The sequence below is a fragment of the Pseudomonas sp. B26(2017) genome, from assembly GCF_002113045.1.
In the GTDB taxonomy this organism is placed as follows: Bacteria; Pseudomonadota; Gammaproteobacteria; order Pseudomonadales; family Pseudomonadaceae; genus Aquipseudomonas.
In genome coordinates this window covers 1-178,745 of sequence record NZ_NEJJ01000018.1, presented here as the reverse complement: position 1 = coordinate 178,745, position 178,745 = coordinate 1, and the positions used below count along the sequence as shown (strand labels likewise).

Annotated in this window: 167 protein-coding genes, 2 tRNA genes, 2 pseudogenes and 1 riboswitch; of the genes and pseudogenes, 80 read left to right on the top strand and 91 right to left on the bottom strand. The window is 60.3% G+C overall.

The window, feature by feature from the left end:
• From CAF79_RS29295 to CAF79_RS24370, 3 genes are all read left to right on the top strand, one after another.
• Positions 1-715 (top strand): Ig-like domain-containing protein (locus CAF79_RS29295; protein WP_178081860.1); only part of this gene is annotated, 715 nt, incomplete at its 5' end.
• A 462-nt stretch (positions 716-1,177) separates the two neighbouring features.
• Positions 1,178-1,555 carry a DUF6124 family protein gene (locus CAF79_RS24375; RefSeq protein ID WP_085700676.1) on the top strand — a complete coding sequence of 126 codons (378 nt, stop codon included), beginning with the start codon at positions 1,178-1,180 and terminating at the stop codon, positions 1,553-1,555.
• A gap of 634 nt (positions 1,556-2,189) precedes the next feature.
• Complete coding sequence (locus tag CAF79_RS24370) at positions 2,190-2,561, top strand: DUF6124 family protein (protein ID WP_085700675.1); 372 nt, start codon at positions 2,190-2,192, stop codon at positions 2,559-2,561.
• 67 nt (positions 2,562-2,628) lie between these two features.
• Here the strand turns inward: CAF79_RS24370 and CAF79_RS24365 are convergent, their stop codons facing one another.
• Positions 2,629-11,286, bottom strand: a complete 8,658-nt coding sequence (locus tag CAF79_RS24365; RefSeq protein WP_085700674.1) for a retention module-containing protein — start codon at positions 11,284-11,286, stop codon at positions 2,629-2,631.
• Between the two features lie 531 nt (positions 11,287-11,817).
• On the opposite strand from CAF79_RS24365, the gene CAF79_RS24360 reads away from it, so the two are divergent.
• The 3 genes from CAF79_RS24360 (at position 11,818) to CAF79_RS24350 (ending at position 16,932) form a co-directional block, all read left to right on the top strand.
• Positions 11,818-13,176, top strand: coding sequence for a TolC family outer membrane protein (locus tag CAF79_RS24360; RefSeq protein WP_085700673.1), 1,359 nt, complete (start codon positions 11,818-11,820; stop codon positions 13,174-13,176).
• Positions 13,177-13,400: 224 nt separating this feature from the next.
• A complete protein-coding gene (locus tag CAF79_RS24355; RefSeq protein WP_085700672.1) occupies positions 13,401-15,560 on the top strand; it encodes a type I secretion system permease/ATPase in 2,160 nt (719 codons plus the stop codon).
• Between the two features lie 10 nt (positions 15,561-15,570).
• A complete protein-coding gene (locus CAF79_RS24350) occupies positions 15,571-16,932 on the top strand; it encodes an HlyD family type I secretion periplasmic adaptor subunit (RefSeq protein WP_085700671.1) in 1,362 nt (453 codons plus the stop codon).
• A 141-nt stretch (positions 16,933-17,073) separates the two neighbouring features.
• Here CAF79_RS24350 and CAF79_RS24345 read toward each other — a convergent pair whose 3' ends face one another.
• A complete protein-coding gene (locus tag CAF79_RS24345; protein WP_085700670.1) occupies positions 17,074-17,667 on the bottom strand; it encodes a tRNA-uridine aminocarboxypropyltransferase in 594 nt (197 codons plus the stop codon).
• A 4-nt stretch (positions 17,668-17,671) separates the two neighbouring features.
• Complete coding sequence (locus CAF79_RS24340) at positions 17,672-18,565, bottom strand: LysR family transcriptional regulator (protein WP_007956593.1); 894 nt, start codon at positions 18,563-18,565, stop codon at positions 17,672-17,674.
• Between the two features lie 313 nt (positions 18,566-18,878).
• Between CAF79_RS24340 and speB the strand changes: the two genes are divergently transcribed.
• The 6 genes from speB to CAF79_RS24310 all read left to right on the top strand — a co-directional run bounded on the left by speB (position 18,879) and on the right by CAF79_RS24310 (position 24,390).
• Positions 18,879-19,829, top strand: coding sequence for an agmatinase (gene speB, locus CAF79_RS24335; RefSeq protein WP_007956591.1), 951 nt, complete (start codon positions 18,879-18,881; stop codon positions 19,827-19,829).
• A 10-nt stretch (positions 19,830-19,839) separates the two neighbouring features.
• Positions 19,840-20,262, top strand: a complete 423-nt coding sequence (locus CAF79_RS24330; protein ID WP_085683062.1) for a nuclear transport factor 2 family protein — start codon at positions 19,840-19,842, stop codon at positions 20,260-20,262.
• Positions 20,263-20,316: 54 nt separating this feature from the next.
• On the top strand, positions 20,317-21,828 hold the full coding sequence (locus CAF79_RS24325; RefSeq protein ID WP_011332981.1) for a cytosine permease: 1,512 nt from the start codon (positions 20,317-20,319) through the stop codon (positions 21,826-21,828).
• Positions 21,829-21,907: 79 nt separating this feature from the next.
• A complete protein-coding gene (locus CAF79_RS24320; RefSeq protein ID WP_085700669.1) occupies positions 21,908-23,287 on the top strand; it encodes a sodium:solute symporter in 1,380 nt (459 codons plus the stop codon).
• A gap of 84 nt (positions 23,288-23,371) precedes the next feature.
• Positions 23,372-24,097, top strand: coding sequence for an MBL fold metallo-hydrolase (locus tag CAF79_RS24315; protein WP_085700668.1), 726 nt, complete (start codon positions 23,372-23,374; stop codon positions 24,095-24,097).
• A 44-nt stretch (positions 24,098-24,141) separates the two neighbouring features.
• A complete protein-coding gene (locus tag CAF79_RS24310) occupies positions 24,142-24,390 on the top strand; it encodes a hypothetical protein (RefSeq protein WP_007956577.1) in 249 nt (82 codons plus the stop codon).
• Positions 24,391-24,485: 95 nt separating this feature from the next.
• On the opposite strand, the gene CAF79_RS29555 is transcribed toward CAF79_RS24310, so the two are convergent.
• The gene (locus CAF79_RS29555; RefSeq protein WP_003184145.1) at positions 24,486-24,614 is read right to left on the bottom strand and encodes a PA1414 family protein; all 129 of its coding nucleotides are present in this window, start codon (positions 24,612-24,614) and stop codon (positions 24,486-24,488) included.
• A 142-nt stretch (positions 24,615-24,756) separates the two neighbouring features.
• Complete coding sequence (locus CAF79_RS24305) at positions 24,757-25,650, bottom strand: LysR family transcriptional regulator (protein WP_085700667.1); 894 nt, start codon at positions 25,648-25,650, stop codon at positions 24,757-24,759.
• A 104-nt stretch (positions 25,651-25,754) separates the two neighbouring features.
• Here CAF79_RS24305 and CAF79_RS24300 point away from each other — a divergent pair, with 104 nt between their 5' ends.
• The gene (locus tag CAF79_RS24300; protein ID WP_085700666.1) at positions 25,755-26,936 is read left to right on the top strand and encodes an MFS transporter; all 1,182 of its coding nucleotides are present in this window, start codon (positions 25,755-25,757) and stop codon (positions 26,934-26,936) included.
• Here CAF79_RS24300 and CAF79_RS24295 read toward each other — a convergent pair.
• From CAF79_RS24295 to CAF79_RS24285, 3 genes are all read right to left on the bottom strand, one after another.
• A complete protein-coding gene (locus tag CAF79_RS24295; RefSeq protein ID WP_085700665.1) occupies positions 26,881-27,813 on the bottom strand; it encodes a DMT family transporter in 933 nt (310 codons plus the stop codon). The two genes, CAF79_RS24300 and CAF79_RS24295, sit on opposite strands and share 56 nt — an antisense overlap.
• 217 nt (positions 27,814-28,030) lie before the next feature.
• Positions 28,031-28,435 carry a DUF2177 family protein gene (locus CAF79_RS24290; protein WP_085700678.1) on the bottom strand — a complete coding sequence of 135 codons (405 nt, stop codon included), beginning with the start codon at positions 28,433-28,435 and terminating at the stop codon, positions 28,031-28,033.
• 45 nt (positions 28,436-28,480) lie between these two features.
• Positions 28,481-29,317: a S1 RNA-binding domain-containing protein gene (locus tag CAF79_RS24285; RefSeq protein WP_085700664.1), complete on the bottom strand. Its 837-nt coding sequence runs from the start codon at positions 29,315-29,317 to the stop codon at positions 28,481-28,483.
• A gap of 351 nt (positions 29,318-29,668) precedes the next feature.
• Between CAF79_RS24285 and CAF79_RS24280 the strand changes: the two genes are divergently transcribed.
• The 3 genes from CAF79_RS24280 (at position 29,669) to CAF79_RS24270 (ending at position 31,737) form a co-directional block, all read left to right on the top strand.
• Positions 29,669-29,857 carry a hypothetical protein gene (locus tag CAF79_RS24280; RefSeq protein ID WP_016985943.1) on the top strand — a complete coding sequence of 63 codons (189 nt, stop codon included), beginning with the start codon at positions 29,669-29,671 and terminating at the stop codon, positions 29,855-29,857.
• 216 nt (positions 29,858-30,073) lie between these two features.
• Complete coding sequence (locus CAF79_RS24275; RefSeq protein WP_085700663.1) at positions 30,074-30,790, top strand: TorF family putative porin; 717 nt, start codon at positions 30,074-30,076, stop codon at positions 30,788-30,790.
• Positions 30,791-30,867: 77 nt separating this feature from the next.
• The gene (locus CAF79_RS24270) at positions 30,868-31,737 is read left to right on the top strand and encodes a DUF6279 family lipoprotein (protein WP_085700662.1); all 870 of its coding nucleotides are present in this window, start codon (positions 30,868-30,870) and stop codon (positions 31,735-31,737) included.
• 54 nt (positions 31,738-31,791) lie between these two features.
• Here the strand turns inward: CAF79_RS24270 and CAF79_RS24265 are convergent, their stop codons facing one another.
• Complete coding sequence (locus tag CAF79_RS24265) at positions 31,792-32,184, bottom strand: transcriptional regulator (RefSeq protein WP_085700661.1); 393 nt, start codon at positions 32,182-32,184, stop codon at positions 31,792-31,794.
• Positions 32,185-32,360: 176 nt separating this feature from the next.
• Here CAF79_RS24265 and CAF79_RS24260 point away from each other — a divergent pair, with 176 nt between their 5' ends.
• From CAF79_RS24260 to CAF79_RS24245, 4 genes are all read left to right on the top strand, one after another.
• A complete protein-coding gene (locus tag CAF79_RS24260; protein WP_085700660.1) occupies positions 32,361-33,095 on the top strand; it encodes a thioredoxin family protein in 735 nt (244 codons plus the stop codon).
• An 80-nt stretch (positions 33,096-33,175) separates the two neighbouring features.
• Entirely contained in the window at positions 33,176-33,451 is a 276-nt protein-coding gene (locus CAF79_RS24255) for a hypothetical protein (RefSeq protein WP_085700659.1), read from the top strand.
• A 250-nt stretch (positions 33,452-33,701) separates the two neighbouring features.
• Complete coding sequence (locus tag CAF79_RS24250) at positions 33,702-34,286, top strand: papain-like cysteine protease family protein (protein WP_085700658.1); 585 nt, start codon at positions 33,702-33,704, stop codon at positions 34,284-34,286.
• A 12-nt stretch (positions 34,287-34,298) separates the two neighbouring features.
• Complete coding sequence (locus CAF79_RS24245) at positions 34,299-34,898, top strand: hypothetical protein (RefSeq protein ID WP_085700657.1); 600 nt, start codon at positions 34,299-34,301, stop codon at positions 34,896-34,898.
• 61 nt (positions 34,899-34,959) lie between these two features.
• On the opposite strand, the gene CAF79_RS24240 is transcribed toward CAF79_RS24245, so the two are convergent.
• A complete protein-coding gene (locus tag CAF79_RS24240; RefSeq protein ID WP_085700656.1) occupies positions 34,960-36,300 on the bottom strand; it encodes a DEAD/DEAH box helicase in 1,341 nt (446 codons plus the stop codon).
• 191 nt (positions 36,301-36,491) lie between these two features.
• Between CAF79_RS24240 and CAF79_RS24235 the strand changes: the two genes are divergently transcribed.
• Positions 36,492-37,790 carry a mechanosensitive ion channel family protein gene (locus tag CAF79_RS24235; protein ID WP_085700655.1) on the top strand — a complete coding sequence of 433 codons (1,299 nt, stop codon included), beginning with the start codon at positions 36,492-36,494 and terminating at the stop codon, positions 37,788-37,790.
• 147 nt (positions 37,791-37,937) lie between these two features.
• Here CAF79_RS24235 and CAF79_RS24230 read toward each other — a convergent pair whose 3' ends face one another.
• Complete coding sequence (locus tag CAF79_RS24230; protein ID WP_007956548.1) at positions 37,938-38,579, bottom strand: hydrolase; 642 nt, start codon at positions 38,577-38,579, stop codon at positions 37,938-37,940.
• A 170-nt stretch (positions 38,580-38,749) separates the two neighbouring features.
• Between CAF79_RS24230 and CAF79_RS24225 the strand changes: the two genes are divergently transcribed.
• Complete coding sequence (locus CAF79_RS24225) at positions 38,750-39,637, top strand: LysR family transcriptional regulator (RefSeq protein WP_085700654.1); 888 nt, start codon at positions 38,750-38,752, stop codon at positions 39,635-39,637.
• Here CAF79_RS24225 and CAF79_RS29550 read toward each other — a convergent pair.
• From CAF79_RS29550 to CAF79_RS24195, 7 genes and pseudogenes are all read right to left on the bottom strand, one after another.
• Positions 39,600-40,061 carry an S-type pyocin domain-containing protein gene (locus CAF79_RS29550; protein ID WP_256579484.1) on the bottom strand — a complete coding sequence of 154 codons (462 nt, stop codon included), beginning with the start codon at positions 40,059-40,061 and terminating at the stop codon, positions 39,600-39,602. The genes CAF79_RS24225 and CAF79_RS29550 overlap by 38 nt on opposite strands.
• A 934-nt stretch (positions 40,062-40,995) precedes the next feature.
• Positions 40,996-41,190: pseudogene (locus CAF79_RS29545) on the bottom strand (bacteriocin immunity protein); the annotation flags it as partial.
• 83 nt (positions 41,191-41,273) lie between these two features.
• Positions 41,274-41,552: a bacteriocin immunity protein gene (locus CAF79_RS24215; RefSeq protein ID WP_085700653.1), complete on the bottom strand. Its 279-nt coding sequence runs from the start codon at positions 41,550-41,552 to the stop codon at positions 41,274-41,276.
• Complete coding sequence (locus CAF79_RS24210) at positions 41,549-44,206, bottom strand: S-type pyocin domain-containing protein (protein ID WP_085700652.1); 2,658 nt, start codon at positions 44,204-44,206, stop codon at positions 41,549-41,551. The genes CAF79_RS24215 and CAF79_RS24210 overlap by 4 nt, the downstream gene beginning before the upstream one ends.
• Before the next feature lie 98 nt (positions 44,207-44,304).
• Positions 44,305-45,171 (bottom strand): carboxylate/amino acid/amine transporter, encoded by an 867-nt coding sequence (locus CAF79_RS24205; protein WP_085700651.1) that lies wholly within the window; start codon positions 45,169-45,171, stop codon positions 44,305-44,307.
• A gap of 280 nt (positions 45,172-45,451) precedes the next feature.
• The gene (locus CAF79_RS24200) at positions 45,452-46,051 is read right to left on the bottom strand and encodes an FMN-dependent NADH-azoreductase (protein WP_007956545.1); all 600 of its coding nucleotides are present in this window, start codon (positions 46,049-46,051) and stop codon (positions 45,452-45,454) included.
• A gap of 160 nt (positions 46,052-46,211) precedes the next feature.
• Entirely contained in the window at positions 46,212-46,526 is a 315-nt protein-coding gene (locus CAF79_RS24195) for a 3-phosphoglycerate kinase (RefSeq protein ID WP_085700650.1), read from the bottom strand.
• A gap of 49 nt (positions 46,527-46,575) precedes the next feature.
• Here CAF79_RS24195 and CAF79_RS24190 point away from each other — a divergent pair, with 49 nt between their 5' ends.
• The 5 genes from CAF79_RS24190 to aqpZ all read left to right on the top strand — a co-directional run bounded on the left by CAF79_RS24190 (position 46,576) and on the right by aqpZ (position 51,810).
• Positions 46,576-47,499, top strand: coding sequence for a LysR family transcriptional regulator (locus CAF79_RS24190; RefSeq protein WP_085700649.1), 924 nt, complete (start codon positions 46,576-46,578; stop codon positions 47,497-47,499).
• 14 nt (positions 47,500-47,513) lie between these two features.
• Positions 47,514-48,317: an alpha/beta fold hydrolase gene (locus tag CAF79_RS24185; protein WP_085700648.1), complete on the top strand. Its 804-nt coding sequence runs from the start codon at positions 47,514-47,516 to the stop codon at positions 48,315-48,317.
• Between the two features lie 3 nt (positions 48,318-48,320).
• On the top strand, positions 48,321-48,884 hold the full coding sequence (locus CAF79_RS24180; protein ID WP_085700647.1) for a peptidylprolyl isomerase: 564 nt from the start codon (positions 48,321-48,323) through the stop codon (positions 48,882-48,884).
• Between the two features lie 88 nt (positions 48,885-48,972).
• A complete protein-coding gene (locus CAF79_RS24175; protein WP_085700646.1) occupies positions 48,973-50,805 on the top strand; it encodes an ABC transporter ATP-binding protein in 1,833 nt (610 codons plus the stop codon).
• Between the two features lie 309 nt (positions 50,806-51,114).
• Positions 51,115-51,810: an aquaporin Z gene (gene aqpZ / locus CAF79_RS24170; protein ID WP_085700645.1), complete on the top strand. Its 696-nt coding sequence runs from the start codon at positions 51,115-51,117 to the stop codon at positions 51,808-51,810.
• Between the two features lie 15 nt (positions 51,811-51,825).
• Here the strand turns inward: aqpZ and CAF79_RS24165 are convergent, their stop codons facing one another.
• A complete protein-coding gene (locus CAF79_RS24165; RefSeq protein WP_085700644.1) occupies positions 51,826-52,950 on the bottom strand; it encodes a GNAT family N-acetyltransferase in 1,125 nt (374 codons plus the stop codon).
• 281 nt (positions 52,951-53,231) lie between these two features.
• On the opposite strand from CAF79_RS24165, the gene CAF79_RS24160 reads away from it, so the two are divergent.
• Entirely contained in the window at positions 53,232-54,554 is a 1,323-nt protein-coding gene (locus CAF79_RS24160; protein WP_085700643.1) for a putative porin, read from the top strand.
• 129 nt (positions 54,555-54,683) lie between these two features.
• Here CAF79_RS24160 and CAF79_RS24155 read toward each other — a convergent pair whose 3' ends face one another.
• From CAF79_RS24155 to aceK, 5 genes are all read right to left on the bottom strand, one after another.
• Positions 54,684-54,920: an anti-sigma factor gene (locus CAF79_RS24155; protein ID WP_085700642.1), complete on the bottom strand. Its 237-nt coding sequence runs from the start codon at positions 54,918-54,920 to the stop codon at positions 54,684-54,686.
• Entirely contained in the window at positions 54,914-55,525 is a 612-nt protein-coding gene (locus tag CAF79_RS24150; protein ID WP_085700641.1) for an RNA polymerase sigma factor, read from the bottom strand. Before CAF79_RS24150 ends, CAF79_RS24155 begins: the two co-directional genes overlap by 7 nt.
• 149 nt (positions 55,526-55,674) lie before the next feature.
• Positions 55,675-56,796 (bottom strand): beta-ketoacyl-ACP synthase III, encoded by a 1,122-nt coding sequence (locus CAF79_RS24145; protein ID WP_085700640.1) that lies wholly within the window; start codon positions 56,794-56,796, stop codon positions 55,675-55,677.
• A gap of 319 nt (positions 56,797-57,115) precedes the next feature.
• Entirely contained in the window at positions 57,116-61,027 is a 3,912-nt protein-coding gene (gene hrpA / locus CAF79_RS24135; RefSeq protein WP_085700638.1) for an ATP-dependent RNA helicase HrpA, read from the bottom strand.
• 105 nt (positions 61,028-61,132) lie between these two features.
• A complete protein-coding gene (gene aceK, locus CAF79_RS24130) occupies positions 61,133-62,854 on the bottom strand; it encodes a bifunctional isocitrate dehydrogenase kinase/phosphatase (RefSeq protein ID WP_085700637.1) in 1,722 nt (573 codons plus the stop codon).
• A gap of 416 nt (positions 62,855-63,270) precedes the next feature.
• Between aceK and CAF79_RS24125 the strand changes: the two genes are divergently transcribed.
• Both CAF79_RS24125 and CAF79_RS24120 read left to right on the top strand, forming a co-directional pair.
• Positions 63,271-64,896, top strand: coding sequence for a methyl-accepting chemotaxis protein (locus CAF79_RS24125; protein ID WP_085700636.1), 1,626 nt, complete (start codon positions 63,271-63,273; stop codon positions 64,894-64,896).
• An 84-nt stretch (positions 64,897-64,980) separates the two neighbouring features.
• Complete coding sequence (locus tag CAF79_RS24120; RefSeq protein ID WP_085700635.1) at positions 64,981-65,889, top strand: DMT family transporter; 909 nt, start codon at positions 64,981-64,983, stop codon at positions 65,887-65,889.
• A gap of 57 nt (positions 65,890-65,946) precedes the next feature.
• Here the strand turns inward: CAF79_RS24120 and CAF79_RS24115 are convergent, their stop codons facing one another.
• On the bottom strand, positions 65,947-66,810 hold the full coding sequence (locus CAF79_RS24115; RefSeq protein ID WP_085700634.1) for a DMT family transporter: 864 nt from the start codon (positions 66,808-66,810) through the stop codon (positions 65,947-65,949).
• Positions 66,811-67,360: 550 nt separating this feature from the next.
• Between CAF79_RS24115 and CAF79_RS24110 the strand changes: the two genes are divergently transcribed.
• Positions 67,361-67,807, top strand: coding sequence for a hypothetical protein (locus CAF79_RS24110; protein ID WP_371917938.1), 447 nt, complete (start codon positions 67,361-67,363; stop codon positions 67,805-67,807).
• Positions 67,804-68,004 (top strand): hypothetical protein, encoded by a 201-nt coding sequence (locus CAF79_RS24105; protein WP_085700632.1) that lies wholly within the window; start codon positions 67,804-67,806, stop codon positions 68,002-68,004. The genes CAF79_RS24110 and CAF79_RS24105 overlap by 4 nt, the downstream gene beginning before the upstream one ends.
• Before the next feature lie 57 nt (positions 68,005-68,061).
• Here the strand turns inward: CAF79_RS24105 and CAF79_RS24100 are convergent, their stop codons facing one another.
• Positions 68,062-69,000: an aspartyl/asparaginyl beta-hydroxylase domain-containing protein gene (locus CAF79_RS24100; RefSeq protein WP_085700631.1), complete on the bottom strand. Its 939-nt coding sequence runs from the start codon at positions 68,998-69,000 to the stop codon at positions 68,062-68,064.
• Between the two features lie 187 nt (positions 69,001-69,187).
• Positions 69,188-70,162, bottom strand: coding sequence for a cysteine synthase A (gene cysK, locus CAF79_RS24095; protein ID WP_085700630.1), 975 nt, complete (start codon positions 70,160-70,162; stop codon positions 69,188-69,190).
• A gap of 128 nt (positions 70,163-70,290) precedes the next feature.
• On the opposite strand from cysK, the gene CAF79_RS24090 reads away from it, so the two are divergent.
• The 3 genes from CAF79_RS24090 to CAF79_RS24080 all read left to right on the top strand — a co-directional run bounded on the left by CAF79_RS24090 (position 70,291) and on the right by CAF79_RS24080 (position 73,580).
• The gene (locus tag CAF79_RS24090; RefSeq protein ID WP_085700629.1) at positions 70,291-71,367 is read left to right on the top strand and encodes a DUF748 domain-containing protein; all 1,077 of its coding nucleotides are present in this window, start codon (positions 70,291-70,293) and stop codon (positions 71,365-71,367) included.
• Between the two features lie 176 nt (positions 71,368-71,543).
• Positions 71,544-72,389: a MoxR family ATPase gene (locus CAF79_RS24085; protein ID WP_007911294.1), complete on the top strand. Its 846-nt coding sequence runs from the start codon at positions 71,544-71,546 to the stop codon at positions 72,387-72,389.
• A gap of 12 nt (positions 72,390-72,401) precedes the next feature.
• Positions 72,402-73,580 (top strand): VWA domain-containing protein, encoded by a 1,179-nt coding sequence (locus CAF79_RS24080; RefSeq protein ID WP_007956512.1) that lies wholly within the window; start codon positions 72,402-72,404, stop codon positions 73,578-73,580.
• A gap of 129 nt (positions 73,581-73,709) precedes the next feature.
• Here the strand turns inward: CAF79_RS24080 and CAF79_RS24075 are convergent, their stop codons facing one another.
• The 4 genes from CAF79_RS24075 to CAF79_RS24060 all read right to left on the bottom strand — a co-directional run bounded on the left by CAF79_RS24075 (position 73,710) and on the right by CAF79_RS24060 (position 77,436).
• Complete coding sequence (locus CAF79_RS24075; protein ID WP_085700628.1) at positions 73,710-74,633, bottom strand: biotin-dependent carboxyltransferase family protein; 924 nt, start codon at positions 74,631-74,633, stop codon at positions 73,710-73,712.
• Positions 74,630-75,334, bottom strand: coding sequence for a 5-oxoprolinase subunit PxpB (pxpB, locus tag CAF79_RS24070; RefSeq protein WP_085700627.1), 705 nt, complete (start codon positions 75,332-75,334; stop codon positions 74,630-74,632). Before pxpB ends, CAF79_RS24075 begins: the two co-directional genes overlap by 4 nt.
• Positions 75,331-76,083, bottom strand: coding sequence for a 5-oxoprolinase subunit PxpA (locus CAF79_RS24065; protein WP_085605606.1), 753 nt, complete (start codon positions 76,081-76,083; stop codon positions 75,331-75,333). The genes pxpB and CAF79_RS24065 overlap by 4 nt, the downstream gene beginning before the upstream one ends.
• 66 nt (positions 76,084-76,149) lie before the next feature.
• Positions 76,150-77,436: an MFS transporter gene (locus tag CAF79_RS24060; RefSeq protein WP_085700626.1), complete on the bottom strand. Its 1,287-nt coding sequence runs from the start codon at positions 77,434-77,436 to the stop codon at positions 76,150-76,152.
• A gap of 146 nt (positions 77,437-77,582) precedes the next feature.
• On the opposite strand from CAF79_RS24060, the gene CAF79_RS24055 reads away from it, so the two are divergent.
• Positions 77,583-78,494, top strand: coding sequence for a LysR family transcriptional regulator (locus tag CAF79_RS24055; protein ID WP_085700625.1), 912 nt, complete (start codon positions 77,583-77,585; stop codon positions 78,492-78,494).
• Between the two features lie 54 nt (positions 78,495-78,548).
• Here the strand turns inward: CAF79_RS24055 and CAF79_RS24050 are convergent, their stop codons facing one another.
• The 3 genes from CAF79_RS24050 to CAF79_RS24040 are packed head-to-tail and all read right to left on the bottom strand — an operon-like array spanning position 78,549 to position 80,397.
• Complete coding sequence (locus CAF79_RS24050) at positions 78,549-79,091, bottom strand: DUF2937 family protein (protein WP_007956487.1); 543 nt, start codon at positions 79,089-79,091, stop codon at positions 78,549-78,551.
• Positions 79,092-79,103: 12 nt separating this feature from the next.
• Complete coding sequence (locus CAF79_RS24045; protein ID WP_085700624.1) at positions 79,104-79,880, bottom strand: class II glutamine amidotransferase; 777 nt, start codon at positions 79,878-79,880, stop codon at positions 79,104-79,106.
• A 16-nt stretch (positions 79,881-79,896) separates the two neighbouring features.
• Positions 79,897-80,397 carry an MFS transporter gene (locus CAF79_RS24040; protein ID WP_085700623.1) on the bottom strand — a complete coding sequence of 167 codons (501 nt, stop codon included), beginning with the start codon at positions 80,395-80,397 and terminating at the stop codon, positions 79,897-79,899.
• 99 nt (positions 80,398-80,496) lie between these two features.
• Between CAF79_RS24040 and CAF79_RS24035 the strand changes: the two genes are divergently transcribed.
• On the top strand, positions 80,497-82,551 hold the full coding sequence (locus CAF79_RS24035) for a S9 family peptidase (RefSeq protein WP_085700622.1): 2,055 nt from the start codon (positions 80,497-80,499) through the stop codon (positions 82,549-82,551).
• A gap of 139 nt (positions 82,552-82,690) precedes the next feature.
• Complete coding sequence (locus tag CAF79_RS24030; protein ID WP_007956482.1) at positions 82,691-83,164, top strand: cyclic nucleotide-binding domain-containing protein; 474 nt, start codon at positions 82,691-82,693, stop codon at positions 83,162-83,164.
• On the opposite strand, the gene CAF79_RS24025 is transcribed toward CAF79_RS24030, so the two are convergent.
• Positions 83,161-83,445: a hypothetical protein gene (locus tag CAF79_RS24025; RefSeq protein ID WP_085700621.1), complete on the bottom strand. Its 285-nt coding sequence runs from the start codon at positions 83,443-83,445 to the stop codon at positions 83,161-83,163. The two genes, CAF79_RS24030 and CAF79_RS24025, sit on opposite strands and share 4 nt — an antisense overlap.
• 79 nt (positions 83,446-83,524) lie before the next feature.
• Here CAF79_RS24025 and CAF79_RS24020 point away from each other — a divergent pair, with 79 nt between their 5' ends.
• From CAF79_RS24020 to CAF79_RS24005, 4 genes are all read left to right on the top strand, one after another.
• Positions 83,525-84,211 (top strand): hypothetical protein, encoded by a 687-nt coding sequence (locus CAF79_RS24020; RefSeq protein WP_085700620.1) that lies wholly within the window; start codon positions 83,525-83,527, stop codon positions 84,209-84,211.
• A gap of 48 nt (positions 84,212-84,259) precedes the next feature.
• Positions 84,260-84,631: a YajD family HNH nuclease gene (locus tag CAF79_RS24015; RefSeq protein ID WP_007944009.1), complete on the top strand. Its 372-nt coding sequence runs from the start codon at positions 84,260-84,262 to the stop codon at positions 84,629-84,631.
• Positions 84,632-84,825: 194 nt separating this feature from the next.
• Entirely contained in the window at positions 84,826-85,296 is a 471-nt protein-coding gene (locus tag CAF79_RS24010) for an RNA methyltransferase (RefSeq protein ID WP_007958066.1), read from the top strand.
• An 81-nt stretch (positions 85,297-85,377) separates the two neighbouring features.
• Entirely contained in the window at positions 85,378-85,755 is a 378-nt protein-coding gene (locus CAF79_RS24005) for a DUF2892 domain-containing protein (protein ID WP_085683107.1), read from the top strand.
• A 41-nt stretch (positions 85,756-85,796) separates the two neighbouring features.
• Here the strand turns inward: CAF79_RS24005 and CAF79_RS24000 are convergent, their stop codons facing one another.
• Both CAF79_RS24000 and CAF79_RS23995 read right to left on the bottom strand, forming a co-directional pair.
• Positions 85,797-87,026 carry a hypothetical protein gene (locus CAF79_RS24000; protein ID WP_085700619.1) on the bottom strand — a complete coding sequence of 410 codons (1,230 nt, stop codon included), beginning with the start codon at positions 87,024-87,026 and terminating at the stop codon, positions 85,797-85,799.
• A 20-nt stretch (positions 87,027-87,046) separates the two neighbouring features.
• Complete coding sequence (locus tag CAF79_RS23995) at positions 87,047-87,496, bottom strand: YcgN family cysteine cluster protein (RefSeq protein ID WP_085700618.1); 450 nt, start codon at positions 87,494-87,496, stop codon at positions 87,047-87,049.
• 279 nt (positions 87,497-87,775) lie between these two features.
• Here CAF79_RS23995 and CAF79_RS23990 point away from each other — a divergent pair, with 279 nt between their 5' ends.
• Entirely contained in the window at positions 87,776-88,369 is a 594-nt protein-coding gene (locus CAF79_RS23990) for a nitroreductase family protein (RefSeq protein WP_085700617.1), read from the top strand.
• A 116-nt stretch (positions 88,370-88,485) separates the two neighbouring features.
• Here CAF79_RS23990 and CAF79_RS23985 read toward each other — a convergent pair whose 3' ends face one another.
• From CAF79_RS23985 to CAF79_RS23970, 4 genes are all read right to left on the bottom strand, one after another.
• Positions 88,486-89,418: a D-2-hydroxyacid dehydrogenase gene (locus tag CAF79_RS23985; RefSeq protein WP_007958054.1), complete on the bottom strand. Its 933-nt coding sequence runs from the start codon at positions 89,416-89,418 to the stop codon at positions 88,486-88,488.
• A gap of 106 nt (positions 89,419-89,524) precedes the next feature.
• The gene (locus CAF79_RS23980) at positions 89,525-89,818 is read right to left on the bottom strand and encodes a YcgL domain-containing protein (RefSeq protein ID WP_085700616.1); all 294 of its coding nucleotides are present in this window, start codon (positions 89,816-89,818) and stop codon (positions 89,525-89,527) included.
• Positions 89,815-90,948 (bottom strand): ribonuclease D, encoded by a 1,134-nt coding sequence (rnd, locus tag CAF79_RS23975; protein ID WP_085700615.1) that lies wholly within the window; start codon positions 90,946-90,948, stop codon positions 89,815-89,817. Before rnd ends, CAF79_RS23980 begins: the two co-directional genes overlap by 4 nt.
• Positions 90,949-91,077: 129 nt before the next feature.
• Positions 91,078-92,727 carry a phosphoethanolamine transferase gene (locus CAF79_RS23970; RefSeq protein ID WP_085700614.1) on the bottom strand — a complete coding sequence of 550 codons (1,650 nt, stop codon included), beginning with the start codon at positions 92,725-92,727 and terminating at the stop codon, positions 91,078-91,080.
• 297 nt (positions 92,728-93,024) lie between these two features.
• Here CAF79_RS23970 and CAF79_RS23965 point away from each other — a divergent pair, with 297 nt between their 5' ends.
• Together CAF79_RS23965 and CAF79_RS23960 are read left to right on the top strand one after the other, a co-directional pair.
• Positions 93,025-94,209 carry a cyanate transporter gene (locus tag CAF79_RS23965; protein ID WP_085700613.1) on the top strand — a complete coding sequence of 395 codons (1,185 nt, stop codon included), beginning with the start codon at positions 93,025-93,027 and terminating at the stop codon, positions 94,207-94,209.
• A 209-nt stretch (positions 94,210-94,418) separates the two neighbouring features.
• Positions 94,419-95,354 (top strand): LysR family transcriptional regulator, encoded by a 936-nt coding sequence (locus CAF79_RS23960; protein ID WP_085700612.1) that lies wholly within the window; start codon positions 94,419-94,421, stop codon positions 95,352-95,354.
• Between the two features lie 3 nt (positions 95,355-95,357).
• Here CAF79_RS23960 and CAF79_RS23955 read toward each other — a convergent pair whose 3' ends face one another.
• The 6 genes from CAF79_RS23955 to CAF79_RS23930 form a co-directional block, all read right to left on the bottom strand.
• Entirely contained in the window at positions 95,358-95,723 is a 366-nt protein-coding gene (locus CAF79_RS23955) for a 5-carboxymethyl-2-hydroxymuconate Delta-isomerase (protein ID WP_085700611.1), read from the bottom strand.
• A gap of 57 nt (positions 95,724-95,780) precedes the next feature.
• Complete coding sequence (locus tag CAF79_RS23950; RefSeq protein WP_085700610.1) at positions 95,781-96,707, bottom strand: LysR family transcriptional regulator; 927 nt, start codon at positions 96,705-96,707, stop codon at positions 95,781-95,783.
• Positions 96,708-96,779: 72 nt separating this feature from the next.
• A complete protein-coding gene (locus tag CAF79_RS23945) occupies positions 96,780-98,876 on the bottom strand; it encodes a DUF6311 domain-containing protein (RefSeq protein WP_085700609.1) in 2,097 nt (698 codons plus the stop codon).
• Positions 98,873-99,256, bottom strand: coding sequence for a GtrA family protein (locus CAF79_RS23940; protein ID WP_227234739.1), 384 nt, complete (start codon positions 99,254-99,256; stop codon positions 98,873-98,875). The genes CAF79_RS23945 and CAF79_RS23940 overlap by 4 nt, the downstream gene beginning before the upstream one ends.
• Positions 99,256-99,963: a bifunctional 2-polyprenyl-6-hydroxyphenol methylase/3-demethylubiquinol 3-O-methyltransferase UbiG gene (locus CAF79_RS23935; RefSeq protein WP_085700607.1), complete on the bottom strand. Its 708-nt coding sequence runs from the start codon at positions 99,961-99,963 to the stop codon at positions 99,256-99,258. The genes CAF79_RS23940 and CAF79_RS23935 overlap by 1 nt, the downstream gene beginning before the upstream one ends.
• A gap of 3 nt (positions 99,964-99,966) precedes the next feature.
• Positions 99,967-100,935: a glycosyltransferase family 2 protein gene (locus tag CAF79_RS23930; RefSeq protein WP_085700606.1), complete on the bottom strand. Its 969-nt coding sequence runs from the start codon at positions 100,933-100,935 to the stop codon at positions 99,967-99,969.
• A gap of 276 nt (positions 100,936-101,211) precedes the next feature.
• On the opposite strand from CAF79_RS23930, the gene CAF79_RS23925 reads away from it, so the two are divergent.
• A complete protein-coding gene (locus CAF79_RS23925) occupies positions 101,212-101,403 on the top strand; it encodes a DUF1508 domain-containing protein (RefSeq protein ID WP_085700605.1) in 192 nt (63 codons plus the stop codon).
• Positions 101,404-101,667: 264 nt separating this feature from the next.
• Here CAF79_RS23925 and CAF79_RS23920 read toward each other — a convergent pair whose 3' ends face one another.
• The 6 genes from CAF79_RS23920 to dapA all read right to left on the bottom strand — a co-directional run bounded on the left by CAF79_RS23920 (position 101,668) and on the right by dapA (position 106,662).
• On the bottom strand, positions 101,668-102,339 hold the full coding sequence (locus tag CAF79_RS23920) for a lipopolysaccharide kinase InaA family protein (protein WP_085700604.1): 672 nt from the start codon (positions 102,337-102,339) through the stop codon (positions 101,668-101,670).
• A 633-nt stretch (positions 102,340-102,972) separates the two neighbouring features.
• Positions 102,973-103,062, bottom strand: a tRNA-Ser gene (locus CAF79_RS23915).
• Between the two features lie 83 nt (positions 103,063-103,145).
• Complete coding sequence (purC, locus tag CAF79_RS23910; protein ID WP_007963288.1) at positions 103,146-103,859, bottom strand: phosphoribosylaminoimidazolesuccinocarboxamide synthase; 714 nt, start codon at positions 103,857-103,859, stop codon at positions 103,146-103,148.
• Positions 103,860-103,887: 28 nt separating this feature from the next.
• Positions 103,888-104,646 carry an MBL fold metallo-hydrolase gene (locus CAF79_RS23905; protein ID WP_085700603.1) on the bottom strand — a complete coding sequence of 253 codons (759 nt, stop codon included), beginning with the start codon at positions 104,644-104,646 and terminating at the stop codon, positions 103,888-103,890.
• Positions 104,647-104,650: 4 nt separating this feature from the next.
• Positions 104,651-105,766 (bottom strand): outer membrane protein assembly factor BamC, encoded by a 1,116-nt coding sequence (gene bamC / locus CAF79_RS23900; protein ID WP_085700602.1) that lies wholly within the window; start codon positions 105,764-105,766, stop codon positions 104,651-104,653.
• A gap of 17 nt (positions 105,767-105,783) precedes the next feature.
• The gene (gene dapA, locus CAF79_RS23895) at positions 105,784-106,662 is read right to left on the bottom strand and encodes a 4-hydroxy-tetrahydrodipicolinate synthase (protein ID WP_085683177.1); all 879 of its coding nucleotides are present in this window, start codon (positions 106,660-106,662) and stop codon (positions 105,784-105,786) included.
• 313 nt (positions 106,663-106,975) lie between these two features.
• Here dapA and CAF79_RS23885 point away from each other — a divergent pair, with 313 nt between their 5' ends.
• Positions 106,976-107,536 carry a glycine cleavage system protein R gene (locus CAF79_RS23885; protein WP_007958014.1) on the top strand — a complete coding sequence of 187 codons (561 nt, stop codon included), beginning with the start codon at positions 106,976-106,978 and terminating at the stop codon, positions 107,534-107,536.
• A gap of 10 nt (positions 107,537-107,546) precedes the next feature.
• Positions 107,547-108,020: a peroxiredoxin gene (locus CAF79_RS23880; RefSeq protein WP_085700600.1), complete on the top strand. Its 474-nt coding sequence runs from the start codon at positions 107,547-107,549 to the stop codon at positions 108,018-108,020.
• 34 nt (positions 108,021-108,054) lie between these two features.
• On the opposite strand, the gene CAF79_RS23875 is transcribed toward CAF79_RS23880, so the two are convergent.
• Together CAF79_RS23875 and CAF79_RS23870 are read right to left on the bottom strand one after the other, a co-directional pair.
• A complete protein-coding gene (locus CAF79_RS23875) occupies positions 108,055-109,125 on the bottom strand; it encodes an AI-2E family transporter (protein WP_085700599.1) in 1,071 nt (356 codons plus the stop codon).
• Between the two features lie 32 nt (positions 109,126-109,157).
• Positions 109,158-109,397 (bottom strand): sulfurtransferase TusA family protein, encoded by a 240-nt coding sequence (locus CAF79_RS23870; RefSeq protein WP_085700598.1) that lies wholly within the window; start codon positions 109,395-109,397, stop codon positions 109,158-109,160.
• Positions 109,398-109,494: 97 nt separating this feature from the next.
• Here CAF79_RS23870 and CAF79_RS23865 point away from each other — a divergent pair, with 97 nt between their 5' ends.
• Positions 109,495-110,928 carry a M48 family metalloprotease gene (locus tag CAF79_RS23865; RefSeq protein WP_085700597.1) on the top strand — a complete coding sequence of 478 codons (1,434 nt, stop codon included), beginning with the start codon at positions 109,495-109,497 and terminating at the stop codon, positions 110,926-110,928.
• Between the two features lie 78 nt (positions 110,929-111,006).
• Here the strand turns inward: CAF79_RS23865 and CAF79_RS23860 are convergent, their stop codons facing one another.
• The 4 genes from CAF79_RS23860 to rpoE all read right to left on the bottom strand — a co-directional run bounded on the left by CAF79_RS23860 (position 111,007) and on the right by rpoE (position 114,833).
• Positions 111,007-112,455 (bottom strand): DegQ family serine endoprotease, encoded by a 1,449-nt coding sequence (locus tag CAF79_RS23860; protein WP_085700596.1) that lies wholly within the window; start codon positions 112,453-112,455, stop codon positions 111,007-111,009.
• A 206-nt stretch (positions 112,456-112,661) separates the two neighbouring features.
• Positions 112,662-113,624, bottom strand: a complete 963-nt coding sequence (locus CAF79_RS23850) for a MucB/RseB C-terminal domain-containing protein (protein ID WP_085700594.1) — start codon at positions 113,622-113,624, stop codon at positions 112,662-112,664.
• An 8-nt stretch (positions 113,625-113,632) separates the two neighbouring features.
• Positions 113,633-114,220 (bottom strand): sigma-E factor negative regulatory protein, encoded by a 588-nt coding sequence (locus CAF79_RS23845; RefSeq protein WP_011332903.1) that lies wholly within the window; start codon positions 114,218-114,220, stop codon positions 113,633-113,635.
• 31 nt (positions 114,221-114,251) lie between these two features.
• A complete protein-coding gene (rpoE, locus tag CAF79_RS23840) occupies positions 114,252-114,833 on the bottom strand; it encodes an RNA polymerase sigma factor RpoE (protein WP_003172477.1) in 582 nt (193 codons plus the stop codon).
• Between the two features lie 556 nt (positions 114,834-115,389).
• On the opposite strand from rpoE, the gene nadB reads away from it, so the two are divergent.
• Positions 115,390-117,006, top strand: a complete 1,617-nt coding sequence (gene nadB, locus CAF79_RS23835; RefSeq protein WP_085700593.1) for an L-aspartate oxidase — start codon at positions 115,390-115,392, stop codon at positions 117,004-117,006.
• Here the strand turns inward: nadB and CAF79_RS23830 are convergent.
• On the bottom strand, positions 116,975-117,427 hold the full coding sequence (locus CAF79_RS23830; RefSeq protein ID WP_085700592.1) for a protein YgfX: 453 nt from the start codon (positions 117,425-117,427) through the stop codon (positions 116,975-116,977). The two genes, nadB and CAF79_RS23830, sit on opposite strands and share 32 nt — an antisense overlap.
• Positions 117,411-117,665, bottom strand: coding sequence for a succinate dehydrogenase assembly factor 2 (locus tag CAF79_RS23825; protein ID WP_007957989.1), 255 nt, complete (start codon positions 117,663-117,665; stop codon positions 117,411-117,413). Before CAF79_RS23825 ends, CAF79_RS23830 begins: the two co-directional genes overlap by 17 nt.
• A gap of 149 nt (positions 117,666-117,814) precedes the next feature.
• Here CAF79_RS23825 and CAF79_RS23820 point away from each other — a divergent pair, with 149 nt between their 5' ends.
• Both CAF79_RS23820 and CAF79_RS23815 read left to right on the top strand, forming a co-directional pair.
• Entirely contained in the window at positions 117,815-118,756 is a 942-nt protein-coding gene (locus CAF79_RS23820) for a folate-binding protein YgfZ (protein ID WP_085700591.1), read from the top strand.
• A gap of 35 nt (positions 118,757-118,791) precedes the next feature.
• Complete coding sequence (locus CAF79_RS23815) at positions 118,792-119,613, top strand: HDOD domain-containing protein (RefSeq protein ID WP_085700590.1); 822 nt, start codon at positions 118,792-118,794, stop codon at positions 119,611-119,613.
• Here CAF79_RS23815 and CAF79_RS23810 read toward each other — a convergent pair whose 3' ends face one another.
• The 3 genes from CAF79_RS23810 to CAF79_RS29220 all read right to left on the bottom strand — a co-directional run bounded on the left by CAF79_RS23810 (position 119,614) and on the right by CAF79_RS29220 (position 122,115).
• A complete protein-coding gene (locus CAF79_RS23810; RefSeq protein WP_085683188.1) occupies positions 119,614-120,999 on the bottom strand; it encodes a sensor histidine kinase in 1,386 nt (461 codons plus the stop codon).
• Positions 120,992-121,663, bottom strand: a complete 672-nt coding sequence (locus CAF79_RS23805) for a response regulator (RefSeq protein WP_085683189.1) — start codon at positions 121,661-121,663, stop codon at positions 120,992-120,994. The genes CAF79_RS23810 and CAF79_RS23805 overlap by 8 nt, the downstream gene beginning before the upstream one ends.
• A 125-nt stretch (positions 121,664-121,788) precedes the next feature.
• Positions 121,789-122,115, bottom strand: coding sequence for a hypothetical protein (locus CAF79_RS29220; protein ID WP_170929780.1), 327 nt, complete (start codon positions 122,113-122,115; stop codon positions 121,789-121,791).
• Between CAF79_RS29220 and CAF79_RS23800 the strand changes: the two genes are divergently transcribed.
• The 4 genes from CAF79_RS23800 to CAF79_RS23785 are packed head-to-tail and all read left to right on the top strand — an operon-like array spanning position 122,114 to position 126,152.
• Complete coding sequence (locus CAF79_RS23800) at positions 122,114-123,091, top strand: tripartite tricarboxylate transporter substrate binding protein (RefSeq protein WP_085700589.1); 978 nt, start codon at positions 122,114-122,116, stop codon at positions 123,089-123,091. The genes CAF79_RS29220 and CAF79_RS23800 overlap by 2 nt on opposite strands.
• A gap of 56 nt (positions 123,092-123,147) precedes the next feature.
• Entirely contained in the window at positions 123,148-123,606 is a 459-nt protein-coding gene (locus CAF79_RS23795; RefSeq protein WP_085700588.1) for a tripartite tricarboxylate transporter TctB family protein, read from the top strand.
• 1 nt (position 123,607) lies between these two features.
• Positions 123,608-125,122 (top strand): tripartite tricarboxylate transporter permease, encoded by a 1,515-nt coding sequence (locus CAF79_RS23790; protein WP_085700587.1) that lies wholly within the window; start codon positions 123,608-123,610, stop codon positions 125,120-125,122.
• On the top strand, positions 125,115-126,152 hold the full coding sequence (locus tag CAF79_RS23785) for an AbrB family transcriptional regulator (RefSeq protein ID WP_085700586.1): 1,038 nt from the start codon (positions 125,115-125,117) through the stop codon (positions 126,150-126,152). The genes CAF79_RS23790 and CAF79_RS23785 overlap by 8 nt, the downstream gene beginning before the upstream one ends.
• Before the next feature lie 67 nt (positions 126,153-126,219).
• Here the strand turns inward: CAF79_RS23785 and ung are convergent, their stop codons facing one another.
• Positions 126,220-126,915, bottom strand: coding sequence for a uracil-DNA glycosylase (gene ung, locus CAF79_RS23780; protein ID WP_085683353.1), 696 nt, complete (start codon positions 126,913-126,915; stop codon positions 126,220-126,222).
• Between the two features lie 132 nt (positions 126,916-127,047).
• Between ung and CAF79_RS23775 the strand changes: the two genes are divergently transcribed.
• Positions 127,048-128,160 carry an enoyl-CoA hydratase/isomerase family protein gene (locus CAF79_RS23775; RefSeq protein ID WP_085700585.1) on the top strand — a complete coding sequence of 371 codons (1,113 nt, stop codon included), beginning with the start codon at positions 127,048-127,050 and terminating at the stop codon, positions 128,158-128,160.
• Positions 128,161-128,459: 299 nt separating this feature from the next.
• On the opposite strand, the gene CAF79_RS29610 is transcribed toward CAF79_RS23775, so the two are convergent.
• The 6 genes from CAF79_RS29610 to CAF79_RS23750 form a co-directional block, all read right to left on the bottom strand.
• Complete coding sequence (locus CAF79_RS29610) at positions 128,460-128,954, bottom strand: hypothetical protein (RefSeq protein ID WP_139832625.1); 495 nt, start codon at positions 128,952-128,954, stop codon at positions 128,460-128,462.
• Positions 128,955-129,002: 48 nt separating this feature from the next.
• Positions 129,003-133,796: a calcium-binding protein gene (locus tag CAF79_RS23770; RefSeq protein WP_170929779.1), complete on the bottom strand. Its 4,794-nt coding sequence runs from the start codon at positions 133,794-133,796 to the stop codon at positions 129,003-129,005.
• Positions 133,797-133,798: 2 nt separating this feature from the next.
• A complete protein-coding gene (locus tag CAF79_RS23765) occupies positions 133,799-134,659 on the bottom strand; it encodes a hypothetical protein (protein WP_085700584.1) in 861 nt (286 codons plus the stop codon).
• Between the two features lie 31 nt (positions 134,660-134,690).
• Positions 134,691-135,905 carry a glycosyltransferase family 4 protein gene (locus tag CAF79_RS23760; RefSeq protein ID WP_085700583.1) on the bottom strand — a complete coding sequence of 405 codons (1,215 nt, stop codon included), beginning with the start codon at positions 135,903-135,905 and terminating at the stop codon, positions 134,691-134,693.
• Positions 135,906-136,108: 203 nt separating this feature from the next.
• Entirely contained in the window at positions 136,109-136,510 is a 402-nt protein-coding gene (locus CAF79_RS23755; protein ID WP_085700582.1) for a hypothetical protein, read from the bottom strand.
• 178 nt (positions 136,511-136,688) lie between these two features.
• Positions 136,689-136,952: a hypothetical protein gene (locus CAF79_RS23750; protein ID WP_085700677.1), complete on the bottom strand. Its 264-nt coding sequence runs from the start codon at positions 136,950-136,952 to the stop codon at positions 136,689-136,691.
• A 284-nt stretch (positions 136,953-137,236) separates the two neighbouring features.
• A riboswitch (guanidine-I (ykkC/yxkD leader) is annotated at positions 137,237-137,337 on the top strand.
• A gap of 63 nt (positions 137,338-137,400) precedes the next feature.
• On the opposite strand from CAF79_RS23750, the gene CAF79_RS23740 reads away from it, so the two are divergent.
• The 14 genes and pseudogenes from CAF79_RS23740 to CAF79_RS23675 all read left to right on the top strand — a co-directional run bounded on the left by CAF79_RS23740 (position 137,401) and on the right by CAF79_RS23675 (position 153,183).
• Entirely contained in the window at positions 137,401-138,468 is a 1,068-nt protein-coding gene (locus CAF79_RS23740; protein WP_085700581.1) for a putative urea ABC transporter substrate-binding protein, read from the top strand.
• 18 nt (positions 138,469-138,486) lie between these two features.
• Positions 138,487-139,302, top strand: a complete 816-nt coding sequence (locus tag CAF79_RS23735; protein WP_085700580.1) for an ABC transporter permease — start codon at positions 138,487-138,489, stop codon at positions 139,300-139,302.
• Positions 139,299-140,087 (top strand): ABC transporter ATP-binding protein, encoded by a 789-nt coding sequence (locus CAF79_RS23730; protein ID WP_085700579.1) that lies wholly within the window; start codon positions 139,299-139,301, stop codon positions 140,085-140,087. Before CAF79_RS23735 ends, CAF79_RS23730 begins: the two co-directional genes overlap by 4 nt.
• A gap of 12 nt (positions 140,088-140,099) precedes the next feature.
• The gene (locus CAF79_RS23725; protein WP_085700578.1) at positions 140,100-140,825 is read left to right on the top strand and encodes an urea amidolyase associated protein UAAP1; all 726 of its coding nucleotides are present in this window, start codon (positions 140,100-140,102) and stop codon (positions 140,823-140,825) included.
• Positions 140,826-140,836: 11 nt separating this feature from the next.
• Positions 140,837-141,478: an urea amidolyase associated protein UAAP2 gene (locus tag CAF79_RS23720; RefSeq protein ID WP_085700577.1), complete on the top strand. Its 642-nt coding sequence runs from the start codon at positions 140,837-140,839 to the stop codon at positions 141,476-141,478.
• 175 nt (positions 141,479-141,653) lie between these two features.
• Complete coding sequence (gene uca / locus CAF79_RS23715; protein WP_085700576.1) at positions 141,654-145,286, top strand: urea carboxylase; 3,633 nt, start codon at positions 141,654-141,656, stop codon at positions 145,284-145,286.
• A gap of 25 nt (positions 145,287-145,311) precedes the next feature.
• Positions 145,312-147,084 (top strand): allophanate hydrolase, encoded by a 1,773-nt coding sequence (gene atzF / locus CAF79_RS23710; RefSeq protein WP_085700575.1) that lies wholly within the window; start codon positions 145,312-145,314, stop codon positions 147,082-147,084.
• A 169-nt stretch (positions 147,085-147,253) separates the two neighbouring features.
• Positions 147,254-148,741, top strand: a complete 1,488-nt coding sequence (locus tag CAF79_RS23705) for a sensor domain-containing diguanylate cyclase (RefSeq protein WP_085700574.1) — start codon at positions 147,254-147,256, stop codon at positions 148,739-148,741.
• A 5-nt stretch (positions 148,742-148,746) separates the two neighbouring features.
• On the top strand, positions 148,747-148,965 hold the full coding sequence (locus CAF79_RS23700; RefSeq protein WP_085700573.1) for a cysteine-rich CWC family protein: 219 nt from the start codon (positions 148,747-148,749) through the stop codon (positions 148,963-148,965).
• Between the two features lie 33 nt (positions 148,966-148,998).
• Positions 148,999-149,685, top strand: a pseudogene (locus CAF79_RS23695) (pseudouridine synthase); the annotation flags it as partial.
• Between the two features lie 322 nt (positions 149,686-150,007).
• Positions 150,008-150,892, top strand: a complete 885-nt coding sequence (locus CAF79_RS23690; protein WP_085700572.1) for an alpha/beta fold hydrolase — start codon at positions 150,008-150,010, stop codon at positions 150,890-150,892.
• A gap of 170 nt (positions 150,893-151,062) precedes the next feature.
• Positions 151,063-151,136, top strand: a tRNA-Gly gene (locus CAF79_RS23685).
• Between the two features lie 477 nt (positions 151,137-151,613).
• Entirely contained in the window at positions 151,614-151,931 is a 318-nt protein-coding gene (locus tag CAF79_RS23680; RefSeq protein WP_064384151.1) for a helix-turn-helix transcriptional regulator, read from the top strand.
• Positions 151,924-153,183 carry a type II toxin-antitoxin system HipA family toxin gene (locus tag CAF79_RS23675; RefSeq protein ID WP_085700571.1) on the top strand — a complete coding sequence of 420 codons (1,260 nt, stop codon included), beginning with the start codon at positions 151,924-151,926 and terminating at the stop codon, positions 153,181-153,183. Before CAF79_RS23680 ends, CAF79_RS23675 begins: the two co-directional genes overlap by 8 nt.
• An 80-nt stretch (positions 153,184-153,263) precedes the next feature.
• On the opposite strand, the gene CAF79_RS23670 is transcribed toward CAF79_RS23675, so the two are convergent.
• Positions 153,264-153,632, bottom strand: a complete 369-nt coding sequence (locus tag CAF79_RS23670) for a DUF6124 family protein (RefSeq protein WP_085700570.1) — start codon at positions 153,630-153,632, stop codon at positions 153,264-153,266.
• Between the two features lie 520 nt (positions 153,633-154,152).
• Here CAF79_RS23670 and CAF79_RS23665 point away from each other — a divergent pair.
• Positions 154,153-154,881: a bifunctional 2-polyprenyl-6-hydroxyphenol methylase/3-demethylubiquinol 3-O-methyltransferase UbiG gene (locus tag CAF79_RS23665; RefSeq protein ID WP_085700569.1), complete on the top strand. Its 729-nt coding sequence runs from the start codon at positions 154,153-154,155 to the stop codon at positions 154,879-154,881.
• Between the two features lie 41 nt (positions 154,882-154,922).
• On the opposite strand, the gene tam is transcribed toward CAF79_RS23665, so the two are convergent.
• Positions 154,923-155,693, bottom strand: coding sequence for a trans-aconitate 2-methyltransferase (gene tam / locus CAF79_RS23660; protein WP_085700568.1), 771 nt, complete (start codon positions 155,691-155,693; stop codon positions 154,923-154,925).
• A 213-nt stretch (positions 155,694-155,906) separates the two neighbouring features.
• Here tam and CAF79_RS23655 point away from each other — a divergent pair, with 213 nt between their 5' ends.
• A complete protein-coding gene (locus tag CAF79_RS23655; protein WP_085700567.1) occupies positions 155,907-156,317 on the top strand; it encodes a low affinity iron permease family protein in 411 nt (136 codons plus the stop codon).
• 46 nt (positions 156,318-156,363) lie between these two features.
• On the opposite strand, the gene CAF79_RS23650 is transcribed toward CAF79_RS23655, so the two are convergent.
• The 8 genes from CAF79_RS23650 to CAF79_RS23615 all read right to left on the bottom strand — a co-directional run bounded on the left by CAF79_RS23650 (position 156,364) and on the right by CAF79_RS23615 (position 162,181).
• Positions 156,364-156,864, bottom strand: a complete 501-nt coding sequence (locus tag CAF79_RS23650) for a DUF4142 domain-containing protein (RefSeq protein ID WP_085700566.1) — start codon at positions 156,862-156,864, stop codon at positions 156,364-156,366.
• A 75-nt stretch (positions 156,865-156,939) separates the two neighbouring features.
• The gene (locus CAF79_RS23645; protein ID WP_077045875.1) at positions 156,940-157,095 is read right to left on the bottom strand and encodes a KGG domain-containing protein; all 156 of its coding nucleotides are present in this window, start codon (positions 157,093-157,095) and stop codon (positions 156,940-156,942) included.
• A 118-nt stretch (positions 157,096-157,213) separates the two neighbouring features.
• Complete coding sequence (locus tag CAF79_RS23640; protein WP_085700565.1) at positions 157,214-158,563, bottom strand: bifunctional diguanylate cyclase/phosphodiesterase; 1,350 nt, start codon at positions 158,561-158,563, stop codon at positions 157,214-157,216.
• A 77-nt stretch (positions 158,564-158,640) separates the two neighbouring features.
• Entirely contained in the window at positions 158,641-159,279 is a 639-nt protein-coding gene (locus tag CAF79_RS23635; RefSeq protein WP_085700564.1) for a LysE family translocator, read from the bottom strand.
• A 60-nt stretch (positions 159,280-159,339) separates the two neighbouring features.
• Positions 159,340-159,756 carry a fosfomycin resistance glutathione transferase gene (gene fos / locus CAF79_RS23630; RefSeq protein WP_085700563.1) on the bottom strand — a complete coding sequence of 139 codons (417 nt, stop codon included), beginning with the start codon at positions 159,754-159,756 and terminating at the stop codon, positions 159,340-159,342.
• A gap of 3 nt (positions 159,757-159,759) precedes the next feature.
• Positions 159,760-160,479: a hypothetical protein gene (locus tag CAF79_RS23625; protein WP_085700562.1), complete on the bottom strand. Its 720-nt coding sequence runs from the start codon at positions 160,477-160,479 to the stop codon at positions 159,760-159,762.
• A gap of 35 nt (positions 160,480-160,514) precedes the next feature.
• Positions 160,515-161,249, bottom strand: coding sequence for a hypothetical protein (locus CAF79_RS23620; protein ID WP_085700561.1), 735 nt, complete (start codon positions 161,247-161,249; stop codon positions 160,515-160,517).
• Between the two features lie 20 nt (positions 161,250-161,269).
• Positions 161,270-162,181, bottom strand: coding sequence for a LysR family transcriptional regulator (locus CAF79_RS23615; protein WP_170929778.1), 912 nt, complete (start codon positions 162,179-162,181; stop codon positions 161,270-161,272).
• A 78-nt stretch (positions 162,182-162,259) separates the two neighbouring features.
• Here CAF79_RS23615 and CAF79_RS23610 point away from each other — a divergent pair, with 78 nt between their 5' ends.
• A complete protein-coding gene (locus CAF79_RS23610; protein WP_085700559.1) occupies positions 162,260-162,748 on the top strand; it encodes a DMT family transporter in 489 nt (162 codons plus the stop codon).
• Between the two features lie 34 nt (positions 162,749-162,782).
• Here CAF79_RS23610 and CAF79_RS23605 read toward each other — a convergent pair whose 3' ends face one another.
• The 4 genes from CAF79_RS23605 to CAF79_RS23590 form a co-directional block, all read right to left on the bottom strand.
• A complete protein-coding gene (locus CAF79_RS23605; RefSeq protein ID WP_085700558.1) occupies positions 162,783-164,114 on the bottom strand; it encodes an MFS transporter in 1,332 nt (443 codons plus the stop codon).
• Positions 164,115-164,195: 81 nt separating this feature from the next.
• Positions 164,196-165,122 (bottom strand): hydroxymethylglutaryl-CoA lyase, encoded by a 927-nt coding sequence (locus CAF79_RS23600; RefSeq protein ID WP_085700557.1) that lies wholly within the window; start codon positions 165,120-165,122, stop codon positions 164,196-164,198.
• Positions 165,119-166,312 (bottom strand): CaiB/BaiF CoA-transferase family protein, encoded by a 1,194-nt coding sequence (locus CAF79_RS23595; protein WP_085700556.1) that lies wholly within the window; start codon positions 166,310-166,312, stop codon positions 165,119-165,121. Before CAF79_RS23595 ends, CAF79_RS23600 begins: the two co-directional genes overlap by 4 nt.
• A 103-nt stretch (positions 166,313-166,415) precedes the next feature.
• Complete coding sequence (locus tag CAF79_RS23590; RefSeq protein ID WP_085700555.1) at positions 166,416-167,324, bottom strand: LysR family transcriptional regulator; 909 nt, start codon at positions 167,322-167,324, stop codon at positions 166,416-166,418.
• A gap of 240 nt (positions 167,325-167,564) precedes the next feature.
• On the opposite strand from CAF79_RS23590, the gene CAF79_RS23585 reads away from it, so the two are divergent.
• Both CAF79_RS23585 and CAF79_RS23580 read left to right on the top strand, forming a co-directional pair.
• Positions 167,565-168,794 (top strand): aminotransferase class I/II-fold pyridoxal phosphate-dependent enzyme, encoded by a 1,230-nt coding sequence (locus CAF79_RS23585; RefSeq protein WP_371917939.1) that lies wholly within the window; start codon positions 167,565-167,567, stop codon positions 168,792-168,794.
• A 17-nt stretch (positions 168,795-168,811) separates the two neighbouring features.
• The gene (locus CAF79_RS23580) at positions 168,812-169,978 is read left to right on the top strand and encodes an MFS transporter (RefSeq protein WP_085700553.1); all 1,167 of its coding nucleotides are present in this window, start codon (positions 168,812-168,814) and stop codon (positions 169,976-169,978) included.
• Here CAF79_RS23580 and yiaY read toward each other — a convergent pair.
• Positions 169,975-171,123 (bottom strand): L-threonine dehydrogenase, encoded by a 1,149-nt coding sequence (gene yiaY, locus CAF79_RS23575; protein WP_085700552.1) that lies wholly within the window; start codon positions 171,121-171,123, stop codon positions 169,975-169,977. The genes CAF79_RS23580 and yiaY overlap by 4 nt on opposite strands.
• A 155-nt stretch (positions 171,124-171,278) precedes the next feature.
• Between yiaY and CAF79_RS23570 the strand changes: the two genes are divergently transcribed.
• Entirely contained in the window at positions 171,279-172,298 is a 1,020-nt protein-coding gene (locus tag CAF79_RS23570; protein WP_085700551.1) for a DUF4917 family protein, read from the top strand.
• Here CAF79_RS23570 and CAF79_RS23565 read toward each other — a convergent pair whose 3' ends face one another.
• Positions 172,299-172,841, bottom strand: a complete 543-nt coding sequence (locus tag CAF79_RS23565) for a helix-turn-helix domain-containing protein (protein ID WP_085700550.1) — start codon at positions 172,839-172,841, stop codon at positions 172,299-172,301.
• Between the two features lie 108 nt (positions 172,842-172,949).
• On the opposite strand from CAF79_RS23565, the gene CAF79_RS23560 reads away from it, so the two are divergent.
• Positions 172,950-173,732: an aldolase gene (locus CAF79_RS23560; protein WP_085700549.1), complete on the top strand. Its 783-nt coding sequence runs from the start codon at positions 172,950-172,952 to the stop codon at positions 173,730-173,732.
• A 26-nt stretch (positions 173,733-173,758) separates the two neighbouring features.
• On the top strand, positions 173,759-174,640 hold the full coding sequence (locus CAF79_RS23555) for a dihydrodipicolinate synthase family protein (protein ID WP_085700548.1): 882 nt from the start codon (positions 173,759-173,761) through the stop codon (positions 174,638-174,640).
• 57 nt (positions 174,641-174,697) lie between these two features.
• Here CAF79_RS23555 and CAF79_RS23550 read toward each other — a convergent pair whose 3' ends face one another.
• On the bottom strand, positions 174,698-175,042 hold the full coding sequence (locus tag CAF79_RS23550; protein WP_085700547.1) for a YegP family protein: 345 nt from the start codon (positions 175,040-175,042) through the stop codon (positions 174,698-174,700).
• Positions 175,043-175,064: 22 nt separating this feature from the next.
• Positions 175,065-175,646 (bottom strand): DJ-1/PfpI family protein, encoded by a 582-nt coding sequence (locus CAF79_RS23545; RefSeq protein WP_007957909.1) that lies wholly within the window; start codon positions 175,644-175,646, stop codon positions 175,065-175,067.
• A 169-nt stretch (positions 175,647-175,815) separates the two neighbouring features.
• On the opposite strand from CAF79_RS23545, the gene CAF79_RS23540 reads away from it, so the two are divergent.
• A complete protein-coding gene (locus CAF79_RS23540) occupies positions 175,816-176,730 on the top strand; it encodes a DMT family transporter (protein ID WP_064383007.1) in 915 nt (304 codons plus the stop codon).
• On the opposite strand, the gene CAF79_RS23535 is transcribed toward CAF79_RS23540, so the two are convergent.
• Positions 176,720-177,952: an SAM-dependent methyltransferase gene (locus CAF79_RS23535; RefSeq protein WP_085700546.1), complete on the bottom strand. Its 1,233-nt coding sequence runs from the start codon at positions 177,950-177,952 to the stop codon at positions 176,720-176,722. The two genes, CAF79_RS23540 and CAF79_RS23535, sit on opposite strands and share 11 nt — an antisense overlap.
• 90 nt (positions 177,953-178,042) lie before the next feature.
• The gene (locus CAF79_RS23530) at positions 178,043-178,660 is read right to left on the bottom strand and encodes a TPM domain-containing protein (RefSeq protein WP_085700545.1); all 618 of its coding nucleotides are present in this window, start codon (positions 178,658-178,660) and stop codon (positions 178,043-178,045) included.
• Positions 178,661-178,745 lie beyond the last annotated feature (85 nt).

Genomic DNA, 178,745 nt, shown 5'->3' with positions numbered 1-178,745 from the left:
CACCCGAGCGGAGGATTCCGAAGGCGTCGAAATCCCCGACGGCGGCGTCACCGTCAAAACCAGCGTGACTCTCATCGGCACGGCCGCCGAGAACCAGAAAGTCGAGGTATTCGATGGCACGACATCCAAAGGGCAGCCTCCCGCCGATCCGACGACCGGGATCTGGACGCTGACAGTGACCGACCTGACCGTAGCGCCTCACAGCTTCACCGCCAAGGCGTTGTATGGTTCCGGCCAGACGTCGGCAGCGCGGACTTTCAACATCGTCGGCTTGGTCTTAGGTCACGAAAATTGGATTAGTTCCCTTGGTTATAACTTCGAACTTGCCGTTCCCAAGACTTTCCCTAGTGGACTCACCGTAACTGTATTGCGCAACGTTACCTACAGAATTTATCGCGTGCAGATCTATATATCCGCCCCTTTACTACTGGTTGTATGTACGTCTCATACATTATTTACCTTTGGAGAGGTTTCGCAGGGCATCAGTTTGAAGTATTCGGCCCTGCATCGTGATCGGCCTACGGTTCGACTACGGGCGCTGGATAACTCTATCGTTTATGAAGGGGCTCTTCCTATTACGGGTGATGGTTCTAAAACGTTCTCCCACATATTGTCAGCCGGCCATTTTGCGAGCATGGAGATTGAAGCGGGTATGGAAGAATCTAGTGGTGGGGACGCTGGTTTCGTCATAGATGAAATCATCTGGACTGCCTAACTTAAATAAAAATTGGAATAAATGGGGACGCATTTATTTACCAGTCCTCACTATAAAAACCCGCGCTCCTCTTTAATTGGGAGCGCGGGTTTCGTTGTTTTCGGTCTTCAAAAACACTCGTTGAAGAGTGTTTAAGGTTATGTCCGCAAAGCCACACAACCTTGCGCCTTTGCCTACGCATCCGCCAGAATCCGCCGGCTTGTGCGCCTAGGGGGCGGGTTCTATTGTTTGGCGGTCGCTGAAAAGCAGCGATCGGGTTTAGCAGCCCGGATCTACTCTAGACGCACAATGCCGTTCGTTCGTGATCAGGCTCACGCCTGTCCGTTCACGTTATGGCGGCTTTGCGTGGGGCACTTCGGTGCGCCGGGTTCTAGAGTCCTGGTCTGCTAACCCGCGTACGGCCGCCACCTCTTTCGTTTAGCAGCGAAGCGTGGCGCCTCCACTACTCTAGAGGCTTTATCCATGATCAAACCAACGCCAAACCCGCCGGAAGTCGATTCGACTTCCCCCTACGAAACCCTCGATTCCAAGAAATTCCACGAAGCCGCCGAACGCGCCCTCGATCACTATCTCAATCCGCTGCTCCCCCGCAAACCGCTGCTCAAACCCAATACCCGCTACCTCATTGCTCCCGGCATCGACAGCGAAGAACTGCTGGCCGACGCCTGCGAAACCCTGACTTCGGCCAAGGTCATGGCCAATGACTTCGCCGGGCTGGTGGACGGCTCGCATCGGCATGTGCTGCTGGGAATTGCGCAGCTGATCATGCTGGGTGAGCTGGCGGTGAACCGGGTGCTGGATAATCTGGAGGTGAAAGCTGAGGCGCCCGCTGTAGCCTGATCGCCTGATCGTTCCCACGTCGAGGCGTCGAAACGTCCGCGTGGGAATGCAGCCCGGGACGCTCTGCGTACCAAAGAGCGGACGCAGAGCGTCCATTGAGGCATTCCCACGCGGAGCGTGGGAACGATCGAGCCTCTGTCGCCTGAGCAAAGAAAAACCCGCCGTCCCGTTTGATCGGGACGGCGTGGAATAAATGGGGACGCATTTATTTACCAGTCCTCACTATAAAAACCCGCGCTCCTCTTTAATTGGGAGCGCGGGTTTCGTTGTTTTCGGTCTTCAAAAACACTCGTTGAAGAGTGTTTAAGGTTATGTCCGCAAAGCCACGCAACCTTGCGCCTTTGCCTACGCATCCGCCAGAATCCGCCGGCTTGTGCGCCTTGGGGGCGGGTTCTATTGTTTGGCGGTCGCTGAAAAGCAGCGATCGGGTTTAGCAGCCCGGATCTACTCTAGACGCACAATGCCGTTCGTTCGTGATCAGGCTCACGCCTGTCCGTTCACGTTATGGCGGCTTTGCGTGGGGCACTTCGGTGCGCCGGGTTCTAGAGTCCTGGTCTGCTAACCCGCGTACGGCCGCCACCTCTTTCGTTTAGCAGCGAAGCGTGGCGCCTCCACTACTCTAGAGGCTTTATCCATGGTCAAACCCACGCCAAAACCGCCGGAAGCCGATTCGACTTCCCCCTACGAAACCCTCGATTCCAAGAAATTCCACGAAGCCGCCGAACGCGCCCTCGATCATTACCTCAATCCGCTGCTCCCCCGAAAACCGCTGCTCAAACCCAACACCCGCTACCTCATCGCCCCCGGCATCGACAGCGAAGAACTGCTGGCCGACGCCTGTGAGACGCTGACCTCGGCCAAAACCATGGCCAGCGACTTCGCCGGGATGATCGATACGCCGCAGCGGCATGTGCTGTTGGGCATCGGGCAACTGATCATGTTGGCGGAACTGGCAGTGAATCGGGTGCTGGATGATCTGGAGCTGAAGGCTGAGGCGCCGCTGTAGCCTGAGCAAAGAAAAACCCGCCGCCCCGATTACTCGGGACGGCGGGTTTTGTCGTTTCAGCCCCGGCTCACACCGTGTCCACCTTCAACGAATGATCATTCAACATGCCGTTGATGATGGTCGCCGTGTCGTGCCCGCTGGCGATCAGCCCGCCCGCCCCCGGCGTCACGCCGTAATGGCTGGCGAGGTTGACGCCGGCCAGGTCGATGGTCTGGTTCGGCGTGGCGCCGGCCATGGCGCTGACATTGATGCTGGTCATGACCGAGGCGCCGCTGCCGGTGACGGTGAAGTGCAGGTAGTCATCCAGTGATGCCGACGTGCCGTTTTCACCTTGCAGCAGTTGCGACAGGTCGAGCTTGTCGGTGCCGGGGGTGAAGTCGGTGACGAGGTCATGGCCGCTGTTGCCCTTGAGCCACTGGAAGGTGTCGGCGCCCGGCCCGCCGGTCAGGGTGTTGTTGCCCATCCCGCCGATCAGCAGGTCATCGCCCCCGCCGCCGTTGAGGATGTCGTTGCCCAGGCCACCGTTGATGACGTTGTTATTGTTGTCGCCGGTCAGGGTGTCGTTGAAGTTCGAGCCGACCAGATTTTCGATGCCGGTCAGGGTGTCTGTCCCGGCGCCAATGGTGTTTTGCGCACCGAGCAGGCCGAGGTTGACCGTCACCCCGGCGGTCGCATGGGCGTAGCTGGCGGTGTCGATGCCGCTGCCACCGTCGAGCAGGTCGTTGCCCGGGCCGCTGTAGAGCAAGTCGTTGCCGGCGCCGCCGTGCAGTTCGTTGTTGCCGGAGCCTGCGGTCAGCACATCGTTGCCGTCGCCGGCATTGATGATGTTGTCACCGGTGCCGGCCACCAGCACGTCATCGCCCGAGGTGCCGGTGAGGGTGTGGCCGTCCTGGTAGCTGATGGTCACGTTCGCCGTATCGCTGCCGCCATGGTTGTCGTTGGCGGTGTAGGTGCCGTGGTAGTCCGGGGTGATGTCGTGGGCCCCGGCGTAGTTGAGGGTCATGGTCAGCTGGTAGTTCTCCGCCGCATTGGCGTTGCTGCCCGTGGTGTTGGTGATGTTGGTGATGTGGATCTGATAGACGCCGTCGGACGTCGCGGTCAGGGTCTGGCCGTCCGCGAGGGCGATGTACGCGCCGCCGTTGATCGAGTACTCCATGGTGATGTGACCGGCCGCCAGGTTGTGGTCCAGGTTGAGGGTTTCGCCCTGGCGCAGGTTGACGGTGATGCGGTCTTCATCGTTGGCGTTGGTGTTGGTCACCGCACCGAGGTAACCGCTGACCACCAGCACGGCGGTCATGGTCGCGGCGTTGGCGCTGAACGCATTGCGCACGTTGGCCAGGTTCTGGTTGGCGGCGGTGTTGGCATTGGTGCCGGTGAAGCTGATCGCGCCAGTGCCGGTGAAGTCTGCCGATTTGGAGATCCAGCCGGTGTTGAACGAGGTTGGCGTGGCGTTGAGGGTGTCGCCGTTCGGATCGGTGTCGTTGGCCAGCAGCAGTTCGCCCGGCACCACGATATTGCCCGACAGCACGTTGGTGATGATGTGGTCGTCCACCGCCACCGGAGGCGCGTTGGGGATCACTTTCACGGTCAGGGTCGAGCTGGCGAGGTCGCCGTCGTTGTCGCTGAGGGTGAAGCCGATGTTCTCGGTGATCACCACGCTGGTGGTTTTCTGCGAGGTGTAGCTGTAGTCGCCGGTGTCGAGGTTGACCACCAGGGTGCCGCTGTTGTTGGTGGCGATGCTCAGGGTGTTGTTCACCGTGTTGAAGGTGCCGTGGTTGGCGCCGCCGCTGGCGGTCAGCGACCCCTGGCCGCTGTTGGCTTTCGGGTCATAGGTGTAGGTGGTGCCGTCGACCACGATGGACTTGATGAACCCGCCATCCGCGCCGAACGTGCCGCCCTCGCCCAGCAGTGAACCGGTGACCGGCGCACCCTCGACAGTGCCGGAGAGCACCGAGTTGAGCTGGTTGAGATCGGTGACCACCACCGCATTGGTGTTGGTGTGCGTGATGCCGTCGTAGGCCAGCGGATCGAGGTTGGCGTTACTCACGCCGCTGCCCAGGCCGATCGCGTAGTTCTTGATGTTGTTGGCATCGAGGAACGCCTTGAGCGTCGCCTCGTCGGCGGTGCCGATGTCACCCTCGTTGGGTTTGCCGTCGGAGAAGAAATAGCCGACGTTCTGCGCCCCGGTGAGTTTGCCGGAGGTGTTGAACGCGTTGTACATGGTCGCCACGGCCGCATCGTAGTTGGTGCCGCCGCCCGCACTCAGGCCGGCCAGAAGGGTCTTGGCCGTGGCGACATCGACCCACACCGAAGTGCGGTCGGTGGCGTTGCTGCTGAAGGTGACGAGCTGCACTTTCACATCACCCAGATCGTCGTACTTGTCGAGCAAGGCACTGATCGCCTGCTTGGCCAGGTCCAGCCGCGACAGGCCCGGTACGCCGGAGGCGTCGGCCATGCTGCCGGAGATGTCGAGGACGATGAGGATGTTGGAGTCGATCTCCACCGCCGCCACCGAACGATCCGACGCTACCGCTTTGGGCACGTCGTCGACGATGTTGACCACGAGGGTGCTGGTGGTGCTGTTGCCCAGCGCATCGGTGGCTTTGTAGGTGAAGCTTTCGCTCAGGGTGTTCGGCCCGTCGTTGGCGTTCGGCGTGGTTTTCGGCGCCGAGGTCAGGGTGTAGGTGTAGGTGCCGTCGGCGTTGAGCTGGATCTGCCCGTAAGTGCCGGTGGCGCTGCCGACCAGGGTGTAGGTGATCGCCCCGCTGCCGCCGCTGACCGAACCGACCAATGTGCCGCTGGCAGTTTCGCCGGTATTGGAAGGATCGCTGCCGGTGATCGTGCCGGGGGCCAGATCCTGGCCGTCCTTGGTCAGGTCGAGGGCTTTTTCGTAGACGGTCACGTCCTGATCGGTCGAGGCCACGAGTTTGCTGTCGGCGACGTTGACGGTGATGGTGGTGGTGCTTTCGTCGCCGTCACTGTCGCGGATGGTGTAGGTGAACGTGTCGGTGGCGCCCGGCGGGCTCACCGAGTTCGGGTTGCTGTGATAGACCGCGTTGCCGGCCGCATCGAGGGTCAGGTAACCGTAGCTGCCGTTGATGTTGCTGTTGAGCCCGCCGATGGCCGAGGTCGCAGTGTCACTGCCGGCACGCACGCCGACCACAACGGCCGCACCATCGGCACCGCTGACATCATTGCCCAACACGCTGATGTTGACCGTGCCGCCCTCCGCCACCGAGCCGGTGTCGGCCTTGGCGGTCGGCAAGTCATCGATGATGTTGACGTTGATTTGCCCGGTCGCAGTGCTGCCATCGGTGTCCGTCGCCACCACGTTGAAGTTCTCGGTGAGGCTGTTGGCGCCGTTGGCGTTCGGGTGGGTTTCGTTATCGACCAGGGTGTAGCTGTAACTCACCACGCCGGTAGCCGGGTTGTAACCGGTGATGGTCAGCGTGCTGCCCAGCGGAGTGACGATCGATTGCGGGAAGCCTGCGGCGACGCCGTTGGTCATCACGGCAATGCCGCCCACGGTCAGGGTTTGCAGACCGTCGAGGGCCGTCACAGTGAAGGTGCCGCTCTGGGTCAGCGCCGGGATGTCGGGGCTGGTGCCGTCGCTGAGGTTTTTCTCGTAGACGGTGAGTTCGCCGCCATTCACGTCGAGGCCGTTGAGGACCACCGGATCGTCGTTGTTGTGGATGTTCAGCACCAGGTTGGCGGTGCTGGTGTCGCCGTCGGCATCGGTCAGGGTGTAGGTGAAGGTCTCGGTGCCGTTGCCACCGCCGTGCAGGTTTTTGAAGTCCGCATCGTTGGTGTCGAGGGTGTAGGTGTACGTGCCGTTGGCGTTCAGCACCAGGGTGCCGTAAGTGCCGATGAAGGTGCCGGGGGTGATCGGGCCGGCATTCGGACCGGTTGCCACCACGTCGGCGCCTTGCACGTCGTTGGTCAGCACGTTGCCGTTGAGGGTCAACTGGGTTTCCGACGCGGTGCTGGCGTTGCTGTCGTTGATCGCCTTCGGCACGTCATCGACGATGTTGACCACGATGGTGCTGGTGACGACGTTGCCCAGCGAATCGGTCGCCTGGTAGGTGAAGGTTTCGGTCAGGGTGTTGGCGCCGTCATCGGCGTGCGGGGTGGTGCTGGCCGGTGAGGTCAGGGTGTAGGTGTACGTGCCGTCGGGGTTGAGCACGATCTGCCCGTAGTTGCCGGTGGCGCTGCCGACCAGCGCATAGCTGATCGCACCTACAGCGCCGGTGACCGAGCCGACCAGCGTGCCGGACGCTGTTTCCCCGGTGCTGGCCGGATCGCTGCCGGTGACCGTGCCGGCGGCCAGATCCTGGCCGTCCTTGGTCAGGTCGAGGGCTTTTTCGTACACGGTGACGTCGTTGTCGCTGACCGCTTTGAGGCAGCTGTTGTAGACGTCGATGGTGATAGTGGTGGTGCTTTCATCGCCATCGGAATCGCGCACGGTGTACACGAATACGTCCACCGCACCCGGGCCGCTCACGGCATTCGGGTTGCTGTGATAGACCGCGTTGCCGTTGGCGTCGAGGGTCAGGTAGCCGTAGGTGCCGTTGATGTTGCTGTTGAGGCCGCCGATGGCTGAGGTCGAGGTGTCGGATCCGGCGCGCACGCCGACCACGGCACCGCTGACAGCCGGGCCGTCGGCGCCGCCGATGTCGTTGTCCAGCACGTTGCCGCTGACGGTGCCGCCCTCCTGCACTGACGTTGCGTCAGGCTTGGCGGTCGGCAGGTCATCGATGATGTTGACGTTGATCTGCCCGGTGGCGGTGCTGCCATCGGTGTCGGTCGCCACCACGTTGAAGTTCTCGGTGATGCTGTTGGCGCCGTTGGCGTTCGGGTGGGTTTCGTTATCGACCAGGGTGTAGCTGTAGCTGACAACGCCGGTGGCCGGGTCGTATCCGGTGATGGTCAGCGTGCTGCCCAGCGGCGTGACCGCCGATTGCGGGAACCCGGCCGCGACGCCGTTGGTGATCACGGCAATGCCGCCCACGGTCAGGGTCTGCAGACCGTCGAGCGCGGTGACGGTGAAGGTGCCGCTCTGGGTCAGGGCCGGAATGTTGGGGCTGGTGCCGTCGCTAAGGTTTTTCTCGTAGACGGTGAGTTCGCCACCGTTGACGTCGAGGCCGTTAAGGTAGACCTGATCGTCGTTGTTGTGGATCTGCAGGACGAGGTTCGCAGTACTGGTATCGCCGTCGGCGTCAGTGATGGTGTAGGTGAAGGTCTCGGTGCCATTGCCGCCGCCGTGCAGGTTTTTGAAGTCCGCATCGTTGGTGTTGAGGGTGTAGGTGTAGGTGCCGTTGGCATTCAGCACCAGCGTGCCGTAAGTCCCGGTGAATGTACCCGCCGTGATCGGACCGGCATTGGGGCCGGTCGGCACGCGGTCGGCGCCTTGCACGTCGTTGGTCAGGACGTTGCCAGTCAATGTGAGGTTGGTTTCCGAGGCAGTCCCGGTGTTGCTGTCGTCCACACCTTTTGGCAGGTCGTCGACGATGTTCACGTCCAGCGTGGCGTTGGCGGTGGTGCCGTTGTCATCGATCACGGTCACAGCGAACTGCTCGTTCAGCACGTTGGCGCCGTTGGCGTTTGGATGCGCTTCGTTGTCGACCAGGGTGTAGCTGTAGCTGACGACGCCGGTGGCCGCGTTGAAACCGGTGATGGTCAGCGTGCTGCCCAACGGCGTGACGATGGATTGCGGAAAACCTGCGGCTACGCCATTGGTGACCACGGCGATGCCGCCGATGGTCAGCGTGGTGACGCCGTCCAGCGCGGTGATGGTGAAGGAGCCGCTCTGGGTCAGGGCCGCCGAATCCGGCGCACTGCCGTCGCCGAGGTTTTTTTCGTAGACGGTGAGTTCGCCACCGTTGACGTCGAGGCCATTGATGATCACCGGATCGTCGTTGTTGTGGATCTGCAGGACGAGGTTCGCAGTACTGGTATCGCCGTCGGCATCGGTCAGGGTGTAAGTGAAAGTCTCGGTGCCGTTGCCGCCGCCATGCAGGTTTTTGAAGTCCGCATCGTTGGTATTCAGCGTGTAGGTGTAGGTCCCGTTGGCATTCAGCACCAGCGTGCCGTAAGTCCCGGTGAAAGTGCCGGCGGTGATCGGGCCGGCATTCGGGCCGGTCGGCACGCGGTCGGCGCCTTGCACGTCGTTGGTCAGGACGTTGCCAGTCAATGTGAGGTTGGTTTCCGAGGCAGTCCCGGCGTTGCTGTCGTCCACACCTTTTGGCAGGTCGTCGACGATGTTCACGTCCAGCGTGGCGTTGGCGGTGGTGCCGTTGTCATCGACCACGGTCACGGCGAACTGCTCGTTCAGCACGTTGGCACCGTTGGCGTTTGGATGCGCTTCGTTGTCGACCAGGGTGTAGCTGTAGCTGACGACGCCGGTTGCAGCGTTGAAACCGGTGATGGTCAGCGTGCTGCCCAACGGCGTGACGATGGATTGCGGAAAACCTGCGGCTACGCCATTGGTGACCACGGCGATGCCGCCGATGGTCAGCGTGGTGACGCCGTCCAGCGCGGTGATGGTGAAGGAGCCGCTCTGGGTCAGGGCCGCCGAATCCGGCGCACTGCCGTCGCCGAGGTTTTTTTCGTAGACGGTGAGTTCGCCACCATTCACGTCGAGGCCATTGATGATCACCGGATCGTCGTTGTTGTGGATCTGCAAGACGAGGTTCGCAGTACTGGTATCGCCGTCGGCGTCAGTGATGGTGTAGGTGAAGATCTCGGTGCCATTGCCGCCGCCGTGCAGGTTTTTGAAGTCCGCATCGTTGGTATTCAGCGTGTAGGTGTAGGTCCCGTTGGCGTTCAGCACCAATGTGCCGTAAGTCCCGGTGAAAGTGCCGGCGGTGATCGGGCCGGCATTGGGGCCGGTCGGTACACGGTCGGCGCCTTGCACGTCGTTGGTCAGGACGTTGCCAGTCAATGTGAGGTTGGTTTCCGAGGCAGTCCCGGCGTTGCTGTCGTCCACGCCTTTTGGCAGGTCGTCGACGATGTTCACGTCCAGCGTGGCGTTGGCAGTGGTGCCGTTGTCATCGATCACGGTCACGGCGAACTGCTCGTTCAGCACGTTGGCGCCGTTGGCGTTTGGATGCGCTTCGTTGTCGACCAGGGTGTAGCTGTAGCTGACGACGCCGGTTGCAGCGTTGAAACCGGTGATGGTCAGCGTGCTGCCCAACGGCGTGACGATGGATTGCGGAAAACCTGCGGCTACGCCATTGGTGACCACGGCGATGCCGCCGATGGTCAGCGTGGTGACGCCGTCCAGCGCGGTGATGGTGAAGGAGCCGCTCTGGGTCAGGGCCGCCGAATCCGGCGCACTGCCGTCGCCGAGGTTTTTTTCGTAGACGGTGAGTTCGCCACCATTCACGTCGAGGCCATTGATGATCACCGGATCGTCGTTGTTGTGGATCTGCAGGACGAGGTTCGCGGTGCTGGTATCGCCGTCGGCGTCGGTAATGGTGTAGGTGAAAGTCTCGGTGCCATTGCCACCGCCGTGCAGGTTTTTGAAGTCCGCATCGTTGGTATTCAGCGTGTAGGTGTAGGTCCCGTTGGCGTTCAGCACCAATGTGCCGTAAGTCCCGATGAATGTACCGGGGGTGATCGGACCGGCGTTCTCGCCGACTGGTACGCGGTCGGCACCTTGCACGTCGTTGGTCAGCACATTGCCGGTCAGCGTCAGTTGAGTCTCTGTCGCCGTGCCATTGTTGTCATCGAATGCTTTCGGCACGTCGTCGGTGATGTTGACGTCCAGCGTGCCGGTCGCGGTGTCGCCATTGCTGTCGCCGGCGATCACGGTGAATTGTTCGCTGAGGTTATTGGCACCGTCGCCCGCCGCGTGGGTTTCGTTGCCGTTGAGGGTGTAGCTGTAGCTGACCGTGCCGGTGGCCGGATTGTAGCCGGTGATGGTCAGGGTGTTGCCCAGTTGCGTGGTGATCGATTGCGGGAAACCGATCGGCACGCCACCGACAATCACGTTGATGCCACCGATGCTCAGGCTGCTCAGGCCATCCGGCGCCGACACCGTGAAGCTGCCGGTCTGGGTCAGCGCGCCAGGGTTGGCAGCGGAACCGTCGGGCAGATTGGCTTCGTTGAGGGTCAATTCGCCGCCGGGTACGGACAGGCCGCCGAGGGTCACCGGGTTGTTGACCGGCGTTGGTGGCGGAACAATCGGGGCGGCCTGGCCGTCACCGTTGTCGATCACCGCGTTATGCCGCTCTTCGGGAAACTCCGGAATGCCGTTGAACCCGGCCGTCGGGAAACCGATGACCGGATCGACCCGGCCCGCCACTTCGGTCAGCAACACAAAACTGTGGCCGCCGCCCAGCGCACCCGGCACGCCACCGGTGGCTCCGGGGCCGGCCGCCGTCGCTTCGGCGGTTTGAGTCGGGTCATCGCCGGCGGCAATGGCTTTCTGAATCTGTTCGACGTCGGTCAGTTGCGACTCGCTCGGGGTCACCGCTTCCGGGGCATTGACGTGGGCGGCCTGATCGGCCAGCAACTGGCCGCTCATGGTCAGGCTGCTGTCGCGACCGAGGGTCAGTTCCTGGCCATTTTGCAGATGGACGGCAACCGCCCCTTCTGCTCCGGTGATCAATTGATCGCCTGCAAACAGACGATCACCTTCGACCAATGGGCGCCGACTGCCGTCTGCCGATTGAGCGAAAACCTGACCAATGACTTTAGTGACGATCCCGATGAGCGTTGCCATGTGCATTCCTCCGCTGCCGACCACCGTCGGCGCTGGTTCGCGAAGCAGCCCATGGCTCAAGCGGGTTGTCGGGGCGACGCTCGCACCTCGACAGTTCGTTTCGCAGGTTGCACAAATCCAGAAACGCCAATGCCATCAAGCAGTTGGAGTCTCTGTTCAATGCTGCATTCCCACTAGCGCTACGTAACGGTGGTGAATCACCCGAGTGACAAAAAACTGTCGCTCATCAGCCGCTACGCGTCCCTCCCCTTTAGCAGTACTTCGCCGTATGTCGCAAAGTGAGTGGAACTTTCCTCAAGCCTTTCTGTGCTCCCTAACGCGCATAAAACAAAGGCTTTCGAGTGGAACAATGTGCTGGATTTGGCGAACCGCATAAGTTTTTTTTGGCATAACCCATATGAAAATTTTTTCTTAGCTACGCTTCAGGATGTTCTTAGCTCTGTTGTTACAGGCATGAAACGCTTTTTACTAAAAATATCGTCAATAAATTGGCGACAGCGAAACACCATCAGGACTCAGGGAGATGCACCCATGCGCGTACTAACCCCCCTCTGCAGCGCGGTTTTGCTGGCCATGGCTTGCACTTCCCAGGCACAGGCCATGAACCTCACCGAAGCGATCCAGAGCACTCTCGCCACCCACCCGGAACTTGCCTCACGCGTGGATGCGCGTCTGTCGGCTGATGAACAAGTGAAGGTCGCCAAGGGCGGCTTCTATCCGTCGGTGGATCTGAACGCTGCTTACGGGCGTGGCTACAGCGACAACACCAACACCCGGGCCTTCGGTAACCACCACACCGAAATCCTCAATTACACCCAGTCCGAGCTGCGTCTGCGGCAGATGCTGTTCGACGGTTTCAACACTGCCAACGAAGTTGAACGCACCAAGGGCGTTTCCAACTCGCGCGCGTATTACGCGCAAGGCACCGCTCAGGACCTGGCCCTGCGCACCATCGAGGTCTACCTCGAAGTGCTCAAGCGCCGTGAACTGGTGACCCTGGCCAAGAACAACCTGCAGGCGCACTTGCGCGTCAACGACCAGATCGGCCTGCGTACCGAGCGCGGCGTGGGCAGCACCGCCGACTCCGATCAATCGGTTGCCCGTAAGGCGCTGGCGCAGAACAACCTCGACACCGCCGAAGTCGACCTGGCGGACGCCGAATCGAACTTCTACAGCGTGGTCGGGCGCATGCCCGATGAGCTGGAAACGCCCGCCTCGACCCGTGGCGAGTTGCCCGCCACCCTGCCTGAAGCCCAGCAGAGCATGGTCGAGAACAACCCGTATCTGAAATCCGCCCAGGCCGACGTGCAATCGGCCGAGAGCCAGTACGAAGTCGCCAAGTCGCCGTTCTATCCACGCTTCGATGCCGAAGCCGCGGTTGGCGCCAACAACAACGTGCAGGGCGACGAGGGCCATGACAACGAATGGCGGGTCGGTGTGGTGATGAACTACAACCTGTTCCGTGGCGGCAGCGACAAGGCGCGGCTGGCCTCCGATGCGCATCAGATCAACCAGGCGATGGACATCCGCAACAACGCCCTGCGTCAGCTCAACGAGAACATTCACCTGGCCTGGAACGCCATGGTCAACGCCAAGAAACAGACCCCGACCGCCCGCGAATACGCCGAGACCACCAAGCGCGTGCGCGCCGCGTATCAGGATCAGTTCGGCCTCGGCCAGCGCACCCTGCTGGACGTGCTCGACAGTGAAAACGAGCTGTACAACGCCAACCGTCGCTACACCGAAATCCGCTACACCGAGGAATATTCGATGTACCGCGTGCTGGCGAACATGGGCCAGTTGCTGAACAAGCAGCGGATCGTGCTGCCGGCCGATGCGATAGCCGCGACCGAGGTGAAGAACGAAGCGCGCTTGCCGGAACTGAAGTAGTCCCGCGTGCGGGCGCTGCCGAAGGCCGCACCCTGATCGTTCCCACGTCGAGGCGTCGAACCGTCCGCGTGGGAATGCCTCTGGGGACGCTCCGCGTCCAGTGACGCGGAGCGTCACGGGCTGCATTCCCACGCAGAGCGTGGGAACGATCAGTACGGTTGAACGCCTCGCAGTAACACAGGGTTGATGTGGATAGCCGAGCCAGTTCAACGGGAGCGATCAATATGACCAGCATGCAACCCGGTAACACCGGGATCGATCCGCGGCTGAGCTTCGATGACCCGTTGCTCGACGGTCTGTTGATCCTCTGCAAACTCCATGGCGCGACGGTCAGTCGCGCCAGCCTGAGCGCCGGCCTGCCCCTGGACAAACAACGCCTGAGCCTGGACCTGCTGCCCCGCGCCGCAGCCCGGGCCGGGTTGCAGGCGCGCTTGCTGCGCCGGGAACTCAACGACATTTCAACGCTCAACCTGCCGGTGCTGTTGCTGCTGGGCAATGGGCGTACGGCAGTGCTGCGGCGGTTTGCCGAAGACGGCAAGGCGCTGATTCTGCCGAGTGAAGCCGACGGCGGCGAGCAATGGGTCAGCCGTGAAGAACTCACCGAACACTACAGCGGCCAGGCCCTGTTCGCCCGGCCCCGGCATGAACTGGAAGACCTGCGCTCGCCTTTGGTGCCACGAGTGCAGGCGTGGTTTCGCGACACCCTGAAGCTGTCGAAATGGCTGTACAGCGACGCGATCCTCGCCAGTTTCCTGATCAACCTGCTGGGCCTGATGGTGCCGCTGTTCGTCATGCAGACCTACGACCGCGTGGTGCCGAATCAGGCCACATCGACCCTGTGGGTGCTGGCGATCGGGTTGTTGATCGGCACCGGTTTCGAACTGGTGCTGCGGGTGGTGCGCGCGCACCTGCTGGACACTGCCGGCAAGAAGACCGACGTGATCCTTTCCGCGACTTTATTCGAGCGCATCACCGGCATGGCGATGAAGGCCCGGCCGGCGACCATCGGCGGATTCGCCCAGAGCATTCACGACTTTCAGGGCCTGCGGGATTTTCTCACCGCCGTGACCCTGACCAGCCTGATCGACCTGCCCTTCGTGGTGTTGATGCTGGTGGTGATCGGCCTGCTCGGTGGCTGGCTGGTAGTGATTCCGCTGCTGGCATTTCCGATCACGATCGTGTTCGCGATGATCATTCAGGCCCGTCTGCGCGATACCGTGCAGAAAAGCCTGAGCCTCGGCGCGGAGCGTCAGGCATTGCTGATCGAAACCCTCGGCGGCCTGGAAACCCTCAAGGCGTGCAGCGCCGAAAGCGAGCGCCAGCACAGATGGGAAAGCACCCACGGCGCCCTCACCCGCCTCGACAGCCATGCGCGCAATCTCTCGGCGCTGGCCACCAACGGCACGCTGTTCATCCAGCAGTTTTCGGGGATGGCGACGATTGTGGCCGGTGTCTACAGCATCATCGCCGGTAACCTCAGCGTCGGTGCGCTGGTGGCCAGTTACATGCTCGGCAGCCGCGTGCTCGCCCCGCTGGGCCAGATCGCCGGGCTGATTACCCGCTATCAGCAAGCGCAACTGACCATGAAAAGCACCGACGCGCTGATGTCCCTGCCCCAGGAGCGCGACGGCAAACAGCGGCCGCTGGAGCGCACGCAACTGCAAGGCGCGCTGGACGCCAACGCGGTTACCTTCCACTACAACGGCCAGAACGCCCCGGCCCTGAGCAACGTCAGCTTCAGCGTCAAACCCGGCGAACGGATCGGCATCATCGGTCGCAGCGGCTCGGGCAAAAGCACCCTGGCGCGGCTGGTGATGGGGTTCTACGAACCGGAAGAAGGCCAATTGCTGCTCGACAACCTCGACCTGCGGCAACTGGACGTCGCCGACCTGCGCCAGCAAATCGGTTATGTCGCCCACGACCTGCCGCTGCTGGCCGGCAGCCTGCGTGACAACCTGACCCTCGGCGCTCGCTACATCAGCGATTCGCGGATGCTCGAAGTCGCCGAACTGACCGGCGTCACCGAACTGGCCCGCCAGCATCCGCAAGGCTTCGATCGGCCGGTGGGTGAGCGCGGTCAACTGCTCTCCGGTGGCCAGCGCCAAGCGGTGCTGCTGGCCCGGGCGCTGTTGCTCGACCCGCCGATCATGCTGCTCGACGAACCCACCAGCGCCATGGACAACAGCAGTGAAGACGTCCTGCGCCAGAAGCTGCACGGCTGGGTGCAGGGCAAAACCTTGCTGCTGGTCACCCACCGTACCTCGATGCTGAGTCTGGTGGACCGGTTGCTGGTACTGGACAACGGCCGGATCGTCGCCGACGGTCCGAAAGAAGCGGTCATCGATGCACTGCGCAAGGGCCGGGTCGGCTCGGCAGCGGTCTAGGAGTTGCCCCATGTCTGCTTCGTCTTCTTCAAAACCGCGCGGTTACTTCGACAGCTTCGGCAAAAGCGCCGAAGCCGAATTCATGCCGGAAACCGCCGGCGCCTCGTTGCAGGACGCACCGCGCTGGTCGCGCATCACCGTGTGGCTGGCGGCAGCGCTGTTGATCAGTGCGCTGGTCTGGGCCAAGTTCGCGGTGCTCCAGGAAGTAACGATGGGCGAAGGCAAGGCGATTCCGTCGAGCAAGGTCCAGGTGATCCAGAACCTCGAAGGCGGGATCGTCACCGAGATCTTCGTGCGTGAAGGGCAAATGGTCAGCAAGGGCGACACCTTGCTGCGTCTGGATGACACGCGGTTTCTGTCGAACAAGGGTGAGAGCGAGGCCGATCGTTATGCCCTGACCGCGCAGGTCGAACGCTTGTCTGCCGAAGCCGAAGGCCGGCCGTTCAAGCTTTCGGACGAGGTGATCGCCAAGGCTCCGCAAGTGGCCGAGGACGAGCGCGCGCTGTATGAACAACGGCAACGGCGGCTGGCCAGCGAGCAGCGGACACTGTCGGAACAACTGAGGCAAAAAGCCCAGGAACTGGCGGAGTTTCGCTCGAAAGCCAGCCAGTACAGTTCGAGCCTGGCGCTGGTCAATCAGGAAATGAACATGTCCGAACCGCTGGTCAAGACCGGTGCCGTGTCGCCGGTGGAGATTCTGCGGCTCAAGCGCAGCGCCGTGGAAATTCGCGGTTCGTTGAATGCCACGACCCTGGCGATTCCCCGCGCCGAATCGGCCATCGCCGAGATCCGCAGCAAGATCGACGAATCGGAACAGACCTTCCGTTCCGAAGCGGCCAAGGAGCTCAACGAGAAACGCACCGACCTGTCGAAAATCACTGCGTCGAGCATCGCCATCGACGACCGCGTCAGCCGCACCACCGTGACCTCGCCGGTGCGTGGCGTGATCAAGCAGATGAAGGTCAACACCATCGGTGGCGTGGTGCAGCCGGGCAGCGACATGGTGGAAATCGTGCCGCTGGAAGACAACCTGCTGATCGAAGCCAAGGTCCGGCCGCAGGACGTGGCGTTCCTGCATCCGGGCCAGAAAGCCATGGTCAAGTTCAGTGCCTATGACTACACGATCTACGGCGGGCTCAGCGCCAAGCTTGAGCTGATCGGCGCCGACACCATCACCGACGACAAGGGCAACAGCTTCTACCTGATCCAGGTGCGCACCGACAAAAACCATTTGGGCGGGGATGTGAAACCGCTGCTGATCATTCCGGGGATGGTGGCGACGGTGGACATCATTACCGGGGAGAAAAGCGTGCTGGATTACCTGCTCAAACCGGTGCTCAAGGCCCGGACCGAAGCGATGCGCGAGCGTTGATAATTAGCCGGATTTTTGATCGTTCCCACGCTCTGCGTGGGAATGCATCCAGTGACGCTCTGCGTCACCGTCGCGAAGGGACGCGGAGCGTCCCGGGCGGCATTCCCACGCGGAGCGTGGGAACGATCAGGGCGAGTGCGATCAGCCTCCGTGATTCTTTTGGAAAGTCTCCTCCCCCATCGCCGCAATCTGCCCCTCGATCAGCGCCTCGAACGGCTTGAGCAACGGCTCGAAAGAGGCTGGTGCTTCCAGCGTCTGCAACGCCTGCACAATCGCCTCAATCGTCGACAACGCCCCCGGCCCCGGTGCCTTGCGCAGCCGATACCGGGAAACCCCGCCCTCGGCCAGCGTCACCCGTGGCAACGCCGCCAGCAGCGGATTGAGGTGCAACATCTTGCGCGCCTTGCGCCACGTGCCGTCCGGCACCACCAGCAGCAGCGGTTCATCGGACGCGGTGTACGCCTGCATCGGCTGCGCATCATCCGCCGGGAACAGCAACCGCGCCTGATAGCCCGGCCGGTTCAGCAGCGCGGGCAGATCCTCGAACACCTCGCCGACAATCAGTTCGGCATTGTTCAAACCGAGCGCCGCCAGCCGTGCTGTGTTGAGCGCGTGGCTGACCTCGCTCGGGTGCTGCAACAGCAACACCCGGGTGCGGCTGTCGAGGCTGGGGATCAGCGGGCACAGGCAATGGGTTTGTGGGCGCAGGCAGCGCGGGCATTGGGGTCTGGACATGTGCTTATGCCTGATTGAGCTGCGCTTTGAGCAGATCGCGGAAAGTCTGGATCAGCGGCTCGCGGCTGCGGCCACGGCGCATGATCATGGAAAACGGCGCCTGATAACCGAAGGTCGCCGGCAGCAGCACCCGCAGGTCGCCCTTGTCGGCCCAGGCTTGGGCGTAGTGCTCCGGCAGGTAGCCGATGTAGGCGCCGGACAGGACCAGAATCAGCTGCGCTTCCATACTTTCTACCGTCGCAGCACTGTGTTTGAAACCGTGGCGCGCCAGTTCGGCTTGGCTCCAGTAGCCCCGACCGACCATGCGTTGCTGAGTGATGACCTGCTCGGGAATCCGCCGCTCGTTGAACAACGGGTGACGGCTGCTGCAATACAGCCAGTGCTGTTCGCGGTACAGCGGCATGTACACCAGACCGCTCATGCGCGTGGAGAATGCACCAATGGCCAGATCGAGGCGGTTGTCCTGCACGCCGAGTTGCAGTTCGTAGGGACTCATCACCGACAGGTGCAAATGCACCGCCGGGTGTTCCTGGCTGTAGGCGCCGATGGCTTCGGCAAACGGCAGGGCTTTGTCGCTGACCGTGGAATCGATCACCCCGAGGTTGAGCGTGCCGCGCAATTCGCCCTTGAGCGCGGCGGCGTATTGCTCGAAACCTTCGAGTTCGGCCAGCAGGCGCAGGGTTTCCTGATGGAACAGTTCGCCCTTGCTGGTCAGGCTGAAACCGCCACGCCCGCGGTGGCACAGCACCAGACCCAGCGCGGCTTCGAGCTGGCTCATGTAGGTGCTGATCGCCGACGTCGACAGGTTGAGTTCCTGCTGCGCGTTGGCAAACCCCTGATGACGCACGACGCTGACGAAGATGCGCAAAAGTTTCAGGTCGGGTAAAGCGTTGGCCATGTTTACTCCAAGGATCGTTCTACGTAGATCGTTCCCGTGCTGCGCGTGGGAATGCCGCCTTGGACGCTCTGCGTCCGCTTCACGGCTGTGACGCGGAGCGTCACCGGATGCATTCCCACGCAGAGCGTGGGAACGATCAGCGAGAAGTCTATCCACCTCCCCGGCATTAGTTTAGAAAATTCTGAACTAAGTATTTGCCCGTAGCGATTCTTCCGCCGCACTACATTTCGCAGAATCGGCCCACAGCGGTGCCCGTGACCTTGCGAATGCGGCGCGCCGACATAAATAAAACAAAGACGATGAGGCCCTACCCGTGGACAAGATTCTTCACCAACCACTGGGCGGCAACGAAATGCCGCGCTTCGGCGGCATCGCCACCATGCTCCGACTCCCCCATGTACCGACCGCTGCCGGCCTGGACGCTGCCTTCGTTGGCGTGCCACTGGACATCGGTACTTCGCTGCGCCCCGGCACCCGCTTCGGGCCGCGCGACATCCGCACCGAATCGGTGATGATCCGCCCGTACAACATGGCCACCGGCGCTGCGCCGTTCGACTCGCTGTCGGTTGCCGACATCGGTGACGTGGCGATCAACACCTTCAACCTGCTCGACGCCGTGCGCATCATCGAAGAAGCCTACGACAACATCCTCGAGCACAACGTGATCCCGATGACCCTGGGTGGCGACCACACCATCACCCTGCCGATCCTGCGTGCCATCCACAAAAAGCACGGCAAGGTCGGACTGGTGCACATCGATGCTCACGCTGACGTCAACGATCACATGTTCGGCGAGAAGATCGCCCACGGCACGACCTTCCGTCGCGCCGTCGAGGAAGGTCTTCTGGACTGCGACCGTGTGGTGCAGATTGGTCTGCGTGCGCAGGGCTATACCGCTGACGACTTCAATTGGAGCCGCGATCAGGGCTTCCGCGTCGTTCAGGCCGAAGAGTGCTGGCACAAGTCGCTGGAACCGCTGATGGCCGAAGTGCGCGAGAAAGTCGGTGGCGGCCCGGTGTACCTGAGCTTCGACATCGACGGCATCGACCCGGCCTGGGCGCCTGGCACCGGCACCCCGGAAATCGGTGGTCTGACGACCATTCAGGCGATTGAAATCGTTCGCGGCTGTCAGGGCCTCGACCTGATCGGCTGCGATCTGGTAGAAGTCTCGCCCGCTTATGACACCACCGGCAACACCTCGCTGCTGGCCGCCAACCTGCTGTACGAAATGCTCTGCGTACTGCCGGGTGTGGTCCACCGCTGAGGGTCGGGTCATGAACGAACGTGATCAGGTTCTGAAAGCGGCCGCCGATCTGGTGTCCGCCTTCGCCCGCAACGATCGCGAAGCCTACTTCGGCGCGTTCAGCGCCGATGCGAGCTTCGTGTTCTACACCCTCGAACAGCCCCTGCTGTCGCGCGATGCCTATCAGGCGTTGTGGGACAGCTGGCGCGCCGAGGATGGCTTCGAGGTGCTGTCGTGCACCTCGAGCAACGCCTTCGTCAGCCTGCAAGGTGATGTGGCGATTTTCATCCATGACGTGGCCACCGAGCTGCGCATGCAAGGGGAGCAACACTTCAGCCAGGAGCGCGAGACGATTGTTTTCAGAAAACAAGCGTCGAGCCTAGAACAACAAGGCCATTGGCTGGCCTGCCACGAACATTTGTCCGCAATGCCGGAAGGGCTGCCACCCCCTTAGCCAAACAGGTGACGCTCACGCACGATGAGCGCGCCTTTGTGATCGGAGCAGATCATGAATAACAACAACAAAGACCAAAGCCTTACGCAGATTGAAACCCACGGGGTCGAACAGATCCCGGACAACGAACGCACCGCCGGTCCTGTGGACTTGTTCCGCATGATCTTTGGCGGCGCGAATACCTTTGCCACCGCCGTGCTCGGCAGTTTCCCGGTGCTATTCGGCCTGTCCTTTCAGGCGGGCGTCTGGGCGATTGTTTCGGGCGTGCTGCTCGGCTCGCTGATCCTCGCACCGATGGGCCTGTTCGGTCCGCTCAACGGCACCAACAATGCCGTGTCGTCCGGTGCGCACTTCGGCGTGCACGGGCGGATCGTCGGTTCGTTCCTGTCGCTGTTGACCGCCATCGCCTTCTTCTCGCTCTCGGTGTGGAGTTCGGGAGATGCGTTGATCGGTGGTGCGAAACGCCTGATCGGCCTGCCGGAAACCGACCTGACCCTGGGCCTGGCCTACGGTCTGTTCGCGATTCTGGTGCTGACCGTGTGCATCTACGGCTTCCGCTTCCTGCTGTGGGTGAACAAGGTCGCGGTGTGGAGCGCGAGCCTGCTGTTCCTGCTGGGCATCTTCGCCTTCGCCGGTCCCTTCGATTCGCACTACGCCGGCACCGTCAGCCTCGGTCAGCCGGGCTTCTGGGCCGCGTTCATCGGCGCCGCGCTGGTGGCCATGAGCAACCCGATTTCCTTCGGCGCGTTCCTCGGCGACTGGGCCCGCTACATCCCGCGTGAAACTTCGCGTCAGCGGATCATGGCGGCAGTGATTTTCTCGCAGATCGCCACCTTCATCCCGTTCCTGTTCGGCCTGACCACCGCGACCATCGTGGCGATCCAGGCGCCGGACTACATCGCGGCCAACAACTACGTCGGCGGTCTGCTGGCGGTGTCGCCGAGCTGGTTCTTCCTGCCGGTGTGCCTGATTGCGGTGATCGGCGGCATGTCCACCGGCACCACGTCGCTGTACGGCACCGGGCTGGACATGTCGAGCGTGTTTCCGCGCCTGCTGTCGCGGGTCAAGGCGACGTTGCTGATCGGCGTGCTGTCGATCGCCTTCATCTTCATCGGGCGCTTCGCGGCGAACCTGGTGCAGAGCGTGTCGACCTTCGCCGTGCTGATCATCACCTGCACCACCCCGTGGATGGTGATCATGATCATCGGCCTGGTGGTGCGTCGCGGCTTCTACTGCCCGGACGACCTGCAAGTGTTCACGCGCGGCGAGCAAGGCGGACGCTACTGGTTCAGCCACGGCTGGAACTGGCGCGGTCTGGGCGCGTGGATCCCGAGCGCGGCTGTCGGCCTGTGCTTCGTCAACCTGCCGGGGCAGTTCGTCGGCCCGCTGGGTGAACTGGCCGGCGGCATCGACATCAGCCTGCTGGTGACCCTGGGCCTGGCCTCGGTGATGTACCTGATGCTGCTGAGCCTGTTCCCGGAACCGGCGCTGGTCTACGGCCCGAAGGATCCCCGGAGCAAAGGCGCCCATGCGCCGGCTGAAGCGGCGCTGCGTCAGGCCGCCTGAAGAAACGAATCGTCTGTGGGAGTCAGCCTTCTCCCACAGTGTTCCACCTCATAAAAAAGACAATCGGAGACACGCCATCATGGCTTTGGATTTATTCGTCGTCCTCATCTACGCGGCCGGCATGCTCTTGCTCGGCTACTTCGGCATGCGCAAGGCCAAGACCAACGAGGACTTCCTCGTCGCCGGACGTAACCTCGGCCCGAGCCTGTACATGGGCACCATGGCCGCGACCGTTCTCGGTGGCGCGTCCACCGTCGGCACCGTGCGTCTGGGCTACGTGCACGGCATCTCCGGTTTCTGGCTGTGCGCGGCACTGGGTTGCGGCATCGTGGCGCTGAACCTGTTCCTGGCCAAGCCGCTGCTGAAACTGAAGATCTACACCGTTACCCAGGTGCTGGAAAAACGCTACAACCCGATGGCCCGCTCGGCGAGCGCGGCGATCATGCTGGCCTACGCGCTGATGATCGGCGTGACCTCGATCCTCGCCATCGGCACCGTGCTGCAAGTGCTGTTCGGCCTGCCGTTCTGGGTCTCGGTGCTGCTCGGCGGTGGCGTGGTGGTGGTGTACTCGGCCATCGGCGGCATGTGGTCGCTGACCCTGACCGACATCGTCCAGTTCATCATCAAGACTGTCGGCCTGATGTTCATCCTTCTGCCAATCTGCCTGTACCGCGTCGGCGGCTGGGATGAGCTGGTGCTGAAACTGCCGGCGACGGCGTTCAACTTCACCACCATCGGCTGGGACACGATCATCACCTACTTCATGATCTACTTCTTCGGCATCCTGATCGGTCAGGACATCTGGCAACGGGTGTTCACCGTCAAGAACGAAAAAGTGGCTCAGTACGCCGGTAGCCTCGCGGGCATCTACTGCATTCTCTACGGTCTGGCCTGTGCTCTCATCGGCATGGCGGCACACGTACTGATTCCGGATCTGGACAACGTCAACAACGCCTTCGCCGCGATCGTCAAACTGTCGCTGCCGGACGGTATCCGTGGCCTGGTGATCGCCGCTGCCCTGGCCGCAATGATGTCCACCGCCAGCGCCGGCCTGCTCGCCGCGGCCACTACCCTGACCGAAGACCTGCTGCCGAAACTGCGTGGCGGCAAACAGTCGAGCCTGGGTGTGAACCGCCTGTTCACCCTGCTGACCGGTGCCGTGGTCCTGGCCATCGCGCTGGTGGTCAACGACGTGATCAGCGCCCTGACCCTCGCTTACAACCTGTTGGTGGGCGGCATGCTGATCCCGCTGATCGGTGCAATCTTCTGGAAACGCGCAACCACCGCCGGCGCCATCGCCAGCATGGGTCTGGGTTTCGCCACCGCCCTGCTGTTCATGTTCAAGGACGGCCTGGACGCCAACACGCCGATCTACTACAGCCTGGCTGTGGGTCTGGTGAGTTTTGTGGTGGTCAGCCTGATGTCCCGTCGCCCAAACGCGGTGGCCAGCGCGATCTAAGCTGAACACAACGACTTGATGCTTTCTTCGGCGGGTGTGGCGTCGGTTGCCACACCCGTTTTTTTCGTCTGGAGAAAATGCTTGATGAAGATTGTTTCTCGCGATCAGTGGTTCGAAGTGCAAACCCTGAGTGACGGCATTCGGCTGATTCACGAGCCGTACATCCGCCCGTTCTATCGCTGCAACCTGTGGCATGTTCAGGGTCGGGACAAGGATCTGTTGCTCGACAGCGGTTCCGGGCTGGTCAGCCTGCGCGAGCAACTGCCATGGCTGACCGAACGGCCGCTGGTGGCGGTGGCCAGTCACTGCCATTTCGACCACATCGCCGGGCATCACGAGTTTGCCGAACGGCTGGTGCATCCCGCCGAGGCGGACATTCTGGCAGCGCCGGATGGCGAAAATGATCTGAGCCGGGCCTTCGTCGGCGACGACATGTTCGAAGCGCACCCGGATTGCCCGTTGTGCTACGCCGAATACCGGGTCAAGGCAGCGCCCGCTACCGGGTTTGTCGAGGAAGGCGATGTGCTGGACCTCGGCAATCGAACCTTGCAGGTGCTGCACACGCCGGGGCATTCACCGGGCGGGATCAGCCTCTACGAAGCGGCCACGGAAACCCTGTTCAGCGGCGACATCATTTACGACGGCCCGCTGATAGAAGACGCCTACCACTCCAACCTCGACGACTACGCCGCCAGCCTGCGACGCCTGCAGGCGTTGAAGATCCGCACGGTGCACGGCGGGCACTTCGGCAGTTTCTCGGGAGAGCGCTTACGTTCGATGATTGACGAATGGTTGCGCCGACACGCCTGAGGCCTGCTGTACTCCAGTCAGACCAACAACCATAAAGATCTGCAATGAGAAGAGCTGCCGTGCGTGCTGCCGTGCACCGGTTCATCCTGCGCCTGCTGGAAAATCGTGAATTCGACGACAACACCAGCCTCGCGCAGCTGGGGCTGGAAAAAGCGGATATCGAAGATCTGATCTTCCATCTGGAAGATGAATTCGGACTGACGGCCTTCACCGCCGAAGAGGACCGGATGCTCAAGACCGCGAAAACCGCGAATGACCTGAGCCGGTTTCTGATGGAAATCGGGCGTCACTGAAAAAACAAAAGATCGCACCCGGTCGCCACTCCATGGAATGGCGACCGGGTGCGATCTTCTGTCGTTTAAATCCTTTGATCCTTCAAAGCGGGGCATTACCGCCGACGTGGCTGACGCCGACGCTGTTCGTCATCGGTGCGAATCGGGACCGGTTGCAGAGGCGGTTCGATCAAGCCGAGGGCAACACCCAAATCGTGCAGCCAGTTTTGAATTTTCTCTTTCATCGTCATGCCCCCTTCAGGGTGGTGCTGAGCGTCCGGAATTCTGAGGCCGCTTCGCACTGATAATAGTCCGAAGTCCTACGCAATGCTCGGCCAAATCCGCAATGATCTGTTACTGAATTGATCCAAATCCCTGACCGTTCGTTCAAGCCGTTTCCCGCACGTCTTCGCCAGCCACGGGATAGAGCGCCTGCTGCTGTTCGATCCACGCATTGAGGTTGGCCCCAACCATGCCCCGCCGCCACATCAGCCATGTTGTCGCACTGGCAAAAGGCTCGGCCAGCGGATGCACCGCCACGCTTTCGCGCCCCGGCAGGCTGGCGAGCATCGACTCCGACATCAGCGCCACGCCACTGCCGGCAATCACGCAGGCGAGCATGCCCTGATAGGACTCGATCTCCATCGCCCGGCCCATCGCCGCCTGATAGTGGGCGAACCACGCTTCCAGCCGCGCGCGGTAGGCGCAGCCATGACGAAAGGTGAACACCGCCCGCCCCTCGACATCCTTGGCACTGCGCACCGGCGGGTGATCGGCCTCGCTGATCAGCACCAGCCGCTCGTTGCACAACGGCACACCGTCGATCCCGGCCAGTTGCGGCGGGCCGTCCACCAGTGCGGCGTCGAGGCGTCCGGTGAGCAGGCCTTCGAGCAATTCACCACTGGGCCCGGACTGCACCTGAAGATTCACCGCCGGATACTGTTTGTGATAGCGCGCCAGCAACGCCGGCAGATGAATCGCTGCCGTACTGTACAGCGTGCCGAGCACGAAATCCCCCGCGGGTTGCCCGCCCATCACCGCCGCACTGGCCTGATCGCGCAAGGCGAACAGTTTGCCGGTGTAGTCCAGCAGGACTTTTCCTGCAGGCGACAACTGCAAACGCTGACGCTCACGGACGAACAATTCGACACCCAGTTGCTCCTCCAGCTGCTTAAGCCGGGTCGACAGGTTCGACGGCACGCGGTGCAAACGTTCGGCGGCGCGGGTGATCGAGCCCTCCTGAGCCACGGCCTGGAAGATCCGCAATTGGCTGAACTCCACACCTTTTCTCCTGAACAGAACAAGTTGCTCACTATTATTCAATTTTAAAGAAAGTCAATCAGTCCTAGCCTGACGGTCATTGAACCACCAACGGAATTCAGACCATGTCCCCGCTGATTCGCTTATCCGCCTGTTTCATCGCCCTGATGATGGCCATGGGCATCGGGCGTTTCGCCCTCACCCCGCAATTGCCGCACCTGCTCAGCGAAGGCCAGATCGACCTGACCGCCGCCGGTCTGATTGCGGCGGCCAACTACCTCGGCTATTTGCTTGGTGCGGTGGATGCGATGTTTTCCCGCCGGCCGGATCAGGTCCAGCGTCGCCTGCACGGCGGTCTGTGGTTGTGCGTGCTGCTGACGCTGGCGTCGTTCTGGGCCAACGGTTTCTGGTCGCACCTGCTGCTGCGCTTCGGCACCGGAGTGGCGAGCGCCTGGGTGCTGGTGATGATTACTGCGTTGAGTCAGCCGCTGGCTGCGGCCACAGGTCGTCCGCGTCTGGGAGCGCTGGTGTTTGCCGGGCCCGGGCTGGGGATTTTTCTGACGGGACTGCTGGCTCTGTTCTCACATCTGGCGCAGCAGACTTCCGCGACTCTGTGGCTGATTTACGCTGCTGTGGCGCTGGGGATGTTGCTGGCGATCGTGCGGATCCTGCCGCAACCGGGCGTCGGTGTGCCGGCCGCACCGACCGCCGTGAATTCGTCGAATCGCGGCATCGGGCGCTTGGCGGTGGTGTATGCCTTGTATGGTGTGGGCTACATCATTCCGGCCACGTTTCTGTCGCAGATGGCCAACGCGCAGTTTCACGGGCAATGGCAGGCCGATCTGTTCTGGCCGTGCTTCGGCCTCGGCGCTGCGATCGGGGTTTTGCTGGTGAGTTTGCGTCGGCATGATCCAGACACCACCCGGCACTGGTTGATGGCGACGTTGTGGCTGCAGGCTGCCGGGGTTTTCGCTTGCCTGCTGGGCAGTGGCCTCGGCCTGGCATTGGGCGTGATCCTGTGCGGCACGCCGTTCCTGGCCTGCATGCAACTGGTGATGCAACGCTCCCGGGAACTGGCGCCCCACGCCACCCAGCGCAACGCCGGCCTGCTCACCGCGTGCTTCGCCGTCGGCCAACTCAGCGGGCCGTTGCTGGCGGCGCTCAGCAGCCATTTCAGCGGTGGCCTGCAACCGGCGCTGGTGATCGCCGGCAGCGGCCTGTTGATTGCCGGCGGTCTGGCATGCAAATCGATTACGGCTGACCGAGGGCTTTGCGCAAACGCCGACGCACCCACTGTTCCGCGCTGACGAAGGTGATGCCGAGCAGCACCAGCACGGCACCGATGATGAAGTTCAGGCTCAGTTCTTCGCCGAGCAACACCACGCCGAAGGTCACGCCGAACAACGGCGTCATGAAGGAAAACACCGCGAGGTTGGCCGCCAGATAACGGCGCAGTAGCCAGAACCAGGTCAGGTAACTGAAGAACGACACGACCAGGCCCTGAAACAGCACGCTGCCCACCGCCACGACGGTCAGGCTGACGTGGGTGATCTGGCCGCTGAGCAGCGCAATCAGCAACAGGCCAATGAAACCGACGATCAGTTGATAGAACAGGGTCAGCGTCACCGGAGCCTCCGACAGACGCGAGGCGCGCACCACCACAGTGGTCGCGCCCCAACTGGCGCCGGCCAGCACGCCGAGGGCATCGCCCATCAACATGCGGCGGTCGAGGTTGGACCACGACACACCGCCGGCAAACGCGATGGCAATGCCGACGAACGCGAGGAAAATCCCCAGCCATTGCACCGGCCGCAGACGCTCGCTGGGCAACAGGAAATGCACGCCAAGCGCGGTGAAGATCGGCGCGGTATAGAGGAACACCGACATGTGCGCGGCGGTGGTCAACTGCAAGCCTTCGGAGATGAACAGGAACTCGAGCCCGAACAAGGCACCGGCCAGCAAGCCGCCGCGCCAGGTCGTGCCGACCTGATCCCAGCCACCCTTCCAGCAGATCAACAGTCCTACCAGCAATGCGGAAATCCCCGATCGCCCCGCCGCCTGCATCACCGGCGCAATGTCGGTCGCCGCCCACTTGATCATCACCTGCTGTACGCCCCAGATCAGGCAAAGGCCGATCATCACTTGCAGGGCAAAACCGTCGGCACTGCGCCGACTGACGCTCACCTCGACACCTCGAACACACACGACATGGCAGTTTTTCCAATGGTCAAACAAAGCCCCGGCTCTTCGTCCGGGGCGAAAAATAGTGAGTGAATTATTAACCAGTCAGCCAGAAAAAGCCGTCTGGAAAAGACATCTGATGCTCCTGCAACGTCAGCGGCGAATGGCTGACGGCTGCACCGTCAATCGCTGGCAAGGCGTCAGTTCAAACAACCAAAAATCAGCGGGCTGATCTGCCAAACCGGCCAGCCACAACAAATCCGACCGAACAAGCCAGCGCCGTGGCAAACGTCCCCCAGGCCCAATCCATCAGCGACACCTGCGCCGACCAGCCGCGCAGCGTCGCCCAGTTGGTCAGGTCGTAAGTGCCATAAGCGACCAGCCCTAGCAGCGCCCCCATCCGGGCGGCGCGTTGCCAGGTCAGCGACGGCATCACCACAAACACCACACAGCCGAAAACGTACAGGCAATAAAAAACCGTTGCCGGCACCAGCAACGGTTTGTCGAGCATCAGCGAACCGAGCAGTTCGCGATAGGTCGGCGCCATCAACACACCGAGCCAGAGCCCGTCGAGCAAAAGAAACGTCAGCAGCGTGGCGACGTAGGCAATCAGTGCTTTTTTCATCTGCCCGACCTCGAGTGAGCCCATGCAACATGGGCCACGGGAGACTCAGGTTAGTTCAATGCGATCGGCGTGAATGACGATCTTGCCTTCCTTGTACAAGGAACCGATGGCCTTTTTGAAGTTGCCCTTGCTGACACCGAACAGGCTGCTGATCAGCGCCGGATCGCTCTTGTCGCTGACGGCCAGGGTGCCGTTGCTTTCGCGCAACTTGGCGAGGATCTTCGAACTCAGGCTGCTGGCCGCTTCCTGCCCTACCGGTTGCAGGCTCAGGCTGATCTTGCCGTCGGCACGCACTTCCTTGATGAAACCTTTCTCGCGCATGCCGGAACGCATGAACTTGAAGATTTCGTTCTTGTGAATCAGACCCCAATGCTTGTTGTTGATGACTGCCTTGAAACCCATGTCGGTGGCTTCGGCCACCAGCAGATCAACTTCCTGGCCCACGCTGTAATTGGCCGGGGTCTTGTCCAGATAACGATCCAGGCGCGCGGTGGCGGTGATGCGACGGGTGTGCTTGTCGAGGTAGACGTGCACCACGCAGTACTCGCCAGCGGTCATCTGGCGTTTTTCTTCGGAGTAAGGCAGCAGCAGATCCTTCGGCAGACCCCAGTCGAGGAACACGCCGATGCTGTTGACTTCAACAACTTTCAAACTGGCAAATTCACCGACCTGAACTTTTGGTTTTTCAGTGGTGGCAATAAGTTTGTCATCGCTGTCCAGATAAACAAAAACATTGAGCCAGTCTTCATCTTCGCTGGGAATATCTTTGGGGATATAACGGTTGGGCAAAAGAATTTCGCCGTCGGCACCGCCGTCCAGATATAAACCGAAGTTAGTGTGTTTAACCACTTGCAAACTGTTGTAACGCCCGACTAAAGCCATTTCCAATACCCTCATTGCGTGGGCGGCATTCTACCCGGTTTTGCCGGGTTCGTTGGTCGCCAGATCGGACCACCGAATGAAAATCCATGGGAAGCCTTGATTTTCCTGGATTTCGCGCCGCACGTGTGCCATTCGTCAGGCCAGCATGACGGGTTTCGCCTGGTCCCGACGTAGCGCGGCATCCTCATATCGAATAAATGTTGTTATTTAAAACAGCGGGTTAGCGGGATATTTCGAATAATTAATCAAGAATAATCCACCTGCCCGCTGGGTTATTCCGGGGGATATTTACCAAGCAATTGTCAACTTATTCCTGTACGATGCCTGGCCGAGTTACTTTTCTACAGGTTAATGGCCGCCATGCGTGTAAAAGCATCCACCAGCAAAGCAAAGCCAGCTCCAGCCGTTGAAACCAGCGAATCGATCAACGATCAGATCGCTGCATTCCTCAAGTCCGGCGGCGAGATCCAGCAAATTGCCAAGGGCGTCAGCGGCCAGACGTTCGGCCCGTCCAAGCAGATCAGCCTGGGCAAGAAATAACGCCCCGCAGCACACCTGTCCAAAGGCGCTTTGAGCTTCGAAGCGTCTGGACCGGATCCCTCGCAAGACCTCTCTGGCGTTTAACCAAACAATCAAAACTACAGAAATCGACGAACGGCCATCGATGCCGATCATTCGCCGGTATCCTTGCACGCGTCTGGATCAAGCGTTTCAGCAGGTTTATCCGCCCTGCGCTCGCTGCTCACGGAGTGACGCATGCTCAAATATTCCTGTTTATTACTTATAGGCCTTCTGGCGAGCCCGGCGGCGCACGCGCAGATTTTCCAGCGTGAGCTCGGCGATTTCGACCTCAAGCTCGGCACCACGCCCAGCCGCAGCATGGCTCAGGGGCTGGTCAAACCTTCGGCGGTCGGCTCGTTTCACGGCGGCCTGGACCTGAGCCACGACAGCGGCCTGTATGTCGGCCAGTACGCACCGAGCATGGGTCTCACGCCGGGGAAGAATCTCGAAATCGATTCTTACATCGGCTTTAAACAACCTTTCGATCAGACCCTCGGCTACGAAGTCGGGATGATCCATTACAGCTATCCCAAGGTCGACACCCTCGACAGCCAGGAACTGTTCGGTGGCCTGACCCTGCTCGGCAGCCGGATCGGCATCGCCCTGAGCAACGATCCGGATAAACAGAACAACACCCTGTTTGCCGACCTCGGCGGCAATGAGCCGTTCGGCATCGGGATCAGCATGAAATACACCACCCATCAGCTCAACACGCCGGTCTCGGTTGACGGGGGTTATGTCAGCAGTTTTACCGATTGGTCGGTGAAATTTTCCCGCCCGTTCATGGGCATCGACCTTGACCTCATCTACAGCAACTCCAGCCTCAGCGGCAGCGACTGCTCAGCCTATTCCGGGCATAACAGTCAGTGCGACGGGCTGGTCACGCTCAAGGCCGAACGCGCGTTCTATTGATTGGCTGAACTGCCGGGTCCATCCTGCGTTCACATGAGAATCAGACCCTCAAGGCTGGCTTTCGCAAGGACTCGCCCATGTCTAGCTGGTTCAAACGCCTCGCCGTTCTACTGATCCTGACCCTCGCCCTCGGTGCCTGCAGCCGTGTCGGGCTGGCCTATCGCAATCTCGACGTGATCATTCCGTGGACGCTCAGCGACTACCTGGACATGAACGGCGAGCAGAAAGGCTGGTTCAACGAGCGCCTCAAGGAACATTTGAGCTGGCACTGCACCACGCAGTTGCCGGGTTATCTCGACTGGCTCGATCGCCTGCAAACCATGGTCGAGACCAATCAGGTCACCGACGACGCCCTCCAGGCCCGTACCGAAGAAGCCAAGCAGGCGATCGCCGAAACCGCCCGGGAAATCACCCCGTCGGCGATTGAATTGCTGCAAGGGCTGGACGACCGGCAAGTTGCCGAGATGAACGATGCCTTCGCCAAGGACCTGCAAAAGCGCCAGAAGGAATATCTCAAACCGCCGCTGTCGCAGCAGATTGCCGAACGTGGCGCGCGCATGGACAAGCGTCTCAACGACTGGCTCGGCCCGTTGAGTCCTGCTCAAGAGCAACGCGTGATGGCCTGGTCAACTGCACTGGGCGATCAGAATACTCAGTGGATCGCCAACCGCGCCCATTGGCAGAAGCAGTTCAGCGCGGCGGTGGCGCAACGAAAAAGTCCTGAATTCCCACAGCGGATCGAGACGCTTCTGGTCAATCGTGAGCGTTTATGGACAACGGATTACCAAAAGGCCTACGCCAATACCGAGGCGCAGGCCCGTTCGCTGTTCGTCGATCTGATGGCTGACAGTACGCCGCAGCAAAGGCAGCGCCTGTTGAAAAAGATCGAGGGGGTGCGCAAGGACTTCAATGATTTGAAGTGCCTGAAGGCTGCGCAGAAGAGCTGAGACGCCGCAGAAAGTGGGAGCGAGCAAGTTCGCTCCCACTTTTTGTACAAAGCCTCAGGCAATCTGCGCCTTGGAAGCGACCTCATCGAACGTCAGCTCATCCAGCGCATCTTCTTGGTCATCCAGCACTTCACGCGGGTGATCATTGCCGGGAATGCTGCTGTCGATAAGGCTCAGCAGGCTGGAGCCGCGCGGGGTCAGGCTGAAGTTATTGCCGGTGCTGCCTTCGTCATCGCCACGGGGCTGGATGTAACCGCGCAACAGCAGCAGTTGCTCATAGTCGCAGGCCAGCGTTTTCAGGTGATCCAGATTCTCGATCGGCTGGCCCGCCGCCGCTTTTTCCGCCGCGTAGTCTTCGGCAAAAGACCGTGGCGCAAAGCTGTGGCCCGCGCCGTTTTGCACTTCATGCAGCAGGCGTTCAATCAAATCCCAGTTATAAGTCGTCATCCTGATTCAACCTCCGGTGCGCGTGATTTTTTGGCGCGTTCACAGGTTGTGACCGGAGCGTTGCGCCACCGTTCAGGATTATTCGGCGCCCCGACCGACCGGCGGTCTGTCGATTCCCCGGCGTGTTGAACGACTAGTCTGAGACAGACGGCTTCAACCCCGCAGGAGAAATCATCATGAACGTTGAGAATCATCCGGTGGTATCGCGCGAAGAATGGCTCGCCGCCCGCAAGCAGCATCTGGCCGATGAAAAAGCCTTTACCAGGGAACGCGACCGCCTCAGCGCCAAACGCCGCGCCCTGCCCTGGGTGAAGGTCGACAAGGATTACCGCTTCATGGGACCGAACGGCGAAATAAAGCTCGCGGATCTGTTCGGCAAACACAGCCAACTCGTCGTCTACCACTTCATGTTCGCCAAGGGCTGGGAAGAAGGCTGCCCGGGCTGTTCATTCCTCAGCGACCACATCGACGGCGCCAACCTGCACCTGGCCCATCACGACATTGCGCTTGTGGCGGTGTCCCACGCACCGTTCGCCGAATTCCAGGCGTTCAAGCGGCGGATGGGCTGGAAGTTCGACTGGGTGTCGTCGGACGGTTGCGATTTCAACTACGACTTTGGCGTGTGCGCCCGCGCTGAAGATGTTGAAGCAGGCAAGGCTACGTACAACTACGAAAAGACCGACAGCGCCGAGGAAGAGATGCCCGGGCTCAGCGTGTTTTATCGCGCCGACAACGGCGAAATCTTCCATACCTACTCAACCTACGCCCGAGGGCTGGACATGCTGGTCGGCGCCTACAACTACCTCGACCTCACGCCCAAAGGCCGGAATGAGGACGAAATCATGGAGTGGGTGCGGCATCATGACCGGTATGACGAGGCAGCAAAATCCAGTTGCTGCCATGGTGACTGAGCCCCAAACACACTGAACTTTTCACGGGTGACAGCCCTCAACCGGTTAACCCGCCTTAACCGGAACTGAGGCCTGCCCCCATGAAAACCCTGCTCAAACTCACTCTCGCCGCCACGCTCGCCTGCGCCCTGCCCGTCTGGGCCTGTACGCCGGAAGAAGCCACCGCCAAACGCGAACAACTGGCCCAGGAAGTCGCGAAGCTCACCGAGCAAAACCCGACCAAGGCCAAGGAAATCAACGCCGAGTTGCAGAAAATGGACCTGGGCACGGCCTCCGCCGATCTGCCGGACAAATGCCAGTTGATCGATCAGCGCTTGAAGGAACTGGGTTCGGCCGAGAAGAAAAGCGAGGGGTAACACCCGCTCAGACAACGGCAGGCTTTGGCATCGATCAGGCTAAATCGATACCAAAGCCTGCTTCCTTTTACCTGGAAATTTGCATTAGTGCATTTTGTTATTTGCATAAATGCATATTCAGACCTAGGGTTACCCCGAGCCTGATCGGGCCCCGCCATCGGAGATGGCAACCGTTGAACACCGATTGCTCGGCAATACCGTTATCCCCGCAAATGCGGAACGTTTGTTTTCATTCATGGAGGATTGAAAAATGTTAACCACTGAAACAACGGCATTCACCGGCAATACCCTGCCCGAATGTCTGATCGGCCATCTGCTCGACCCGCAACTGGTCGAGGTCGAAACGGCTTTACAACAACGCGATCTGGCGGCCGCCAGCCTGAACTTCACGATGCAGCAACAAACCCGGACCAACTGGTGCTGGGCCGCCGCTTCCGCCTCGGTCGGCAATTATTACGGCACCGGGTCCTGGACCCAATGCGCCGTTGCCAGCGCCGCGCTGGATCGCAATTGCTGCAATCAGCCGGGGCCGTGCAACGTGTACGGCTATCTGGACGTTGCGCTGAAGATCACCCGCAGTTTCAACGGCATGAATTCGGGTTCGCTGCAGATGTCGGCCATTCAGAACCAGATCAACATGGGCCGCCCGATCGGCCTGCGCTGTGCCTGGTACGGCGGCGGTGCGCACTTCCTGACAATCTATGGCACCAATGGCAACTACGTGCTGGTCGCGGATTCGATCTACGGCTATTCGACCCGTGCACTGAACTCGTTCCCCGGTTCCTACAACGGCGGCGGCAACTGGACCCACACTTACTTCACGGCAAAAAATTAGGAGGGCGACATCATGCAACTGACTTATCCAAAGGCGCCTTCCAACGGCGTGCAGACATTGCGTCCGGTGCTGCAGGCTGCGTTGCAGACCCAGGGTTTTGGCGTCAATCGCCAGTTCGCCAGTGCTGCGCCCGCCGGGATCAGCCTCAGCGAAGCCTATCGCGGCTATTCGCTCAGTCTTGACGACTTGAGCCAAGGCAAAGGCCTGAAGCAAGCGCGAGTGGGCGACTGGCATTACCTGGTGTTTTCCGGCGGGGTGTCGATTGCCGATGCGCAATTGGCCGAAGTACGCGGTCACGTCGAGTTTGCCTCGTTGAACCACGGTAACCTGGCGAGCGCCACGGTGGATGCGCTGAAACTGGCGGAGCAATCGCCGCAACTGCAGGGCAAAACCGTCGAACTGCGGATGCTGTTTGTGTCGGCGCTGCACCTCGTGGCGATCTGGCTGCACGCGGCGGGCGAAGACGTGCTGATCCCGATCGAGCCAACCCCCAAGGAACTGGCACTGACCGGGCTGTACAGCGAGGCCGCCCTGCTCGCTCAGCTCAAACCGGCAGCCGATCAGGCCAAGCGGCGCTTTGATGCCGACACCACTGGTCTGCTGGGTAGTTGATAAACGCTGGCAATAAAAACCCGGACCATGTCCGGGTTTTTCTTTGCGTGCCTGAAACGGCTTATTCAGCCGCCGGCGCTGTCGGCTTGCGGCGCTTCAGCGGGGCCATGCCGTCACTGCTCACCAGAGAGTCCGGCTTTGGACGGTTGGCGCTCTTGCGCTTGGTCGGGGTCTTGGCGGCGGTTTTCTTCTTGTCACCCTTGGCGTCGGTCTTTTTCTTCTTCACGCCGACGGCTTTGCCCGAGGCCTTGACCTTTTTCGGCCCACCGTAGGTGCCTTTGACTTCCTTGATGGTGCGGCGCTCGAAGCTCTGCTTCAGATAGCGCTCGATGCTCGACATCAGGTTCCAGTCGCCATGGCAGATCAGCGAAATCGCCAGACCGTCGTTGCCGGCACGGCCGGTACGACCGATGCGGTGCACGTATTCGTCACCGCTGCGTGGCATGTCGAAGTTGATCACCAGATCCAGACCGTCAACGTCCAGACCACGGGCCGCCACATCGGTGGCCACCAGAATCTTCACGCCGCCCTGCTTCAAACGGTCGATCGCCAGTTTGCGATCCTTCTGGTCTTTCTCGCCGTGCAGCACGAACGCCTTGTATTCCTGAGCGACGAGGCGACCATAGATGCGGTCGGCCATGGCCCGGGTGTTGGTGAAGACGATGGCCTTCTGGTAGGTCTCGTTGGCCAGCAGCCAGTTCACTATCTGTTCTTTGTGCTGGTTGTGGTCGGCGGTGATGATCTGCTGACGGGTGGTGTCGTTCAGCTGGCTGACCGCGTTGAGCTGCAGGTGCTCAGGATTGTTCAGCACCTTGGCGATCATCTCGCGCAGGCCGGAACCACCGGTGGTGGCGGAGAACAGCATGGTCTGCTGACGGTTCGGGCATTCGTCGACCAGACGCTGCACGTCTTCGGCGAAACCCATGTCGAGCATGCGGTCGGCTTCGTCGAGCACCAGCACTTCGACTTCCTTGAGGTCGAGGTTGCCGGCGTTCAGTTGCTCGATCAACCGGCCCGGGGTGCCGATCAGGATGTCCGGCACCTTGCGCAGCATGGCGGCCTGGACCTTGAAGTCTTCACCGCCGGTGATCAGGCCGGACTTGATGAAAGTGAACTGCGAAAAGCGCTCGACTTCCTTCAGGGTCTGCTGGGCCAGCTCGCGGGTCGGCAGCAGGATCAGGGTCTTGATGCTGACGCGGATCTTGGCCGGGCCGATCAGGCGGTTGAGGATCGGCAGGACGAAAGCGGCTGTCTTGCCACTACCGGTTTGTGCCGTCACCCGCAGGTCACGCCCCTGAAGCGCCAGCGGAATGGCCGCGGCTTGCACAGGCGTTGGCTCGACAAATTTCAGCTCGGCCACGGCTTTGAGCAGGCGTTCGTGCAGGGCGAATTGGGAAAACACGGGTGCTACCTCGAAGATATGCAAAAAATCAGCTGCATAGGTTACCGGTTTCGAGCGCTCAGGCCGAGTTTCTTTATGAAATACGCTGTAATCCGTGGCTTTTTTGTTGCTCGATTTGTCTCCAACGGTAATACACAGTGTCTTAAATGCTCTAATCCCCCGTCGTGTCTTACAGAAGAATCTTCTCTCTCATGGATTTCAAACAGCTCTGGCTCAACGCCCAAGACCTCTGGGGTACCCTCGAACAGCACCCGCTCCTGCACGCCGGCCTGGCTTTGATTCTGCTGCTGGTGATCGCGCTCATCCTCGGACGAGTGGCGCGCTACCTGATCCTGCACGCCAGCCGCATGCTCGGTCGCCAGCCCGCGCTGCACTGGATCAACGACTTTCGGCATAACAAGGTGTTTCAGCGTCTGGCGCAGATGACGCCGTCGCTGGTGATCCAGTTCGGCCTGCACCTGGTGCCGGAGCTGAGCAAGACCGCCACAGTGTTCCTCGGCAACGTGGCGCTGGCGTTCACCATTCTGTTCCTGCTGCTGTCGGTCAGCGCGTTGCTCAACGCCCTGCTGGATATCTACGCACGCACCGAACACGCACGCACCCGCTCGATCAAGGGTTATGTGCAACTGGCGAAAATGGTTCTGTACGTGTTCGGCGCGATCATCATCGTCGCTACCCTGATCGACCGTTCGCCGCTGTTGTTGCTGTCGGGTCTGGGTGCAATGTCGGCGGTGATCCTGTTGGTCTACAAGGACACCCTGCTGTCATTCGTCGCCAGCGTGCAACTGACCAGCAACGACATGCTGCGGGTCGGCGACTGGATCGAAATGCCGCAGGTCGGCGCCGATGGCGATGTGGTGGATATCACGCTGCACACGGTCAAGGTGCAGAACTTCGACAAGACCATCGTCTCGATCCCGACCTGGCGCCTGATGTCCGAGTCGTTCAGAAACTGGCGCGGCATGCAGCAGTCGGGTGGGCGACGGATCAAACGCAGCCTGTTCATCGACGCCAGCGGTGTGCGCTTCATCCGCGACGATGAAGAAGAAAAACTCTCCCAGGTGCACCTGCTGACCGCGTACATGGGCCGCAAGAAAGCCGAGCTCAAGGCCTGGAACGAAGCGCAGGGCAACGTCGCGGCAATGTCGGCCAACCGCCGGCGCATGACCAACATCGGCACATTCCGCGCCTACGCGCTGGCCTATCTGAAGAGTCATCCGGAGATCCAGCCGAACATGACCTGCATGGTCCGCCAGATGCAGACCACGGCCCAGGGCATTCCGCTGGAAATCTACTGCTTTACCACCACCACGGTGTGGGCCGATTACGAGCGGATCCAGGGGGATATCTTCGATTACCTGCTGGCGGTGCTGCCGGAGTTTGGATTGAGCCTCTATCAGCAGCCGAGCGGCGGGGATTTGCGTTCCGGGATATTGCCGGCAGTCCTTGGCGCAAGCCACACTCCACAAGCCGAAAAACATCTGATGTAAAGCCACAAAACCTGTGGGAGCGAGCTTGCTCGCGATGAGGGAGTATCAGTCACTTCATCACTGACTGAACCACCGCCTTCGCGAGCAAGTCGAACCGTCGCACCGTCACTCCCACAGGTACTGCATCTATTTCGAAATGCCGACTTGTCAGGCCTGCCGTTGCGGTGCCTTGTGCACCATGGTGTAGGCGTAATCGACGCCCATGCCGTACGCGCCGCTGTGTTCCAGCACCAGGTCCATCACCGCTTGATAAGTGTCTTTGTGCGCCCAGTCACGCTGGTACTCGAGCAGCACTTGCTGCCAGGTCACCGGCACTGCACCGGCCTGAATCATCCGCTGTACCGACATGTCATGAGCTTCTTTGGTGGTACCGCCGGACGCGTCGGTGACGATGTACACCTCGTAACCTTCGGCCAGGGCTTCCAGGGCCGGGAAGGTCAGGCAGACCTCGGTCCACAACGCGGCGATGATCAGCTTCTTGCGCCCGGTGGCCTTCACGGCGTCAACCAGCGCCTTGTCTTCCCAGGAGTTCATCGAGGTGCGCTCGATCGGCTTCTGCTCCGGGTGTACCGCCAGCAGTTCAGGCCAGATGTAGCCGCTGAAGCTTTCGGTTTCGACCGAGGTGTAGATGGTCGGTACGTTGAAGATCTTCGCTGCCTTGGCCAGGCCGACGGTGTTGTTCTTCAGGGTCTGACGGTCGATCGACTGCACGCCGAAAGCCATTTGTGGCTGGTGGTCGATCAGGATCAGGGCGGAGTTGGTTGGGTTCAGCAGTTCACGGATAGACATGGCGCGTTCCTTTTGATGTCGATTCAAAGTTTCGATTGGGTATTGGGTGAGTCGAGGCGTTTTGCCGTCTTCGGCGTTGTTGTCTCGGCTTGGATGTCACTTTAGGGGCTAGCCGATAAAGGGACAATTCCCTAAAATCGAGAATCATTGATTCCAAAAAAGGGACAATCATGGATCGCATCGAATGCATGCGCGCCTTCGTGGTGACGGTCGGCGAGAACGGCTTCGCGGCCGCCGCCCGGGCCATGGACGTGCCCCGGTCGAAAGTCAGCAAACAGATTCAGGCGCTGGAAGAAGCCATCGGCGTACAACTGCTGCAACGCACCACCCGCAGCCTGCACCTGACCGAGGCAGGCGCCGAGTATTTCGAAGCGGCGCGGGAAGTGATTGCGGCACTGGACGAGGCCGAGCAGCGGGCACGGGACGGGGTGGGCGAATTGCGCGGGGTGTTGCGGGTCAACGCACCAATGTCGTTCGGCCTGCGGCGGCTGGGCAAACTGATTCCGCTGTTCCACGAGCAGCACCCGAATATCGAGCTGCAACTGGTGCTCAGCGACCAACAGGTCGATCCGGTGCGCGGCGGGTTCGATGTGACAATCCGCATTGCTAGCATGCCCGACTCGACCATGATCGCCCGGCAACTGGCGCCGGCCCCACGCATCATGGTCGCCTCCCCCGCTTATCTCGAACGTGCGGGCACACCGCAGACACCGCAGGATCTGCGCTCACATCAATGCTTGAACTACGGTTATCTGCAAAGCGGCGTCAGCCTGCAACTGTGCAACGGCAAGGAGACCCAGCGCGTCAACGTCACCGGGCCGCTGCACGCCAACAACGGCGACTTGCTGGCGCAAGCGGCCGAGGCCGGCATGGGCATTGCGCTGCTGCCGGACTTCATCGTCGAAGAAGCGCTGGCGGCCGGGCGACTGGTGCCGGTGCTGTGCGAATGGCAAGCTCCGGCGATCACCATCAACGCGGTGTATTCGTCTGCGCGGCGGGTGCCGCAGAAGACGCGCGCGTTTATCGAGTTTCTGGTGGGGCAACTGGCGCCGGAGTAGTGCTGGCTGCCTGGGCAAACTCAAGTGGATTCCTGAACATGACATACACAGGATCCAGGCCCGACTCCGCAGGGAACACCACGACATAGTCATCGAAGACCACGGTTGAGGATTCGGTGAATGTTTCCAGTAACGGCACCGCTGCCGAGCGCAGGAATTCCAGGCGATGATAGGCGAACGCTGTCCGTTTCGGGGAATTCTCATCTGCGACCGAAGGAACCCAACTCACAGTCAGCGGAGCGACGCCTTCAGCCGTGAACGAGTAGGTTTGCGTGTTCACACTCCAGGCTGCCGGGCGAACTCTGACACCCGATGACGGGGTCCCCGTATTCGCCGGTGAAAGGGCCACCTGGTGCACGGTCTCGATTTCTCTGATGCCCAGGGACAAGGTTCCGGGCGGAACGGTACCGGTGCCGCTGCTCATTCTGAACGGGACATCGACCGCAGCCTGCGTTTGCGCAAGGTAATGCCAATCCCGCCCTTTCAACCGGTAAAAGCTCCGCCAGCGGAACGCAAACCCCGAACCGGCCCACCTCGGCGCGACTGCGAAACTCAAATTGCAGCACAGCGGCATATTGCCCTTGGTGCGTCGGAGCACTGGAGGTGATCTGCCAGGTGAACTCCGCCACCGCCGAACGAATGGCCTTTTGCAGTTCGACGCGATGGTTTTCCAACGGTGGCGACAGTGCGCCTTCAACGATGATGGCCGGACGCGCATCGGCAAAAGCCAGAGGGGAATACATCTGAGCCCCGACATGCGCGGGCCCGAGTTGTTGCTGATTGCGCAGTCCCACAAGTTGAGTCTGCGCCCTCGTCAACAGCGCTTCAGCCTCCATTTGAAGTTGCCTGAGACGCGGATTGAAGTGATTCAACTTCGCGACATAACCGTCGAAAATGGCACTGATCTGCTGCGCAATGCTTTGCCTCTGCCCTCGCTCCGCACCTGCGTACGCGACTCCGCGCTGCGCGTTGTCTCTTTTGAGTTGCACATGCAACTGCCAGAATCGAAAGCGCTGCATGGCAAGGCGGGTATCAAATTCGCTTTCTTCCAGTGCACGGATATCCTGCTCTCGTTGGGCAATGAGCGCTTGCGTACTCAGTTGCTGGCGCAGATGGCTGATACGCGCTTGCAGGCCCGCGAGGGCCGCTTGGGCGTCGCGTTCGGAAACGGCCAGATCGGCGACGAGTTTTTGCACCTCAGCCTGAGTCTGGGCAATGCGTTGTCGGGCTATCTGCGCCTGGTCTATCGGCGCCCGCGGCGGTTGCGCAGGCGCGACCGCCGGGGAAGCGGCTTGCCCCTTGAACGCAACCCGACCCTGTTTGCGATGCCAGTCTTTAACGTAGTAAACGACCGAGCCACTGGAGTTTGGATAGGGATAATCCTTGGGGTGATAGAATAACAGATCGGCTCCTTTGGGATGACCTGAAATCCGGTCGAAATGATTGATCAATCGGTCGTGATCCGCTTTGGGCATATCGACGGCCCAGATCCGCTCGACCAGCGCCTGGAACTCCGGCTCGGTGTAATCGCCGAGGGTTGATTTGAGTTTCATGGTTTTTAACTTCCTTGTGGGTCCGCATGACACCGAAGGGCATTCAAGCGAATGCCCTCCATCCTTGGTCACTTGCTTCAAAGTTACTCAGGTTTGAAGCCAGGTTTGTTATTGAGCGCGCGCCACTCTTTCACCTCTTTCAGGATGCCTTCGGGGCTGTCTTCACGTCCCTCCTTGGGATAGAAGATGACGTCCGAGCGGTCGGGGTGTTCGGTTACCAGCTCGAAATGATCCAGTAACTTATCGGTGTACTCACCCAAAGCGTCGCCTTCAAGTGGGGTCGAGTCATCAAAAAACTCGCGGAGGAACACTAAAAACTCAGACTCCGAATAGTCCTGCAGCCTACTTTTTAAGGGAATCATTGCATCGCCCCTTTGTGTGTTTCTATATGCCGTCTTGCAGTCATGATCCGTAAATTCTCCATATCGTAAACAGCGCCACCCTTTGCAATTTCATGCTCATGATGAATTTCGAATTTCCGCCTTCCCCCAACTTGGTCAAGCCGACTCGGATAAGGGGCAGAGCCGTTATTCATTTCCTTCAAGTTTGCATTGGTGAACTGCTTACGTAATTCACCGTCGGCCGCCACAGCCCTCCAAAACGCCTCTCTGAACCGATGAAAATTGGCAAACTCCTTCCCTCTCAACTGGTCGGCAATCTGCACAGGAATTGACGCCCCTACAGTTCTCGCCGCCTCCCCCAACCAAACTCCCGTAACCGTTTTTCCGACTCCCGTCGCAACCCCCGGATCATCCCTTCGATCCAGAAACAACACATCCGGCGAAGGCAGCTCCATATCCCCCGGGAACCCCGGAATACTCGCACCCGCCTGCCCTTCATCAACAGCCGGAAACGTCTCGTTTGCCGGTAGGATCGGGATGAGCGGGTTGCCGGGATAAGCCGTGGGGGTCGAGGGGGAAATCGGTGTGGTGGTCGGCCCGAGGTGTTCGTTGCCCGGTGGCACCAGAGGGGTCCAGGTTCCAATGCCCACCGGGGGAATCGGCCATGGCTGGACGGCAGGTAGAACGCCACGTCGACCGTGGGCACTTTGCGGCACGACAATGCTGATTCGGTCGAGATTGAACGGGTTCTCACCGACTGATGCATCATCCTGAAAGCGCAGTTCGAACTCCCGGCGTTCGCCCACCCAGGTGCTTTTCGGCGCATAAGGGGCGAAACCTTGCTCGACGCGCTTTTTGTTGACCTCATCGAACTGGCTGGTGAGTGCCGATTGCTCACCCAATGTCCGCCACAGCGCGTCGCCAAATGCGCCGAACGACTGAATCTCCCGCCCACGCAACTGGTCGCCGATCTGACTGGGAATGGCTGAACCGGTGCTGCGGCTGGATGTGTTCCACCAGTCAGCCTTGGCGGTTTGCCCCTTGCCGGTGACGACGCCCGCGCCCAACGGTGGCAGGTTGAAGGACAGGTACATCGGCGCCGAACCCGGCACGCAGATGATGCAGTCCTGAATGCGCAGGTCGACGCCCTTCGGCAAGTCCTGAACAACCGGTGGCAGCAGCGCTATCCGGCCCTGGCTCGGAACCTCTTTGGTGATGCTGGCATCCGGCGTGAACTGCAGGTGTCGGGCCGGTGAGCCTGGGACTTCTGCGGTGTAGTTGCCCGTCAGCGGATCAGGCACCGCGTTGATGACCGGCACACTGGCGCTGATCTCATTACCAGTGGTGACGGCGATGACGGCGGTACCTTGTGGTACGGCCTCGGGTTTGAGCCGATAAGGCATCTCCACTGATCCGCCGGTGTCAGCAATCGAGCGCAGCGCCTGCTCATCAGAAAGCCCCAGCGCCTGGGCAGGCACGGCGACGGACTGAAACAATCGTCGTCGCTGCTCCGGTGTCAGTTCTCCATCGCCCAGCGTTGGCGAGTACACCAACCCGCCGACGAACACCGTGAGCGGCCTGGGAGCCAAAGTTGCAAGGGAAGAAAGAGAAAGATGTCTGACCGCTTGCTGTACGGCAGCCTCGATGATTTTGCCCGTTTGCTGTGCAGCGCCCTCAATGATCTTGCCCGCTTGTTGGGCAGCGCCCTCAATGATCTTGCCCGCTTGTTGGGCCGCCTGCGCCCCGGCGTTCGTCAACACCATCGCGCCGTGCGTCATCGACGACATCGGAACGGTCAGCGTATTGGCCTGCCGGGTTCGACTTACCCGCGCATCTTCATCAGCCTGTTGCTTGAATCGAACCCGTGCCTCGCGTTGCGCAGCGTATTGGCGCTGAGCCTCCCAAACCGCTTCCCTTGCACGCCAGACCACGGTCTGCTCGGCGTGATGCCTGCCCAGAGCTGCGGACTTTTCCCGCAGGGCATGGATCTGCGAGGTGAGTAATCGCGCCTCATGGGCGGCGGTGTAAGCGCTTTCCCAGATCCGGTGGCCGACGTCGAGCGCCTGGCCGAACTGGCCGAGTCGTGTCAGGTAGTCGTGGGACGTGCGCGTCAGCGGGTCATGAACATCAAAGGAAAGGGCTGCCGCGTTCTTTGCATTGAGTTCCGCGGATTTGCGGGCGAGCAGCCCGTCGATTTCGCCTTTTTCCTTCGTGATCAGGTAAAGCTGCCAACGCTCACTGTCATCGCTGTTCGGTGGCTTGCGCGAAGCGAGGACTTCTTGCTCCAGTGATGTCGAGAGTTGACTGGCCCTTTCGGCAAATCGACGATCGACCTCGGCCCTGATGGCGTCATGTCGCTGCGCCAATCCCGCCAGGAACTGCATCAGCGCTTGTTGACGCGCCTGTTCCTGAACCTGTGCGGCGGCTGCCTGTGCCTGTGCCGCTTCGGCTTGTGCCTTGGCTGTTGCCTCAGCCTGCTCTTTTTGCTTTTTTTGAAGTGCCTCGGCTTTGGCTTTGGCCTTTGCCTTCTGCTTCTTCTTGCTGACCTTGCCGAAGCCGCCCGATACCCCGCCACCGCCGCCAAAACCACCGCCCGATCCGCCACTCGAAGCGGGCGGCCCGGTTCGGATGACGACGCTTCCCGACGTTCCATCGTTGAAATTGTTCTGTGCCATACAGTCACTCCTTGTCTGTAGGGCACAGCGTGTCGATCAAGCAGTAGTCAGGTGCGGTACATAGTTATCGCGGTGGAAATAATGGGTGGAATGACAATTCAGCCAATGACTTGCGGCTTGCGAATCCCCAACCGGCTGATCCACACCGCCGCCAGAATCACGCTGCCACCGAGGAACAAACGACCCAGCTCCTCATGCTGATTCCAGATCAACAGGTTCAGCAGCAATCCCACCGGCACGTGCAGGTTGTTCATCACCGCCAGGGTGCCGCCGTTGACCAGGCACGCGCCCTTGTTCCACCAGTACAAACCGAGTGCGGTCGAGACCAGGCCAAGGAACAACAACACGCCCCATTGAAGCGGTGCTTCCGGCAGGAAGTTGGATTTGCCGAACAGCAGGAACGCCGGCAATGCCACCGCCAATGCGCCGAGGTAGAAGAAGCCGAAGCGTCGGTAGTGCGGCAGATCGCTCGGGTGTTTCGCCACCAGATGTTTGTACAGCACCTGCCCGGCGGCGTAGGTGAAGTTGGCCAGTTGCAGCAGCAAAAAGCCCATGAAGAAGTCCGGATTGATCCGGTCGTAGCGAATCACAGCCGCGCCTGCCACCGCCACCAGTGCGGCGATCAGCGCCCACGGGTTGAAGCGACGGTTCAGCGCGTCTTCGATCAGCGTCACATGCAGCGGCGTGAGGATGGTGAACAGCAACACTTCCGGCACCGTCAGTACGCGGAAGCTCAAATACAGGCAGACGTAGGTCACGCCGAACTGCAACGCGCCGATCAGCAGCATGCCGCGCATGAACGCCGGCTCCACCGAGCGCCAGCGCGTCAGCGGGATGAACACCAGCCCGGCCAGCACCACCCGCACCAGTACCGCGAAGTAACTGTCGACATGACCGGCCAGGTATTCGCCGATCAGACTGAAGGAAAACGCCTGGATCAGCGTGACAAAAAGTAGATAGCCCATGCTCGCCTCGATTTCGAATGGCGGCGACGATAGCGGTTTTTGCTTCTGATCGCGAACCCTCAGACAACGGTGGCCCCTGTGGGCGCGGGCTTGCTCCCACAGGGGATGTGCTGCGTTGCAAAAAATCCCGGGCAAAAAAAAGCCCGATCTCGCTAAAGCGTTCAATCGGGCTAGAGCACTCAGGAGCAACAAGTGCAAAGGGAGGTTCGATGCGCGTAGAGCCTTGAAGGGGTTGCGCCAGGTCACTAGAACAATCGGCGATTATCTGGCGATTAACTTATCAAGCGACCTGAGACAGTTTGGCATTGGCCTGGTTGAGGCCTTTCTCCTGGAAGTCGCCGCCCAGGTTCATGCCTTCGGCGTGGATGAAGGTCACGTCGTGGATGCCGATGAAACCCATCACCTGACGCAGGTACGGTTCCTGATGATCCGCCGGGCCGCCGGCGTAGATCCCGCCGCGAGCGGTCAGCACGTAGGCACGCTTGCCGCTGAGCAGGCCTTGCGGGCCGGTTTCGGTGTACTTGAAGGTCACACCGGCACGCAGCACGTGGTCGAGCCAGGCTTTCAGGGTGCTTGGAATCGCGAAGTTGTACATCGGCGCGGCCATCACCAGCACGTCGGCGGCGAGCAATTCATCGGTCAATTCGTTGGAACGGTCCAGCGAAGATTGCTCGCTGTCGTTGCGCTGCTCGGCGGATTTCATCCAGCCGCCCAGCAGGTTGATGTCCAGGTGCGGCACCGGGTTCACGGCGAGGTCACGAACGGTGATCTGATCGGCCGGATGCGCCGCTTTCCACTGACTGATGAAGGTCTGGGTCAGTTGACGGGAAACCGAATCTTGCTGGCGGGCACTGCTTTCGATGATCAGAACGCGGGACATGTTGTGTAGCCTCCATCCGAGAATGTTGTAAGTCGATGGAGTGAAGGTTAAACAGAGTCATATCGATGAAAAAGCGCAAATAATTGCTGCAAAGCATCGAAAAATTCGTTTAGATGCGAGCCATACCCTGTGGGAGCTCGCCCCCACAGGGACCGTGACGCTATTTCGGGGTGCAGCTCAACTTGATGCGCAGCTTGATGATGGTCCGGGTGAACTTGGCCGTGGCGTTCTTGTGCTTGCCCGCGGCCACGTCGATGTTGCGGGTGCGCGGCGCTTCCGGGCCGTTGGTGAACACCACCTTGCAGGTCGCGTCGACGTCGCCGTAGTTGTTGACCTGGATGGAGCCGATGTCGCTATCGGTGTCGAACGCGTTGTAGTCGATCTTCAGGCCGTTGAGATCCTTTTCCACATCGATCGGGTACGCGAACGCAGTCAGCGGAAGCAGCGCCAGCAACACACAACAGAATTTTTTCATTCGGCAGTCTCCATGAGGGACCGCCAGCTTAGGACAAGAGGAGCTATTGATGAAAGCGCCCCGCGTGACCCTTGATCAATGGCGAACGTTGCAGGCCGTGGTCGACCACGGCGGATTCGCCCAGGCCGCCGAGGCTCTGCACCGCTCGCAATCGTCGGTCAGTTACACCGTCGCCCGCATGCAGGATCAGCTCGGCGTGCCGCTGTTGCGCATTGATGGCCGCAAGGCTGTGCTGACCGAAGCCGGCGGCGTGTTGCTGCGCCGCTCGCGACAACTGGTGAAACAGGCCAGCCAGCTGGAAGACCTCGCCCACCACATGGAACAGGGTTGGGAGGCCGAAGTGCGGCTGGTGGTCGATGCCGCTTACCCGAGCGCCCGCATCGTGCGCGCGTTGACCGCTTTCATGCCGCAGAGTCGCGGCTGTCGCGTGCGTCTGCGTGAAGAAGTGTTGTCGGGTGTCGAGGAAGTGCTGCTCGAAGGTGTCGCCGATCTGGCCATCACCGGACTGAGCATTCCCGGTTACCTCGGCGCAGAGTTGAGCGATGTCGAGTTTGTCGCCGTCGCCCATCCTGATCATGCGCTGCATCGGCTCAACCGCGAGCTGAATTTCCAGGACCTGGAAACCCAGATGCAAGTGGTCATTCGCGACTCCGGCCGCCAGCAACCCCGGGACGTCGGCTGGCTGGGCGCCGAGCAACGCTGGACCGTCGGCAGCCTCGCCACCGCAGCGACATTCGTCAGCAGTGGCCTGGGTTTCGCCTGGCTGCCACGACACATGATCGAGCGGGAACTGAAAGACGGCTCACTCAAGCTGCTACCGTTGGACAGAGGCGGCAATCGCAACTCCAGTTTCTATCTGTATTCGAACAAGGACAAACCCTTGGGTCCGGCGACGCAAATCCTTATCGAACTGCTGCGTACCTTCGACACCATGCCGCTGGACGCACCGTTCGCCGCCCCCGAACAAGCCTGACACGGAGTTCACCGATGGCGTATTTCGAGCATGAAGGTTGCAACCTGCACTACGAGGAATATGGCCACGGCGATCCGTTGCTGCTGGTTCACGGTCTGGGCTCCAGCACCCTGGACTGGGAAATGCAGATTCCCGCGCTGGCCGCGCACTACCGGGTGATCGTCCCGGACGTGCGCGGTCACGGTCGTTCCGACAAACCCCGCGAGCGCTACAGCATCGCCGGTTTCAGCGCCGACATCGTCGCCCTGATCGAGCATTTGAAGCTCGGCCCGGTGCATTACGCCGGGCTGTCCATGGGCGGCATGATCGGCTTCCAGTTCGCTGTCGATCAGCCGCAGATGCTCAAGAGCCTGACCATCGTCAACAGTGCGCCTGAGGTCAAAGTGCGCAGCCGCGACGATTACTGGCAATGGTTCAAACGCTGGAGCCTGATGCGTGTGCTCAGCCTCGCCACCATCGGCAAGGCCCTTGGCGCCAAGCTGTTCCCCAAACCGGAGCAGGCCGATTTGCGCCAGAAGATGGCAGAACGCTGGGCAAAGAACGACAAACGTGCTTATCTCGCCAGCTTCGATGCGATTGTCGGCTGGGGGGTCCAGGAACGACTTTCCCGGGTCACCTGTCCAACCCTCGTCGTCAGCGCCGACCGGGACTACACCCCCGTTTCGCTGAAAGAAACCTATGTCAGACTGCTGCCCGATGCGCGGCTGGTGGTGATCGCCGATTCGCGCCACGCCACTCCGCTCGATCAGCCCGAACGCTTCAATCAAACGCTGCTGGAGTTCCTCGCCACAGCCGATAACCACCCTCAGGATCACTGACCCATGCTGAAAAAACTCGCCCTCGCCGCCGGCACCGTGCTGTTTGCTGCCAACCTGATGGCTGCCACGCCGGCCAAGGCGCCACACGTCGAACTGGTGACCACCAACGGCACCATCGAAATCGAGCTGGACCCGGTCAAGGCGCCGATCAGCACCAAGAACTTTCTCGATTACGTCGACAGCGGTTTCTACACCAACACCATTTTCCATCGCGTGATCCCGGGCTTCATGGCCCAGGGCGGCGGCTTCACCCAGCAGATGCAGCAGAAAGAAACCAAGGCCCCGATCAAGAACGAGGCCAGCAACGGCCTGCACAACGTTCGTGGCACCCTGTCGATGGCCCGTACTTCCGATCCGAATTCGGCCACCAGCCAGTTCTTCATCAACGTCGCCGACAACGCCTTCCTCGATCCGGGCCGTGACGCCGGTTACGCGGTGTTCGCCAAAGTGGTCAAGGGCATGGACGTGGTCGACATCATCGTCAACTCCCAGACCACCACCAAACAGGGCATGCAAAACGTGCCGGTCGACCCTGTGATCATCAAGTCGGCCAAGCGCATCGACTAAGCTTTACAGGGCATATCGAGCGGCGCTGACCTGATGTCACGCCGCTCACACTGATAAAAGGAGAGCCCGTGCTCCGGGCGGTTATCTGATGCTCTATCGCCGTTTCGAACAACTGATCGACATATTCCGCGATGCCCCGACTGCATCCCCGCCGGACCGCGTTCTGCCCTTCTATACCTATTACCTGAAGCAGGTCTGGCCGAGTTTCGCCGCCCTGCTGATCGTCGGCCTGTTCGGTGCATTGATCGAAGTGGCGCTGTTCAGTTACCTGAGCCGCATCATCGACCTCGCCCAGGCCACGCCCAACGTCGATTTCTTCAAAGTGCATGGCGCCGAACTGGCGTGGATGGCGGTGGTGGCATTGCTCCTTCGCCCTTTGTTCCTGGCCCTGCACGACATGCTGGTGCACCAGACCCTGAGCCCGAGCATGACCAGCATGATTCGCTGGCAGAACCACAGCTACGTGCTCAAGCAGAGCCTGAATTTCTTCCAGAACGACTTCGCCGGACGCATTGCCCAGCGCATCATGCAGACCGGCAACTCGCTGCGCGATTCAGCCGTGCAGGCGGTGGATGCGTTATGGCATGTGCTGATCTACGCGATCAGTTCGCTAGTGCTGTTCGCCGAGGCGGACTGGCGCCTGATGATTCCGCTGCTGACGTGGATCGCCGCCTACATCGGCGCGCTCTATTACTTCGTGCCACGGGTCAAGGACCGCTCGGTGGAAGCCTCCGATGCGCGCTCGAAACTGATGGGCCGGATCGTCGACGGCTACACCAATATCGCCACCCTGAAGCTGTTCGCCCACACCAATTTCGAACAGCATTACGCCCGCGAGGCGATCCAGGAACAGACTGAAAAAGCCCAAATGGCCGGCCGCGTGGTCACCAGCATGGACGTGGCGATCACCACCATGAACGGCCTGCTGATCGTCGGCACCACGGCGCTGGCCCTGTGGCTGTGGACGCAATCGCTGATCAGCGTCGGCGCGATCGCCCTGGCCACTGGCCTGGTGATCCGCATCGTCAACATGTCCGGCTGGATCATGTGGGTGGTCACCGGGATCTTCGAAAACATCGGCATGGTTCAGGATGGTCTGCAGACCATCTCGCAACCGGTCAGCGTCACCGACCGGGAGCAGGCCAAACCGCTGGCCGTGGCCCGTGGCGAAGTGCGTTTCGAGCACGTGGATTTTCACTACGGCAAGAAGAAAGGCATCATCGGCGACCTTAACCTGACCATCAAACCGGGCGAGAAAATCGGTCTGATCGGGCCATCCGGCGCTGGCAAGTCGACCCTGGTCAACCTGCTGCTGCGCCTCTATGACGTCGAAGGCGGGCGGATCCTGATCGACGGCCAGAACATCGCCGAAGTCGGCCAGGAAAGCCTGCGCGCACGGATCGGCATGATCACTCAGGACACCTCGCTGCTGCACCGCTCGATCCGCGACAACTTGCTGTACGGCAAGCCCGACGCCACCGACGCCGAGCTCTGGGAAGCAGTGCGCAAGGCCCGCGCCGATGAGTTCATCCCGCTGCTGACGGACGCCGAAGGACGCACCGGATTCGACGCGCATGTAGGCGAACGCGGGGTGAAACTGTCCGGTGGTCAGCGTCAGCGGATTGCCATTGCGCGGGTGCTGCTCAAGGACGCGCCGATCCTGATCATGGACGAAGCGACCTCGGCGCTGGACTCGGAAGTCGAAGCCGCGATCCAGGAAAGCCTGGAAACCCTGATGCAGGGCAAGACCGTGATCGCCATCGCCCACCGCCTCTCGACCATTGCCCGCATGGACCGACTGGTGGTGCTGGAAAACGGCAAGATCGCCGAAAGCGGCACCCACGCCGAACTGCTGGCCCATCGCGGCCTGTATGCGCGGTTGTGGGCGCACCAGACGGGAGGGTTTGTCGGCATCGACTGAACCGCGCTTCTGATCGTTCCCACGCTCTGCGTGGGAATGCCTCAAGAGACGCTCCGCGTCCAGTGACGCGGAGCGTCACGAGCTGCATTCCCACGCGGACGGTTCGACGCCTCGACGTGGGAACGATCAACGTGAGATAAAACCGCCAGAGCCCTTTAACCACGGGCCCTGGCGGTTTTTTATCGCCTGCTGGAAATCCGCACAAACCCTGCTGTACTGAGCCAAGGCTCCGGAACGGAACCTGTCGTAAATCTGCAGGGAAGCACCACTCGATCCAGTCTCGATAGCACGTCTATCAAGGACTCTCTCATGTCTCTGTTCAAACGTTCAGTTACTGAGTTGTTGGGTACGTTCTGGTTGGTTTTGGGCGGTTGCGGCAGTGCGGTAATCGCCGCGTCTTCACCATTGGGAATCGGCGTGCTGGGGGTCGCCCTGGCGTTTGGGCTGACGGTCTTGACCATGGCATTTGCCATCGGCCACATCAGCGGCTGCCACCTCAACCCGGCGGTGTCGGTCGGTCTGTCCGTTGGCGGTCGATTCCCGCCCAAGGAGTTGCCCGCCTACATCATCGCCCAGGTGATCGGGGCGACTCTCGCGGCGGCGCTGATTGTCTACATCGGCAGTGGCAAGGAAGGCTTCGAAGTCGCCAACGGCCTGGCCTCCAACGGTTATGGCGAGCACTCGCCGGGCAAGTATTCGATGGCCGCAGGCTTCGTCACCGAACTGGTAATGACCGCCATGTTCGTGGTGATCATCCTCGGCGCCACCGACAAGCGCGCCCCGGCAGGACTGGCACCGATCGCCATTGGCCTGGCCCTGACGCTGATCCACCTGATCTCGATTCCGGTCACCAACACGTCGGTCAACCCGGCCCGCAGCACGGGCCCGGCGCTGATGGTTGGCGGCTGGGCTATCGCGCAGCTGTGGATGTTCTGGGTCGCGCCGCTGCTCGGTGCGGTGGTCGGCGGCGTGCTCTATCGCTGGCTCGGCAAGGAAGACAGCTGAGGGGGCCGGCGAGGATCAGGCTTGCCGATACGGCAAGGCGTTCCTCGCCTCTTCGGCATAGGCCAGAACACCGGCGCGCTCCTGGTGCAGGAAGTCTTTGACCGCAGCTTTCAAACCGGGATGGCGCAGGTAATGCCAGGAATGGGTGATCACTGGTTCAAAGCCACGAATCAGTTTGTGCTCGCCCTGGGCACCGGCATCGAAACGCTGAAAACCCTGGGCAATCGCATAGTCCATGCCCTGGTAGAAACAGGTCTCGAAATGCAGCCGGTCGAACTCGGCGAGGCATCCCCAATAGCGTCCGTAAAAACTGTCGCCGCCCACCAGACTGAACGCCATCGCTACCGGCCGTGAACCTTGCCGGGCCAGCACCACGCGAATCGATTCCGGCATGCGCTCGGCCAGCAGACTGAAGAATTCCCGGGTCAGGTACGGCGCCTGCCGGCGCACTGCGTAGGTGTTGGCATAGCAGGCGTAGACAAAATCCCACTGCGCCTCGTCCAGCTCGCGCCCCTCCAGCCATTCGAACTCGAAGCCCTGCCCCGCCACTTGCTCGCGCTCCTTGCGCATCTGTTTGCGCTTGCGCGAGGCGAGCACGTCGAGGAAGTCCTGAAAGTCGCGGTAGCCGCGATTCTGCCAGTGATATTGACAGCCGATGCGTTGCAGCCAGCCCGGCTGCCCGGCCATGGCGGCATCGGTGAACGCGTCGGTGAAATTGATGTGGGCGCTGGAGAGCTCTTCGATTTCCAGATAGCCCGGCAGGCTCTTGAGCAGTTCGAATCCGTCCTCGACATTTGCCGCCAACAACCGTGGACCGCTGACCGGGCTGAACGGCACGGCGCTCAAGAACTTGGGGTAGTAATCGATGCCGGCCCGGGCGCAGGCATCGGCCCAGCCGTGATCGAACACGTATTCGCCATAGGAGTGCCACTTGCGATAACCGGGCAGCGCCGCGATCACGCGCCCCGCTTCAACGTGCAGCAGATGCTCCGCCTGCCAGCCCGTGTGCGGGCCGACGCTGCCGCTGTCCTCCAGCGAAGCCAGAAAGGCATGGCGCAGAAACGGCTGGTTTTGCGGTACCAGAACATCCCAGTCGGACGCAGGAATTTCCGACAGTTTGTGCAGACGTTGCAGCGGCATTTTCCTCTCCACTTTCGGGCGTGAACGCCCGGCGAGTATCGCTGATCGGCCTGGCCTTGCACACGACCAAATGCGCGACAGCGCTCTAGCTCAATAGTTCACGGCAGCTTTGCATCGTCATCAACCTGCCATCATCGCGCCACTGCTCTGTCATAAACCATCGCGATACTGGCGCCTGTTTTTAGAGCGCCGGGTTCTACCCGGACACTGTTTTCCGACCGTCAAACCGTCGGTTGTGCCCAGGATGGTTCAGCCATCCCCTCTCATCTTCGGAGATTGCTATGCGTCTTGCTTCCACGAAAACTGCGGCGGCCCTGTGCAGTGGCCTGTTGCTGGCCATGAGTGTACCGGCCAGTGCCGCAGTCGACGCCAAACTGCTCGACATGCTCAAGGCTAACGGTTCGATTTCCCAGGCGCAGTACGTTGAACTGCAAACAGAACTGGCCAAGGATCAGAAGGCCCAGCAAATCGCGCAGCAGGCGCAGCAAGAGACCAACGAGCAAATCGCGGCGACCGCGAAGAAAACCAACGAGCTCAGCAGTTTCGACCAGAAACTGGCCTGGGCCGCCAAGACCCAGTTCAAGGGCGACGTGCGTATTCGTCAGGAGACCATCAAGATCGACGGCGAACCGAACAACGGTGGCCGCGACAAGGATCGCCAGCGCATTCGTGCCCGTCTGGGTGCCTACACCGAGATCAACCCGCAAGTCGACACCGGCATCCGTATCGCCACCGGCGGCGGCGACGACGCCCGTTCGACCAACCAGGACCAGGACAACTACTTCGACAAGAAGCAGATCTGGCTCGACCTCGGCTACATCGACTACCACCCGGACCAGATCAAGAACCTGCACATCATCGGCGGCAAGATGCTGCAACCGTGGGTGAGCATGGGCGACGTGATCTGGGACAGCGACATCAACCCGGAAGGTCTGGCCGTTACCTACAAGTATCCATTGGGCAGCAGCGTCGAGCTGTTCGGCAGCCTGGGTAACTACAACCTCAAGGACAACGTCGACGGCGACGGCGTGCAATTCCGTCACGACCTGCGCCTGACCGCCGGCCAGCTGGGTAGCCGCTTCGCCATCACCGACAACCTGAAACTGACCCTGGGCGGCAGCGTCTACGCCTACCAGAACGACGAAGACAGCCGTTGCACCGGCACCTCCACGCCGTGCGCCCTGGCCGTCAACGGCAACTCGGCGAACAACGAATTCCGTCTGTACGAAGGCTTCAGCCAGGTCGACATCGGCGGCCTGCCAATGCCGCTGTCGTTCTACGGTCAGTACGTGAAGAACAACGATGCAGTGACCGATCAGGACACCGCATGGCTGGTGGGTGCCAAGTCGAAAGTCTTCGGCCTGAACCTCGACTACAACTATCGTGACGTGCAGCGCAACGCTGTGGTCGGCGCCTTCACCGATTCGGACTTCGCCAACGGTACCACCGGTTCCCGTGGCCACAAGTTCAAGGTCGGTTACGACATCGACAAGAACTTCGCCATCGGTGCGACTTACTTCCTGACCAAGGCCGACTTCTCCAGCCGTACCCAGCGTGATGCAGACACCAACACCCTGCAGCTGGACGCGGAAGCGAAGTTCTAAGCAACCCGGCAACAGACTTCAAACGATGGGTTGTGCCTTAGGTTCCATCGTTTGAAGAGGCTTCAACAGACTGGCGCGGCCGCAGCGATCCCCATCATCCGTTCGCTGCGGCCGCGCCAGCCTGTGTTTTCAGGATCGATGCTTGCGCCGCAGCTCAGCCAACTGCTCGGCCAGCGCGTCCACGCCCTCTTCCGGCTTTTGCGGCATCGCCCGTAACGTCGCCTGCATCAAACGCATCTGGCGAATGAAACGCCGGCAATTGCGGCAGAACATCAGGTGATGACGCACCATCAGTTTTTCGCGAAAGCTCAATTGGCCATCGAGATAATCGCTGGACCGCGCTACTTGCTCCTTGCACGTCAACATTCGCCGGTCTCCTCAAAATGCTCCACGGTCGCGAAGACCTTCAAGCGTGCCCGATGCAGCAGCACGCGGACATTGGAGAGCGAGATCTCCAGAAGATTACAGATTTCCTCCAGCTCCAGGCCCTGCCGCTCACGAAGCGACAGCACGCTGCTTTGCAATTGCGACAGGCTCGACAGCGTGTGCTCAAGGCATTCACGCAGCTCGCCTTCGGTCAGCAGCGCTTCGGGTGTGTCCTGGTGCCAGGCGAACGGTGCGACCAGCCAGTGGCCGTCGCCGGGAGAAAAACGATCGTCGTCGATGGTGCCGTGGGGTGACGGCAGATCATCCAGCAACACTTCGCGACGATTGAGTTTGTAGCGGCTCTTGGCCGAGTTGGCAGTGATGGTCAGCAACCAGGTCTTGAGGCTGGAGCGCCCCTCGAAACGGCCGATATTGCGCACCACCGACAGCCACGCGTCCTGTACCACCTCTTCGACATGGCGCTGGCCGACAATCGCGTAGGCCACCGCGCGCATGGGGCTTTGATAGGTACTGACCAGTTCCTTGAAGGCTTTCTGTTCGCCTGCCAACAACCGTTCGAGCAGTTGTGTGTCGTCAACCGCCATCCATCAATCCCCTTTTCCCCGCCCGAAAATGATTGCGGCAGGAGGTCGCTTGAAGCGACGTCCTGCCGCAGTCTCCGAAAGTTACAGCGTTCTCGCTGATTCGGATGCAGGAAAGATTAGCGCGATTAAGAGGACATGAACGAGTCCACTCAACGTTTGCGCAGAATCACGCTGCCGATCGAGTAACCGGCACCGAACGAGCTCAGTACCGCCAGCGAACCGGCCGCCAGATCGTCCTGATATTTGTGGAACGCGATCACCGAACCGGCGGAGCTGGTGTTGGCGTAGGTGTCGAGAATCACCGGGGCTTCTTCTTCGGTGGCTTCGCGGCCCAGCAGCTTGCGCACGATCAAGTGGTTCATGCTCAGGTTGGCCTGGTGCAGCCAGAAGCGCTTCACGTCACCGACGTTGAGCTTGTTCTCTTCCAGATGCTCGCCGATCAGTTCTGCCACCATCGGGCAGACGTCCTTGAACACCTTGCGGCCTTCTTGCACGAACAGTTTGTCGCGGGCGCCAATGCCCTCTTCCGCTGCGCGGTTGAGGAAGCCGAAGTTGTTGCGGATGTTGTTGGAGAACTTGGTCAGCAGTTTGGTGCTGACCACATCGAACTGATGTTTCGACGTTGCCAGATCGGCACGCTCGATGATCACGGCAGTGGCGGCATCACCGAAGATGAAGTGGCTGTCGCGGTCACGGAAATTCAGGTGACCGGTGCAGACTTCCGGGTTGACCATCAGGATCGCCCGGGCCTGGCCCAGTTGCACGGTGTTGGCCGCTTGCTGGATGCCGAAGGTCGCCGAGGAGCAGGCAACGTTCATGTCGAAACCGAAACCCTGGATGCCCAGCGCTTCCTGGACTTCGATGGCGATCGCCGGGTAGGCGCGCTGCAGGTTGGAGCAGGCGACGATCACGCCGTCGATGTCGGCGGCGGTCTTTCCGGCACGTTGCAGGGCTTGTTCGGCAGCGCCGATGGCCATCTGGCAGAGCACCGACCATTCGTCGTTGGAACGCTCCGGCAGGCGTGGCGTCATGCGCGCAGGATCGAGGATGCCGTCCTTGTCCATGACAAAGCGGCTCTTGATGCCGGAAGCTTTTTCGATGAACGCGGCGCTGGACTCGGTCAGGGCCTGGACTTCACCGCTGGCGATGGCCTCGGCGTTGTCCGCGTTGAACTGGGCGACATAGGTATTGAAAGACTGCACCAGCTCTTCGTTGGAGATGCTGTTGGCCGGGGTATACAGGCCGGTGCCGCTGATGACGACGTTATGCATGGTCGTTTCTCTAATCTGTTCAGGCAGAAAATGCTGGCACCGACGTGCCAACACGCAAAGGGTCCATTCCCGTATCAAGGGACGCAAAAACCTGGCATCGCTTTATTCCGACCTCGCCCGCGGTTGAGAAGGCTCAAAACCGCGGGGCCGGCGTTTATAGGCGCGAAGTTTGCCATAAACCCGAGGTTTTGGCGCCTTTTGCTGATCGTTCCCACGCTCTGCGTGGGAATGCAGCCAGGGACGCTCCGCGTCCCAAAAGCGGACGCAGAGCGTCCGTGGAAGCGCTACCACGCAGAGCGTGGGAGCAATCAGGCACTCGCTAGGGTTCTACCTGGCTCCACTGCTTGTTCAGCCGTTTGTCGGAGATCGGCACTTTCGTTCCCAACTGCTGGGCAAACAGCGAAACCCGATACTCCTCCAGCCACCAGCGATACAGCTCAAGCTGCGGATCACGTTTGCCTTCCTGTGCATGTTTGGCGACGCGGGTCTGGTATTGCGTCCAGAGCCCGGCAAGTTCGCCGCTCCACACTCGATCCTTCTGCACCTGCGCGCCCAGCTTCTCGAAACGCTGTTCGACCGCTTTCAGGTAACGCGGCAGTTCCTTGAGCCACACCATCGGCGTTTCCCGGACGAAGCCCGGATACACCAGATGACTGAGCTGCTGCTTGATGTCGTTAAGCGCTACCGCCTGGGCCAGATCGATCTTGCCCTTGAAGCGCTTTTGCAGACCGTGCCAGAGCTTGAGGATTTCCAGGGTCAGGCGTGCCACCCGCTCGGCGTGCTCGGTCCAGTTGCCGCGTTTGCGCTCAGCCAGTGCCGCCAGCCCGGCGCCGTCACGTGGCAACGGGTCTTCGCCATCGAGAATGCAGCTGTCGAGGCTGGCCAGCAGAATGTCTTCCACCAGCGCATCGACCCGACCCAGTTCGCGGTACAGCAGGCCCAGTTCGGTCAGGCCCGGCAACTTGCCGCGCAGGAACTTCGCAGGTTCAGCCAGTTGCTGCATCAGCAGGCGCTGCAAGGCGCGGCGGTGCTGGAATTCGGCTTCGGCCGGGGTCGAGAAGCGCCCTTCCTTGACCGTGCCGCCCTCTTCCACCAACGCCGGGTACACCGTCATCGACAGCCCGGCAATCTTCTGCTGAGTCTTTTCCGCCACCGGCGCGAAGACCTTGGCTTCCACCGGTTGCTGACTTTTCGCACTCTGCGGCACAGCCAGTGCAGCCTGACTGGCCTCGGCGAAACGCGCCGTCAGCTCCGCCAGATCCCGCCCTTCGCCGAGGAACTTGCCTTGGCCATCGACGATTTCCAGGTTCATCCGCAAATGGCTTTCAACCTGCTGCGCCGCTTCGGCCCAGGCTTCGTCGCTGACCCGCGCGCCGGTCATGCGCAGCAGTTCACGGCCCAGCGCCTGCGGCAACGAACCTTCGGCAAAGGTCATGCGTTGCAGCGCGGCCTTGATGAAGTCCGGCACCGGCACGAAGTTTTTGCGCAAGGCCTTGGGCAGGTTGCGCACCAGCGCAATGCACTTGGCCTCGATCAGCCCCGGCACCAGCCATTCCAGACGTTCCGGCGGCAGCATCGGCAACAGCGGCGCCGGCACCCGCAGGGTCACGCCGTCACGCGGGTGGTTCGGTTCGAAGTGATAACTCAGGGCCAGTTCCAGATCGCCGATGTGCAGGGTGTCCGGGTAATGCTGCGCGGTGACTTCACTGGCTTCGCGCGCCAGCACGTCTTCCTCGCGCATGATCAGCAACTGCGGGTCTTTCTGGCTGTTGACCCGATACCAACTGTCGAACGTTGCGGTCTGGTGAATCTCCGCCGGCAGTCGCGCGTCGTAGAACGCGTAAAGGGTTTCTTCGTCGGCCAGAATGTCCCGCCGGCGGGCCTTTGCTTCCAGTTCGTCGAGCTGTTCGAGCAATTGCTTGTTGGCGCTCAGGCATTTGGCCCGTGACTGAATCTCGCCCCGCACCAGGCCTTCACGGATAAACAGCTCCCGCGAAACCACCGGATCCACCGGGCCGTAATGCACCGGTCGCCGGCCGACCACGATCAGCCCGAACAGAGTGATCTGTTCGAACGCGACGACCTGGCCGCGCTTCTTCTCCCAGTGCGGTTCGAAGTGGTTCTTCTTGATCAGGTGCTTGGCCAGCGGTTCGATCCAGTCGGCGTCGATCTTCGCCACCATGCGCGCGTACAGCTTGGTGGTTTCCACCAGTTCGGCGGTCATTACCCACTGCGGGCGCTTCTTGCCGATGCCCGACGACGGATGAATCCAGAACCGCCGCTGACGGGCGCCAAGGTAATCGCCGTCTTCGGTTTTCTGGCCGATCTGGCTGAGCAGGCCGACCAGCACCGCTTTGTGCAGTTTCGGATAATCCGCCGGCTCCTTATTCAGGCTCAGCTGCAAGTCGCGGCAGATCAGGCTCAACTGACGATGGGAATCGCGCCACTCGCGCAGGCGCAGGTAGTTGAGGAAATTCTTGCGGCACCAGTTACGCAGCGGGCTCGCCGTCAGCGCCTGGCGCTGCTCTTCAAAACCGCGCCACAGATTGACCAGAGCAGCAAAGTCCGAATCGGCGTCCTTCCACTGCGCGTGGGCCTGGTCAGCCGCCTGCTGACGCTCCGGCGGACGCTCGCGCGGGTCCTGAATCGACATGGCGCTGGCGACGATCAGCACTTCCTGCAAACTGCCGAGCTTCGCCGCTTCGAGCAGCATGCGGCCCATGCGCGGGTCCACCGGCAGGCGCGCCAGTTGACGACCAAGCGGGGTTAACTGATTGTTGCGATCCACCGCCGACAATTCTTGCAGCAGGTTGAAACCGTCGCTGATCGCCTTGCCGTCCGGCGGCTCGATGAACGGGAACGCGGTGATCTCGCCGAGACGCAGATGGAGCATCTGCAAAATAACCGCCGCGAGGTTGGTGCGCAGGATTTCCGGATCGGTAAATTCCGGACGACCGAGGAAATCCTCTTCGCTGTACAAGCGCACACAGATGCCCGGCTCGACCCGGCCGCAGCGACCTTTACGCTGGTTGGCGCTGGCCTGGGAGATCGCTTCGATCGGCAGGCGCTGGACCTTGGCGCGATAGCTGTAGCGGCTGATGCGCGCAGTACCGCTGTCGATCACGTAACGGATGCCCGGCACGGTCAACGAGGTTTCGGCAACGTTGGTCGCCAGCACCACGCGACGTCCCGGATGCGACTGGAAGATCCGCTGTTGTTCGGCCGGCGACAGGCGCGCGTACAACGGCAGGATTTCGGTGTGCTTGAGCTGGGCCTTGCGCAGCATGTCGGCAGCGTCGCGAATCTCGCGCTCGCCGGGCAGGAACACCAGCACATCGCCAGGACTGCGACGCTCGCTGCGCTCGTAAGCGGCAATTTCGTCAAGGGTAGCGAGGATCGCCTGATCTACGGTCAGGTCATCCTCGACGCGGTTGCCCTCTTCGTCCTGCTCCAGGGTCAGCGGGCGATACCAGGTTTCAACCGGGAAGGTGCGGCCGGACACTTCGACAATCGGCGCCTCGTCAAAGTGCTTGGAAAAGCGCTCCAGATCGATGGTCGCCGAGGTGATGATGACTTTCAGGTCCGGGCGACGCGGCAGCAGGGTTTTCAGGTAACCGAGCAGGAAATCGATGTTCAGACTGCGTTCGTGGGCTTCGTCGACGATGATCGTGTCGTAGCGTTCGAGGTAGCGGTCGTTCTGGGTTTCCGCCAGCAGGATGCCGTCGGTCATCAACTTGATCAGGGTGTTGGAATCGCTCTGATCTTCAAAGCGCACCTGATAGCCGACCAGCGCGCCCAGCGGCGTGCCGAGCTCTTCGGCAACCCGGCTGGCCACACTGCGCGCCGCGATCCGGCGAGGCTGGGTGTGACCGATCAGGCCCTGTTGGCCGCGACCGATCTCCAGGCAGATTTTCGGCAACTGGGTGGTTTTACCCGAGCCGGTTTCGCCGGCGATGATCAGCACCTGATGCTTTTCCAGCGCCTTTTTGATTTCGTCACGCTTGGCCGCAATCGGCAGGCTGTCGTCGTAACGGATCACCGGCAGGCTGGCCTTGCGCGCCAGCACCTGATCGCAGGACGCCTGCATGCGCGCCACCCACTGGGCCAGCTTGGCCTCGTCGGGTTTCTTGCGCAGCTCAAGCAATTGCCGCCGCAGCCGGTGGCGGTCGGCGAGCATGGCGTGATCGAGGTTTTTCAGCAGTTTGTCGATGGAGGGCGATTCGTCGGTCATCGGGTACGCAATTCGGTCGTCTAGTGGCGCAAGGACGCGATTGTCGCAGATTTACGCCTGACTGTGATCGTTCCCACGCAGAGCCTGGGAACGATCAGTAACAGGTTATTCGTTATCGAGGCCTTTACGACGGTAAGGGAAAACATCGATCACTTTCCCGGCCCTGATCGCCTCCTGCAGTCCCTTCCAGTAATCGGCGTTGTACAACTCGCCATGCAACTGATCGAACAGTTTGCGCTGCTTGGTATCGGCAAACAGAAACGGCGGAAACTCTTCGGGAAAAACGTCCAGCGGCCCGATCGAGTACCACGGCTCGGAGGCCATTTCGTCCTCCGGCGTGCGCGGTGCCGGGATGTGGCGGAAATTGGCTTCGGTGAGGAAACAGATTTCGTCGTAGTCGTAGAACACCACCCGGCCATGGCGGGTGACACCAAAGTTCTTCAGCAGCATGTCGCCCGGGAAGATGTTGGCTGCCGCCAGTTGCTTGATCGCCAGGCCATAGTCTTCCAGTGCTTCGCGCACCTGGGCTTCATTGGCATTGTCGAGGTAGAGGTTCAGCGGCGTCATCCGGCGCTCGGTCCAGCAGTGGCGGATCAGTACGGTTTCACCTTCCAGCGACACCGTGGACGGCGCGACTTCCAGCAATTCCGCCAGGCACGCCGGCTCGAACTTGCTCAGGGGAAAACGGAAGTCGGCGAATTCCTGGGTATCGGCCATGCGCCCGACGCGGTCTACGCTTTTTACCAGTCGATACTTCTCGATCACCGTGGCGCGGTCGACGTTTTTCGACGGCGAGAAGCGGTCCTTGATGATCTTGAACACGGTGTTGAAGCCCGGCAGCGTGAACACGCTCATGACCATGCCGCGCACGCCAGGCGCCATGATGAACTGGTCGTCGGTGTTGGCCAGGTGATTGATCAGGGCACGGTAGAACTCGGACTTGCCGTGCTTGTAGAAGCCGATCGAGGTGTACAGCTCGGCGATGTGCTTGCCCGGCAGGATGCGCTTGAGGAAACCGATGAACTCCGCCGGCACCGGCACATCAACCATGAAATACGAACGGGTGAAGGAGAAGATGATCGACACCTCCGCTTCGTCGGTGATCAATGCGTCGATCTGAATCCCGCGTCCCTCGCGGTGCAGCAGCGGAATCACCAGCGGCCATTGATCGTCGTTGGTGTAGATGCGCCCGACCAGGTACGCGCCCTTGTTGCGGTACAGCACCGAGGAAAACAGCTCGACGCTCAGCTCTGGATCCTTGCACACCCAGTCCGGCAGATTCTCGCGCAGTTGCGCTTCCAGACGCTGCAAGTCGCCGGGCAGATCGGCATAGGCCTCGCTGAAGCGGTAATCGGCAAAGATGCTCGCGAGCATGCCCGAGATCTGCCCTTGCGGTTTATAGGTGCGTGTTTGCGCGGCTCGTGCCCGGCGCAGGCTCGGGCGCGTCGTGTGGATGAACATGCAACCGTCGCTGATCAGGTCGTGGCTGAACAGGCTGCAGAAAATCGAGTTGTACCAGGTCTCGGACAGCTCATCGTCAAAACGCAGGTCGATGATGCTGATGTAGGCGCTTTTCACCAGTGGCCAGCAGGTGACGTCCATCAAGGTGTCCGGCTCGAAATATTCGCGCAGGCGGGCGACGGTTTCACCGACCTTTTCTTCGTAGAGGTTGATCCGCGCGGCCGACGCCGTTTGCGTGTCCTGCCAGCGGGCCTGCTCGAAGCGCTCCCGGGCGCCGTCGGTGATTCGCCGGAAATGCTCGCGGTAATCGTCAAAGCCATCGAGGATCAGGCGGGCGATTTCGGTGGCTGGCCATTGCTGCGGCATAGATGAGACCTCTGCGGGAATTGGAGAATCTGTGCTCGAAGGCCTGAGCTTAGCCACGGAAGCGGGGACAGGAGAAGCGCAATTTCTGCCAAATCCTCGACCGGGTTGTACAGCGACACAGTTTTTATCAAAGTTTTTTTAATCGACCGTTTGGTCAATTAACGTCTCGCACCGCTCTCTGACCATCCCGGCGCCAGCCCGCGGTTTCGTTGGGGTTGGGATCCAATTGCTCAGCGACATCTCTAGTTCGCGGCTTTCCCTGATTGACCACGCCTGCCGACTTCGTGCGGCCTCGAATAGTCAGTCCGGCCTTACCAAGATGATGGCACTTTGATATACACCCCGCCATTACCCGCCTCACAACAAGATCCTCGGTTCACGAGGACATCCTCTCTCTCATCCTAAGGAGCACATTGATGTCTATCCGGAATCTGCGTATCGGTTTGCGCGCCAGTTTGTGTTTTGCCGTTCTGGCCAGTCTGCTGGTGGTGGTCGGCCTGTTCGGCCTGGGCCAGATGAAAACCCTGCGCGAGAGCGCGGCGGTGATCGAGGAGTCGTGGATGCCCAGCATCGAAAGCATCCATGACACAGCGGCGAACATCGCCAGCATCCGTCTCGAATCCCTGCGCCTGATCACCAGCACCCAGGCGGCCGTTCGCGAACGCAGCAAGGGCCTGCTTACCGTGCAACGCCAGGAACTGCTCAAGCGCCTCGACGACCACAAAGCCCTGATCACCAGCGATCAGGAACAGACGATGCTGGAAGGTCTGAGCGCCGATACGGCCAAGTACTTGAGCATCCTCGACCAGATCATCAAACAGATCGACGCCGGACAGAACGAACAGGCCTACACGCGCCTGAACAATGAACTGGCGCCGCAGGGCACGGTGCTCGACAAAACCCTGGAGCAGATGATCACCCTCAATCAGCAGGGCGCGGATGCCGCGGCCAAGTCCGCAGCGGCGATGTATCAGCAGGCGCTGTGGATTGTCGCCACGATCATCGTCATCGCCCTGATTGCCACGTTACTGCTGGCCTGGCTGCTGACACGCAGCATCACCGCGCCGATCAATCAGGCGCTGAACGTGGCACGGCGAATTGCTTCGGGAGACCTCAGCGGTCGCATCGACAGCGACGGCCGGGACGAAGCGGCGCAGTTGCTCACGGCGCTGGCCGAAATGCAGGGCAATCTGCGCTCGACCATTCGCGGCATCAGCGAGTCGGCCCAACAACTGGCCTCCGCCGCCGAGGAAATGAGTTCAGTGATGGAACAGAGCACCCGCGGCCTGCAACAGCAGAACGACCAGATCGAGCAGGCCGCCACGGCGGTCACTGAAATGAGCACGGCGGTCGATGAAGTGGCCGCCAATGCGGTGTCCAGCGCCGAGGCGTCCGAAGCCTCGAACGAGGACAGCAAGCACGGGCATGTGCAGGTCAGTGAGACCATCAGTTCGATTCAGGAACTGGTCAGCGCCGTGCTCGGCGCCTCCGAACAGGCCGAGGGCCTTGCGACTCAGGCCCAGGACATCAGTAAGGTTCTGGAGGTGATTCGCGGCATCGCCGGGCAGACCAATCTGTTGGCCCTGAACGCCGCCATTGAAGCGGCGCGGGCCGGTGAGGCCGGACGCGGGTTTGCAGTGGTCGCCGACGAGGTTCGCTCGCTGGCCCAGCGCACGCAGAACTCCACCGAAGAAATCGAGCTGATGATCAGCAGCATCCAGCAAGGCACCGGAGCCACCGTCGATGCATTGCAAAACAGCGCCGAGCAGGCCAGCCAAACCCTGCGCCGGGCCAACAGCGCCGGCCATGCACTGGAGAAAATCACCGCGTCGATCTCGCAGATCAACCAGCGCAATCTGGTCATCGCCAGCGCCGCCGAGCAACAGGCGCTGGTGGCCCGGGAAGTCGACGAAAATCTGGTGACCATCCGCGATCTGTCGACCCAGACCGCTGCCGGCGCCACCCAGACGTCTGCTGCCAGTCAGGAACTGTCGCGGCTGGCCGTCGACCTCAACGGCCTCGTGACGCGTTTCGTGATCTGATCAGAACATTAAATGCCTGATTAACGGTTGCCATCGCCGGGGCCCTCGGCAACACTCTCGTCCCGATCAAGGAAGGAGTGGCCCGTGAGCCCTGTCGATATTTTCCGCATGTTGTCGCTGGCTGCCATCTGGGGCGCAAGCTTCCTGTTCATGCGCATCATCGCTCCCGCGATCGGTACGGTTCCGACCGGATTCTTCCGCGTTTCGATTGCCGCCGTCGGCCTGCTGGTGATCCTCGGTCTGATGCGCATCAGCTGGGATTTCAAAGGCAAACTCAAGACCGTGATGCTGCTGGGTGTTATCAACTCGGGCCTCCCGGCAACCATGTACTCCGTCGCCGCTCAGGTTCTGCCCGCCGGGTATTCGGCGATCTTCAACGCCACCACGCCATTGATGGGGGTGTTGATCGGCGGATTGTTCTTCAGTGAAAAACTCACGCTGGCCAAACTCGCCGGCGTGTTCCTCGGTCTGCTCGGGGTGGGCGTGCTGACCCGCGCCGGCCCGGTCGCGTTCGATCTGCACCTGCTGATGGGCGCGGTGGCCTGCCTGCTCGCAACCACCTGCTATGGCTTCGCCGGGTTCCTTGCCCGACGCTGGCTGGATCAGGCCGGCGGGCTCGACAGTCGTCTGTCGGCGCTGGGCAGCATGCTCGGTGCGACCCTGTTTCTGTTGCCGCTGTTCGGTTACAGCGTCATCACTGCGCCGCCGGTGAGCTGGGGTGGCTGGAATGTCTGGCTGTCGCTGCTGGGCCTGGGTCTGGGCTGCACGGCGTTTGCCTACATCATTTACTTCCGCCTGCTGAGTTCCGTCGGGCCGGTGAAGTCGATGACCGTGACCTTCATGATTCCGCCGTTCGGCGTGTTGTGGGGGGCGCTGTTTCTCGATGAACCGCTGTCGATGGCCCACGTGTATGGCGGGGTGTTGATCGCGGTTGCGCTGTGGCTGGTGTTGAAACCCGCGGCGGTGAAGTCGGCAGAAATCGCCACCCGCTGACTGGCAGATGCACAAAGGCCCGGAAGTTTCCTCCCGGGCCTTTTTCATGCGCGGCGGTTAAGCCGATTTACGGAACACGAACACCAGACCGACGATGATCAACAGCATCCCCAGTACGCTTAACGCGGCCAGGCGATTACCGAAAATCAGGTAATCCATCACCGCCGTCACGGCCGGCACCAGATAGAACAGACTGGTGACATTCACCAGATTGCCCCGGGCGATCAGCCGGTACAGCAGCAACGTCGCCAGCACGGACACCACCAGTCCCATCCACAACACCGGCACGATGAAACCGACGCTGTGCTCGAAGTGAAATGGCTGGAACGGCACGAATATCCCGCACAGCAGCAGACCGGCCAGGTACTGCACCGGCAGCGTGCCGAGGGGATTGTCGGTGATGCGTTTCTGCATGATCGAGCCGAAGGTCATGCTTGCCAGCGCGAGCAGACCGAACAGCATCCCCGCCAGCGACATGCCGGCCAGGCCGATGCCTTGATAAACCACCATGATCAGACCGGCCAATCCCAGTGCCAGGCCGAACATCCGGCTCACCGAGCGCTGCCGCTCCATGATCACCACCGTAAGGATCGGCTGCACGCCCATGATGGTCGCCATCACGCCGGGGGTAACCTTCAGGTCCAGCGCCAGCAAATAGAAGATCTGATAGGCACCCAGCAGCACCACGCCGGTGGCCATCGCGTACAGCATCGGCTTGCCGCCCTTGGGCAACTTCAACTTGAGCAACGGCACCAGCAGCACCAGTCCGCACAGCGCAATCACAAAACGCATCAGCAGAAAGGCAAACGGTGAAGCGTGGGCCAGGCCCCACTTGGAGAAGATCGCCCCGCTGCTCCACAGCAGAACGAACAGGCTCGTGGACGCGGCCGCGAGCGCGGATTTTTTCGAAAGGACAAACATGAATACCACCTGTAGTCAGGCAAATAGCCAACTCAGCCGAAGCTGAAATTCAGTAGGTTTTTTCAGGCGGGCACAGGGGTCAGCAGAAAACGCCGATCAGCCCGAAACACCAACGCCCGGCGGTGATACGACTGCGCACACCGGCGTGCTACTGACAGGTGGAGGGTAATGACTGATCTGCACAGGCTGCTGATTCCCGCACGGCACGACGCAAGCGTTGACCGCTGAATCGACTACCGCGTTGATGGGGGATGCAGGCATCTGGGCTGATCTTTTTTGGAGGGTTGGACAGTGAGTCGTGCGACTCACGAGCGCCGACTATAACCAGCCCGCGACATGGATTGCAACGTTTTGGGCAAAGGGCCTCCAGCGACGGGTGGACGAGAGCTGAATAGTCTGTCGAGCAACGGCTACACCCACTGATGGGGAGACATGGAATGCTCGAAATCATATGCCAAGGGAACGCAATCATCTGCGGTATCAGTTGTATAAATCGCAAGCCAGGAAGCTTGCCCGTCTTGCCACGACTCAACTCCAGACTGACCAGGAGATGGCTGGCCCCACAACACTTGACCTTTCGAAAATACGTTTCGAACCCATCGACTCGTTGGCGCTGAGTGCTTTCGAGTGTTGGGAGAGCCCGCATTTTTCATGGGAAGAAGTCATTGGATGGAAATCGCGCGAACCTCTCGCTCTCGACATCGCGATCTGGTTTGAATCCGAACTGTGCGGACTTTGCTTTGCCAACCCGAATAAAAGTCGGCAACGCATTCGAATCGTACGACTGGAGGGGCGGCCCACAGAAACTCATCCATTGAAGAACCGTGTTGCACCGTTATCCGTTCTGGTTATAGAGCAATACGCCCGCATCATTGGAGGCAGCTTGATCGAGGTTCAAGAACCATTCCAGGGAGCAATACCAATTTACGAACAACTCGACTTTGGTTTGGATAACGAGGGCCGTCTTGTCAAAACAGTAGGGAGCCTAGTATTGTGAAAAACGCTCAAATATTGATCAACCAAGGTGGGAACATGCGCAAAGAAATAAAAAAGTCCCCCAGAAAGAAAAAAGCGCATGCAATGAGGGAGGATTCTAATCTGACGGGGCTGACAGCCAGTCAAAGGCGGCTCTTACAGATCATTGCAACCGGCACCGCCATCGATGAACCAAGCTTGCTGGCGGGCCGTCCCTGATTCAGAAAAAATAAAAAACCGCTCACAAGGAGCGGTTTCATGTTTTCAAATCCAGCCTCAACCAAACAGCCAATACCCCAGCAACGTCAGCACCACCACCGCCAGCACCGGCCGCATCACGCGGTAGGCCTTTGGATTGCGGCGTTTCCACTGTTTGACCTTACCGCTGAACTTGTCGCTGAAGTTCTTGCTCCACGCGTAAGCCTGATTGATCCCGCCGACGCGCTCGTCGTCGAGGTTCTGCGGTGCCGTGGCACGGCCCAGCCAGGCGCTGATGAAGCGGTTGATGCGGGTCATGAGACGATTGCTCAGCGGACGTTCGATGTCGCAGAACAGGATCACCCGGGTCTGTTCGGTTTCGTTCTTGACCCAGTGCACGTAGGTTTCGTCGAACATCACGTCTTCACCGTCGCGCCAGGCGTAGACCTGACCGTCGACAAAAATCCGGCAATCGTCGGAGTTCGGCGTCGACAGGCCCAGGTGATAACGCAGGGAACCGGCGAACGGATCGCGGTGCGGGTTCAAATGACTGCCCCCCGGCAACAACGCAAACATCGCGCCTTTGACGTTGGGGATGGCACTGACCAGCGCCACGGTTTTCGGGCACAGGGTTTCGGCCGACGGCAGCGGTTTGTCGTACCACTTGAGGTAGAAACGCTTCCAGCCCTTCTTGAAGAACGAACCAAAACCGGCATCGTTGTTCTTCTCGGCGGCGCGAATATAGCCCTCGTCGAACAAGTGCATGGCCTCGTCGCGAATGGTCTCCCAGTTATCGCGCAACACGTCCAGTTCCGGAAACTTGCTGCGATCCAGATACGGTTTGGATGGCACGCCCGAGAACAGGTACATCAAGGCGTTGTAAGGTGCGAACAGCGCCGAATGGTTGACGAACTGACGCAGCACCGGCAAACGCGCCTTGCCGCGCAAATGCACGTAGAGGATGCTGCCCACAAACAGCAGCAACACCGACACCTTGGCGGCTAACGAAAAGGTCATCAACAACTCCTTGAAATAAGACAACGCCACGCCATGTCATTTGCCCGAGATGGCGGCCGGCCATGATAAACACTACCGGCTCCGGGAAAAACCCGCCCGACCCAAGATTCAGTGTTAAGAATTGCGCAACAAAGCATTTCTTAACATAACAATCCTGAACCCTGGCTGACCTGAATCAACGCGCCACTTACTGCTGGTTTTCCTGATCGGTGAACAGATCACTGAACAACATGCTCGACAGATAGCGTTCACCGGAATCGGGCAGCACCACGACAATGGTCTTGCCCTGCATTTCCGGGGTTTCCGCCAGGCGCACCGCCACCGACATGGCCGCACCGCAGGAAATCCCGCACAGGATCCCCTCTTCCTGCATCAGGCGCAGGGCCATGGCCTTGGACTCCTCATCGGTCACCAGCTCGACCCGGTCAACCATCGACAGATCAAGGTTCTTCGGCACAAAGCCGGCACCGATGCCCTGAATCTTGTGTGGGCTCGGCTTGATTTCTTCGCCTGCCAGCGCCTGGGTGATCACCGGAGAAGACGCCGGTTCCACTGCCACCGACAGAATCGGTTTGCCCGCCGTATTCTTGATATACCGCGACACACCAGTAATGGTTCCGCCGGTACCGACGCCCGCCACCAGCACATCAACGGCGCCATCGGTGTCGTTCCAGATTTCCGGGCCGGTGGTTTTTTCGTGGATGGCCGGGTTGGCCGGGTTGTCGAACTGGGCCGGCATGAAATATTTGCCCGCATCGCTGGCAACGATCTCCGCGGCCTTTTCGATGGCACCCTTCATGCCCTTGGCGGGCTCGGTCAACACCAGCTCGGCGCCCAGCGCCTTGAGCACCTTGCGTCGCTCGATACTCATCGAGGCCGGCATGGTCAGCAGCAATTTGTAACCACGAGCGGCAGCCACGAAAGCCAGACCGATGCCGGTATTGCCGGAGGTCGGCTCGACGATGGTCATGCCCGGCTTGAGTTTGCCGCTGCTTTCGGCGTCCCAGATCATGTTGGCGCCGATCCGGCACTTGACCGAGTAGCCCGGGTTGCGACCTTCGATCTTGGCCAGAATGGTCACGCCACGGGGCGCGATGCGGTTGATCTGCACCAGCGGCGTGTTGCCGATGGAATGGGCGTTGTCAGCAAAAATACGGCTCATGGCTGGGTCCTTGTGCAGCGTTGAATTCAGCGCTCCAAGGTAAGCCTGTTGCCCTTCTCAGTCCAGTCGGGCCGAACGTCTGCGGCAAGCGGCAGTCAATCGCTTTACACCGTTCGGAATTTGCTGCCATGAAGCGTCGCTACCGTTGGCCATTGTGGATTTTCGCCACTCTCGTTGTATTACTGGTCGCCCTGCACATCGCCCTGCCCTACCTCGTGCGTGATTACTTGAATGACAAACTGGCCAACATGGGCGACTACCGCGGCCAGATCACCGACGTCGACCTGGCGCTCTGGCGCGGCGCGTACAAGATCAATGGCCTGAAAATCGTCAAGGCCGACGGCAAGGTACCGGTGCCATTCGTCGATGCGCCGGTTATCGACCTGTCTGTCAGTTGGCACTCGCTTTGGTATGACCATGCTGTCGTGGCGCAGGTGAAATTCTTCAAACCTCAGGTGAACTTCGTTGATGGCGGCGCCAACAAGCAGAGCTCCCAGACCGGTCAAGGCACCGACTGGCGCGAGCAGCTGAGCAAATTGCTGCCGATCACCCTCGACGAGGTGCAGATCAACGATGGTCGTATCAGCTTTCGCAACTTCAACTCCAAACCACCGGTAAACATGAATGCGACCAATGTCGACGCCAGCATTTACAACCTGACCAACGTGGTCGACAAGGAAGGCAAGCGTGACGCTAGCTTCGAAGGCAAAGCCCTGCTGTTGGGCCATGCGCCGCTGGAAACCAGCGCCACCTTCGACCCGTTGAGCAACTTCGAAGACTTCGAATTTCGCCTGCGGGCCCGGGACATCGAACTCAAGCGCATGAACGACTTCGCCTCGGCCTACGGCAAATTCGACTTCAACGCCGGCCACGGCGACGTGGTCATCGAAGCCGCCGCCACCAACGGCCAACTCAAGGGCTACATCAAACCGCTGCTGCGCGACGTCGACGTATTCAACTGGCAGCAGGATGTCGAGAACAAGAACAAGGGGATCTTCCGCTCGATCTGGGAGGCGCTGGTCGGTGGCTCCGAAACCGTGCTGAAAAACCAGGGCAAGAACCAGTTCGCCACCCGGGTCGAACTCAGCGGCAGCGTGCACCAGCAAAATATCAGCGCATTCGAAGCGTTTTTGCAGATTTTGCGCAATGGATTCATCCAGGCGTTCAATGCGCGGTATGAACGGCCGAAGCCGGATGCGGGTTAGCGCACTTGTTCAACCGGCCCTCGGCCGAAACCGAGTCAACATGTGACGCCCCATTCAGAGACTGAATAAGCCGTCTGCGTTCACAGTCGACCGGGCCGCGCGTTATAGTCGGGCATCCGATTATTTCGCCCCCGCCCTGCCCGTTCAGGTCGGCGTTACCGTTCGAGGATTAGCAGATGAAGTTCGAAGGCACCCAGGCCTACGTCGCCACCGATGACCTGAAGCTGGCGGTCAACGCCGCCATCACCCTGGAGCGGCCGCTGCTGGTCAAGGGCGAACCGGGCACCGGCAAGACCATGCTCGCCGAGCAACTGGCCGAATCGTTCGGCGCCAAGCTGATCACCTGGCACATCAAGTCCACCACCAAGGCCCATCAGGGTCTGTACGAGTACGATGCGGTCAGCCGTCTGCGCGACTCGCAGCTGGGCAATGAAAAAGTCCACGACGTGCGCAACTACCTGAAGAAGGGCAAGCTCTGGGAAGCGTTCGAGTCCGAAGAACGCGTCATTCTGCTGATCGACGAAATCGACAAGGCCGACATCGAGTTCCCCAACGACCTGCTGCAAGAACTCGACAAGATGGAGTTCTACGTTTACGAGATCGACGAGACCATCAAAGCCAAGAAGCGTCCGATCATCATCATTACCTCCAACAACGAGAAAGAGCTGCCGGACGCGTTCCTGCGCCGCTGCTTCTTCCACTACATCGCCTTCCCCGACCGCACCACCCTGCAGAAAATCGTCGATGTTCACTACCCGGACATCAAGAAGGATCTGGTCAGCGAAGCGCTGGACGTGTTCTTCGACGTGCGCAAGGTGCCGGGCCTGAAGAAGAAGCCATCGACCTCCGAGCTGGTGGACTGGCTGAAACTGCTGATGGCCGACAACATCGGCGAAGCCGTGCTGCGCGAGCGCGATCCGACCAAAGCCATCCCGCCGCTGGCCGGTGCGCTGGTAAAGAACGAACAGGACGTGCAACTGCTTGAGCGCCTGGCGTTCATGAGCCGTCGCGGCACCCGCTAAGAGGCTGACGCCATGTTGCTCAACCTGTTCAATGAAATGCGTGCAGCCAAGGTGCCGGTGTCGGTGCGCGAGTTGCTCGACCTGATCAACGCGCTGAAACAGCGCGTGACTTTCGCTGACATGGACGAGTTCTACTACTTGTCCCGGGCGATCCTGGTGAAGGACGAACGGCATTTCGACAAGTTCGACCGCGCGTTCGGTGCCTACTTCAATGGCCTGGAAAAGCTCGACGATCACTTGCAGGCGCTGATCCCCGAAGACTGGCTGCGCAAGGAGTTCGAGCGCTCGCTGACCGACGAGGAACGCGCGCAGATCCAGTCCCTCGGCGGTCTGGACAAGCTGATCGAAGAGTTCAAGAAACGCCTGGAAGAACAGAAGGAGCGCCACGCCGGCGGCAACAAATGGATCGGCACCGGCGGCACCAGTCCGTTCGGCTCCGGCGGTTTCAACCCGGAAGGCATCCGGGTCGGCGATGCCGGCAAGCGCCAGGGCAAAGCGGTGAAAGTCTGGGATCAACGCGAGTACAAAAACCTCGACGACTCTGTGGAGCTGGGTACCCGCAACATCAAGGTCGCCCTGCGCCGCCTGCGCAAATTCGCTCGTCAGGGCGCAGCGGAAGAGCTGGATATCGACGGCACCATCGACCACACCGCCAAGGACGCCGGCCTGCTGAACATCCAGATGCGCCCGGAACGGCGCAACACGGTGAAGCTGTTGCTGCTGTTCGACATCGGCGGTTCGATGGACGCCCACGTGAAGATCTGCGAGGAACTGTTCTCGGCCTGCAAGACCGAGTTCAAGCACCTGGAGTATTTCTACTTCCACAACTTCATTTATGAATCGGTGTGGAAGAACAACATGCGCCGCACCTCCGAGCGCACGTCGACCCAGGATCTGCTGCACAAGTACGGTGCCGACTACAAAGTGATCTTCATCGGTGACGCCGCGATGGCACCCTATGAAATCACCCAGGCCGGCGGCAGCGTCGAGCACTGGAACGAAGAGCCGGGTTACGTGTGGATGCAGCGCTTCATGGAGAAGTACAAGAAGCTCATCTGGATCAATCCTTATCCGAAAGATACGTGGGGCTACACATCGTCGACCAATATCGTTCGGGACTTGATCGAGGATCAGATGTATCCGCTGACGTTGCGCGGTCTGGAAGAAGGGATGCGGTTTTTGTCCAAATAATCGGCTGCCTGCACTGACGCTATCGCGGGCAAGCCCGCTCCCACAGGTATCGGTGGTGTACATGAATTTCGTGTACATCTCGAACACTGTGGGAGCGGGCTTGCTTCGGGCGGCGTTCCGACGATGCTTTCAGCGGTCGATAAATCGCTTCAGATACTCGACGTGTTCCCGGTGTGCCACTTCCTGCACCACCGGGCGCAATCTGACCATCGCTCCCGGCAGACACTGTGCCAGACGCGCCAGTGCCAACGGCGTCAACGCGCCCAGTCGCGGATAACCGCCAATGGTCTGCCGGTCATTGAGCAACACGATCGGCTGCCCATCCGGCGGCACCTGCACCGCGCCCAGCGGAATGCCCTCGGAAATCATCGGCTTGCCCTGATACTGCAACGCCGTCCCCAACAGGCGGATGCCCATGCGATCGGCACGACTGTCCAGCGTCCAGGCCCTGTTGAATGCATCGAACAGGCTCTGCCCGCTGAACTGACCGATCTGCGCGCCGAGTACCAGATCGAGCGGCGCGTCGAGGCGCAGGTCCGGTAGATGCTGTGCCGGAACCTCACGCATCAATAGGGTTTCGCCCTGATAACTCAGCGAGGAGCCCTTGGCCAATGGCAAGCCGAAACCATCGAGACCACCCAGTTCCTCACGGACCACAGTGGCACTGCTGCCCAGCATTTTCGGCGCATTGAAACCGCCGGGCGCCGCCAGATAGGCCCGCGCGCCCAGCAACGGCTGGGTGAACTTCAAGGTCTGCCCTTTGCGCAGTTTGAAACTGCGCCACGGCGCCAACGCCTCACCGTCGATCTGCGCGCCAAGATCGGCACCCGCCAATGCCAGCAGGCAATCTTCTTCAGCCACCACCGTAAAACCGCCGAGGGTGATTTCGATCACCGGCAAATCCAGCCCGTTGCCCAGCAGCCAGTTGGCCCAGGCCATCGACCGCCAGTCCGCCGCGCCGCCCTGGGTCACGCCCAGATGGCGCACGCCAAACCGCCCGGCGTCCTGTAACAGGCACAGCGGCGTACTCGCCTCAATTGTCAGTCGGCTCATGCCAAGGCCTCCAGAGGCGTGTCGTCACCGCCAAGACGGATGAATTCGGCGTGGCTCACTGCTTCGAAACGCACGGTATCGCCGGGCTGCATCAGGCTGTAGCCATCGCGCTCGCGGTCGAACAGTTTTGCCGGTGTGCGACCGATCAGGTTCCAGCCACCGGGGGACACCACCGGATACGCCGCTGTCTGCCGTTCGGCAATGCCGACGCTGCCGGCGGCGACTTTCTTGCGTGGGGTGTTCAGACGCGGTGCCGCGAGGACTTCTTCCACCAGCCCCATAAAGGCAAACCCCGGTGCAAAACCGAGCGCGAACACCTGATATTCCCGAGCACTGTGACGGCGAATCACTTCTTCCACCGACAAACCGCTGCGTTGCGACAGCAAGCTCAGTTCCGGGCCGACACTCAGGTCGTACCAGACCGGCAGCATATGACACTGGCCGCCGGTGCGCGCATTCGGCGACAGGTCGATCAGCGCTTCGGCAATCAACTCCCGAGCCTGATTCGGATTCAATCCGGTCAGGTCGTAATGCACCATCAACGTGGTGTACGAGGGCACCAGATCGATCAGATTTTCGCCGAACACTGTGCGTAAGCGCTCACTGGCGGCGAGCATCCACGGCATGTTGGTTTCGGCGATTTCATCGAACAGGCGCAGCATCAGGCAATCCAGCGCCACCACCTCCACCCGCGGATTCATGGCGCGCTCTGCTCGTTCAGGGCCTGACGAATGCGTTGCACGGCGGCCACTGAACTGGCGTTGTCACCGTGGACGCACAACGTGTTGGCTTGCAGGTGCAGCGCGCTGCCGTCGCTGGCGGTGAGGTTGTCGCCACGGGCGATGGTCAGCGCTTGCCCGATGATGGTTTCGGAATCGTGGTGCACCGCACCCGGCAGCTGCCGCGAGACCAGTCGGCCGGCGCTGTCGTAGGCGCGGTCGGCGAAGGCTTCGAACCACAGGGTCACGCCGTATTCATCGCCGAGCTGTTGCGCGGCTGTGTTGTCGCGGGTGGCCATCAGCATCAGCGGCAAGCTGCGGTCGTAAGCCGCGACAGCCTGAATCACCGCTCGCAACTGCGCCGGGTTGGCCATCATGTCGTTGTACATCGCGCCGTGGGGTTTGACGTAACTGACTTTGCCACCCTGAGCGCGGCAAATGCCGTCCAGGGCCCCGATCTGGTAATGCAGGATGTCTTGCAGTTCCTGGGCGGTGTAGGCCATGGAACGTCGGCCGAACCCCACCAGATCCTGATAGGCCGGATGCGCGCCGATCTGCACGCCATGGCTCAGGGCCAGGCTGACGGTCTTGCGCATGATGCCCGGATCGCCGGCGTGGAAACCGCAGGCAATGTTGGCGCAATCGATGAAGGGCATGACCTCCGCGTCCAGACCCATGGTCCAGCTGCCGAAGCTCTCGCCGATGTCACAGTTCAATAGCAGGCGGCTCACGGTGAACACTCCTGTAGTTCTTTTCTTTTTTTGCCGTGGGACAGACAGTGCCCCGCAGGTTATCAGTTACTGCGCGTCCAGTTGTTTGCCACGGGTTTCCGGCAGGCTCAACGCCGCGAGAATCACCACGCCGTAGGACACTGCCGCGAAGGCACCGATGCCTACACTCAGCGGTACTTTCTGGCTGAGCAGCCCGATCAGCAGCGGAAACAACGCCGCCAGCGCCCGGCCGATGTTGTAGCAGAAGCCCTGCCCCGACCCGCGAATCCGGGTCGGAAACAGCTCGGTTAGAAACGCGCCCATGCCACTGAAAATCCCCGAAGCAAAGAAGCCCAGCGGGAAGCCCAGCCACAACATCACGCCGTTGCTGACCGGCAATTGGGTATAGAGCAGAACGATGGTGAACGAGCCGACCGCGAACAGGATGAAGTTCTTCTTGCGCCCCAACAGGTCGGTCAAATAGGCGCTGATCACATAGCCGGCGTAGGAACCGATGATCACCATCGCCAGATAACCGCCGGTGCCGAGTACGCTCAAGCCGCGTTCATTCTTCAGAAAAGTCGGCAGCCAGGAAGTGATTGCGTAGTAACCGCCGAGGGCGCCGGTGGTCAGCAGCGAGGCGCGGATCGTGGTGAAGAGAATGCCGGGGGCGAAGATCTCGTAGAACTTCGAAGGGCTTTCCGGGGTTTGTCTGGCCTTGGCTTCGCGGTAGATCTCCGGATCTTTCACCAGACGCCGGACGAAAATCACGAACACCGCCGGCACGATGCCGAGGATGAACAGTGCGCGCCAGGCGTCTTCCGGCGGCAACACCGAGAACAGCAGCGCATACAGAATCGCCGTCAGCCCCCAACCCAGCGCCCAGCCGGATTGCACCATACCGACCGCTTTACCACGATCCTTGGCGCGGATCACTTCACCGATCAGCACCGCGCCGGCGGTCCATTCGCCGCCGAAACCGAAGCCCATCAGGGTGCGGGCGATCAGCAGTTGTTCGTAGTTCTGGGCGAAACCGCAGAGGAAAGTGAAAAAGGCGAACCACAGCACCGTCAGTTGCAGGGTGCGCACGCGGCCGATGCGGTCGGAGAGAATCCCCGCCACCCAACCGCCGATGGCCGAGGCGATCAGCGTGCTGGTGTGAATCAACCCGGCCTCACCGGTGGTGATGCCCCACATCGCGATCAGGGTCGGCACCACGAAGCTGAGCATCTGGGTGTCCATGCCGTCCAGACCGTAGCCGATCTTGCAGCTCCAGAACGTCCGGCGCTCCTGCTGATTGATGTTGCGATACCAGTCGAACGGGCCGGGACGGGCCGTGGTCTTGGGGAGGTCGAGGGTGTCGGGCGCACTCATGGCATGTCTCCGCAGGCTTTTATTGGTCTTGTTCGAAGCTCCGACGACGCCTATCGTGGGAACCGGATGCGTCGATTCTTGGGTGCGTCACCCGGTCGCGTCCAACGAATAAAAACCCGCCCAAGACATAAGAAAAATTTGTTGCCATGAACCTGAAGTTTCTCGAAACCTTCGTCTGGGTCGCCCGGCTGAAAAGTTTTCGCCTGACCGCCGACAAGCTGTTCACCACTCAGGCCTCGATCTCGAGCCGGATCGCGGTGCTCGAAGGCGAGCTCGGGGTGAAGCTGTTTGTGCGTGATTCACGCGGCGTCAGCCTGACGCCCGAAGGTTTGAAAGTGCTCGACTATGCCGAGCAGATGCTCGACACGATGCAGGCGCTGAAGCAGGCGATCGAGACCCGATCGAGCAAGGTCGGCCGGGTGCGCATCGGCGTGATGGACACGGTGATCCACACCTGGCTCAGCCCGTTGGTGGCGCAGATGACCGATCTGTACCCACGGGTGGAAATCGAGCTGGTGGCGGATACCTCGCTGAACCTCTGCGATCAGCTGCAAAAAGGCTTTCTCGATCTGATCCTGCAAACCGATCTGGTGCGCCATGAAAGCGTGCGCAGCCTGGAACTGGCCAGCCACCCCATCGGCTGGATCGTGGCCAGTAACTCGATCTACAACCGCGACTACCAAAGCCTCGCCGACCTGGCGCAGGAGCGGATCATCACCTACTCGAAAAACTCCCGGCCACATCAGGACATTCTGGCGCTGATGCAGGCCCAGGGCGTGTTGGCGCCACGCTTGAACTGTGTGAATTCGGTGTCGGCGATCACCCGGCTGTTACGCGACGGGTTCGGCATTGGCGCATTGCCGCCGGTGCTGGTGGCCGAGGAACTGGCGCGGGGCGAACTGACCCTGCTCGACATCGAACAGCGCCCGCCGAATCTGCAGGTGGTGGTGTCGTGGCGGGTGGGCGTGGAATGGGTCGAGGAGATTGTGACGCTGTGTCAGCAGGTGCTGGAGGGGTACGCGCGCAAGGTCGGCACGGATTACATCGTTCTGAGTTGATCGTTCCCACGCGGACGGTTCGACGCCTCGACGCGGGAACGATCTTCATAAGGCTCAGAGCCCGCGCACATCCCGGTCTTCGATCGGCCGGCTCTGGCGCAGGCGCTTGCCGCCCAGCACCACCCAGTCGATCAGACGAAACAGGCATTCAAGGCCGAACGACAGCAGCAACGCGCCGCTCATGCCCCAGATCATCGCTTCCGGCGTCAGCAGGATCTGGTAGCTGTAGCCGTTCCAGGTTTCCTTGCGGATGTCCGGGTCGGCGGCCAGCACCACTTGCAGGAAGCGGATGTACCACGGGCCCTGCATCGCCTGGAATTGCTTGTCCAGCGCCAGCTGGCGATTGAGCAAAGTGCTCAGGCTGTCGGCATCGCTGCGAAACACCGGGTCTTCACTGGCGCGATAGTGAGCGACCAGCGCCTGGATATCACCCTTGAAAAATTGCTCGGCGGTGCCCTGGAAACCGCGCAGACCGGTCTGCGCCTCGATCAGATGCGCTTCGACCCGCTTGGCGTAATCGTTGATGAAGCCGGGCACCTGGACACCGATCAACAGGCCCGCCGCAAACAACACCAGCCGTAGATAACTGAGCAACATTCGGGGAAATCCTTATTCGGTCGTGCCCTGGCTGACGCATTCGCCGCGTCGCCACAGGCTCCATTGGCCCGGCTCATAGCGGGTCCAGGTTTCGTTTTCGGTCAAGGGTTCGGTGGCAATCACCGTGACCACGTCGTTGGGCGTGGTTTCGGCCTGGAAGTCGACAATCACATCGACGTCCTTGAGCCGCGCCGGGCCGAACGGTGCGCGACGGGTGATCTGTGCCAGTTTGGTCGAGCAATAGCAGAACAGCCAGTCGCCGTCGCTGAGCAGGCAGTTGAACACGCCTTTGCTGCGGTATTCGGCGCAGGCCGCGACCAGATCCGGCAGCAGCGCTTCGACATCGACCGGTTCCGGAAACGCTGCACGTACGCGGTTGAGCAAATCGCAGAACGCCGCTTCACTGTCGGTATCGCCGACCGGGCGGTAGAAACTCTTGATCGGGGAGAAATCGGCGAGCTGGCCGTTGTGCGCGAAGCACCAGTTGCGCCCCCACAGTTCGCGGACGAACGGGTGGGTGTTGGACAGGCAGACCTTGCCGACGTTGGCCTGGCGGATATGACCGATGACCACTTCGCTCTTGATCGGATAGCGCTGCACCAGATTGGCCACTTCCGATTCGCTGCTGGCCGCCGGGTCCTGGAACAGGCGCAAGCCGCGCCCTTCATAGAAACCGATACCCCAGCCATCGCGATGCGGACCGGTGCGACCACCGCGCTGCATCAGCCCGGTGAAGCTGAACACGATGTCGGTCGGCACGTTGGCACTCATGCCCAGTAATTCACACATGTGCGGACTCTCGTGATTACAGACGCGGCTCGACGCGCCGACGCTGCGGATTGCTCGGCAGCGGTGGGCGGCCATAACGATCATCGCCGGCGCCGCCGAACGGTTGATCGCCGTCACGCTCATCTTCGGCACGGGCGGCTGCGCGAGCGGCTTCGGCCTGCTCCTTGCGAGCGTTCGAAGCGCGCTCGATCGGGAAGCGGATCAGCACGAAAATCAGGTACAGGCCGAACGCGATCATGGCGTACATGAGCAGTTCGGAAATCGCGCGCCAGGCGTTGTTGCCGACCTTGAACGCCAGATCCAGCACGGTGATGGCGATCGCCGGGGCGAATTTTTCCTTCACCGGGTCAATGATGGTCGGGCTGAACAGCAACACCGCCATCAATACACGCAGCGGCTCGCGCAGCCAGCGCCACATCCAGCGGGTCATGCGCATCCACACCAGCAGGCAGCCCACGGCGGCAAAGGCGTAAAGGCCCCAGGCGATCAGATAGTCGTTCTCGGTCATGGTGTCCATGGCAAGGCAGGCAAAGAGGCGCTTATAGTAACGACTTTTCGCACGTCAGGCTTCCCCGCCGTCCGTGCGGCCCTTATTTGTCATGTCCGAGAGCTTTCCATGCCCGTATCCGCCAACGTCATCAGCGCCCCGATTGCCCACAAGGCTGCCGGTCACGACCCGTACGCCTGGCTGCAGGAACGCGACACCGACGCGGTGCTCGACTACCTCAAGGCTGAAAACGACTATCAACAGGCGCAGACCGCCGATCAGGCAGAGTTGCGCGAAACCCTGTTCGAGGAGATCAAGGGCCGGATCCTCGAAACCGACCTGTCCCTGCCGTCGCCATGGGGCCCGTATCTGTATTACACCCGCACCACTGCAGGTGACGAATACGCCCGTCACTACCGTTGCCCACGCCCGGCCGACGACAGCCTGACCCTCGACGAAAGCCGCGAACAGCTGCTGCTCGACCCGAACGCACTGGCCAACGGCGGCTTTTTCTCCCTCGGCGCGTTCAGCATCAGCCCGGATCACCAGCGCCTGGCCTACAGCGTCGATGCCTCGGGCGACGAGATTTACACGCTGTTCGTGAAGGAATTATCCAGCGAACGCGTCAGCGAACTGGAATTCCAGGACTGCGACGGCAGCATGACGTGGGCCAATGACAGCCTGACACTGTTTTTCGGTGTGCTCGACGATACCCATCGCCCGCACAAGCTGTTCCGCTATCGCCTCGACGGTACTGCCGCCGAAGAGGTGTTCCACGAACCGGACGGGCGTTTCTTCCTGCATTGCTACCGCGCCAGCTCCGAACAGCAATTGCTGCTGTCGCTTGGCAGCAAGACCACCAGCGAAGTCTGGGCGCTGGACGCCAATCAGCCGCACCAACCGTTCACTTGCCTGGCGCCACGGGTCGAGGATCACGAGTACGACGTCGACCACGGCAAACTCGATGGCGAATGGACCTGGTTCATCCGCACCAACCGCGACGGGATCAACTTCGCCCTGTATCAGGCGCCGGACACCGGCATCGCGCCGAGCGAAGCCGACTGGCAGAACCTGATCCCGCACAGCGATTCGGTAATGCTCGATGGCGTGACCCTCAACGCCGAAGCCCTGACCCTGAGCCTGCGCGAAGGTGGTCTGCCGATCATCGAAGTTCGCCCACACGGTCTGGCGCCTTATCGCGTGCAATTGCCGGACGCGGCCTACAGTCTCTACGTGCAAAACAGCCTGGAGTTCGAAAGCGACCGCATTCGCCTGCGCTATGAAGCGCTGAACCGTCCGGCTCAGGTTCGGCAACTGATTCTCGCCACTGGCGAACAGACCGTGCTCAAGGAAACCCCGGTGCTCGGTCCGTTCGACGCCGACGCCTACGTCAGCCAACGCCTGTGGGCCACTGCGCCGGACGGCACCCAGGTGCCGATCAGTGTGGTGATGAAACGGGAAATGGTCGGCAAAGCGGTGCCGCTGTACCTGTACGGGTACGGCGCCTACGGTTCGAGCCTCGATCCGTGGTTCTCCCACGCTCGCCTGAGCCTGTTGGATCGCGGCATGGCATTCGCCATCGCCCACGTGCGTGGCGGCGGCGAACTGGGCGAGTCCTGGTACCGCGCCGGCAAGCAGGAGCACAAGCACAACACCTTCAGCGACTTCATTGCCTGCGCCGAATTCCTGATCCTCAACGGCATCACCACCGCACCACAACTGGCGATCAGCGGCGGCAGTGCCGGAGGACTGCTGATCGGCGCGGTGCTCAACCAGCGTCCGGATCTGTTCGGCGTGGCGATTGCCGAAGTGCCGTTCGTCGATGTGCTCAACACCATGCTCGACCCGGATCTGCCGCTGACCGTCACTGAATACGACGAGTGGGGCAATCCCGAAGAGCCGGAGGTCTACGAGCGGATCAAGGCTTACGCGCCATACGAAAATGTCACCGCCCAGGCTTATCCCGCGACACTGGTGATCGCCGGTTACAACGACAGCCGCGTGCAGTACTGGGAAGCCACCAAGTGGGTCGCGAAGCTGCGCGCAACCAAGACCGATGACAATCTGCTGCTGCTCAAGACCGAACTGGGCGCCGGCCACGGCGGGATGAGCGGGCGTTATCAGGGATTACGTGACGTAGCGCTCGAATACGCATTTGTTTTCAAGGTTCTGGGCATTGCCTGAGGAACTCCGCCGGTCACTTGGGTCTTAATTCCAGACCCCGGCGGTCGATACACCACAGATCCCATTGTGGGAGCAAGCTCGCTCCCACAACGATCCGTGTAGTGCCTGCAACCTGTGAAAACAAAAAGATTGTGACGACATGTCAGAACCCACTCTACTGAACAACGAAATCCGCGACTGGCTGATGGACTGCGGCCTGTTCGATCAATTGCAACTGGCGGATTTCGCCGCCGCGTCGGGCTACTTCAGCATCAGCACCGTGGCTGAAGGTGAAGCGATCTTTCGCGAAGGCGATGCCGGCAGTTTCATGTGCATCATCCACACCGGCCAGGTGGCCGTGCAGAAAACCGGCGGCGACGGCCAGGTCGTGACCATGGCTACCCTGCGCAGCGGCCGGGCGTTCGGCGAAATGGCCGTGCTCGACGGTGAGCGCCGTTCGGCGACTTGCGTCGCGGCGAGCAACTGTCAGTTGCTCAATCTCGGCAAGGATTCGCTGGAAAAAATGCTCAACGACGCGCCGAAGATTGCCGCCAAGATCATCCGCGCCCTCGCCGTTTCCCTGTCCAAACGCCTGCGCATGGCCGACGGACAACTCGCCGCCCAGCAGATCTAGCCTCCCGGGGATTTGGGTTTGCTGTCGGTCTGTTCCAGGCCCGGCAATGGCTGATCCTTGGTCGGCGGGCTGGGCATTTCGATCGGCACCAGCGGCGGGCCGCCACTGCCGGGGCCGGCCTTGGGAATCGGCACCGGGCTGATCTGCGGATACGGGGTTGGCGTCGCAGTACCGGGCGAGCCCGGTTGCGGTGTCGGGCTGACGGGAATCGTCTGTTGCGCCTGTACGGCAGTTATCGAGAGCGCGGCCAGGGTAATGGCCGTTAGAATGGTGCGCTTCATCAAGGGCTCCGTTGGCCTGAAGTCTGCTTTCAGGCTACTCCCAACGCGCCGGCTTGCCTTCCCCCCTGTAGAGATTTCCATGAAACGTTTCGTTCTGCTCGACACCACGCCGATCCCTGACAATGGCGGCGCCCTGTGCCTGTTCGAGTATGGCGAGGACTTCGTCATCAAGATCCAGGGCGGCGACGGCGGCCAATTGATGAACACCCGCATGCACGGTTCCGAAGACGCGCTGGCCGAGATCCCGTGCCGCAAGGTCGCTGGTCGGCCGAACTCGCGGGTGCTGATCGGCGGCCTGGGCATGGGCTTCACCCTCGCCTGCGCACTCAAGCATCTGGGCAAGAGCGCCGAAGTGGTGGTCGCCGAGCTGGTGCCTGGCGTGGTCGAGTGGAACCGTGGCCCGCTCGGAGAAAAGTCCGGACGTCCGCTGCTCGATCCGCGCACGGTGATTCGTCAGGAAGACGTGGCCAAGGTGCTGCAAAGCGAGCCGAATGGCTTCGACGCGATCATGCTCGACGTCGACAACGGCCCCGAAGGCCTGACCCAGAAGGCCAACAGTTGGCTGTATTCCGCCGCCGGTCTTGCCGCTTGCGCCAAGGCGATGCGGCCCAAAGGCGTGCTCGCGGTGTGGTCGGCCAGCGCTGACCGGCAGTTTTCCGACAAATTGCGCAAGGCCGGTTTCAAGGCCGAGGAAGTGCAGGTCTTCGCCCACGGCAACAAAGGCACGCGCCACACGATCTGGATTGCCGAGAAGCTCAAGGGCTGAGCTAAACTTGCCTCATAACCGTCATTAGTCTTCTGCAAAGGTGAACCCATGAGTTCGTCCACCCCGACCAACACTTCGAAGCTGGATCGCATCCTCGCCGACAACCAGCGCGACAAGGAAATGGGCTACCGCGACAAGGCCCTGAAGATGTACCCGCACGTGTGCGGCCGCTGCGCCCGTGAGTTTTCCGGCAAGCGCCTGAGCGAATTGACCGTGCACCACCGCGACCACAACCACGACAACAATCCGCAGGACGGTTCCAACTGGGAGCTGCTGTGCCTGTACTGCCACGACAACGAACACTCGCGCTACACCGACCAGCAGTACTTCGGCGAAGGCTCGCTGAGCACGCCGAAAATCGCCAAGGCCACGCACAACCCGTTTGCTGCCCTGGCCGGTCTCATGAAAAAAGAAGACTGAGCCTGCCATGATCGTTCCCGCGCTCTGCGTGGGAATGCAGCCCGGGACGCTCCGCGTCCCAAAGCGGACGCAGAGCGTCCATTGAGGCATTCCCACGCAGAGCGTGGGAACGATCAGCACCGCAGATCCTGAATCTGCCCGCCCTCCCCCAATCCCCGTATAATCGCCCTCTTTTTCCCGAAGGCACCCCGCTCGTGGCAGACAAACGGTACAGCTGCATTGGTTTGTATAACCCCAAATCACCGGAAAACGTCGGTTCGGTGATGCGCGCCGCAGGCTGCTACGGCGTGTCGACCGTGTTCTACACCGGCAAGCGCTATGAGCGCGCCGCCGATTTCGTCACCGACACCAAGCGCGTGCACTACGACATCCCGCTGATCGGCATCGACGACCTGAAAAAGATCCTGCCGCTCAACTGCGTCCCGGTCGCCGTGGAACTGGTCGACGGCGCCCGCCCGTTGCCGGAATACACCCACCCGGATCGCGCTCTGTACATCTTCGGCCCCGAAGACGGCTCGCTGGATCAAGAGATCCGCGATTGGTGCGAAGACGTCGTGTACATCCCGACCACCGGCTGCATGAACCTCGCCGCCACGGTCAACGTCGTGCTTTACGACCGCATGGCCAAAGGGCTGAACACTCGCTCCGGGCCGAAATTTCGCTGAAACGCCGCACATCCGATGGAACGAGCTGACCGCCTGCGCAGTCAGCTTGTTTATCGATTACTCATTGCCTGGAGAAAGATCATGACCGAGCTCAAACGCGTCGAGCGTATCGAATCCACCCCGTTCCAGAGCCGTTCCGAGCAGAACGTCGAAGGCTGGGAGCGCATCGGCTCGCTGGCCGGCGGCGTGATCATGGTCGGCAAGGGCCTGCGCCGTGGCGGGGTGTTCGGGCTGATTCAGGTGGCGATTGGCGGTGTGGCCATGGCCCGCGGCATCACCGGCCACAGCTCGGTGAAAAGCCTGCTGGAGAAAAGCCGTCAGGACATGAACAACGTGCGGGCAAAGATCGAGCGGGCCGGCGACGAGCTGAGCAAGCTCAAAGCCAATGCCGAAGCGGCGACCAACACCGCCACGGTGACCGGCAATGACTCAGTGAAATCGCCGAAAGCCGGGGTTTGATTCTGGATTTACCTTGAGGCTGCTGGCCAGCGATGACGGTATTACTGCAGTAACGCGGTATCGAGGACTTTGGACGACTCGCCGAGAATGCTTTCGGCGAGTTGCACGAACGCTTTGGTGTCCACCGTCCCCAGATGCATTGCCCCGCGCAGCACGTCATCCAGCGAGCGCTTGTTGCGGGTCTTCAGGCGAATTTCGCCATCCAGCTCCTGCAACAGCAGCACCGCTTTCGACACCTGCGCCGGGCTGATCTGCTCGCCGCGCAGGGTCGTGACCTTCTGGCTGTCCTTGGCCAGCTTCGCCTGCAACGCCTGGTAACGCTCGTCGCTCATGCCCCCCGCACGGCGCACCAGTTCGATGGCGTAATACTCGGCAAACCCTTCGCTGATCCAGTCGCTGCGCTGCTCGTCGTTGATCCGTCCGAACACTTGCGCCAGCTCGCGCACCAGTGCGCTGCTGCCGCTTTCGCTGACCAGCGGCAACCGCGTGTTGAGGTAGATCGACTCCCGCGCCGCCAGGCTGCCGCGCCACATCGGGTCGTTGGCACCGACGATCAACAGTTTGCTCGGATGGCGCGGAAACACCGCCTGCACCTGCGGCCAGACAAACGTCAGCAGCGTCAGCACGTCCATCCGGCGCATGCCCTGCCCTTGCGGCGAGGCCACGGTGACTTCGGTTTCCCCCAGCCGCGTGCGACGGCTGCCAAGGTGGCCGGCGAGCATCCAGCCGGTCGGGCGGTCGAACAGGCGTGACGGATTATCGATGCGGAATTTGTTCTTGCCGATGCGTGGCCAGGCGGTTTCGACGCTTTTCCAGCCGTCGGGCAATTCGAAGTGCAGGCGTGCGACCAGCTCGATGCCGTCCTGTTGATCGAGCCTGGCTGGCGGCACCAGTTCATCGCCGCGCATCAGCGCCCAGGTCGGGGTCATGCGCGTGTCGAAGCTGCCGTTCTTGCGACCATGGCTGATGCGCACGCGGTAGGTCAGGCTGGCCTTGTCCACCGTCGGGCGCCAGACCCCGCGCGCCGGTTTGCCCGGCGTCAGTTGCCACTGGCCGTCGGCCTTGAAATCGCTGTAGCGGCTGCCATCGCCAAGGTCGAAATCCAGGCTGCGCACCACTTCGCCCCTGGCGAAGGTCATGCGCACTTCGGCCTGATCGCTCTGCGGCAACAGGCGTATCTGATAATCCAGATCGACTTTCTTCGCCGCCCACACCGGCGCACTCAGCGCCAGCAGCGTGACGATCAGCGCCCGGCGCAATCCCGTCGCCATACCTGCTCCTTGGTCAATCGTTAACCTGCGCGGAAAATCAGGTGATCTTCCCAGTCGTCTTCCGGCACGCTGCCTTCGGCGAGCATGCGCCCGGACTGGGAAATCCGTTCGTGGTGCACCGCGTCGCGATCACCGCAGACCAGGTGATGCCACAGCGGCAGATCCTTGCCTTCGCTGACCAGCCGATAACCGCAGGTCGGCGGCAGCCATTTGAATGCTTCGGCCTGGCCCGGGGTGAGCTGGATGCAGTCCGGAACAAACTTCATGCGGTTCGGGTAATCGCTGCACTGGCAGGTTTTCAGGTCCAGCAGTTTGCAGGCGATACGCGTGTAATAGACGCTGTTGTCTTCTTCATCTTCAAGCTTTTGCAGGCAGCACAGGCCGCAACCGTCGCACAGCGATTCCCACTCCTCGTGATCGAGTTGATCGAGGGTTTTGCGTATCCAGAACGGTTCGACTTTGGCGGCCATGGCTCAAGCATCAACATCAGGTGGTGAAAAGGCCGCCAGTCTAGTGCCCAAGGCCCCGTGATCCAAGCGCTGGCGACTGCCGGTTGTGCGGGGCTTGTCAGTTTTTGCGCGGCCAAGTAGTTTTGCCGGTCACACCAGGCCTTCGCCGGATGCCATTAACGCTCGACCGCGTTGCACCCGGTGAACTGCAGGCTTGCGCCACAACCCCATCGTTCAGCCCAACTGATCCCGCCGGGTTTCGCTTCCAACCTGTCCTCAAACGTAGCAAGGAATCTCTCGATGAGTGCCAACCCTCGCGTTGCCGAATACGCCATCCACCCGCAGTTCACCGATCGCTGGTCGCCCCGCGCCTTTACCGGCGAAGCGATTTCCGAAGAAACCCTGTTGAGCTTCTTCGAAGCCGCGCGCTGGGCGCCGTCGGCGTACAACTCACAGCCGTGGCGTTTTCTCTATGCCCGTCGCGACACGCCGAACTGGGAGCGTTACCTGGGTCTGCTCAATGAATTCAACCGCAGCTGGGCACAGCACGCATCGGCGCTGGTGATCGTGATTTCGAAAACCACCTTCACCGCACCGGGCGCGACCGAGGAAACGCCAGCGCTGTGGCACACCTTCGACACCGGTTCCGCGTGGGGCCATCTGGCGCTGCAAGCGAGCCTGAGCGGCTGGCACACCCACGGCATGGCCGGCTTCGATCAGGAGCTGACCCGCAAGGAGCTGAACATTCCGCAAGGCTATGCGCTGCACGCCGCCGTCGCGGTGGGCAAGCTGGGTGACAAGGCAAGCCTGGCGGATTACCTGCAAGCACGGGAAACGCCGAGCCCGCGTCGTCCGCTGAGCGAACTGGCGGCTGAAGGCGATTTCACCCTCTAAGCCCCGTTTGATCGTTCCCACGCTCTGCGTGGGAATGCCTCAAGGGACGCTCCGCGTCCAGTGACGCGGAGCGTCACGGGCTGCATTCCCACGCGGAGCGTGGGAACGATCTCTAGTCAGTAACCGCGTGCGAAATCCACTTCGCCGCGCAGCGCCTCGCCCGCCTGATACGCCCGCAAGTTATCCAGAAACAACTGCACCATCATCGGCGGCGAGGTCGGTGCCGAGCTGTGCCCGGTCAGCAGCAGGCCCCACGCGGTCCAGAACGGGTGCCGTTGCGGCAACGGTTCCTGGCGGCAAACGTCGATCACCGCGCCAGCCAGATGGCCTTCTTTCAACGCTTCCACCAGATCCGCGTCGACCACCGCGACACCGCGCCCGGCGTTGATGAACAACCCGGTCGGCTTGAATTGCTTGAACAGTGCAGCGTCGTAGATGTCGTGGGTGTGCTCGGTGTTGGGCAGCAGATTGACCACGTAATCCGCTTCGCCCACCAGACGCGGCAAGTCCGCCATCGAGCCGACTTCGACAAAAGGCGCCTGCTCGCGAGCGCTGCTGGCGATGCCGTACAACTCGACGCCAAACGGCAGCAGGAACTGCGCCACGCTCTGGCCGATGTCACCGGTGCCGACGATCAGCACCTTGCGTCCGACCAGACTCTGGCCGGTGCGGTTGTCCCACTTGCGCTCGACCTGGCTGACCAGTCGCGCCAGCACTTCGCGCTCATGGCCGAGCATGTAGGTCAGCACGTATTCAGCCATGACCTGGCCGAAAATGCCGACCGCCCGGGTCAGGCGGTAATCCCGGCGCAGGCCGTCGGCCAACAGCGGCGTGATGCCGGCCCAGGTCGATTGCAGCCATTGGGGCTGGTGGCCCTGACGCAGCAGGGTCGCCAGCAGATCCGGCTGACCCAGCCACACCGGGCAATCGACGGCCTGACGGGCCAGTTCGGCGGAGTCACCGCTGGTCAGCACTTCAAGCTCCGGGGCTGCCTGACGCAGCAGTCGGGCGTATATCGCGTGGTCGTGTTCAGCAATCAGAACGCGCATCTTCAAACCTTTCGCAAACCGTGCAGGCGGCCGTCCACTTCGTGGCAGCCGTCGCCGTAAAAACCGTTCCAGGGGTTACAAGAGGCCCAGGACAGGGCCTCGCGGATCAGACCGGGTCGTTGCGTCGCAGCAACTCTTCGGGCAAGTGCTCGATGTACTCTTCCTCGGCCGGTGGCATCTGCAGGTGATAGCCCTGCTTGTCGAGGTTTTCCAGGACCACGGCGATGTCTTCGCTGGCGAGCTTGCGCTCGGGGGTCAGCACCAGATCGAAGGAGTGCCTGGCCTTGCCGAACGCCGCCATCAGGCCTTCCGGCACACGCTCCAGCGCATCGCTCTTGAGCACGTACAGATACATGCCGCTTTTCTTCGAACTTTGATAAATGGAACAAATACGTTTCAAGGCTGTTCTCCGGCGGTGGCCAGGCTGTCGAGCAGCTTCTGGCCCATCAATTCGCGGCGCCAGCCACGCAGCGAATCAGGCAATTGGTAAGGCCCCTCGGGGAAGCCGCTTTTGACCAGCGCTTCGAGGGTTTTCTTGCGCAGCATCAGCTCCGGCGCGATGCCCAGACGCTCAGCTTCGGCCTGACCGAGCGCCCGCAGCTGTTTGATCAGCGCGGCGGCTTCGATCGGCAATGGCTCCGGCACAGCTGGCGGCCATTGATCAGGCCCCACACTGCCAGAGCGCTTGATCAGATCAAGCAGAAACTCGCCGTCCTGACGCACGGTACGCGGATGCATGTCTTCGATCTTGCCCAGCGCGCTGAGGCTGTCCGGTTGGGTCCGGGCCAGCGGCCACAGCGAGTGTTCACGGACGATGCGGTTGCGCGGCAGATCGCGGGCGCGGGCCTCGCGTTCACGCCAGGCACACAACTCACGCAGTACGGCGAGTTGAGCACGGGACAGTTTCCACGCCAGCTTGGCCTCGCGATACACCTCGTACGGATCGGTTTCGCGGCGCAGGTTGGCGACCAGTTCGGCGCCGTCCTCCAGCACCCAGGCGTATTTGTCGTCGGACAGTTTCGGACGCAGTTGTACGAAAACCTCCGCCAGATGCACGGCGTCTTCGGCGGCATAGCTGATTTGCGTGTCGGACAACGGACGCTGCAACCAGTCGGAACGGGTTTCACCCTTCGGCAGTTCGATGCCGAGCACTTCCTGCACCAGACGCGAATAACCCATCGAGAACCCGAGGTTCAGGTAGGCGGCAGCCAGTTGGGTGTCGAACAGCGGCGCCGGCAGGCTGCCGGTCAGGCGCAGCAGGACTTCGAGGTCTTCGCTGCAGGCGTGCAGGACTTTGAGTACCGCCGGGTTTTCCAGCAAGGCGGCCAGAGGTTGCCAGGCGTTGATGGTCAGCGGGTCGATCAGGTAGGCGCGTTTACCGTCGCCAACCTGCAACAGGCCGGCAATCGGGTAGAAGGTGTCGACCCGCATGAATTCGGTGTCGAGGGCAACGAACGGCAGCTGCTGCCACTCGGCGCAAAACTGCGCGAGGCTATCGTTGTCGCGAATCCAGTGAATATCGATGGCCACACGGCTCTCCCTTCAAGAATGGCGCGCAGTATATATCGCCACCGGCGCTTTCCGCGCCTCTACAGGGCAAGAGCTTGATGAAATCTCCTGCCCGAGGGAAAGAATAGTCTTACAGATTGAGTCTGCCGGTCAGTCCTTTGCCAGCACCCCGTCGATCACCGCGCCCCGGCAGCCGGCAAACATGTCCAGATCCGGCTGGTACACCTTGCTCTGCACCTCCAGCAGGCCGAGCATCGAGTGGAACAGGTTGTCCTGGCTCAGCGGCTTGTCGCGGCTCATTTGCAGGCAATGGGTGTCGACCGAGTAGGACTTCTGATAGCTGTCAGAGAACCACGCCAGCATTGCCACGTGTTTTTGCTGCTCCGGCGCCAGCATGTACGGCGTGCCGTGCAGGAACAGGTTGTACTCGCCCAGGGATTCGCCGTGGTCGGACAGGTAGAGCATGGCGGTATCGACCTTGTCCTGATTGCTGCGCAGCACATCGATCAGGCTCGACAGCACATGATCGGTGTACACCAGCGTGTTGTCGTAACCGTTGACGATGCTTTCGCGGCTGCAATTGTTCAGCGCGTTGCTTTCACACACCGGGGTGAAGCGCTCGTATTCCTTTGGATAGCGCTTGAAGTATTCCGGACCGTGACTGCCCATCTGGTGCAGGACCAGCACAGTGTCCTTGTCCAGGTGATCGATGAAGCTTTGCAGGCCTTGCAGCAAAATCTCGTCGCGGCATTCGCTGTTGGCGCACAGCGCCGGGTCTTTCAGATTGCTGACATCCTGCAGGGTGACACGGTCGCAGGTGCCTTTGCAGCCGGACTGGTTGTCGCGCCAGATCACGTCGATCCCGGCCCGTTTCAGCACATCCAGCAACCCTTCCTCATTCTTCGCCTTGCTGGCGTCGTAATCCTTGCGGCCCATGTTGGAGAACATGCACGGCACCGACACCGCGGTTTCGGTGCCGCAGGAATGCACGTCAGTGAAGGCGATCAGGCCGGCTTCCTTGTCCAGTTTCGGTGTGGTGTTGCGGTCATAACCGAGGATGCCGAAGTTTTCCGCCCGGGCACTTTCCCCCACTACCAGCACCGTCAGGGATTTGCGCGGATGGTTCTGCACGGCGGCGTTACGCTGGGCGTCTTCGCCAAGCGTGACGAACGGTTGATGCGCCGAAGCCACCTGCTCACGCAGATAACCGGCCGAGGCGCCGATGTAATTGCTCGGCACCAGCATCAGGCGTATTTCGTGGTGATTGCGAAACAGCGACGACAGCCCTTGATAATTGGCCAACGCGACGCCGCCAATAACCGCGACCGACGCGACACTCACCACAACTTTGCTTAATAACTCGCGATGCCAGCGACGATAGTTGACTGGAACTTTCCACAACAACCAGGACGGCAAGACACCCAAAAACAAGATATAAACCAGCAACTTCAAAGACAGCAGATCGCGAACTTCGGTGGCATTGGTTTCGGCAAAGTTGCGAAACATGCCGGCATCGATCAATACACCGTATTGGCTCATGAAATAAGCTACGCCGGCACTGACCATGAACAACAACGTCAACACAGGTTTCAAAACAGGTCGAAACGCCAGCAACGTCAAGACGATGTTATACGCCGCGAAGATCATCACCCCGAACGCAATGTGCATGGCAATGCCCTTGCCGTCGGCGGCGGTGATGTCGAGCAGGTGTTGCCAGAGAACGAAATTGAATCCGGTCAAAAGAAAGGCGCTGGCAAACAACGTCACCCATTCCGGGCGCACGGCTTTTAACTTGAACATGGCGAGGGACTATTTCCTTGAAAGAAGTGCCGTCGCCAATTGTGAAAATTTCATTGACGCAGACCACACAAACTCTAAGCAGGCAACCATCAATTTTTTGTGAAAAAGAAGCCAACGATTAGTTGGCCGATGAAATAACCATGAAATATGCAGAGTATTTGAGAATGATTCAGCTGTGGTTAAGTCGCCGGCCACGAGGTGCCGTATCGAGTTTCTCGATAGCGGTCATGACTTTCTGATTTGCCGCCCCGCTCGCCTGCCCGCCTAATCAACAGCCCCTGGCTCAAAGGTCTGAAGATGGAAAACGTTCGCGCCACTGCCCGCCCCGCTGTCTGGCTGATGCTCGGCATCATCCTGGTCGCCCTCAACCTGCGCCCGTCGATGGCGGCGGTCGGCCCCTTGCTCTCGGCCATTCGCGGCGATATGGCGCTGAGCTTCAGTCTCGCAGCGTTACTGACCCTGCTACCGGTGATGGCGATGGGGCTGGCGATGTTTTTCGGCATGGCGGTCAGCCAGCGCCTCGGTGAACAGCGCACGGTGCTGCTGTCGCTGGTGATCATTGGCTTGGCGACGTTTTCGCGTTTGTTTCTCGATTCAGCGGGCGGATTGATCGCCAGCGCCGTGCTGGCCGGGATCGGTATTGCACTGATCCAGGCCCTGATGCCCGCGCTGATCAAATCGCGATTTCCCGACAACGTGGCGCTGTGCATGGGCCTTTACGTCACTTCGATCATGGGCGGCGCGGCGCTGGCCGCTTCGTTCGCACCGTGGGTGATGATGCAGACCGGCAACTGGCGGGCGGGACTGGCTGTCTGGGCGGTTTTGGCACTGCTCGCCCTTCCTGTCTGGTGGAAAAACCGCGCCTCGTCACCGAACACCAGCCGGGCCGTTGTCAGAAAAGAATCCTTCTTCACGAATTCCCGCGCCTGGCTGCTCGCGATCTTCTTTGGTCTCGGCACCGCGTCCTACACCTGCGTGCTCGCCTGGCTGGCGCCGTATTACGTGGAAAAGGGCTGGAGCGAACAAAACGCCGGCCTGATGCTGGGTTTTCTGACGGCCATGGAGGTGATTTCAGGGCTGGTGGTGCCGGCGATCGCCAATCGCAGCCGTGACCGACGCCTGGTGCTTGGCGCCCTGCTCGGCCTGATCATCACCGGGTTTGTGGGGCTGATCCTCAGTCCCCTGCACTTGAGTCTGCTATGGCCGTGCCTGCTCGGGCTGGGTATCGGCGGGTTGTTCCCGATGAGCTTGATCGTATCCCTCGATCACCTCGACGAACCGCAACGTGCCGGCGGGCTGACCGCATTCGTACAAGGCATCGGCTACCTGATTGCCGGGCTCTCGCCGCTGATGGCCGGGATGGTGCGCGATCAGTTGGGCAGCTTCGAATGGGCCTGGTGGTCACTGACGGCAGTGATGGCGCTCATGCTGTTGATGGTGCTGCGTTTTGATCCACGGCATTACACCCGGCACATGGGCTGATCGGGCGAACGGCAGGCCGCCTCGTCTGGATAAAGGCTTCTGGCCAGCTTTTTCGGGTTTGATTGTGTACGTCGTGTTACTAAAACTTTCTGTCCCACAAGTGACAGTGAAACGTCCTACAGGGCTTTCTCCTGGCACCATCGTTCCGTTACGATCATGCGCACACGTTTGCGCGGATTCGGCGCAAGGAGCACAGCGAGACAGAACGGATGCTGAACAGTAACTTGCTTAGAAAGCTCGACATGCAGGATCTCATGGTGTTCGTCGCCGTGTATGAGCAAAGCAGCGTCACCGACGTGTCGGAGTCGCTGTTCGTCAGCCAGTCCACCGTCAGTTACTGCCTGAAAAAACTGCGTACCAGCTTCGAAGACGATTTGTTCGTCAATACCCGCACGGGCATGCGCCCGACCTACAAGGCCAGCAGCATGTATGGCCATGTGCAGAAAATCCTCGAAAGCATCAACCTCTGCCACGCCGGCGCCCCGACCTTCGACCCGATGGCGCAACCGGTGACCTTCAACATCTGTGCCCCGGAATACTTCGAGCAACTGATCCTGCCGCGGATGTTGAAGCGCTTTGACTTCGATGACTTGCCGGTGATGGTCAACATGCACAAGTTCGAAACCGACGTGCCGGTCGAAGAGTTGCGCGATGGCAGCCTCGATCTGGTGATCTGTTTCGGTCCGCACTTCCATCGCAGTCACGCCGACCTGAAATCACGCATGTTGCTGGAAGATGATCTGGTCTGCGTTTTCGACAAACGCGCGACGCCGCTCGAGCCGCGACTGAGTCTGCAAGCTTTTACCGAGCGCCGGCATGTGTTCCCGACGCCGTGGACGTCGACCACCAACATGGTCGATGGCTGGCTGGCGCGCCAGGCGCAAAAACGCCAGATCGTTGCCCGCTCCAACAGTTACAGCGCTGCGTTGAAGATGATCACCGGCACCGATTTCATTCTCACCCTGCCCCGGCGGATCCAGCGTTTACTGACCAACGACGCGGTGTTCAACCACTGCGAGGCGCCGAATGGCCTGCCGGGGTTCACCCTCGACATGCAGTGGAGCCACAACGTCGATCAGGACAGCGCCAACCTCTGGCTGCGCGAGCAGGTCATCAAGACCTGCGCAGAGCTGGAAGCGGCCTGAGTCCTACACGCCGATGGCGGTCTTGTTGTAGGACTCGCGGTCGATGTCGAGCAGTTCCACACTCAACTGCACCTCGACCCCGGCCGGCCATTCGCACAATTCCTGCAATACCGCCAACAGGCTCTGCGACAGTTGCTTCTTGATCTCCGGAGAGCGCCCGCTGAGCAGCGCCAGCCTCACCGCCACAAAGGCGCGCTCGTTCATGGCGGTGCCGACCTTGAAGGTTTCAACCTTGAGCGCACGGCTCTTGATATCGAACTCCGCCGAGAACTGACCGGAACCCACCAGCGTGTTATTGAGCCGGATCAACGCCACGTCAGCGTTCAGTTGCGGCAGGTTGGCGGTGTATTCCAGGTGCAGGTGTGGCATCTCGGTGCTCCAGTGGTTCGGCGGAAAGGTCGTACATATAACACAGCAACGCATGACTCACGCCAACGACGACATCACCGGACGCTCACTCATGAACTGCTCCAGCCGCGAACGCAGCCAGCGCTCCGCCGGGTCGCTGTCGACGTGGCTGAGCCAGACCATCGACAGGTCAAGGGTCGGGGTCTTGAACGGGAACGGCTCCTTGAACAAGAACCCGGAAGCGGCCATGGCTTCGGCGGTGTAGTCCGGCAGGCTGGCAATCAGATCGGTGCCGGCCAGCAACGCCGGCAACGAACTGTACTGCGGCACCGACAGCACCACCTGACGGGTGCGACCGATATCCGCCAGCCACTCATCGGCGTAGCCACTGACATTGGCTGTGTGGGAAACCAGCACGTGGGGGCGTGCGCAATATTCATCGAGTGTCAGCGGCGTGTCGGATTTGTCGGCGCGCAGGATGCTCGGCTGAATATGCCGCAGCAGTTTGCGCTTGGCGTTGGCCGGCAGGCCGCGGGTCTGGCTGATGCCGACAGTGATATCGCCGGCGGCCAGCAGATCGGGAATCCGCCAGTAATCGACGTGCTGCACCACGAACACCACGTTCGGCGCCTCCTGGCGCAATACCCGAAGCAATGGTGGCAACAGGCCGAATTCGACGTCATCCGACAGACCGATGCGAAAGGTCATGGTGCTGACGGCCGGGTCGAAATCCCGGGTCAGGCTCAGGGCCACCGACAACGAGTCGAGCGCGGGCTTGAGATGGCGATAAATGTCTTCGGCGCGGGCGGTCGGCTCCATGCGATGGCCGACGCGGATGAACAACGGATCGTTAAGCATGGTGCGCAAACGATTGAGCGCCGAACTGATGGTCGGCTGGCCGAGAAACAGTTTCTCGGCGGCCCGGGTCACGTTGCGTTCGAGCATCAAAGTCTCAAACACCACCATCAGGTTGATGTCGGCCTTGCGTAGTTCATTGCGGTTCATCCATTGCCCCCCGATCCCCAGATTGCGGCAGTGTAGAAAGGCCGTGGGGGCGGCGTCCATCGAAACGGTGCGTCATTGCACCGTCAACGTCTTCAGCCCCAGACCCATGACCCGCGAATCGTCGTTGATCCCCAACTGTCGGGGGCTGACGGCATCCGGCAACTGTAATTCGATTTCGAGCCGGGCATCGTTCCCGAGGCGCTGGTTGAGCTGGGCGCTGATCGGAATTTCCAGGCGATTGCCTTGAAACTGCGTCAAACGGGTATCCAGCACTGGTTGGCCGTTCAGACTGATGATCACCCGCTGGCCGGGGTGCCCGGGCTGTATGAATGCCAATGCGTCGATCACGATCGAACTCGCCGGAGGCAACACGCGCAATTGGATTTTCGCCTGTTGACCTTCCGTCCACGTCCCCCAGCTTTCAGGCTTCGACCAGCCGCTGGCCAGTTGCCGGTTTCGATAATTGAAGACCAACGCCTGTCCCGGGCGAGTCAGGGGAAGGAGTGAAATCCGTCGCCCCTCATCCTGCACGGACAGGCACTGCACACAACGTTTCCAGCCCGGCGCCAGTACCGTAATCCCGTCCACGCGCGTCAACAGATCGGTTTCACTGTTGATGGTTCTCGCGGCATCGACCAAAGCATCGTCGTCCAGGACGTACAAGGAATCTGCGTCGTACTGCCCCGAATCGAGCATCGCGCGGGCGTTCTGCTGTGCCCGCACCAGCGCCGAAGTGCTCATGCGTCCCAGATAGACAGCATCGGTCTTCATGCCGTGGGTCGCTGCGAAACCGGCAATCATCTGCCAGCGCTCTCCTTGATTCTGTGGCATCAGACTGCGGACATTGGCATAACGCGCAGCGGCGCTCGCCCAGAAAGGATCAGTCATCGGGCTGGCCCAGACCGACGAAGGTGCCACCATTTTTCCCTGCCGCAGCCCCATCCAGCCGTTTCGGGTATCGACAACCTGGATCAGCAGCGCCACCGCGAGCAGACCGATGGCGACGCGCGGCCGATAACCGCGTACCACCAGAAAAATCGCGGCCAGGATGCAGACATACAGAACCGGCCAGAACATCCGGCCCGAGGCACGAAAGATATTGGCCAGCGCGACAAAACTTTTCGGCAGCGGATAATCGAGATTCAACGCCCCGATACCGATCTGATTCGACAAAGCGAACAGCCATAAACCGAACAGCGCCATCAGCAGCCATGGACGCGCGCGCACCTGATCCTGCAAGGGTTGGCGGTTTCGAAATCCGGCAATCAGCGCCAGCGGCGCCAACAAGAGAACGCCCGGACCAAGGTAGTTGAAACCTTCGTAATCCCCGTCGGCCTTCGGCAGATCAGGCAGGATCAATGACCAGCCGGCCGGGTCGAGGGGCGACAGCAGATTCATCCGGTACAAACCAAAGCCACCGGATGCCGCGCCATCGGCAATGCTGAAATACCCGGCCTGCCAGCAACACACGCTTACCAGAGCGAAAAGCATGCCCCCTTCAATCATCCCCTGACGCCGGGTCAATGACTGATTGAATGTCTTGCCCAGCAGATCCGCCACCCAGATCAGCGCAACCATGGCCAGCAGGTAGGCGTGCACCCATGCCGTTACAGCAAGCAAGGTTCCCCAGGCGACACGACGTCGGCTCAGGTTCGGCAACAGCGTCAGGTACAGCGCAGCCAGGATCAGGAAATGGCCCGCCAGCGAGAGGTGCGCGCCCATGCGCAAAAACATCGCAGGCGAGAACACCAGCAACCCCGTCCCTAGCAGTCGAATCAAGGTTTGGGTCGTCATCAGCCCCATTAGCTTCCAGCCAAACCAGGCTTGCAGGACACAACAGGCCAACAGCCACAAACCGAAATACTGAAAGGTCTCCGGCAACCAGGCACTGAACGGTTTGAACAACAGCGCGAGCAGTGGATTGGAGTCGGAAAAAATGATCGCGCTGCCCAGTTCCAGGCCGTAAGAAGGATTGAGCCCGAGCGGGAACGTCCAGGGCGCCTGCCGAAAAAACGCCCAGCCCAGATAATGCGTCGCCGGATCGCCCTGCTCCAGCCAGGCGATGTTCTGCGGATTCAGCGCTTGCGGCCCGACCACCAGAAAAAACACCAGAACACCCAATAGCAGCGGCAACAGGGAAAGTGCCGGGTGCTCCCGTGAATCCGTCATCGATACGTCCAGAAGTTATGCAGTACAAAGGTGAATGCCGGAATCGTCAGCGCCACGGCAATGATTCCGGCCAGATAGTGCAGCCCGGCCATCTGCGCCGCCCAGGCCACGAACATTGCCAACAGAAAGCCGCCCGCCGAAACCATCAGAAAACGCATCAGAGTCTTGCCGTGCAACCGGGCGGAAAAACTCCAGGTGGTGTTGATCACGTAGGACACCACCGTCGCCACGATAAAGGCGACGCCGTTGGCCAACGCAGGCACAGGACTGACGAAATTGATGAACAGCACTGCCACCAACGCATGCAGCGCCGTGACGAACAGACCGGTGACGGCAAAACGCACACCGCGCTGAATCAGTGCGGACCGTTTCGTCGCCATCACGGCTTGCGCGCCAGCACGAACACACTCAGTCCGCCTGCGCGGTTGATGCCCATCAGCGGCAGCTCGAGGCTGCACAGGGTTTTCAGCAGTCTATTGACCAGCGGATGATGTTTTTTCAATTGCGAACGCGGTGCCGAACCCCGAGCGCCGGGTATCAGGCGCGACGCCAGCGCAATCGGGAAGACCGCGCCGAAGTAATAGGCGCCCCGCTCCACCGTCAATCCGGCCTTTCGGGCGAGAGTTTCGAATTGCCCCAGGGTGTAGCGACGCTTGTGTTCGAGAAAATCATCGTGCCCGCTCCACATGAACTGGAACGCCGGCACGGTCATCAGGAAGCGACTGCCGGAGGGCACTTTGTCGACGTAAGACTTGAGCAGGCCGAGGTCATCATCGACGTGCTCCAACACATCCATCAGCAACACCAGATCAGCATCCACGGTGTCGATCGAGCGACGGTAATGCACCGGTTTGCCGGCAGTGGTGGCGCTGGAGTCGGCCGGGTAGCTGATGTCCACGCACCAGGCTTCGCGTGCCGCCGTGTGCGTCAACAAATGATGGGAAAAAAATCCTGAACCGGCGCCGACGTCGAGAATTCGTTTGATGGGCGCCTCACCCAGCAGGCGGCGGGTAGCCGCTGCCTTGGAGCAGTAATACCAATGCTCGCCGATGCTGTCGCCGAGAATGTCGGTTTCCTTGAGATCCATCTGTCAGTCCTTGGATTCGTAAATGCGGCGCACCAGGAAAACCGGCCGGCGCTTCGCTTCGATGTAGGTGCGGCCCAGGTACTCGCCGAGCACGCCAATGCCGATCAGTTGCAGGCCGCCGAGGAATGTCACCGCCACCATCAGCGACGCATAACCTGGCAGATCGACACCGTGCAGCACCGTACGCAGCACGATGAACATCGCAAAGGCGAACGACACCAGAGACACCAGCGCCCCCAGATACGTCCAGATCCGCAACGGCTCGGTGCTGAAACTGGTGATGCCTTCCAGCGCGAAATTCCACAGTCGCCAGCCATTGAACTTGCTCTGCCCCGCCGCCCGCTCGGGGCGTTCATATTCGACCTGCGTGGTGCGGAAACCGACCCAGGCGAACAAGCCTTTCATGAAGCGCCGCGACTCGGGCAAGGTCAGCAACGCATCGACTACACAGCGATCCATCAAGCGAAAATCGCCGACATTCTCGGGCAATGGCTGATCGGCAATCCGGTTGTGCAGGCGATAGAACCAACTGGCGGAGGTCTGTTTGGCCCAAGTGTCGTTGCGCCGGCTGATGCGGTGGCCGAGCACTACCTCGAAACCCTCCCGCCAGCGTTCGATCATCTGCAAAATGACTTCGGGAGGATCCTGCAGATCAACGTCGATCGGTACCACGATCTGCCCGGTGGCAATCTGCAAACCGGCGGACATGGCCGCTTCCTTGCCGAAATTGCGACTCAGATCGACGATGCGGATGCGCGAATCGCTCTGCTGACGGATCAGGAGCCGCTCCAACGTCGTATCGGAACTGCCGTCGTTAACGAACACCAGTTCCAGTTGGACGAGCGCCTCTTGCTCGAAAACCTGATGAATGCGCAGGAGAAAGCCGTCGAGGCTGTCCTCTTCATTGAATACGGGAATCACCAGCGACAACTTCACCGGGCCCGCGTGTTGCGTTCCGTGCAGATGAGCCAATGGACTGCTCTTTCTTATAGTGATTGTCGGTCGTCGAACGCCGTTCGACGCCATGAGCCGCACCGTATTAAGCAGCAGCCCGATATGTCATGCAAGGGGCAAACGACGGCGTTCCGGCCAATCCGGAGGACGATCCCTGCGCTCTGCCCAGTGCCTTTCAGAAACATTCACGAACGATTGGAAACAAATCCCCGATAGCCAAAAATCCGCGCTCCGCTAGGCTTGCGTCGAGGCGTCACACAGGCTGTCGCACATAAATCGCATGGAGCGAACTGAATGTATTTCGAGATTTACAGGCAATCCAAAGGCACCCCGAGCACCGGAAAGGGCCAATGGCGCTGGCGGCTGCGGGCAGGCAACCACGAGACGGTCGCCAGCGGGGAGTCGTATGTGAACAAGGCGGATTGTCTGCATGTGATCGAGTTGATCAAGGGTGTCCAGGGGGATACGCCGATCAAGGAGATCTGAGGACTGTTCAGGACGCCGGGCTGCCTGTGTTGGCAGCTCCGGCGACTTCTGATGTTGCTTCAGGGCATCAGGTCGCCCTGGAGATGGCGGAACAGACTGAGTTTGGAATATGCCTTGCGACGGTCGAGTCCTGACCGTCGCTACCCAGCCAGAATCAGCCGATAGAAGAATCTTTAATTTGAGAGGTGACTCTATGTTTTAAGCACTTGTTGATATCTTCAGAAGTTACAACTGGCGGGCCTGTTGAGTGCTAGACAAACCAGCTTAGATGGTTCTGCCAATTGCTTGCTCGTAGTACGAAAGGAAATGCCGCCACTGCGACTCATCCCAGTAAGAATGCCGTCTGAGTTGAGGAATGTCGTGACGAGCTGCTCCCATCGCCGTAGCACGACCGCGTGACTTCTCTAAATCAAGCAACGCCAGCTCGAAGTCAAATACCGCATCCGTAATCGATGCCTTGATAAAGATGTGTTTGGACCGCATGCAACCGTGCTGCCACTTGCCCGAGTGCATTCTCGCCAGCATTTGCGCCAAACGCTTAAATAGTTGCTCATGTTGTTCCGTCGTCAACATGCTGGCAGCGCCTTGGCTATACCAAGTATCCAGATCTATGAAGCCGCCCAGGTCTTCTGTAACCAAAACACCTTGCCACACCCCTTGGACTTTTCTCGCCCCATAAAATACGGGTCTTGGCGCATTTACACCCAGTTTCTCGAGTCTGGAGAGGGCAACCCCCTCACGCAGAGCGGTGGGTCTGCCAGTGGGATAACGCAGGCTGCGAAACAGATGGCCGGTTTGACGCTTGACGAAGAAGGTTCTGTTATCTTGAACAACCAGCTGGACACCACTAGTACCGCTTCGGCGCACATTGGGTGGTTCAACCCACGATCCGGATGTACCCCACCAAAATTCAAACTCTTTGCCTGACCCGCCCATTACGCGCTCCATTATTTAAAAGTTTTCTGCGCCGTTTTATTTTGATCGCAATAGCAGCTCAGTCCATTCGTGAATATAAATAGTTCCCCGCAAATTGCAGGTTTTTTTACCAGCTCGAGATCTTGCTCTTTACAGAGCCGGACATTCAGAGCGACCACGCTCAAGACAAGCGATTTGGAAGATTTTTGCGTCCACGATTGGCCGATGGTGGTTACTGGCAAACCTCTGCTTATCGCTGGAAGCGGTCGGTCAGCCTACTAAGCTTTTACCAAATATTTGCCGGACGATCTTCGTTGGATTTCATTCGTCCCCTCATAAGTCCCTCTGAAAGGTATTCAGCCAGCCTTAGAGCATCAAGTCCGTCGTTAACTATGTAAGCAACGCCAAGCACGTCGAAAAAATTTGGCAAACGCCGATTCGTCTACATCAGCAAGAGCGATGTAGAGCCATTCGAAGCGCTCGTAGACACCAAGAGCATGGCCGGTGTCGTGTCAAAAATGCTGGGGTTTTAAAACGGACTAGAGCCGCATGACGGGCAAGGTTTATGCCCAGGAAATGTTTCAAATAGATCGACGGGAACGAAAAAGCCCCCGTAATCTTCAATGATTACGGGGGCTTAGTCTTGTTCAATAATGGCGGAGAGATAGGGATTCGAACCCTAGGTACCGGTGAAGGTACAACGGATTTCGAATCCGTCCCATTCGGCCACTCTGGCATCTCTCCAACGGCGCGCATCATAACAACACTTTTACCGAAAGCAAACCCTCTTTCGAAAATTTCTCCGTGCTATCAGATGCTTGCGTCGATTAAAGCGGTACGCCCAGACGGTTGGCGACTTCTTCGTAGGCTTCGATGACGTCACCGAGGCCCTGACGGAAGCGGTCCTTGTCCATCTTCTTCTTGGTGTCCTTGTCCCACAGACGGCAGCCGTCCGGGCTGAACTCATCACCCAGGACGATGGAGCCGTCGCTGAACACGCCGAATTCAAGCTTGAAGTCCACCAGCAAGAGGCCTGCGTCATCGAACAGTTTGCTCAGGACTTCGTTGACCTTGAGCGACAGTTCCTTCATGCGCGCCAGTTGCTCAGCGGTGCCCCAGCCGAAAGCCACGACGTGGGATTCGTTGATGAACGGGTCGCCCTTGGCGTCGTCCTTCAGGAACAGTTCGAAGGTGTACGGGTTGAGCTTCATGCCCTCCTCGACGCCCAGACGCTTGACCAGGCTGCCGGCGGCGTAATTACGCACGACGCACTCGACCGGGATCATGTCGAGTTTCTTCACCAGGCACTCGTTGTCGCCCAGCAGTTTGTCGAACTGGGTCGGAATGCCGGCCGCTTCGAGTTTCTGCATGATGAAGGCGTTGAACTTGTTGTTCACCATGCCTTTGCGGTCGAGTTGCTCGATGCGCTTGCCGTCGAACGCCGAAGTGTCGTTGCGAAACAGCAGGATCAAGCGGTCAGCGTCGTCGGTCTTGTAAACCGATTTGGCTTTGCCGCGGTAGAGTTCTTCACGTTTTTCCATGATGGGCTCCGCTTGCTAAGTAGATGGGCTAGGCGATGTGGCGCCAGTCGAGCCCTGAATCTTGATCGGCCAGTTGCAGCCAGTCCGGGTCGCACCCGAGGGTGTCGACAAAACATTGCCGGGCCAGCTGCGGCAGGTTGTTCTTGCTGCTCAGATGGGCCAGGACCAGGTGTTGCAGGCCTTGCCAGCCCAACTCGGCCACCAGGAATGCCGCCTGATGGTTATTCAAATGTCCCAGCTCGCCGCCCACCCGCTGCTTGAGAAAGTACGGGTAATGACCACGGGCCAGCATGTTGCGACAGTGATTGGACTCGATCATCAACGCATCGAGATCCCGATAGCCGTCCAGCACCCGTTCACAGTAAGAGCCCAGGTCGGTCAGCAGGCCGAAGCGCCGTTCACCGTCACTGAACACGTACTGAGTCGGTTCCCGCGCATCATGGGCCACGGCAATGACCCCGATGTTCAGAGCACCGATCTGCAACTGCTCGCCACCGGTCACGAAACCGGCAGGTTCAATCGGTTTGCGCATCCCTCGCAGTGTGCCGCGACTGAGGTAGACAGGCAGATTGTAGCGCCGAGACAGCAAACCCACGCCATGCACGTGGTCGGCATGTTCGTGGGTTACGAGTATCGCGCTCAGTTGCGCCGGGTTAACCCCCAGGCGCAACAGGCGCTTTTCGGTTTCCCGCAGGGAAAAACCACAATCCACCAGCACATACGTATCAGCACTGGCGATCAGCGTGCCGTTCCCTTGGCTACCGCTGCCGAGAACGGCAAAACGCATTGGATCAGCCCAGGTTGTCCTGAATCACGCTCAACACTTTGCGGGCCACATCGGCCGGCGCAACGGTGTTGATGTTTTTCTCGACGGTCACCTGAACGTTCTCGCCGACCTTGCTCAGGCGAACCTGATAACGCTCGGCACGGGCTTCAACTTCTTCCTTGGTCGGCGCGCTGCCGAACAGGCTGCTGAAGAAACCTGGCTTCTCGTCTTTCTTCTCGGCCTTTTCGGACAAGTTTATGTAGTAGAGACCCAGGCTGCGGTTGATGTCTTCAACGCGCCATTCGCCCTGTTCCAACGCACGACCGACGCTCGACCAGGCACGATCCAGATCCGTACCGACGTTCAGTACCGGGTTGCCGCTGCCGTCTTCGCTCAGGCTGACACGGCTTGGGGTGTCGAAATCACGCGAAGCCAGCATCGACACCGAACCACCCTTCTCGGAGGTCCGGCTCATGCTCGCGAGCATGTCGTCAACCAGCGCAGCGTCCAGGCCAGTGTTGACCGAACGGTTGGTGAAATCGACATTGGCGGTGCTGCCGGCAGGACGCTCGGCGCTGACCACGTAGACTTCACTGGTGTTGCGCTGCACGCCAGGCTCGATGCGCACCCGCACGCGGGTTTCGCTGTCGGTGCTGACGCCGGCGGCGCTCAGGCGCTTGGCCATGGCGGCGGACAGTTCATCGGAATGCTGCCAGGTGGTGGTGAATTCGCCGGTTTGCGGGCGCTGTTCATCCAGACGGAAACCGTTGTCCTGGAAGTACTGCACCGCCACTGGCCAGACTTCGGCCGGTGGGTGCTGGGCCATGACCCAACGCGAATCACCGCTCTTTTGCAGCGAGTAGTCGCTGGCATCGGCAACGGTCGACAGCGGTTGAGGACGCGGAACGACGTATTCACCCTTGGCGGTGTCGTCGGCCACGTTGCGCGGGATCGGCAGCAGCGGATCCAGGCGCTTGGAAGTGCTGACGTCTGGTGGCAGTTGCATCGGTGCAGTCTGTTGCGCTTCCAGGTAATCGCTACCACGGTCACGGAAATAACCTTCCGGGCCCCAGATCCATCCGCAGCCACTGGTGCTGGAGATAATCAAGGCAAGTGCGGAAAGTCCGGCCATTCGCTTCATGCGTTGTACTTCCTCAATTAAACCAGGACGTTGCACTGGCGCAGGGCCGAGCGCAGCGTTTCATGACAAGGAGCGCTCAGCCAGGTCAGCGGCAGGCGAATGCCTTCGTGCATCAGGCCCATTTCGACCAAAGCCCACTTCACCGGAATCGGGTTGGCTTCGATGAACAGGTCCTTGTGCAGCGGCATCAGTTTTTCATTGATGGCCCGTGCGGTCTCGGCATCGCCCTTGAGCGCGGCCTCGCACAGGTCGGCCATTTCGCGCGGGGCGACGTTGGCGGTGACGGAGATGTTGCCCTTGCCGCCCAGCAGGATCAGCTCGACTGCGGTCGGATCATCGCCGGACAGCACGATGAAGTCCTTGCTCACGCCGTCGATGATCGCCTTGGCGCGTTTCAGGTCGCCGGTCGCTTCCTTGATGCCGATGATGTTCGGCACGGTGGACAGGCGGATCACGGTCTCGGCCTGCATGTCGCAGGAGGTGCGGCCAGGAACGTTGTAGAGAATCTGTGGGATGTCGACCGCTTCGGCGATGTGCTTGAAGTGCTGGTACAGCCCTTCCTGGGTCGGCTTGTTGTAATACGGGACTACGAGCAGGCAGGCATCGGCGCCGGCTTCTTTGGCATTGCGGGTCAGCTCGACCGCTTCGCGGGTCGAGTTGGCGCCGGTACCGGCGATCACCGGAATGCGACCGGCAACCTGTTTGACCACGGCTTTGATGACGGCGATGTGTTCTTCTACATCAAGAGTTGCCGACTCGCCGGTGGTGCCGACCGCGACAATGGCATGGGTGCCGTTCTTGAGATGGAAGTCCACGAGTTTGCTGAGGCTGTCCCAGTCAAGACGCCCTTGTGCATCCATGGGTGTGACCAGTGCCACCATACTGCCCGCAATCATGAAACCGCTCCTGCCGGAAAAAGAGAGCGGTAATGGTACTGGCGCCAAGATGCTTGCACAAGCGAAGTACTGTGCCGCCATTCCCCTTGGCGCCGCTTTTCGCTACCCTTCAGACTTTGATCGGTACTGATCAGCTTGTACGCCGGGTTCCAGTCTCCCGTTTCGGCCTCCCGGGCTCCGTTCCAGTGTCGTTGCCGTACGCTTGCTTGTTCATGGAGCCGTAGCGCCACACGAATCGGGCCTTCCGGACAGTCATTGCCCCGGCAATCAACGCCCTCTCCCTACCGACCGCTCATCGCTTTAGGAATGCTGCATGTCCACCCCCACAGTTCGCGAACAATTCCTTGTCATCAGTGCCCTCGGCGCCAATCCCATGGAGCTGACCAACGTCCTGTGCCGCGCCAGCCATGAAAACCGCTGCGCAGTCGTCACCTCGCGCCTGACCCGCCACGGCGAGTGCAGTGCGCTGGTGCTCGAAGTCTCCGGCAGCTGGGACGCCCTGGCTCGCCTTGAAGGCAGCCTGCCGGTGCTGGCCAAGCGTCATGCGTTCACCGTCAACGTGGTACGCAGCGCCGCCCTGGAAAATCGTCCGCAGGCCCTGCCGTATGTGGCTTACGTGTCTTCGGCGTACCGCCCGGACATCATCAACGAGCTGTGCCAGTTCTTCATGGATCACAACGTCGAGCTGGAAAACCTGACGTGCGATACCTATCAGGCACCACAGACCGGCGGCACCATGCTCAACGCCACGTTCACCGTGACCCTGCCCGCCGGCACCCAGATCAGCTGGCTGCGCGACCAGTTTCTGGATTTCGCCGACGCCATGAACCTGGATGCACTGATCGAACCGTGGCGCCCACAGAACCCAATGTAAGGAAGCTTTCATGGCCGTTGTCATTGACCAACCGGTTACGGATTTCGAAGCACCTGCCACCAGCGGGCAGACCATCAGCCTGTCAGCCCTCAAGGGCAAGCAAGTGGTGATCTACTTCTATCCGAAGGACAGCACTCCGGGCTGCACCACCGAAGGCCAGGGCTTTCGCGATCAATACGCAGCGTTCAAGGCTGCCAACACGGAAATCTTCGGGATTTCCCGCGACAGCCTGAAATCCCACGAGAACTTCAAGTGCAAGCAGGAGTTTCCGTTCGAGCTGATCAGCGACAAGGACGAAGCCGTCTGCCAGCTGTTCGACGTGATCAAGTTGAAAAAGCTCTACGGCAAGGAATACCTGGGCGTTGATCGCAGCACCTTCCTGATCGACAAGAACGGCGTACTGCGTCAGGAATGGCGCGGCGTGAAAGTGCCAGGACATGTCGATGCAGTGCTGGCTGCCGCTCAGGCGCTGAACAAGGCCTGATGCTGTTGGCGCCCTTGCGGGCGCCCCTTCATTTTCAAAGCAGCGGCGCCACCGCCGGCTCCTTGCGCGGCCAAGCATCCAGCACAGCCTTGAACAGGGTCGCCAGCGGAATCGCGAAGAACACGCCCCAAAATCCCCAAAGCCCACCAAACAACAGCACCGCGCAGATGATCGCCACCGGATGCAGGTTGACCGCTTCGGAGAACAGCAACGGCACCAGCACGTTGCCATCCAGCGTCTGAATGATGCCGTAGACCGCCATCAGATAGATGAACTGATCGCTCCAGCCCCACTGGAACAGCGCAATCAGCAGAACCGGCACGGTCACCACCACCGCTCCGACATACGGCACCACCACCGACACGCCGACCAACAGGGCCAGCAACGCTGCGTAGTTGAGCCCTAGCGCGACAAAGGCAATGTATGTCACGCCACCACAGATTACGATCTCGATGACCTTGCCGCGAATGTAGTTGGCGATCTGCCGGTTCATTTCTTCGGCGACCCGGGTGATCAGCGCTCGCTCACGCGGCAAATAGCCGCGCACCCACTCGCCGATCATTGCCCGATCCTTGAGGAAGAAGAACACCAGTATCGGCACCAGCACCAGGTAGATCATGATGTTCACCAGCAGCGGCAAGCTCGACAACGAAAACGTCAGCGCCCACTGGCCGAACTTGCCGATTTCACCCCGCGCCGCTTCGATCGCTTGTAGCACCTGCTCGTCGGACACCAGATGCGGATAACGCTCCGGCAGTAACAGCAGCAGCGATTGCCACTTGGCGAGCATCCCCGGCAGTTCGTTGAACAGGGTGATCAACTGATGCCAGAGCAGCGGCAGCACCACGACGATAAACACCATCAGCACGCCCATGAACAGCGCAAACACCAGACCGACCGCCGCGCCGCCGGGTACGCGCAGGCGTTCGAGCGTGACCACCAGCCCCTGCATCAGGTACGCCAGCACCATCCCGGCCAGCACCGGCGCGAGCATTCCGCCCAGCGTCAGTACAGCGGTGAAGGCGAGAAACAGCAAAACCGCCAGTACCACCGCTTCTTCATCGGAGAAGTAGCGCTGAATCCAGTCGCGCAACACTTTGAACATCAATTTTCCTTAGGTCATTTACGCGGTCGGTTTCAGGCTTTTTTCAGCCAGTAACGGTAGACACCCGCCTCGTCTTCTTCACGCAGCAGCGTATGACCGGCCAACTTGGCGAAGGTGCGAAAGTCGCGCTGCGAACCGGCATCCGTTGCAATCACCTTGAGTACCGCTCCAGTGGGCAGCTTGTTCAGCTCCATTTTGGCCTTGAGCAACGGCAACGGACAATTCAGGCCACTGGCGTCCAGCTCACAGTCATAGGCTACAGCGTCGGTCATGCGTCACTCCGGATCAGGTGGTCAGGCTGCCTAGAATATCTGGTCGCAAGCTCGGTGTCCGGCTACAGTAAGGTCTTTGTCGACTAAGGCTTTGTGCATGACTTTTTTGCGCCCCACCCTGCTGACGCTCGCTTGCCTGCTCGCCTCACCGGGCTTCGCCGACGACCTGCCGTCACTCGGTGACGCCAGCTCTGCCATCGTCTCGCCACAACAGGAATATCAATTGGGTCGCGCCTGGCTGGCATTGCTGCGCAGCCAGGTTTCGCAGCTCAACGATCCACAACTCAAGGACTACGTCGAGTCCAGCGTTTACAAACTGGTGGAAACCAGCCAGGTCAATGACCGACGCCTGGAATTCATCCTGATCAACAGCCCGCAGCTCAACGCTTTCGCGGCGCCGGGCGGAATTGTCGGGGTCAACGGCGGCCTGTTCCTCAATGCCCAGACCGAAGGCGAATATGCCTCGGTACTGGCTCACGAACTGGCGCACTTGTCCCAGCGTCACTTCGCACGCGGCGTCGAAGCCTCGCAGCGGATGCAGGTGCCGATGATGGCGGCGCTGCTGGCCGGTATCGTGATCGCCGCGGCCGGCGCCGGTGATGCTGGCATCGCGACGATTGCCGGCACCCAGGCGGCGGCAATCCAGGAACAACGGCGCTTCTCGCGTCAGAACGAGCAGGAAGCCGACCGCATCGGCATCCTTAACCTGGAAAAGGCCGGATACGATCCGCGCTCGATGCCGACCATGTTCGAGCGTTTGATGCGCCAGTATCGTTTCGACGCCAAGCCACCGGAATTCCTGCTGACTCACCCAGTCACCGAGTCGCGGATCGCCGACACCCGCAACCGTGCCGAACAGGCTAAACCCGGGGGCATCGAAGACAGCATGCGCTATCAACTGATCCGTGCGCGGGTGCAGTTGACCTACGAAGAAACGCCGGGCCTTGGTGCCAAGCGCTTCCGCGCCCAACTCGATGAGAACCCGAAAAACGACGTGGCTCGCTACGGCTTGGCGATCGCCCAGATCAAGGGCGGCCAGTTGAACGAAGCACGGGCGAATCTCACGCAACTGCTGGCCAAATCACCGAACGAGATCATCTACAACCTGGCGCAGATCGATCTGGACATCACCAACAACAAACTGGCCGATGCACAGACTCGGGTTGACCGGATGCTCAGTCAGTATCCTGGCAATTACCCGCTGAATCAGGTTCGCGTCGATCTGCTGCTGAAACAGAATCGCACCGCCGATGCGGAGAAGGCGCTGGAAGGTTTGTTGAAATCACGTCCGGACGATCCGGACGTCTGGTATCAAGTTGCAGAAACTCGCGGGCTGTCCGGCAACATCATCGGCCTGCATCAGGCGCGTGCCGAGTACTTCGCGCTGGTCGGCGATTATCGCCAGGCGATTCAGCAACTGGACTTCGCCAAACGCAAGGCCGGCAGCAACTTCCCGCTGTCCTCACGTATCGATGCCCGCCAGCGCGAGCTGATGGAGCAGGAGCGCATGGTCAAGGACATGATGGGTTAAGCCCGCGCCGAGACAAATTCCGGACAAAAAAAACCGCCTCTTTCGAGGCGGTTTCTTTTTACTTCTTGGACAACTGGATCATTCAGCCAGTTTGAAGGTGATGAAGCTGGCACGGCCCTGACGCAGTACGCGCATCGACACCGAACGGTTCTTTGGCAGCGCCTTCGCAATCTCGGCAAACTCCTTGGAAGAACCAATGGCCTGGTTGTTCAGATGGGTGATGATGTCGCCCGGCTGTAGACCGATCAGAGCTGCAGGACCGTCCTGCACTTCCTTGATCACCACACCGCCCTTCAGGTCGTAGGTTTTCTTCTGCTCGGCGCTCAGCTCTGCCACCGAAACACCCAGACGATTGCTATTGGTCTCGGCACCGGATTTCGGCAGGGCATCCAGCTCCTTGTCTTCGTCCGGGATGGCGCCGACCGTCAGCTCGACATTCTTGCGCTTGCCGTCACGAATCACTTCGAGGTTGGCCTTGGCACCCGCCTTCAATGCCCCCACCAGATGTGGCAGGTCAGCGGACATGACGATCGGTTGGCCGTTCATGCTCAGGATCACGTCACCCACTTGCAGGCCGCCCTTGGCAGCCGGGCCGTCATCCTGAATCTGTGCAACCAGCGCACCGGCCGGTTTGTCCAGACCGAACGACTCGGCCAGATCCTTGTTCACTTCCTGGATGACGACACCCAGCCAACCACGGCTGACCTTGCCGCCGCTTTTCAGCTGGTTGGAAACGTCCATCGCCACGTCGATCGGAATGGCGAACGACACACCCATGAAGCCACCGGAACGGGTGTAGATCTGCGAGTTGATCCCGACCACTTCACCGTTCAGGTTGAACAGCGGGCCACCGGAGTTGCCCGGGTTGATCGGCACGTCGGTCTGGATGAACGGCACGTAGTTTTCATTCGGCAGGCTGCGGCCGACGGCACTGACGATGCCTTGGGTCACGGTGTGGTCAAAGCCGAATGGAGAGCCGATTGCCACGACCCACTGACCGGCTTTCAGATCCTGGGATTTGCCAAGCTTGAGCACTGGCAGATCCTTGCCTTCGATTTTCAACAGCGCCACGTCGGAGCGTGGATCGGTGCCGATCAGCTTGGCTTTCATCTCACTGCGATCAGCCAGACGGACAAGGATTTCATCGGCATCGGCGATCACGTGGTTGTTGGTCAGAATGTAGCCATCCGGCGAAATGATGAAACCCGAACCCAACGACTGCGCTTCACGCTGACGATCACCACGCGGAGAACGCTGTTGCGGCGGCATGCCGCGCTCGAAGAACTCGCGCAACATCGGCGGCAAGCCTTCCAGATCAGGCATCTGCTGGCTCACTTTGCGATCCGGCAGTTTTTGCGTGGTACTGATGTTCACCACGGCAGGCGAGGCCTGTTCGACCAGTTGAGTGAAATCAGGCAGGTTGACCGGACTGGCTGCTTCGGCCGCCTGGACTGCAGGAACAGCCTGACCGAGCACCAGCACAGTGGCGAAAATGGAGAGATAAGATTTCAAGCTTGGTATCGACATACAGCTCCCGTTACGACGAGCAGGGTTAAGCGATATGGAGCAAGGAACACCGGAAACCACAGGCCGGCATTTTTGTTCCGGGAACAACAAACAAGGCCAGAGCCGAGAGGCTCTGACCTATAAAAAATTTTCGGGTGTTTTGCAAATGAAAAAGCTCAGCAAACATTTCACGTCTCGAAGACGAAGTGGAGATAGCTGGAATCAGCTCACTGCTTGCTGGTTGCAGCGCCATCATTGCGCATCGACAGGGCAATTCGTTCGGCTGTCCCGATAGGGATCTCGCCAACCACCGTGACCATCATTTCGCCCTGAGGCGTTGTCAAACGGCGGGATACGGCAACGGTCGGGCCCAGTTGAGTCCGGGTATCGGTAACGGTTGCGCCGTTCAGCGGCTCCAGGAAGACAGAGAAACGGGCGAGACCATCGTCGTACATCAGGCTGTTGACCTGGGTCTTGGTTTCCGGATCCTTGTGCGAGGAGCTGCTGGTGAGCTCGAAGCCAGGAGGCAGCCAGTCGGAACGCCAGACCTGGGCGGTCTTGACTGCAGATGCCTTGTCGCTGTCTAGAGTAACCGTCTTGCAATCGGAATCGGCTTGCAGATCTTTATCGGACGGGACATCAGACGTGTCCAGCCGCGTGAACTGGAATCTTTCGAGCAACTGTCCCTTGTCGTTCAACAGCAACGACTTGAGCGGCAGGCCCGTTTCCTTGTCCAGATGCAGTTCGAATCCATAACGGTGCTGATCCCGCGGCGTCAGCGATACGATCACCGCTTCCCGCCCGGCTACGCGCGACTTGCCGATGACGGCAAGGTCATACCAGTTCTTAAGCTTTTGAGGATCCAGAGGACGAGCAGCAGTATTGGGAGAGTCTCCCAGACCCGCAATCAGGGTGCCGCTGACGCATTGAGTATGTCCATCAATGCGCACGACTTCCTGAGCCGAACCGTCGAGCTGAAGCAAACGCTCGCGGACCTGGCCATTCTGGACCCGATGCCAGATGTTATGGGTAGAGAAACTACCGTTACGCTCGTAAACGAATGTGCCGTGAAAGCTTTGCTGCTGCTCGGCCCGGCCCAGGCGGGTCAACCAGTCCTGAGCCTCGTCGGCATGGGCTGGAACAATGAACCAGCCGCTGAGCAGAAGCGAAAGTAGAGGTATGGCGCGCATGATCCCCCTTAACGGTTTTCCAGGCTTGCTGCGCGTGCATAGGGCAGCGCGCTTTCGGTACCTTTCAAGGCAGCCTGTTGAGCGTGTTGACGCAGGTAACCTGGCAGACGCTGATCATGCCAGCCTGGCTGACCTTGCAATACGCCATTGGCCATTGGGCCTGTGGCTTCCGAACTCTCATTGTAGCCCGCCAATACCGCCGGGCCTTTGACCTGAGGAGTGGCCAACACTGGCTGATTGGATTGCTGGGCGAGTTCCACGCCGGCGATTTCGTCCTGGTTGTACAGGCGAACACCCGCCAGAACGGCAACGGTCACCGAAGCGGCTACGGCCAGACGACCGAGGCTGCGCCATGGACCGCGGGACACTTTGGCAGGGGTTGCTTCGTCTTCCAGTGCAGCAGAAACAGCCGCAGCGAGATCCAGACGTGGAAGCAACAGATCCTTGTGCATGGCTGCCCGAGCGATCTGGTAACGAGCCCAGGTTTCACGGGTTTCAACATCGTCCAGTGCATTGAGCACTCGACGCAATTCCAGTTCGTCCGCTTCGTTATCCATCACTGCGGACAGCGATTCCTGCAGGGCTTCACGACTCATGGCGTTCCTCTCTTGGCTGTCGCCGCTGTCTTTAGTTTTCCTGCAACAACGGCTGCAGGGCTTTATCGATGGCCTCCCGGGCGCGGAAAATCCGGGAGCGCACGGTACCAACCGGACATTGCATGACGCTCGCGATGTCCTCGTAACTCAGACCATCGAATTCACGCAAAGTTAACGCCGTGCGCAAATCCTCTGGCAGTTGCTGAATGGTTCGATGGACGGTGCCCTCGATCTCATCCCGCAGCAATGCACGTTCAGGCGACTCGAGATCCTTCAGGCCGTGATCGCCGTCATAGAACTCTGCATCTTCGGAACTTACATCACTATCCGGCGGCCGACGGCCGCGTGAAACCAGATAGTTCTTCGCCGTGTTAATGGCGATGCGGTACAGCCACGTATAAAACGCACTGTCGCCGCGGAAATTTCCAAGCGCTCGATATGCCTTGATAAAGGCTTCTTGTGCGACGTCCTGGGCTTCATGGGTGTCGTGCACAAAACGCACGATCAACCCGAGAATTTTGTGCTGATACTTCAGCACCAGCAGATCGAAAGCTCGCTTGTCGCCACGCTGAACGCGCTCGACCAGCTGCTGATCCTCTTCCTGGGTTAGCATGAACACTCCTCGATAAACTCGGAGGAGGCTTGCATGACCAATCGACCGGACTTGCAAACATAGACTCGGGCTTTTCGCAAAAGTTCTCCCCCTCCAAGCAAGTTTCCTGCGAGCTCTGATTTGGCACGCACGAAAAACGCAGCGCGGAATGAACCGGCTGCGCGAATAATCTTGTCATCGGCTCGCCGGCAAGAACCCAACCGCAGGTTCCGCATTGAAGCCGACACTGTCCCTTGTTTCGGGCAACTGTCTATTGATCTTGGGCCTCTGGCAAAAGTTCCAAATATTTATAGACGCGTCGCACCGACCTTGTGCAACCGTGAGCGGAAAAAGCCTGTTTCATCGTCGATACAGTCGCTTTTCCCCAAAACCGCTGAAAAAACTGACGACAAAGCGTCGGGATTTTCCGTCACGGTAGTTTCACAATGCCATATCGGCCCGGCTATTGTGCCGCCCAACCCCTCTATATACTAGTGGGCTGTGTGGCTGCCTCGACTCGCCCATCCGCCAGTCCTGCGCCAACCCCGACCCGGGTCGCTTTGAGCGGAATCCTGAAATGAGCCAACAGTTTCAACACGATGTTCTGGTGATTGGCAGCGGTGCTGCCGGTTTGAGTCTCGCGCTGACCCTGCCCGGTCACTTGCGCATCGCCGTACTGAGCAAAGGCGACCTCGCCAACGGCTCGACCTATTGGGCACAAGGTGGCGTCGCGGCCGTGCTGGACGACACCGACACCGTCGAGTCCCATGTCGATGACACTCTGAATGCCGGCGGCGGCCTGTGCCATGAAGACGCGGTGCGTTTCACCGTCGAGCACAGTAAGGAAGCAATCCAGTGGCTGATCGACCAGGGCGTGCCGTTCACGCGCGACGAACAGTCCGGTACGGAAGACGGCGGTTTCGAATTCCACCTGACCCGCGAGGGCGGCCACAGCCATCGCCGGATCATCCACGCAGCTGACGCCACTGGCGCTGCGATTTTCACGACCCTGCTGGCCCAGGCCAAAGAACGCCCGAACATCGAATTGCTCGAACAGCGGGTAGCGGTCGACCTGATCACCGAGCGTCGGTTGGGGCTGGAAGGCGAACGTTGCCTGGGCGCCTACGTGCTCAATCGCAAAACCGGAGAAGTCGATACCTTCGGAGCACGCTTTGTGATCCTGGCGTCCGGCGGCGCCGCGAAAGTCTATCTATATACAAGCAACCCCGACGGCGCCTGCGGTGACGGCATCGCCATGGCCTGGCGTTCGGGCTGCCGCGTGGCAAACCTGGAGTTCAACCAGTTCCACCCCACTTGCCTCTACCACCCGCAAGCCAAGAGCTTTCTGGTAACCGAAGCCCTGCGTGGCGAAGGCGCCCATTTGAAGCTGCCGAACGGCGAACGCTTCATGCAACGTTTTGACCCACGTGCAGAACTGGCACCACGGGACATCGTCGCCCGCGCCATCGACCATGAAATGAAGCGCCTGGGTGTCGATTGCGTCTACCTCGACATCAGCCACAAGCCCGAAGCCTTCATCAAATCGCACTTCCCGACTGTCTACGAACGCTGCCTCGGCTTCGGCATCGACATCACCAAGCAACCGATTCCGGTCGTACCGGCGGCGCACTACACCTGCGGCGGCGTGATGGTCGATCAACAGGGCCGCACCGATGTGCCCGGCCTGTACGCCATTGGCGAAACCAGCTTCACCGGCCTGCACGGCGCCAACCGCATGGCCAGCAACTCGCTGCTCGAATGTTTCGTCTACGCCCGCTCAGCTGCAGCGGACATTCTCGAGCAACTGCCCGACGTCGCGATCCCGCGCGCCCTGCCCGCCTGGGACGCCAGCCAGGTGACCGACTCCGATGAAGACGTGATCATCGCCCACAACTGGGACGAATTGCGGCGGTTCATGTGGGACTACGTCGGCATCGTGCGCACCAACAAGCGCCTGCAACGGGCACAGCATCGCGTGCGTCTGCTGCTGGACGAAATCGACGAGTTCTACAGTAACTACAAGGTCAGCCGTGACCTGATCGAGCTGCGCAACCTGGCGCAAGTGGCAGAACTGATGATCCGCTCGGCCATGGAACGCAAGGAGAGCCGGGGCCTCCATTACACCCTCGACTACCCGGGCCTGCTGCCTGAAGCGCTCGACACTATTCTGGTGCCGCCCACCTACGCCGGCTGAACTTGAGGCGTACCCGCAGGCGTCGGTGCAAATCCGACGCCTGCGCATCCCGCGGCACGCAGATCGACCTGACGCGCCGCTCACCACGCAATCGAAAGCGCAACACCACGATCAGCGGCAGCGCCAGGCTGTCCGGGCGCAACTCCACCGCTTGCCAGCCATCGGCCTTGTTCCACAGCTGCCAGCCATCCGCGTCCCGACGCAATCCGCAAAAGGCCTTGGGATGACTCAACAAAATCTGCCGTGGCAACACCCAGACAGCATGGGCAAGACACGCGAATGCCCCCAGCAGAGAACCCCATAAAGGAATTGACAACAGAAACAGAGAACCCAGCGCGAATGCCTGGGCCAGCAGATACGCCGCCAGCAACTGCCGTGAGGCGTGCCAGCGGCATTCGAACGTGTTACTTGGGCTGGACACGATCCAGAATCATGCGAACCATGCGTTGCAGCTCGGGATCTTCCGATTCGCTGCGCTCCATGAACCAGCCGAACATGTCCTGATCCTCGCACTCGAGCAGGCGGACATACAACGCGCGATCCACCTCATTCAGATTGGCGTAGACCTCTTTCACGAACGGCACCAGCAACACGTCGAGTTCCAGCATGCCGCGACGGCTGTGCCAAAAGAGGCGATTCAGTTCAACTTGTTCGACCATGGAGCCCTCCTCAAATAGGCCGCAAGTATACAGGCCCGAAGCGGGCCGAACAGTCGGCTTTGGTCGGGCACCACCGATCCTTTATCAACTACCCATTTCAACAGCACCCCCTTATGATGTGCCCCAGTCTATTTACCCTGCGATGACCCATGGCCGATTCTGCTTTTTTCTGCACCCTCTCTCATGAAGGCGTTCTCGCGGTTCGCGGCGCGGATGCCGGCAAATTCCTGCAAGGCCAACTGACCTGCAACATCAATTATCTGAGCGAAACCCAGGCCAGCCTCGGTGCACGCTGCACGCAGAAAGGCCGCATGCAGTCGAGTTTCCGCATCGTGCTGGAAGGCGACGGCGTGCTGCTGGCGATGGCCGGCGAGCTGCTGGAGCCGCAACTGGCGGATCTGAAAAAGTACGCCGTGTTCTCCAAATCGAAACTGACCGACGAAAGCGCCTCCTGGGTGCGCTTCGGCCTCGATCATGGCGATGCGGCCCTGAGCAGTCTGGGCCTGGAACTGCCGGCAGAAACCGACAGCGTGGCTCGCCACGAAGGTCTGATCGCGATTCGCGTCTCCCCGAACCGTGCCGAACTCTGGGTGCCCGCCGATCAGGCTGACACCGTCAAAGGCAAATTGTCCGCGCACTTGAGCGAAGCCGAACTCAATCAATGGCTGCTGGGCCAGATCCGCGCCGGGATCGGCCAGGTAATGCCGAGCACCCGCGAGCTGTTCATCCCGCAGATGCTCAATCTGCAGGCCGTCGGCGGCGTGAGTTTCAAGAAAGGCTGCTACACCGGTCAGGAAATCGTCGCGCGCATGCAGTACCTGGGCAAACTCAAGCGTCGCCTGTACCGCGTGCAACTGGACGCCAGCGAATTGCCGGAGCCGGGAACCCCGCTGTTCGCCCCGAGCCACGGCAGCTCCATCGGCGAAGTGGTACTGGCTGCCCGTGCCGAAAAGAATATTGAACTGCTGGCGGTGTTGCAGGCCGAAGCTGCCGACGCAGGCGATTTGCATCTGGGCGCAGCCGAAGGCCCGGCGCTGCACTTGCTCGACCTGCCTTACGAACTGGATCGCGACCGCGAAATCCAGCGTTGATCGCAGCATTTGTTGCAACACCCTAGAGAAACGACATGAGTGAGCTGGCGGATAAGGTCCAACAGGATTTGGTTGAGGCCATCGATAACGATGACCTGGTTCTGCCAACGTTACCGGAAGTGGCTCTGCAGATTCGCAAGGCCGCTGAAGATCCGGACATCAGCGTCAGCGACCTGAGCAAAGTGATCGGCCGCGACACAGCGTTGTCGGCGCGCCTGATCAAAGTGGTCAACAGCCCGCTGCTGCGTGCCACTCAGGAAGTCACCGACCTGCACACCGCCATCACTCGGCTCGGCGTCAATTACAGCAGCAATCTGGCGATCGGTCTGGTGATGGAGCAGATCTTCCACGCCCGCTCCGACGTGGTCGAACAAAAGATGCGCGAAGTCTGGCGCAAGAGTCTGGAGATCGCCGGCGTCAGCTACGCCCTGTGCCGCCGCTACACCCAACTCAAACCCGATCAGGCCGCGCTCGGTGGACTGGTTCATCAGATCGGCGTGCTGCCGATCCTGACCTACGCTGAAGACCACTACGAATTGCTGTCCGATCCGGTCAGCCTCAACCATGTGATCGACCACATTCACCCGCTGCTCGGCGACAAGCTGCTGCGGGTCTGGGAATTCCCCGAGCGTCTGGTGGAGTTGCCGGGTCTGTATGAGGACCTCAAGCGCGAATCGCAACAGATCGATTACGTCGACATCGTGCAAGTGGCCAGCCTGTATTGCCACAAGGACACCGACCACCCGATGGCCCGCATCGATCCGTTCAGCGTGCCGGCGTTCCGCAAGCTCGGCATCGATCCGGAAAACAAGGCGCTGTGCGCCGATCTGGAAGAATCGCGGTCGATGTTCTACTGATCAACCGGCGACAAAACTCACCCGCACCTTCAAACCCGCCTGTTCCCCATCGTGCAGACTGATCTGCGCCAGATGCGCGCGGCAGATTTCCCCGACGATCGCCAGCCCGAGCCCGGAACCGGCCACCTGCTGGTTGCGCCGGTAAAAGCGTTCGAACACCCGATCCCGCTCCTCCAGCGGAATGCCCGGCCCATCGTCTTCAACCTCCAGCACCGCCGGCGCCGTGACCCGCAGGATCACGTTGCCGCCCGGCGGCGTGTGCGCCAGCGCGTTATCCACCAGATTGCTCAACAACTCGTTGAGCAACGTCGGCTCGCCACGCAGCCAGACCGGCTCGTCCGCCTCCAGCGCCAGCGCGACACCCCGCGCGTGGGCCAGCGGCGCCATGGCCATGCCCAGTTCACGCGCCAACTGACTCAGATCGAGCAACTGCGCACCGCCCTCGGCAATCGCCCGGGCGCCGTTTTCCACGCGGGCCAGCGACAACAACTGGTTGGCCAGATGGGTCAGGCGATCCGTGCTTTGCGCCGAAGATTCCAACGTGTCGCGCCAGGTCTGCGGCTCGTTTGAGCGCAAGCCCAGTTCAAGCCGCGCCTTGAGCGCCGCCAGTGGCGTGCGCAACTCGTGGGCCGCATCGGCGATGAACTGCGCCTGCCGCTCGAACTGCCCGCGCAGGCGCTCGGTAAAGTGATTGAGCGCTCGCACCAATGGCCACAACTCGTGCTGCACTTCGACCAAAGGCAAGGGCCGCAGGTCATCGGGCTGACGCTCTTCCACTGCCGTGCGCAAACGCTCGATCGGCCGCAGCGCCGCACTCACCGCAAACCACACCAGCAACAACGCGCCAATCGCCAGCATCCCGAGCCGCAGCAGCGTATCGGCCGCCAGACTGCGGGCCATGCTGACGCGCGCCTCGTCGGTTTCGGCAACGCGAATCTCCGCCATGCCGTTCATGTTCGGTTCGCTCACTGCCTTGAGCAAACTCACCACGCGCACGTTCTGCCCCTGATATTTCGCGTCGTAAAAGCGCGCCAAGGCGGGATAGCTGTCGGTTCTCGGTGTGCCCGGCGGCGGGCCCGGCAAGTTTTCGTAGCCGGAAATCAACTTCTGGTTGATGTCGTTGACCTGGTAATAGATGCGCCCGGCGCTGTCGTAAGCGAAGGTATCGAGCGCCACATAAGGCACGTCGGCACTGAGACTGCCATCGCGCTGGGACAGACCGGCGGCGATGGTCCGTGCTGACGCGAGAAGTGTGCGGTCGTAGGCGGTGTCGGCGGCTTCGCGACCGTTCCAGTACGCGCTCAATCCGCTGGCGAGCATCAACACCACCAGCAGCAGCGCGAGGTTCCACACCAACCGCCAGCGCAGACTGCTGGGCTTATGCATCGCGGCTTTCCAGCAGATAGCCCAGACCGCGAAAGGTCACGATGGCCACTGAATGGCCGTCGAGCTTTTTGCGCAGGCGGTGCACGTAGATTTCGATGGCGTCGGGGCTGGCCTCTTCGTCGAGGCCGAATACCTGAGCAGCCAGTTGCTCCTTGCTCATCACCCTTCCCGGACGGGCAATCAACGCTTCGAGCACCGCCTGCTCGCGGGAGGTCAGCGTCAGCAGTTCTTCGCCGAGGGTGAAGCGCCGGGTATCGAGGTCGTAGGCCAGCACGCCGCAACGTTGCTGACGTTCGCCGCCGAGTACGCTGCGGCGCAACAGGGCTTTAACCCGCGCTTCGAGTTCGGTGAGTTCGAACGGCTTGGCGAGGTAATCGTCGGCCCCAAGATTGAGCCCATGGACCCGATCCTTGACGTCGCTACGGGCGGTCAGCATCAGCACCGGCAAGTTCTTGCCCCGGGCCCGCAGGCGCGCCAGCACCTCAAAACCGTCCATGCGCGGCAGGCCGACATCAAGGATCGCCACCGCGTATTCCTCGCTGCCCAGGGCCAGGTCGGCAGCAACGCCATCGTGCAAGACATCCACGGTCAGACCGGTGCTCTTGAGCGCCTGGGCAACGCTTTCGGCCAGCGGCAAATGGTCTTCGACGAGCAGGACACGCATGGATCTCTACCTCATTCAGGGATGGCCGACGCCATTCTTTGCGGCGGAGTTTACAGCCGCAACCGCCACTGTGAAGCCCGAAAACACGCGAAAGAATACTGAAAGGTTAGCGAAAGGTTGGGCCGTTACAGTCGCTTCACCGAGGGTCCCGACTGCCGACCTTCGCCGTTTTCTCCGTTCCTGCACCATAGCTTCAAAACGTAGCTCTCGAAAAACGCCACGATGCGTTTTCGCCAATAAGAACAATAACGAGGTACTGCATCATGCTGTCCACACAGCTTCAGGTTGACCCGTTTCATTCTTCCTCTCGTATTTCCCCGTTTTCGCTTGTCAGCGCCATCGTCGGCTGCGCGGCGTTCAACCCGTCCGGGTCTGAGCCTGTCAGCCTGCACGCGCGAAACTGCCGCACCTGAAATATCCCCAAAAACAACAACTCCCATGGAGACACTCATGAACCGATCCCTGCGCCGTTTCGCCCTCGCCGCCGGTTGCGTATTGTTCGCCGGCCAACTGATGGCCGAACCCAAACGTCCGGAATGCATTGCCCCCGCCTCCCCCGGCGGCGGTTTCGACCTGACCTGCAAACTGGCGCAAAGCGCGCTGGTCAACGAAAAACTGCTGACCAAACCGATGCGCGTGACCTACATGCCCGGCGGTGTCGGCGCGGTGGCGTACAACGCCGTCGTGGCGCAGCGTCCGGCTGATGCGGGCACTTTGGTGGCGTGGTCCAGCGGTTCGCTGTTGAACCTGGCCCAAGGCAAGTTCGGTCGGTTCGATGAAACCAACGTGCGCTGGCTGGCGGCGGTCGGCACCAGCTACGGCGCCATCGCGGTGAAAAACGACTCCCCCTACAAAACCCTCGACGATCTCGTGCAAGCGCTGAAGAAAGATCCGAGCTCCGTGGTCATCGGCTCCGGCGGCACCGTCGGCAGCCAGGACTGGATGCAGACCGCACTGATCGCTAAAGCCGCCGGGATCAACCCGCGCGACCTGCGCTACGTCGCCCTCGAAGGTGGCGGCGAGATCGCTACCGCCCTGCTCGGCGGCCACATCCAGGTTGGCAGTACCGACATCTCCGACTCCATGCCGCACATCCAGAGTGGTGACATGCGCCTGCTGGCCGTGTTTGCCGAGAAACGCCTGGACGAGCCGGAAATGAAAGACATCCCGACTGCCCGCGAACAGGGTTACGACATCGTCTGGCCGGTGGTGCGCGGTTTCTACCTCGGGCCGAAAGTCAGCGATGAAGACTACGCCTGGTGGAAAGCCTCCTTCGACAAACTGCTGGCCTCCGACGACTTCGCCAAGCTGCGCGATCAGCGTGAACTCTTCCCGTTCGCCATGACCGGTCCCGAGCTGGACACCTACGTCAAGAAGCAAGTGGCGGACTACAAGGTGCTGGCCAAAGAGTTCGGCCTGATTCAGTGATCGTCTCTGTCTAGCGTCCATGGCCCTTTCACCGGGGCCATGGCAGGAGTTCCCTCATGCTTATTCAACGCATTTTTGCCTCGGTGCTGTTGCTGGCCTGCGTCGGCCTGGCACTGATGGCGTGGCCTTACCAGGCGGCGTTTTCCTACGAACCGGTCGGCCCCCGGGCGTTTCCATTGCTGATGCTCGGCCTGATGGGCCTGGCGTTGCTGTACATGGTTTTTCGTCCAGCGCCCATCAAGCACAGCGACGACGAGCCGCCACTGGACCGCGAAACCCTGACCAAGATCGGCATCTGCGTGGCCCTGCTGCTGGTGTTCGCCGGCACTTTCGAACCCCTTGGTTTCATCGTCGCCAGCATCATCATCGGCGTACCAATGGCCCGACTGTACGGCGGCCGCTGGTTGCCGAGTGTGGTGATCATCAGCCTGATGGCCGTAGGTCTTTACCTGCTGTTCGACCGTTTGATGGACGTTCCGCTGCCCCTCGGCCTGCTCGACGTTCTGGAGAACTGATATGGATACTCTCGGTTATTTGGGTCAGGGCTTCGGCGTCGCGCTGAGCCCGTACAACCTGGTCACGGCCCTGACCGGCACGCTGATCGGCACCGTGGTCGGCTTGTTGCCGGGTCTGGGGCCGATCAATGGCGTAGCGCTGCTGATCCCCATCGCATTCGCCCTCGGCTTGCCACCGGAATCGGCTCTGATCCTGCTGGCAGCGGTGTATCTGGGCTGCGAATACGGCGGCCGGATCAGTTCGATTCTGCTGAACATCCCCGGCGAAGCCTCCACCGTGATGACCACTCTCGACGGCTACCCGATGGCCCGCAAAGGCCTGGCTGGCGTGGCGCTGTCGTTGTCGGCATGGAGTTCGTTCATCGGCGCCTTCATCGCCACCTGCGGCATGGTGCTGTTCGCGCCGCTGCTGGCGAAATGGGCGATTGCCTTCGGGCCGGCGGAATATTTCGTGTTGATGGTGTTCGCGATTGTCTGCCTGGGCGGCATGGCCGGTGACCGACCGCTGAAAACCTTCATCGCGGCGTTGATCGGCCTGTTCCTGTCCAGCGTCGGCATCGACGCCAATAGTGGCGTGTACCGTTTCACCGGCGACAACATTCACCTGACTGACGGCATTCAGTTCGTGGTGCTGGTACTGGGCCTGTTCTCGGTCAGCGAAATTCTCTTGTTGCTTGAAAAAACCCATCGCGGCCAGGAAGCGGTAAAAGCCACCGGCCGGATGATGTTCAACTTCAAGGAAGCGGCTTCGGTGTTCGTGGTGAACATCCGTTGCGGCCTGCTCGGTTTCATCATGGGTGTGTTGCCGGGTGCTGGCGCGACCCTGGCCAGCGCCGTTGCTTACATGACCGAGAAACGCATCGCCGGAGCCAGCGGCAAGTTCGGTCAGGGCGACGCGCGCGGCCTCGCTGCGCCGGAAACCGCTATCGGTGCCTCCGCCTGCGGCGCGCTGGTGCCGATGCTGACCCTCGGCGTTCCGGGTTCGGGCACCACGGCGGTGATGATTGGCGCCCTGTCGCTGTACAACATCACTCCGGGCCCACTGCTGTTCCAGCAACAACCGGACATCGTCTGGGGCCTGATCGCCTCGCTGTTCATCGCCAACATCATGCTGGTGATCCTGAACATCCCGATGATCCGTATCTTCACCCGCATCCTCGCTGTACCGAACTGGGCACTGGTGCCGGTGATCGCGATCATTACCGGGATCGGCGTCTACGCCGTGCACGCGACCACGTTCGACCTGTTCCTGATGGTAGGCATCGGCATCTTCGGCTACATCCTGCGCAAACTGGACTTCCCGCTGTCGCCGGTCCTGCTGGGGTTCATCCTCGGTGGTCTGATGGAGCAGAACCTGCGCCGTGCACTGTCGATCTCCAACGGTGCGCTGGACATCCTCTGGTCGAGCCCGATCACCTTCGGTGTCTGGGTGCTTACAGCGATCATGTTGCTGATGCCACTGCTGCGCATCTGGCGCAAACGCTCGGCCGCGCAACGCGCTATCGCCGATGTCTGATCGGCTCTCCCTTAAAACGTGGTGGGGAACCCCGCTGGTCGGTCTGCTTGGCGGTTACATCGCCAGCCAGATCGGCTGGCCGCTGCCGTGGATGGTCGGCTCGTTGCTGGCGATCATCCTGGTGCGCTGCCTGACCCCGTGGCAATTGACCGAAATACCTGGCGGCCGCAAATGCGGCCAGTGGATCGTCGGGATCGGCATCGGCCTGCACTTCACCCCGCTGGTGATGGAGCAGGTACTGAGCCACTTCGGCCTGATCTTTTTCGGCGCGCTGGTCACCAGCCTGTCGGCGGTGGTCGGCGTGTGGCTGATGCGCCGCACCGGTGAGGATCGCGCCACGGCATTCTTCTCCAGCATGCCCGGCGGCTCCGGCGAGATGGTCAACCTCGGCGCACGCAACGGCGCGATGCTCAGCCATGTCGCGGCCGGGCAGAGCTTGCGGGTGCTGGTGGTGGTGCTGTGTGTGCCGGCGGCATTCAAATATCTGCTGGGCGATGGCGCACCGATTTCTCACGCCGGCAGCGTCGATTGGCGCTGGCTGGCGATTCTTTTTCCGGCGGGCGGCCTGCTCGCCTGGTTTTGGCAACGTTTGCGTCAACCCAACCCATGGCTGTTCGGCCCGCTGCTGGTCAGCGCAGCAGTGAGCATCGGCTGGGATCTGCACATCGGTCTGCCCAATGGCGGCAGTCAGATCGGCCAGTGGCTGATCGGCAGCGGTCTGGGCTGTCACTTCAACCGGCAGTTCTTCCGCCGGGCACCGTCGTTCATGGGACGGACGTTGATCGGCACGGCGCTGACCATGTTGATCGCGACACTGGCGGCGTTGGGACTGAGTGCCATGACCCATCTGGATCTGCGATCGCTGACCCTGGGCATGATGCCCGGCGGAATCGCCGAGATGAGCCTGACGGCAGAAACCCTGCAATTGTCAGTGCCGCTGGTGACGGCGATGCAGGTGATGCGGTTGTTGTTCGTGTTGTTTCTGGCGGAACCGTTGTTCAAGTACTGGAACCGTAATCCCGAAGCCTGATCCGGTTTTGATCGTTCCCACGCGGACGCCTCGACGTGGGAACGAGATTAACCGCCAGCCCTGAGCATCAGACCACCGACGGCAGACGCCACTCGATCGGCGCTTCGCCGTTCTGCTCCAGGAACTTGTTGGTGCGGCTGAAATGCCCGCAACCGAGAAAGCCGCGATAGGCCGACAGCGGCGACGGGTGCACCGAGGTCAACACCAGATGCTTGGTGGCGTCGATCAGCTTCTGTTTGCTCTGGGCATGGGAACCCCAGAGCATGAACACCAGATGCGGCTGCCGCTGACTGACCACCTCAATGATCCGGTCCGTGAAGAACTGCCAACCCTTGTCCTTGTGCGCATTGGCGTTGGCGCGCTCTACGGTCATGGTGGTGTTGAGCATCAGCACGCCCTGATCCGCCCAGCTCTGCAAGTAGCCGTGGTTGGGAATGTCGATGTTCAGGTCGCGCTTCAACTCTTTATAGATGTTGACCAGCGAAGGCGGCGCCGGCACGCCCGGTTGCACCGAGAAACACAAGCCGTGGGCCTGGCCCGGGCCGTGGTACGGATCCTGGCCGAGGATGACCACTTTCACCTTGTCCAGCGGCGTCGAATTCAACGCATTGAAAATCAGCGGTCCCGGCGGATAGATTTCCTTGCCGGCCGCCCGCTCCTGCTGCAGAAAAGTGCGCAACTCTGCCATGTAGGGCTGGTCGAATTCGGCACGCAGTGCCTCCTTCCAGCTCGGTTCGAGTTTGATACGGTCGTCAGCAGTCATGGTCATACCCGGCAAAATCAGTGGGGCGAACCCTAGGAAAGCCGACCACGCTTGTCAATTGATCTGACGCAGATCCGGCACTTTCCCACACAGCGATCATACTGATCGTTCAAATTCCCGATCGAGGTCACGATGAATCTGCACTTCGAAGAACTCACCGGCACCGACGGCGCGCGCATCGGCGTGGCCACGCTGGATGCCGAAAAGTCGCTCAATGCGCTGTCCCTGCCGATGATCCACGCCCTGAGCGACAAACTGAACGCCTGGGCCAAGGAGCCGCAAATCGTCTGCGTGCTGCTGCGCGGTAACGGCGCCAAGGCCTTCTGTGCCGGTGGCGAAGTGCGCAGCCTGGTGGAAGCCTGTCGCGCCCATCCCGGCGAGGTTCCGCCGCTGGCCGCGCAGTTTTTCAATGCTGAATATCGGCTGGACTACAGCCTCCACACCTACCCGAAGCCGCTGATCTGCTGGGGCCATGGATATGTGCTCGGCGGCGGCATGGGCCTGCTGCAAGGCGCGAGCATCCGGATCGTCACGCCGAGCAGTCGACTGGCGATGCCGGAAATCAGCATCGGCCTGTACCCGGATGTCGGCGCCAGTTGGTTTCTGTCACGACTGCCGGGCAAGCTCGGTTTGTTCCTGGGTTTGACCGGCGCACACTTGAACGGTCGCGATGCGATTGATCTGGATCTGGCCGATCGCTTCCTGCGCGACGAACAGCAGCAGGAACTGATCGACGGTTTGTTGCAGTTGAACTGGCAGGAACAGACCGCCATGCAGCTCAACAGCCTGCTCAAGGCGCTGCAGCAGGAAGCCGTGGCGCAAATGCCTGAGGCGCAATGGCTGCCGCGTCGGCAGCAGATCGATGAATGGCTGGACGTCAGCGACGTGACCTGCGCCTGGAAAGCCCTCAGCCTGCATCGCGACAGCAGCGATCTGTTGATTGCCCGTGCCGCGAAAACCATGAGCGAAGGCTCGCCACTGACGGCGCATCTGGTCTGGGAACAGATCGTCCGCGCCCGCCACTTGTCACTGGCCGAAGTCTTTCAGATGGAATACACCCTGAGCCTCAATTGCTGCCGGCATCCGGAGTTCAGCGAAGGGGTCCGGGCACGACTGATCGACAAGGACCACAAACCGCACTGGCACTGGCCGGACATCGCCCGGGTGCCGGACGCGGTGGTCGAGGCGCACTTTCACAAGGTGTGGGAGGGGCGGCATCCGTTGGCGGATCTGTCGCAATACTAGAACCTATCGTTACCCGCGATGGCAGTCTTTTGGGCTCTGTCGCGGGAAGTTTGAGCCCGTTGCGAAACTATCTGCGATCAAATATTCAACTCATAAAACGCGATTATTTCCTTCATTGCCCGCAACGCCTCTTCATCATTTCTCGGCAAGATATCCTCTACGTCCCGTAAGGGAGGTAGAGGGTGCAAAAGCTCAGTGAGCTGGTTCGCCGTGTAATTTTTAACAGCGCCCTCTTCTCCTTGAACGCTGATGAAGCTGATAGCGGCATCGCCTCCTGAAAAGTGTTCGGAGACACGAACCTATGGAGACATGCCATAACTCACTACGATGACGAGATCATTCCGTTCACGGTGGAACTTGAGTTGACCAATCGACAGTCCGACCTCCGAAAAATCTATACCGTCAGTTCCGCCGCCGGCATTGATTACCAGGTCTCGCCCAAGCCCATCATATTTATAAACATCATTGCCCCCGCCACCGGACAAGGTGTCATTGCCCGGCCCACCGTAAAGCACTTCATCACCTGAGCCACCGCCGAGCAGATCATCTCCTTGCATCCCTCTTATTTCACCAGTGCCGCTGAGGGTGTCATTACCGCGACCGCCCACGAGCGGTAGAAAACGGTTGTCTCGAAAAGACTTAACCTGAGTAGCGTACTGAACGGTGATGCCATGATGATAAGTATCGGGGGCAATGCCTAAGCGGCTAACGACGTCTTTAAAATTGATGCTCGAGCCATCAGCAAACCTCACCCTTTCAATTCCGGAACCACTGAGATCGTTCGGATTGGGCAAAACGATTCGTACTTTTTGAGTTCCGCCCCATTCGATATCGAGTGTGGTTTACAGCATCTGGGCTCGAGGCGGTTGACGATGAGCCCCACGCGGTGGGGTGGGTGACAGTTCAATATTTACCGCCTCAACCAACACAGCACCCCAGGTTAGTTTCAACTTATCTGGTTTCGCCTCTTCCGGAAGAACGACGGTATCAATATCAAGCCCCCCAAACTCTTCATGCCACCCAGAGGCTCCAACCTCGGGGCGCAAAAAAACAGGGTCAAGAACGTCGGCAATAATGGTGGTTGCGCCATCATGCGCTTCAACTATGTAAGTGTCGGGACCGTTTTCGCCGTAAAGCCAATCTTCTCCCGGCCCACTGATCAAATAATCGGCACCCGCGGAGCCGAGCAGTGTGTCGTTGCCTGCGCCAGCTGATAAAAATGCGCCTGGGATCCTGTCGCTCACCCCGCCGTACTTAAGCACTGAACCAGCATAGGTAACCACCAAGTCATCTCCTGCACCGCCATGAAAGAGATTTCCCACTTCGAGATTTACCCTGCCGCCAGCGTCATTACCATGAACAACTTTATGCTTGATCGTTTGGGTAGTAGAGCTCCAGCGAAACGCTTTACGAACAATTTCATGATTTTCAAAACTGCCAGCGGGGTACACGTACCACCCCAGAATAGCGCCCGAGTGGTCTATATCTTCGACTACAACATCACCCACGTTGAACGAGAACCCCGAATAACTGGAGCCAGACGGGTAATATTTTGGCTTTTGTTTCGGTAATTGCGCAGTTTCTGCTTTTACAAACTTGAACGTGGTTTTCGTTGCAGAATTTGACTGCCTTTCAGTCACCACAGCGTCAGCGGCAATCGCCCCCATCCACTCAGGTGTATTGGAAAAGACTCCGGCTTCAACGTCCTCATGGATCAGTTCGGCGCTGATGGCATAGCCACTTTTGTCGGTAGCAATATGACTTCTAACCCAAACACCCTGATCGTTCAGTGCAAATCCTGATGCCTGCCGGGCCGCTGAGCGCTTTGTGTTCAGTTCCGAAAGAAAAAGGCTATCCCACCGGGTGTGACGACCCGTTTCACTGCCTTCCCTCTCAGTAGAAGCGGCTAAGTCATCGGGCAGTGTCTGGACGACTGCTTCGCTCTCACTCTCAATGTCCTGCTTTTTTTCGGGATCGGGTACCGCAGCAACTGTCGTAGACAGATCCGTTATATCTACCGGTTGCACCGTTAATTTGATTACATCCTGGAAATTCAGGATCACGCCGTCGCTGAACCTGAACGTCGAACCTGCCCACTTTTCATGGTGAAGAATCAGAAGCGCGTCACCAATACCATTCGACAGCCGCAACGCCGTGCCCACATCAAGATTGACGATCTTGGCCTGCAAGTTCTCCGCAGAAAATCCATCACCAAAACTTACGACATTGTTGCCACCTGTATCGGTAACAACATCCAGTCCATCACCCACTCCGAAGTAGAAAACATCGTTACCCTGCATCCCTTCCAGATAATCGTTGCCGGCACCACCCTCAAACACGTTATCGCCAGGGCCGCCGCGCAAATAATCGACTCCCTCCCCGCCAACCAGCGTGTCGTTTCCACCACTGCCCAGCAAAGTGTCGTTGCCTGAGCCGCCGTCAAGAAAATCGGCGCCATGTTCTGCTTCGGATGTTTGCTCGTAGTCCCCCACCAAAAGGTCATCATCGGCACCGCCCAAAAGCGTATCGGCGCCCAAACCACCCCAGAGCGTATCGTTTCCTGAATTACCTTGAATGTGGTCATCGTTGGTTCCGCCCGCTTTCAAGTTGGGCTCATCGCCATCCAGAGCGTCGGCGCCTGATCCGCCTATCAGTGTGTCGGAGCCACCCAAGCCACGGAGTGTGTCGTCACCCGCACCGCCATCGAGATAATCATCACCGTGATAACGAATCGGGTGTTCATGGTAATCACCGACCAATTCGTCGTTACCGCTGCCACCGAAAAGCGAATCACCGGCACCGCCGCCCCAAAGGGTGTCATTTCCCTCGCCGCCATCCAGAAAATCACTTCCGAAAAAGTCTGCGGCAACACCCGAAACGCCTCGCAGTACGTCGTCATCACCTTTCAGAACGTCATTGCCGCTGCCTCCGTACAACACGTCGCCACCACCATTGCCATCAAGGTAGTCATCGCCACTGCCTCCCGCCAACAAATCGTTGCCATGATGGCGGCTGTCGAGACCGCCACCCCAATCGAGGTTGTCTCCTTGCAATGTGTCATTGCCACTCCCGCCAGCCAGCGTGTCATTACCCTCTTCGCCGTACAGTGTGTCGTCGTCACTTCCGCCATCGAGCAGGTCATCTCCCCTGCCGCCATTGATAAAATCCCGGCCACCCTGCCCATAGAGGATGTCGTCACCGCCCTCGGTGGGACTATTCAATGAAAATTTGTCAAAGACGCTACGCATGCTGATGACGCCATCACTGAGTGGAACGTCGATGCGCTTGACTGTCCAATTTTGCTCATGTGCACCGGTTGTTTGATCACCGGACAAATTGTCATCACCTGCTCCCCCAATCAGCGTGTCTCGACCGTTGCCGCCGAGCAGCACGTCTCGCGAGACAGTGCCGACAAGCAGGTCATCACCCTGCCCACCATCCAGCCAATCGCCACGGCTAGCCTTTCCTTTTGTTGCATCGGCAAATGCATTTTCCAGCGTCGTCTGCTTGTCACCGAATAAACGATCGTTGCCTTCTTTGCCGAACAGTCGATCAGACCCGCCAAGACCAACGATGAGGTCATCTTTCGGTGATCCGTAAAGCAGGTCCGCTTTGTTCCTCTGTTTAACATTGGGCAAAAGCAAAGCGTTGCCCAACTCATCGTAAGAAGGCTGATCTCCGCGAACATTGGGGTCGTTATCTTTAATTTTCCAGTCGCCTTGAAGGACCAGATCGGGAGCGGGGAACGCCTGGTCCTGGTAATCAGGAAGATCAATGCCGAGCATCCCCGGATTGAAGTTCTTCACGACGATGAGATCACTCAGTCCGTATTTAATGTTCAGCGTGTTTTCAGCCTGATCTTCAATGAGCGTCAAGCTGATGGCTCGATCTTCCGTAAGCCAGATATTGCTGAGCGGAGCACTGCGTTCGAGAGGTGGGATCGGAAGTCCATTTATCAGCAATCCGCCCCCAACGTGCGCATCAAAAATTTCGTCGATTCCATCTCCGCTGGAGAACTCATACCGATCGTTACCTGGCCCACCAGCGAGAGAGTCGTTACCCTTGCCACCCACCAACACATCATCACCGGCCATACCGTACAACGCATCATTGCCATCGCCTCCTGTTAAAGAGTCATTGCCGCGAGCTCCCTGGATAAAGTCATTACCGGACAGCCCACTGATTGAATCGTTGCCGCCACCGCCGTAAAGATGATCGGTATTTGTCCCGCCACCAAATGATCGTCCGCCGTCATCACCAAACATGACCAGAGGGTTTGAGACGCCGGTGGTCATAAGGGCCTGTTTGCCCGAAGCCAGATCCGAATAGGAAAAGGTCTGGACAGTATTTCGACCGAACGATCCATTGGTTCGCGCAATCAGCCGGGCCAGCATTTCAGAGCGATCGGCAAGCCACTGTTCAGTGATGAAGCCCTCGCCCGTTTCTGGGTCGTAAAGCTCCAGGCCGCGTCCGGAAAAACCGTCGGCCCGCTCAATCACGATTTCGCTTAGTTGCTTGAGGGAATTGCGTAACGCGGCGCCGATTGGCGTTGCCTGACTGGCCAACGTTGCCCAGTCCTTGGCACTGCCATACTCGCCAATGGTTCTGGTAACGATGCTTTGCGATTGAGACGGAGAAAGTGCGGAGAAAAATGTGTAGGCATTGGAGGCGAAGGTTTCGTCGGTGGTAGGCGTGGCGGCCGAGTTTCCGTCGTAGGTTCGCCTGAGCATGTCAAAGAAATCATTCAGGTTATATCGCAATATCAGGCTGACAATAGGTGAGATGGGCGTACCTTTCACCACATGCTGAATCAGTGGATTGATGCTGCCACTGGCGAGAGCGATATTTATTTGTTCGGGCAGAACTGAAAACAGGCTTTCAACCATATTCGACCCGAAGTTTTTAATCACTGCCTGCAATGCAACACTGTATGAGTCCACGACAAACAGAACATTCTTTAGGTCATCAAGCCTGTTTAACTTGGCAAGATGATGATTCCCTTTTATATGGGAATCCGGATCACCGGCGGAGATCAACCTCCAAGTTTCATATGGTTTTTCTCCACCCAACAGGCTGAAGCCGATTGTTCCAGACCATCCCGCATTACGACTGGTAGCTGTATCAATTTCATCAACATCTTCACGAAATAATACTTTACCAATAGCGCTCGCATCGATTTCTGCAATTTGGCTTATGGAGGGCACAGTCCATGGAGCCAAATCATGCTCAACGGAGCCTTTTATCAACGTATTCATGAGATTGACAGCCACCTGATTAGATGACTGTTGCATCTTCGAATCGCTGATTTTTTTATTTAACCTTAACTCCCCCTGCCGCAGGGTATAAGCTCGGATCAATGCAGAATAAGCGCCCACTCCGCCATTTGCATCAATTGCTACATCGAGCCAGAGTTTGGCATCTTTAAAAATGCCCATTACGCTCTCATCGAACGCAGAACCGCCTAAGAATTTCCCACCCAAAATATTCGACAATGTACGATAAAGTACAGCGCAGTTTCGCCCCTCCACTGCCATCGCAAAATACTCTTCCTCCTCGACATTGAATTTCATTCCCTCACAAATATTTGCAGCCTGCAAAATTTCCAACTTTTCCAAACCACTGAATATATAGCTCATATTCATTTCCCTGTAATAATTGAATGTGAAAGATAGTCGCTGACAGCCTTAAGCGCTTCTGGAGCACCCCGCAAGCCCTCGGTACCCAAATGTATACGAGCATCCCCACCTGCAAAGTCGAAATGGTGCAACTCGACCGTGCAATACGTACGTAAACTCCCAAACTCCAAATTCTCCAACTGCTCCTTATTCATTTTCAAAAGATATGCTTTACTCAAACCACTGGCAGAAGCTTTAGATTCGGGCGAATTTAAACCAATACAATTTATCTTCCGTGGTGTTCCATCACGCCGGCGCCAGTCGGGCATAACAAAAATTCGAACAGAGAATTCATTTTTGATACTGGGTGGAGGCGCGGTAAGCCAAAGTTCCAGGCCTGGATAATTTTTCAGCTTAACAATCAGTTCATCCGGCCAACTCACATGCCGCCCGCCCATATTGTGCGGTGCCGTGGTATTCCCTCTGGTGAAAAGCCTGGCGGTAACGTGGTAATGCGTCCAGCTGCTGGGTGGTTCTACCCCAAGAGTTTCATACACAGGAAACAGTTCTTTTCCCGTCCACCAGAATGAGCCATCAAGAAGATCGGCAATACAGGAACCGTCGCTCCTTAATGTCGATCCAAAATGAAACCCGGGAATCTTTGTTCGGTCCAGAAGACTGCCGCCAAGTATCGGAACCTGCTCCATACCCGCCAGCTTCCTGCTGCACGCCCCTTGTTTCTTCTGATAAATCGCCCGCGCTTCTGCGGCCTCCTCCCATCGGATACAGAAATCAACGACCCAATAACAGATCGCTAGTAACACTCCATATTTAATTCCCCTTCCGCACTGGCGAAAAACTTCCTTGCGAGACATCTTAAGCATTTCAAATCTCCATTTTAAAATGACTAACCCATCACTCGACGCGACCACCATCCGTTAAGCTTTTAAACACATCAAAGTATCCGCTTACACCCTTAACCACATCGAATTTGTTTGCCGTCAACCTCGCCGCTTCCTTCATTGAGTCAAACTCACCGGGAGAAGTTATAACCCTGCAAACTGCCGAGGCGATTTCTTCAGCGTCAAAAAAATCAACAAGCATCCCGCTGACTCCATCTTCGACAACTTCCTGTACGGGAGCGGTATTTGAACCTACGACAACACAGCCAGAAGCCATTGCTTCCAACAGAGACCACGACAGTACGAACGGATACGTCAAATACACGTGAGCCTTTGAAAGACCCAGAACCGATCTGTATGTTTGATAAGGCAACTTCCCAACAAAGTGAACATTGGAAATATCAATATCCACCTCCGCAATCATCTTGCTTCGCCAGTTGGGGTATCCAATGGGCATCCGCCCATAACTGACACCATCACCACCGATTACAACAACCTGTGCACTGGGGCACTTTTCATGGATATAGGGAATGGATCTCATAAAACTATGAAAGCCTCGGTACGGTTCGAGGTTTCTGGCGACATAAGTCACGATAGACTGACCTGCTTTTATCACGCGCCCACTCGGCAGCGTTACAGACTCGACCTTTTCTGATTCGGAAAATTGAACAATGCCTTCATGAATGACACGAATTTTCGACTGATATATTTTCGGAAAAAGACTGCGCTGCCATTGTGTAGGTGCAATCCCGGCATCGCACTGCTCAATATTCAGGAGATGCATCGAATTCAAGACTCTAAGCCTTGAGGACGCATCCATCGCACAGGGAAACTCAGGATCGAAACCAGAGTCTGCCTCACGCGCTCGGTAATAGTACTCACAGAAATGAACTAGCGGCACATCGGGGTAAACATCTTTGACGAATAGCGTTTCACCCCACCCCGGATGGGCAAGAATCACATCAGGCCGAAAGCCTGCCTGGCTGAGCCTCTTCAATATTCGTTGAACTTGTTGCCCGTCCGAAACGGCCTCTTCATATCTATGCAAATAGCCATGAACGCCATTAGCCATATGCCTTGATGGTCGGTATCGAAATAACCTTACCCCGGCAATACCTGGCGCTGTATCGCGTCCAATTGCAATAACTCCCAAACGTCTGCGCAATGCTTCCAACGCCACATGACGAAACTGACCGGGAAAATTCTGATGAATGATAAGAAGATTCATATCTGAGCAATATCCCGCGCTTATACACCTCCATGAAATTGAAGTTTTTCAACATCAACATGTGCATACAAACGCTAACAAATGTTCAGAAGTAAAACTGTAGGAGGGATCCGAGAACCCCCTAGGAGATGGTGCGATCCACACCAGCACAAAAAGCAGGCACAAAAAAAGCGGCGCTCAATGCGCCGCTTTTTTGCGAGGGGTTACCAGCGGTTGCCGTGCCGGTTGTAATCGCCGCGTCCGCTGTGACGGTCGTAGTTGCCGCGACCCCGACGATCATCCCAGCCACCGCGGCGATGGTCATCCCAGCGTCCGCGATCATGACCGTGCCAGCGACGGCTCTCATAGTAGCGCGGGGCCGGTTGGTAATAACGAGGCGCCGAGTAATAGCGTGGAGCCGGTTGGTAATAGCGCGGTGCTGGCTGGTAGTAGCGCGGCGCCGAGTAGTACGTGCTGCCGCCGGTGTAATAAGTGCCACCGCTGTAATACGAAGGTGCCTGCGATGTGTAGACCTCTGAGCTGTAGTAGCCATCTCCGTAGGAATAAGGGACGCATCCGCCAAGGGAAAAAAGCATCACGGTAAACAGAAGAATTCGGCGATACATGGCGGCCTCCTGGACCGCGGGTAGCCACACCAGCGACGCTGGCAGGCGTCAGTCTTTTATTCGGCGACTGACGAAAAATCAGACAGCGTTTTCGGCATCTGGTGCGTTTCTGCAACAACTTGAAACAAGTACTTCATGAAACCTTGTTCATCCAAAAACGCCTTCATTCAGCCGCTGATTAGTGGTGCCCACCGTGGTATCCACCGCCGTGATAACCCCGTCCATAGCCGCCGCGATAGCCATAACCGCCGTAGTAATAGCGGGCACCGCCGTAGTAGCGCGGACCGTAATAACCACCGTAGTAATAGGGCGAGTAATAGCCGGGATAGTAATAGGGCGAGGAATAAACATCGTAGCCGCCGGCGTAGTAGTAACAACCGGACAGCCCCAGACCGAGCACTGCTCCCGGCAGCACCCAACGCAGCAATTTTGAAATACGCATGGCGGCCTCCTGAAAGACCTGTGACAGCAGTCGGCACAGACCGGCTGACATCACGTTTGACTGGCTGACCGCTACCGAGTGCCCACGCCCCACCGAGCATCGGATCAGCGGCCATCGCGCTGCATCACGGTGCAGGCGCGCACCAACACAAAGCGTCGCCGCCACCTGCCATCCGAACCCCTCCACCCGCAAGCCGCGTCGCAGAAGGCTCGCCGCGACTTGGCACGCCTCTCGCTTTAGCAAACCCGTGCAGGAGTCATCACAGGTTCGCGGCACCACAATTTGCAATGGCTGACTAGGGTTCCGGCTCGCATCTGCGAGTGGCTGGTCCGAGAGTTGGCGACCTCCAGTTGAGGTTACACGGCGGGACAAAAGCCCGGGAGACAAGCCACCGTTCGCGGTGCCGCGTTGCCTTCCTGTCCGCCCTCGATCAACTGGAGAAGCCACCATGTCCCGACTACGTTTGCCCGCCCTGCTCGCCGCCACGTTCGCCGCGCTCGTCAGCACCCAATCCCCCGCCGCGCAGAAAGACCACTTCAGTGTCTGCTGGACGATCTACGCCGGCTGGATGCCATGGGAATATGCCGGCAGCCAGGGCATCGTCGATAAATGGGCGAAGAAATACGGGATCAAGATCGACGTAGTCCAACTCAACGATTACGTCGAATCGATCAATCAGTACACCGCCGGTCAGTTCGACGGCTGCACCATGACCAACATGGACGCGTTGACCATCCCGGCCGCCGGCGGCGTCGACAGCACCGCGCTGATCGTCAGCGATTTCTCCAACGGCAACGACGGCATCGTTCTCAAAGGCGAGGGCAAGAAAGTTGCCGACCTCAAGGGCATGGACGTCAACCTGGTCGAACTGTCGGTCTCGCATTACCTGCTGGCCCGCGCGCTGGACTCCGTCGACCTGACCGAGAAAGACCTGAAAGTGGTCAACACCTCCGACGCCGACATTTCTGCCGCCTTCAACACCGAGCAGGTCAACGCCGTCACCACCTGGAACCCGATGCTCTCGGACATCAAGGCCAAACCCGGCGTGACCGAAGTCTTCAATTCCAGCCAGATCCCCGGCGAAATCATGGACATGATGGTGGTCAACAGCGCCACCCTCAAAGACAACCCGGCCCTGGGCAAGGCGCTGACCGGCGCGTGGTTCGAAGTGGTCGAGCTGATGAACGCAAAAAACGCTGCGAGCAAAGCCGCGCTGGAGCACATGGCCAAGGCCTCGGGCACCGACCTGGCCGGATTCCAGGCGCAACTGGACACCACCAAACTGTTCGCCACCCCCAAAGAAGCCCTGGCGTTCGCCACCAGCAAGCAACTGCCGGAAACCATGCGCAGGGTCGCCGAGTTTTCGTTTGAGCACGGTTTGCTCGGCGAAGGCGCGAAAGACACCAGTGCGGTCGGCATGGCGTTCGCCAACGGCGTGACCAGCGGCGACACCGCCAATCTCAAGCTGCGTTTCGATCCGACCTACGTGCAGATGGCCGCCGACGCCAAGCTGTAAGCCACGGAGGATTTGGCCATGCGCCTGATCAATCGCCACCCGGATCGCCCCAGTCGTCTGCTGCTGGTGATCCTGCCGTTCGCCCTGGTGCTGTTCGCCTATTTCATGGGCTCGGCCGAACGTCTGGCGGAGAACCCCAACGACAAACTGCTGCCCAGTGCCGTGCAGATGACCGATGCGGTTAAACGCCTGGCATTCAATGCCGACAGCCGCACCGGTGAATATCTGCTCTGGCAGGACACCGCCGCGAGCCTGCAACGACTGGCCTTCGGCCTCGGTATCGCCGCGCTGGCCGGGCTGTGCCTGGGCATCGCGGCCGGAACCCTGCCGCTGTTCGGCGCACCGTTGTCGCCGATGCTGACGGTGTTATCGATGGTGCCACCCCTGGCGATCCTGCCGATTCTGTTCATCGTCTTCGGCCTCGGCGAGCTGTCGAAGGTGATGCTGATCGTGATCGGTATCACCCCGGCTCTCGCCCGAGATCTGGAACAGCGCGCGCGGGACATTCCGGTCGAACTGCTGATCAAGGCGCAGACCCTCGGCGCCTCGACCTGGACCCTGATGCTGCGTGTGGTTCTGCCGCAGCTGTTGCCGCGTCTGCTGATTTCACTGCGGCTGATGCTCGGTTCGGCGTGGCTGTTCCTGATCGCCGCCGAGGCGATCGCCTCCACCGACGGTCTGGGCTACCGGATTTTCCTCGTGCGTCGTTACCTGGCGATGGATGTGATTCTGCCGTACGTGGTGTGGATCACCCTGCTCGCCTGGCTGATGGACTGGGGCCTCAAGTGCCTGACCCGGCGTGCATTCCCCTGGTATGAGGGAGCAGCCAAATGAGCTTCATCACAGTGAAAAACGTCTGGCAGCAATACGCCGACCAAGTGGTGCTCGAAGGGCTGAACCTCAACGTCAACGAGGGTGAGTTCTGCACGCTGGTCGGAGCTTCGGGCTGCGGTAAATCGACCTTCCTGCGCCTGCTACTGGGTCAGGAAACCGCCAGTCGCGGCGAGATTCTGCTCGACGGCCAGCCACTGGCCCGCGAACCGGATGCCAGCCGTGGCGTGGTGTTCCAGCGCTACTCGGTGTTCCCGCACTTGAGCGTGCTGGACAACGTCGCCCTCGGCCTCGAACTGCCCCGGGCGCCACTGCTCGGGCGTCTGTTCGGCAGCGCCAAACGCGACGCCCGCGAACAGGCCACGGCGCTGCTGCAAAAAGTCGGCCTCGGCCATGCGCTGGACAAGTACCCGGCGCAACTGTCCGGCGGCATGCAACAGCGGCTGGCGATCGCCCAGGCGTTGATCATGAAACCGCGCGTGTTGCTGCTCGACGAACCGTTCGGCGCGCTCGATCCGGGCATTCGCAAGGACATGCACGCGCTGCTGCTGGAGCTGTGGCGCGAGACGCAACTGACCGTATTCATGGTCACCCACGACCTGTCCGAAGGCTTCAGCCTCGGCACCCGTCTGCTGGTGTTCGACAAGGTCCGCCTCGACCCGCACGCCCCCGGCGCCTATGGCGCCCGCATCACCTACGACATCCCTTTGAACAGCGACCGCCGTGCCCAACGCGCCGCCGTCGACGCCCTGCCGGAGCAACTGGCGAGCGCCCTTCGAACCGCTTGAGAGGAACCTTCCATGACTGATTCAACCCGAATTTTCCCGCCCTTCGCCGAAGAAACCCTGCCCGGCGGCGGCCATCGCTCCTTCGTCTTGAAACGCGGGCAGCTGCTGCGCCTGACGGATCTGCGCGGTGGTGCCAACGTCAGCCTGACCTTGCTCAACGCCAACGAAAAAACCGAGCGCCTGAACCTGCCCGACAGCCTCAAATGTCAACACACCGCCAAGCTGACCGCGGGCCATTGCCTCTACTCGGACATGGGCCGCGTGCTGGCGGCGATCACGGCGGATACCTGCGGCTGGAGTGACAGTCTCGGCGGCGTGCTGTGCGCCGAGGAAGTCGCGGAGAAATACGGCCAGGGCCGCTATCAGGAACTGCGCAACGGCTTCTTTCGCAACGGCACCGACAACCTGCTGGTGGAGCTCGGCAAGTGGGGGCTGGGCCTGTCCGACCTGCTGATGACCCTCAACCTGTTCAGCCGGGTCAACGTCGACGACAGCGGGCGTTTGCACTTTGTCGAAGGCCATTCGCAGGCCGGTGACTACATCGAACTCTATGCACCGATGGACACCCTGGTTGTGCTCACAGCTCTGCAACATCCACTGGATCCGTCGCCGCAATACGCGCCCAAACCGCTGAAGCTGAGCTGGATGAACGCCGACCCGAGCGTCGCCGAGCACTGCCGTACCTCGCGCCCGGAGAACGAGCGCGGCTTCATCAACACCGACCGTTTGTTCGCCTGAGGATCGTCGCCATGTCAGTTGCTATCGCCACTTCGCAAAAACAACCGGACACTGCGGTATACCGCGCCACCATTCCCGCCGGCGAACCCTGGCTGATGGAGGTCAAGGCCGGCCAGACCCTGCGCATCCTTGATCTGGAAGGCAATCAGGCGGTCGACACCTTGTTTTACAGCGCCGCCAATCCCCGTGAGCGCTACGACGTGCAGCGCACATTGCGTCGACAAAACAACGTCTACCTGAGCACCGGCAGCGTTTTGTATTCCAACCTCAGCAAACCGATGCTGACCATCATCGCCGACACCTGCGGCCGCCACGACACCCTCGGCGGCGCCTGCGCGCAAGAGAGCAACACCGTGCGCTACGCCCTGGAAAAACGCTACATGCACAGCTGCCGCGACAACTACCTGCGCGCCTGCGCCCACGACGGGCGCCTGGGCAAAGGTGACATCGGGCCGAACATCAATTTCTTCATGAACGTGCCGGTCACTGCCGAGGGCGGCCTGACCTTCGAAGACGGAATTTCCGCCCCCGGCAAATACGTCGACCTGCGCGCGGAGATGGACGTGATCGTGCTGATTTCCAACTGCCCGCAACTGAACAATCCGTGCAACGCCTACAACCCGACACCTGCGGAGCTACTGGTATGGAACTGAAATTCGTCCGTCTGCGCCGCTGGTTGTTTGCCCTGTGCCAGGCGCGCTCGGGCCAGTGCCTGAAAAAGTGAAGTGATTTCGCCGTCGGGGACGACCCTGGCGCCTGAACAAAAACGGCGGGACGGCCCGCCTCCCAGTCGAGCCCTCCACCTGCGCGGGCTCCGGGGGATTTTCCATGTTCGAAAAAGTCCTGATTGCCAACCGTGGCGCGATTGCCTGCCGCATTCTGCGCACCTTGCGTGAACTGCACGTCGAAGGCGTCGCGGTCTACTCCGAAGCCGATGCCGCCAGCCTGCACATCCTGCAAGCTGAAGAAGCGCACAGCCTTGGCGAAGGCGCAGCGGCCGGCACCTATCTGGCCGTGGACAAGATTCTCGCCATCGCCAAAGCCAGTGGCGCCACAGCAATCCACCCCGGTTACGGCTTCCTTTCGGAAAACGCCGCGTTCGCCGAAGCCTGCGCAAACCATGGCATTGCCTTCATCGGCCCGACACCGGAGCAACTGCGGGTGTTCGGCCTCAAGCACACCGCACGCGCCCTGGCCAAACAGCACGGTGTGCCGATGCTTGAAGGCACCGAACTGCTCGACAGCCTTGAAGCCGCACTGATTGCCGGCGAACAGGTCGGTTATCCGGTAATGCTCAAAAGCACTGCCGGTGGCGGTGGCATCGGCATGCGCGTGTGCCGTAACCCCGGCGAACTGAGCGAGTCGTTCGACGCAGTGAAGCGCCTCGGTCAGAACAACTTCAGCGACGCCGGCGTGTTCATCGAGAAGTACATCCAGCGTGCGCGGCATCTGGAAGTTCAGGTGTTCGGCGACGGCCACGGTGCGGTGATCGCCCTCGGCGTGCGCGACTGCTCGGTGCAGCGGCGCAATCAGAAAGTCCTTGAAGAAACCCCGGCACCGAACCTGCCCGAAGGCATGGCGGATGAGCTGTGCGCAGCGGCGATCAAACTGGCCAAGGCAGTGAATTACCGCAGCGCCGGCACCGTCGAATTCGTTTTCGACAGCGATGCGCAGCGCTTCTATTTTCTGGAAGTGAACACCCGGTTGCAGGTTGAGCACGGCGTCACCGAACAGGTGTGGGGCGTCGATCTGGTGCGCTGGATGATCGAGTTGGCGGCCGGTGACTTGCCGCCGCTGGCCGAGTTGTTCGCAGGCCTGCAACCGCAAGGGCATGCGATTCAGGCGCGGCTGTATGCCGAGGATCCGGGCCGCGATTTCCAGCCCAGCCCCGGCTTGCTGACGGCGGTCGATTTCCCGGTCGCCGATGGCCGGCACCTACGCATCGACACCTGGGTCGAGGCCGGTTGTGAGATCCCGCCCTACTTCGATCCGATGATCGCCAAAATCATCAGCTGGGCGCCGACCCGCGAACAGGCCCGCACCGATCTGCATCAGGCCCTCGGCGACAGCCAGCTGTACGGCGTGGAAACCAACCGCGACTACCTGCGGCAGATTCTGCTCGACACGCCGTTCGCCAGCGGCCAGCCCTGGACCCGTTGCCTGGAAGGCCTGGTGTACCAGGCCAACACCTTCGAAGTGCTGAGCGCCGGCACCCAGACCAGTGTCCAGGACTACCCCGGTCGCCTCGGTTACTGGGCGGTCGGCGTGCCACCTTCGGGGCCGATGGACAGTCGCGCGCTGCGTCTGGGCAATCGTCTACTGGGTAACGATGAAGGCCTGGCGGCGCTGGAAATCACCATGAGCGGGCCGTTGCTGCGCTTCAATTGCGATGCGGTGGTGGCCGTGACCGGCGCACCGATTGCCCTGACACTCGACGGTCAGCCGCAGGCGATGAATACCGCCCTGCTGATCCCCGCGGGCAGCCAGCTGCATCTGGGCAATCTGTCGGGCGCCGGAGCCCGCAGCTACCTGTGCCTGCGCGGCGGGTTGCAAGTGCCGGATTATCTGGGCAGCAAAAGCACCTTCACCCTCGGTCAGTTCGGTGGTCATGGCGGACGTGCCTTGCGCGCCGGCGACGTATTGCATCTGGCCGCCCTGAGTGAGCGCAGCACCGGGCAGACATTGCCCCCCCATCACGTCAGCGAATTACCTGCCGTGCGCCGGATCCGCGTCATCTACGGCCCCCATGGCGCGCCTGAGTATTTCACTGAAAACTACATCGACACCTTTTTCGCCACGCAATGGGAAGTGCATTTCAACTCCAGCCGCACCGGCGTGCGCCTGATCGGACCGAAACCGGAGTGGGTGCGCGCCGACGGCGGCGAGGCCGGCCTGCATCCGTCGAACATTCACGACAATCCCTACGCCATCGGTGCGGTGGACTTCACCGGTGACATGCCGGTGATCCTCGGCCCGGACGGCCCGAGCCTTGGCGGTTTCGTGTGCCCGGTGACGGTGATCGAGGCGGATCTCTGGCAACTGGGTCAACTCAAGGCCGGGGACAAAGTGCAGTTCGTGCCCGTCGACCTCAAGACCGCACGCGATCTCATTCTGAAATGGGATTCCTGTGAAAGCGCGATTGCCAGCGATGAAGTTGACGCGGTGTCTGCTCGGGCCCTGTCGCTGGCAAGCCAGCTCCCACAGGGCCTGGTTTCGCCTGTGGTTCTGGAATTGGGTCAGGACGACAAGCGGCTGGTCGGGCGTGTGTCCGGCGATACCCATCTGCTGCTGGAAATCGGCGCCCCGGAGCTGGATCTGGTCCTGCGCTTCCGGGCCCACGCACTGATCCAGGCGCTGGAAGGCAAAAACCTGCACGGCGTGATCGACCTGACACCCGGCATTCGTTCACTGCAGATCCACTATCAGCCCGAACAACTGCCGCTGGCCGATCTGCTCGGGATCGTCGCGGGCGAGTGGGATGCCGTGTGCGCTGCCGGGGATCTGCAAGTACCGTCGCGCATCGTCCACCTGCCGTTGTCTTGGGACGATCCGGCCTGCCAGTTGGCGATCGAGAAATACATGACCACCGTACGCAAGGACGCGCCGTGGTGCCCGAGCAATCTGGAGTTCATCCGCCGCATCAATGACCTGCCCAACCTCGACGAGGTGCAACGCACAGTGTTCGATGCGAGCTATCTGGTGATGGGCCTCGGTGATGTCTACCTCGGTGCGCCGGTCGCCACACCGCTCGACCCGCGCCATCGGCTGGTGACCACCAAGTACAACCCGGCGCGCACCTGGACCGCCGAAAACTCGGTGGGCATCGGCGGCGCCTACCTGTGCGTCTACGGCATGGAAGGCCCGGGCGGATATCAGTTCGTCGGGCGTACCTTGCAGATGTGGAACCGCTATCGCGAAGTCGCCGCGTTCGAAGGCAAACCGTGGCTGCTGCGGTTTTTCGATCAGATCCGTTTCTACCCGGTCACCGCCGAAGAACTGCTGCGCATCCGCCGCGACTTTCCTCTCGGCCGCTTCGACCTGAACATCGAACAGAGCCAGCTCAACCTCGGCGAATATCAAGCGTTTCTCAACCGCGAGGCCGAGAGCATCCACGCCTTTCGCCTGCAGCAACAAGCCGCGTTCAACGCCGAGCGCGAACGCTGGATCGCCAGCGGCCAGGCGCATTTCGACAGCGAAGAGGCCGTGTCGCAAAGCTGCGAAGAAATGCCACTGGCCTGCGGTCAGCAGAGTGTCGACAGCCATATCGCCGGCAACCTGTGGCAGGTCCAGGTCGAGGTCGGAAGTCGCGTCGCGGCCGGCGATGCGTTGGTGATCCTGGAGTCGATGAAGATGGAAATCCCCGTACTCGCACCGCTGCCCGGCGTGGTCCGGGAGATTCGCGTGCAACCCGGTTCGGCGGTACGCGCCGGTCAACGGGTCGTGGTGCTGGAACTCGACTGAACCCATTTTTGCAAAGGATGACCCCATGAATCTGCAACTCGATGCCCTGCGCCAGGCCTACCGCGACGGCCAGACCACCCCCCGCAAATTGCTGTTGGCCCTGCGGGAAAAAGCCGCTGCGCTCAATCCCGACTATCACTTGTTTATTCATCTGCTCAGCGTCGAGGAACTGGAGCCGTACCTCGCCAGCCTCGACGGTCGCGATCCAGAGAGCTTGCCGCTGTATGGCGTGCCGTTCGCGATCAAGGACAACATTGACCTGGCCGGTGTCCCGACCACGGCCGCGTGCCCGGCATTCGCCTACGTTCCCGAACGTTCGGCCACCATCGTCGAACAGTTGCTGGCGCTGGGCGCAATTCCGCTCGGCAAGACCAACCTCGACCAGTTCGCCACCGGCCTCAATGGCAGCCGATCACCGTACGGCGCTTGCCCGAACAGCGTGTTGCCGGAATATCCCTCCGGTGGTTCGAGCGCCGGCTCGTCGCTGGCGGTGGCGCTCGGCGTGGCCAGTTTCGCGTTGGGCACCGACACCGCGGGCTCCGGTCGGGTGCCGGCGGCGTTGAACAATCTGGTGGGTCTGAAGGCCAGCAAAGGGCTGATCTCCACCGCCGGGGTCGTACCGGCCTGCCGCACGCTCGATTGCGTCACCACGTTCACCGCAACGGCGCGGGAAGCCAGTCAGCTACTGGCGCTGACCGCGCACCTCGATCCGAGGGACGAATACAGCCGCAGTAATCCGTCATGGAATGACGGTTCCGCGTTCGGCGTACCACGGCCGTTCCGCTTCGGTGTACCACGTGCGCAAGACCTGGAATTTTTCGGCTGTGAGGAAGGCCCGCAGCTGTTCGGCGATGCCATTGACCGTCTGAAAGCTCTGGGCGGTGAAGCGGTCGAGCTGGACTTGTCGCCGTTCCTCGAAGCGGCACGGTTGCTCTATGAAGGGCCGTGGGTGGCCGAGCGCTACAGCGTGGCCGGCGAGTTGATGGAAGAAAATCCTGCGGCGGTGCTGTCGGTGATCCGCGCGGTGCTGGCCAAGGCACCAGCCGTCAGCGGCGTGCAGACGTTCCGTGCGCAATATCGCCTGCAAGCACTGAAAGCCGTTTGCGATCAAGCACTGGAAGGACTCGACTGCGTGCTCACGCCCACTATTGGTCGTCCGGTGACGCTGGCAGAGCTCGACGCGGAACCGGTGCTGCGCAATTCCGAACTGGGCTACTACACCAACTTCATGAACCTGCTCGATTACGCCGCCGTCGCCGTACCCGGCGGTTTCATGGCCAACGGGCTGCCGTGGGGTGTGACGCTGTTTGGTCGAGCGTTCACCGATCAGTATCTACTGGGCGTGGCCGATGCCTTGCAGCGCCAGCAGGATCGCGCGCTGCCGACGCCGAACAACCCGGCGCGCCATGACCGTGCACGACTGGTGGTCTGCGGTGCGCATCTGGACGGACTGGCCCTGAACTGGCAACTGCGTCAGCGCGGCGCACGCCTGATCGAAGCCACCTGCAGCTCGAAGGACTACAAACTTTATGCCCTGGCCGGTGGCCCGCCGTTGCGCCCGGGCATGCTGCGCGTGGCCGACGGTGGCGTGGCCATCGCGGTGGAAGTCTGGGAGTTACCGAGCAGTGAACTGGGCTCGTTCCTGACCGGGATCCCGGCGCCGCTGGGCCTGGGTAAGGTGCAACTGGCGGATGGCCGATGGGAAAGCGGATTCATCTGCGAACCTTACGGCCTGGAAGGTGCAACCGATATCAGCCATTTGGGTGGGTGGCGAGCGTATCTGCAAACCAGAACCTGATTCGAAAACCGGCCCCCTTTCGTTCCGGGAGGGGGGCTGGATGAGCAAGCCATTCTCCAGACACACCTGCCCGGCTGATCCCCCCGCATTTCAGGCACAAATCCCGCAGTCTTTTCCCCGCCGTGCCACTAGAATGCTGCCCATCGGGTCACTGTCAACGGAATTGCCAATGCCGCTCAGATCTGCGTTTTACTCCCAACGTTCGCTGGTATTGACTCTGGTCGCCTTCCTCGGCGCAGGTTTCCTCGCCACCTCGCTGCTCAGCTACTACGCCTCGCGGGCCTCGATCCGCGACAACATCGTCAACACCGAACTGCCGCTGACCTCCGACACGGTGTACTCGGAAATCCAGAAAGACCTCGTCAGACCGATCCTGATTTCCTCGATGATGTCGCGCGACACGTTCATGCGCGACTGGGTGGTGAACGGCGAAAAAGACAGCGACCAGATGACCCGTTACCTCGACGAGGTCATGACCCACTACGGCGCCTACACCGCGTTCTTCGTCTCCAACAGCACCCACACCTACTACCACGCCAAGGGCGTGCTCAAGCAGGTGAAAATCGACGAGCCGCGCGACACCTGGTACTTCCGCGTGCGCGACATGAAGGATCCGTACGAGATCAATGTCGACCCGGACCTGGCCAACAAAGACAACATGACCTTCTTCATCAACTACAAGGTCTACGACTACAACGATCGCTTCATCGGCGCCGCCGGCGTAGGGCTGACGGTGGATGCGGTGATCAAGCTGATCGACAAGTACCAGCAGCGTTATCAACGCAGCGTTTACTTCGTCGACACCTTCGGCCGACTGGTCTTGACCGGCGCCGAGGGCGGCCCGGAAGGTGCGCGGGTCGGGAAAAGCCTCAACGATCTCGACAGCATGAAAACCCTGGTCAGCCAGTTGCCCAAACCCCACAGCGGCAGCTACGAATATTCCGCCCACGGCCAGGGACATTTCCTCAACGTGCGGTTCATTCCCGAGTTGAACTGGTACCTGTTCGTCGACAAACGTGAAGACGGCGCGCTGAGCGAAATCCGCCAGTCGCTGTATATCAATCTGCTGATCTGCCTGCTGGTGACGTTGATCGTGCTGTGGCTGGTCAACCGCTTGATCAAGCGCTACCAGGACAAGATCCACGCCCAGGCCACCCTCGACAGCCTCACCGAACTGCCCAACCGCCGCGGCTTCGACCTGCTCGCCGCGCAAGCCCTGCTGGAAGCCCGCCGCGAGCCAAAACCACTGACAGCGTTGCTTCTGGATCTGGACCATTTCAAGGAGTTGAACGATACCTTCGGACACATGGCCGGCGATCAGGTTTTGATCGGCTTTGCCCGGGACCTGCAAAGCTGCCTGCGCCATTCCGACATCGTCTGCCGTTGGGGTGGTGAGGAATTTATCGTGCTGCTGAAGGACACCGACGGCGAGACCGGTCAGAAGATTGCCGAGAAGATCCGCCAGCACGTCGAACAGCATGAATATGCCTACAACGGTCACACGCTGAATCTGACGGTCAGCATCGGCGCCACCACCCTGCAACGGGATGACACCTTGCACAGCCTGCTGTCCCGGGCCGATCATGCGATGTATCGGGCCAAACAGACTGGCCGCAATCGCACCTGCGTGGAAATGCCTCACTCGACCTATGCCTGAAGCCCATGAACAAACCTGACCTCTGCCCGGCCTGTGGCGCCCGCAACGACTGCACCCTGGCCGACCCGCGCACCGCCGACCGCGCCTGCTGGTGCTACGGCGTCACCATCGATCCGGCAGTGCTCGAAGCCCTGCCGCCGCAACTGCGCGACCAATCCTGCCTGTGCCCGCGTTGCGCCCAGGTCGAAGCGCAACTGCAAGCGGCCAAGCCGTCGATCCCGTAAGATGCGCGCCCCGCTGCCTGCCGATTCCTGATCATGCGTGTCGACCGTTTCCTCAGTAACCTGCCCCGCTACAACCGCAAGCAGGTTCGCCTGTTGCTGGTGGAAAAGCGCGTGCGCATTGACGGAAAAGTCGTCAGCGATCCCCACAGCGAAGTCCTGGAATTCAGCCGTGTTGAAGTCGACGACGAAGTGCTGCAAAGCGGCAAACCGGCACGCTATTTCATGCTGCACAAACCGCAGGGCTGCGTCAGCGCCACCCGCGATCCCGAGCACCCGACCGTGCTCGACCTGATCCACGAGCCGGACAAGGACGACCTGCACATCGCCGGGCGTCTGGACTTCAACACCACCGGGCTGATGCTGATCACCAACGATGGCACCTGGTCGCGGCGCCTGACCCAGCCGCAGACCAAGCTGCCGAAGGTCTACTACGTCGAGACCGAGCAGGAGATCGGCCCGGAATATGCGATCAAGTTCGCCGAGGGGATCTATTTCGCCTTCGAAGACCTGACCACCCAACCGGCGCAACTGCAAGTGCTCGGCCCGCGAACGGCACGGCTGAGCATCGTCGAGGGTCGCTACCATCAGGTGAAGCGCATGTTCGGTCACTTCAACAACAAAGTGCTGCGGCTGCACCGCGAATCCATGGGCCTGCTGAACCTGGATAACGCGCTAAAACCGGGCGAATACCGGGCCTTGCGCACCGAAGAGATTCATTTGTTCCAAGCGGCCGACCGCTCAGCAGAAGTTGTCGAACAATTTACCAACGGCACTTGCGCGATCCGGATCCCCCTGCTTGAATCAGGACGTCGGCCAAATTGTGACCGATGAGTCACATATAACTTCCAAGAAACTTTTTGCCGGTAGACAGCCCTCAGGGCTGCGCCTCAGCCGGCAGATTGCCCGCCAATAACAATACCCGTCGACCTGCCGTTCCGGATCGACATGGGCTCCAAAATTCCAGGCGTATGCCTACCTGTCACAAAGCTCGTGCAATCTCTATTTGCGCGCATACCCGCTTGCTTGCCAGGAGTCTTATGACATGAGGCCAGAAATCGCTGTGCTGGATATACAGGGTCAGTATCGGGTTTACACGGAGTTCTATCGCGCAGACGCCGCAGAAAAGACCATCATTCTGGTCAACGGCTCGATGGCCACGACTGCGTCGTTTGCACAAACCGTGAAAAACCTGCACCCGCAATTCAATGTGGTCTGCTACGACCAGCCCTACGCGGGCAAGTCGAAAGTCCACAATCGCCACGAGAAACATCTGACGAAAGAAGTCGAAGGTCTGATCCTGCTGGAGCTGATCGATCACTTCGCCGCTGAACACGTTTTGTCGTTCTCCTGGGGTGGTGCCGCGACCATGGTCGCCCTCGCCCATCAGCCTCGGCGCATTGAAAAAGCCGTGATCAGCTCGTTCTCACCGGTGATCAACGCGCACATGCTTGACTACCTGGAACGCGGCGTCGAATGCCTCGGCCAACGTGACGGCGACCGGGTCGGGCACCTGGTCAATAACACCATCGGCAAACACCTGCCGTCGCTGTTCAAGCGCTTCAACTATCGCCACGTCAGCAGCCTGGCCGAGCACGAATACGGGCAGATGCATTTCCACATCAACGACGTGCTGCACAGCGACCGTCAGTGCTATCTGAACGCGGCGAAGAAAATCAACGTGCCGGTGCTGTTCATGAATGGCGAATGGGATGAATACACCGCCGCCGAAGACGCACGCCTGTTCGGCAACCACGTCGCGCAGAGCACCTTCACCACCCTGCAGGCCACCGGACACTTCCTCGACATGGAACACAAGTCCGCCTGCCGGGACAGCCAGAACGCCCTGCTCGGTTTCCTGAAACCGGCGCAACAGGCCAGCCGAACGCGTTACCAGTTAGTCCAGGATCACCATGCATTGGCCATTTGAAACAGCGTCCTCGCGAGCAAGCCTGCAGAGCTGAGATTCAGCCGTCCTCCAGCCCGCAGCGCTTGCCCGCGATTGACCGATGTCGGCTCTGTTTCAGGACTTTCCGTAGTTCGCGTGCAAAGAAAACTTCAAATCCGTGGCCGAGTCTGGTACAAAGTCAGCCGCTCTGAGCGGGTGTCGTATAATGGCATTACTCCAGCTTCCCAAGCTGATAACGAGGGTTCGATTCCCTTCACCCGCTCCAACCGAATTCATGTCCTGCGTCGTGGTTTGACGAAGGATGCGCAAACAGAAAAAACCGGCCTTGATGGCCGGTTTTTTTGTGTCCGGGATTTAGTAGCGAGCAAGCCAGCTTTGAACCATTCAGAAACAACACGTTGATTGAATTCCCCCCATCTGCGCTTACGCTCCTGACAGTCAGTCACTCATGTCGTGAGCGCTCGTTATCGAAGCGTTCGGCTTCAAGGGAGAGATCCGCATGCCTCCCCGGCTGCTTCTAGGACAGAGGCGATCAAGGGTATGCGAATGGTTTCGATGGAGTCTCAACGTAAAGCCAAGCTAAAGCGGTTTTAACACCGACAATTTAATTCTGAATTATTGTGTTTTATCGGCATTAATCGCAGATAACCCACATCAAAATGGAGTTAACTGATTTGACGCAATGAAGGTTAACTCTATAATTTTGGGTATTAACCGACCTTTATGCGACATAAGGCACACCATGCTGGAATTAAGCCTCAGCAAACCAAGCGAGATCGTCAAACGGCTCTGCCAACGCCTGCGCACAGAGCGGATAGCCCTGCAGATGACGCAAGCCGATGTGGCTGCTCGCGCAGGTGTCGGCACCAATACGGTGGCCAACCTTGAAGCCGGGCGCAATGTCAGTTTCGAAACCGTAGTTCGAGTGGCCATGGTTGTGGGGCGCGTCCAGGAAATCGAAGACCTGTTCTTGCCAAAACTGGACAGCCTGGACGACATCCTTCGTTACGAAGACAGCTCCAGGCGTCAGCGCATAAAAAGGAAATCAGGAAATGCTTGAACAAGTGGACGTCTACTACGATGGCTGGGGTGAACACTGGCGGTGGGGCACGCTCGTTTCCACGACGGCTATCACCGGTCGCCCACTGATCGTGTTCGAGTACAGCGACGAGGCAAAGAACAGAGGTCTGGAATTGTCGGCGTACAGACTTCCATTGGAAGGCCCCAAGTTACGGCGGGACTTTCCGCTCCATCAATTGGGTTTGCCTGGACCGGTCTACGATGCGCTGCCGGATGGCTGGGGCATGCTGCTGATGGATCGATTGTTCAAGCGGCGCGGCCTTAATTCCGCACGTATCGGCCCACTCGAGCGCCTCGCTTACATCGGCAACAATGCCATGGGCGCAATGTCATTCGAGCCGGTAGCACCCGAGGCGCTGGAGCCGCAAGTTGAGGTCTCCATTGATCTGCTGGCTGCCGAGGTGCAGGAAGTCCTCAAGGGTGAGGGTGGCGAGTTCTTGCAACAGCTGTTGCTGGTGGGTGGATCTCCGCAGGGTGCCAGACCAAAAGCCTTGGTCTATCGCGATCCGCGAACAGGCATCTTTACCACCATAGCCAGATCAGGCTTCGAGGCCTGGCTGGTCAAGTTTCCCGCCCGGCAGGAGCACCCCGAGGTATGTGCCATCGAAATGGTCTACGCCGAATGCTTGCGGATGTGTGGAATAAACACACCTGACACTCAGTACTTCAGCCTGCCGAACGGGCTGGCAGCGTTTGCTACCAAACGCTTTGATCGCGAAGACAACTTACGCGTGCCGATGCAAAGTCTCGCGGCCTTCACTGCCGCCGACTTCCAGAATGCCGGTGTGCTGGACTACGTCAACTTCTTGCGTGCGACCCATCTCTGCACCAATGACGTACGAGAGAAAGCGCTCGCGTTTGAGCGTGTAGTCTTCAACGTCGCGTTCAACAACCGCGATGACCACCCCAAGAACTTCGCCTACATCATGTCTAAATCGGGCCAATGGACGCTGGCGCCCGCCTACGATGTGACCTTCTGTGAGGGTCCCGGCGGATACCACCAGATGGACGTCATGGGCGAAGCATTGGAGATCGGACGAAAAGCCATGCTCGACCTTGCAGAGGAAGCGGAAGTATCGGCTGAAACGGCCGACGGCATCATCGCCCGATTCTGCGAGGTGGCTGATCAGTTCGCGACGATGGCAGAAAAGATGTACCCCGGCATCATCACTCAGGACACGTTGCAGACTATCCAGAAACGAATCGATGAAAACGTCGAGCGGCTTCGCTGAGATTGCTCTGCCAAAGCGCCAAAAATGAAAAAACCGGTCGCGATGACCGGTTTTTTTATACCTGCCAAAACATCTGCAAATCAGTCCTTCACCTCAACATGATCCAGCGCCTGATTCACCGCCAATTCCCCCAGCATCACCAGTTGCGCAATGCCTATCGCTGTTCTGCGGTGGGCGGGGTCGAGGGTGGCGGCGAAGTTGTTGAGCATCTCGGAGGCCGAGCCCAGTGATTCGCTGGCGTTGGCCAGCAGGGATTCGGTGTCGTAGGCCGGGTTGGCGAAGTACATCGGGTCGGGTTGGTTGGTCGTGCCCATGACATGGGCGCCTGGGCTGAGGTAGTGGTCGAGGGCGCGGTTGGCGGCGTCGTTGAGTTTTCTGCAGTCGATAGAGACATACGGGGACGTCGGGTCGGTTTCGACTTCAGGGGGATTAGGTGTTGGCTTGAACATGATTTCATCTCTCAAAGTATAGGTTTGAGCTGATCCACTCGGTTCCACGCGAGAGGAGGCAGCTGTACGCGGGTTGGAACCCGGGGAGAGACAACCCGACAGACACAAAGGTCTCCCGCGCACAGCCGCCATAACTGAGTGCACACATTCAAGGTGCGCAGCATACGTCATGAACAACGCTTGTGCGTCGTCAACTCTACTCGGGGTTCCAATCCCGATCGCCGATTCATCAGCGACCCTCACAGGCTAGAGCCCGCACTTCCGACGGACAACCTGAAAACCTTGTGGGAAGGTTCAGTGAACGGAACCCACTCTTTAAACATCCCGAATCGAAAAACCACGTTTACAGATCCCCAACATTCCCCTGGTTCTCACGCTCGCCACGACCCGCTAGCATTTCCCCATCGCCCACCACCCTCCCCCTGCGCGGCCATCGACGAATACGCGCCTTCACGTTTCGAGGGATTCAAATCCGTGGCCTCCGAGCCACCCAAATCAAATTCAAAAGAGCAGCAAACCCATGACCCAAAACATCTACGACGACCCCGAATTTTTCCAGGGCTACAGCCAGATGAACCGCTCCATCGGCGGCCTCGATGCCGCGCCGGAATGGCCGGCGCTGAAAGCTTTGTTGCCCTCCCTGCACGGTTTGCAGGTGGTGGATCTGGGCTGCGGCTATGGCTGGTTCTGTCGCTGGGCCAGCGAACACGGCGCAGCCGAGGTGCTGGGGCTGGATGTCTCGGAGAAAATGCTCGCACGAGCGAAAGAAACCACCTCGGCCGCGAACATCCGCTACGAACGTGCCGACCTGGAACACCTCGATTTGCCTGCGTGCACTTACGATCTGGCCTACAGCTCGCTGGCGCTGCACTACATCAAGGATCTCTCGGGGCTGTTTGCCACGCTGCACGCGGCGCTTAAACCCGGTGCGCACTTTGTGTTTTCCATCGAGCACCCGATCTTCATGGCGCCGCGCAATCCGGGCTGGCTGATCGACAGCGAAGGCAACAAGCGCTGGCCGCTGGACAGTTATCAGATGGAAGGCGAGCGGGTGACCAACTGGCTGGCCGACGGCGTGATCAAGCAGCATCGTACGGTCGGCACGCTACTCAACGCGTTGATCGACGCCGGGTTCACGATTCAACACGTCGACGAATGGGGCCCGAGCGATGCCGAAGTGGTCGCGCAACCAGCGCTCGCTGAAGAGCGTGAGCGGCCGATGATGATGCTGGTCGCCGTACAGCGCTGACCGCCAAAGAAAGGGCCGATCAAATCGGCCCTTTTTTCATTTCAACGTGTGGCGACAATGAACAACCGTGGAAACGGCAACAGCACCGAACCATCCGCCAGTGCCGGATACGCCTTCGCGACCTCCGCCAGATAGTGCGCCAGATACTCCGCCCGCTCCGCTTCCGCCAGCGGGCTGAGGAACGGAATCAGACCGCTGCCCTTGAACCACTCGACAACGCCCGAAGCCCCGCCCGCCAACTGATGGTGATACGTGGTGCGCCACACATCGACCCGTGCGCAATGCGGACGCAGCATCGAAAAATAAGAACTGGCATCCGCCATCTCGGTCCGCTGCCCCGCCGCGCCCGCCAGTTTGTCGGCCCACGGCCCGTTGGCCGCCACTTCACGCATCAACCGATGGGACGGCTCGTTGAGGTTGTCCGGCATCTGAATCGCCAGACTGCCACCCTGCGCCAACTTGCCCGCCAGCGCCGGCAACAAGGTCGCGTGATCCGGCACCCACTGCAAAACGGCGTTGGCAAAAATCACATCGAACGGCCCTGCATCCGCCCATTGATCAATGTCCGCCACCTCGAACTGCAACTGCGGCAGACGCTTGCGCGCGGCATCGATCATGTCCGGCGAACTGTCGAGCCCCCGCACTTTCGCCCCCGGAAAACGCTCTACCAGAAGCTCAGTCGAGTTGCCGGGGCCGCACCCGATGTCGACCACGGAACGCGCCTCGGGCGTCGGAATCGCCGCCAGCAAATCGCGGGCCGGGCGGGTGCGTTCATCTTCGAAAGTGACGTATTGCTTGGCGGACCAGGTCATTGCGTTCTCCTGTCGTGGACGTTTTGGCGAAACGTGCAAAAGCGGCTGCCGTCACGATACAGCGATCGTGTTTATCTGCCTTCCCCTACGTACGTCCGATATCGCCGGGAGCGCTGTCTTCACCATGCGCACAGGGATTCAGAAAACTGTAAGTAGAATTTTCACACGGCCCCCGATGTCTGAATTTCAAGCCCCCCAACAAGGAACACGGTCATGAAATTCGCAAAGGTTTCACAAACGCTGGCGCTCTGGGCCGGTAGCCCGAAGACGTTCATGGGGGCTTTGATTCTGATCGGGCTTTGGGGGTTGAGCGGGCCGATTTTCGATTACAACGACACCTGGCAACTGATCATCAATACCTCGACCACGATCATCACGTTCCTGATGGTGTTCCTGATCCAGAACACTCAGAACCGCGACACCGACATCATTCATTTGAAACTCGATGAGTTGCTGCGGGTAACCAAGGAAGCGCAGAACGCGATGCTCGGGCTGGAGTCGCTGGATCTCAAGCAGCTGGAAGCGCTGCGCCGGCATTACCGGGCAATGGGTGAAAACGAGGTGTTTGACCTGGAAGGCCTGGGGGACAAGAGCAAGCCGAAACAGAATCTGAACGACTGTTGAAGACAACAAAAACGGCGCCATGAGCGCCGTTTTCTTTACCTCGGCGTTAGCGACTGGCCAGGGCCTTGGCCATTTCCAGATGACTCTGCAATTTCGGCAGAGTCTCGTCGGCAAACGCCTTGATCTCCGGCACGTCGGTGGTCTGGGCTTCCTGCTGGATCTGCTCGATGGCTTCTTCAGTGGCCTTGACCTGGCTGGCGGCGTACGCCTGATCGAAGCTCGCGCCCTCTTTGACCTCCGGCATCAACGCCTTGGCCTTGTCGGCGACTTCTTCGCGGGGCGCGACCGGAAGATCCAGTTTCCTGGCAATTTTCGCCAGATGCTGGTTGGCGGTGGTGCGGTCGTTGATGACGACGATGGTGTAATCCTTGACTTCTTTGGACTCCGCCTTGCTGTGCGCCAGACGACTGGCCTCGATGTCGGCCATGCCTTTGGCCGAGGCTTCGTTGATGAAGTCAGCTGGCGACTGGGCAAACGCACTGCTGGCAAACAACCCCAACAGGCTGACAAAACTGATGCGGCGTACTCGGGTGGCCATCCGGCTCATGGTCGCGCCCTCCTTCTTTGCAGATTCAAGCGGGAGCTTGCGCCCCCGCCTCTCAATCAAAACAACCTTCGCCGACTACTTCGATTTCTGAGCAGGCTTGCGGCCCATGTCGGTTTTAGGCTCTTTGTCGACAGTCGTAGTGGTGGTTTTCCCACCTTTGCGACCGGCTTCAGACGCCTTCGTTCGATCGTTGGCGAAGTTTCCCGAGTTCGAGTTTCTTGAGTTAGGCATGATTCTCTACCTCTTGGCATTGATCGTAAGCGAGCAGGTGCCCGCCTAGATTGAGAATTTCCTCACCGCCAAAGGTTTAGAAAAGTTGCGGTTGCCGCGACGAACGGTGAACCGCCAATCAGCTGTCCAGCCGCCGATGATTCTGGCGCTTGGCGCTGTACATGGCCTGGTCGGCGTGGCGGAACAGTTGCTGTTCCTCGTCGCCATGCTCGGGGTAACGGGCCACGCCAATGCTCGGTTCGATGTGCAGGTTGTGCCCGTCCAGGCGCATCGGTTGCACCAGTACCTGTCGGATTTTTTCCGCCACGCTGTCGGCATCGTCGGCGGCGTGGACGCTGTGCAACAGCACCACGAATTCATCGCCGCCGATCCGCGCCACGGTGTCGGTTTCGCGCACACAGCCCTTGAGCCGGTTGGCCACCGTCTGCAGCAGCATGTCACCGACCCCATGACCAAAGGTGTCGTTGACCTGTTTGAAGCGATCCAGATCGACATACAGCAGCGCCATGTGCCCGGACTGTTCCCGCGCACGGCTCAGCGCAGCCTTGAGGCGGTCGCGCAGCAGTTCGCGATTGGGCAATTGGGTCAGTTGATCGTATTGCGCCATGCGCCGCAGACGAGCGTGCAGTCGCTGGCGTTCGATGGCGGTGGCGACCTGGGCGCAGACGTATTGCAGCAATTCCTTGTCGCGCTCGGTGTAGCGCTCGCCGCCGGGCAGGCTTTTGACGATCAGCGCGCCGATGGTGCGGTCTTTCGAACTCAGCGGCACGCCGAGCCAGCACGGTGATTGCTGACCGGCTACCAGCGCTGCGAACTCCGGCGGCGCGTGTGGGCAATCCGGGGTCAGGAGGATCGGCTGGCCGCTGCGAATCACTTCCGTACACAAGCGCCCGGTGACGGTGCCGGGTTGCTCCGGTTGCAACTCGTTATCGTCGACGTGATAGGGAAAGTTCAACTGCGCGCAATGTTCGTCGTACAGCGCCACGGAGAAATTCAGCGCCGGCAGCCACTCGCCAATAATCATATGGATGCGCTTGAACAGCGCCAGCAGATCCTCCGCCGCATGGGCCGCTTCGGAGATCGCGTACAGCGCCGCCTGTCGGGATTCGGCCAGTTTGCGTTCGGTAATGTCACGGGCCACGGCGATGCGCAGTTGATCGACTTCCGACCAGCGCGCCGACCACAGAATGTGCACGACGCTGCCGTCCTTGCGTACATAGCGGTTTTCGAAATTGAGCTTGGGTTCGCCGCCCATGATGTCGCTGGCGGCGGCCAGGGTGCGCTCACGATCCGCCGGGTAGACGTAGTCGATCATCGCCTGGCCGATCAGTTCGTCAGGCGTGTAACCGAGAATCCGCTCGCAGGCCGCACTGACAAAAACGAAACGACCTTGCTTGTCGACCGCGCAAACGGCGTCCAGCAACAGATCGATGTAACTCGCCAGCGGCGCGGAATTTCGGCTTTCCATGGTTCAGCGTAGGTGTCCGGGCAATGCAGCACTGTTCAACCATCCATGACCTTGACCTCGCATCCCTGCGACTGTTTTCAAGCCTTGTTCGGCATCAACCCCGGCAGCGCATGCACCAGCGCGTTGATGGCAAAACCGATGAACATGATCCCGCACAACCGGGTGATCGCCAGTTCGTGGCGCTGATACAGCGTACGCACCTGCCGCGCCCCGACGATGCCAATGAGGATAGCGTAGGCGAGCAATCCGCCGAGGAAACTCAAGGCGATCAGCATCGGCAGCATCGACCAGTTAAGCAGTTCGGCGCGGCTCGACAGCAACGCAGTGAACGTCGCCACCGCCACCGGGTAGGCCTTGGGGTTGGTCAGCCCGAACAGGATGCCGTGCCAGAACGGCTGACGCGCCGCACCCTGCGGCTGTTCGCCGTTGCTGTGTTTGGCCCGCACCGCGCGCCAGCCGAGCCAGAACAGGTACAGGCCGCTGAGTACGCCGAGCACATCGAACGCGGTGCTGCCGATTTCCCGGGCGCCGACAATCGCGATCAACGCGGTGCTGCACCAGATCACATCGCCCAGCAGATGCCCGCACAAGAACCCCGCCCCGGCCCGCCGCCCACGTGCGGCGCCGATGCCGAACACCGCCAGCACACCCGGCCCCGGCGTGATGCCGTAGATGAAACCCGAGGCCAGCACGGCCATTAGCAACGATGGAGTCATGGAAAACCTGCAAGTCCCGGAAAACGTGGCCGCCAGTCTATCCCAGCGGTTTGTGGATATTCACGGCTCGTTGAAAAAACGCATGCCCGCGTAGGGCTTTTGCCGACACGCGGCCAGTCGCGAAGCGAGATCACCGACGTGGGCTTCGAGCTTGTGACCGTCCGGGTCGAGGAAGTAGAACGACGCGCCTTCACTGCGGTTGTCGCGCCATTCCTGCACGTTGGCGGCACGAAGCTGCTGCACGAACAGCGCAAAGTCCGCAGCGCCAATGCTGAAGGCGTAGTGGGTGTAGTCGGCGGCGGGCTCGGGATGGCGCTTCGGATCAAGCGACAGGCACAACCACAGGCCCGGGAGCGACAGGTAGGCACCGCCGTCCCAGATTGCCTCGACGTGCAGCTTCAGCACATCGCGGTAGAACGCTAGGCTGCGGTCCAGGTCGCTGACGGCGAGGGTCAGGTGGTTGAGGCCGGTGAGCATCGGTCAGTAACCTCTGAGGTCTTCGGGAATGGTGTATTGCTTGCCGTCGTAGGTCAGGGTGATTTGGGTTTTAGTGAGGTCGGTGGTTTTGGAAACGCACTCTTTGCCTGACTGGGTCGAGGTGTACACCACACCACTTGAGGAAACGATCAGGTCAGCGAGGCCATTATGGCTGGATGGGCCGATTTCCAAGGTCCTGAGGATTTTCGCGTCCCTGGTTTCGCACTCCCCCGTACCCTCGCCGAACTCCTTGCGAATGACCAGACCTTCCAGTACAGGTCGTAGCTTGGCGCCTTCGCGGACGTACAGCGCCAAGTCTGTCCTCGCATAGGGATTGGCTCTGGAGAGATGGACAGAGAAATCCGAGCGCAGACCGAACGCGCGAACCTCCGATGCGAGACGGTAACGGGCGGTATCGATCTTCAGATCATCGAACCGGGTAGCATCAGAGTTGTAGGCGCCGGGCTTGGTATAAGTCGCCAGCGGTTTGGCGTCGGAAGCGTTGAGCAGCGACAGTTCCAGGTCGAACACTCCATCCTGGTCACCTTCGGAATCGGGCACGAACGTGGACTTCGCCGAAATCGCCTTGTCGGGGAAGGCCGGCCACACTTTGCAGCGTGACAGGGAGTGGCCGTCGAGTTTTTTTACCTGACAGGCAGCGTGTGCCTGAGTGGTAACGGCCAGAAAGCCTAGGGCGATGAAAAGTCGGGTTGGGCTGAGCATTGTTCTTCCTTGAAATAAGTCGCGTTGGCTCTGTATCACTCGATGGCTTTGAAACCTTTAGGCAAGACGTAAGACTTGCCGTCATACCGAAGTGTGGTCAATACGGGTTTATCGGCCGTAGTCTTCAACGCACAAGTGTCCGGTGGCCCTTCGCCTACAAGGCCGGTAGTGACTGATTTAACAATCAGGTCGGCGTAACCGTGCGAACTGGTTTTACCGATTTCGATAGTACGATCCGTGCAATAACGCTCCCCCGCACAACCACCATCCCACTCGCCACCGTAGTCATACATCACCAGTCGATCCAGCACCGGACGCAACTTGTCGCCCTCCTTCACATAGAGCGACAACAGGACTTGATCCATGGGATTGACGCGGGAAGAGCCCTTGAATCTCACACGAACGCCAAAAGCCCGAAGCTCGGGAGTGAGCTTGTAACGCGCCGTATCGAACTCCACGCTTTCCAATGCGATCGCATCGGACATGAATGCAGAGGGCAAGTGATAGGTGGCAATCGTTTTGAATTCATCTGTAGTTACCGACAACCCAAGGTCATAACTGCCGACGTCATTGTCCTTGCCATACACCGGATCGGGTGCAAATTTCGAAACCGCATTCAGGGTCAAGCCGGGATAAGCGGGCCACGCCCTACACACTGAAAAATCCCGCGCGCCCGTCACCGGCGCAGGCACACACTCAGCTAACACCTGCCCCGCGATCAACGCCCCACACAGCGCCAGCCCCACCGTTACCCCAGACTTCACTGTCACGCCCCGCTCCTTGATATTTTTCAGCCGCGCACTATCCCCTGCTCAATCCGCCGATTCAACCAGTTCAACGCCTGATCCCCGCCGCGCCGTTTGTGCCACGCCGAGACAAACGTGAACGGCGCGATTTCAAACGGTGGCGGCACGACGATCAGTGAGTCGTCATGCACCTCATTCAACGCCCGCGAGGCCACGGTCAGGATCAGGTCCGTGCCGCTGATGAACTGCGGCGCGACGCTCCAGTGCGGCAGGCTGATGGCGACGCGGCGGCGTTCGCGCAGGGCGGTCAGGGTGCGTTCGATTTCCGGGGTGCCGCTGCCGCGCATTTCCAGCAGGACATGGGGACGGGAGAGATAGGTTGGCAGGTCGAGAACACCTCCGGCGGGAAGGCTATGGCGATCCAGAAGGCAGACGTAGCGTTCCTCGAACAACGGCGTGCTACGCAGTTCACCGGGCAGTTCCGGGAGTACACCGGCAGCGAGATCGATGTCGCCGTTGAGCAGACCTTCGACCATGCCTTCGCGGCTGGCGTGACTGATTTGCAGATCGATACCCGGCGCTTTCGCGCGCAAGGTGCGAATCAGTCCGGGCAGGATGATCGCCGCGCCGTAGTCCGACATCGCAAGGCGAAAGGTCCGACGGGCGCTGGCCGGATCAAAGGTATTCGGCGCCAGCAACGATTGCACCTGAGCCAGGGTTTCTGCCAGCGGTGCCGCCAGCTCCAGCGCTCGCGCGGTGGGCACCAGCCCCGAACCGGCACGCACCAGCAATGGATCACCGAGCAAGTCGCGCAAGCGCGCCAACGCGTGGCTGACCGCCGGTTGACTCAGGTGCAGACGCTCGGCAGCGCGGGTCACATGCTGCTCGCTCAGCAACGCGTCCAGAATCACCAGCAGGTTGAGATCGATGCGGCGCAGATCATTCATTCGATGCATGTTCCGAATATCAAAACAGAATTTAAATCTGCGCGACGAATACCCTAGAGTCCAGCAAAACCTTGCAGGAGAACGGTCATGGGGACGATGCAGTGGGTCGGATTGCTGTTATTGGCGGTATTCGCCGGTGCGGTGGTGCCGTTTCAGAGTGCGATCAACATCAATCTGGCGCGGGGGTTGGGGCATCCGCTGTGGGCAACGCTCACCTCGCTTGTGGTGAGCGTGCTGGTGTTGTTGCCGGTGATTGTCGCGCTGCGCCTGCCGTTGCCGTCGCTGGCCCTCGCCAGCAAGCTGCCGTTTTGGATGTGGACCGGTGGCGCGTTCGGGGTGTGCTTTGTCGCATTGGCGGTGGTGTTGCTGCCAAAGTTGGGGGCGTCGGGATTTCTGGCGCTGGCCCTGGCCGGGCAAATGATCACGTCAATCGTGCTGGATCACTTTGGCCTGTTCGGATTGGTGGAGAAACATCTGACCTTGCCGCGCCTGTTCGGCGCGGTGTTGTTGATGGCTGGAGTGGTGCTGATTCAGTTTGGTGACTCGGCTGCCAGGTCCCTGTCAGCGGCGAGCTGATCGTTCGCGTTACAAGAACGACCAGCCCGTGATCTCAGTACTTGTCCAGCGTGCGCAGCTTCTGCGGCAAGCCCCACAACAGCAACGCCGCCGCGATCAGCGCCGCCACGCCGATGACATACAACGCCGGTGTGGTGCTGCCGGTCAGATCCCTGATCCGGCCGACCATTACCGGGCTGACGATGCCGCCGAACTGCCCCAGGGTGTTGATCACCGCAATCCCGCCCGCCGCACCGGCTCCAGCGCCGGCCAGCAACTTCGGTGGCAGGGTCCAGAAACTCGGAATCGACGCGATGATCCCGGCGCCCAGCAATCCAAGGGCGACGATCAGGAACGTGGTGTGGCTGGCGAAAATCCCCGCACTGAAGAAGCCGATGGCGCCGACAACCACCAGCCCCGCGACAAACTTGCGCCGCTCCCCCGTGGCATCTGACAGACGACCGATCACCACCATGCTGATCGCACCGCAAACGTACGGAATCGAGGTCAGCAGACCGATCATCACCGGGCTTTCGGTGCCGGCACTGCGGATCAGTTGCGGAGCCCAGAAATTCAGGCCGTAGGACGCGACCTGGATCAGGAAGTAGATCAGCCCCAAGGTCAGGAAACCCGGAATCTTCAGCGCCGCCAGCAACGAACCGCCACTCTTGTGCGGTTCGTGATGGGCGATGCGGCTGGCCAACAGTTTTTTCTCATCCGGGGTCAGCCAGTGAGCGTCCTCGATGCGATCCTTGAGCAAGGTCAGCACCAGAAAACCCAGACCGACGCAAGGCACACCGCCGAGCAGGAACAACCAGTGCCAGCCGCGCATTTGCAGCACGCCGTCGAGGTGTTCCAGCACCAGTCCGGAGAACGGCGCGCCGACCAGTCCGGCAAACGCCGAGGCCAGGAACAGCATCGAAGTGATGCGGCCACGGAAGTGCTGCGGGAACCACAGCGTCAGGTAATACAGCACGCCGGGGGCGAAACCGGCCTCCATCGCCCCGATCAGAAAGCGCAGCACGTAGAACTGCCATTCGCTGGTGACGAACACCATCAGCGCCGTCGCCACGCCCCAGGACATCATGATCCGGGCGATCCAGCGCCGTGCGCCGACCTTGTACAGCATCATGTTGCTCGGCACTTCGAACAGCACGTAACCGACCACGAACAGACCGGCACCGAGACCGTAGGCGGTGTCACTCAGGCTCAGGTCGGCCTGCAACTGAAACTTGGCGAAGCTGATGTTGATGCGGTCGAAGAAGGCGAACAGGTAGCAGACCATGATCAACGGCATCAGGCGCCAGGCGACCTTGCTGACCAGGGCTTTTTCGGCGTCGTGATCGACGGACGGGCTCGCGCCCGCCTCCATAACATTGAGGCTCATAGTTTTTTCTCCAGGCGGACTGCCGGTGGGCGTCCGATTGTTGTTGTTGTCTGGTTCGGGTGAGTCGGTGAGCGTGTGAAATCAGGTGGGGATCGGGTGCAGATCGCAATTGCGTCCGGCCTTGGCCAGTTGCCCCGGCACTTCGTGGCCCAGCAGCGCGGGCAAACCACGGGACAGTTTCAGCAGCAGCGGCAGATCGATGCCGGTGTAAATGCCGACTTCATCGCAGAGGTTCACCAGGTCTTCGGTGCAAATATTGCCCGATGCACCCGGTGCAAACGGACAGCCGCCGAGCCCGCCCAACGCCGCGTCGAAACGCCGGGCACCTGCTTCGTAAGCCGCCAGTACATTGCACAGACCCAGGCCTCGGGTGTTGTGGAAATGCAGGGTCAGGTCCGCCGCCGAAACGCGCTGCAATACCCGTCGCACCAGTCGATCGACCTGTCGCGGATTGGCCATGCCGGTGGTGTCGGCCAGGGTGATGCCCTGAATCCCGAGCGCCTGATAGGCCTCGACAATTTGCAATACAAGGTCTTCGTCGATTGCGCCTTCGAACGGGCAACCGAAGGTCGTCGCGATACTGCCGTTGAGCCGCACGCCCGAGCCGCTGGCGAAACTCACGATTTCGCCGAACGCCGCCAGCGAGGCTTCGCAACGCATGCGCATGTTCGCCAGGTTGTGGGTCTGGCTGGCGGACATCACCAGGTTCAGTTCATCGGCGCCGGACTCCAGCGCCCGTTGCGCGCCCTTGAGGTTGGGAATCAGCGCGACGTAAATCACCCCCGGCTGACGCTCAATGCCCTTGAACACCTGCTCGCCATCACGCAGGGCCGGGATCGCTTTCGGCGAGACGAACGAGCCGGCCTCGATGCGGCTGAATCCTGCCTGTGACAGCTGATCGATCAGGGCGATCTTGTCTTCGGTTTCGACCCAGGTCGGTTCGATTTGCAGGCCGTCCCGGGGCGAGACTTCCTGGACGATCAGGGTCTGCGAGTAATCGCTGATCATTGCACCACCCCCTGGCTTTTCAGGCGTTCGATGTCCGAGGCGGTCAGACCGAGACCTGCGAGAATGCCGTCGGTGTGCTGACCAAGGCCGGGGCCCGACCAGTTCACCCCGCCGGGGGTTTCCGAAAGCTTGGGCACGATGCCCGGCATCTTCACGCTCGCCCCGCCGGGCAGTTCGGCGTCGAGCAACATGTCCCGGGCCTGATAGTGCGGATCGGCAACAATATCGGCCACCGAGTAGATGCGGCCGGCCGGCACTTCGGCGGCTTCCAGTGCCGCCAGTACATCATTGATCGGCAGGCTGCTGGTCCAGTGGGTAATGGCGGCGTCGAGCAGACCGCTCTTCGCGGCGCGGCCGTCGTTGTGGGCGAACTCTTCGGCGTCGGCCAGATCATCCCGACCGATCACCTGCATCAGGCGCTTGTAGATCGGATCGCTGTTACCGGCGATCACCACGTAGGCGCCATCGGCCGTGAGGTAGGTGTTGGAGGGTGCGATGCCCGGCAACGCGCCGCCGCTGCGTTCGCGGACATGGCCGAGCATGTCGTATTCCGGCACCAGGCTTTCCATGACGTTGAACACGCTTTCGGCCAGTGACACGTCGACAATCTGCCCGCCGCCCTGCCCGGTCTTGACCCGCAGCAGCGACATCAGCGCGCCGATCACCGCGTGCAGCGAAGCCAGCGAATCGCCGAGGCTGACACCGACTCGCGCCGGTGGCGAACCGGGGGTACCGGTGGTGTAGCGAATGCCGCCCATGGCCTCGCCGATCGCACCGAAGCCGGGGCGGTCGCGGTAAGGGCCGGTCTGGCCGTAGCCGGAAATGCGCACCAGGGTCAGGTCGGGATTGAGCGCGTGCAGCACGTCCCAACCCAGACCGAGTTTTTCCAGGGCGCCGGGGCGCAGGTTTTCGATGATCACATCGGCATCACGGGCCAGTTGCTTGACCAGTTCGATGCCTTCGCCGGATTTCAGATTGAGCGCCAGGGATTTCTTGTTGCGCGATTGCAGGTACCACCACAGCGACGTTCCTTCGTGCAGCTTGCGCCATTTGCGCAGCGGGTCGCCCTGACCCATGGCTTCGATCTTGATCACCTCGGCGCCGAATTCGGCGAGCATGCGCGCGGCAAACGGCGCAGCAATCAGGGTGCCGATTTCGATCACTTTGATCGCACTCAGAGGAGCAGTCATCGCGGGGTACCTCTTGTTCTTGGAATTGCGGCCAAGGCTAGAGGAACGTCATGACTGCAATCCAGCCGTCACTCGGCAACGGGCGTTCGCCAAACGCGAACGCTCAGCCGGCTGCGCGCAAATGCTCGAACAGGATCCGGCTCACGGGCGACAACCCGGCCTCGTCGCGCACCACCACGATAAGGTCGCGATCCGACCAGCCATCGGTCAGCGGCACCGCTTGCAGCCCCAGCGCCCGACCAAACAATTCATACGCCCGCTGCGGCAGGATGCCGATGCCCATGTTGGCCTGCACCATCCGGCACACCGCGTCGAAACCCGGCACATGAATGCGTATGCGCAGCACCTTGCCGGCCTGCCGCGCGGCGGCGTGGGTGCGCATGTTGATCGAACTGGCGGCATGCAGGCCGACGTAATCGCTGTCGAGGGTTTCGCTGAACGCCATGGATTCACGCACTGCCAGCGGATGCTCGGGCAACATCACCACCACCAGTTTGTCCCGGCGATAGCACACGCTGTGCAGGCCTTTGATATCACTGTCGCTGGAGCAGATACCCAGATCCGCCACGCCATCGAGCACACCCTGAATCACTCCGGCACTGGGCCGTTCTTCGAGGTCGGTCTTGACCTGCGGGTGTTGCGCGGCGAAGTCACGCAGGTCCTCGGGGAGAAATTCAATGATCGCCGACAGGTTCGCCAGCATTCGTACATAGCCGCGTACACCGTGGCTGTGCTCGCCCAGTTCCAGGCCCATTTTCTCGACGTTGAACAACATCCGCCGGGCGTGGTGCAACAGGGTTTCGCCGGCCGGGGTCAGGGTCATGCCTTTCGCCTGACGCACGAACAGGCTGATCCCCAGCGCTTCCTCCAGCTCCATCAAGCGCTTGCTCGCCGCCGACACGGCAATCGCCTCGCGGGACGCGGCACGGGTCAGCGTGCCTTCCTCGTGCACGGCGACGAACAGTTGCAGGGTGATCAGGTCGAGGCGGCGGGTCAGGTTTTTCTGCAACATGAGGCACTCGTTAACAGGGTTCGCGGACCCCGGCAGGATAACCGCGTTGCTCTCGATGCAGGCAGTCAATTGCCCTACAACCAAGGGTTACATTCCCCTACAAAAAAAACTCAAACAACGCTCAAGGCTATCGGATACAGCCGATTCTGACCCCGCATCGCCCTCTGTAAAGTCTGGCAACACACACAAATTGAAACACCCCATGGATTGCCATGCTCAAGGAGAGCTGCTTTGAACAATCTGCCCGATACCACCGCCCACACTTTCCCCCACTATCGCAAAGTCATCGCGCTGGCCGACCACGACCGGGAGGCTGCCGAAGCCGAAAAAATCGCCGCCCTCAACGTCGAAGTCAAAGGCTGCAACCACTTGCTCGATCAGCACGGGCGCCAGTTCCATCATTTCTGCACCACGTCCTATCTGGGTCTCGATCACCACCCCGCCCTGCTCGAAGGTGCCATCGCGGCGTTACGGGAAACCGACACACTGCGCGTAGCCAACTCGAAAAACCGCTGCAAGCTGGCGCTGCTCGACCGATACGAAAGCGAGCTGTCGCAATTGTTTGGCGCGGTGTGTCTGAGCACTTTGTCCTGCAGCGCCGCCAGTGCCGGGATCCTGCCGCTGCTGGCCAGTGGTGTGTTTACCCAGGGCCGTCCACCGGTGATGGTGTTCGATCGTCTGGCTCACTATTCGATGAATCACCTGAAGGCCAGTTGCGCCGATGAAACCCAGGTATTGACCTGCCCCCACAACGACATGGATTTTCTCGAGTCGGTGTGCCAGCGTCATTCAACCGTCGCCTTCGTTGGCGACGGTGCCTACAGCATGGGCGGTGTGGCTAATCTGGACGGTCTGCTGTACCTGAAAGAACGTTACGGCCTGTTTCTTTATCTCGATGATTCCCACGCGTTGTCGGCGGTCGGCAGCAATGGCGCCGGTCTTGTACGGCCAAGAATGCCGGCGCTGGATGAGGACTGCCTGATCGTCTCGTCACTGGCCAAATCGTTCGGGGCCAGCGGCGGCCTGGTGATGCTCGGCAATGAGCGGCAGAGGAAACTGATTCAGCGTTACGGCGGGCCGAGCAACGGGTCGCAAAGCCTCAATCGCGCGGCCATCGGTGCGGGCCTTGCCTCAATTCAGCTGCATCGCAGTGCAGAGCTGCGTGCGTTGCAGATTCGGCTCCAGAGCAATATTCGCCTGTTCGACAGTCTGGTGAGCACCGAACAGCACGGCAGCCCCATGGCCATCCGTTTGATCAACTGCGGCGAGGCTGCCCTGGCCACTCGAATTGCCATTGAACTGGCCGAACACGGCTTTTTCACCAGCGCGGTGTTTTTCCCGGCGGTGGCGCAAGGTAAAGCCGCGATCCGCGTGACCCTGCGCGCCGACATGGAATCGACCCTGATCCACCAGTTCTGTGATTTGATCACCGGACTGTTACTGACTCACGGCGGCCATCGCGACCGCTGAACCTTCACGGACGACTCATGAATCCCGGACTCATCCTGCTCATCACCTGCTCCACCGTGTTCCTCGCCCAACTGGGCATGAGCATTTACCTGCCGGCGTTGCCACAGATCGCCGGGCACTTGCACGTCGATGCAACGCAGGTGGCCTGGGGCTTGTCGCTGTACCTGATCGGCATGGCGCTGCCGATGCTGCTCTGGGGCAGTCTGGCGCATCGCATCGGCCGTAAACCGGTGCTGTTGGCGGCGCTGGGGATTTACGGGCTGGCGAACCTGGCGTTGCCGCTGGGTTCGACGCTGGAGTCGTTCCTGCTGTTGCGACTGCTTCAGGGGATCGGCGCCAGCGGCATTTCAGTGATGGCGCGGGTGCTGATCCGTGACAGTTTCCGGGGCGATCTGCTGGCGAAGGCGTTGTCGTGGATTTCGATTTCGTTCGTTGTCGCGCTCGGGATCGGGCAATACGCCGGCTCGCTGATTCAGGTGACGCTGGGCTGGCAGGCGATTTTCTATCTGCTGGGTGCGGTCAGCCTGTTGATGGCTGCGATTGTCTCGCGCCTGAGCTTTCCGGAACTTGTCGAAGCACCCGCAACCGCGTCGCCCTGGGCGGTCTACGGAAGGATTCTGACCCACCGGGCGTTTATTCTGCCGGCGCTCGCGGGTGGTCTGGGTTATGGCGTGATCATCGCGTTCAACAGCGCTGCGCCGTTGATTCTGCAAGGCCCGTTCGGTTGGTCGACGACCGACTACGGGTTGCTGGGCTGGCCGATCAGTGCGGCGTATTTTCTGGGGGCGCTGGCGGTCAATCGCTTTGTGCTGCGTACCGGTCAGCATCGGTTGATGGCGTTGGGTGTGGGCCTGGTGATGGCCGGAGGCGGGGTAATGCTGGCTGGCAGCCTGCTGGCCAGCGCCGTTGCCTGGCTGCTTTGGTTGCCTTACTGCGTCGCCGTGTTCGGCCAGTCGCTGAACTATCCGATCAGCCTCTCGCGGGCCAACGATGGAGCGCCGATTGCCGGCGCTTACGCGATGGCCCTGAGCGGTTTCATCCACCAGTTGATGGCCGCACTGATCGGCGCGGTGGCCAGCCTGCTGGCCGGTCCACACGCGTGGCCGCTGTCGCTGCTGTGTTGCTTTCTGGCGGCGGGCGCGGTGCTCTGCACGAGGTTCACACCCGATCGCCAGTCCGTTTAAAACGCACTGCGGAAAATCTCCTCGATCTGCCGTTGATCCGCAGCGCGCGGATTGGTGAAGCCGCAGGCGTCTTTCAGGGCGTTGGCGGCGAGTACCGGAATGTCGGTGCACTTGGCGCCCAGATCGCGCAGGCCGCCGGGTATCTCGACGTCTCTGGCCAGGCAACGGATCGCATCAATCGCGGCTTTTGCACCCTCCTCCGGACTGAAACCACGAATGTCGGCCCCCATGGCGTGGGCTACGTCGGTGAGGCGATCGGCACAGACCAGCGCGTTGAACGTCTGCACATGCGGCAACAACACCGCGTTGCACACGCCGTGAGGCAGATCGTAGAAACCGCCCAACTGGTGCGCCATCGCGTGCACATAGCCGAGCGAGGCATTGTTGAACGCCATGCCCGCGAGGAACTGCGCGTAGGCCATGTTTTCCCGCGCGGCCAGATCGCTGCCGTCACGCACGGCCAGGCGCAGGTTGTTGCTGATCAAAGTCATGGCCTTCAGTGCGCAGGCATCGGTGATCGGGTTGGCAGCGGTGGAGACGTAGGCTTCGATCGCATGGGTCAGCGCGTCCATGCCGGTGGCGGCGGTCAGGCCTTTCGGCATGGCGACCATCAGCGCCGGGTCGTTGACCGACAGCAGCGGCGTGACGTTGCGGTCGACGATGGCCATTTTCACGTGGCGGGTTTCGTCGGTGATGATGCAGAACCGGGTCATCTCGCTGGCGGTGCCGGCGGTGGTGTTGATGGCGATCAGCGGCAGTTGCGGCTTGGTCGATTGATCGACGCCTTCGTAGTCGCGGATCTGCCCGCCGTTGGTCGCGCACAACGCGATGCCCTTGGCGCAGTCGTGGGGCGAGCCGCCGCCCAGCGACACCACGAAATCGCAGCGGCTGTTCTTGAGCAGCGCCAGTCCCGCCTCGACGTTGGCGATGCTCGGGTTGGGTTTGGCGCCGTCGAAGATCACTGAATCGATGTCCTGCATCGCCAGTTTCTCGGCGATCATCGTCGCCACGCCGGCCTTGGCCAGCCCGGCGTCGGTGACGATCAGCGCCTTGCGAAAACCGTAATTGCGGATCGCAAGCATGGCTTCGTCGAGGCAGCCGCTGCCCATGATGTTGACTGCTGGAATGAAAAAGGTGCTGCTCATGGCGCGACTCCTGACAGGGACCAAATCGACTTCTGCGATCCGGCGGGTGCACACAGGATCGACTGATCGGTCACGGCGGATGTTGATCTGGCTCAATGCCCGCTCGTGATAAAGTCGCCGTCCATCTGCCCCTTTGTTTTGAGACGTGCCCTGCAATGACTGATTTTCTGGATGTCGACGCCACCCTCGAAGACTGGAACGCGTTGCGCGCCACCACCGACTTCAGCGGTCTGCTGCTGGGCAATGGCGCCAGTCGCGCGGTGTGGGACGACTTCGGCTACGACTCGCTGTTCGAAAACGCCCGCACGGTGGAAGAAAAACCGTTGAGCCCGTCGGAACTGAGCGTGTTCGACGCGATGCAGACGCGCAGTTTCGAGCAGGTACTCGGCGCGCTGAAAACCACCAGCCGGGTCAACAAGGCGCTGGCCGTCAGCTCGGCCGCGCCGCGCAACCGCTACTACGCGATCAAGGAAGCGCTGATCAATACCGTGCACGCGGTACACATCCCGTGGCGGCTGATCGAAGCCTCGACCCTGGCGACGCTGAACAGTGAACTGGCAAGTTATCGCACGGTGTTCACCACCAATTACGACTTGCTCAATTATTGGGCCCTGCAACATCAGGGCGAGGCGATCGACGACCTGTTCAACGGCCCCGATGCGAGTTTCGATCTGTGCGCCAGCCACACTGAAAAACCGCGCCTGCTGTACCTGCACGGCGGCCTGCACCTGGTGCGCAACCAGGACGGCACCGCCCGCAAGCTGACCGCCACCGAGGGCACGCTGCTCGGCAATTTCGCGATCAACAACACGCTCAAGACGCTCGACGACGTGCCACTGTTCGTCAACGAAGGGCCGAGCGCCGACAAGCTCAAGACCATCCGCAGTTCCGATTACCTGTCGTTCTGCTACGACCAGTTACTCGGTCACGGCGGCAGCCTGTGCATCTTCGGCCATGCCCTCGGCGAACAGGACAGCCACCTTGTGCGCGCCCTGCGTCTGGCGAAACCGAAGACCGTGGCGATCTCGATCTACCCGCGCAGCGCGGCGTTCATCCAGCACCAGAAACGGCATTACGCGAAGGTGTTCGACGGAACCGGCGTGGAACTGCGGTTCTTTGATTCGAAGTCCCATGCCCTGGGCAACCCGAAGCTGTCAGTGCCGGTCGAGGACTGATCATTCCTCGCTGCTGTGCACCACCACCAGCAACTGCGCCTGCACCTCGCCCACCGAGCGGATGCGATGGGGTTTCTGTGCATTGAAGTGCAGCGCATCGCCCCGCTCCAGTACAACCCTTTCGTTCACGAAGTCGACTTCGACCTGGCCTTCGTGGACGAACAGAAACTCCTCGCCCAAGTGTTCCTTGAAGGTTTTGTCGGTGAATTCGCTCGGCGGATAAATGATGAACGGCAGCAGGCTGCGCTCGCTGACCTGATGGGCCAGCACCGCGTAGCCGGGGCTGTGGTCGTTGGCCGCCAGCGACTGGCGTTCGTGGCTGCGCACCAGGCTGTAGCTGTCGAGGCTGACGTTGTCTTCGGAGAACAATTCCTCGACTTTCACGTTCAGCGCCTTGGCCAGTTTCAGCGCGGCGGCAATCGACGGCGTGTTCAAGCCGCGCTCGACCTTAGACAGGTAACTCTTGGTCATGCCGGATTTCTCGGCCAGCGCCTCAAGGGTTACGCCGAGCTTTTTTCTCAATAATTTCAAACGGATAGACATGCGAAGCGATTATTCCAGCAAAGGAAAGACGATTTGTCCTTGCTAATGACACAAAGTGTCATATAGCCTCTTAAGTGTCATCCATGGCAACCACCACAGGACACGGATATGGCGAAGACATTAGCACTACCCAAAGACGAACTGGTCAAGCAAGCGCTGACCCAGATGCAAAAAAGCCTGGCGGATAATACGTGGACAGACCGGCAAAAGCTGGCCCTGACCTGCCGGATCCTGTTCGAGAACGGCCACGATTCGGGCCTCGCCGGGCAGATCACCGCCCGTGGTCCGCAGCCAGGCACTTACTACACGCAGCAACTGGGCCTGGGTTTCGATGAAATCACCGCAAGCAATCTGCTGCTGGTCAACGAAGACCTGGAAGTGCTCGAAGGCCACGGTATGGCTAACCCGGCCAACCGTTTCCACAGCTGGGTGTACCGCGCCCGGCCGGACGTGAATTGCATCATCCACACTCACCCGACGCACATTGCCGCGCTGTCGATGCTGGAAGTGCCGCTGCAGATTTCCCACATGGACCTGTGCCCGCTGTACGAAGATTGTGCGTTCCTTGAAGGCTGGCCGGGCGTGCCGGTGGGCAACGAAGAAGGCGAATTGATTGCCGGGGCGCTGGGTGACAAGCGGGCGATCCTGCTTTCCCATCACGGTCAGCTGTCCACCGGCACGACCATCGAGGAAGCCTGTGTCATCGCCCAATTGATCGAGCGCGCCGCCAAACTGCAACTGCTGGCGATGGCCGCCGGGACGATCAAGCCGATCATCCCCGAGCTGGGTCGCGAGGCGCATGACTGGGTCTCGAAACCCAAACGCCACGCCGCAGCCTTCAACTACTACGCCCGGCAGAACCTGCGTCAGCACGCCGATTGCCTGAACTGAACACCTCATCCTTGCGGAGCACTCCCATGTCCAACATTCACGGCATCATCGGCTACACCATCACCCCGTTCGGCGCCAACGGCGAAGGCGTCGACCTGCCTGCCCTCGGCCGCTCAATTGATCGTCTGATTGCTGGTGGCGTCCACGCCATCGCGCCGCTGGGCAGCACCGGCGAAGGCGCCTACCTGAGCGATGCGGAGTGGGATCAGGTCGCCGAGTTCAGCATCACGCACGTGGCCAAACGCGTGCCGACCGTGGTCAGCGTGTCCGACCTGACCACCGCCAAAGCGGTGCGCCGCGCACGTTTCGCCGAAGCCCACGGCGCCGACGTGGTGATGGTGCTGCCGAGCTCTTACTGGAAGCTCAGCGAAGCGGAAATCCTGGCCCACTACCGCGCCATCGGCGACAGCATCGGCGTGCCGATCATGCTCTACAACAACCCGGCCACCAGCGGCACCGACATGTCGGTGGAGCTGATCCTGCGCATCGTCAATGGCGTGGAAAACGTGACCATGGTCAAGGAGAGTACCGGCGACATCCAGCGCATGCACAAGCTGCAACTGCTCGGCGAAGGCCGGGTGCCGTTCTACAACGGCTGCAACCCGCTGGCGCTGGAAGCCTTCGTCGCCGGGGCCAGCGGCTGGTGCACGGCGGCACCGAACCTGATTGCGCAGCTCAACCTGGATTTGTACGAAGCCACGCTGGCGGGAGATCTGGGCAAGGCGCGTGAGTTGTTCTACCGCCAGTTGCCGCTGCTGGACTTCATCCTCAAGGGTGGCTTGCCAGCGACGATCAAGGCCGGTCTGCGCCTGACCGATCTGGAAGCCGGCGATCCGCGTTTGCCGGTGTTCCCGCTGAGCGAGGCCGGGCGTCATCAGTTGCAAGCCATTCTCAAAAGCCTGAGCTGATTTCGAGCCACACACCCACCTGTGGGAGCCAGGCTCCCACAGGGTTTTGTGCTGGATTCAAAGCACCGGCAGGGTTTTGTCCTTGATCACCTTCGTCGGCCCGTTGGCCTTGACGCTGGCGATGCCTTTGGCGCACGCCGCGTCCGATGAATAGGATTCGCTGCTGCCGATGATCTGGTGATTGGCCGCCTTGAGGTTGAAGTAGGGATGGCCGTCCTTTGTCGACTTCCTCTCGTAACGCTCGTCCAACGGGCTGTTGGCCTGCACCGAGGCGATGCCGCTTTCGGCGGCCGTGCGGCTGGTGTACAGCTCGCTGGTCAGAATGGTTTCGGCATTCGCCGCTTTCAGTACGAACCTGAACTGGCCATTGCTGCTTTTGCTCAACTCATACCATCCGGACATGGTGTTTCTCCTTATCGATGGGTCACAGGGTAATTTTGGTTCCAAGCAGCCCGAGGAAACCCGCCAGCCATTTCGGATGCGCCGGCCAGGCGGGCGCGGTCGCCAGGTTGCCCTGGACGTGGCCGTCCGTGACCGGGATGTCGATGTAGGTGCCGCCGGCCAACCGCACTTCCGGGGCACAGGCCGGGTAGGCGCTGCACTCCCGCCCTTCGAGAATCCCCGCCGCCGCCAGCAGTTGCGCGCCGTGACAGACAGCGGCAATCGGTTTGCCGGCCTTGTCGAAGGCCCGCACCAGTTCCAGGACTTTTTCGTTCAGCCGCAGGTATTCCGGCGCACGACCACCGGGCACCAGCAACGCGTCGTAGTCCTTGGCGTCGACCTTGGCGAAATCGAAGTTCAGGGCGAACTGGTGACCGGGCTTCTCGCTGTAGGTCTGATCGCCTTCGAAGTCATGAATCGCGGTGCGCACGGTCTTGCCGGCGGCCTTGTCCGGGCACACCGCGTGGACGGTGTGACCGACCATTTGCAGGGCCTGGAACGGCACCATCACTTCGTAGTCTTCGACGTAATCGCCGACCAGCATCAGAATCTTTTTCGCGGCCATGGGCAGGACTCCTCGGGTGAATGCACAGGAATATTCACAGTAGTCCAAGGACCGCGATGGCGTTCGCAAACTGTATGGATAACTCTGCGCTCAGCTGTAACAGCCCGATTGCCGTGGATTGTGGCTAGATGAAAGCACCTCCCTGCCACCTTTGAATCGGTTTGCCCTCATGTCTTCGCGCGAAAACACCGGCATGGCCCTCGGCCTGCTCGGCGTGGTGATTTTCAGCCTTACCCTGCCCTTCACCCGCATCGTGGTGCAGGAACTGCACCCGCTGCTCAACGGCCTGGGCCGCGCGTTGTTTGCGGCGATTCCGGCAGCGGCGCTGTTGTTGTGGCGACGGGAGAAGTGGCCGACCTGGAAGCAGGTCAAAGGCCTGAGCCTGGTGATCGCCGGGGTGATTCTCGGTTTCCCGGTGCTGTCGGCATGGGCCATGCAGACCTTGCCGGCGTCCCACGGTGCGCTGGTCAACGGCTTGCAGCCGCTGTGCGTGGCGCTTTACGCGGCGTGGCTGTCCCATGAACGACCGTCGAAAGCCTTCTGGGCCTGCGCCGCGCTGGGCAGTGCGCTGGTGCTGGGTTATGCGTTGTACACCGGCGCCGGCAGCATTCAGGCCGGAGACTTATTGATGCTCGGTGCGATTGCGGTGGGCGGTCTGGGATACGCCGAGGGCGGGCGGCTGGCCCGGGAGATGGGCGGCTGGCAGGTGATCTGCTGGGCGCTGGTGCTGTCGACACCGTTGCTGATCGGCCCGGTGCTGTATCTGGCGTTGCAGCATCAGGGCGCGGTGTCGGCGAAAACCTGGTGGGCGTTCGGTTACGTCGCACTGTTTTCGCAGTTCCTGGGGTTCTTCGCCTGGTACGCCGGGCTGGCCATGGGTGGCATTGCCCGGGTCAGTCAGATCCAGTTGTTGCAGATCTTCTTCACTATCGCGTTTTCCGCGCTGTTCTTTGGCGAACACGTGGAGCCGATCACCTGGCTGTTCGCCTGCGGGGTGATCGCGACGGTGATGCTCGGGCGCAAGACCGCGGTGCGCCCGGCTCAACCGGGCACATTACCCGCCGGGGTTCAGCTCAAGCCTTGAGCTTCAGCAGGCCGTCAGCGAGCAGCAGGGTTTCGAGGCAGTGCTCGCTGATCTGGTAGAACGCCTTCAACTCCTGAATCTTCACCAGCAGCTGAGTCGGGTCCACCGGCTCGGCGCGCTTGACCGCCAGAATCATCTTGTTCTTGTTGGTGTGGTCCAGGGAGATGAACTCGAACACCTTGGTCTCGTAACCGCAGGCTTCGAGGAACAGCGCACGCAAGCTGTCTGTGACCATTTCCGCCTGTTGGCCCAGGTGCAGACCGTATTGCAGCATCGGCTTGAGCAACGCCGGGCTCTGGATCTGCAAGCGGATCTGTTTGTGGCAGCACGGCGAGCACATGATGATCGAGGCGCCGGAACGAATGCCGGTGTGGATCGCGTAGTCGGTGGCGATGTCGCAGGCATGCAGGGCGATCATCACGTCCAGTTCGCTCGGCGCCACGCTGCGCACATCGCCGCATTTGAACACCAGCCCCGGGTGTTCCAGCTTCGCGGCGGCGGTGTTGCACAGATTGACCATTTCTTCACGCAGCTCCACGCCGGTGACTTCGCCCTCGGCCTTCAGGGTGTTGCGCAGGTAGTCGTGAATGGCGAACGTCAGGTAACCCTTGCCCGAACCGAAATCCGCCACCCGCACCGGTTTGTCCAGGGCCAGCGGCGACGAGGTCAGCGCATGGCTGAAGACTTCGATGAACTTGTTGATCTGCTTCCACTTGCGCGACATCGCCGGGATCAGCTCGTGCTGCGCATTGGTCACGCCCAGATCCTTGAGGAATGGCCGGTTCAGATCGAGGAAGCGGTTTTTCTCACGGTTATGCCCGGCGGACGGCACTTCGCGCAATTGCTGGGGTTTGCTCATGAACAGCGAGCTCTTGCCCTTTTTGCTGTATTCGAGCTGGGCTTCGTCAGTCAGCGTCAGTAAATGCGCATTCTTGAACGCCGTCGGCAGCAGCCCGGCAATCGTCGCCACCGCTTCGTCCAGCGGCAGGTTCTTGGTGATGTCGCGGGTCTTGTAGCGATAAACGAACGACAGGCACGGCTGCGCCTTGACCGTCACCGGTTTGATGATGATCCGCTGCAGATCCGCTTCTTCGCCGACGTACCTGGCCAGGACCAGTTTGATAAAGCCGTTCTGTTCGAGGCTGGTTTGCAGCAGCTCGATGAACCGGGCGTGATGATCGGGCGCCGGTCTGGCAGATGCGGAGGGAGCGGTAACGGACATGGGAAAAAGCGGCCTCGGACGGGCAAATCGGGAATGGCCGCTAGTTTAGGGGGGATGGCGCTCAAGGGCACGGCTAATTTCCCGAACGGTTTACCCCAGCACCACCAGCCGATTGGGCAATTCATTGCGAACCTGCGTCACCGGCACATGCACCTTGAGCAATTCCCCGCACGCCTCGATACAGGTAACAAACCCCTGCAACGTCTGCCCTTGCCGGACCTGTTCGGTAAACGCCGCGACAATCGAATCCCAGCTTTTGTTGTCCAGTTTTCTGGAAATCCCTTCATCCACCAGGATCTCCACATACCGCTCCGCCTCGCAGACAAAAATCAGCATGCCGGTGCTGCCCACCGTGTGGTGCAGGTTCTGTTCGAGAAACTGCCGCCGCGCCAGGTTCGACGCGCGCCAGTGCCGGACACGGCGTGGCACCAGATGTGTGGTGATTGTCGGCAAGCGAAACAACAGGCACAGCACGATGAAAATACCCCACTGCACCAGCAACAGGCTGTGCATCGTCAGCCAGCCGGTCAGGTAATGCACGATCCCCGGCACAATCAGCGCCAGCAGGCTGGCCCAGAGCAGCGGGATGTACGCGTAGTCGTCGGCACGGGCCGCGAGCACCGTCACCAGTTCGGCGTCGGTGTCGCGCTCGACCCGGGCGATGGCCTCCGCGACCTTGCGTTGTTCGTGTTCAGTCAGTAATGCCATGTCGTGAAGTGCCTGCTCATTATTGTTATCACCAGCCGCCGGAAGACCCGCCCCCGCCGAAACTGCCACCGCCGCCGCTGAAGCC

Excerpts from the sequence above, each read along its gene's own strand:
- CAF79_RS23935 (WP_085700607.1), bottom strand. The coding sequence starts at position 99,963 with ATGGATCTCAAGGAAACCGACATTCTCGGCGACAGCATCGGCGAGCAT.
- CAF79_RS29550 (WP_256579484.1), bottom strand. The coding sequence starts at position 40,061 with ATGAGCAGCGGCACCGGTACCGTTCCGCCCGGAACCTTGTCCCTGGGC.
- purC (WP_007963288.1), bottom strand. The coding sequence starts at position 103,859 with ATGGAAAAACGTGAAGAACTCTACCGCGGCAAAGCCAAATCGGTTTAC.
- CAF79_RS23735 (WP_085700580.1), top strand. The coding sequence starts at position 138,487 with ATGCGCCTGATCAATCGCCACCCGGATCGCCCCAGTCGTCTGCTGCTG.
- CAF79_RS23820 (WP_085700591.1), top strand. The coding sequence starts at position 117,815 with ATGGCCGATTCTGCTTTTTTCTGCACCCTCTCTCATGAAGGCGTTCTC.
- CAF79_RS24315 (WP_085700668.1), top strand. The coding sequence starts at position 23,372 with ATGAAGATTGTTTCTCGCGATCAGTGGTTCGAAGTGCAAACCCTGAGT.
- CAF79_RS23615 (WP_170929778.1), bottom strand. The coding sequence starts at position 162,181 with ATGCATCGAATGAATGATCTGCGCCGCATCGATCTCAACCTGCTGGTG.
- CAF79_RS23945 (WP_085700609.1), bottom strand. The coding sequence starts at position 98,876 with ATGACGGATTCACGGGAGCACCCGGCACTTTCCCTGTTGCCGCTGCTA.
- CAF79_RS24025 (WP_085700621.1), bottom strand. The coding sequence starts at position 83,445 with ATGAAGCGCACCATTCTAACGGCCATTACCCTGGCCGCGCTCTCGATA.
- CAF79_RS24355 (WP_085700672.1), top strand. The coding sequence starts at position 13,401 with ATGACCAGCATGCAACCCGGTAACACCGGGATCGATCCGCGGCTGAGC.
- CAF79_RS23770 (WP_170929779.1), bottom strand. The coding sequence starts at position 133,796 with ATGAGCTATATATTCAGTGGTTTGGAAAAGTTGGAAATTTTGCAGGCT.
- fos (WP_085700563.1), bottom strand. The coding sequence starts at position 159,756 with ATGCTCACCGGCCTCAACCACCTGACCCTCGCCGTCAGCGACCTGGAC.
- CAF79_RS23680 (WP_064384151.1), top strand. The coding sequence starts at position 151,614 with ATGCTGGAATTAAGCCTCAGCAAACCAAGCGAGATCGTCAAACGGCTC.
- CAF79_RS23925 (WP_085700605.1), top strand. The coding sequence starts at position 101,212 with ATGTATTTCGAGATTTACAGGCAATCCAAAGGCACCCCGAGCACCGGA.
- CAF79_RS24270 (WP_085700662.1), top strand. The coding sequence starts at position 30,868 with ATGTCTAGCTGGTTCAAACGCCTCGCCGTTCTACTGATCCTGACCCTC.
- CAF79_RS23750 (WP_085700677.1), bottom strand. The coding sequence starts at position 136,952 with ATGCGTATTTCAAAATTGCTGCGTTGGGTGCTGCCGGGAGCAGTGCTC.
- CAF79_RS24320 (WP_085700669.1), top strand. The coding sequence starts at position 21,908 with ATGGCTTTGGATTTATTCGTCGTCCTCATCTACGCGGCCGGCATGCTC.
- CAF79_RS24125 (WP_085700636.1), top strand. The coding sequence starts at position 63,271 with ATGTCTATCCGGAATCTGCGTATCGGTTTGCGCGCCAGTTTGTGTTTT.
- CAF79_RS24020 (WP_085700620.1), top strand. The coding sequence starts at position 83,525 with ATGAAACGTTTCGTTCTGCTCGACACCACGCCGATCCCTGACAATGGC.
- yiaY (WP_085700552.1), bottom strand. The coding sequence starts at position 171,123 with ATGAGCAGCACCTTTTTCATTCCAGCAGTCAACATCATGGGCAGCGGC.
- CAF79_RS24100 (WP_085700631.1), bottom strand. The coding sequence starts at position 69,000 with ATGACCTTTTCGTTAGCCGCCAAGGTGTCGGTGTTGCTGCTGTTTGTG.
- CAF79_RS23655 (WP_085700567.1), top strand. The coding sequence starts at position 155,907 with ATGAAATTCGCAAAGGTTTCACAAACGCTGGCGCTCTGGGCCGGTAGC.
- CAF79_RS23640 (WP_085700565.1), bottom strand. The coding sequence starts at position 158,563 with ATGGAAAGCCGAAATTCCGCGCCGCTGGCGAGTTACATCGATCTGTTG.
- CAF79_RS29555 (WP_003184145.1), bottom strand. The coding sequence starts at position 24,614 with ATGAAAGAGAAAATTCAAAACTGGCTGCACGATTTGGGTGTTGCCCTC.
- CAF79_RS24370 (WP_085700675.1), top strand. The coding sequence starts at position 2,190 with ATGGTCAAACCCACGCCAAAACCGCCGGAAGCCGATTCGACTTCCCCC.
- pxpB (WP_085700627.1), bottom strand. The coding sequence starts at position 75,334 with ATGAATCCGCGGGTGGAGGTGGTGGCGCTGGATTGCCTGATGCTGCGC.
- CAF79_RS23590 (WP_085700555.1), bottom strand. The coding sequence starts at position 167,324 with ATGTTGCAGAAAAACCTGACCCGCCGCCTCGACCTGATCACCCTGCAA.
- CAF79_RS24290 (WP_085700678.1), bottom strand. The coding sequence starts at position 28,435 with ATGAAAAAAGCACTGATTGCCTACGTCGCCACGCTGCTGACGTTTCTT.
- CAF79_RS23985 (WP_007958054.1), bottom strand. The coding sequence starts at position 89,418 with ATGCGCGTTCTGATTGCTGAACACGACCACGCGATATACGCCCGACTG.
- CAF79_RS29220 (WP_170929780.1), bottom strand. The coding sequence starts at position 122,115 with ATGAGTGTCTCCATGGGAGTTGTTGTTTTTGGGGATATTTCAGGTGCG.
- CAF79_RS23705 (WP_085700574.1), top strand. The coding sequence starts at position 147,254 with ATGCCGCTCAGATCTGCGTTTTACTCCCAACGTTCGCTGGTATTGACT.
- CAF79_RS23760 (WP_085700583.1), bottom strand. The coding sequence starts at position 135,905 with ATGAATCTTCTTATCATTCATCAGAATTTTCCCGGTCAGTTTCGTCAT.
- uca (WP_085700576.1), top strand. The coding sequence starts at position 141,654 with ATGTTCGAAAAAGTCCTGATTGCCAACCGTGGCGCGATTGCCTGCCGC.
- atzF (WP_085700575.1), top strand. The coding sequence starts at position 145,312 with ATGAATCTGCAACTCGATGCCCTGCGCCAGGCCTACCGCGACGGCCAG.
- CAF79_RS24330 (WP_085683062.1), top strand. The coding sequence starts at position 19,840 with ATGAACGAACGTGATCAGGTTCTGAAAGCGGCCGCCGATCTGGTGTCC.
- CAF79_RS24175 (WP_085700646.1), top strand. The coding sequence starts at position 48,973 with ATGCTCTATCGCCGTTTCGAACAACTGATCGACATATTCCGCGATGCC.
- CAF79_RS23775 (WP_085700585.1), top strand. The coding sequence starts at position 127,048 with ATGAATCTGCACTTCGAAGAACTCACCGGCACCGACGGCGCGCGCATC.
- CAF79_RS24090 (WP_085700629.1), top strand. The coding sequence starts at position 70,291 with ATGAAGCGTCGCTACCGTTGGCCATTGTGGATTTTCGCCACTCTCGTT.
- CAF79_RS23645 (WP_077045875.1), bottom strand. The coding sequence starts at position 157,095 with ATGCCTAACTCAAGAAACTCGAACTCGGGAAACTTCGCCAACGATCGA.
- CAF79_RS23720 (WP_085700577.1), top strand. The coding sequence starts at position 140,837 with ATGTCAGTTGCTATCGCCACTTCGCAAAAACAACCGGACACTGCGGTA.
- CAF79_RS23550 (WP_085700547.1), bottom strand. The coding sequence starts at position 175,042 with ATGTCCGGATGGTATGAGTTGAGCAAAAGCAGCAATGGCCAGTTCAGG.
- CAF79_RS23800 (WP_085700589.1), top strand. The coding sequence starts at position 122,114 with ATGAACCGATCCCTGCGCCGTTTCGCCCTCGCCGCCGGTTGCGTATTG.
- CAF79_RS23865 (WP_085700597.1), top strand. The coding sequence starts at position 109,495 with ATGACTTTTTTGCGCCCCACCCTGCTGACGCTCGCTTGCCTGCTCGCC.
- CAF79_RS23555 (WP_085700548.1), top strand. The coding sequence starts at position 173,759 with ATGTCCAACATTCACGGCATCATCGGCTACACCATCACCCCGTTCGGC.
- CAF79_RS23875 (WP_085700599.1), bottom strand. The coding sequence starts at position 109,125 with ATGTTCAAAGTGTTGCGCGACTGGATTCAGCGCTACTTCTCCGATGAA.
- CAF79_RS24045 (WP_085700624.1), bottom strand. The coding sequence starts at position 79,880 with ATGTGTGAATTACTGGGCATGAGTGCCAACGTGCCGACCGACATCGTG.
- CAF79_RS23995 (WP_085700618.1), bottom strand. The coding sequence starts at position 87,496 with ATGGCCGCCAAAGTCGAACCGTTCTGGATACGCAAAACCCTCGATCAA.
- CAF79_RS23765 (WP_085700584.1), bottom strand. The coding sequence starts at position 134,659 with ATGCTTAAGATGTCTCGCAAGGAAGTTTTTCGCCAGTGCGGAAGGGGA.
- CAF79_RS23605 (WP_085700558.1), bottom strand. The coding sequence starts at position 164,114 with ATGAGCCTCAATGTTATGGAGGCGGGCGCGAGCCCGTCCGTCGATCAC.
- CAF79_RS23805 (WP_085683189.1), bottom strand. The coding sequence starts at position 121,663 with ATGCGTGTCCTGCTCGTCGAAGACCATTTGCCGCTGGCCGAAAGCGTT.
- CAF79_RS23850 (WP_085700594.1), bottom strand. The coding sequence starts at position 113,624 with ATGCGCGCCATACCTCTACTTTCGCTTCTGCTCAGCGGCTGGTTCATT.
- cysK (WP_085700630.1), bottom strand. The coding sequence starts at position 70,162 with ATGAGCCGTATTTTTGCTGACAACGCCCATTCCATCGGCAACACGCCG.
- nadB (WP_085700593.1), top strand. The coding sequence starts at position 115,390 with ATGAGCCAACAGTTTCAACACGATGTTCTGGTGATTGGCAGCGGTGCT.
- CAF79_RS24160 (WP_085700643.1), top strand. The coding sequence starts at position 53,232 with ATGCGTCTTGCTTCCACGAAAACTGCGGCGGCCCTGTGCAGTGGCCTG.
- CAF79_RS23965 (WP_085700613.1), top strand. The coding sequence starts at position 93,025 with ATGGAAAACGTTCGCGCCACTGCCCGCCCCGCTGTCTGGCTGATGCTC.
- CAF79_RS24050 (WP_007956487.1), bottom strand. The coding sequence starts at position 79,091 with ATGTTGCTCAGTTATCTACGGCTGGTGTTGTTTGCGGCGGGCCTGTTG.
- CAF79_RS23790 (WP_085700587.1), top strand. The coding sequence starts at position 123,608 with ATGGATACTCTCGGTTATTTGGGTCAGGGCTTCGGCGTCGCGCTGAGC.
- CAF79_RS23625 (WP_085700562.1), bottom strand. The coding sequence starts at position 160,479 with ATGCTCAGCCCAACCCGACTTTTCATCGCCCTAGGCTTTCTGGCCGTT.
- CAF79_RS24265 (WP_085700661.1), bottom strand. The coding sequence starts at position 32,184 with ATGACGACTTATAACTGGGATTTGATTGAACGCCTGCTGCATGAAGTG.
- CAF79_RS24005 (WP_085683107.1), top strand. The coding sequence starts at position 85,378 with ATGACCGAGCTCAAACGCGTCGAGCGTATCGAATCCACCCCGTTCCAG.
- CAF79_RS24325 (WP_011332981.1), top strand. The coding sequence starts at position 20,317 with ATGAATAACAACAACAAAGACCAAAGCCTTACGCAGATTGAAACCCAC.
- CAF79_RS24350 (WP_085700671.1), top strand. The coding sequence starts at position 15,571 with ATGTCTGCTTCGTCTTCTTCAAAACCGCGCGGTTACTTCGACAGCTTC.
- CAF79_RS24085 (WP_007911294.1), top strand. The coding sequence starts at position 71,544 with ATGAAGTTCGAAGGCACCCAGGCCTACGTCGCCACCGATGACCTGAAG.
- CAF79_RS23880 (WP_085700600.1), top strand. The coding sequence starts at position 107,547 with ATGGCCGTTGTCATTGACCAACCGGTTACGGATTTCGAAGCACCTGCC.
- tam (WP_085700568.1), bottom strand. The coding sequence starts at position 155,693 with ATGACCTGGTCCGCCAAGCAATACGTCACTTTCGAAGATGAACGCACC.
- CAF79_RS24200 (WP_007956545.1), bottom strand. The coding sequence starts at position 46,051 with ATGTCCCGCGTTCTGATCATCGAAAGCAGTGCCCGCCAGCAAGATTCG.
- CAF79_RS23545 (WP_007957909.1), bottom strand. The coding sequence starts at position 175,646 with ATGGCCGCGAAAAAGATTCTGATGCTGGTCGGCGATTACGTCGAAGAC.
- CAF79_RS24235 (WP_085700655.1), top strand. The coding sequence starts at position 36,492 with ATGGATTTCAAACAGCTCTGGCTCAACGCCCAAGACCTCTGGGGTACC.
- CAF79_RS24205 (WP_085700651.1), bottom strand. The coding sequence starts at position 45,171 with ATGGGCTATCTACTTTTTGTCACGCTGATCCAGGCGTTTTCCTTCAGT.
- CAF79_RS24310 (WP_007956577.1), top strand. The coding sequence starts at position 24,142 with ATGAGAAGAGCTGCCGTGCGTGCTGCCGTGCACCGGTTCATCCTGCGC.
- CAF79_RS24300 (WP_085700666.1), top strand. The coding sequence starts at position 25,755 with ATGTCCCCGCTGATTCGCTTATCCGCCTGTTTCATCGCCCTGATGATG.
- hrpA (WP_085700638.1), bottom strand. The coding sequence starts at position 61,027 with ATGACCGACGAATCGCCCTCCATCGACAAACTGCTGAAAAACCTCGAT.
- CAF79_RS24190 (WP_085700649.1), top strand. The coding sequence starts at position 46,576 with ATGAAAGCGCCCCGCGTGACCCTTGATCAATGGCGAACGTTGCAGGCC.
- CAF79_RS23730 (WP_085700579.1), top strand. The coding sequence starts at position 139,299 with ATGAGCTTCATCACAGTGAAAAACGTCTGGCAGCAATACGCCGACCAA.
- CAF79_RS24210 (WP_085700652.1), bottom strand. The coding sequence starts at position 44,206 with ATGGCACAGAACAATTTCAACGATGGAACGTCGGGAAGCGTCGTCATC.
- CAF79_RS24360 (WP_085700673.1), top strand. The coding sequence starts at position 11,818 with ATGCGCGTACTAACCCCCCTCTGCAGCGCGGTTTTGCTGGCCATGGCT.
- CAF79_RS23675 (WP_085700571.1), top strand. The coding sequence starts at position 151,924 with ATGCTTGAACAAGTGGACGTCTACTACGATGGCTGGGGTGAACACTGG.
- dapA (WP_085683177.1), bottom strand. The coding sequence starts at position 106,662 with ATGATTGCGGGCAGTATGGTGGCACTGGTCACACCCATGGATGCACAA.
- CAF79_RS24365 (WP_085700674.1), bottom strand. The coding sequence starts at position 11,286 with ATGGCAACGCTCATCGGGATCGTCACTAAAGTCATTGGTCAGGTTTTC.
- CAF79_RS23815 (WP_085700590.1), top strand. The coding sequence starts at position 118,792 with ATGAGTGAGCTGGCGGATAAGGTCCAACAGGATTTGGTTGAGGCCATC.
- CAF79_RS24000 (WP_085700619.1), bottom strand. The coding sequence starts at position 87,026 with ATGGCGACGGGATTGCGCCGGGCGCTGATCGTCACGCTGCTGGCGCTG.
- CAF79_RS23905 (WP_085700603.1), bottom strand. The coding sequence starts at position 104,646 with ATGCGTTTTGCCGTTCTCGGCAGCGGTAGCCAAGGGAACGGCACGCTG.
- CAF79_RS24155 (WP_085700642.1), bottom strand. The coding sequence starts at position 54,920 with ATGTTGACGTGCAAGGAGCAAGTAGCGCGGTCCAGCGATTATCTCGAT.
- CAF79_RS24180 (WP_085700647.1), top strand. The coding sequence starts at position 48,321 with ATGCTGAAAAAACTCGCCCTCGCCGCCGGCACCGTGCTGTTTGCTGCC.
- CAF79_RS24225 (WP_085700654.1), top strand. The coding sequence starts at position 38,750 with ATGGATCGCATCGAATGCATGCGCGCCTTCGTGGTGACGGTCGGCGAG.
- CAF79_RS23600 (WP_085700557.1), bottom strand. The coding sequence starts at position 165,122 with ATGATCAGCGATTACTCGCAGACCCTGATCGTCCAGGAAGTCTCGCCC.
- CAF79_RS23810 (WP_085683188.1), bottom strand. The coding sequence starts at position 120,999 with ATGCATAAGCCCAGCAGTCTGCGCTGGCGGTTGGTGTGGAACCTCGCG.
- CAF79_RS23570 (WP_085700551.1), top strand. The coding sequence starts at position 171,279 with ATGACTGATTTTCTGGATGTCGACGCCACCCTCGAAGACTGGAACGCG.
- CAF79_RS23565 (WP_085700550.1), bottom strand. The coding sequence starts at position 172,841 with ATGTCTATCCGTTTGAAATTATTGAGAAAAAAGCTCGGCGTAACCCTT.
- CAF79_RS23540 (WP_064383007.1), top strand. The coding sequence starts at position 175,816 with ATGTCTTCGCGCGAAAACACCGGCATGGCCCTCGGCCTGCTCGGCGTG.
- CAF79_RS23530 (WP_085700545.1), bottom strand. The coding sequence starts at position 178,660 with ATGGCATTACTGACTGAACACGAACAACGCAAGGTCGCGGAGGCCATC.
- CAF79_RS24260 (WP_085700660.1), top strand. The coding sequence starts at position 32,361 with ATGAACGTTGAGAATCATCCGGTGGTATCGCGCGAAGAATGGCTCGCC.
- CAF79_RS24015 (WP_007944009.1), top strand. The coding sequence starts at position 84,260 with ATGAGTTCGTCCACCCCGACCAACACTTCGAAGCTGGATCGCATCCTC.
- CAF79_RS24185 (WP_085700648.1), top strand. The coding sequence starts at position 47,514 with ATGGCGTATTTCGAGCATGAAGGTTGCAACCTGCACTACGAGGAATAT.
- CAF79_RS23610 (WP_085700559.1), top strand. The coding sequence starts at position 162,260 with ATGGGGACGATGCAGTGGGTCGGATTGCTGTTATTGGCGGTATTCGCC.
- CAF79_RS23885 (WP_007958014.1), top strand. The coding sequence starts at position 106,976 with ATGTCCACCCCCACAGTTCGCGAACAATTCCTTGTCATCAGTGCCCTC.
- CAF79_RS24280 (WP_016985943.1), top strand. The coding sequence starts at position 29,669 with ATGGCCGCCATGCGTGTAAAAGCATCCACCAGCAAAGCAAAGCCAGCT.
- CAF79_RS24375 (WP_085700676.1), top strand. The coding sequence starts at position 1,178 with ATGATCAAACCAACGCCAAACCCGCCGGAAGTCGATTCGACTTCCCCC.
- CAF79_RS23580 (WP_085700553.1), top strand. The coding sequence starts at position 168,812 with ATGAATCCCGGACTCATCCTGCTCATCACCTGCTCCACCGTGTTCCTC.
- ung (WP_085683353.1), bottom strand. The coding sequence starts at position 126,915 with ATGACTGCTGACGACCGTATCAAACTCGAACCGAGCTGGAAGGAGGCA.
- CAF79_RS23690 (WP_085700572.1), top strand. The coding sequence starts at position 150,008 with ATGAGGCCAGAAATCGCTGTGCTGGATATACAGGGTCAGTATCGGGTT.
- CAF79_RS24165 (WP_085700644.1), bottom strand. The coding sequence starts at position 52,950 with ATGCCGCTGCAACGTCTGCACAAACTGTCGGAAATTCCTGCGTCCGAC.
- CAF79_RS23740 (WP_085700581.1), top strand. The coding sequence starts at position 137,401 with ATGTCCCGACTACGTTTGCCCGCCCTGCTCGCCGCCACGTTCGCCGCG.
- CAF79_RS23795 (WP_085700588.1), top strand. The coding sequence starts at position 123,148 with ATGCTTATTCAACGCATTTTTGCCTCGGTGCTGTTGCTGGCCTGCGTC.
- CAF79_RS23825 (WP_007957989.1), bottom strand. The coding sequence starts at position 117,665 with ATGGTCGAACAAGTTGAACTGAATCGCCTCTTTTGGCACAGCCGTCGC.
- CAF79_RS23940 (WP_227234739.1), bottom strand. The coding sequence starts at position 99,256 with ATGGCGACGAAACGGTCCGCACTGATTCAGCGCGGTGTGCGTTTTGCC.
- CAF79_RS23860 (WP_085700596.1), bottom strand. The coding sequence starts at position 112,455 with ATGTCGATACCAAGCTTGAAATCTTATCTCTCCATTTTCGCCACTGTG.
- CAF79_RS23650 (WP_085700566.1), bottom strand. The coding sequence starts at position 156,864 with ATGAGCCGGATGGCCACCCGAGTACGCCGCATCAGTTTTGTCAGCCTG.
- CAF79_RS24055 (WP_085700625.1), top strand. The coding sequence starts at position 77,583 with ATGAACCTGAAGTTTCTCGAAACCTTCGTCTGGGTCGCCCGGCTGAAA.
- CAF79_RS23725 (WP_085700578.1), top strand. The coding sequence starts at position 140,100 with ATGACTGATTCAACCCGAATTTTCCCGCCCTTCGCCGAAGAAACCCTG.
- bamC (WP_085700602.1), bottom strand. The coding sequence starts at position 105,766 with ATGAAGCGAATGGCCGGACTTTCCGCACTTGCCTTGATTATCTCCAGC.
- CAF79_RS23670 (WP_085700570.1), bottom strand. The coding sequence starts at position 153,632 with ATGTTCAAGCCAACACCTAATCCCCCTGAAGTCGAAACCGACCCGACG.
- CAF79_RS24060 (WP_085700626.1), bottom strand. The coding sequence starts at position 77,436 with ATGAGTGCGCCCGACACCCTCGACCTCCCCAAGACCACGGCCCGTCCC.
- CAF79_RS23970 (WP_085700614.1), bottom strand. The coding sequence starts at position 92,727 with ATGTTCAAGTTAAAAGCCGTGCGCCCGGAATGGGTGACGTTGTTTGCC.
- CAF79_RS23700 (WP_085700573.1), top strand. The coding sequence starts at position 148,747 with ATGAACAAACCTGACCTCTGCCCGGCCTGTGGCGCCCGCAACGACTGC.
- CAF79_RS24195 (WP_085700650.1), bottom strand. The coding sequence starts at position 46,526 with ATGAAAAAATTCTGTTGTGTGTTGCTGGCGCTGCTTCCGCTGACTGCG.
- CAF79_RS24035 (WP_085700622.1), top strand. The coding sequence starts at position 80,497 with ATGCCCGTATCCGCCAACGTCATCAGCGCCCCGATTGCCCACAAGGCT.
- CAF79_RS24245 (WP_085700657.1), top strand. The coding sequence starts at position 34,299 with ATGCAACTGACTTATCCAAAGGCGCCTTCCAACGGCGTGCAGACATTG.
- CAF79_RS24115 (WP_085700634.1), bottom strand. The coding sequence starts at position 66,810 with ATGTTTGTCCTTTCGAAAAAATCCGCGCTCGCGGCCGCGTCCACGAGC.
- CAF79_RS23755 (WP_085700582.1), bottom strand. The coding sequence starts at position 136,510 with ATGTATCGCCGAATTCTTCTGTTTACCGTGATGCTTTTTTCCCTTGGC.
- CAF79_RS23665 (WP_085700569.1), top strand. The coding sequence starts at position 154,153 with ATGACCCAAAACATCTACGACGACCCCGAATTTTTCCAGGGCTACAGC.
- CAF79_RS24030 (WP_007956482.1), top strand. The coding sequence starts at position 82,691 with ATGTCAGAACCCACTCTACTGAACAACGAAATCCGCGACTGGCTGATG.
- CAF79_RS24345 (WP_085700670.1), bottom strand. The coding sequence starts at position 17,667 with ATGTCCAGACCCCAATGCCCGCGCTGCCTGCGCCCACAAACCCATTGC.
- aceK (WP_085700637.1), bottom strand. The coding sequence starts at position 62,854 with ATGCCGCAGCAATGGCCAGCCACCGAAATCGCCCGCCTGATCCTCGAT.
- CAF79_RS24080 (WP_007956512.1), top strand. The coding sequence starts at position 72,402 with ATGTTGCTCAACCTGTTCAATGAAATGCGTGCAGCCAAGGTGCCGGTG.
- CAF79_RS23950 (WP_085700610.1), bottom strand. The coding sequence starts at position 96,707 with ATGAACCGCAATGAACTACGCAAGGCCGACATCAACCTGATGGTGGTG.
- CAF79_RS23870 (WP_085700598.1), bottom strand. The coding sequence starts at position 109,397 with ATGACCGACGCTGTAGCCTATGACTGTGAGCTGGACGCCAGTGGCCTG.
- CAF79_RS23635 (WP_085700564.1), bottom strand. The coding sequence starts at position 159,279 with ATGACTCCATCGTTGCTAATGGCCGTGCTGGCCTCGGGTTTCATCTAC.
- CAF79_RS23785 (WP_085700586.1), top strand. The coding sequence starts at position 125,115 with ATGTCTGATCGGCTCTCCCTTAAAACGTGGTGGGGAACCCCGCTGGTC.
- CAF79_RS23535 (WP_085700546.1), bottom strand. The coding sequence starts at position 177,952 with ATGTCCGTTACCGCTCCCTCCGCATCTGCCAGACCGGCGCCCGATCAT.
- rpoE (WP_003172477.1), bottom strand. The coding sequence starts at position 114,833 with ATGCTAACCCAGGAAGAGGATCAGCAGCTGGTCGAGCGCGTTCAGCGT.
- aqpZ (WP_085700645.1), top strand. The coding sequence starts at position 51,115 with ATGTCTCTGTTCAAACGTTCAGTTACTGAGTTGTTGGGTACGTTCTGG.
- CAF79_RS23595 (WP_085700556.1), bottom strand. The coding sequence starts at position 166,312 with ATGACTGCTCCTCTGAGTGCGATCAAAGTGATCGAAATCGGCACCCTG.
- CAF79_RS24285 (WP_085700664.1), bottom strand. The coding sequence starts at position 29,317 with ATGGCTTTAGTCGGGCGTTACAACAGTTTGCAAGTGGTTAAACACACT.
- CAF79_RS24110 (WP_371917938.1), top strand. The coding sequence starts at position 67,361 with ATGGCTGGCCCCACAACACTTGACCTTTCGAAAATACGTTTCGAACCC.
- CAF79_RS24230 (WP_007956548.1), bottom strand. The coding sequence starts at position 38,579 with ATGTCTATCCGTGAACTGCTGAACCCAACCAACTCCGCCCTGATCCTG.
- CAF79_RS23960 (WP_085700612.1), top strand. The coding sequence starts at position 94,419 with ATGCTGAACAGTAACTTGCTTAGAAAGCTCGACATGCAGGATCTCATG.
- CAF79_RS23845 (WP_011332903.1), bottom strand. The coding sequence starts at position 114,220 with ATGAGTCGTGAAGCCCTGCAGGAATCGCTGTCCGCAGTGATGGATAAC.
- CAF79_RS24150 (WP_085700641.1), bottom strand. The coding sequence starts at position 55,525 with ATGGCGGTTGACGACACACAACTGCTCGAACGGTTGTTGGCAGGCGAA.
- CAF79_RS23560 (WP_085700549.1), top strand. The coding sequence starts at position 172,950 with ATGGCGAAGACATTAGCACTACCCAAAGACGAACTGGTCAAGCAAGCG.
- CAF79_RS24145 (WP_085700640.1), bottom strand. The coding sequence starts at position 56,796 with ATGCATAACGTCGTCATCAGCGGCACCGGCCTGTATACCCCGGCCAAC.
- CAF79_RS24215 (WP_085700653.1), bottom strand. The coding sequence starts at position 41,552 with ATGATTCCCTTAAAAAGTAGGCTGCAGGACTATTCGGAGTCTGAGTTT.
- CAF79_RS23920 (WP_085700604.1), bottom strand. The coding sequence starts at position 102,339 with ATGGGCGGGTCAGGCAAAGAGTTTGAATTTTGGTGGGGTACATCCGGA.
- CAF79_RS24075 (WP_085700628.1), bottom strand. The coding sequence starts at position 74,633 with ATGAGCCGACTGACAATTGAGGCGAGTACGCCGCTGTGCCTGTTACAG.
- CAF79_RS24255 (WP_085700659.1), top strand. The coding sequence starts at position 33,176 with ATGAAAACCCTGCTCAAACTCACTCTCGCCGCCACGCTCGCCTGCGCC.
- CAF79_RS24340 (WP_007956593.1), bottom strand. The coding sequence starts at position 18,565 with ATGGCCAACGCTTTACCCGACCTGAAACTTTTGCGCATCTTCGTCAGC.
- CAF79_RS24250 (WP_085700658.1), top strand. The coding sequence starts at position 33,702 with ATGTTAACCACTGAAACAACGGCATTCACCGGCAATACCCTGCCCGAA.
- CAF79_RS23955 (WP_085700611.1), bottom strand. The coding sequence starts at position 95,723 with ATGCCACACCTGCACCTGGAATACACCGCCAACCTGCCGCAACTGAAC.
- CAF79_RS23990 (WP_085700617.1), top strand. The coding sequence starts at position 87,776 with ATGAGTGCCAACCCTCGCGTTGCCGAATACGCCATCCACCCGCAGTTC.
- CAF79_RS24275 (WP_085700663.1), top strand. The coding sequence starts at position 30,074 with ATGCTCAAATATTCCTGTTTATTACTTATAGGCCTTCTGGCGAGCCCG.
- CAF79_RS24040 (WP_085700623.1), bottom strand. The coding sequence starts at position 80,397 with ATGGACACCATGACCGAGAACGACTATCTGATCGCCTGGGGCCTTTAC.